The organism is Legionella jamestowniensis, assembly GCF_001467745.1.
Classification (GTDB): domain Bacteria; phylum Pseudomonadota; class Gammaproteobacteria; order Legionellales; family Legionellaceae; genus Tatlockia; species Tatlockia jamestowniensis.
Window position 1 is genome coordinate 1,155,710 of the sequence record NZ_LNYG01000013.1, and the last position, 230,686, is coordinate 1,386,395.

Here is a 230,686-nt window from a genome sequence, read left to right on the forward strand (position 1 = left end):
TTGGATGCCCGCATTCTATCCTGCGTTTTACGCATTTTGCTTGCGGCAACCATTTCCATCGCCCGAGTTATTTTTTGCGTGTTCTTAATACTCGCAATTTTTGAACGGATCTCTTTCGCTCCAGCCATATCTTGCTTCGCCTTAATTAAACAAGCTACTGAATCAGTAACCTATATAAATCGTGTGCCGCCATAATGGCGGCAGCTTTATTACCAACTACCAGTGCGTTTAAACTCTTCTACCGCGCTCTTTAACTGAGCCTCGATATCATTGTCGTAAGCACCCGTTTCGTTAATTTTCTTCAACAAGGCTGCATGAGACGCCCGCATATAGCCATGCAAGGCAGCTTCAAATGCAGTCACTTCTGAAACGGGAATGTCATCCAGGAAGCCTTTTTCCACGACAAAAAGTGAAACAGCCATTTCAGCTACTGATAGCGGAGAATATTGTTTTTGTTTCATTAATTCGGTAATACGTTGGCCACGCTCCAATTGTTTGCGCGTTGCATCATCAAGATCCGAGGCAAACTGAGAGAAGGCTTCGAGTTCACGGTACTGTGCCAACGCAAGACGTGTACCACCACCTAATTTTTTCATAATCTTAGTTTGCGCAGCTCCACCTACACGTGAAACGGATAAACCAGAGTTAATCGCAGGACGAACACCTGAGTTGAACAAATCAACATCAAGGAAAATCTGACCGTCGGTAATGGAGATTACGTTGGTTGGTACGAACGCCGAAACGTCACCGGCCTGTGTTTCAATAATTGGCAAGGCAGTAAGTGAACCAGTTTTGCCAGTGACTTCACCATTTGTTAATTTCTCGACTTCTTGCGCATTAATTCTTGCTGCACGCTCCAATAAGCGAGAATGTAAATAGAAAATGTCTCCAGGGTAAGCTTCACGTCCCGGTGGGCGACGCAGTAACAATGAAATTTGACGATAAGCCCAAGCTTGTTTAGTCAAATCATCATAAACGATAAGGGCATCTTCACCACGTTCCATGAAGTATTCACCCATTGCGCAACCTGAATAGGGGGCAATAAATTGCAACGCAGCCGAATCAGAAGCGCCGGCTACTACAACAATGGTATGCTCCATTGCACCGTGCTCTTCGAGTTTGCGTACAATTGCAGCGACAGAAGACGCTTTCTGGCCAATAGCCACATAGATACATTTAACGCCAGTTCCTTTTTGGTTAATAATAGCGTCAATAGCAATGGCTGATTTACCTGTTTGACGGTCACCAATAATGAGCTCCCGCTGGCCACGTCCAACTGGAGTCATTGCATCAATCGCCTTTAATCCAGTTTGAACTGGCTGGTCTACTGATTGACGTGAAATAACCCCTGGGGCCACTTTTTCGATAGGTGACATTTTTTCAGCATTGATTGGACCCTTTCCATCAATCGGATTCCCTAATGCATCGACAACACGACCCAAAAGACTTCTACCGACAGGAACTTCAAGAATACGTCCGGTACATTTACCCTTATCGCCCTCAGACAATGCAGAGTAATCCCCAAGAATTACCGCACCCACGGAATCGCGTTCCAAGTTAAGTGCCAAACCGTAAACCCCACCAGGGAATTCAATCATCTCTCCTTGCATGGCGTCTGCCAAGCCATGAAGGCGAACGATACCGTCTTTTAAACTAACAATTGTTCCTTCGTTTTTTGCTTCAGAAACAACGTTAAATTGCTCAATTTTACTTTTAATTAATTCACTGATTTCAGATGGGCTTAATGCTACTTGTTCTGACATGAAATCTATCCTCTCTATTATGCGGCTAACCGGGCACCCAGTCGCTTTAACTGTTCTTGCACCGAACCATCAATTACCAAATCACCAGCCTGAATAACCGCACCACCAAGCAATGATTCATCAATACTTACCTCAAGCGTTATCTCACGCTTTAATCGCTGTCGTAATGATTGTTTAAGTTGCTCTTTTTGTGCATCAGATAACTTAGAAAAACTGCGAACATTAACAACAAGTGTTTTTTCCTGCTCGGCACGCAGCGCTTCATACAGCACTTTCATATCTGGAAGAAGCAAGAGCCGCTTATTTTTCGCCAATAAAGAAACCAGGTTTTCAATGGCCTTTAATTCATTAATGCCTGAGTTGGCAAAAGGCGTCATTAATAATTCCTGGTGTTGCTCTTCTGTTGTCTCAGGATTTGTAATGAATTGGGTTACAGCATCGTTCATTACAGACACAGCCAAGACCTGTAAAATTTCAGACCATTGACTAAGCTTGTTAACAGCCAGAGCATATTCAAATATGGCTTTTGCATAGGGTCTGGCAATGGTTGTTGTATCTGCCATATCAAATCTCTTTAATTAGACTATCCAGTAGTTCACTGTTTGCCTTCTCATCGATTTCTCGCATAAGAATTTTTTGTGCACCGGCAACTGCTAGTTGAGCAACTTCTTTACGCAAGCTGTCACGAGCACGATTAAACTCTTGCTGCAATTGCTCATGAGCAATTTTCGCTTGTTTTTGTGCTTCCAGCTTGGCTTCTTCTTTTGCTTCTTCAACCAGTTGAGCGGCACGTCGAGTCGCTTTTTCAATAATATCAGAAGCTTGCGCTTTGGCTTGCTTCAATTCATCTTTAACACGATGCTGAGCCAATTCCAGTTCTTTACGCCCACGCTCTGCAGAGGCCAAACCATCTGCAATTTTATCTTGGCGTTCTTCCATTGCTTTCGCCAACGGTGGCCAAACAAACTTCATGGTAAACCAGACAAATGCTGCAAAAACAAGCATTTGAACAATTAGCGTTAAATTAATATCCAAGGTCATTTCTCCTGTAACATTCGGGGGCGTTGCCCGCCCCATTAGGTGTTATCAAGAACCCAAGTTACTTAGGAAAGGGTTAGCAAAGGTAAAGAATAATGCAATACCCACACCGATCATGGTTACCGCATCAAGAAGACCAGCAACGATAAACATTTTTACTTGAAGCATAGGAACCATTTCTGGTTGACGAGCAGAACCTTCAAGAAACTTTCCACCTAACAAACCGAAACCGATTGCAGTACCTAACGCACCCAAGCCAATCAATAATGCGACTGCGATAACAGTCATACCTTGAACTTGTGCTATTAAATTTGCAGCTTGCATATAAATCCCCTTAATGGACAATGTTTAAATTAAAGTTAAAATTAATGATCTTCATGAGCCAGACTGAGGTATACAATAGTCAGAACCATAAAAATAAATGCTTGCAGCGTGATCACCAGAATATGGAATATAGACCATGCCAGCGCCAATAAAAATTGCGCAGCACCCAAAGTTGCAGTGGCTGCTACGGAGGATACTGTTGCATTTAAGGTTAGCAAGGCTATCAGAATAAAAATTAATTCGCCAGCATAGAGATTTCCAAACAAACGAAGTGCCAGCGATATTGGTTTTGCAATCAAGCCCACCAACTCGAGTAACAAATTAAAAGGAATGAATGCCCAATGGTTAAAAGGTTGTAATGCTAGTTCTTTAGTAAATCCTTTAATGCCTTTAATCTTAATGCTGTAAAAAAGAATTAAAATGAAAACAGACAAAGATAATGCAAATGTCAAATTCAAATCGTTTGTTGGCACCACTTTAAGATAGTGGACCCCTAATGACTGTGCCGCCAGGGGCAAAACATCAACGGGAACAATATCCATGAAATTCATGATAAAAACCCAAACAAAAATAGTTAAGGCGAGCGGCCCTATTAGTTTGTTCTTACCATGGAAACAATCTTTTACCTGATTATCGGCAAATTCCAACATAATCTCAGCAAAATTCTGTAATTTCCCCGGAATTCCAGTTGTGACCCTGCGAGCACCGAAATACAAAAGCGCCAAAACAATAATACCCGTAACTACAGAGAAAAAGAGAGTATCCAGATTTAATGTCCAAAACCCACCTGTGCCCAAACTCATGGTTTTGAGGTCAAAGGTTAAGTAGGTTAGGTGATGTTTGATATAGTCTGTGCTTGATATCATTTCAGTCACTTTTCGGCCTATTTTAGTTTGTTAACAAAAAACAAGGGTGCGAACCAATGGCTCATTAACACCACAATGTAGGTTAAAAAAAATGCAAGAGGGGCTATTTTGAATGACATAAACACGAAAGTAAACAAGCCAATTGTCGTAACAATTTTCAAAGCCTCACCCACATAGAAACCTTTGACAATTTGTCTTGCAGCCCGGGCACCTTGGTAGCGAAAAAGTTTTCTTGCAAAAAGCGCTGTAGGAATGATAGCTACCAATCCCCCAAGAAGCGCTGAAAGTGCTTCTTTCCTTCCCCAGGTCAGCAGCAAAACCAAGGCTATCAATACGCAAATCATTAGTTGTGCTACCAGCAAACGCCTAACACCATCGAGGCCACGCTTATCTTTCACAAAAATTCACCCATCTTTCAACGCGCGGATTATAAAGTAATCAACTTGGATAAGCAACGGCAGTACCTAAAATTGTCCTTTTTTTCTTCTTGCCTGAGGAAGCTGTTTTTTATAGACCTTCGCTTTTTATCCCTATTCCACACTGGAATAGTCCTATTCCAAACTATATTTTGTTCAAATTGCACAAAATTTATATAATGAAGATGTTTCGTTAACCTTGGAGTAGCCATGAGATTATTTACACAACATTTATCAACTTTGGAAAAATCATTATTGCGAAATTTACCCGCTCATGTTTTTTCAATGTTGAAAGATAAAAATTTAACTGCCCAAGAAGCGCATGAATTTATCTCAACTGACGATAGTTTAAAAGAGGACCCTGTTTCTATAAGCGTTATTTTTCAACCCGCCACGGTACATCCAGAGCAGGTAGAAATTCGAATTTATTCGGAAAACTCGGACTCTTCACTAAGCTTCTTTTTTTCTAATAAAATTTGGCTTTGCACGGGCATGGTGAACCAAGGGATAGATTTTATAATGGAGCATTCCCAGCAGCAATCTACCGTAGAGCAGGCAAAAAGCACCGTAGAGAAAGGCAATAAAATTATAGCATTATTTAATCGATTAGAACCTATAGCTAGCCAATCTCTAAGCCATTCTTGAGGGCTTTGATAAGTGTAGTGCCTTTTATAGTCATTGCTTAGATAGTCTTATTGATCTGATTAAGATCTATAACTCTATCCGCCATCTGAATTGTTTCAATTCGGTGAGCAATGACAACTTGTGTAATTGCAAGCGTTGCCAAGGTATGGTTAATATTTCTTTCATTGGCGACATCCAAATGACTGGTTGCTTCATCCATGAATAAAATTTTTGGTTTCTTATACAAAGCTCTGGCGAGTAGAATGCGTTGTTTTTGGCCTCCTGATAGGGTAGACCCCATATCACCGACCAACGTTTCATAACCCATGGGTAATTTTATAATTTCCTCATGGATACAAGCTAATTTTGCAGCGGCATACACTTCATCTAGAAGAACGTCTTCACTGAAAAAAGAAATATTATCGAGAATGGAGCCTGTGAGCAATGAATCATCTTGCATTACTGAAGCCGTTAATTCACGATAATTTTTTAAACCGAAATCATCGAGTGAAATCCCATCGATATATACCTCACCACTGGCTTTATGCAAGAGTCCCATCATAACTTTCAGTAAGGTTGATTTACCGCAACCGGAAGGCCCGATTATTGCTATCTTTTCCCCTGCTTTTATATCGAGATTGATATCATTCAAAATGGTTTTCCCATTGGCATCGTATTTAAAATTAACATTTTTTAAACATAAAGCGCCTTTCATTTGTTCTGTATGACCAGAGCCTGAGGGTACCTCCTCATATTCCTGAAACAAAATATCGCTTAAACGGTTTAATTGGATTGCAATCAATTTATAATCAATTAAATTTTGCATCAGCGACGTGGTTTTATTCACGAATGATTGACGATAGGAAAGAAAGGCTATTAGCATCCCTGCAGAAAACTTATTGCTCAACACTAGTGAACAACCTACACAAATAATTAGAATAGGTTCTAAGTGAAATAATAATTGGTTCACACAGTGGTAAATCACATTAATTTTGGCTATTTTTATGTCTGCATTCAAGGAGTTGACATAGCTATTGCGCCATGTATGAAATCTTACCCGTTCTTTTGCAAATGATTTAATTGGAATAATTGCCTGCAGCGTCTCCAGAAATACAGAAGCTGATTTTGCATGTTGCACAATGGAGGTTTCTGTTTCCTTTCGTAAAGAGTAATAAAATAGATAGCGAATAGTCATGCAGATTGATAATGAGAATAGAATCAATGATGTGAGTACATAGCTATAAAGCAGCATCACGAGCAAATTAATAATCAACATAAACCCATCGAGTACTGCATTAACGAAGTCTGTACTGATTTTCTTTTGAATTTGATCAATAGAATGAAATTTTGACTGAATATCGCCTTTATGCCTTTTTTCAAAAAAATCGAGGGGTAATTTTAAAAGGTGATTAACAACATTGGCAGAAAACTTTTCCGTCAAATTGTTTGTTAAATAAATTATTAAATGCCCGCGAATATATTCAGTAAAAATCTGAATCAAAATTAAAATAATGAACGCCGACGCAATAATATACAAATTATCAATCTCACTGGAACCAATGACATCATCAGTCACATATTGTATAAACAGTGGATTTAATAAATGTAGAATTTCAATCGAAAAAGAAAGTAAAATTAATAAAATCATGGATTTATTAATACCACTCACATTTTGCACCAAATCGTACAAACTTAACTTTGCACAATCTCTTATTTTCTGAAAATGGTCTGTTTTTTCAACTTCAAGCACAATGCCTGTAAACGATTTAAACACTTCATCCATACTGCAGTGTTTAAGTCCAATTGCCGGATCATGGATGGTGATAGAATGTCGACTTACTTTTTTCAAGACAACAAAGTGATTCATATTCCAATGAATGATCGCTGGTGTCTTAATCTGGCGCAGCTCCTCTAAAGATACCCGCAAAGGCCTGGTTATAAAGCCTAAATTTTCAAACATTTCTTTCAGGGTTAGCAAGGTTACACCGCGCTGTGAAGGCCTGCTTATGCGTCTGATAGCACGTAAGTCGAGTTCATGCCCCCAAAAATTACTAATCATTGCCACACAAGCGTGCCCACATTCAGCCACTTCATCCTGAAGGATAACTGGCAATCGACTGCTTTTTTTAAATTGAAGACTTGCTGTATAACTCATGTAAATAATTTCCCGTAATAACTATATAAAGGATCAAAAATCCATTGCCATAACTTTCTTTTTGAACCTACAACCACAGCTGATAGAGTCATTCCATGCTGAATTTTTTTCTCCCTGCCATACACCATGACATGCTGTCTTTCCAGACTAGCAATCACTTTATAATAAGGCTCCCCTATACGAATGGGTTTTTCCTCTTCCTCATCGGTCATGATATTTTGGCTAATTTCTTTAATAGTTGCTGCGTAAGTACCGAAACGCTGATAGGGGTAAGCATCATAACGAATCAAAATTTTGCTATTTTTATCAAGAAAACCTGCTTTTCTGGCCGGAATGAATAATTCCACTATCAGCTCAGCATCAGCCGGAATAATGGTTAATAAAAACTTCGTGCTGTTAACATATTGCCCCTCTTTGTAAAGCACACTGGAAATAATGCCCTCAATGGGAGCGTGCACGATGAAAGAACGGCTCTGCTTGTAATTAATCCTATCCATTTCAAGAAGGCTTTCTTTATTTTCAAGCTCATATAGCTCTTCCTGCTTTTGATTGTACTCAGCCTTCGATAGGTATTTTTTCTGTAACAACAATCGCATGGCAGCAAGGTTTCTGCTTTTATGCGCAATTTCCTTTTCGATGAGTTTGTGTCTTTTCTCTAATTGCGCAGCTATATCTTGTTCATTGCTTCTAAAAGAAGTATCTACGAGGAATAAAGTGCCATCTTTGTTTATTTTTTCGCCCTGATGAATATAACTTTCAGCAATAATTCCATTCATTTTAGGATAAACACGCACCAGTGCTTTGGTTGAATTGACATATCCGGAAACAATAAATTTTTCCGAAAATTCAGCAAAAATTAGAAAGGCACCAATTAAAAAAATGAATAGGGAAAAACCTATTGTCAAAAATTTATATCCTGGTGGCGTATTAATAAAAATTGCCCCGTAAATTCGTTCTTTTTTATGCTGAAGTACTTCAGGTCGAAAAAATAATTCTTCTTTCATCAGAGGAACTCTATACTTACCCGTGGTGGAAGGTAATAGCAACCGTTTAGCCAGGACTCGCTCTTTATTTTTTCCATAGTAATTTCTAAGTTTTGCTGGCAATCAATTCCATTTGATTACCCACTGTAACTATTGTTTTCGTCCTGAGTCGAACAATTAATGGATTAACTAACTGTGGTCTCCAACCAATTTTTCCAAGCCGAAAAATCAGTTTCCCCATAATTTTTACCGCTTATCTTTTTCAAAATTTGATAAGCAATTCTATGATTATTAGGTTGTTTTAATTTTAAAATGGCTAACAGATCTTTTCCTCCTTGTTGTTTAATAAGTCGTTTTGAATCCGCAGAGTCTAAGGTCGTTAGTAATACATGCAATGCTTTATTTCTATCCGTTACACTCGGGGAATCCAATAACTCCAAAAATGGCTTTGGATTAACGTCTGTAATTTTTGCCATAGCTATAGTGGCACCAATAACTCGTATCACATCATTACGAACATCACTGTCTTTATCGTGCACATGCGGTGTTAACAAGGTTACAATCTCTTGCGGGTTTGAAAAATGGCCGATTAAAAAAGCAGCTGCCGCACGACGTTGCGGATCAGGATCATGATTTAACGTATTAATAATTAACTCCCGTTGCTTTATAGCGCCTTCATTAAATTTAGCTAAATAGGGCTTTAATTCGGGATGCTGAAAATCGGTAATGCAATGATAAACAGGACAGGGGGCGCCACTCGGCGGGGTATTTAGAGCGATAACGGTCGACTTTGTGCCAAAAGCAATCATTTCATTGATTAAATCATTTTTAGGTTTAAAAGGTCCCGAAGGTATAGCCGGACTGGCAAAGCGAAGTCTTTCGGGTTGGCCTTTTCGGATAACCTCGATAGTCGTATATTTATTTTCATTCAGCGGGTAATGAATTGTATTTAAATCCACGTACAAATAGTCACCTTCTTTTTTAATATCTTCAATCAGGTTACTCTTTAGTTCAGTCATTCTTTCAATAGACATCTTATCGCTATTTTTAAATACTTTTTCAGTAAGATCAGCAAAATCGTCAATACTTTTAGCGTATTTTTTCACGATTTGTTGAGCTTTATAGGATTCATCTCCATACAAATCAATCACATTGCCGGCATTTAAATAAAACGGTAATGTTAGGCTTGCTGTAACTAGTAACATTTTTATCATGATTTTATCCTTATTCGTTGCACACCTGGGCACAATTTAAATCAACATGGCGATTCCTGCTTTGCGTAATCAAGCCTGCCATCTGGGTTCGATAACGCTCAATAGTATGCTGGGAATTTTTAGAATTCCATATGAATTGTGGCGATCTATTAACAATAAAATTGATAAAAATATCCAGCATCCTAAATTCTGGGTTGTATTCTTCTATCCACAAAAATTGCCCTTGCTCATTCACTTCAAGAAAAATGTAGTCATCCTCTGGCGTAACAATAAAATCACATGCTCCAAAGACAATACCGAGCTTTTGCATGAATAAACGTATTTTTTCCTCAAGCTCCGCAGGCAACTTGTAAGGTTCAACACCAAGAGCACCTTCAGGAATAGCTCGCCAATCTATTTGTCCATCCGGATGAATTTGAGAATTCAGTTTGGCAGCAACGAGATAGTCTCCAAAACAAGTAATTCTTAATTCGTATTTTTTCTTGACTTCTTTTTGAAAGATGCTGGGAACCAGCTGTAACAAGTTACTACTGGGTAGCTCCAAAAATTTAACTTTGGTCGTATAAGAAATTTTGATTTGCTCCTCTTCAAACCAAAAATTGGAGCAAAGTGGTTTATAAATGACACCATCAGTATCATGTTTCAAGAGAAATTGCCGTATATCCTTTGGATTGTTTGAACATAAAGTAACGGGAATATTCATTCCACAGGCTGCTGCAAGCTTTAACTGCAATAACTTGGAATTGGCTCGCGCGGCAGCTTCTTTCGAATTAATCCACCAGGCATTAGGTGCCATATTATAAGTAAGCGACTCAAAGAATAAGACATTTTCCCGCACTGCAAATTTATAATCCTGGGGATGGATTAGCTTTTTAGGCAAATACGGTTTTCTAGCACGTCGCCACCATACCACGTCATAATCATTATCCATAATTAGATGGTAGTTATCGGCATTTTTCCATTGATAATTTTCAGCAGTGATATACACCGAATTTCTCTGTTTCGTAGGTTGATCGGCTGTAAAAAAAAGTCGCACCTGATGTCCCATTTTTTCCAAGGCAATTTTTACTAACATGGCGTGACAGTCATCAGGCTCTGTAGGAATTAATATCTTCATTTTTTCTCATTGAGGTAATAGATTTTTCCCTTAAGGCTCTTCCAATAAAGAGCCTTCCTTAAGTTGTTAATTAATGATCTTGATTAACGTCATATTTAACATCCGTAATAGGACCACTACCGCCTGTTATCAAAAAAGTTCGTTGGACTGTGCCTTGTGATGAGCCACCAGATACTTTATCTAAATCTCCATGCTCTATTGTTTTCGCGAAGGTATAAGCGAAAACTCGCTCGTTTTGAATTTCCATTATTCTCTCCTTGTGCATTTAGGCTGCAAAATGATTTACAGCCCAGGACTTGCTTTTTTAGTCATTTACCAATCAAAAGTGACATCCGCCCTCCCATCAAAATTTCCGGGCCAGGACCCCGTTGGCGCAACTGTGGCTTGAGTTGTTAAGTAACTTGAACCACCTCCCCCAGATACCTTGTCTAAATCCTCCTGTCCGATCACTTTTGCAGAGGTATAGGCGAAAACTCGCTCGTTATTTTCCATGTGTTTCTCCTTTATTAATTTAAGCCGCAGAGCTTAAGTTAAGTTGCGATTTTGGACTTGCTTGTGTCTTGGCGACGGGGGCATTATTGAAGTTTTTTAATTTTTGGACGCCCCCCACACCTAGGGCTTGCAATCATCAATATCGCATGATAATCAACTAGAGCACGCCTTCGTTAATACCCTCGCTTATCCCAACACTACACGTTTTAAAGTTAACTATACTTAAAAGAAGTTTGTTCTCGAGATATAAAAAATGCCAAAGCCCTCAGAATTTAAAATTAAATCTGCAAAAAAACCTTATATCCCCCATAAAATAGGATTATCACACTTGGATGAGAATGGTTTTTTAAATCCCCTGGAGAGAACCACAAAAGTCCGAGAGATAGCAGAGAAAGGAAAAAGCCTCCGCGGTCAGTCAGAATATAAACGTGTAAAAGATCTTTTGGATGAAAAAAAATTCCTGGTTTCAAATTTACAAGATGAGCTTAACTTAAAAGATGTTCGCCTCAATGAAATTGATAGAACTCTTCGTTCAATCGAAAATCTGGAAGAAGACCTCAATAGTCTCTTAGAAGACAATGATGAAGAAAGAAAAAACGAACTGCTAGAAGCTATACCAAGACAAGAGCAATACATTATTAGTCTCGAAAGAAAATTGGCCACAAAAAATTTCAACGAAGATTACGACGAAACAGAGAAATCTGTACAAAAAGAGCTGGAGAAAACGAGGAAAAAATTAAAAGCAAATCAAAATGATTTACGCGAAATTGAGGAAAAGCCACCGGAATTCCTCCAGAAAAAAGAAGAAGAGATTAACCGACTTAATACGGAGTTGCTTAAATCCAAGCACCAGCTAATTTCTATAGTTCACCCCAATACAGAAAATTCAGAAAGAGCTGATTTACTACAACAATATACGGTCGAAGAGTGGGGTGAATTAGCCAGGGAGAAATTAAGCAAACATTTTGCTGCACTGGAGCCACAAATTCAAGCGGAGCGCCAAACCATTAACCAACTCGAAAAATTATTGGCAATAACTAACCCTAAATTACGTAAAGCCTATCTTCAATCCCAAGGGATTGAGACATTCTACGATACATTGATCGCCGAATATAAAAAGGAATTAAAAGTCTTAACGGTGTATCTAGGCGAACAACACGACAAAGACTTAGGTTCAGGCGCTTTCGGCAAAGTTAAAATTGCTCAAGATGAAGAGGGTACTTTTTGGGCGGTAAAATACATGGCAAAAGACCGCACCCCACACCTTCAGAAAAAGGAATACAAAACACTTAAACAACTTGATGAAGCCGGCGGAAAAGCGACGTTTCAATCGCTTAAAAATGTTAAAAAGTACGGTAGCGGGGCCAATGTAATGGTCATGAAGCTGGCGCCGGGCGTACCGTTATCAAAGCCTCCTAAAGAATCCCGCTCAGACTTAGCCACGATTGAAAAATTAGAAGCGATTAGTGATGCCATTCTTTGCCTTCATAATAAGGATATCATTCACTTTGATTTAAAGCCTGAAAATATCCTCTACGATGCTGCCAATAAAAAAGCAACGATTATTGATTACGGGACGGCAACCGCTCTTCCAGAAGGAAAGCAGGGTTTTCGTCCACGCTCAAAGGAAACTAAGGAATCGCCTGACACAATAGGTTTAGGAGGGTCTCCTTTATATGCACCTTTAGAAATGAGAAAAGACTTGTATGCTGCCAAGTACCACTATGAAAGTGATTATGTTAAACCAGCTGATTTTGAATACACCAAAGCGTTTGATGTCTATACTGCAGGTATCCTTATGGCAGACAATTTGGGATTAACGACCGTCCAATATTTACGTAACGATACGAATCAACCCTATCTTGTACTTGTTGATGAAAATAGTCCTGAGTTTATTAATAATAAAGCCATCAAAGATCCTACTCTACGTAAAGAAGTACTGGATATGTTAAAAAAAATGACGGTGGATGAGCCTCCTTCAGCCAGGCCTGATATGGAGGCTGTAAAAAAATTCTTTTCCGACAAGAAAAAAGCCTTTGTTGTCAAAAACAGTCTCACTAAAACTGCTGTAATTAATATTGATGACTATAAAAAAATGTCACCTGCCGACCAAGAAACTCTTAGAAAAAGCCTAGCAAATTATGATGAGGTTCTTCTAATTTCACCACAGGAGAACCTGGAAGTTAGCTTAAAGGATTCTCTCTATATCCGTCGAGAATTTGAGGAGCATAATATTCTGGTTAGAGAAGACATCTTGCATGGTTCCAAATCTGTTGGCACTATCGTTGAAGCTATTCCACAGTGGGACGCGCAAAAATCGGAAGTGCAACTCAATAGCTATAGTTATCTCTCCATTGCCAATCATAAGTTGCAGGAAAAACCTATCAACCGTGATGCTTTAGTGCAGGATCTTATCAAACATTTAAAACAGTATCGCAATCAGATGGGTGTCACTCTGGATCATAAAAAGCTCCTGAATGCTGCCATCACTAAACTCGAAACCGAGAAAATGAGTATTGACAAAGTGGGGGAGACGCTTGATGATTTGCAACGAAAGACGGGGTCTAAGATAGCGACTAATTTTAAAAGCACATTCTTTTTACCAACAAAAACCGACTCTTCGCAAGCAGGACAGGGTTCCCGAGCAAATTTTAAACCTAAACCCTAATCAAAAGACGGCTTGAGCAGGCTGCTATTTGTGTAAAAATTACGCTTTCTTTAAAAATTTAAGACGTTTTATGATATCCTTGTGATTTTTTTAACCTATTAAACATTTCGTCAATGATTTAATAGGAATTAGCAAGGATAAGGATTCATATGACTTCCAGTCTCGTTGATACCGATGACTTTATTTTTCACAAACTACCTATTGATCTAATATTTTATTTAGCCAGTAATTATCTGGACTACTCCAATGCTATCAATTTTTTTGAAGTTCTAATTTTAAAGAGTTTTAAATTGCAGGATAGCATTAAGTTAATTAGCAACTATGCTACAACCTATCATTCTGACCGCCGCTTCACGCTTTACCGACAACAATTGCCGGCACAAATTGTAGCTGGAACGCACACCAGTTTTTACTTTTCCCCTATGAAGGGTTGGTATGTTTGGGGCAGCAATCCTTTTCCTTGTAATGTAGACAATGCATTAATTTCAAAACCACAACCTTTAAGATTCCCCCCACAAAATGCTTTTTCAATGCGACAAATAAGAATGATCGCAAACCGCAATTGTCGTACATTTTTTTTGACAACAGTCGGTATTTATATGACAGACCCTCAAACACCGCTCCAACCCTTAAATTTTACTTCGGCGTTAATGAAGGACGAAAAAATTGTACAGATTGCTTTGGGTGCTAATCATGCGCTGGCACTTAGCAATAAAGGAAAGGTATACAGCTGGGGGGACAACACATTAGGACAATTGGGGTTAGGTGATCTGATTAAAAGTTGTGACGCGTTTACACTTATTCCCACGCTAGAAGACAAGATAATTACCAACGTTTTTACTGGGGACTGTCAATCATTTTGTCTTACTGCAGAGAAGGAAGTTTATGCCTTTGGTGCTAATATGGAGGGGCAATTAGGTTTAAATAGTGATATCACCAAGCATTTCATCCCACGGCGTATTCGTATTGATATTCTGTCAACTATAAAAGTTAAAGGGATAGCTAGCAGCTCAGACCATACGTTATTTTTAACAGAAGAAGGTCAGGTTTACAGTTGTGGTAGCAATTATGGTGCAAAATTAGGGATAAGTACTGGCGCATTCAGGGAGGTGAAATCATACAAGCCAATTCTTATCAAGAAATTGCAAAATTTAGTAATAGATAAAATCGCTGCAGGAAAAAATCACTCGCTTTGTGTGACAGCCACTGGCCAACTCTATGGTTTTGGCTCCAATGTATGCGATCAATTATCTTCTGAAAACATTAAATTCATAAGAGCCCCCTTACCTCTCAATAGTTTTGCGGACAAGATTATTACCGAGATTTCCGTCGGAAGAAACCATGCGCTTTGTCTGGATAAAGAGGGGAACTTATATAGTTTTGGCGACAGTACAGGAGGAGTGTTAGGTCGTGATGCCTGTGCGGAATCTAAAGAAGTGATTTTAAAATCTACTTCTTTAGCAGAAAACCCCAAGGCCAAAATTCTTTGACGAGAAAGTCTGGAAATGAATTTACCTGACATTAAACTTCCATGGATACCGCGTGTAAACGCGGTAAGTAGCGCCTATTAATTAATCTTGAGACTGGGATTGATTACTTTTTCTATTTTTATTTTTCCATTCCACATCAATCGTGCCAACTTCCAATCCTTCCAGTTTCGTATCTACCGCGACACGATTATCAAATACAAAACAAGTGCCTTCCCATAAAGAATCTTCTTCAGGCATTTTTTCCAAATAATTTAAAATCCCGCCATTGAGTTGGAAAACCTGGTCAAAGCCAATTTTTTTCAGGTATGCGGTTGATTTTTCACAACGAATACCGCCCGTACAAAACATGGCAATTTTTTTATCTTTATGCTGGCTTAGGTTTTTTTCCACGTAATCGGGAAAGTCACGAAAATTTTCTGTTTCGGGATTAATAGCTCCCTTGAATGTACCTAACTTGACTTCATAGTCATTTCTAGTGTCAATCACTAAAACATTTGGATCAGAAATCAATTTATTCCATTCCTGCGGGTCTACGTGTGTGCCATGAATGGCCTTGGGGTCTATATTAGGAACCCCTAAGGTTACAATTTCCTTACGCAATTTTACTTTAGACTTATCAAAGGGATTATAATCGCTATAGCTAATTTTAAAGGTTAAATCGCTTAATCCGTTGTATTGTCGTAGAAATTCTGTAAAAAATGACAAATTAGCCGATTCACCGCAAATGGTTCCATTAATACCTTCCGCTGCCAGAATAATAGTTCCTTTGATTTCCTTTTCTTTCATCAAAGCCAAGAGGGGCTCTTTTGTTAATTCATAGTCGGGGAAAGGAGTAAATTTGTAAAAAGCAGCTACGACATATTTCATTTTTTTACCTAACTTAATGATTAAATTCGCTAAAAACAGGAGATAAAAAAATTCCTATCCTTGGAAACCCATTTTTAAAAATTAATACTGTGAATTTTATCATAGTTGTGATAAGGCTGCGAATATACAAGACAATAATCAAAGAAATTATTCGCTTTACCCTGACTTCATTACTATTCTTAACTTTCTTGTTTGATTCCTGGAATATTAATCAGCCATTGTGTATATTTTGATCATAGGGGTTTTTTTTATCCCCTTGTCTTAACCTGGCATTTAAGGACGGTCATTATGTCTGAAAAGCAACAACGCACCGCAACCAGCACGCGGGAAAAAATGCTGAATCGCTACGGCGATGGTCTTCATCACAAACATAATAAAAATCATCAACCCTACCGAAAACACTGCAGATCACACCCAGCCCAACTTAATGGGCATACACCGCAAAATGAAGAAAATGAAAATACGTCCACGGGTCTAGTTCGCGCTTTTAAATTAAGAAAAATGCGTAAACGACTGGATAAAGGTCGCTTCCATTGATAAAGTAATGTAATCCTCCAGGTTAGCCACTTCCTGGATTGGAAGCAGCACGCAGTGGTCTGAGATTTTTTTGCTCAGACCACAACTTAAGTTTTCTCGCATCTGTACGTATCAAGCCAGTACCCGTATTGCTGAATTGTTTTCAATAAAGGATTGTTGATGAAAATAGTAGTTTTGGGCGCCACAGGATTTGTCGGTACCTGGGTAACAAATGCATTAATAGAAGCAGGCTACGAGGTTTATTGCGCTGTTAGAGACAAGGAAGCAACAAAACAAAAATTTCCTCAGGCCAAAATTATCTATTGTGATTTTCTCAAAACAACAACCGTCTCGCATTGGCAAGAGCAATTAAAAGATATTGATATTTTAATTAACTGTGTGGGTATTTTTTACCATCATGATAAAAAATTGATATGGAAAGTTCACTATGAAACTCCAAAAATCGTATTTGCAGCTGCAGAAAACGCACAGGTAAAAAAGATTATTCATCTTTCTGCATTGGGCATTGATCGCTACGACACAGTATATGCTGACAGTAAACTAGCCACCGAGAAATTTCTACACTCATTAACTATTCCTTTCGTTATACTAAAACCCTCTTTTATCTATGGCCCCGGTAGCCGGGGTGGTATTTCGCTTATTCGAAGCCTTGCAGCCCTGCCCGGAGTTATTCCACTCCCCGAAGGGGGCACGCAAGAATTCCAGCCCATACGTATCAGCGATTTGGTGCAGGCCATTAAAAATTTGATTGAAATGGATAAACCCGGTCAGTCAACATTGGCTGCCGTGTCCGCCAAGAGGGTGAGTTTAAAAGAAATTATTTTTTACTTACGCCAATGGTTGGGATTGAAACCAGCAGTCTTTATAAAAATTCCCATGAGGTTAATTAAACTGGTAGCCTTATTAGGCAATTACATGCCCTATTCAACCGTTAATACAGCAGCCATCGCCATGCTGGCACAAGGTAATACAACAACCGAACAAGAAGCCCTTCGATTTCAAGAGGCAACACAGGTTATTCCAAATAATTTTGAAGAAGGACTTCATAAAATGCCCGTTTTCGAACAAGATCGCTGGCATGCAAAATTAATTTATCTGCGACCCTTATTGAGAATAAGTTTAGCCTTCATGTGGCTAATGAGTGCCTTAACCAGCAGCTTTTTTTATTCAAAACAAGCGTCTTACCAATTACTAGCAACAATCGGTATTACTGCAGTCTGGCAACCTTTATTCCTTTATGGGGCGTCTTTAATGAATGCCCTATTAGGGATTGGCTTGTTATTAAATTATAAAGTCAAGTTTAATTGCCTTATCCAGATAGGCTTAATTAGTATCTATACACTGATAATCAGTGTTGCATTACCCTATTTATGGCTAGAGCCTTTTGGGCCTGTGGTTAAAAATATACCCATCCTGAGCAGTATTTTTATATTAAATGCTTTAAGCACTGATAACTAAAACTATTCGTTATTATTAAAAAAATTTAAAACAGAAAGGTTAAGATTAAATTTTGTCATATATAAAACTAAATTAGGATGTACTAGTTGTCTTTAAGGGTGTAAGGCACTGTCCATTTGATTGTCTAAATAAGGTTTTAGCGAGACCTCTTCAAAGGGATCTTGAGCTTTTATCAGATTATAAGGCACTAATTGCGGGTCTTTACTGCCATGTAAGGATACATAGTTTTTTGCTCCACTTCCTGAAATATATTTACCAGTGTGATCAGTATCGTTCCGATAGGAAAAGTAAACACTATTTGGTATTTGTTTATCCGCAGGTGGTAGATTACTTGGACCTATGCCATGTTGTCGAAGTTTATCTTCAATTTGTTGTAACATTGAACTCCACTCTTCACTATTGATGTGTTTGTTTTTAAATTCATAGAGGGTAATTTGTTTATTCGATACCTTTTCCATTGATTTTTTCATTAAACTCTCATGGCTGAGTATTTTTGCAGAAACGTCATTTTCCATTAGAATGGGATATATCAATGTCCAAGCGAGAGAAACTTGAGTGGGGTCAACTGATAGATGTAATTTCCATCCCGTTTCTTGTTTTTTCTGGGCAAATAAAGAGCGTTTATCAAACTTACTTGCTCCCTCATTCTCTTTATTTCTATTTCTAGAATTAAAATAAATGTAAGCACCTATCGCATACAAAAAATAGTTATTTATTGTTTTTCCGAGATTAGATTTTAAACTCTCATATTGGAGTTTCTCTTTTGAAGACTCCATGCTTTCAGAAAAACCAGGAGGGGAGGTGTTATTGGGTTGAAAAAATTGATTCGTACTAGAGGTAGCAATCTCTTTTAAATTTCTAACAGCTTTCCTTTTCTGTAACGAGGGCTTCGTTGAATGAGGTGGTTTTGGATTTGGCATGAACAGCAAACTCAGCTAAACACATGTTATTTAATTATAGCGAGCTTTCCGCTCATTTGTTGAACATAATTTAGTTCTTAAACTTGAGCCTGCCTTCACTGTTTCTTAGGTAAAAAACAAGCGCAAATTCAAAGTTTAGAGACATAACCTTATGAGGAATGGACCAAAAGATCGGGCAAACAGAGAAATTGCTTCTGTTGTAATAGCTAAGCGTTGGAAAAAGATAATTAAGAATTAATGTGCTTCAATGAAGCATTATCAGATAAGTGATAATATTTCAATAATTTTACTACTCGCACTACGCCTCGAGTAGTCCGAGCGATAGTAATTACCCGCTCTGCCTGGTCGGGTGTTACATCACCCATCAGATAAACAATACGATCGGAGGTAACTACTTTAAATACATTAGGATTAATTGAAGAATCTGCAAAAATTCTGCTGCGTATTTTGGCGGTAATCCAACTGTCTATGACTGAATTACTTTCCTGGTTAGCGATATCCATTTGATTAAACAACCGGCGATAACCTGTTACTTTGCTAACACGAGCAATCGCTGCTTCGCGTAACGCCAAAGTAGGTACATGGCCTGCCAATAAAATATCGCCATTAAAAACAGCCACATCAATGGCACATCCTTTTTGCTCCAGTAATCTGTCAGGTCCGAACAATTCGTGGTGCACATTCGCGGACAGTGTATAATCGCTTACCTTTTTATAGACATTATGTCTATCATAAACGAGCATGGCACCAGTCCATACGTTGGAAAGGCACCCTGATAACAGCGTACTTAGCAACAAAACGAAAAAAACCTTCCCTTGCTTTTTCATACTGCCTTGGGCCAGTTAAACAATATATTGAAATACTTTTACTACTTTTCGCACACCATTAATTTGCCTGGCAACACTAACCGCCAAATCGGCCTGCTCATGGGTTACAATACCCATTAAGTAAACAACACCATTTTCAGTTACAATGCGGATGGAGCCTGATTCTAATCCTTTCTTTGTTAACATCAAGCTTCTTGTTTGGCTTGTTATCCATGTATCTTCAGTTCGCTGTGTAAGGGGGATTGGATAATCAACTGTTACTTCATTATAAACCCGCCGTACATTCGGTGTCTTTCGGGCAATTTTCTCAGCCATAATGCGTAAAGAAGCGGTTGGTGCCTGTCCCACCAGTAAAACAACCTGATTAAAACTGCTCACAAGAATACGTGAGTCCTCAAAACGAGAGTCAGTCACGATTTCTTTATGGATTAGATGGAATATACGCGCATCGCTTTCGATCGTTGACAGGCTACGTCTGTCATAAACAACAAGCCCTGCTGCCGCTCCTGCCACAACGACAGCGACGCAACTCGTTAATAATGCACTAATAAGCAAACAACTGATGGCACGAATTTTCATGGTTACCCCAACATTTGACCAAACAAAGACTGATCAATTAAATCGCAAAAACAATGTAAAATGAATAAATGTGTCTCACGTATTCGAGCTGCACTATCAGCTTGGACACGGAGCTCGATATCTTCCGGCCCCAAATGATTGGCAAGTAAGCCACCATCTCTGCCGCTAAGAGCGATAGTATCCATTCCTCGATCATTGGCTGCATTGACAGCCTGGAGAATGTTATCGGAATTGCCGCTGGTTGATAAAACAAGCAATAAATCACCCTCTTGTCCCAGAGCCTGAATCTGACGTGCAAAAACCTGATCATAATGGCTATCACTTGCCACAGAAGTCAAACAGGAAATGTCTGTTGTTAAAGCAATAACAGGCAAGGAAGGGCGCTCAACCTCATAATGGTTAATCATTGCAGCTGAGAAATGAAGGCAATTGGCCGCTGAGCCTCCATTGCCGCATAAGAGAATTTTGCCATCGCTGAGTAAACAGTTAACCAATTTGGAGCCTGCTTTAGCAATTGATGCTGATAATGCATCGGCAACCGAAATTTGTGCTTCAATACTATTTCCAAATAGTTGCCTAATTCGTTCTTCCATCTGTGTCATCATTTATTTAACCTAATTAAAAATCAAGCCCAAAAGCATTTTTAATCCAATTGACTTGGGGTGTTTTACCTTCAAAACTTAAGACATCAAAACGCACAGGTTGCTTGTCTGTCAATTTATTGCTTAGCAAATAATGGGAAGCTGTTTTAATAATTTTTTGTCGCTTCCCGTAAGTGATGCTGGCAGCGGCTCCACCAAATGCTGCAGAAGAACGAGCCCTTACTTCAACAAACACGAGATAACCGCCATCACGCATAATTAAATCAATTTCACCCAGGCGGCATTGATAATTGCTGCTTATCCACTTTAAGCCCCGAGTCTCAAGGTAAACTTGCGCCTGTTGTTCAATTGCCAATCCTATCTTTCTTGTCGACATTTTTTCCTTAATGCGAGGTTTATCGTATTACTTATGAGTTTGCAGTCATAGCGACTGCTACTCCTCCTTTAAACCGCCCCCAAGCTGGGACACGAGCCACTTGCTGAGAACGGTTTAAATAAAGCACACCGCTTTTATCATGAATGCCCATGGCAGGAAAAAGCAGTAGCTGATTAAGCTGACTAGCCAAAGCAAAACTATCCATACCCAAGGCATAAAGCCGGTTATAACTGTTAAGTTGTTCAGGCCAATTCCTAGTACCCATTTGATGCTGAAATACCCAAGGCATGTCGCAGAAAATAATGCCATCCAAATCTTTATCTTTCATCGCATTAGTACTGCCGCTGTACACCGTTGAAGTGGCATAAACAGGGACATTACCAGCAAAATAATATTTAAGCAAAGGCATGATTTGGCGTGCTTTCGAAGGGTAAGCCAGTAAAAAAATCATGTCAAAATCCTGGCGGCGGCTAGGTGTTACCTGAATTCGCTGTCCTAATAATTGCTTAATTTTCTTTTCCCGGCCTTGGCTTTCTGTTACCTGTAAAAGACTTTGGATTGCCGCATTTAAATCACTATTATTTGCATAGCTAAATTTATCAGCGATCGCCCCGCCCAGACTGCGCCACTGCGCTATAAAGGCATCAGCGATCTCATCTCCCCAACTGCCGGCAGGATAAATAATTAATGCCCTCTTATGGCCACTTTTATTTGCTTCAATAGCCACCTGTTTCGCTTCATTGCTTGGCGACAAGCCAAAACGATAGGCATTGGCATCCAAATTTGTTTCCATATCATTTAGCAATAAAGTTGGTACTGGATGTTCCATCGCAGCAACACGTGCAACGTCTGCTTTGCTTAAAGGCCCTACTACATAATCAGCACCCTCATCCAGCGCTTGAAGATAGAGGGAAGAAACGTCTCCTTTTGCGGTGTCATAAAAACGAATATCAGCATTATTACCACTATTGTTGGCAGCAGCCATGAACCCATCGCGAATAGCGCCACCCGGGCCTGCCAAAGGACCACTTAAGGGGAGCAATAACGCCATACGCCGAGGTGTGCGATTTAAGTAAGGTTTAACCGCATCAAGGGAGGAAGGCAGGATGTTATTGGCTGGATGGGACGGATATTGGTCTTGCCATTCTTCAACTTGCGCTAAGATGCTATAACTACTACTTGCACTCTGTCTTGCGATGAGGGCCAATCTCATCCATCCTTGCATGTCTGAGCCCTCTTTCGCCTCGACAGCAAGCGTATTAAGTTCAGCCAAAGGTAATTTAGTTAGTGTCATCCATAAAATGCGACTGTTGTTGGCTCGAGCAGATGCATCAGGTAACAAACGTTCCAATTTAATACGTTCGGTAACTGCTTCGGTTGCATTGCCTACTGATTCATAAGCAGCGGCTAAAATGTCATGATACTGTACTTGATAAAAATCGGCTAAACTGTTAACGTCACCCACCCCAGAAAGCTTGGCAATCGCTGATTTGGGTTGCTGCCGCAACAGGTCTGTTTTCGCCAATAAAATATTTTTTTCTGACAGAAGCGCAGGAGGCAGGTAATCGCTGGTTTGGGCTAAAGTAGTTAGTCCCTCTTGCCACTGGCCATCATAAATTTGGCGACCAGCGGCCATGAGTAGCAACTGTTGTTGCTCCTCTCCCACCTGGTTTTTTGCCAGCGCAAGATAAGCTGACGCAGGTAGGCTATAGGGTGTGGTAGCCTGTTGATTCGCACGTTGCATCTGTGCCTGATTTTCAGCCACTTTGGTGCATTGTGAAAGCAATAAAGCCGCAGCCAGCAATAAGGTTATTTTTAATAGTGACTTTGCTAACATGAAGATAGTCCTAAACACAGGAACGCAATAGAATAAACTATGGTAAAAAGTTCAGCAACCACCCCAGGCACTCTTTATATCGTTGCAACCCCTATCGGTAATCGCGATGATATTAGTTTAAGAGCGCTAGAAACACTAAAGTCTGTTGACAGCATTCTTGCTGAAGACACCAGACATTCCTTGCAATTACTCACTGCTTTAGGTATTCAAAAACCATTGATGTCATTACATGCCCATAATGAAACAGAGAAAAGTCAACAAATTGTTGCTCTGTTAGAACAAGGTAAATCGCTTGCTTTAGTGAGTGATGCAGGAACGCCGTTGATTAGCGACCCTGGGTTTCCTCTGGTCAAATTGGCTCGTGAGAAAAAAATTGCGGTCATTCCTATTCCTGGTCCCTGCGCGTTGATAACAGCTTTAAGTGCTGCAGGAATTCCCTGTGACAGTTTTACTTTCATTGGTTTTTTACCTGCCAAAACCACAGCCAGAAAAAATAAATTGGCAGCACTCTCCACAAGCGAACATACCTTGGTTTTTTATGAGTCCACACATCGTATTTGCGATTGCATCGACGATATCATTGCTGTTTATGGCCCTGATTACGAGTTTGTTCTGGCCAAAGAATTAACGAAGGTCTTTGAACGCTTTGTGCAAGGCACGGCAGTTACCATAAAAAACTGGTTGCAAGAAGATGCAGCACATTGCAAAGGCGAATTTGTTCTCTTACTACCCCCCAAATTACAAGAAACCACCTCGTTGCAAGAAGAAGAAACCCTGAGTATTCTGCTAAAAGAATTGCCATTAAAACAAGCCGTTAAACTGGCAGCCTCATTAACCAAAGGAAATAAAAATGAGCTTTATAAAAAAGCGTTGGTGTTGCAAAACCGAACCTAGCAGTAGGGTTTTGCAAACTTTGCATAATACCTTCAGTTAAAGCGCGCTTTTAACCAGTAATCGCCCGAACGCAACGTACAGAAATGGGCCCGTCTTTAGGATCTTCATCCTGAAAATTTCCTCCCCCCACCGCAAAGAATTGATTCCACGCATTAGTAGGAAAATTAATAGAACTTTGCGTAGAACTCCAGTAAGGGCCAAAGAGGTTACCAATATTACCATTCTCTACCAAGTTGGTTTGCATGTTTTGCAAGGTAGGAGGATTGGGTGGAATGCCACAACCGGTGTTCTGGGCAGCATTATCATAGCCCATTTCACAAATCGCAGGTAAATACCAATCTGAGTATCCACCAATGGTTGCCTTACAAAGTCCTGCTGCATAAAACGATAGATTAACCGCCGGATTTGTTTGTGGTGGTGAATAATAGTTTACAATCACATTGGTATTGCAAGCCCCATTCAATGCACCGTTGCAGGCTTCTGGCGGGTTTATCGAGTTCTGATTGATTCCAGGTATAGGGTCAAATACAGGGTTACCCGCATTGTCTGAACTCCAAATTCTTCCATCTATGCCAAAGCTAGCCTGATTTGAAAGTGCGGCTACTTTTCCACCAATGCTTCCGGTATTTACAGTATTGTCATTAATAGCAAATACATAACCTGATTGGTACACACTACCATAGGTGAGGATATTAATAGTCGGCCGTACAGTATTGGTGTTACGCCCTGTAATAGCCAAGGTAATAGGGGTTGGATTTACATTACCAGGCGTGGCACTTGGTGTTGCGCCTGGAGTAATTCTTATAAAACAACGTCCGCCTGGTTCTAACGTGCCACAAGTCGCTGGAAAAATAGTCGTTCCAGCAGGCAAAGCAGGGGATATACGGTAGACCACATTGAATGCTGTTTCCGTACCCGTATTGGTAATAGTAATGATGCGCGAACGACCATTGGTTCTCAGTGCCAGTGTGGAAACACTACTTGATAGGGTAGTGTCCCCAGGGGCTGCAACAAGTTTAATATTGAGCACATGTTCTGCTTTTGGTTGATAACACTCTAAAGGATTCAATTTATCGCAAACCTTAGGGCCACCAAAGGTATCTCCCGAGAGAGAACGCCCTATAATGCGCAAAGTGAGTATACAGGATTGATGATAGGCTAAAGTAAAATTTGTTGGACAATTTCCTGCTGTCATAACTTGTTGAATGCCTGGAATGGGAACCATGCGCAAAGTATGCGTTCGTGTAGATTGATTGGTAACTTCATATTGCACAGTAATAGTGTCATCTGTTTCAACGGTTACTGAGGTGGGTGTACGGGGGAAAAAGGTCCACACCGGTTTCCCCGCTTGCAAAGTAGAAGCCAAAAATAAACTACCTGCACAAAGCCACAAATTATCAAGATTAAATTTCATAGAGCATCCTTACTTCAATAAATATTATGGAAATAAACAGCTAACTGTTTCCCTGACCAGGCCTTGTCTCGTTTTCTTTTTATGGTTACAAGTTATCTAACACTGAAAACCATCTAAGTTTCACAAAAGACATGTAGACATGCCCTATAATCAAATCGGCTTCTATTGTCTGCAAATATTGATTTCAGCTATTTTAAAGCATTAATCTTAAAAATTAACTATAGTATTTATAGAAGTGAGGACTTTATGTCTTGGCCGAAGAAGTTACGTTTTTTATTGCTTTACTTGGTGGTACCACTGCCGCTTTTAGGTTTTTGGGCAGGGGGCTTCTATAACTTTATAACCGTTGCCACCTTATTTGCACTCATTCCCATCATCGATTATGTCATAAAAGACTCCTACAATCCGGCTGCTACTGAAGAAACTCATTTATTGCAAGATCATTTTTTTATCAACGTCATCTTATTCTATGTCCCTTTACAAATCATTTTGTTGTTGGCGGGTATCTTTCTTATCAGCCATTATTCCTTACATTGGTATGAATGGCTTGGATTTACCTTATCGATTGGTTTAATCACCGGTGGTGGCGGTATTAACCTTGCCCATGAATTAATGCATAAAAATAATAATTTTCAACAAATGATGAGCAAAATATTATTAATAACCGTCTGCTATGGACATTTTTTCATTGAACATGTCAGAGGTCATCATGTAAAAGTTGCCACCCCAGAAGATCCTTCTTCTGCACGTTTTGGAGAAAGTCTTTATCGGTTTTTACCACGTACAATTATCGGTTCATTTAAATCCGCACTTCACTTGGAAAATAAGCGCTTAATGCAAAAAAAGCAGGCTTTTTTTAGCCATCACAATCAATTCTTATGGATTATCGGGGCACCTGCTACCATTGCCATTCTCTGTTTTCTTTATGGCGGGTGGGCGGCATTGCTTTTTTTTCTCGGACAAGCGGTCGTGGCTTTTGTGGTTTTAGAAATTGTTAATTACGTTGAACATTATGGGCTTGAACGCAAGAAATTAGCGAATGGACATTATGAATGTGTCTCCTATCGACATTCTTGGAATGCTAATCATTGGTTAAGTAATGCGTTGCTTTACCACTTACAAAGGCATTCGGATCACCATGCACACGGGGCTCGGCCTTATCAACTTCTTAAACATCATGATGAAAGCCCCCAACTACCTTCTGGCTATCTGGGAATGATTATTTTAGCGCTAATTCCGCCATTATGGTTTGCAATCATGGATAAAAGAGTACTCTCTTATAGAAAAGAAAATTGCCTCAACCGACCTAGACAATAAAACGTTAGTCTTGCAAGTTATTTACGCCAGGCTCTATGTTTTGTAATCCATAAATCCGTAATAAATTTAAAAATAACCACAAGATCATAAAGCAAAAGGAAGTATCGCAAAGGGGAGGTTAGAAGGCTTTTAAAAAACATTTTTATTCGTTCGCCTTTTGTACTCATTGCAACAAGCAAACTGGAAATTAATGACTCAAAAATAAAAGTTAATAAAAAAACCTCCCACCAGCCAAAAATAATAAACAATAAAAAAATGGTAGGAAATAAAATTTTTTCAACGGTGTTGGTGAAAATAAACCAGCCAATAGGGCGACCAAATTTTCTAGTAATATCCACACCAAAGCTTTGTCGATACTGTTCCTTAATTTTCCTTCTGGCTTTAAACTCTTCTTCGTTTTTTCTATTACGAATTTTATATATCAATTTATTAATTACTTTAAAAGGGGTAGAAACCAAGTAATTAAAATAATAGACACTTTGAAGAAAAGCTGACGACCATAAAAACACTTGAAAGGGTAAACGTTGAATATAGGGCTCTAAAGTGCAGGCTGAAACGTCGAGTAACTGGATGTTTCGATAGCCTTCGTTAGTAAATGCAAATCCTATGTAGATATCCTCTGAAGTCGTTAAATCATTGCCTAACGTTTCTCTCGCGCTTAGGAAAATATCCTTGATATATTTTCTTCTATAAGCAACAGCACAACCCACAGGATTAATAATAGTGCCAAAGAAAATCATTTCGGCGTGATAGATGAATTTTTGCAAAAATTTATACATTACATCGCGGTAAAGGTTAGTGATAAATCGTGCAAAACGTTGTAAATTAGTATTTCTTTTGTAATAACCAGCCTGAGGATAACATTTAAAATGGTCTTTTAAGGCATTTCCCACTTTTTCATCAGCAAGTAATTTGCTGCGATCTTTTTCTTTTAGCGGGTAAATTATTCCGCAAGCAGAAGCAATACCAACCCCTTTATAGAGCTCTTCTACCAGCCGTTCAAGATAGTTTTCAGAAACCAGGATGGTATCACTATCCAGAACAAACTCTACATCGGCATCACTTTCATAGGCACCTTTTTCGATACTCGGTGTTTTTCCAATACTCTTTTCTCTTCTTATAATGCTCACATTCGTTAAATTTAATCTTTTGCAGATATCTTCAGCAAATACTTTGGTATTGTCTAAACTGCCATCATCAATCACAAAAATATGGCGAGGCTTTAACGTTTGGCGTGCCAGTGAAGCAATGCACAAATCTATTTCTGCTTCGGCATTATAGGCTGGGATGATAGCATCCACCACTGCATCGCGCCAATTTTCTGCCGGTGTGGGAGTGGTTTTGTCACGCCCATAGATCAAACCAATAATACTTGTGACAATGGTAGGACCTATTAGGAAATAAGATAAAGTTGCCATTATTTATAAATTCCAATAGTGCAAATTGCCTAAATTTTTGTTCTCTTCAATGAACAAATTAGGAATGTCCATTATTAAACCAGTTGGCTTAAGCTTGTTAACAAATTGCTGAAAACCTTTCTTGCGATAAAAATCATGCTGCACGATGATAATCGCAACGGAAATATCTTGCATATCTTCAAATTCAATTAAATCCAGTTGGTATTTTTCCTTGACAATTTTTTTATTAGCCCAAGGATCATGGGCAATATAATTAAAGCCATATCCTTTAAGTTCTTTAATGAGTTTAAAAGCAAGACTGTTGCGAATATCCGGGACATTTTCTTTATAAGTCACACCAAACAAGCCGATTTTTATTGTTTCGAAACTAATATTTTTTTTGATGAGTATTTTATTCATTTCATGGATGATAAATTGCGTCATGCCGTCATTAACTTGGCGGGCAGCTAATATGATTTTAGGTTCAACACCATGCCTTTTTGCTTTAAATGCTAAATATTGCGGATCAATAGCAATACAGTGGCCGCCAACAAACCCTGGCTTAAACGGTATGAAACTCCATTTTGTTTTTGCTCCCTCGAGAATTTCATGGGTATCTAAATCAAGGGCATGCATGATTTGTGCGAATTCATTCATAAAGGCAATATTGATATCTCGTTGTGTGTTTTCCAGCACCTTTACTGCTTCTGCTGTTTTTATAGTTGAAACGGTATAAACTGTGTCACAAATTAAATGGTAAGCTGCTTTGACTTCTTGAAGCGTAGATTCATTTTGAGCGGAAATAACTTTAGGAATATTCCGTAAGTCATGTTCTGTGTCCCCGGGACTTATTCTTTCAGGTGAATAGCCAACATTAAAATCCTGACCACAGCGCAGATGGCTTACTTCCTCCAAAATAGGAATGCAAACCTCCTCTGTTGTGCCGGGATAGACAGTAGACTCAAAAACAACAATGTCTCCCTTTTTGAGGACTTCACCTAAACTTCTTGTTGCATTAATCAAAGGCTCTAAATTAGGAAGCTCATAAAAATAAGCGGGGGTAGAAACAGCTACTATGTAAAAATTAGCTGCTTTTATTAATTCAATGTCATTGGTTAACTTAAGTTTGCTATTTTTTAACCTGTCAGAAGAGATGAGATGATTTCTATCCTGGTTTTGCTGTAATTCTGCGATTCTATGTTTTGAAATATCATATCCATAAGTTTCTTTACTGTCCGCTAAAGAAATTGCCAACTCTAGTCCAACATAGCCTAAGCCTATTACCGCAAACGTTTTCATAACACCCTTCCTTGTGTTCCATACTAACTATGATAGCTTATCCTTTCCATTCAACAATGATCGCTTACTTTTTTATTAAGAGCAGTCAAAGTATGTATCGTTTCTTCTAAAGAAAACTTGTGTTTAAAGTCAATATAATGAAATAACCTGTCTAAGTCCGGTCTTCTTCTTTGAATATCAATATAATTTTTTCCATACGCTTTTAAATAGGAAATATGCTGAATGTCTCCCTTAGGGTTTACAATATTTTTTACTAATTCAGCCAGTTTGTTGATGCTGATTTCTCGGTTATTACCCACATTAATAATTTTACCAAATGCTTTTTTACTGTTCATGAGTAAATCCAGCATGACCACCGTATCACGTACATCACAAAATGAGCGCGTTTGTTCACCTGAACCAAATACGGTAATTGGCTGCTTCAACATCGCCTGATTGACGAAATTAGGGACCACCATACCATAACGGCCTGTTTGTCTTGGACCAATGGTATTAAATAGGCGGGCGATGATGACTGGAACATGAAATTTTTTGTAGTAAGCCAATCCCATTGCCTCATTAGCTAATTTGCTAATGGCATAGTTCCAACGGTTTTCAGCAGCAGTTTCAATAATAATGTTATCCTCTTCTGCAAGGGGCAATTTGTTATTTGGACCATAAACTTCAGCACTTGAAGCCAGTAATACTTGCGCTTTCCAATTGGTCTTTGAGACTGCTTTTAATATGTTTTCACAACCTGCAATATTTACCGATAGAACCTTTTCTGGTTCTTGAATAACCTTATAGACGCCGACTATGGCAGCCATGTGATAGATGCGATCGGCCCACGACACAAATTTTTCAATCTCTGGCCAGGTAATAATATTATCTTTAATAAAATGAAAGTTAGGATTAGAAAAAAATTGTTTAATATTACTTTCCACGCCCGAGCTTAAGTCATCAATACCACATACTGTATCACCTTTGTCTAAATGGTATTCAACAAGATGGGAACCTATGAAACCCGCAGCACCGGTAATTAATATTCGCATAGAAGCTAATATCCTTATAATTTTTTTTAAGTTTTATTATAGTGTAGTTGGATTTTTTAAATATTTGTGCTGAAATTTGCAGCATTATAGGAGGGTATAACCTTCTTGCACCTAAAAACGCCGTGTGAGAATTAAGCCGGTAGACCATGCATGATAATTGCCCGTGGGATTGTTTCTAAGGGTATAGCCACCTTTAAGCCGGAGTTGCCAGTCTTTATAAAGTCCCCAAAATGCTTGGAATGCTACATCCTCTTCATAGTAGTAATGGGGAAAGGTTTCATCCTTTTGCATGCCGAACCCACCCGATAGACTATAACCAACATTCTCGGATTGCACATAGTAAGCTTCAATGGTTCCTTCATAACCATTGAAATCAAGGGGATCATAATAGCCATTCCCCAATCGCTTTTTGTATTGCCAAATATCAGCATTAAGACCCACAGTGACTTTCCAGCGTTCAGAACCAAAAATTCTAGCTTTTGGCCAAATATTATAGTGCCAGTAGCTGTTGGTATCACTTAGCTCAGAATAAGAAACCAATAGGTTTAAATACTTTTGAATGAATGGCTGCCATTCCAGATAAACACCATTACGAGCTTCCATAATTTGTAAAGAGATGGAGCGAGGAGATTGGGGTACAAGGTAGGGTCGGTATAAATTACGCAAGCTTGTAAAAGTAAACTTAGCTGTTTCCCCTACATTAGGATTGAAGTTTAACTCATAAATTCCGTGGTTATTTTCATTTTGCACTTTCACGCCACCCGCGAAGGCAGATAAATTAAATAACGATTGAACCTGGGTAGCAAAACCAACCATGGCGCTTTCATCAAAAATGGAATGGTTTCCATTATAAGTTTCTAAACCGCTTCCAATCGCCGCAGTAGCCCGCTCATAAAGCCCACGAAATAATATACTGGTCGTTGGCGTCAGAAAATATTGAGCCGTTAAAGGGATGCTTAAAATTCTAGTAGTATCCGATGCGGAAATATATTCTGTCCCAAGGTTCGCATTGGTTCTTAACGGTGTCAGAATGATATTGTTTAAACTTTTTACTTGTTTTTCATCTGGATATAGCTTGTTAATTTTTTGTAAATAGTAAAGCGCATGATTGATTTGAAATCCTTTGACTAAGGCAGAAACTTGTGTTGTTAACAAATATAAATCGTCAGGATCTTTTTCAAGCAAAGGCCTGTTAATAGCCAGAGCTGATTTGTATCTTTCGGCTAACGCCAGGAAGCGGGCTTGTTTGGTTAAATAATCGGTGGTAAATCCTTTTAGGTGCCTGTACTGAGCTAGTGCACTGCAGGCACAAAGGTAATTTTCTGTCCATGATAATACCTCGGCATAATGAAGCCACCCTTCTGCAACTTTAGGATAAAGCTTGAGAAGTTTTTGATAAGCGCAGATAGCATCATCCGTTCTGCCTTGCCATCGTAATGCATGAGCCAATAGTAACATGGCTTCTTGATCGTCTGGTTTTAACAGCAGGATTCTTGCATAACTCTCCTCCATTTGAAATTTATCACCAGCCCAGGCTGCTAATTTACCTTTAGCCCTTAAATACTCAAGATTAACAGGATCGATGGCTAAAGCCTGGTTAATGGCCAGCAATGCTAACTGGGGTTTATCGGCCGTAGCATAAATTTCAGAAAGCATTTTATATAAACGAGAGTCATTGGGTTTAATTTTAATGGCTTTCTTTATAGCATCTATTGCCTGATTGTAATTGCCTACACTGGCAAAGTTATTGGCCTCAGCAACTAATTGTTCCGCAGGACTAAGTGCTCGGGATTCCCCCATTGCCATTTCCTGATGATCCAACCATTTAAGTCCGGCAATAGCCTCCTTATTGCCGGGAGACAAAACTAAAATCTTTTGATAAGTTTCTTTAGCTAATTTGCTATTTTTTACCCAGTTTGCATACCTTGCCTTTGTTTGTAACAAGCTAATGTGGTTAGGTTCAATCTCCAGGGCCTTGTTAATCGCATTCAGGGCATTCTGAGGGTTTTTAGCAGCGGCATAAGTTTGCGCCAACTCTTGATATAACGTGACATGTTTCGGATTTAATGAGATCGCTTGCTCGTAAACATTAATGGCTTGCTGATACTGATGTTCTTGATTGTATAGATTGCCAATTTGTCTCAAAAGATTGATTTTTTCATTATCGTCTTGGCTGAGTGCCAGAATTTTTTGCTGGGTTTCAATAGCTAATTTATTATTTTTTACCCATGTTGCGAGCGTCGCTTGGGAGCGCAGATAATCCACATTATCAGGCTCTAATTCCAAGGCTCTATTAATAGCTTGCATTGCTTTATAAGGTTCTTCTGCAGCAGCATAAGTTTGGGATAAATCTTGATAGAGGGCGGCGTTACCGGGATAGAGCTGTATGGCTTGTATATAAATTTTTATCGCCTCGTTATAATTGTGCGCTTGATTTTGAAGATTTCCTAGTTGTTTTAAAATCATAAGGCGATCCACTGTAGTTGCATTGCCATGCAAAGCAGATAATTCCAGTAGTTTTTGATAAGTTTCTACGGCAAGCTGATTTTTTTGCAGTAGGCTTTCCAAGCCAGCTTTTAACTGTAAAAGTTCTACATTATCAGCATCTAATTGCAATGCTTTGTTCGTGGTATTTAAGGCTTTATCAAAGTCCTTTGCAGCAGCATACACCTGGGCAAGCTCTTGATATAATTTGGGATTATCAGGATTTAAAAGAATACCTTGGTTATAGCTTTTTATGGCTTCCTGATAATTTTGCAACTGGGCCTGCAAACGTGCAATTTCGATGAAGGTCTCTTTCTTGTTAATAGTGATGTTCTCGGTTTTACTAAGCTGTAAAATTTTTTGATAGCTTTCTAAAGCTACTGCAGACTCTTTATTCCAATTGGCAATTTTTACCTTAGCAAGCAAATAATCCACATTGTTAGGACTTAATCTCACGGCCTTATCAACTTCAATCAGGGCTTCTTCGGGTTGATTTGCTTCAGCATAAACTTCAGAGAGGGCTTTATGTAATTTAGAATCATCAGGTTTTATTCGTATAGCATGTTTATAGGCATTAATGGCAAGCGGGTAATTTTTGATATGATGTTCTATTTGTGCAACTCTTAGCCACAAATCGAGATTGTTCGGATTATTTAATAATAATTGGGTATAAATGGAAATCGCCTTTTCCCAATCACCTTTCATTTCAGCCTGTAGCCCTTCGTTTGGTATCGCTGAGCCTTGGGAAAAAGCAGGGTAATTTGCAATCAAAATGATAGATAAACTTACATATAGCAAAATCCGTAATAGCATGTAATTATCCTGAAATTATCTAAATGAAATGCTTTGTTTTTGCGCGTTAAAATCTAATCTTACTTGATTAATTGTAATTTTTATACTTATGATTGATTGAGTGGCAGTAATAAAAAAATATTACTCAAATTTCATGAAAAATTAGTCAATTAAAATGAAAAAATCGCAAACGAATACTTGGGTAGGAAAAAAGAGCGGGGCTACAGTAATTGAAATTATATTAACTATTATGCTCCTGGTGCTTCTCGTTGCAATTGTTGTATCAATCTACTTACATATTAACTGGAAAAAATCTCCGGAGACCATTAAGGAAAACAAAGATATTTTACGCCTAGAAAATGCTATGAGATTTTATAAGCTGGATAACGGATTTTACCCCTCAAATACCCAGGGGTTAGAGGCTTTGCTTAAAAAACCAGTTACAGAGCCCATTCCTCAACATTGGACAAGGTATCTAAAAAAGATCCCTAAAGATCCTTGGGGGGTTGCTTACCATTATTCGAACCCGGGCCGATTTCATGCTATTGAGATATATAGCTGCGGCCCTACCGGAAAGCAAAACCCCTGGGTCAAATTGAAACATTGGCTAACTTCAAATCCTAAAATTAATTGTAAAAGTTAACTTTATGCTTTTCCCAAAACCTGGTTAATTAGCGAGAGGTAGTGTTCATTATCATCTTCAGAAGTAAAATAATTTTTTATGAATAATACTAACGCCGCTTTTTTTTCTTCTGGTGGATGACCTGATTGTAATTCAATACTTAAGGCAAGTGCCGCATTTAAACTCGCCATATCCTCAATAATTTCCTTCATTTGCAGGCTTTGTTCATCCGCATTGGATGCTTTCATTGTCTTAATTTTTGTAGCTAAATTATCAATACTATTTTTAAATAGCGTTTTATACCTAAAGTCCTGAGGTATTTCTTCCAGCAGTTGCCGTAAATAAGTAATAAAAATTTCATCAACGTTAAATTTATGGATATCTCTTAAGGTTTGCATCCATAAAGTAAAATGCGTTCCTTCCCAATTTTCGCAAACAATGCAGTCTCGCAGTAACCTCGGTAAAGAAGAAAAGCTTTCAATAGTCCCATTTCCCGCCAATATATCGATACAGTGATGAATATTTTCTACAGAACGCTTTGCAGTAAAATATTTATTTAAATTTGCCAAGGTTCTAAGCAATAGTTGTTGGTCTTTTTCTTGTTCTATAGCTGGTTTTCTATCCAATTCATCTTGCCGATACACCATGTTAAAAATACTTGCCAACATGGCGATGTTTTCCGCCTTAATTTGCGCCAATGTTTCCTTAACCAATGGATAATGAATAATAGCCTGCTGAAACGCCTGGCGATTACAAGCATAATAGTAAGCAATTTGATAGGCACGCCTTGCCATTCCCACTACAGAAAAGGCATTAAAAATCCTTGACAGATGCAAAACATTTTCCATAACCAGGTGAATACCCTCTGTCAACTCTCCCATCGGATAGGCTAAGGCACCATCAAAGTCAATTTCGCCAGTCGCCATGGAGCGCGTACCAATCTTTTGCTTTAACCGACGGATCTTATAGTTATTCAGTTGTCCATCAGGAAGGTGGCTAGGGACTAAAAATAAACCAAGACCCTTTGTACCTGATAGCTCTGCGTTATAGCGGGCTGTTAATAAAATTAAATCCGCATTGGCATTCGAACAAAACCATTTCTCGCCTATTATACGCCACTGCTGATATTCATCTTGATACGCCGTAGTAGCATTGGCACCTACATCCGAACCTCCTTGAATTTCTGTTAAAAACTGTGCACCTGTATAGTTATCGCGAAAGGAGGGCTCGGTTAATTTTTTCAAATAGAAAGCTGCTTCTTTAATGTTGGCATGATGATTTAGTAGACGAATGACCCCTGCCGAACAAGCAATAGGGCAGTTGTGACCAGCCTCCCCTGCATGAGAAGATAATAAAAATAAACTGAGAGTCTTTCGCATTTGTCCCGGCTTAAGCAAATAGCGCATTAAACCCGAGCCATAAATAATATCACCTGCGTGTATATAAGAGGGATGATGGATAACACGGTCATCACGCTGTCCTATGGCATTGTAATGGGCAATTTTAGGCAAGTTGGCATCGATGTTATTTTCCATGGCTGTGGGTTCTAATTCAGCAACAACCTGCTGGGCGAATTCCGCTAAATCCTGTAAAAATTCTGGCTCTGCGGCAAAATATGTTTGATAAGTATGCATTAAACTGGAGTTTGCTAATAAAATATTTTCTCGCAGTTGTTTTTGCCAGTTAGAAAAATAGGCTCTGGTTTGTTGATAGGGAGTTAACTCTTTCATCCTTACTCCTGACGTTCATCCTTTATTTTTATAATACAGAATACTTCTTGTCGATGTTAGTTTCTATTTTAAAGTCCAGTTTATTATAAATTTTTTTTTTACCTCTTTTAAAAGTAATTTTTATTCAGATAGAATAATTTTTAAAACTTCATCACCCAAAGGGGTAAACTATGCACCGCATCGTTTGTTTTTCTTTTTTAAGCTTTATTTTTACAAACAGTCTGGCCACTACTTATGGAAAATTAATAATTGATGATCCCGTACAAGGAAGCAGATCGGTTATTTATGAAGAAAAAAATGGTTTTGCTGTGAGTGAGGGAGACATAATTCTGGCTCGTATTGCTGATTTAAAGCGCAAAGGGGCTGTAATTACACTCAAAATAGGGGGTAGTCGTTGGCAACAAGGCATTGTGCCTTTCGAAATAGCTGAAGACTTACCTTTTAAAAATAAACTTGCGGTATTACAAGCAATCAATCACTGGCAGGAAAAAACAAATATTGAATTCATTGAGTTAACCAGTAGAAACCGTTCCCAATACGTTGATTATATTTCCTTCGTACCTGCAGAAGGAACAACCTGTTCTTCGTTTGTGGGTAAAGAGGGCGGGCTGCAGGAAATTATTTTATCCCCAAGGTGCACTACAATGAATACTGTTCATGAAATTGGCCATGCATTGGGTCTTTGGCATGAGCAATCACGTGCTGACCGAGCAAGCTTTATTCGTATCTTATGGGAAAATATTGAAGAAGAACATAAATATAATTTTGATCAGCATCTGACTGATGGGATGGATTTCGGAGCTTATGATTATCAATCCATCATGCATTATGGCCCTTATGCTTTCTCCAAAAATGGCCAGAAAACAATTACCCCTTTAATTGATGGCGTAGAAATTGGCCAACGCAAACAACTAAGCGAAAAAGATATTGCAGCTATCAATACCATGTATCCTGAAGCTTAGTGCGACGTTGTTGTAAAGTAAATAATTTAATCATTGGAATGACCATGCGTTCAAAGGAAAAGGAGTTAATTGATCTAGGGCCTGATTTTTATACGCCCGAAGAGTATCTAGATTGTCTAAAAAAATTATTTCGTGTTAACAAATTGTTGGGAGTTTTTCGCGACACCAAAAAGTTACTAAAAACCTGCTCCAAACAGGCTACTTTGTTAGATATTGGCTGTGGGAATGGATTATTTTTATTAAATTTAAGTCGTCATTTTCCACAAATGCAGATGCTTGGTGTTGATATAAACAAAGAAGCTATTGCCGCTGCTAAAAAAGCACTACATGGTTGGAACAAGAATAATTTAAAGCAGCAGTTGGCTTTTAAGGCGGTGGATTTTAAAACAGTCATTAACACGGGGCATTTTGATATTCTTTTAGCTACCCTATTTTGTCATCATTTAAATGATGAGGAGTTAATAGAGTTTTTACACCACAGCTATCATCATGCAAAAGAAGCGGTTGTTATCCATGATCTCCATCGACATTGGCTTGCTTATGGCCTTTATAAGTTTATAAGTCCCTGGTTATTTCGTAATCGGCTGATAACCCATGATGGATTAATTTCTATAAAACGTGGTTTTACCCGTAGTGAGTGGAAAGTATTTCTGGCAAACGCTGGTGTTTCCAACTACCAACTCAAATGGTGTTGGCCTTTTCGCTGGCAGCTAACTTTAAGAAAGTAATTGCAACTGCCTTTTTTTCCCGCTTAAAGTAGCTCCAAACGTTAATAACTCCGGGAAGCGAGCCACTAATGGAAGTAAGAGTCTCATACTTCGTGGATGATAGGTTAAGTGAGCAAAAAAGGCTGCTGCACGAATACGCAGGGTAAATTGTTGATGCCATTTTTTGCTATAATCGACTCCTCTATTGATTAAATCAGTCCTGCTATTTGCCGGGCCTTTGCTTAAAGTGATTGCCAACAGCCAGGCTGATTGCATTGCCATACTAATGCCTTCGGCAATAATAGGATGAGCTTCTCCGGCGATATTACCCACGTAAAATAAACCATTCCCATAGCAATATCTGATTCCAGGGCGAAGCGGCCCGATGGACAGCCAGTTTTCCTCTTGCTTTGCAGACGCTAATACTTGCTCAGCACCTCTACACGTCAAAAATAGATGCTCCAATAACACCTCACTTGCAGATTGACCAGGATGATTGGCTCTTATTTTTTGTAACATGTCTCGACGAATGCAACAAGAAAGTGACACACGATCATTGTCACTGTGGACTAACCCCCCGTAGCCACCGGGAAAGGAGATTAATGCCATTAAGTCTTCTTCAAGGGTTGTTTCCCGGAAATGCGTTTTAAATGCCAACAAATCCAAATTTTTATGCGGGGTTTGCTGTTTTTTTATAATTGCTTTTTCCCACGAACCCTGAGCGATGACTACAGTACGCGCAGTTAATTCCTGAAGGTCTTTTTTCGTTTCAATCAAACAGACAAAATAATTCTTTTTATCCATTATCTGCTGTGCAGTGCATGGCTGCCAAATAGTAACACCCGCTTTTTTTGCTTCATTAAGAAGAACCGTATCAAGATATTCCCGCCCCAATGCTCTTCCCCATTGACCGCAAGAATGATTTACAGCCGGCATTGTAGCCGTTAAGCTTTTTTCACCACCAAACCAGCCAACACGTTTGATACTAGGACCCGCCTGCTGTTGATAAAAATCCATCAAGCCAAGATTCATTAACAAAGGGAAATTGGTAGCGGATATAAACTCTCCGCAAACTTTTGGTCGTGGGAATGTATTTTTTTCAATTAGGGCAACAGACCAACCCAATCGCGCCAGCAATAAAGCGGCGGTGGCCCCAGCAGGCCCCCCACCAATTATAATTGCGTCAAAATCACAATCCATTGTGATGATCTTATGAATTATTATTAGACATACTAGATATATAGCAAATCGCTAATAATTTTGTTACAAAATTAACACGGTGTTAAAGCGCCTGAATTATCCTCCATGGCACCCTTTTGTGCCTCTGTATGCTTGCTATAAGCACGAAAGATCTCAAAGCCCGCATAAGCAACTGCCAATACGAGAGCAGCTTGCCAACAAACAGCAAAGGTGGCAATTAATAAGGTAGGCATGATGGTATTTTTAGCCAGGGTAAAAACAAAATCATTGCGGGCTGTTTGATAGGCTTTAAATGCCGCTTTTTCACCTTGATTAACAAGTTGAGCGTGTTCGAGCAAAAGGCTTTTTTCTTTATAGGTTTTATAAGCGCCATCCGATAAATACATAGCCACAGCTAATGTACACAGCATATAACAACCAAGAACGGTGACAGCTGGCGTAAAGAGCATCGAAGCTGAAAATCCTGCCATTAGGAGAAACGCAGCAGTGGCGTTAAACCAATAGGTGGCGTCAATCGCTTTCCACGTTAATTCAAGTTGAGCCAATTGTTCTTTGGTAGCGATATAGTGTTTATCAAATTTTTCACGCTCTTCCAGGGAAAGCCCCGTCGTAAGTTTATTAGTCAACCATTCTAATTCAGTAAGATATTGAGAGCGCTTGGTGAGGTATTCTTTTTCCTCCAACTGCCGACGCCATAAAATAAGGCAAACATCAAAAAACATAAATCCAGCAACAACCCAACCAGCGACAGGTGCTGAAATACCAAAAACCTCATTGTAATTCGTTAAGCAATTCACTGTACCCCAAACGATATCATTTAAAAATGTGGCATGGCGCTTGTAGATTTCATTAGTAAAACGCTTTTTCCAATCCAATTGTTTTTCTTGAGGGGTTGGGGCTAAAACATGCTTTAATACCATGCCTGCATTCATGATAAAGCGCACCGCAAAAAAACCCACGCTAAAAAAGCGTAAAATGCCATTAGGTGTTTCCAAAAGATTTATAACACTATCAACATTAATCTCTTTGCCTAAAAGAGCGCCTAACTTCTCCAGCCACTTAAGCTCTCGGGCAAGAAGCAGAGTATCTTTGATTGTTGTACGACAAAAAAACCAATAGATTCGATTTAAATTGGAAATTGCTACGCGGTCTCTTAATTTGGAAAGTTTTCGCGGGGTCTCAAGTAGATCTCTTAAATCTGCAGCAATTTTTTTCCCTAAAGCCTGAAAAAAACTCTCAACCTTTATAACAGCTGGGGGAAGTTTTCCTTGCAAGCATAGTATATTCAACTGCGCCAGCAATTTCTCATATTCTTTTACTTTGGACTCTTGTTCATAAATCACGTAATACTGCTTAAGCAGTATGCAGCAATAGTAGCAATAAAAACGTAACTCATCGCTGTATAGTCCTCGCTGAGTAAGCGTGGTAAAAAGGTTATCGAATTCCTGCTCAATCAGTAAGCGATTGGTTGCTAAAAAACCGTAATTATGATTCTTTGCTTCTTTCTCAGCCAATTGAAGCGTTTCTTGAGATGTAAGAGGAAGTGGTTGCTCTATCGAAGATGAATTAATCGCTGTTGATGCCTCATTTTTTCGTGAAAATAAAGCAAGCTTGGCGTGCTTATCTTTTAAAAAATCCTCATTTCGCTTTTTGTAAGCAGATTCAACCATGATTAATCCATAAAAAATTTGGGCAGAGAGATAAAATTGTAAACTTACCACTCTCGTACTACGCAAACAAGAGGTTTATAGAATTTCTGTCTATCCGTGGTGAAAAAATTTGTCATGCGCAAAAGGATTTACTGGATCTAATACGGGTAGTTAATTTTTGGTTAATCTAAAACCATTATACTTATAAAAGATATCTTTATTTATTTTGGTTAATCATGCCTGGATATAAAATACTTAATAATAAGTTGACTGAGCAACTACTAGCAGACCACTTACAAAAATCGTCTAATCCGCTTGCTCAGTATTTTCCAAAACCATCGATTGAGACAGTTACTCAAGAGGTGTTTAATACATCTGTGGGAAGCGAGGAGCTGTATATCAATCCCTTTAAATACTATACTGATCCAACAAAAAATTTAATCATCATTACAACCCCCATTGCTGCCAATAACTTTGCCGATTTATTGCCTCATTTAGATAAGCTTTTTCCAGGTAAGCAACTCTTGTTAGGACTGGATGGTCGGGGAGCAACTGAGCAACATATTGTTACTACTTATATTAGCGCAGATAAAAAGACCGTTGACATTTTTGATCCCAAAGCAAGTAATGCGATACGATTTTTTTCTGGCAAAGGCGGAACAGGTACCCTTCTTTTGGGATTGTTACGAGCATTAAATCCTTTTCCTAAAAGCACCCTTACTTTCGGAGAAGTTACCGCAAATTATTATGCCCTGGGCACTCAGTCATTTTTTGATGGAGTGTCCTGTGGCTATCATAATGTAGCAGCTATATTGGCATGCAAAGAATTGTTAGAGGATGGAGCCATTACCCGCGACAATTTACTTGCCAAAATAAAAAATCCAGTTAGCGAAGCTACTCAACTTCTTAAGGAAAAAGCACCAAAAAAAGTAGATAGTAATTTTGCAAGCTTTGTAAAAAAAGCATGGCAAGATACCATGATGCCTGTTGCAAATAAGGAACAGCGTCAGCTACTTAAATTCCAGAACTATTTTCTTGGCTGGCCTTATCAGGGAACTACTAACCAGAAAATCATTTATTTTGTTACCCTGCGCTTTCTTTTTCAACCTATTATTAATTTAATAAGAAGACCTATTGAATTTAGTTTTAATCTTTTGTCAGAAACTGCTAACTTTTTAAAAAATACTCTAATTAATTGGGCACCAACCCATTTATCCACTCAATATTTGCGCAGTGGTTTAATGCTTCTTACCTATGCTGCTCAAGGTTTATTCAAGGGAGCTTACCTCCTTTTGCGAACTTTTACATCGCCCATGGTTAATTTTGAATTATTACAAGCAAGAAAAAATCCACAGGCTGCTAGGGAAGCTCATCCAATAATTACGGAGTCAACCGTTTCAGCGCCTCTTCACTCTTCTGACAACGTATTATCTGATGGTAGCAATGTAGTAGCCTTGTTCAAGGAAAAAGGGGTAAGCACTGCGCCTAACAACAGTTTAAGTACAAACGATTTCGAAGATGTAATTGGAGATGGATTCACTGCGATCGATCATCCAAAACCGGTATTACCAGGCAGGTCTCGAGATAGCCAGTTTGGGGCAACGGATAATCTAACAGAGAAAAAAGGTAGCGCTAATTTGGAAGGCACAGTCTCCAAACCAAAAAACGTCTAAGATTGTTACTAGGTTATCCGTTATTTGCCTATACAAAAACTGGAAAAAATTCTTCCTAACAGATCGTCTGAAGTAAATTCTCCGGTAATTTCACATAAAGCTTGATGGGCAAGTCGCAAATCTTCCGCCAAAAGCTCACCCGCCTTATGACTGGAAAGTTGTTTTTCTCCTGCTAATAATAATTCGTTGGCTTTATCAAGCGCTTGGAGGTGACGGCGTCTTGCCAAAAATTGGCCTTCCGTAGGTTGGTAGCCCACCACCTCTTTAATTTTTTCCTTAAGTAAGTCAATACCATCACCGGTTTTTGCCGATAAATAAACTGCATTAGTTTCATTTTTAGGAAATAGATTTACTGCATCAATTTTATTGAATACCTGAATTACAGGTACCCCTGCAGGTAAGGTTTCGCGTATGGCATCACTTAAATCTAAACTTGCATTTTGCTGTTTAATATCAATAACCATGAGCACACAATCAGCGCGGCTGACTTCTTGCCAAGCACGTTTAATCCCTTCTTTTTCAACCAAATCATCGCTCTCTCGAAGACCTGCAGTATCAACCAAATGAAGAGGTATATCATCGAGCAAAATATTTTCGCGCATGACGTCGCGGGTAGTACCTGCGACATCGGTGACAATAGCCACATCACGACCAGCTAAACAATTAATGAGGGTGGATTTTCCAGCATTAGGACGACCGGCTATGACAATTGCCAACCCTTCCCGTAAAAGCGCACCTTGAGAGGCACTGGCGCGAATTGCAGTCAACTTTTCTATGATGGCAGTTAACATAGCAGACACTCTGCCATCACTGAGAAAATCTATTTCTTCTTCCGGAAAATCAATGGCGGCTTCAACAAATAAACGCAAATGGATAATCTCTTCATTAAGTTCATGAATGGTTTTAGAAAAATCACCCTGTAATGAACGAATAGCCAAGCGGGCAGCAGTTTGGGAACTTGCCTGAATTAAATCGGCTATAGCCTCTGCTTGGGTTAAATCAATTTTGTCATTGAGAAATGCACGTTCAGAAAACTCGCCAGGACGAGCAAGTCTTGCGCCCATCATAACGCACTCACCCAGAACATTATCCAAGACTAATGGAGAACCATGGACCTGAAACTCCACGACATCCTCTCCAGTAAAAGAGTGAGGCGCTTTAAAAAAAATAACTAACCCTGTATCAATAATTTCGTTATTTCTGTTCTTTAAAGAGCAATAATTAACTATTCGAGGTGTTAATGACTGATAATTGCTTAGCTTTAAAGCAATTTCATATGCAAGAGGCCCAGAAAGACGAGCAATCCCTACTCCACCACGACCCGGTGGAGTAGCGATCGCTACAATTGTATCATTTTGCATTATTTTGCAGGTATTACAGTTTGTTTAGGTTTATCATCATACTTACGAGTAATATACCACTGTTGTAAAATTGACAAGGTATTATTCACTATCCAGTATAGCACCAAACCCGCCGGGAAATTCCAGAATAACCCTGTGAACAATATTGGCAAAAACATCATTAACTTCGCCTGCATTGGATCAGGAGGCGCTGGATTTAATTTCTGCTGAATCAACATGGTAGCACCCATAATGATAGGTAATACATGGTAAGGATCGGCAGCGGCTAAATCTTTTATCCAAAAGATAAAAGGGGCTTGTCTTAATTCAACACTTTCCAGTAGTACCCAGTAAAGCGCAATAAAAACAGGGATTTGAATAAGGATTGGTAAACAACCGCCTAACGGGTTTACTTTTTCCTGGCGATATAGCTCCATGGTCGCCTGGCTCATTTTAGCCTTGTCATCCCCATAACGCTCACGTAGAGCTTGAAGCTTAGGTTGCAATTTACGCATACCAGCCATCGATTTATAACTACTGGCGGACAATCGATAAAATGCAAGCTTAATGAGTACCGTAACTAAAACAATTGACCATCCCCAATTACCAACCAGAGAATAGATAGCTTTCATTACTGAAAAAAGAAGCGAAGAAAGGAACCATAGCCACCCGTAATCAACGGTTAAATCCAAACCTGGCGCAATATTTTTTAATACTTCCGTACTTTCTGGTCCTACATAAAGCTTTGAGCTTATTTCCTTTTGCATTCCAGGTGCAATGGTAATAGGCTGACTAACTGCACCAATGGTGTAATCATTGTTTACTGCGCGCGTATAAAACATATTGCTACTGTCAGCATTTGGTATCCAGGCACTTAAGAAATAATGCTGTTGCATGGCTATCCAGCCGCCCTTAGCATTTACATCCAAATTGGATTTAGCCATATTTGGGAAAGTTACTTTTTGATAACGATGCTGGCCAGGATTTGAATAGGATGCACCAGTGTATGAACCAATATGGAATATACTGGACTTATCCTCTTGCGGTGATGTACGCAGCAATTGCGTATTTAGATAACCTTGCCAAGGAGCAGTTCCTTGATTATCAATTAAGTATCTAACCTCAATAAGATAACTACCACGGGTAAAAATAAATTGTTTTTTTACCGTAAGGCCGTCTGGTGTTCTACCATTAAGAGTAACAGTCAGCGTATTTTCCCCTTTTTCCAATTCGTATTTTTGCTTTGCACTGGAAAAATCAAAATTAAGACTTTTAACTTCTTGACCCTGTGTTATAAACAGGCTGCTGTTTGCAACGTATTGTTGATTGGCTTGATTTTGTAAGATAGTAATAGGTTTATCTTTTTCCTCAATACTTACTGGATATTCCAGCAATTGAGCATTTACTACATCACCATGAGTTAAATCAATACGCAGATTTAAAACATCTGTTTTTACCTGAATGGCCTCGGCTGAAGCTTTACCCGCTTGATCTTCTTTAATGGCAGCTTGTGGCGTTGGTGCTGCATCACTTGTCATTGTAGGTAACAAACTGTCGCTCTTAGCAGGTAAAGGCACAACCTCCGCACTTTGTTGAGCCGGCGCAGGAGGTGGATAATCTTTTTGCCAGTTCATCCACAGGGAGTAAACAACCAGCGCTAAGGCTGCATACAAAACTACACGTCGTATATCCATCAGGGTTTCTCTTCGTTAGGTAGTACAGGATCATAACCTCCAGCAGCCCATGGATGACAGCGCAACAATCGACGACAAGTCAACCAAATGCCTCTAACAACACCAAAGTGTTGAATAGCCATAAGAGCATACTGGGAACAACTAGGGTAATAGCGACAACAAGGTTTCATGACAGGGCGCAACAACAATTGATACAACACTATAGGTAAGCAAATCAAGTAGCGGATAAAGCGATTAATTTGTCCCATGTTTTACCTAATTTGGCATTTAATGTTTTATTTTCTGCGTTTGCAACGCCAGGTCTTGCTAATACAACCACATCTATTGCAGGCAACTGTTTTACACGGAACGTTTCTCGCAACAAGCGTTTCAGGCGATTTCGGTCATGCGCTTTTGAAATTATTTTTTTTGATAATGCTAACCCTAGCCTGGCATACCCCAGAGAGTTATTACGGTATAGAAAAATAAACTCTGAGGTCACCACTTTTTTTGCCTGAGCAAACACGTAATCGTAATCACTTTTTTTAAGTAACCGCCGTGTTTTATCAAAACAATTCACTTAAGCAGATAAACGTTTACGTCCTTTAGCACGACGACGCTTTAATATCAAACGACCACCACGGGTTGACATACGTTGACGAAAACCATGATCGCGTTTGCGTTTTAAATTACTGGGCTGGAATGTGCGTTTCATGATGAACCTGTTGTTAATTAAATTTTTAAGGTTGGCAATGATAGAAAACTTTACACCGGCTGTCAAACGCTGGAGTTAAGTTATGTTAATTAACTTTACGCAGGAAATCATTTTTCATCTCGTCGTTGCGCATATCGGAACAGATGTTTATTCAAGAGCATCCTGCACTTGCTTCGCTAGTGCGCCTAAAGACGTAATTTCATTTTTTTCCTGTGCAGGGAAGCTAATTTAAAGGTCGTGCATAATAATTATAAAATAAATTTTTAGAATTTGTTTTTTATTATTAGCTCGCCAACAACTGTTAGTAGTTTAAATTAACATTTATTAATCAAATGGTTACTTATTTTTATTGTTGTGATTAGTCGGTTCGATTTCTTGGTATGCTTTTTGAATTACTTTATAAAACCAGGTTGATTTTTAAATTTATAGGCATTTATTCCCATCTAAATAAAAGGGTTTTCCACAAGTACACTTATTAAATATGGTAGACCTGGGAAATGAATTTGATCAGAACTTTAAGTAGGGCACCAATAAAAATAAAATAAATAGATAATTTTCTTATTCTTATTATAAGCATCCTAATTACTGTGGTTATTTAACATAAATAAAATAAAATCAAGTGGTTATGTCTTATGTAGGCTGTTAATAAACTGCTTTTTTATTCTTAATGGCATGGTTAAAACATTCATTATTTTAAGTACTGACTGAGATTTGCTCATGTTTATCCCAGGATTTTCTTTAACTTATCCCCGGTTTAGCTCTGAGCAAATAAAAACATGTTTATATGGGTATTTAATTCTGCATTAAAGCTATAACTTATAAATTTTTTTAGAGATTCCCCAATAGATTGATTGAGTTTGCGAGGGAACGACATTTGGATTCAGATGAGGCAAGGCTTTGCTCTTCAATAGCGCCTTTTTCGGTGTTGTTCATGGATATTCATAAAAGTTAAGAGTTGAAATGACTTTTTGAAATAAGTTAGTATCAAAAACATTTTGTATACGAAATATTTCAATAAAAAATTTATTCCTGTATTAAATTGTATCTAACTATTTCATCTGCTAATAGGAGGAAGGAATAAAAAAATAACCTTCGAGGCTAGGAACAACAAGCAATTCCTGGTTAATAAAAGGTAGGAGAATAATATGTCCAATACTTCAGTTTCTGAGTCAACAGAAAATAGTGAGACGCTTTTTAAAAGTAACGGCTTGTTAACATTGGGGGTCGAGTTAGAACTTCAATTAATTAATGCGGAAACCTATAATTTATGTTCCCGGGCCGAGGAAATCCTTGAAGCCACCATTCATTTACAGAAAGTTAAACCGGAATTTTATTTAAGTACAATAGAGGTTAATACGGATATATGTAATGATGTGCAGCAAGCCGAAAGGGATCTATTTCTGACGTTGTCCGAGTTGCAGTCTTCAACGAAAGAGTTAGGTATTTTATTTTCAACTACCGGTACACACCCTTTTTCCAAGTATTCTGATTGGGTAATTTCACCTACAGCCCGCTATCAGGATTTAATCGATAGAAACCAATGGCTAACTCGCCGGATGAGTGTATATGGTTTACATGTCCATTTGGGGATGTCAAGTGGGGAGGAGTGTATTCGCTATAACAATTTTTTTATGTACTTCTTACCTCACTTACTTGCATTATCTTCCAGTTCACCTTTTTGGCAAGGAATTGATACAGGGCTTGCTGCTTGTCGTCCTACTACTTATGAATCCTTACCTACAGCTGGTCAACCTTATAATGTCTGCTCCTGGCAGGATTTTGAGCAGTTATATAAAACATTAAAAGCGTGTGGCTCCATTAAATCCCTTAAGGATTTATGGTGGGATTTACGCCCCAGTCCTCAGTTTGGGACTTTGGAAATTCGAGTTTGTGATGGTACTGCAACACTTGCAGAAACCATGGCTTTGGTTGCTCTGATACACACACTTGCTCATTGGTTTAAAGACAATGGTAGTTGGTTGGAGTCAGTTGCTTATCCACCCTTTTGGCTTTCTCGTGAAAATAAATGGCGTGCCATTCGCTATGGCTTGGATGCGGAATTACTAATGAACCCTGAAGGAAAAACAAAATTCATGCGAGAAGACATTGACGAATGGCTTGAAAAATTAACGCCTTATATTGAGGAGCTTAATTATCATGTTTACTTCGCTACGTTAAAAGCAATGATGACGTCAGGGACTAGTTCTGAGCGTCAACGCAAAGTGTTTAATCTCCGCTCCTCTTTTGAAGATGTTGTGAAGCACAATGTGAGTGAATTTTTATTGCAAGTTCCTTTGTATGACTTCAACAAATCAGTTTTTAATGATTTACTTGGCTTTCAATAAAATGTGGGTTATTTCCAATTTTTTATGGATATTCCATTTTAAACTGTGGATAACTCTGTTTTTTTCCACAGGGCTTAGTATAATCTCTTATTTGTCTACAATGCTTTTTAAAGGATATTGACTGCCTGTTTGCTGTAAGATGGTGAATAGGATAGCAAGGAGTAGCAAGGAATTCCCCATGGCAAATGATTTCTCTTGCTGCCTGGGTTGATTCAATGGCAATATTATTGATGCATTGTCTGAGTTTAGCCTTATAGATCACGAGGAGTATCTGTGTCTGCGAATCTTTGGCAGAAATGCTTAAGTTTTTTAAAAGAGGAATACCCTCCCCAACAATTCAATACATGGTTGCGTCCCTTGCAGGCTGAATTTCATGATGCTAATTTAGTTTTGCTAGCGCCAAATCGATTTGTTGTGGATTGGGTAAAAAAGAATTTTTATTCCAGAATAAAGGAATTGGTAAGTCAATTTGGTGGTGGCCTTATTTCATCGGTTAGTATTGAAATTGGTTCTAAAGCAGTTTCCACCGCCCCTATTGAACAGCAACCTGCAAAGATACAAGCAACTAGCAAGGTAGTAGCGAAGAAAGCAGCTGATTATAAAAATAGTTATCTTAACAAGAAGTTTCTTTTTGATAGTTTCGTGGAAGGAAATTCTAACCAGCTTGCCAGGGCTGCTTCATTGCAAGTTGCTGAGCGACCTGGTGAAGCTTATAATCCTCTTTTTATCTATGGTGGTGTTGGTTTGGGTAAAACCCACTTAATGCATGCTATTGGTAATACCATATTAAAAAACAACCCCGAAGCAAAAGTTCTTTATCTTCATTCTGAACGATTTGTTGCTGATATGGTGAAGGCTTTACAAACAAATTCAATTAATGAGTTTAAAAGATTCTATCGTTCTTTAAACGCTTTATTGATTGATGATATCCAGTTTTTTGCTGGAAAGGATCGCTCTCAGGAGGAATTTTTCCATACTTTCAATGCCTTACTCGAAGGCCAGCAGCAGATTATCCTTACAAGTGATCGTTACCCTAAAGAAATTGAGGGCATGGAGGAGCGTCTTAAGTCGCGTTTCGGCTGGGGGCTTACTGTCGCTGTGGAACCTCCTGAACTAGAAACACGCGTTGCAATTTTAATGAGCAAGGCGGAGCAATCTAATATTGAACTTCCTTATGAGGTTGCCTTTTTTATTGCCAAAAGGATTCGTTCCAATGTACGTGAGTTAGAGGGGGCATTGCGACGGGTAATTGCAAACGCTCATTTCACAGGCAAACCTATTACAATTGATTTTGTCCATGAGGCTTTACGTGACCTTCTGGCTTTACAAGATAAATTAGTAACCATAGAGAATATTCAAAAAACAGTTGCTGAATACTATAAGGTTAAGGTTGCTGATTTACTATCAAAGCGACGTAGTCGCTCGATAGCCCGCCCTCGACAAATGGCTATGGCATTAGCTAAAGAGTTGACCAATCACAGTTTACCGGAAATTGGTGATCATTTCGGTGGGCGTGATCATACAACTGTCATTCATGCCTGTCGTAAAGTAAAAGAGCTGGTGCAGGATGAGAATGATTTCGCTGAAGATTATAAAAATTTAATGCGCACTTTAACGTCTTAATTTGGATAAGCTATGTTTGACTTGACACTCGCCAAAGACCAACTCCTCACACCCTTATTAACTGTAGCTGGGGCCGTTGATAAAAAGCAATCATTGGCTATTTTATCAAATATTCTACTTTGTCTTGAGGATAATCAGTTATTGCTTACCGCTACTGACTTAGAGATGGAAATTACTGCCCGTATTACTTGTGATGCCAGTCATTCTGCCGGCAAAATAACGGTGCCTGCTAAAAAATTTATTGATATTATTCGCTCCCTTGATGACGATGCTACACCTACCATCACGTTAAGTGCGAATACAGTGGTTATTGGTGCTGGACGTAGTAAATTTAAATTAGCCACTCTGCCGGCAGAAGATTTTCCTGCGAGTGAAGATGAATTAAGCGAAGTGGAATTTACAATTGCCAGGACAGAACTTATTCATTTGTTGCAATCGACTCATTTTGCCATGTCTCAACATGATGTTCGTGTTTTTTTAAATGGCTTATTATTTGAATTAGATGGACAAGTCTTTACTGCAGTGGCTACCGATGGTCATCGCATGGCAGTGTGTAAATTGAATTCAGGGTTGGTTAATTCCCATCATCGTTTTCTCATTCCTAGAAAGGGCGTGCAGGAAATGTTGAGGTTATTAAGCAATATTGATGACGAGCAAATAGTTGTTTTTGCAGGCAAGGGTCACTTTAAACTTTCGACACAAAAATATACTTTTCAGTCTAAATTAATTGAAGCCCGTTTCCCACCCTACACGAAGGCCATTCCTAAGCAGCAAGATAAATTTGTTCTCATTGATCGTGACTTACTCAAACGCGCCCTAGCACGCATTGTTATTCTCGCTCATGAGAAATCCCGTGCTGTCATTTTACATATGCAACCTGGCTCACTTACTTTAATTGCTAATAACCAGGAGCAAGAAGAGGCAACAGAAGGCCTCGAAGCCCACACGGATGGCAACGAAATAAAAATTGGTATTAATGCCAGTTATTTGTTGGACGTATTAAACTTTCTTAGCGAAGGGTTAATACGTTTATCCATGTCTACTACTGATAGTAGTATTTTGGTTGAATCAGTTCAAGATGAGCATTATCAATATATTATTATGCCAATGAAATTATGAGCCTAGCTCAATTACAAATTCATCATCTCCGTAATATTAAGTCTGCCCGTTTAGATTTCCATCCACACATTAATCTTTTCTCTGGTGTTAATGGTAGCGGTAAGACTTCTGTGTTAGAGGCAATTTATTTACTAGGGAGTGGTCATTCCTTTCGAACGCGGGAAATATTACCCCTGATCAGTCAAGGCGAAGAAACGATGACCGTTTTTTCTCGCACGCTTGATGAGCAGAGTATTAGTATTCAAAAATCTGTCCATTCCCCTACTCTCGTACGCATCAATAAATTGACATGTCAAAGTAGTAGTGAGCTTGCTCATTTTCTACCGTGTCAGGTATTTTATCAGGATATTTTTCAAATAATTGATGCTGGTCCCGCCATTCGCCGAACCGTGTTGGATTGGGGGTTGTTTCACGTGAAACAGGATTACCATTTTTTGTGGAAAGACTATAAAAGAGCGTTGAAACAACGCAATTATCTTTTAAAACAAAAGGCGTCCCCTAAAGATCTTGAACCATGGAATAGTATCCTTGATGAACTTGCTTCTCGGTTACATCAAGCGAGAGAACAGTATTTCTTACAATTACGCCCTGAATTTGAAAAAACTCTCATGCAACTTAGTAATTTTCATTGTTCACTCAATTACTATAAAGGCTGGGACAAGCGGGATAATGGAAAATCACTTGCAACAATTCTCGCAGAAAGTTACCAAAAGGATATACTTCGTCAATTTACCCATTATGGACCCCATCAGGCGGATTTATTCGTGGCGAGTGAAGATTTCACGGCCAAACAATATTTATCACGTGGGCAACAAAAAATTTTGCTGTTCGCTTTAAAACTTGCCCAAGCCAATTTAACACCCAAGTCATGTATTTATTTGTGCGATGATTTGGCTTCAGAACTTGATAAGGGACATGTTGAACGTTTATTACATTTTTTTCTTACAGTAAACGGCCAGTTTTTTATTACTTCTACGCAACCTCTTGATGATTATTTCCAAACTTCAAAAGATATAAAATTATTTTCAGTGCTGGAAGGTAAGGTTACTGAATGATAAATGTTTCACGTGAAACATCCTTTTCTTACACAAGTAAAATTAGTTTCGCAAAGACATCGAGAGTTGCGCTCACTTCACAAAACCACTGGGTGTATTCTTAACCTCCTAAAATCTTTCAAATTGCATTTTGATCGTAATAACCCACATAAATTCTTTCCTTTTTGTTAAGGAAAATCAGGGCTTAAATTTTTACAATCCTGTAAAAAAGTCCGGGCTGTGGTACAATAAGTGATTTAGTACCTATATAGTCAAAGAGGACTCTTATGAGCGTTGACGCCAGTTATGATTCGTCGAATATTAAAGTATTGAAGGGATTGGATGCGGTAAGAAAACGTCCGGGAATGTATATTGGAGATACTGACGATGGGACTGGTTTGCATCATATGGTATTTGAAGTAGTCGACAATTCCATCGACGAAGCATTGGCAGGATATTGCACCGAAATTCAAGTCACCATTCATGGTGATGAGTCAATTACTGTTAAAGACGATGGTAGGGGTATCCCTGTAGATATCCATAAGGAAGAAGGTCGTTCGGCAGCTGAAGTGATTATGACGGTCTTGCATGCTGGTGGTAAATTTGATGACAATTCTTACAAAGTATCGGGTGGCTTACATGGTGTAGGGGTTTCAGTTGTGAATGCCCTTTCTGAAGAACTCCATCTGTTAATTCGTCGCAATGGCAAGGTGTATGAACAGCATTATCGAAATGGGGTTCCAGACGCTCCATTAGCCGTAACAGGGGATGCAACCTCGACAGGAACACAAGTTTGGTTCAAGCCAAGTGCTAATACCTTTACCAACATTGAATTTCATTACGATATTTTAGCAAAACGTCTAAGGGAACTTTCTTTTCTCAATTCAGGTGTATGTATTCATCTTTATGATGAAAGAACACAAAAGCGCGATACTTTTCGCTATGAAGGGGGTATCCAGGCTTTTGTAGAACATTTAAATCGCAATAAAACCCCCATAATGCCTTTAGTATTTACCCTGACTGGTGAGAAGGAAAACATAAGTGTTGAACTAGCCATGCAATGGAATGACTCATTCCAGGAAACCATTTTTTGTTTTACCAACAATATTCCCCAACGCGATGGAGGAACTCATTTAGCCGGATTTAGAGCTGCGCTTACTCGAACCTTGAATACTTACATTGAGAATGAAGGATTTGCCAAAAAGGCCAAAATCGTAACGACAGGCGATGATGCAAGAGAGGGTTTAACTGCCGTTTTATCCGTTAAAGTACCGGATCCAAAATTTTCATCACAGACTAAAGACAAACTGGTTTCTTCTGAAGTCAAGGCAGCTGTTGAATCCCTGGTAGCTGAAAAATTGAATGATTTTCTTTTAGAGAATCCTGCTATTGCCAAATCGATTGTTGGTAAAATCATTGATGCCGCACGTGCACGGGAGGCTGCACGCCGTGCTCGAGAAATGACACGCCGTAAAGGGGCATTAGATATTGCCGGTTTGCCTGGTAAGTTGGCGGATTGTCAAGAAAAAGATCCTGCGCATTCTGAACTTTACATCGTTGAGGGAGATTCAGCAGGTGGCTCTGCGAAACAGGGGCGTGACCGACGCTTCCAAGCTATTCTGCCTCTTAAAGGTAAGATCCTTAATGTTGAAAAGGCGCGCTTTGATAAAATGCTTTCCTCACAAGAAGTCGCTACTTTAATCACGGCTCTTGGATGCGGTATTGGGCCTGATGAATATGATCCTGATAAAATTCGTTATCATCGCATTATTATTATGACAGATGCGGATGTCGATGGTTCGCATATTCGTACCTTATTGTTGACCTTTTTCTATCGACAAGCACCTGAACTCATTGAGCGCGGATATATTTATATTGCACAGCCTCCCTTGTATAAAGTAAAACGAGGTAAACAAGAGCAATATGTAAAAGATGACGAAGCGTTATACGAATACTTAACCCAAGCAGCATTAGATGGCGCTGAATTTTATCCAGGTAACGGATTACCGGCCATAGCCCCCATTGCTTTGGAAGATTTAGTATTAAAATATCGACGGGTTGAAAAAATATTAAAACGGCATGCGAGACGTTATAACACGGATATTTTGCGGCGTATGATATATTTACCTATGCTCCATAATGATGATTTTAATCATTACGACAAAATTAATGCTTGGGCAAACCAACTTCATTTAAGCCTGCAGCAACTTGAGAGTAAAACACAACAATACAAAGTGAATGTCATTCATCATCAAGAGACTGATCATTATTTACCGCAAGTAATTATTACCCAGCATGGAATGGAAGCCCCAATTCTATTGAATGCCGAGTTTTTCTTTTCTAAAGATTATAGGGAGCTAACTAGTCTCGGCTCTAAATTAGCTACTCTGGTAGAGGAGGGCGCTGTTATAAAACGCGGTGAGAGAAATCAGGAGGTAGAGTCTTTTGAACAAGCCCTTACTTGGTTAATGGAAGAAGCGAAGCGTGGTCAGTCAATTCAACGTTATAAAGGCCTTGGAGAGATGAACCCTGAACAGCTTTGGGAAACAACCATGGATCCTGAAGTAAGACGTATGCTTCAGGTTAGTATTGAAGATGCTGTGGCTGCAGATGAAATCTTCACTACTTTAATGGGTGATCAAGTTGAACCAAGACGTGAGTTTATCGAAACGAATGCGCTGGAAGCTGAAAACATTGATATTTAACAACAAATTGTTCTAAGAAGCCACCGAGTTAATCTTTGTAATCAAACCTTTCTTTACTCCTTCAAGCATACTTGCTTGAAGGAGTGTCTTAAAAGCACAATTTACGATATTGAACGTATTCAATTAAAAAGCATGATTAGATATCTATAGATTATCGCTATGTTCAAATTATAAATTCAATAAGGTAATCAACATTGAAAATAACTTCATTGTTTATATCAAGATAAATAAATTTTCAATTCGAATAAATTTAATACTTTCTTAATAAAATATATTTACAATAAGTGATTTTAAGGCTGATTGTACATATAAAATGAAAATATATAAAACATTATCGCAAGCGGCTTCTGCATTTAAACGTAGGCCAAGAGAAGTATTTGCTATCTTAAGTTTAAACGGCAACGCTTATTTTGTTTTTCGCAGCAATCCTAGTGCAGAGATGGCCACAAAAATTCAAGCATTTAATAAAATGAAAGTGCACAATGAATTAGTTGGAGAAGGTGATAAAGGGGGCATTGATCAAGGGAGGATAGAAAGACTTTTTAAATTCATGGTTAGCGCAGGCGTCCCATCTTTATTTCCGGAAAGAGGTCAACATGCAGAAGAGAATCTAATCAGAAATTTTTCCAGAAGTGTTGAAAAATATAAAGCAGCATTTCCAAGGCAAAAGATTCAAACTATCGATGTATTTTTAAGCCATTCACCCTGTCAAGAAAAAGGAGTCCACAATGCTAGCAGCCAATGCACCATCAATGGTTTTTTCCTTCCAATAGGTTGTGATCAAAAACTAACGACATTTTTTAAATCCAAGCACTATCAATCAGTCGATAAAAATAGTTTTAGTGATAAAACTAAAGTGCGAGTACGCTATAATTTTACCTTTGATGCTTCTGTTAATAATGAGAATGATCTTGTCAGTGAAGCCGATCCTGAACTTAAGTTTGCATTAAATAAATACATGGAAAATAAATAATATGCGTGGGAAAGATCAAATTGATGTGGTCATTGCCAACAGAACTCACCCAACAGATTTTGTAGGTAAAATTAAAAGCCGCATCCTTGCGGCAAAGCACATCCATTGTGCTGGTCCCTTAGTTTGACTTCCTGTCAGACAATCCTTGTCATCCTTTATGTATTCAGTATATATCCTTTGTACAAACTGTCATGAAGGAATTCGATGTATACAGTGTAAGAAATATCTCAAAGATGCAGAAGCATTCTCTTAGAATGCTAGCATCTAGTACAAAATGCGCACGCCCATAAGGCGTGCGCAAAGATTAATTATAAATATTGTTAGTAGTTAGTGTTTGGGTTGCCTGTTTTTCTTGAGATGTGGAAGGTGTAAACAAACTATTCCGCCCAGGGGCAGATAAAGATTTTTCTTCGATAATAGCCCCGAATTGAATTTCCTTATTATCCGTTTTAGCTAATGTGACAGAAAATATTTCATGAAGCTGCCTGGCAATTTTTGAGTGCTGTTCTTGTGGCGCAGAAGCGGCTAGCTTTTCAGAAAACGCTTTTCTATCGGGGATTAAATGATCAACTAAATCGGCGAACTCATGAAATAAGGAGACATCAAATTCAGGATTGCTAAAAACCAGATGTGGTGTGTCACCATGCAGCTTAGTAATTAATCGATTCAAAATACAGGCACGTTCCACTGCGCCCGCAAATTTTTCAGGACAAAGTGTGCGATGAACCATTGCATTTAATTTGCTGAAACCATCCGTTGGACATTGCAGGATAATTGTGGTTACTAGAGCGGTTCGTTGTTTAACACTGAGTTGTTGAATAGCTTCTGAACTTTCGTTTAATGACGTCCCGTTATCTTTAGTAATCAGTAACTCATAAGGATTTTCCATTGAAACTAATTCTTGCAGTGAGTATTTCATGTTAATCTCCATATTAATTGCCTGTGGTTGAATAGCCAATTGCCGTTTTCCCCAGCTCTCTCTGGTGGTTTCCACTGTTTAAATGCCTTGCTCCTTTGAATAAACAGCTTGTAAAGAGTGTGGAATAGTATGCTAGCCCTTGACAATAGACCGGGTGGTCAATAATTTTTGATACAGGCCCTTCTATAGTAACGAAATCGAATAGGATGCAACAACCTGATTTTTAATACCTCTGCACGGAGCAGTTTAGCCTATTTAAAAAAATGATGGCGAGAGTGGTCATGATTGCAAGCGCGAAACGGAATAGGTAATTAAATACTTTAAAAGCGGAAAAATATTTTTTAAGAACACTTAAGTTTTTTTTTTTACAGACGACAACATTCGTGAGTGGTTGCCTGAATACAATAATAATAAGGAGTGGGCAATGTCAAAAAATCATCTCTTGCAAGACCCTTTCTTAAACGAATTGAGGAAGGAGAAAATTCCTGTCTCTGTGTTTCTAGTGAATGGAATAAAATTACATGGCATAGTGGATTCTTTCGATCAGTACGTGGTGATGTTAAAGAACTCCGTTACGCAAATGGTTTACAAGCATGCAATTTCCACTGTTGTACCTTCACGCTTGGTTAAAATACCCGCTGGTGATGAAGAAGGAAATGTGGCAGACTAGCTGTTTTAATTTTAAGCGGACATTAAGCCTTGTTTGAACGACCACAAGGAGGAGAACGTGCCATCCTGGTACAATTGGCACTACCCGGCATAGATACTGCAAGAGCGATGGCTGAGTTTAAAGAGTTGGCAGTATCGGCACAAGCGGAAGTTATGGCTTGCGTAGAAGGTGCACGTTCTACTCCTGAAGCAAAATATTATGTTGGATTAGGGAAAGCAGAAGAAATTAAACACCAAGTACTGGCTCATCAAGCAGAGCTGGTGCTAGTCAATCACGAGCTTTCTCCCTCTCAGGAACGAAATCTGGAACGACTATTAGAATGTCGCGTTGTGGATCGCAGTGGTTTGATTCTTGATATTTTTGCCCAACGAGCTCGCACTTTCGAAGGAAAGTTACAAGTAGAGCTTGCGCAGTTGCAGCATTTATCGACCCGCCTGGTTCGCGGATGGACCCACCTTGAAAGGCAAAAAGGGGGAATTGGCTTGCGGGGGCCTGGAGAAACCCAGTTAGAAACAGATAGACGGTTGTTACGTGAGCGGATTAAATCCATTAATAAGCGGCTGGAAAAAGTAAGACGCAGTCGAGATCAGAATCGTCGTGCCCGTCAAAAAGCAGCATTGCCGACAGTATCTTTAGTGGGATACACAAACGCTGGGAAATCAACGCTTTTTAATGCCTTAACCGGAGAAAGTATTTACGCAGCCAATCAATTATTTGCGACACTTGATCCGACGATGCGTAAAGTGGAGCTACCCGGCGCAGCTTCGATAATTTTAACCGATACGGTTGGTTTTATCCGTGACCTCCCTCACCAATTGATAGAAGCTTTCCGAGCGACCCTTGAAGAGACGCAGGAAGCAGATTTATTACTGCATGTTATTGATGTTTCCGATCCGCATTGGCGGGATAGTGTGTTTGCTGTAGAACAAGTATTAGATGAGCTTGGTGTTAAAGATATTCCTATGCTCCAAATTTTTAACAAAATAGATCAACAAGGGAATTGGGAAGCTAAAATTGACCAGCAAGAAGAAGGAATTAAAGTGTGGATTTCTGCAAAAACCGGTGCAGGATTAAATCTGTTGCGGCAAGCCATTGCAGTCCAACTTCAAGGCGCGATTATCGAGGAAGAAGTTTTATTAGCCCCTGCAGAAGCCAAGCTGAGAGCTGCGCTTTATGAAATAGATGCGGTTATCGATGAGAAAGAGGAAAGAGAAGGCGGATGGCGTTTAAAAATTAAACTGACGAAAGAGCAAAAACAACGTCTATGGAAAGACTCTTTATAGGACGGTCTTCTTTTGCGTCTAATTAAGGAGCATCCCTCTAAAAGCTTTTGCGAACAACTAGGGTTATCAGGTTGAGGGATGCGTGTTTGTAATTGATTTTCAAAACTATCCTGTGTCACTTTTTCAATAATCATTCTAATTCTCATTTAGTTAAAACACATAAGGGATAATCTTATAAGGCACTAGTTGACAGTAAGTTTGCCAATAAGCACCGTATTTTTTAGCACACCGTTTATCATCTCTAAAAGCACGATCGATCAGTAAAACGGATAAAAAGCAGACGTAGAAATAAGGTGCGAAATGAGTAAACAAAGCAGGAACTGACCAGAAAAACGCCGCCGCAATTTCTGGTAAATAGTGGAAGTGCCGTGAAACGCCCCACCAACCAGAACTTAGGAGGATATTTTGTTTCTGCTCCCCTGTTTCCGTGTAATAGCTAGCCATCACAATACGTGGAGACCTTCCCCAGACCTTACAATTTCCCGCCGTGGTGCGTACCCGTTGTCGTTGTCTGTCGGCAAGATAATTTATTAAAATGCTTCCTGCTCCTGCAATAAAAATACCGCCAGCGAACCAGTAGGGGAGCGAATGAGGATGCATCACCAGATACATGGTGGGTGAGGTATAAATACAAGGTACCCACACAAGGCAACCCCAGCAAATATAAAAACCTGCTCTATCATGCATAATATCAAGGGAGCCAAGATAACCAGTTTCCCAAATGAAAAATTTGGTGATGTAAATAAATTGCAAAGCAACGGCAACTACCATGGCATTGGTTAAGCCGAAAAGAACATGCTGTTTGGCTGCATAGGAAAGTAAAATTAAACCCCAACTCATCATACCTAAACGGCAATTGATAAACATTTTAAGATTAATTCCAAACAAGGAGGGGTAAAGCTCAGTTCCCCAATAATAATCAAAAATGACATTGCCACTTGTGCCTGAATCTGTTGATGAGGGAGCAAATCGACCTTTTATATAAAGGAAAGCACAAAGAACCAAGCTGAAGCAATTTAATGCTCCAACAATCGCTCCAAAATTGTCATAGATAATCGTTGCTGAAAAAAGCTGTAAATAAAAACTACCAAAGCAAAAACAAAAAACAGTAATTAAAAAAACAGTAAAACCATTGGCCTTGTAAATGGGAATGTTGCCTTTAGGGGTCACTGGTCCATAAAAGGTTTTCCCTTTCACGAGTTTGGTTAATAAAAACTCAAAAATAATAAAGGAAAAAATAAGTATCCAGGCAGTAGAGGAGCCAAAAAAGACAGGACGCCAGATAGTATAAACGGTATGAAAAAAGCCCTCATTCAAGATGATTTGCCAGAGTAAATGCAGAGAGCCTTGTAGCGCTGTGTTGGTATACCACATGAGTATGGCAAAAGGAGGGCAACCTAAAATTAAAAATAATGGCCCCAGTGTGCCGCGAATAAATTTCATCCCTGATCCTTAAAATAATTGCACCACGCTTATCCATGCATGCTAAAAAAAGTAAAAAAATGGTATCTTTTTGAAGCTATGAGATCAATAGCTGTATATTTGCGTTTAAACTCAACGTATTTTAAATTTGCTAAAAGGACTGTGTGACAATATAAAGAAAGAATTACTTTCCTTTGTAAGCAATTACATTTATTGTTTGACCCATTAATAATTGCTTGTCCGAAATATGCTTCGTTCTTATTTATTTTCACTGATGCTACTTCTTTCAATTCTCTTGGGAGGTATTGTTGGTTATTCGTTTGAGCAGGTTAAATTTTTAAAGCCAATAGGTGATATTTTTCTGAATTTAATTTTAACCGCCATTGTACCTCTTGTTTTTTTCAGTATTGCCTCTGCGATTACAAAGGCCGGCTCATTAGGGAGATTCGGAAAAATTATCTCTAGAATGATCGTGGTTTTTCTTGTTACTGGTTTAATAGCAGCATTATATGCTCTGTTGATAGTAAAAATTTTTCCATTAACGAATGGCTTCTCTATAGAGCTTAGCTCTCCTATGAACACGTCGGTACCCGGGTTTTCTGAACAGCTTGTTGGTATTTTTTCCGTTACGAATTTCAGTCAGTTGCTTTCTCATGAACATATTTCCGCTTTAATTGTTTTTTCTATACTGGTCGGATTGGCTCTTGCCTCACTTAACAAAAAAGATACAACCTTTGTCAAATTTTTGCAGGAGGGAGAGTCGCTTTTTATGCGGGTTATCTCCTTGATTATGTATTTCGCACCTATCGGCTTTTTTGCCTATTTTGCGGTATTGGTGAATGAGCTTGGGCCAAAACTGGTGGAAAATTACTTTCGTATTGCCATTATTTACTATGTATCTTCGCTACTCTATTTTGTCGTTGTATTTAGTATTTACGCCTATGGTGCAGCTAGACTGAAAGGGTTTCAGTTATTTTGGAAAAACCTGTTTTTACCGGCGACAACAGCATTAGCGACTTGCAGTAGTGCAGCCAGTATTCCTGCTAATCTACTTGCCACTAAAAACATGGGTGTTTCCTGCGAGATTTCTGAAACAGTAATCCCTTTAGGTTCAATTATTCACAAAGATGGATCAGTAATAGGTGGCGTTTTTAAAATTGCTTTTTTGTTTGCTATTTTCCAGCTGGATTTTAACGGTTTGCCGGTTTTATTGCTTGCAATGATGGTCTCAATGCTGGTGGGAACCGTTATGGGGGCCATACCAAGTGGAGGGATGGTAGGAGAATTATTAATACTGGCAGTCTATGGTTTTCCTTCTACTGTTTTACTTGCGGTCGCCGCAATCAGTGTCATTATTGACCCTATAGCGACTATGCTAAATGTAACAGGCAATACTGTCAGCAGCATGCTTATAGCGAGATTAGTCGATGGCCGAAATTGGTTTATACGGAAGATCCATAGTTAGTACTTTTTAACCCATTTTCTCTAAAAAACTCTTTTAAATAATCAGGTGCCCCATCGCCTAAATTTTTACTAAGTTGTTCCAGTTCATGTGGGTTTTTAGCCAGTTTTGCCAGCACAATGCTTTTAATCGCCTCAGACGCGCCTTCTCCTGCAGCAAGAACTTTGGTTAGGAGTAAATTTTTCTCTAATTCCTGGGGAGACGGAAAGAACTGGGAAAAGCCTCTCCCGATGGTAGGTTTAGGGAATAAAGCATTAAAGGCAAGTTCATTGATGGAGGTATTATTACCTGCTGTAACATTGGAACCCTCGGTAAGTAATAATTCTTCAAATAACAGATTTATTGCTAAGGGATTATTTAAAAGCATTTGGTCAATTTCAGGATGATGCTTTTTAATTAGAAAATACATACAAGGTTCTTTGGGATTAAATATTACCATGTCATCCATTGACTGATAAGCGGGCGTAAGGAAGAGCAATTTTAGCATTTGGCGTAAAACCTGAGGGTGCGTTTCACTCGTTAAAAAATCAAGTAAGAGGTGGTTGGCTTGTGGTGTATCATATCGAACAGCCCCCACACGCATAATAACTTTTAAAAACTCTAATTTCTCTTCTTTGGTAAATTTGTGAAATGCTGTAATGCGGAAGGGGTTTAAAGCGCGATCTAGTCCAATCATTTTTTCATACAAACTCGTTTGCGAAGATGTTTCTTTTTCGGCATCCACTGGCGTTTCTTGGGCTGGCAACTTTACAAGGATAGGAGCATAGTTAACATCATAGATCTCCATCTTTAACTCTAATATATTTTTTAAATAATCAATCATCATTGAGGCGTTGAATGTAACCTCTAACTGAGGATGTTTAGATTTTAAATCCATATAGAGTAAGACTTTTTCAAATCCACTAAGCGTGATGAGAGAGTCGATGTGCGTATTGAAATAGGCAAACATCTTATGTTTTTCCTGCGCATCACCCGCAATCTCAAGATAGTAGTTTACATGCTCAGTTAGAGCGTCTGAGCCTAAGACAAACCGTTGAGCCTTTTTTAGCTTTTCATCAGCATAAAACAACGGATGTTGCTTTAGACTACTAATAAACCCTGTAAATTGCTGATAAGGGCTTTCCTTTAGAAAATGCCGTAAAACACTTAAAAAATTGGTCAGTAAATTGTTATCGGCAGCCGATTCGTTCTGGAATGCCTTTGTTTCAGTTAGCAAGGCCGTTTTATTTTTTTCATAGAAATCGACCAGTGTTTTTACAGGGGTGGATTTTTCATTCACTAGTCCGAACCATTGATGAAGCGTGGTGTACTTTTGAGAGGCTGCAATTAAGGCGTTGTAAAAACTTTTCTTCCATCCCATGGCTTGATAAAAAATTATCTTTGATAAAGACAGCGCTTCTGAAAAACTCTGATCACCCGTTAAGAGATTAACGGGCTCTGAATTTTCCATCAATGCCCTCATTGAATTTTTATGCAAAGGAAAGGGATTGATAATGCGAACTAATTTGTCAGCATTCGATTTTTGTGCCTCGAATTCTTCTTCCGATATTTCACTAACTGCAAAGGTATTTCCTTTTTTTTGATATATTAAATAAATGGTATTGTCAGGTTGAGGGCTATAGGCTATTTGTACTTGATTAAATTGTTCTAATTCTTTGATAAACATTGGCGATTCTAAAATAGCTGCTTTACTCTCTGAGCTCACATCGCTTTGAGGTAAAACATGCAAGGGTAAAATAATATCAAGCTCTCTTTTTTTAGAACCAAGAATTGCAAAGGCAATGAAGCGGGCTGGCGTTGCGCCAGTATGTGAGTTGAATAATTTATTAAAATAACCAAAATAGAGTTCTCTATTTGCTGAAAACAAATCCGCGGGTAGTTTTGCTAAATCGGTGGCCTGCATTTGTGCAGGCTCGTTGAAACGCTCGATATAGATACCTAAACTTCTGCTGCCAATACCGGAGGATAAAAAAAGGGAGCCTGGTACCACGGTTACACTACCCTGGCTAGTGTGCTGATATTCGATATCATAATCATATTCTGTAAAAGCAATTACCGGTTTCTTTGCATTGGCGAGTAATGTTGCCACAGGCTGCGTCAGAAAATGGGGCGCAGGATAGATAATAACTACATCGGAGAGCGAAACCAGTTCAGACAATTTTTTCTGTCCTGGTTCTGCATGTAAATTATGGATAATTTCATGATCTAGCCCAGCGTGAAATAAATTGCGAACAGGTGCCTCATCTTCTTTTTTTACTTGCACAACCACTTTAGTGGTAAATTCTCCCGGGTTGGTATTCTCAAATTGCAATAAAGCTTGCAATTTTGCCGCAGCACTTGGATCACCTAATGTTTGTTGTGGTGCGTAAGTAAGAATAAGAATTCTTGTCATAGTCTGTTATAAGTTAGGATATTGCTTTTAAGTGTAGCAAAATTAAGCATAAAGTAAGTCATGAGTCCAAAGGGCATAAAAAATTCAACTGATGCGGCATATTTGTTTTGAGCAAAGTGTATTTATTTTATCTTTTTAGTTCGTTAAAATACCTTCTTAGATAAAAATTAAATTTTGAGCGCATATGACATTTGATCATAAAAATAATTGTATTGAAGTGTGTTTATTTGAAAGCTATCTTGCCAAGTATTTTATTGAACACCCTGAGATTTTCGAACCACTTATTAGTAAGATTCTTACAGCATTTGAACAAGTCATTGCCAGGAATTCTGAGAATGCGATGTTCAATAGGATGCTGTTTTCTACCTTCTCTTACAGTAATGGAGGACCACCCTGATATAAAGGATATGAATGCGCTCAAGCAATCTAAATCACTGGTTGTGTTTGATACGTTCACTAAATTTTTTACTGAGCGTGTCCTTTCCTATCCCGCAATAAAATTACCAGAAAAAGGGTTAAAGAACTCTAACGAGATACCTTCGTTAAGTGCTTTAGTCCAACAATCCTTATTCAAATCCAAACAATTCGGGAAAACGCAACTTTTAAATAGAATGAGACCTGCTACCCTATTTTCAGATAGAAACCGGGGTATAGTTGCAGTTGAAAATTTGGATGAAATTGAAACTCGAAATTTAGGAATCTTATCCACAGAGGATACTCCTAATGATCTTAAAGATTATTTTGTGTCTCCTCACTTTCCATCGCGCCAGTACTATCAACCCAAAGAAAATAGCTTGATGGCTTTATGGCTTAGGAAGTATTACTTGCCTGTTATTTCTGGTGCATCAGGTGGCGTAGGAAAAACGATAAGCGAGATAAACTCCCTTATCGTGCTGTCAACAAACGACTATAAGTTGTTGGCTATTTTGATTGCATCTTCTACAATTGCTCTCGGGCATCATTCATTTTTTGAAGTGATAAGACCGTTGAGCTTTTTTGTTGGGGAGTTAGAAGAGAAAAGTAATTTAGTAGAATTTTATGAGCAAGTTATTCCAGAAGAAGTAAAACAGTTGCCCTCATATAAATCGCATATAGAGACGTACTCTGGGTTAATAAATGAGTTTGTCTTTAATCACTCTGAGGAAAAATCCTTTACCCATTAATCATTATAGGGTAGGAAAAGACGTTCATATGAAGTAGTTTTAAGTGTCATGGAATTTATGCTATCTAAGAGATGAGAATTGCTTTTTGAGTGTGGCAAAATTAAGCATTATGACTAAAAGTCTGCCTGCAGGCGTATTGCCTTTACGAAATATTAGAATTTAATTACTGCCCTGCCCACAATATCCCCTGAGCGAAGCAGGTCAAGGTTTTCGTTGATTTCCTCAAAATTAATAAGTTTAACCTTATGGCGGATCTTGCCTTGTGATGCTAGGGCAAGCACCTCACTTAAATCATTGTAATTGCCCCAAAATGAACCATGGTAAGTATATTCGCGAGCCACAAAAGGAAATAAAGGTATGTTAATTTTATCGCCCACTAATCCTACAGATGAATAGTGTCCAGCAACTGACAAAAGTTCAAAGCCCATGCGAATCATTTCTTCGGCACCTGCACAGTCAATGACGGCATCAAGCTCAGTTTGTCCAACCAGCTTGCCAAGTTCATTGCGTATGTTGTCAACCGACTTGCCTTTGGTGCTAATAACATAATCTGCACCGTATTCTTTGGCAACGGCAAGCTTGTCTGGATGGCGAGCAAAGGCAACAACCGCAGCTCCTGCACCTAACAGTTTTGCATACTGAACGGCATAGCTTCCCAAGCCACCAATACCAAGCACACCAAGCACTCGATTGGGACCCAGGGCACCGGCGTCACGAAGCTTTTTTATACCGCGATAGGGTGTTAAACCGGCATCAGTTAATGGTGCCAATTCTTCTGCACGCAGACGTTTATCTACCTTAATAAGATATTTTGCAGGAACAGGCACGAATTCAGAGTAGCCCCCATAGGGACCAAAGCCGGGCCAGCGGCCATGGGCGCAGATTTGGGTGTTTCCCTGATGACAATGACGGCAACTTTCATCTCCCCAACCCCCAACAACCACGACTTGATCCCCTTCTGCAAATCCGGTTGTTTGTGGCACGAGACTACCCACTTTACGGATGATTCCTGCAATTTCATGACCAGGTGTTAAGGGCAGCGGTAAATTTGCATATTTTTGAAAATAGCCATCTAGCAGCTGCACATCAGTACGACACATGCCAGCTGCAGTGACTTTAACGAGTACTTCGTCTGGCTGTATCCCGGGGGTTGGCACTTCTTCGAGGATTAAAGGCTTATGATAGGCGTGCATACGAGCGGCGAGCATGACAGTCTCCTTCCTTAGCAATTACTACTAGTATGTTTTACAACGGCAAAAAATGCCAATTGGAGATAAAAACAGCAACTAATTAGGAAACGGTAGCTCGAGTTGCTTTCTTCAAACTACGTACCGTCTGAGGCCCATAAAGAATTTGACTGAGTTTTCCTTCAGGATTAAATACAAACGTTGCCGGTACGCCGGGTATATTGCCCAGCCTCAGTTGTTTGGCAGGATCGAGCAAACTGGGATAACGAATGTTGTATTTTTTTATTAATTCCAACTGTTGTGCAGCAGGTAGCATATCGTAATTAACGGCAAACAAAGCCGCTTTGGTATGTTGACTGTGATAAAATCGGTTTAATTCGCGGATTTCGTCAAGACAGGGTTGACACCAGCTTGCCCAATAGTTAATAAAAATCCATTTTCCTTTTAGGCTGTTAAATGCAATTTGATCACCATTGATGGTTTTTAAAATGGTATTGTTTGCCAATACATAATGACAGGATAACAATAAGCAAACAGCTATAATGGATTTAAATCGTATCATCGGTCACCTGAAATTGATGCAATTAGTGTATTATTCTATTAGCACCGGTTTAGATCAAGATAAATCCATTCTAGAGTGCGCCGAACTACAATAGCGTATCAGTATAAACATATAAAAGCCTTGATCACACATGCCTTATCAAGGCTTAACGATTTCCGGCAGAGTAGGCTAGCATTTGTTGGTAATAAATGCCTGGGTGAGTTCTTCTTTCTCCTCTACTTTAATGCCAGGATTAGCGGCTGAATTCAATAGACCATGCTTGCCAAGTCCCTCATAAATTTGTTGCTCAGAGGTTGGGGTGCGCCAGTTCGGAGTTTTTTCCAAAGGCCTTTGCGTTGGTGTGCATGGGGGTGTGGGAATTGGATCTCTTTCTGGGTTCAGTGCCTTTTCCTCTTCTTCAATGCGCTGTAATTCCAGGGCGGTCAAAGGCTGTACCTTTCCATCGAAAATGTAGGGGAATAAGCGTAGTTTTGCTACTAGGGCGAAGGCATCCCATTTGCCTTTTAATTCACGGTATCCGCATTGAGCCGGAGCGATTTTAAGCTGGGCATAATCAGACGGTGACAGCGTTTTAATTTGGTTTAAATGTTTACGATGGTAAATTTTCGTATCGTTACCCAGCACAAGCAATGGTTGTAGTTGACGATAGTTTGAATCTACGTCAGGTAAATGCTCCAAACCCCCGTATTGTCTTTGTGAAGGCACCTTCTCGCCAGTAATTACATGCTCAATATCCAAGACCGAGCATTGCATGCCAGCGATACACGCTGCTTTATTAAAATGATTAATGCAGCTATTAAAATCACCGTCACCCCTCGCGGATGTGGGCGCCTCTGTTGGGGTTGGAGTAGGATCGTAAGGACGTTTGGTATAAACGCCCACCCGATTCAATTCATTGTGAAGATTATTAGCTAAAATACTTCCCCAAGTGCCAAAGCGCTCTGTTAGCAAAACGCGTAAGTCACCTACCATGGACATATGTCCCGCTGCAAAATGATCGCTATAATAATGAAAAACAAACAATTCAATGCAATAGGCTAATGCCTGATAACGGTAAAACAAATCCTGTAGATACTCGCTCGACAAATTCTCTTTTTGGCTTCGTAGCGTTTGTATAATCGTTTGGGATTCTATAGAAACGCCCTGATAGTCAGCATCGGCCATCAATTGTTTTAATTCTGCAGCAATATGACCATATTTAAGCGCAAGATGGTGCCCCAGGGTGTATACCCTTACCGACCAGGGGGTAAAATGGGTCTGGTTGCGGTTTAACATTTCGCCATAGTCTTTAACGCGAAGCACAAACATTAGTTGCTTAAAGTAATCGTTTAAAGTCGCAGAAAAGGGTATATAATTGCTGCTATCAATTTTATAAATTAAATCGATATTTTGTCGGCTAACATCAGGAGACGCCAAATTATTATAAGCGTTAAGTAAGGCGTTTTCTTCTTTGTCAGTGACCGGTTGTTCAATGAGATAATCCCCTAAACTATTGCTTGAAGCTTCCATGGCAAAGCTTTCTGCGGTTTCGAAACTATGACAGCTGGGAAGATCAAGTTTCATATTCCAGTCGCGGTCGGTAAAAAAATCAGCGGCCATCGCTATAATTTCCCCGGCGGTCATCTCTAGCCTCATTGGCTCGGGAAGCCCGTTTTCTTGACAGCGCTGTAAGGTAACATGCAGTACTCCCTGCTCATCAGTGCGTAAATAGGGGTTGCCTTCGATACCGGTAAAGCGTAATGAATTTCCTAATTCTGTGTGTTCTTTGGTGTCCATGGAAGCTCCTTTTCCACATTATCGTTTTTCAGCATAGAGCAAGAATGGTTATTTGTCAGCTTAAGTCATCTGTTGATTTAATAAGCCTCTCTTTTCGAGTATGCTAGATCTTATTTTTTAAATTTGCTCTCTTATGAAAACAATGCAAGTTGTAAGATTAATCGATGGTACTTTATTGCGAGAAGGAGCTGGCGTAAAACTGCATCGTTACATCGGGCTTGTCCGGCAAAACGATTTTGATCCTATATTACTGTTTGATTTCTTTGATAGTGATAATGAAATGGATTATATGGGTGGTTTTCCCCCGCATCCACATCGCGGCTTTGAAACAGTAACTTATATGCTGAATGGACAAATGGAGCATGAGGATAATCAAGGACATCGCGGCGTTATCGGTCCTGGCGATGTGCAATGGATGACCGCGGCGCGTGGGATTATTCATTCAGAAATGCCCAAACCAGCACAAGGACGATTAACAGGATTGCAACTTTGGTTTAATCTGCCTGCTATCAATAAATGGGATGCACCTCGCTACCAGGAATATAAGGGAAGCCAGTTGCCTGTTGAAAATCATGCTTCCGGCATGCGTATAAAAGTCATAGCTGGTAAGACGGATAAAGGCACTAAATCACCTATTGACGGTATTGCTACTGCGCCCGTTTTTTTAGACATAAGCTTTGCGGCCAAAGATTCAATCAAACAAAGTATCCCTGAGGGGTACCAGGTTATCCTTTTCACCTTAAGTGGCGAAGTAAGCATTGGGGGACGAATTGTTGGAGAAAAAATATTGGCAGACTTGGAGGGAGGAAATACTGTTGCTATTGAAGGCGAAGTAGGAACCCACTGCTTGCTCATCGCTGCAAAAAAAATAAAAGAACCTGTGGCCTGGTTAGGACCCTTTGTTATGAATACCCAACAAGAAGTACGGCAGGCTTTAGAAGATTATCGGAATAACCGTTTTTAAAGGAGAAAAAATGGCAAAGATCCTGGTGCTTTACTATTCAAGTTATGGCCATGTTGAAGCAATGGCTGAGGAAGTCGCAAAAGGGGTTAAGGAGATTGACGGTGTAAGTGTGGTTATTAAACGCGTACCCGAAATCATGCCAGAAGAGGTGGCCAAAAAAGCTGGCGTTAAATTAAATCAAAAGGCAGAAATAGCAAAACCCCAGGAGCTTGAAGAATATGATGCGGTTATCTTTGGGACTCCTACACGTTTTGGCAACATGGCAGCGCAAATGCGAAATTTCCTGGATCAAACGGGCGGAATGTGGGTAAAAGGAACCCTTATTGGTAAGGTTGCTAGCGTTTTTGTATCTACTGGCACCGGCGGGGGTAATGAATCAACGATTTTATCCTTCTGGAACACGTTAATACATCATGGAATGATTATCGTGGGTACCCCCTACTCGGAAAAAGGCTTGCAGGATTTAAGTGCAATGCGAGGAGGGTCCCCTTATGGCGCAGGTACAATCGCCGGGGCCGATGGTAGCCGTACACCCAGTGATATCGAGCGGCAAATTGCACGCTTTCAGGGTAGGCATGTCGCTGGCATTACCAAAAAACTGTTTAGCTAAAACTATCGTTAGAAGCAGGCCCTTGTTCCTTTTTTGTAGTTATAAGAGGCTTTTCTTCCTTGGTTGTTTTAAAAAACAAACTCCATTTCTTTTTCTTAGGCTTAGCAAGGGGAACTTCTTCAATGTCTTGAGATTGTTCCTCTTTTAAATCGGTTTTGAATTCATTCAAAACGTTATTATTTTTAGCATTTTGAAATAAACCGGGTGATGTTGTTCGTTGTATTTCTTTAGGGAATTGAAAGCCCTCTGCCTTTTGAAATTTAAGGAATGCCTTGTTCAGACTCATTCTGCCGGCAGGATCATAGGCAGTCATTCCTTCGATTACTTTCTTTATGGTAAGTGCTGCTTTTTTATTAAGCCCGGCTTCGATGCCATCAAATAAATGATAATGATTATTTCTAGCCACTTGAAGAAGTTGTCTGCCGTTTAAGCTGGTATCATAGCTGGTTAAATCCGTACGCCATAATAAAGCCAGGATACGCCCCAAACCATAAATATCACTCTGTTGAGTCGTCCCCCTGCCTAAAAGCACTTCAGGTGAAACGTATAAAGGGGAGCCAACAGCATCGTCATCAGCCAAGGAGTTATCAATTTTGGCCAAACCGAAATCAATCGTTCCTACCAAGCCTTCACTAAGTTCGACTATTATATTTTCAGGTTTTAAATCGCGATGTACGAGCCCTGCTGCAACAACTTGCGTTTGCAATGCTTCTATTAAGCGTTTACTTAGCATAAAACGCTCTTCAAGAGTAAGTTTATGTTTTCCACTCAAATCATCATTAAGGATATCAAATAACTCCCGTCCTTCCATACGCCTGGAAACACTGTAAATATGTTGGCCGAATTTCACCGGTGATTTAGGGTGAGAATGTGGCGTCATGCTGGTAAGGATATATTCGTTAACGGCATCATCCATGGTTTTAGTACTATAGGGGCGTTGTTTAACGATACGGCGTTTACCGTAAGATTTTTCTTTAAAAATTAACTCACTCTCCGTAAATTTTATAGTTACATTGACAGGATAAACTACACCATATGACCCTTTTCCCAAGGGAGTTGCATCAATGGCTTCATAACGACTGCCTCCTTTTTTGCTCTCTCTTTTTATGATTGCATTTGTCAATGCCACTTTAATTTTTTTCTTTTTATAAATGATTTGATAATAATTCGACTCATGCCATCCTTGCGTATTATCGCTGGTTTGTTCCAAAAGCGCTTTTAAAAGGGGGAGGTGCTTTTTTTTAGGTTTGGCAGGGTTAATAAGTTTCTTTTTCATAAAAAATCGTCCTTGTCCTGGTATCCTTGCAGTATTAAGTATAGTTGTTTTGTGAAAATATAAACAAAAAGTCCTTGTTTTGTGCATTTTGCTGTTTGCCGGACATGGCAAATAATGTATAATCACTGGTCATCTGTTTTTTTCTCAAGTTGAAACAGAAGGGTTTAGTGTTAATTGATGGCGGGAATGTAATGGCAATCACTTTAATTGTTTTTTCAATTGTAGTTTTAACTGTTGTTTGCGTGGTTGCTATGATTTATGGACTTTTTAAACAACCTGCTGTTAAGTTATCGTCATTGGATTATATCAAATTAACCTTTAGTGGAATTATTGCCTTTATTGCTGATACTCTGGGTATTGGCAGTTTTGCGGTTAATGTGGCGTTGGCTAAATTGTTAGGAACATTTCCTGATGATGAATTGCCTGCTGTCAATAATGGGGCGCAGGTTATTCCCGGTACGATAGAATCGTTCTTCTTCATGCGTCTCGTTGATGTGGATCTGACTACTTTACTGACATTGGTTTTCGGTGCTTGTGTCGGCGGATTGATTGGAGGCAGTGTAGTTACCAGGCTAAGCAAACAAGCCATTCGGCTAGCCATGATGTGTTGTTTCGTCGTTATTATTGTCTTATTAATTAGTCATCAATTTCGTTTAATGCCCGTCGGTGGTGATGTCGTTGAGCTTCACTCCTGGAAGTTGGTCATTGGTTTTTTTGCCATGGTGATTTGTGGGGCACTTACTTCTGTCGGGATTGGCTTATTTGTTATGGTGCAGGCCGTCCTCTTTTTATTAAATGTTTCACCTGTTGTTGCTTTTCCCATTATGACAACTGCCGGTGCTATGCAACAACCTTTAACCACACTGGTTTTTGTACAACAAAATAAAATTCCTTTGAAAAAAACGTTTATCCTTAGTTTGGCCGGTTGTGTGGGTGTTTTTATTACCTTACCCGTGTTTATTAAGCTTACCGTAACCTGGTTGCATTCACTGTTGCTCGCGATATTATTATTTAATCTCTATGCAATTAGTCGGACTTATTGGGCCGCAAGACCCCAAAAGAAGTTTTCATCCTCTTCAAAATCTTCCTTGGCAACAGCTGAATAATTCTGTTTTTAAGCGTATTAAAAAGGTAAAATAAAAAGGCCGGGTGCTTATCTTTTTATGCTTAAGTTGTCTTAAGCGCAAATAGTTAAAGAATTCCTATAATACATAGTTATATTCCACAAAAGGTTTGTTGATGGAAGAAGAAAAAAGTAAATCCCAGAAAAAGCGTGATGCAGAAATATTGCAAAAAGTGGGAGTGAAGCTGATTGCTTTAAGTCCGAGCAAATTGGATGAGCTGCCATTGCCGGCTAACTTACGTCAAGCAATTCTGGAAGCCAAGACCATTAAAAGTCATGGGGCCATTAGACGTCAGGCACAGCTTATAGGAAAACTCATGCGTGCTTCTGACAGCGACGCCATTTTAACTGCCTATGAGGCTCTCATTGCTGAAGAGAGTGCCCAGACTGCTGTATTTCATGAAATAGAACAGTGGCGCGAACGCTTAATCGTTGATGGTAAGAATGCCCTAACTGAATTTATTGATCATTATCATCCTAGTGATGTACAGCAATTAAGACAGCTCGTTAAGAAAGCTGTGGATGAGAGAAATACAAACAACCATAGCGGTGCTGCAAAGGCTTTGTTTCGCTTTTTAAGGGCATGTTTGTCATGAAATATTCATTATTTATTAGCTGCCCAAAAGGATTGGAATATCTTCTTGAAGAAGAATTAAAAGCATTAGGATTGCATGTGACTCGTGTTAGTCCTCAGGGTGTGTACGGTGAAGGTGATATTGCTGTTATTTATCAGCTTTGTTTGTGGTCGCGCCTGGCTAATCGGGTGCAACTCTTGTTATTCAGCGGACAAGCCCATAATGAGCAAAGTCTTTATCAACTTTGCAATCAGTTTCCCTGGCAAACGGTATTTACAGCGGATAAAACCCTGGCAATAGAATTTCATGGTTCATCGACGCACATCCGCAATTCTATGTTTGGTGCGCAGGTAGTTAAAGATGGTATTGTGGATCATTTTCGTCAATTTAAAGGGCTTCGACCTTCCATTGATCGTGAAAAACCACAAATTCGCCTGCATGCTCATTTAAAACATGACATTGTTACTGTGAGTTTTGATTTAACAGGCTATAGCATGCATCAACGTGGCTATCGCACTCAAGCAGGTGAAGCACCGCTAAAAGAAAATATCGCTGCTGCCATGCTGCTGCGTGCAAAATGGCCTCAGTTGGCTGCAAAAGGTTACAGTCTTCATGATCCTTTTTGCGGTTCGGGAACTATTGTTATTGAAGCAGCGATGATGGCAAGCCATATTGCTCCTGGCTTACTACGACAAGATCAATCTCTTAATCATTGGGCGCAACATCAACCTTCCTTATGGGAAAAAGTCCGAGCCTTAGCATTGCAGCAGGTTAAACCTTTAAGTGTTAAGTTAAGAGGGACTGATAATAATCCCAAAGTCATTAAAATCGCACATGCTAATGCTGAACGAGCGGGAGTGCTGCCTTTGGTTGAATTTACGGCACTGGCAGTTAAAGACTGTAAACCTCTTTACGCCAAGGGATTGGTAATTTGTAACCCGCCTTATGGCGAACGTCTCAGTGAAGCCACGCAATTGGTTCCTCTTTATCAGCAGTTAGGCACAACCTTGCATAGCAATTATCAGGGGTGGCAGGCTGCTATTTTAACCTCCAACGCCATGTTGGCCAAAGCATTGGGGTTACGGGCCGGTAAACAATACACGCTTTTTAATGGCCCACTGGAATGCAAACTTTATTGTGTTGCGCTTGAAAGTGCCAACCGTCTCAAAATGGGTAAAGGGGAAGCGTTATCCTCCGGTGCGCAGATGCTTGCCAATCGTCTACGAAAGAATTATCAGCATTTGCAAAAATGGGTCAAACGTCACCACATTAGTTGTTACCGCGTTTACGATGCGGATTTGCCAGAATACGCTTATGCGATTGATATTTATAATGATTATGCCGTATTACAGGAGTATGCCCCTCCTACTACAATTCCTGCTCACAAGGCAGAAAAGCGTAGTCTTGAAGTCATCCAAGCGGTTCCTGACGTGTTAGGTATTTCCCCTGATAAATTAGTGGTGAAACAACGCAAACAACAAAAAGGCAGCAATCAATATCAAAAAATGAATCAAACTCGTCATGAGATAACGGTCGTTGAGGGATCTGCCAAATTAAAAGTTAATTTATACGATTATTTGGATACGGGCTTGTTTTTGGATCATAGGGCGCTAAGGATGCGCTTTGGCCAATTAAAGCCAGGCACCCGTTTCCTTAATTGCTTCTGTTACACTGCCAGCGCCAGCGTTCATGCTGCTTTGGCCGGTGCTTTAACGACCAATGTGGATTTATCCAATACTTATTTAAAGTGGGCTCAAGACAACTTTAAATTGAATCGCCTCGAGCTATCTAAGCACCAATTTATTCACTACGATTGTTTGGAATGGTTAAAAAAAACGCGCGACCGTTTTGATGTGATCTTCCTTGATCCCCCAAGCTTTTCTAACTCAAAAAGAATGCAACAAACACTTGATGTACAGCGTGATCAAGCCTTATTAATTGATGCTGCCATGCGTTTGTTAAATTCGGAAGGGGTGTTATATTTTTCCACCAATTTTCGGCATTTTAAGCTTTCTCCGGCCGTTAGTGAAAAGTACAAGATCCAGGATATTAGTGCAGAAACGATCGACTTGGATTTTAAACGCAGTAAGCGTATACATCATTGTTTTATGATTACCAAAGTTTAAGTTGAAAGAATTTAACTTAGTATAGGACGAAATTTTTACATGTCGTCATTGCGAACAAAGTGAAGCAATCCAGAACATATCTTTGTTCAAAGCTCGTACTGATTGCTTCGCTGGCGCTCGCAACGACGCGATTCTAAATTTTTGTTCTGTGCAGAGAGATTTAATTACGAGTATCTTTTCTTAAAAGTTTGCCATCGTGTCCATGGATAAACAACTCGGCATTGTTTCTCTTGCTCATCTTTCTGGCAGCATTGATGGCTTTTTGCTGAGTTTCAAAATGCCTACTGGCTCGCGATGCGTGTTCTCTTTTTACATCCCAGCCACCAATCCGAAAATTTGGAATTACATGATAATCTCTCAACTGTGCCACGACTATCTCCAATTTTTTAGCAACGGCCGTGTTAACTACCGCCACTATTACCTTTTATTATATTTTTTTGTCAGATAAATTTTTTACAAGCGTTTCATTTGCTTCTTTTATGGTTTTCTCAGTGGGTGGAGAAACATTTGCAAAGGTTCGAATTCTGCTCATAATATTATGGGGGTGTCGATAGACGGACAGCGCTTTTCTTTCTTCCGGAGCAAGATTGACTATCTCTTGAATGTTTTCAAAGATTTGGTGTAAATTTTTACGTAACACACTGTGGAATTTGCGAAAATCACTTTCCTCCTTAGTGTCCGGAATTGCCGCCCTTAATGAATGAAGCATATTAAGGACATTGTTAACGTTCATTAATTTTTGTTCAAGTATTTTATGCTTCTCATCCTCTTGCCCGTATTTTTTAATTAAATGCTCATTTCGAGCCTCTAGTTTGCTTCTATGGTTATTTAACGCCCATTCAATTAAATTTAACTCACTAGCATAATTTTCTTTAAGCGCAGATTTAGAGAGACTAGATTTTAACTGATGATTATTTAGAATAACATTTAAGGTATGTACAGTAGGATCATAATCCATTATACAGTTAGTCTTTGTCCCGTCTTTATTATATCTTCGGTAAAAGGTTTTTAATTTTTCCTGATAGTCAGAAGCCGGATAAACTTGCTTCGACCAAGGATCACAAATTACCGCTTCAGGCCCCCAAGAGGTAATATCATTGATATTACTATTAGGATCTCTGCCTACCACCAAAAAGATATGATCACCTTTTTCTCCATCAATCGATAAAACTTCTAAATTGGTCAATGCTACTTGATTAGTCGTTAAAAAATAATCCATCGCTTGAAATGCAAGCTCATAGCAATTGCCTAAAGAATATTTACTACTAAATAAAATAGTTTTTTCGTAATCATAAATGTCATCGGCTAGTAAGTTGTAGGGATCGGTGCGAGTTTGATTTATTAACGCTCTTAGCTGTTTAAGTACAGCATTATTTAAAGCCTCAAAATATTCAACAGGAAGCTCATTGTTTTCGATTTGTGAACAGCCATGCACAATCTGAGAACAAGCATAATCCTTTGCGTGATTGGCGAGCTGTAGATGTAATGCTAAGTTGCTCATGTAGGTAATTATAGGTGGGATTTTAAATTTTTACCTTGGCGATGGGTTGTTTTTGCAAAGGTGTACATTTTTTCGCCGCAAAACATTTACACATTGTTCAATTAGAGCACTAGAATGTAATTGATTGAAGGGGAACAATCTTTAATGGTATAAGCTTAATAAGCTCTGTTATCTTTGGCGTCTTTGGAAGACGCCTGATGAAATGCTGTTTAACTAAAATCTTATCCTGTTTGATGTGGGCTTCTACATGGTGTCATCCGCCGGAGGTTTTTCTACACTAGCGTTTTTAACTACCGTTGGAGTAGCAGGCTCTCCATGAATAGCTGTTTCCAGTTTATTCATGCGCCCGTATTTGAAAAAAATTTCTGCCGTTAAATACAAGGGCGCTATTAAGGCTTGCCAAAAATTATCGATTAAGGCAGGTCGCTTTCCTTCGATATAATGTCCAGCTAACTGTATTGCCCAACCAAAAACAAAGGTGAATACAAATGTCCATAAGGCACCCCTCGTGGGGCCAGCCCAACTAATGAGATGTGCGAGCCAAAGCAAGAAAAACATGATGGGGGTTAAGACCAAGGCTAAACGCCAATTTAAAAGGAAATAATAAATGAGTAAGAGTACCGTGGCGATGCTAGCTAAGGTTGTGTCCATTACGCCGGGAACAATCAAATGAAAAAAACCTAAAAAAATCATCAAGGAGAAAATAATTAATGGTACACCAACAAGATGTGTGTAAAGCGTCACGGGTTTTTGATGATACTCTGCATAAAAATGGGCTTGTTCAATAAATGACTTCATTTTGATCATCCTGAAAAGTTTAATGAAAACATAGCACAGAGTTCTAGAAAGGCCAAGTTAGCCAAGGGAGGCTTAATTGCAAATTAATACATTCTTGATCCTTTTTGAACAAATTGTTATCATGTGAGCCTTCTACTTATACTGCAGTCCTATGAAATACGTTAAGATTTTAATTGCCTTTATTTTGGTACATATAGGGGTTGCCAACGCTGGCGAACCAAGTTTACGGGATAAGATAGGACAAATGCTTATCATTGGTTTTGAAGGTAAAACAATCGATGATGCATCTGCTGTGACGAAAGCCATTAATAAAAATAACATTGGCGGCGTTATTCTGTTTGATTATAACTACCACACCCAAACTTTTGATAAAAATATTGCAAACCCTGAACAAGTAAAAAAATTAAATCAACAACTGCAATTAGCTACTAGCAAGGCGAACGATAAGCATCACCGTCCACAGCTTCCTCTACTTATTTCCGTTGATTATGAGGGTGGTGCGGTAAATCGTCTTAAATCAGAGTATGGTTTCCCACAAACTGTTTCCGCGGCTGAAGTAGGGAAAATGATACCTGAGGATGCCAACCTGATTGCACAGACGATGGCTGCAACGCTTAAAGAGGCTGGTTTTAATTTGGATTTTGCCCCGGATGTTGATGTTAATATTAACCCTGATAACCCTATTATTGGCTTGTTGAGCCGTAGTTTTTCGGATAAACCAGAAGAAGTTGCCTTTTATAGTAGTATTTTTTCACAAGATTTTTTACAACATCGTGTCCAATGTGTTTACAAACATTTTCCAGGGCATGGAAGCTCAGCTACTGACTCGCATTTAGGATTTGTTGATGTGACGGATTCTTGGCAAGAGTATGAGTTAGACCCCTATAAACTGTTGCTGAACAGTGAAACCCCTTGTGGCATGATTATGACTGCGCATATTGTCAATCGCAAGTTGGATGAAAGTGGTTTGCCCGCCACGTTATCTCATAAAATATTAACGGAAATTCTTCGTGAGCAATTACAATTTAAGGGCGTAATTATTACCGATGACATGCAGATGAAGGCTATTAGCGAGCATTTTGGCTTGGCACAAGCGATAACCCTGTCGATCAATGCTGGCGTAGATATGTTGCTATTTGGTAATCAACTCTCAGAAAAGCCACAAAATCCTGAAGAAATAATTGATATCATCGAAACCAAGGTAAAACAGGGCAAAATTAAGGAAGAAAGAATTGATGAGGCTTACCAGCATATTCTGGCTTTTAAACAATTAACCTCATAGGGGCAGTAATTCAGTTATAAGGAATTTTTTTACTTAAGGACAAGTAGCATGAAGCAAACAAAATCTAGTAATCCAACGCTTGGAGGCAAGCCAAATAGTGTAGCAACCCGCAAAGAAGAATGGTTGAAAGCAGGTTTTTCAGTGGAAAAGCTTAAGCAAGACAATCCTAAAACTACTGCCCCAGTGGTTAAAAAACTTACCCACCCTACTTTATCAAGAGCCATGGGGCCTAAGCGAAGACTCCCGACCTCAATGCGCCTTTCTCGCAGAGAAATGACATTTTTTTATCAGGAAAACGAATTATTCCCGCCAGAAACCGTTGTTTCCGAAGCTGAAGAAAAATTAATCAATAGACTTAAGCAAGCCATCAAAAATGCTCAAATTAAATATCAGGAACATTATTTAAAAGGTTCTTTTCCTCGCGCAGAAACGGGCTGGTTTAGCAGTTTCCGGCATCGCCTGTTTGGCCAAAGCAGGGCACTGGATTTTAGTAAGATTGAAGCGAATGCCTTCAAAGCGCTGGTAAAAAAATTAGACGATTTTTTCAATGCAGCTGAAACTCGATACCACCACCATTCGTTTTCATCCTATCTGCTCGATGAATTGATGGTCTTGCTTGAACAGGAAAATAAGGCTGTAAAAAAGCCAAAAACTGGAGAACATTATGACTCAAGCCATTGGACAGAGAGTCGCCTAGCTTTAGAAGAGCTCTTTACGAAAGAAAATATAATAAATTTATGCTATTAAGAATGCTCGTTTCATAAAGAAGACAGCATGATGGAAGCTTCAACACTCAGGTCTATTCACATTGGAGGTAATAGCAGTCGGCATGCTGGTATAAATGCAGTGTATAAAATGATTCATCAGAGAGGATGAGGCTTGTTTTCTAAAGAGCATGTTGACAAAAGCGTTGGCCTCACTAGGCCATTTATAATCCTCATTGGTTTCTTGTTGATTTTCATGATATATAAATTCCTTCTTCTCTTGCAAAAAAGCATCAATAGCCTTTTTGTCAAAAGCAACCAAGGCACCGGATTTAATGGTTAAAAAATTTCCTCTAGGAATGACTTCAAACGTTTGTTTAGTCTGTACATGTACAAATTTTTCAATGGTGGAGTCGTAGGCATAAATTTCTTCAGGGAGAGGGGCTGGAATAATAAATACCGTTAATCCATTTTTTTGTAAGAACCTGCTGACATGAAAGGCATCAAAACCCGCATTACGGATTGTCTCTAACGGCAAATACCCTAACGCTTTTTTCTCACCAACCTCAGCCAAATCCTTCATTTGGGCATGAGCAAAAAATTTCATTCTTTCCTGGATGATTGATGAAGACTTATTGGGGTTAAAAAAAGAGTTTGGATCAATTTCATTGGATGGTAAGTTAACCGGCTCCTTTACAGGAATAATATGGGATGGTTGTTTTTGAGATTTAAAAAATCGTAGTAATCGTTTTACAAAAAACATACAAGAAGGTTATAAAAAACGCCATTGTGTATATTGTAAGTGTAGTTTGTTAAGAGAGTATTAATTGGACAAGAAATGTTGTCCTGCCGCTCTGCACAGGACAAAATTTAGAGTCGCGTTTGTTGCAAGCTGCAAGTGAAGCCATTTTGAAATAATCTTATCCCTACGTACTGCGGCTTGTCCGCAGTATCCATAGGTTTAAGTGCCCGACTTTGAACCTCTGGATTGCGAACGCGTCGCGGTAGGTAGGGGCTGGAGTTAGTTTAGCTCGGCTTAGTATTAGGAAGGATCAATTCATCATAAACGGCTGCCCCACCATTAATAATATTTCTAAACGCATTATAAATCTCCGCACTTTCTCTGTTACCCTGTGCAGCAAAAAAAGTGTGGGCACGGTGCAGAACATTTGAACCAATGCGTCTATTTTTACCTATCTCATGAAAGGCGTATAATGCACAACCATTAATAGCAATGGTTGCAGCCAAACCAAATTTGACATCAACAAGATAAAAGATAGAAGAGGCCAGGCTAGCCACGGCTAAAAGACACAATGTTTTATCCAATTTTTCCTTAAGTTGTTCTTGTGTCATGATTTTTCCTTATAGAATGATTCAAGAAAATATATGTTAGCAAAAAAAAATACATAAAATCCATTATAAAGGCTTTGAATGTGTAAATTGTTTTGTGTGCGGGGATAAAGATTTAGAGTCGTGTCTTTGCGAGAGTTAGCGAAGCATCGAGTGCGATCTTTGAACAAAAGTCTGTTCTGGATTGCTTTACTTTGTTCGCAACGACGATAGAAAAAATTTGTTGTTCCCCGTTTTGAACAGCATTAAATGGTCAAATACTCTCTAACAATAAGAATAAATCCTTTTATGATGCAACTCCATTTCTGTTTATGCGGTCACAGTAAATTAAAAATCAATTTCAAAAAAACGTGGATCATAAGCATAGCAATTCCACCAGAATTTTTGCTCACCTAATTCAATGTGCACACGCAACATGTCAAGATTTACAAGCCGGGGTTGAGGATTGAGATGACAGACTCGATAAACACCACCCACAAATACAAAATGGTAGCCTGAGGCAGTGATATTATAGCTTTCGGGGAAGCTATAATATTCACCGTGAGGTTCCAAAAGAATAGCCTTGTGAGATAAAAGAATTCTCTGGCTTATCGCTGTGATGCTAAAAAAAATTAAAAACAAGGAAAGACCAACCAGTATTTTTCTCATGAGGCCAACTCCTTTGGCAAAGGATAATTCTTTGACTGATTTAATTATAAACTAACTATACTAATAATAGATTGCGCATCGGAGATAGGTTTTGATTGCTTGATGATTGACAAATTTTAAACGGATGTAATAACAGGAACGGTGATTATCATGAAAGAAAAACATTTTGCTTATAAGGTAACAAGCCAAGATTCAGGACTAGTCTGTACACAAGCCGAGTTTGAGGAAAATAAAATGCTTGATTTGCTCAAAGAAATTCAACAAAAACATATTGAGGGTATTTATTGGATTTTTAAACAAAGGGAGGATGAGGAGCAAGAGCCACTATGTATAATAGATTGTTACCATAATAGAATCTATTACCATTATTCGGGTGAGGTTGAGGATATAACTTCTACCATTAAGAAACTGAGCAAATAAGCGGTTAACGTTGTACTTCAGGCCAACGGAAACAGCATTCAAGATGATCATTAACCATCCCTACTGCTTGCATCAATGCATAACAAGTAGTAGGCCCCATAAAGGAAAAACCGTCTTTTTTTAATTGCTTGGCCATGGCGGTGGCTTCTGTTGTTACAGCAGGAACTTCTGCGAGCTTTTTCCAGGCATTTTGAATCACGATCCCCTGTGTAAACTGCCAGAAGTAATCCACAATATTTTCTCGCTGGGCTACCCTTAAAAAGCATTGCGCATTATTGCGTACGGAAATTATCTTCAAGCGATTACGAATGATAGTTTCATTTTGCAACAATTGCTCAATGTCGTTATCACTCAATAAAGCAAGCTTCTCTGCTGAAAAATTTAGAAAAGCGTTACGCATTGCTTCACGTTTTTTTAAAATGGTAAACCAGCTTAAGCCTGCTTGCATGCCTTCCAGAATAAGCATTTCAAATAGTTTTTGCGGGTTTCTAACAGGAACCCCCCATTCTTCATCATGATAAGCAGTATAAAGAGGGTCTTTTGTAGACCAATCACATCGTTGCATAGATTTATCCAGACTAATACGTCAACCAGTTCAAGTAGCTAATGTTCGTTTATTGTGGATTCACCGGAATACATTATGGGTACCACGGAAAAACCGTGGTACGTTGCTGTTTGAATAAAAGTTAATGGCCAGCGTTTAATGCTTTTTACCTAAATAACGTCTAATTTTGTAAGGTGATGGCATAATATCTGACTGCAGGGCAACCGCAAAATGTTGTTCATCCAATTCATACAAACACACCCAGCCTCCTTCATCGGGCTCAGCAACAGGGCTACCTGATAAATAACGCAAAGCCTTGTTGGCTTCTTCCAACGCTTCTTCGTCATCTTCACCTTCAAAGGGTCCACTGGCAAATACCCAAGTATTGTCGGTGCCATAAGTGCTTATTTCATAGGCAAAATAGAGTTTAGGCATTAATTCTTCTGCATTGGATAAGCCTGCTACTTTAATCGCACTTACAGCGGGGCAAACGGGAGGTGCTTTAAAGGCAGCAAACGATGAACCTGCAATAACTAATGCGCCGGCAAAAGCGATTAACTTGGATTTAAACATCATGTTTTTAAACTCCGTGGACATTAATAATTCTTCGCCAGCCTAACAAGGGGATGAATTTCTTGCAAGACAATTTTCGGAATTAAAGAGGAATTGCACTAAAACTACATGAAATTAAATGTCCACTTCCCTAGAATAAACAAGACGTTACCTTCTCTACCTGATCCAGGTACATAGGTTGCTGATAAAGTCACATTCCGATGATTCAATGAAACCCAGGGAAGAATACCTGGAAAAGGAATACCGTGTAAAATATCGGGACGGGCGGTTATTAAAACAGTGTATCCAGCGCCAAGACGGGTATTGTCACTTAAATGGGCGACTTTTAAGAAAGCATAACCTAATGCGGGCTCTATATTTTTGTGGGAATCAAGAAAAGCGATCGTATAAATGCCATGCCAATCCCCTTTCTCATCATACAGGCCTTTTCCTAAACCACCCCCCCAGGCAGCTTCATTATAAGAGTTGATTTTGTACTTGGGGTAGGTATAACGATTATGCCAGGCATAACCTGTCACGTAGAGTTCATTGTGACCTTCATACCAAAGTTGATGCATGCGATAACAAATGGGCTGAAACCAGGAAAACCAGCCACCACATGCTTCATCATATTGATTAGCGTGAGCGCAACTTAGACTGGTTAATAAAAAAAAGCTAATTAGAGTTTTTTTCATTGATTCATTGGCCGGAGCTGCACCTTGGCATGGTTAATGCTAAAGTTGATTATAATTAATGAGTTTCTTTAGTAACTTCATCAACCTATAGAGCATATTATCATGGACTTGTTTCGCAAAAAAGCAGTTAATGAAGTTTGTAATTCAGGTTCGCCTTTGTCGCAATGCCTTTCGGCTCTTGATTTGGTTTTTTTAGGTGTGGGTGCAATCATTGGTGCCGGAATTTTTGTAATAACAGGGATTGTTGCTGCGACTCAAACTGGACCTGCAATCATTCTTTCTTATGTAATTGCAGGTTTAGCATGTGCGTTTGCGGCACTTTCTTATGCTGAGCTGGCGGCATCCGTTGGAGGATGCGGGAGTGCCTATGGTTATGCCTACACGGGATTTGGTGAGTGTATAGCATGGATTGTGGGTTGGGATCTATTACTGGAATATTCAATAGCAGTTTCAGCTGTTTCCGTAGGATGGAGCGGTTATTTTAATGATTTTTTGCGTTCTCTCCATTTGCAATTGCCAACTAGCTTACTGCACGGACCAGCTAGCGGCGGGTGGTTTAATGCATCGGCCTTCGCCATTATTGTCATTCTTGGCTCGCTTTTGGCTTGGGGTGTGAAATCAAGTTCGCGCTTTAACAACTTAATGGTATTGGTAAAGCTAATTGTTATTTTTCTTTTTATTGTCATTGCCACAACGGAGGTAAAAAGCGAAAACTGGTCCCCCTTTATGCCTTTTGGTTGGCAAGGCGTGGTTGAAGGTGCATCACTTATCTTTTTTGCCTATATTGGTTTTGATGCTGTATCGACTGCCGCCGAAGAAGCGGTTAATCCTCAACGTGATTTACCGATTGGTATTATCGGCTCGTTGTTTATATGCACAGTTTTATATATTGTAGTGTCCGGTTTATTGACAGGAATGACTCATTATTCAACACTCAATGTTGCTTCCCCTATCAGTCATGCTCTTTTATTGTTAGGACATCGTGTGGTAGCAGGTCTTGTCGGTGTAGGTGCTATCGCTGGATTAACGACTGTCATGCTGGTGTTGTATTATGGGTTAACCCGTGTATTTTTGGCGATGGCACGCGATGGTTTATTACCAGACTTTTTTGCAGTGACGAATAGTCAGAGAAAAACCCCGGTTAGAATTATTGTGCTATGTGGTTGTATTATGTCTTTAGCGGGAGGGTTGGTGCCTATTGATGATTTGGCTGAACTGGTGAATGTGGGCACTTTGTTTGCCTTCATGGTGGTTTGTTCAGGAGTGATATTTTTGCGCTACAGCCACCCTAATCTGCCCCGGCCTTTTAAGACGCCTTTAATGCCAGTGATTCCTGTTTTGGGTATTCTTAGCTGTGCCTACCTGCTCATTAATTTACCATTGGCCAGCTTGTTGCGATTTGCAGTTTGGATGGCGGTGGGCCTGCTAATTTATTGGTTTTATGGCCGTTTTCATAGCGTTCTTAACAAACAAGTTGAAGCCTAACTAGTTACGAGAAGCAATTGAATAAAAAAAAGAATAAAAAGCGCACCAGCATCTGTGATTTGCTGCAGCAAGTCATTGAAAAGCATCAGAATGATACTTCTTTAACCTATGGAGAATTGGTAAAGGCTTTTGGTGATCAAGCCTTCGGTTTAATAATTATTCTTTTTGCTTTACCCAGCGCATTGCCTATTTCTATTATTCCAGGTTTTTCTTTTATTTTTGGTTTACCTATTGTGTTTATCGCCATTCATATCATTATTGCCCGGCGCACGTTATGGCTACCGCAAAAATTGGCCAATCATCGTGTTGAATTTTCTAAATTTGTAGAGGTGGTGAAAAAAACAACGCCTTACTTGAGACGTATTGAGAAATTACTAAAACCACGTTGGTTATTTTTTACTTATCCTGCTGTGGAGCGCTTGCATGGTGTAGTAATGTTGCTGTTAAGTTTTTGTTTATTACTTCCCATCCCCTTTAGTAATTTTATTTTTGCTTCCTTAATCATTCTATTTGGCTTAGGATTGGCGGAAAAGGATGGGGTCATTCTTTTTTTTGCCTATAGTGGTGCAATTTTATATGGTTTTTTCTTGTTTAATATGACTGAAGGATTAATTAATTACATCAGCCGATGGTTAACATAAGGCCTGCCGATACGACAGCTGCAGCGGGAATAGTGAATAGCCAGGAAAGAAAGATTCGCCGCATGACAGGCCAATAAGTACCCGATAAGCCATTAATAAGTCCTACACCGGCTATAGAGCCTGTTACAGTGTGAGTCGTTGAAACAGGGATCCCATACTCCGTGGCTGTAAAAATCATAATGGCAGCCCCTGTTTCAGCGGCACATCCGCGAAGCGTATTAAGTTTAGTGATTTTAGTCCCCATCGTATGCACAATACGCCAACCCCCTGCCAAGGTCCCTAAACTAATGACAAAATGACAAGAAATTACCACCCAAAATGGCACATAAAAGGTATCGCCTAGCCAATTCGCAGAGAATAAAAGTACGGCAATAATACCCATTGTTTTTTGGGCATCATTTCCTCCATGGGTTAAACTTAAAAGCGCGGAAGAAGCGAGTTGAAACCCTTTGAAAAGTTTATTAAGGGTCGTTTCACTATTATTTCTAAACAAATTGCTGAAAAGAAAAGTGAGCAAAAACCCAATCACCAATCCTACAGCAGGAGAAAGAAAAATACCGGCGATTACTTTGGCAAAGCCTGCAAATTTTAATGAAGATACACCCCCTTTGGCCAAAGCAGCGCCAGCAAGACCGCCAATTAATGCATGAGAAGAACTTGAAGGTAATCCATAGTACCAAGTCACAAGGTTCCAAAAAATAGCGCCAATTAATGCCGAAAGGATGAGACTTGCATCCACAATGCTCGTATCAATTAAGCCACTACCAATGGTTTTTGCTACCATTAAATTAAATATCAGGAAGGCAATAAAATTAAAAAATGCTGCCCATAGTACAGCCTGTCGAGGGGTTAGAACACCTGTCGTGACAATGGTTGCTATGGAGTTTGCTGCATCATGAAAACCATTAATAAAATCAAACAGATAGGCTATCATAATAACGGCCAAAATAAATAAAGTGCCTGTTGCCATGCCAGTCCTTTAGGTTACCGTTAAGCGTTTAGTTTCTATCAATGACATTTTGCTAAGCTATGCTGCTTAACCCCTTTTTGTACAATTTACACATTGCCAGTCACAACGGGCATTACTCTTACCTGGCGAATGCGAGCTCCCTGGACACGCTCTATGGTTGCAAAAAAATCATGAAAAGCAATGGTTTCACCCTGTTTAGGTGCCCTTCCTAATTTGTGAATAATTAAGCCCGCAATGGTTGCCATTTCTTCCTCTTCTTCCGTGTCTAAGGTTAAATCTTGTTGTAAGGCCCTTTCGATAGTGTACAACGGACAATCTCCTTTGACGGTAATGCTGCCATCATCATGGGTTATCCATTCATCCTGGGTTTTATGGAATTCATCTTTAATAACGCCAATCACCAAATGTAATAAATTATCCAACGTTAAAAAACCGACAATTGCCCCGCGCCGCCCATAAACCAGGGCAAAATGCGGCATGCCTGCCTGAAATTGTCGAAGTAAGGCCAAAGCCGGTAATCGGTAAGAAATTTTGGGTACAGGTCTTGTTATCTCATTGAGTGAAAGTTCGACATTGGATTTTGCGTCATGCAATAAAATCTGCAAATCTTTAACATGTAATATACCAATAATTTGCTTTTTGGCTTTGTCATAAACGGGGTAGCGGCTGTACCGATAATGATTTAACGTATCAATCAGCTCACTACTTTTTATTGGCGTTTCCAACATAATCATATCATCGTAGGAGCGCATCACATCAATGGCGCGTAAATCTCCCAATTCGAGAGTGTGTGCAAGAATACTGCTTTCTTGCTGGGTTAGTTCTCCATGTACTTCACTGGAGCGCAGAATTAACTTTATTTCCTCACTGGAATGGAACTGTTCTCCCGCATGTATCACATCCAGGCCTAATTGTTTTAAAAGAAAATTGGAGCAGGTGTTAAGGAGCCATATTACGGGATACATTAGCCAATAAAAGAAGTACAACGGTGGGGCAGTCCATATGGAAATTTGTTCGCTTTGGCGAATTGCCAAGGATTTTGGCATTAATTCACCGACCACAATATGTAAAAAAGACAACAGGGAAAAGGCCACAATGAAACTGATAAATTCATTGAGGGTAGGATTAACCAAGCCTAAGGATTCAAAGGCCGGCGATAGTAAGCGGGTAAAGGCAGGCTCCCCAATCCAACCTAGCCCTAGGGAGGCTAAAGTAATACCTAATTGACAGGCTGATAAGTAAGCATCTAGTTTTTGGTGCACTTTTGCCAGCAGTTTTCCTCGCCAGGGATATTCTTCTTGGATAAGGGCAACTCTTGTTTGCCGCAATTTCACCATACCGAATTCAGCGGCAACAAAAAAGGCATTTAGCAGCACCAGGGCAAATCCGGCAAGAATAAGGACTATAGTTACCATGGCTAAAAATGATAGCTGGAATAAGTCATTAATTTGGAAACAGCGCCCATTATTTTTTTAATAAATTCGGGTAGCTCCGCTGCTCCCGCGGCAATGGCAATATCAGCGTGCTGGGTTTCATCCTCATGCATTTGTTCTAAAATATGCTTGGTCTTGTTATCTTGAGCCGGCAGTTTCCGCAAATGCTTTTGCAGATGCTGGGACACTTGCTTTTCTGTTTCGGCGACAAAGCCAAGACTATAGCGATCGCCTGCTGCACCTGCTACTATCCCCAGCATGAAAGAGCCGAAATACCACAGAGGATTTAACAAACTGGGTTGGCTGTTTAATTCATTTAAGCGCTGCTCACACCAGGCAAGATGATCAATTTCTTCAGCGGCGGCCTTAGCCATTTGCGTTTTTACCTCAACAAGCTGCGCAGTTAAAGCTTGGCCTCGATAAAGCGCCTGGGCACAAACTTCTCCCGAATGGTTAACTCGCATAAGACCTGCCACATGCTTTTTTTCACTCGCATTTAAACAATTTTCAGAGATAGAGGCTGCTGGTGTCATTCGGGTGCTTGAACGCAAAGTCGGTGGCCTCAAGGTGCGTAAAGCCGCATCAATCTCACCGATAAGGCTATCAAGTAAGTTGAGTGTGCGCATGGATTTCTCAATGATTAGGAATTACCCTATGGTATCCTGAATACGTTTTGGATTAAAGCGGTACCGCTCCCTAGCCTTAAGCTGCTATGCTTTAAAGTAAGTTTGGAAAAAAAGGAGTAATGATGACTATTTTATCCAAAGAAGCTCTGGAAAAGATAAAAAAAGAAAAAGTGGAACGCGATGAAGAGCATCCCGACGATATTGATGCGCTGTTTCGCGAGATGGATAAAAATATTGAAGAAAAGAAAGAGCAAAAAGAACAATATAATCCTTTTGCTGAAGGTGAATTTGACACTTTCCCGCCAGACACAGATTAACTATCTAAGGTAGAAAGTATACGGGAACCACAAACAGTAGGGTGTAGGTAGGGCTCCCGTATTACATTTAATACGGACTGCCTGCTATATTGATAAAATGGTTCGTTTATCAGTATTACTCATGTTAGCCCTTTCAATATTGCTAACAACATCGCCCACATTAAGCTTGAATAATGCATGAATGTTGGTTGCCTGTTTAAGGGTATTAGTTTCTTTCTCTGGAATGATTTCAATAGAAAAAGGAGCGTGGTTATCATCACAAGCTCCATTTAAACATCCTTCACATACCAGCCCTTCTGAAGGGCCTGTTGCTTTTCTCCAAACCATTAATTGATAGCTACTTGAGTAGATGGCTCCCCCAGTATGCGTACTCTCAATCCCATGGGAAGATTTTTTGATTATACACAATGACTTGAAATTGGTCAATTCTGATGGAGTATAGATTATCGCCGGACAAGGTTTAATTACTTAAGTCCTTTAGGAGATATCCACCCTTCTTCACTTTGTTTTTCCTGGATAAGCTGATTTAAAAATTTTGTAGTATTTTTTATTTTTTCTTCTTCTCTGCCAAAATATTTTTGTGTAAGCGATGCAATGCCCGCTTTCAAATTACTGCCTGGCTCAAGTCCTAATTTTTCCACTTTAATATGCCTAAATAGAGAATGGGCGCCTACCCCTTTGGCCTGTGTGTAAGCCTCTTTCAAAGCGGTCAGCACAATAATATCTGTTTCAGCTTCTTCTTCCTCTGTTTGAGTGTCTGGGAAAGGAGGGCTGCCGATTTCATTTAAGCGCTGGGTTAGGCGGTCATAAAGTTGATGTGCAACCCCTTTGTTGGGACTGGATGGATTCCCATCGATTGAAGTTACAATAACGTCTAGGTCATCAAGCAGGCCTTTTAACGTATTATTTTTCATTTTCAAATCCTTTTGGAGATTAATATTCATAAATATAGAACAAAATGAAAAATAATGGTGCAATTCGATGAGAAAAGAGGGTTAAAAAATATTGGTATGCAGGGCGGGAGAACAAGCATGGATACAGTCTTAAACAAGTGTAGCCAGGCTGCTTGCAGCTGAATCTTATACACATCTCTGAAAACGCATTCCAAACTCTACTTTCCGACGTCCCGCGGCTATACACAAGCCGCGGGGCATCGGCAAAGATGTGATCAAGAGACAGCTGCAAGCAACCGGCCTACGTTTGCTGCGTTGTCACGTTGGCATCGTCTCTCCAACCTTTTTCGGCTCAAATTCATAACGCAGATGTTCTTCCCATAACGTCCATAGTTGCTTGGCATGGCATCTCCGTCTATTTAAATAATTGTTTATAATAGGTAGCTATGGCCCCGGGCGTGGTTATCCATATTTCTTGAGCTGATTTCATTATGTGAGTTAAGGCGCGACGAAGGTGTCTCAGACGAAAAGGCTGTCCAATGATATAAGGATGCAGTGAAAGACCGAAAACCAATGGCCTTAGTTTTGATTGTTCTAACATTTCCTCAAAATTATCCATGATCATCTCAGCAAATTCTGAGGCACTGGCTCTATTGGGTATTATGGCGGGAATATCATTTACCTCCTGGGAATAGGGGATGGAGAGAATGCGCCCATGGGCCGTTTCAAGCCAAGTCGGTTGATCATCATGACACCAGTCCAGTAAGTATTCATATCCCTCCTCATATAGCAAATCCGGGGTATTAACACTCTCGGAAATCCATGGTCCTAACCAGCCTTTCGGAGCTTGTTTCTCTTTCCTGGTGATAAGCTCGGTAACCTCCCGAATCAGTGCCTTTTCTTCAGGCTGGTTTAAAATCCCTTGTTGCTCCGAATTGGTACGACCATGTGCAACAATTTCATCGCCTCGAGCACGGAATGCTTCGATGACTTGCGGACAATAATCATATGCAGATGAATTAACCAGCAAAGCTATTGGTAAATCCAATTGCTTAAATAACTCCAATAAATACCATACCCCTACTCTATTACCATAATCACGCCAGGCATAATTTAGAACATCAGGCTGAGGTCGTGTTTGCGGGGTAAGTGTTGCGCCTAAGCCTTCGCCAAAAGAAAAATGCTCTATGTTAAGGGCGATATAAAATGCCAGTCGCGTGTAGTTCGGCCACTCAAAAGTCGGGCGTTCAATGATCGGAGAGTAGCTGTAACGATAATGACGTTTTAGCATTTATTTCTCTTTGAATGAATGTATATTCAATAATATAGCAATCATTCAGAAAATAGCTAAATACTAGTGTCGATGAAAAACTCCCCCCGATACATGTTTATTCCATTACAGGGGTCGTATCTTGATTTTTGCCATCAATAATCTTTCCAAGCAAAAGGCAAGATCTGACCCTATGCCTCTATTGGATTAAAGTTTTATGGCAGAAATTACACAACCATTCCATTAACTTGGCTATCCCACATTTCTTTAAATTACCACCATCTTTCGCAACTAACTCTTGAAATGAACCTATGGCATAAACTGAAAACAATCAAATTATGCCATAGATGTATTTTACGATTTAGCTAAGCTTCTTAGCCAATCTTTTGCCACTGGGTTAACGTCCTCATCCTTTAATAACATTTCGATAATGTTTGCTGAGCGTTCTTCTTTTGTAGTCTTATCATCACCATACATATCATCGAGTATTTCGTTCCAAAACTGTAAAGCTGCGGAAGACGATAGGGTTCCTACTTTATCAAGAACATTGTAAATTCTATCTTTATAATAAGCATTCACAGATTTTTCTATCCAAGACAGGAGTTCTGGCGTTAGTCCAATCTTATCAAGACCTTTCCCTTCACCAAAGCCTTGCTCCCATTTTTTGGTTCGAAGATGAGCATATTTTTTACCATAGATACCATTCACCCAATCCATATACTTCTTGCCAAAATCAATGCCTACTTTTGATTCTGGATCGTGATGTATATTATTTTTTAATTCATTCACCAATTGTTGCCAATTTTTTTCAAAAATAGCTTTTTGATGCGTCGCTTTCATTTTCTTTTCAAACTCTACATACTGTTTCAATTCATCAGGCGTGAATATTTCCTTAACCCAAGCATGTTCTAATTGTTGCGTCATTTGATATACCTCAATTAACTGTATGATTTTTTCCCATGGAATGGATTTACGATGACTACAACTCTCCGTTATGCGCTTTAACATCCTACTTGCCTCTTGAAGAGCATCCGCTTTTTCCTGCAAAAATTTAGACTGCATCGCGAAGTTCTCAACCATATTATCCTGTTTAACAAGCAATAATTTGATTTGAGATAGCTCAAATCCAAAAAATTTAAGCGCAATAATTTGTTGTAGTTTCAATAAATCCTTCTCGGAGTACAAACGATAATCATTTGGTAGTCGCATACTCGGTTTAAGCAATCCGATCTTGTCGTAATAATGCAGTGTCCGCACGGATACCTGAGTGAGTTGGCTTAACTCTTTTGCATACCATTGTTTCATCGTTTTTTCCTCCTTGTTTCCAAGGTTAGGCTATGACGCAACGTCATAGTCAAGCATTTTAATCTTTAATAATAGCTGGCGTAATTCAGTTACTTACAACCGGATAAATCGCCAACTTAGATTATTTCCCCTTTCAGCCTGCTCGAACTACAAGTATTGAAGAATTCAATCATACTTCCCCGGCTGCAAGCAGCTGTCTCTTGATCACATCTTTGCCGACGCCCCGCGGGCTTTGTCCGCGGGGTCCAGTGATTTAGCGCAGTGCTTCTGGATCCCGCGGACAAGCCGCGGGACGTCGGAAATTAGGTTGGAATGTGTTTTCAGAGATGTGTATTAGATTCAGCTGCAAGCAGCCGGACTACGCTTGCTTAACCTAATACGAGCATTTTTTACTTTTCATTTACAGCTCCATCTTTTGTTGAACTTTTGTTACGGTTTGTTTCGCTTAATTGCTCTGATTATTTTGCAATTAATGGCAAATAAACAATGAATAACTAACAACACGCAAGTTATTGCGTAAAAAGTTTCAATATATCCTAGCAATGGAATGAACGTATAACGAGGGAAAATTTTTCCCATGGATATGAATACTATGATTAAAAGTGAAAAAACCAAGGCGTATATTTTATGATTTTTTATCTGAAGGGCTATTCCTGAGAAAATTAAAGAAAAAATCAAACCATACAAGGTAATGAAGTAAATAATTAATACCCACCAACCTTTGGCATCACTATTATTATAAGCAAATAGTAATGAAATAAGGCAGCCCAATAAAAAACTAAAGCTTAATATAAATGTATTCCGATTAAAGAGTTCTGCCTTTTTTAAATTACTTTCAGCTTGTTTTATAAGTCTTGCAGATTTTTCACTCCAGAAAATGAAGACAATAATTAGAGGAAGTGTTTGAATAAAACCATCAAAAGAAGTATTGGTTGTCTGGTACGACATTGCGAATACAGCGAAAATAAACGTTACAAGAATGAACCAAGAGTATTTATTTAAATTTTTAAGGTGATTACTTCTTTTTGATGCATCCATGTCTAAATCCGTTAACTTGGTAGCTCTCTTTTTCCATGAAAACTCACCCCAAAGTGTATACGAGAATTTTTATAAGAGATTTAAAATTTGCCAAAACCTAGACTGGAGTTGGCTCCCCGGGACGGGCTCGAACCGCCGACCTAATGATTAACAGTCATCCGCTCTACCGACTGAGCTACCGGGGAATGAGGTGGCATCTTAATGGTATTTTACGTAAGGATCAAGTGGATCATGCATATTTTTTGATGTTAGATTCTTTTTCACCAACGTAATGAATTGTAGTTCACTTTTTGTGCAAATCAAGTGATACTTTAAGACTGCAATGAAAATTGCTTAGCCATTTAAAAAATGACTAAGCAAACTAAAGATTAACTACAAAAACGTTGTAACCTATCCATCGCATCACGCAGAATTTCCATGCTGGTGGCGAAAGAAAGACGGATGCACCCTTCATTCCCAAAAGCTGAGCCAGGAACAAGTGCTAATCCTGTGTCATGGAGTAATTTGTCAGCAAATTCAATGTCATTGGCAAAGCCGCGTTTTTCGATAATTGCCTGGACATTTGGGAAGCTATAAAACGTCCCGTCTGCAGGAATGACTTCAACGCCTGATATGTCATACATACGTTGCACAATATAATCATGTCTGCCTTGAAATGCTGCAACCATTTCCTTGATCGTCTCATCACCACCATTGAGTGCCGCGACAGCCGCTTTTTGAGCGATAGAGCAGGGATTTGATGTGGATTGGGATTGAATGGTGGTCATTGCGGCAATAAGGGGGGCGGGTCCAGCAGCATAACCGATGCGCCAGCCAGTCATTGCATAGGCTTTAGAAACGCCATTTAAAACAATAGTACGAGGATACAATGCTGGGCATGCATTAAGAACATTGGCGAAAGGCTGTGTCCATAAAATATGTTCGTACATATCATCTGTTGCAATAAATACATGAGGATGCTTCATTAAGACATCCGTTAGGGCAGTCAATTCTTCCAATGAATAGGCGACACCGGATGGATTGGATGGGCTATTTAAAATGAGCAGTTTAGTTTTTGGTGTAATGGCTTTTTCAAGTTGTTCGGCTGTTATCTTGAAGCGATCGCCTGGGGTAGTTGGAATAATGACGGGAGTAGCGCCTGCGAGTAAAACAATATCAGGATAAGACACCCAATAAGGTGCAGGAATGATCACCTCATTCCCTTCCTCAATTAAAGCCTGGCATAAATTGTAAACACTTTGTTTGCCACCTACCGAGACTAAAATTTGATTGGTGTTGTAACTTAAGTGGTTATCGCGTTTGAATTTGTTAACAATCGCTTCTTTTAACTCAGGGATACCATCAACAGCAGTATACTTGGTAAAACCCGCTTCAATCGCTGCCACCGCCGCCTTTTTAATATGTTGAGGGGTATCGAAATCGGGCTCGCCAGTGCCTAAACTAATAATATCAAGGCCTTCTGCTCGCATTTTTGCTGCTTTGGCAGCCACCGAAAGGGTGGGTGAGGGTTTTACGGCCTGCACGCGTTTTGCCAGTGCGATATCCATCTTTAAACTCCTGTGGTATATTTTCTGACCAAACGATTCGCGAATGCTCACAAAATCAGATTGATCGGTTATAGTTTATATTATGAAAAATGTATTCAAAATTTATGCAAATTACCAGCCTGCCGGTGATCAACCAACAGCAATTGCTTCCCTAATCGACGGTTTAGAGTCCGGATTAGCAAGACAAATTCTTTTGGGTGTCACGGGTTCAGGGAAAACCTTCACAATTGCCCATGTTATCCAAGCCATGAAAAGGCCAACGCTTATTATGGCACCCAATAAAACGTTAGCAGCGCAACTCTATGGTGAGTTTAAAACCTTTTTTCCTGACAATGCCGTGGAATATTTTGTCTCTTACTATGATTATTATCAGCCCGAAGCTTATGTGCCTGCTTCTGATACGTTTATAGAAAAAGACGCCTCCATTAACGAGCACATTGAACAAATGCGTCTTTCGGCGACGAAAGCCTTAATTGAACGCAAGGATGCCATTATTGTTGCGACAGTTTCAGCCATCTATGGATTAGGTGATCCTGATTCCTACCTGCGTATGTTATTACATCTTTCCCGCGGAGAACAATGCGATCAACGTAAAATCTTAAAACGACTTGCCGAAATGCAGTACATACGTAGTCAGCAATCTTTAGAGAGGGGACAGTTTCGTGTGCATGGTGATGTGATTGACATCTTTCCGGCTGACTCTGAAAAAGAAGCCATTCGTATAGAGCTTTTTGACGATGAGGTAGAAAACATTGCCCGGTTTGATCCTTTAACAGGTGAGGTTTTACAGCGTTTGCCACGCGTGACAATTTTCCCGAAAACGCATTACGTGACACCTCGCGAACGCATTTTGCAAACTATTGATTGGGTGAAAGAAGAATTGCAAGAACGCTTGGCTGAATTTAACGCGCAAAATAAACTATTGGAAGCACAGCGCTTACAACAACGCACCTGTTTTGATATCGAAATGATGCTTGAGTTAGGGTATTGTTCCGGCATTGAAAATTATTCCCGTTATCTATCAGGCCGCCAGTCGGGTGAACCACCGCCAACGTTATTTGATTATTTACCACCAGAGGCGCTGCTTATTATTGATGAGTCCCATGTGACTGTACCCCAAATTGGGGGAATGTATCGAGGAGACAGGGCACGTAAAGAGACCTTGGTTGAGTATGGGTTTCGTCTTCCCTCAGCCCTTGATAATCGTCCCTTACGCTTTGAGGAATTTGAAGGTCGCTCCCCACAAACCATTTATGTTTCGGCAACCCCTGGTCCCTATGAACGAGAACATGCCGATAATATAGCTGAGCAAGTGGTTCGTCCTACGGGACTGGTTGACCCACTTGTGTTTGTAAGGCCGGTAAGAAATCAAATTGATGATTTGCTCTCAGAAATTCATCAGGTCATTGCTCAAGGCGAACGTATTCTAGTAACCACGTTAACAAAACGAATGGCGGAGGATTTAACCGATTATTTGCACGAACATGGCATTAAAGTACGTTACCTCCATGCAGATATCGATACAGTAGAGCGTATGGAAATTATTAGAGATTTGCGTTTAGGCGAGTTTGACGTCCTTGTTGGCATTAACTTGTTACGTGAGGGTTTGGATATGCCCGAAGTCGCTTTGGTGGCTATTTTAGATGCGGACAAGGAGGGTTTCTTACGCTCCGATCGTTCGTTGATTCAAACAATTGGCAGGGCGGCTCGCAATGTAAATGGCCGTGCTATTCTCTACGCCGATTATATAACAGGTTCAATGCAAAGGGCGTTAGACGAGACAGAGCGTCGCCGTAATAAACAAATAGAATTTAATAAAAAACATGGCATTACCCCTAAGGGGATCCGCAAATCAGTGGAAGATATCATGGAAGGGGCATATAGCATAAAACGCAAGTCTCAAGTCCAAGAGCGAAAAGTACCCTACCTTCCCCTACCCCCGGACAAATTAGCGAAGGAAATTAAAGTGCTGGAAAAACAAATGCACCAACATGCCAAGAATATGGAGTTTGAGCAAGCGGCTAAAGTACGGGATCAGCTGTTAGCATTAAAGGAACAACTAATAATCAGTTCCTGAGGATTAAAACTATTTGCACTTTCTGAAATACCTGATAAGTTAGGTAAGTTGCTCTATTCTGGCACTTTTAAAGCAAAAGTTGCTCGATAAGTAGCGGTAATTTTCAGGGAGTAGAAAATGAAAATTGAAACATTACAAATTGCCATTCAGGCATTAAATCGTGTTCTTTCTCATCCAGATAAAGCGTTAGGTCAGAAACTACTGGATTTATTAAATGACGACCAGTTTGAAGCGCAAAAATCGGCATTCTTTTTAAAAAAAGACATCCTTGCTATGTTGAACGAATTCTGGTCATCAGTTCCCGCGCACATTCTTTTGAGCGATGATCTTTCGAGTGCTCAATATTCTCGACTAAAACCATGGTTGGATTTTCAAGAAGCTTTAATTCATGCCGGTTGGGAGGGTGCCGATCACCCGCAACGTTTTCAGCAGTTAGCCGCAAAATTTTCAGTCAAAGATCCACTTTTAAATGTGTCTGCTTTGTTAGGTTTGTTAAAATATGCTACCCGCATGTTGGGCTATTTAGATGAAAAGAAAAGCGAAAATGAGATCGCTCAATATCCATTTGGTAAATTAAGCACAGTAATTGAAGCGAGAAAACATCTTGCTCATGAAAAAACAAAGCAACAACGTATAGTCACAACGTTGGCTCTTGTATTTTATCTTCTTCATCACCATTGTACGGCAGAACAGCTTGAACTGCTGCCTTTATTATGTGAATACCGCTTATCAACGACCAAAGAAGAGCGTCTTTCTGAGAAAGCTGCCCTGCGTTATATGCTAGAGCGAATCCTTTGCTCACAAGCGTTTTTTTTAGACTATAAAGATTTCATTACTCTTTCGCGCGATTGGGTAGAAGATGAGAATATAATTACCTTAGCTCCTCTATTACCTAACAATATCTCGGAGCTTAAAAAAAACTTGGATATATTACCCTGGAATAAAATTTTATTAAGGGGGAGTCAATCAGAGAATAAAAAAGAGGCACTTATAATAGGAGCCAACCGATTATTCAATGATTTTATTGCTTTAAACAAGCACTCTTACCTGGACGCATTAAGTCTTGCCTCGACAATAAAGCGGCAGGATGTGAAGTTACCGCAAAAGAGGGCATTCATAAATACGCTTCTTCACATCTTTTCGTTACAAGTTTATGAAAATGAACGTAAGAAAGACCCACGTCCCAATAGTTTTTTTGCTTTTTCCGGGAAAACCAAATGTAACGCGGCCTTAAAAAAGATCGAGTATTTAACAGGCGAGACTGATCACTTCAGTTTTTTTGAGTCCTTGGCATTAAAACAGGGGCGTCTCGGTCAATTAAATACTAACTTTGAGCATATTGACATTCAGGCGGAACGTATAGAAATAAAATAGCCCGACAGTCTAAGATTTTGAACCCTGAGGTTCAGGTGGGGTGCAGATGAGACGGTTCAGGCTTCCTACTACAGGTAGGCTTGCTCAACGCCGGCAACAGGACGCGCCCCTAGATGCGAGTATTGGTTCATAAATCACTCGCTGTCGGGTTAGTTGAAATTATACCACCCAATAACGAAAAAACACCAGCACGCAGTGAAGTTTACGCCATTTTTTCACTTTTATTAGGTCGTGTTATTGATGCAATCCAATAACACGACGTGAAACTATAGAAAACCAGTTAACTTATTGCTTTTTTTCTTGAGCTTGTTTCATGGTTTTTTTCATAACGTCTTGTGCTTGTCTGGTTGTCTGCTCAGTACGGTCTTTCACTTCTCGTGATACAGACAATAAGCTTTCTTCAAAAATAGAAAAGCTTTTTTGCATGTAGTCGAGGGCTTTATGGGCATTTTCGACGAAAACATTCATTTGTTTTTCCAGCAGTTCTTCAGGTTTTCGTATTTTTGAGAAATCTTCGGGTTTTAAATAGCTAATATTTTGCAAAGTGCGGGTATTTAATTCCATCATGGCTTGTAAAGGCCTTTGCATCCTGCTCATCATATTAGTCCAATTCGATACGTAATCCTGTTGCATAATAACCTCCCTTTCTATTGCAGTGGCTTATAAATCCAAACTTATCCTTGTAATTAAGAGGATTTTAAAGTCTTAAAACTTGTAAATCTAAGTATAGTAAATGAAGAACGTTTTGGCGGTAAAATGAAAATACTGCCTCGCAAAGCAAGTGTAACTTTGCGAAGATTGAGAATTCAATATAAGCCCCTGTCAGGATTAGAGCCCCCCTAAGAGACTAATGGGAATTTTAATCCGTTTGCGGATCCTGGGTGAGATTACCATGGACTACCTGATGAATTTTATTTTCCAGGGAACTAATAAAGCGCGTTACCTGTACACGCTGCTGTTCTTGCTGTCTTTGGCATGAGATTAATTCATGGCTTACATTCAAAGCTGCAAGCAATAACGTGTGGAATTCATCAAGCTGTTTAAATTTCTTTTTATTGTGCAATAAATGTTCGTTTAATTTTTCGGCCGCCTGCTGAAGATTTTCGACTTCCGCGTCAGGACATTTAATCTCATAGGATTTATTCATTAATTTAATAGAGCAAGATTTTGAAATAGTCATTTTTCCTTGGCCTAACAATGTGACAGTGCTGCTTAAATAGTAACAATTTTGGCTTGCCCGGGCAAATCAGTTATGATTAGGGTTTATTGATAGTTTGCCTCGAGTGGCAGAGTGTCAATAGAGCCTAATTATTTGCTAAAATGAGTGTACTATGTTGACCGAAAATAAAGCCTTACATCTCCCGGCCTATCAAATGTTTATCGACACGATTTCTGTTTTGGAGCTCCCTATTTCTGGAAGTGAACTGCATGGGATCATGTGCGGTTATCTTTGTGCAGGAGCCCCCACAGAAGGGGAAGCTTATTTGCGGGCGTTGACGGTAAAAAGTAAAAAAGATGAAGCAACGCGTTCCGCTGCTATGGCAATGTTTGATGTTTTTTTAATTAGCCAACAGCAGCTTGCTAATTTTGATTTTGAATTTCAACTGTTGTTGCCTGATGATGGCGAGCCACTCATGACCCGTGCCCAGGCCTTTAGTGAATGGTGTGAAGGGTTTACCCAAGGCATTAACATGGCCGGTGTGAGTTATGAACAACTTAAGGAGGAAGAGGCGCAAGAAGCATTGCACCATATCCTTGAATTTGCGCAACTGGATTACGAATCATTGCAAGTTGATGAAGAAGATGAAATGGCACTGGTTGAGGTGAGTGAATATACACGCATGGCCATATTAAAAATCTATGGCGATTTGTTGGAAGATAATAGTCAGCATGGTTCCCGCACCTCCCATTAGATACACTATAAATATTGGAAAGGAAGTAAAAATGATTACAAAGCAAGAATATCAGTCAAGAAGGCAACGGTTAGCCGCCCAATTACCCCAAGGCGCCTTGGCAATTATTCCTGCTGCAAATGAAGTGTTACGCAATGGAGATGCCCATTATCGTTTCCGTCAGGATAGTAATTTCTACTATTTAACGGGGTTTAATGAACCTGAAGCCTTGCTGGTGATTGTTGCAGGTGAGAAGGGTGAAAGCTATTTATTTAATCGTCCCCGCAACGTGGCTCTGGAACAATGGACCGGGAGACGATTGGGACAACAACAAGCGCCGGAGGCCCTTGGGGTCAATGAGGCCTACTCCATTGACGAATTGGACGAGCAGTTGCCTGAAATAATAAAAAACAAAACCGTCATTTATTATGCCATTGGCCGACACTCTGTTTACGAAAAAAAAATTCTTCATGCGTTAGAGACGGTAAAAAACCAGGTTCGACGTGGTATAAAGGCCCCTGAAGGGCTGTTTGATTTAGAGCCCCTCCTGGGCGAAATGCGCTTGTTCAAAAGCGAGGCGGAAATTCAATTAATGCGTAAAGCGGCCGCTATTTCTGTTAAAGCGCATAAACGTGCTATGAAATTTTGTCGCCAGGCCAAAAACGAATACGAGCTGGAAGCCGAACTACTTCATCAATTTGTCGTGGAGGGCTGTCGCAGTGTTGCCTATGACCCTATTGTTGGCAGTGGCGCTGGAACTTGTATTTTACATTATACCGATAACAACCAACCGTTGCGCGATGGCGATTTGGTATTGATTGACGCCGGCGGCGAATACCAAAATTATGCCGCAGATATTACCAGAACCTTTCCAGTGAATGGCCGTTTTAGTGAAGAACAACGTGCTATTTATGAGCTCGTACTTCAGGCGCAAAAAGAAGGGGTGGCTGCCGTAAGACCTGGCGTGGCCTGGAATGAAATTCAGCAACGTATGGTTCATATTTTAACGGCAGGTCTTTGTGAACTGGGAATATTATCGGGGGAGGTCAATCATCTTATCGCCACCGAAGCCTACAAACCATTTTACATGCATAATTCGGGTCATTGGTTAGGACTGGATGTCCATGATGCTGGCCGTTACAAACTTAACGAGGAATGGCGTTTGTTAGAACCTGGGATGGTATTAACCGTTGAGCCTGGCTTATACATCATGTCTGGGATGAAAGGGGTTGATAAACGCTGGTGGAATATTGGGGTTCGTATTGAAGACGATGTCCTTGTTACTGAGACTGGGCATGAGAATTTAACCGCTGCTTTACCCGTAGAAATAGCAGAAATTGAGGCGTTAATGCGTGGCTGATAAACAGGTAGACATACTGATTGTTGGGGGAGGCCTCACTGGTGCAACATTAATGCTTGCCCTGGCAGACAAAGGTTATACCGTCTTGCTGGTTGATGCGAGCAAATTCAGTGACAAAGTTCATGCGGAGTTTGACGCACGTAGCCTCGCATTATCACCTGCAAGTGTACGCATTTTAGAAATGCTTCATCTATGGCCGCTGCTTAAAAATGAAGCCACAGCCATTAATAGCATCCATGTTTCTGAGCAGCGTCGCTTTGGAGCCACCCGCCTAACCGGAAAACCTGATAAGCCACTGGGTCATGTGGTTGAAATGCAGCACATTAATCGAGCACTTCAGCAACGGTTGCCCCCTGAAAATATCCTGGCGCCCGCACAGTTACAAGCGTTTGATCAGCAAAAAAGCATGGTTACAGTGAGTACACCAACAGGCGAACTGGCTATACAGGCCAAATTGATTGTGGCGGCAGACGGAACCGATTCGGTGCTGCGCCGGTTATTAAATTTACCAGCCAGGCAAAAGGAGTATGGACAACAAGCGATCGTTGCCAATATTGGTTTAGCGCGTTCGCATCATCACTGTGCCTATGAGCGCTTTACCCCCTCAGGTCCTTTAGCACTATTACCGATGACTGACAATCGCGCTTCTTTAGTGTGGGCACTTAAACCTGAAGACGCTAAACGTCTGTTAGACTTAGACGAAAAAGCGTTTTTAAATGCCTTGCAACAAGCATTTGGCTATCGTCTTGGACGTTTGATGCGTGTAGGAAAACGGACTATTTTTCCGTTACGTCAAATGGTGATGACCCAACAAACGGCTTGGCCTGTTGTTTTTGTGGGGAATGCCGCACACACGTTACACCCGGTTGCAGGGCAAGGATTTAATTTGGGGTTGCGCGACGTCGCTGCGTTGGCGCAATGTATAATGCAAAACGGCCTTAATCAAAACATGCTTAAGCACTATGAGGCCATGCGAAAGCACGATCAGCAAAGCATTATTAACTTAACGGATGGTTTAGTTAATGTTTTCACCAGCCAACTACCAGGTCTTCCTTTAATGCGTAATCTGGGGCTTGTTGCAGTCGATAATCTTCCTTTCCTTAAGAAAAATTTGGCCTATTATGCACGGGGCTTTGCTGGGGTTACACCTGATTTGGTGTGTGGTATAACACTAGACTCCAAGGATGTACTATGAAAAACACATTTGACGTTTTGATTGTTGGTGGGGGCGTCGTTGGTTTGACGGCAGTCTTGGCCATGGCGCAACGTGGATTTAAAACGGCTATGATTGATGCAACGTCACTGACGGCGGTAACCACTGATTTCGACCCTAGAGTCTATGCCATCAATCTTGCCTCGCAAGAGTTATTAACGCAGCTTGCAGTATGGCAGGAGTTGGATAAAAGCCGCCTATCGCCATACAAGCAGATGCATGTCTGGGATGCGGCAAATAAGGCTGTCATTGATTTTGATGCCCGCTTGGTTATTGCTAAAGAGCTTGGCCATATTGTGGAAGAATCCATCCTTAAAGAGGCCTTGTTAAAACAAATTAAGAAACAACCTGCAATAACGCTTTTCCCCTCGAGCAAGATAACAACCATTCAGCACGGTAAAGATACGATTACTATAGGCAATGATGCAGAAAACTGGGAAGGAAAGTTACTGATGGTTGCCGACGGTGCCAACTCCCCTTGCCGTCAATTGCTGAACGTATCACTTGCCAGTTGGTCCTATCACCAAGAAGCGATCGTGGCTTTAGTGAACACTGAAAAACCACATGGGCAAACAGCCTATCAAGTGTTTAACCAGGATGGTCCTTTAGCTTTTTTGCCGCTTATTGATAAGCAATTGTGTTCCATTGTTTGGTCAACGACACCTAATCGTGCAAAGCAGCTCATGGCACTTTCAGAAGAAAACTTCAATCAAGCATTAACAACAGCCTTTGCACAAAAATTAGGGACGGTCACTTTGCGCGGTAAACGGCGTTGTTTTCCTTTAACCATGCGCCATGTCAAACAATATGCCGGTAAAAATTGGCTATTAATGGGGGATGCAGCCCATACGATACATCCTTTAGCAGGTTTAGGCCTTAATGTGGGTTTAGCCGATGTCAGCAGTTGGTTAACTTGTTTGGCACAAACCAATAATCGGCTTAACAAGAGAGCCCTTGATGCGTATCAGCGACAACGAAAATCTGCCGTGTGGCAAATTATTGCTTTGATGGAGGGATTGAAAGCGTTATTTGCTAACCCCTTAACCCCTGTTGTAGCACTGCGCGGCTTAGGTTTGCAACTGTGTAATCGTGTCGTCCCTTTAAAAAAATTTTTTATCCAACAGGCTGCGGGAAAGACAATAGAGCCTTAAATTACAAAAGTGGATAGATAAATTTCGCTAAATAAGGTATAACTTTTTTTTCATGTTGTCGCTATAACCCAATCAGGATGTAACAATGAGCAAATTGAAATTGCAAATAGCAGCCCTGTCCCTTTTTTCATCCTCTGTTTTAGCGGGAAGCATGGGGTGGGATGATGCGGAGGTCTGGCCTCTAGTCGTAACCTTAAGCGCCGGAACTGCATGGATAACCGGCGAAGATGATCAAACGATCACCGTAGAGCCTGATGTAGTAAAAACATACACAGCAGACAGCGATGATAAAGCCTTAGGCATTGTAGAATTATTTATTGGCTGGAATTCGGCATCCAGTTCGAGTGTTCAAGGTCAATTGGGTTTAGCGGTTGCAGGGAGTTCACAGGCAACGTTGAAAGGCAGCATTTGGGAAGATGCCGATCCGAATTTCGATAATTATAGTTACAGCTATAAAGTAAGGCATTACCACGTGGCGGCCAAGGCAAAGCTAGTAGGTAATTTAGGCTATAGTTTCATGCCCTACCTGAGTGGCAGCTTAGGCTATGGCTACAATCGCGCTACCAATTTCACGATTACCCCTAAAATTTTTCAAGAAGTCCCCGCACCAGCATTTACTGATGCCAACACCTCCACATTTACCTATACGGCGGGTGCCGGAATCGAGTGGGCCTTTTCTGCAAATTGGCGCGTGGGTTTAGGTTATGAATTTGCCGACTGGGGAAAAGTTGAATTTGGATTGGCCCCCGGCCAAATTCCAGGTTCTAGCTATGGCATTAACCACCTGTATACGCAGCAATTTCAATTAAGTTTAAGTTATTTTTGTTAGGACATATTTATGAAAAGGATCTTCCGTCATCTAATGGTAAGCATTGTCGCATTGTTTTGGGCATTCGGGGCTCAAGCGGGTGCGCAACCAAAATTTATCGTTGAAGTAAGAGTAAGAGCACCACTGGAATTAATCAATAGTGGCATTGGCTTTGCGCAATACCGTATCACCAACAAGACAACCATCACCAGACGCTTAACAATGGTACCTATTCCTGGTGTGCAGGTCATGTCAACGGGTTGCTCGTCCGTGTTTACCTTAGCCCCTGGCGGTTCATGTTTATTAAATTTGCGGCTCGTTGGCAGTGCGATGGGTGCAGGTGTACACGGCGGACCAATCATTTGTAAAACGAAAGGCAACACCAACGACCCCGATCGCTTTTTATGCTCTCAGCCACTTCCCGCTGAGCTGCTAAACGTCACTATTATACCTACCCACCGCGCTACCATTTCAGTAAGCCCTACGATACTTAAGTTTACCGAAAATAGCTCAGCATCGATAATAGTAACAAATAGTGTGGCATCAGGTCGGTCTGCTGAAAATATTATGGCCCACATCCCCTCCAATAGTCCGCTGCGTGTACTAAGTACGACTTGCCGCCCCACGTTAAGCCCGGGGGCCAGTTGTCGGATTACATTTACTTCTCCAAGCTCGACGATGACTACGGTTCGGGTGCAAGGTACAAACACCAATGCGGTAAACGTGGCAGTCTCGGTCTCAGAAGCTTTAATCAGCCTTTCGCCGACCTCTCTTACTTTTGCGGTGAATGACTCAGGGACAGTGACGGTGACTAATACCTCAAGTGCAGCAGCCCTTAATGTGGCTGCCAGTATTCCTACCGGCAGCTCGATCTCCGTGGTTAATTCAACTTGCCCCGCCAGTCTTGCACCGTCTGCCAATTGCACCATAGAATTTACGGCCACTGCGCAGGAAACAACGCAGGTAACGATTCGGGGAACAAATACCAATATTGAACTATTGCCCATTACCGTGGCTGCGCAACCGGTGTTAACACTTTCGCCCACCAGAGCTGTTCTTCGTGTAGGTGGTGCGCCAACCTCAATTACGGTTACCAATACCTCCACCCAAGTCACCGCCACGCAAGTATCTGCCACTCTACCGGCATCCTGGGGAGGAAACGTGATTCAGGACAGTTCCGATTGCGTGTCACTTGCACCAGGAGCTTCGTGTACTTTATCTTTCAGTTCGGCAAGCCAAGCGTTTGATCCCGAAGTAGGTATTGTTGTAAGTGGTGATAACACTTCTTCCACTACCTTCGGTTTAGTTTTTTTTATCAACGCTCCGGGGCAAGGTGGTTTGGTTTATGACGCGCTTGGAGGGGGTGACTACAGAATTGTGACTGAATTTGATAGTCCTTCCGATATTTGGGGTGATAATGTCGTAACATCTGCGACTAGTCAAAGTGATGGATTTGGTAATACACAGACCATTGATGCCGTAATTGATAATGGAGCGGCGGTGTTTTGCTACAATGACCTAAATGTGAGTTTCGAATGGTATTTACCAGCTATTGAGGAGTTAGAAGCAATCTACACGATCTTGTATTTACAGGGTTTTGGCAATTTTTCAGCCAGCAACTATTGGAGTTCAACAGAAACTGGTCAAAACACTGCATTTATTCTAAATTTTCAGGATGGTATACAAAGCAATTTGACTCCAAAATCGTTGTCTTTGAATGTTCGCTGTGCTCGCCTGATTGGTTCAGCCTAAAATTGTCTAGGTAGTATCCATGTGATGCTACCTAATATTTCCTCATAATTTCTGATAAACTCAGCAAATCTCTTCTGTCTTAACCGAAAATATGGTTTAATTTTAAACATGAATGGTTACAAGGCTAGGCTTTGGTGTCAGCGCGAATGAAATGGCGAGTCAAGCTTCTCCTCATTATTGTTTTTAGTAGTCAATCCGTATTTTCTGCAACGCTTGCTTCGCCGGCAACCTCTCTTTATGCGTTTAGCAATGCACCTAAAGAAGAAGCAGCGCGTGTTGCGGAAGCTGAAGCGCGGCTGCAGCAAGCCATTAGCAACCCAGAATATTTACTGCATCATTGGGTGGAGTTACCTACAGCTCCCGATGCCCGTCATAAAAAACCGCAACGATTGACCTTACGAGAAGCCATTCTCCTTGCTTTACGCTATAACCCCAATATTCAAAATGCAGAATTGGATCGCATTATTCAACGCTATCAATTACGTCTTGCCCACAATGAGTTTGAACTGCAATATGCGCTTGCCGGCTCAGCCGTCGCACAACGAACGCACTTTAGTGGCGTGGGCAGCACCAATAACAGCAGTGCTCTGGCAACCCCTGAATTTAATTTAAAAACGAAAACCGGTGGGCAATTGTCTTTAGATCTGGATAATAATGTGTCGAATTATAACAGTTATACACCAGTGCTAAATTTTTCCTTTACGCAACCACTTTTGCGTGGTTTTGGCAGGGATGTTAATGAAACTAATTTGCGCAATGCCATCGATAATGAATGGTTAAACAAATTAAATGTGCAACAAGCCGCCATTGATCAAATCACCCAGGTTATCATCGCCTATCGCGCCTTAATTTTAAGCGGCAATAATCTCGAAAATCAGCGTTTGCAATTAAAGGAAGCACGCAAGACTTATGAAATTAATGAGAAAAAGATTGAAGCTGGTCAACTCGAACCCACTGGGAATATCCAGCAATCGTATCAAATTGAATCTTTAAAGCTTATGGTGGAACAGGCTGAGAATGATTTTAACACCGCAGCCCAGGATCTTTTGCAAACAATAGGTCTTGATCCGCAAATGCATTTGTCGGTTCCCAGTGATGTGGCCTTGGATAAACTGGTAATTCCTGACCTAAAAGAGTCCATAGAGGTTGCTTTAAATCATAATACCCAGTATCTTGCACAAAAAATGCTCGTTCGTGCTGACGAAAGAGCCTATAAAGTGGCCAAAAATCAGCAGTTGTGGCAACTCGATGTCGGGGCCAATGTCCAAAGTGGACGGGTTAGCGATGTCGATGGCAATGGCGGTTTGCGTAACATTTATAATGGACACAATTTAACCGAATCGGCACAGGTGACGTTGACCATTCCGATTAATGATCTTAGTCGGCGCAATCAATTAATTGCGGCAAAAGTGGCTTTGGAAAAAGACCGGCTTAATTTGATTGCGGCAAAAAGAGCCTTGGAAACCAATGTGACCAACATTGTTAATAACATTAAAAGCCTGGCGAAACGTTATGAGTTGGCGAAAACGCAGGTGAAATTAGCGGCGCAATCCTATGAGCTGGAAAAGAAGAAATTGGCTGCCGGTATTGCAACTGCTCTTGATGTCAACAATACCCAAAACCAATTAATCCAGGCGCAGGCTAATTTAATCAGTGCAAAAATCGCTTACCTTAATCAACTGTCGGCGCTGCAACGCTTGTTAGGTACCACGCTTGATTATTGGCAAATTAACCTTAGGTATGGCAAATGAAAACAAAATTACTGGTTATAATTAACATCGCAGTGGCCATGTTACTGGTTGCTTGTGGGCATCAAGAATCGCCTAAAAAAACCTTGCAAACTTATGTGGTAAAGCCTGAACCCGTCCATAAAACCTTATTTTTTACAGGGACGATTTCGCCTCTCCATGAAAGTGCAATCACAAGCCCTATGGATGCTGTCGTGGAAACAATGCATTACCACTATGGTCAATTGGTAAAAAAGGGTGATGTTGTCATGACCCTAAACTCCAGTGAGTTACAAAGACAATACAATGAAACGTTGACCGATTATTTAAAAGCAAAAGACAATTATACGATTGCTAAAGCCAAATTCACCGGTACCCAAGAATTATGGGACGCGGGTTTATTGTCTAAAAATAATTATATTAGCGAAAAATCCAGTTTGGCGACGGCGCAAATGACTTTGATGCAAGCCACGCGCAAACTCACCGAGATGCTTGAGAAAATGGATGATGGTTCAGCCAAAAACCTGTCCTCGTTAACTATCGCCGAGTTTGATAAGGTAAGACAGGCGTTAACGACAAACCATGATTTAATTCGGCTTAAGGCACCCACTGCAGGCGTATTATTATATCCCCCTAAATCAAGCGATGATAAGTCTGGTAAATTAAATGTCGGGGCAGCGGTCAAAGCAAGCCAGGTCATTGCCCTTGTGGGTGATTTGAGCGGTGTCAGCGTTGAGATCGATATCCCTGAAGTGGATATCGATAAAATTCATACGGGTATGCCTGCTGCCATTACCGGTGTTGCTTTAGGTAAACAGGTACTGCAAGGTGAAATCGTGGCTGTGAATGCCCAGGCGACTAACGGCGGTAATGGCGCTTTGCCCTCGTTTAGTGCCGTGGTTGAAGTTAAAAATTTAACGGAAACGCAGCGTGCCTGGATTAAAGTTGGGATGAGTGCGAACATTGCCATTGATATTGATTCGCAAAATCAATTACTGGTTCCTATTACTGCTATCAAGCAAGAGAAAGGAAATAGCACGGTTAAAGTTAAAATGAGTAACGGTTCAACCAGCACTCGCATCGTGTCCACAGGTCCAGCCATGGCGGATAAAGTCATTATTGCTTCAGGCCTAAAGCCGGGGGATGTGGTCGCTTATGACTAAACCCTCTCTGATCAAATTGCAAAACATCACTAAAAGCTATCAAGTTGGAGGCATACCTTCCCAGGTTTTAAAAAAAGTGTCGCTTGAGGTCAAGGAAGCTGAATTACTGGCGATTGTTGGTGCGTCTGGGTCTGGTAAATCTACCTTAATGAATATTATTGGTTTGCTTGATAAAGCAGATAGTGGCGATTACCTTTTACGAGAACGTAATATTGCTGGCTTGGATGACGATGAACTTGCCCAACTCCGCAATGAAAGTATCGGCTTTGTATTTCAGCAATTTAATTTATTACCGCGCTTTAATGCGGAGCAAAATGTAGGGTTGCCCCTAACGTACCGCAATCTTCAACCTATAGAGATTAAAGAACGGGTAAGGGATGCCTTAGGACGTGTTGGTATGGAAGATTTTGCCAAACATCGTCCTACCCAATTGTCTGGTGGACAGCAACAACGCGTGGCTATTGCCCGTGCTTTAGTGGGGGAACCTCAGGTAATTTTGGCAGATGAGCCCACCGGTGCTTTGGACTCTCGTACCGGCACTGAGGTTATGAAGCTATTTTTAAATTTACACCGTGAAGGCCGCACTATTATTATGATTACCCACGATGAGCAAATTGCAGCGCAATGTGGGCGACAAATTACGCTGGCTGATGGTGAAGTCATTGCGGAGAAATTGCAATGACTTTCTTTCACCATTTGCAACAGGCGTTTATGAATTTAACAGCCGCTAAGCTTCGATCCTTGCTTGCCGTGCTAGGGATTCTTGTCGGGACGGCGGCAGTTGTGGCTTTAATTAGTTGCGGCCAGTTGGCAACGGAAAAAGCACTGGAAGAATTTAAAGCCTTAGGGACGGATTTATTAGCGGTTTCCGTGTTTCAACAAGCCCCTGGGAAAACAAGCAGTGGCGACGATCAATTACCGCTTGATTTTTGGCGAACTATACCCGAGCGCATTCCGGCAGTAAAACAAATAGCACCCTATACTACGACTTACCAACCAATGAGCTTTGAAGGCAAGACATTGCAAGGGGCAGTCATCGGTGCCGATGAGTCGCTGGCAACGATTATTCATGTTGAATTGGAGCGAGGGCATTTTGTTTCCTTCGTCGAGTCATTTGAACATTTTTGTGTAATTGGGGCAGGTCTTGCCCATCAGTTTCAGGAAATAAGTATGGATGATCCCATCGGCAAGCAATTGCGGATTGGCCAGATCTTATACACTATTATTGGCGTGGCGAAACCCTGGAAAGAAAATGCTTTTTTCAATGAAGATATCAATCAAGCGGTAATTATTCCTATCGGAGGGGTTTCTTTGGTGAGTAAGGACAGCAAAATCAATAATGTGGTTTTGCAACTGGAGGAAGACAGTTCGATTGATGATATTATTGAGCAAATTAAACGAATTATTCATGCACAAACCCCTAAACTCAGTCTATTTTCACGCAGCGCCAAACAAATTATCGCCAGTATGGAAAGCCAGGGGCGTATTTTTACATTGTTACTCGCGGTGATTGGTGGCATTTCCTTACTGGTAGGTGGCATTGGTGTAATGAATGTGATGTTAGTATCCGTAAGTGAAAGAAAGAAAGAAATTGGTATTCGTAAAGCAGTCGGAGCAAGGAATGGTGAAATTCAACGGCTTTTCCTTGTTGAATCGATCGTATTATCATTTTTTGGGGGCATACTAGGTGTGCTTCTCGGACTAGTTTTTACTTGGATAGTGGCCTATTTTAGTCATTGGCCTTTCACATTATTGTGGATGCCGCCTCTTGCTGGATTCGCCGTTTCTGTGGCAACTGGGATCTTTTTTGGATTTTATCCAGCAAGGCGGGCAGCAAAATTAGAGCCCATTATTTCTTTACGGGGTGAGTAATCGCTTATACCCCTATGCCAAAGGTGTTGTTATCATCGCTGTCATATTCTAACGTTGATTCAAGTTTAGCCATTTCTTCACGTTGATGTTCGATTTCAGCGATAAATGGAGCAATCTGTTCCTTGGTTTGCGTTTCCCAATAAGCAAGAATGTCTTTAAAAGAACCTGCTGCCAACACATCGAGCGTCTTTGATTGCAACGCTTTGACTTTATACTCAAGAAAATCTAAAAGATCAGTGAGCGCTTCTAGGCTGTCTTCTGTAGAAGGTTTAATCGTGCCGATACTATCCTTCTCAGGAGCAAACATCGATAAGTTCACCAATGAACCAGGTTGGCTTGGACCGCTTTCTTGCTTGGGAAGGTCTGCTAGATGAGCATTGACCATCGCCCTTAAACTAAAGATGGAATCAGGCGCCTTTTCTGCGATAAAAGGTGTAAAGGAAGCACTGGCGGCATTGGTGTGATGACGATGAAATTCTGTTTTACATGCAGCTTTGCTGTAGAAAGGTTCTTTGTCTTCGTAATAATGTTTTTCGTGACAGGGTGGTAAACTCGCTTCTATCGCGTCCAGTATATTGTTCTTTCCATAAAGGACAAGCAATTCGAGATGAACACGATAATTATCGAGCCTTGGCGTTCCGATAATGAGGGGATGTTCGTTCCCTTTTAAGTAAACGTTCAGTAACTGATGATGCGTCCCTTTTACAACTTCAGTCTTAATAATATCTTCCTCTGTTTTTTCTAAAAGCGCTAACGCGTAAGACAACACGTAATCAGGTTGTGAATGAAACGTCGCAATGGCAAATAGTGATTCATTATTATGGACAAAATTCCCTTTCAGCCCTTCTTTAATATTCGTCTCAGGGTTATAGTCATCAGGTTTTTTGGCTGTATGGTGTATGGTAATTGTTTCATCAAAATCAAAAACATGTAATATGCGCATGGGTAATTTCCTAAAAATAATAGTTAACGAAGGCAAGGGGATGGTATTGCCAGTATTTGAGAATTATTGCTCATTTTGATTATGATAAAGACAAAAAATAAAATGTCAATTATTGTTCAAATAGTACAGAGACCGCCTATTGGACGGCAAGGGAAAATTTAGGTTTTAAACATTCCTGCCAGTAATAAGAATGCTATAGTTAATTCAGTCATCAATAAAAAGTGTAAAAAAACGGAGATTTACATGGCCTTACAATACGATGCTATCATTTTGGGTGGCGGTAAAGGGGGGAAAACACTGGCAATGGATCTTGCAAAAAGCGGACAGCGCGTGGCCATGGTTGAAGATAATCAGATTGGAGGTACCTGTATTAATGTGGCTTGCATCCCTACCAAGACGTTAGTCCAATCTGCAAAAATAGCACATTTGTGTAGCACCGCAGAAAAATACGGTTTGAAAGCCCATGTTGAACCGATTGATTTTAAAAACATCCGGGCGCGAAAAGACAGCGTGGTTCAAGGAATGCGTGAAGCCAATTTAAAGCAGTTTTTAGCGTCAGGAATGGATTTGATGCTTGGTCGGGGCCGCTTTATTGGACATAAGACCATTGAAGTTGCATTATCGACTCCTCGGGAGGGGCAAAACAAATTAGAAATCTCTGCTGATAAAATCATTATCAATACGGGGGCATTACCCTTCATACCCACCATTCCTGGCTTGGAAAAGATAAATTATTACACCAATGACAGCTTAATGAATATTGATGCATTGCCTCGTCATTTATTAATTGTTGGGGGTGGCTATATTGGCTTGGAATTTGCGCAAATGTTTCGACGTTTTGGTGCTGAGGTGACTGTCATTGAGGCAAGTAACGACTTTATAAACCGCGAAGATCACGATATTGCCGAGCAGGTAATGCAGGTTTTAACGCAGGAAGGTATTCGTATTGAGCTGGGTGCCAAAATTAATCAGTTTCTCCAGGACAAAAACAGCATTGGCATCGAAATTAGCCGCAACGGACAAACAGAGATTTTAAACGGCAGCCATGTACTAATGGCCGTTGGACGAATGGCTAATACCAAAGATCTTGATCTGGCTAAAACAGGTGTCAGTCTTGATGAGAGAGGGTTTGTTAAGGTGGACGAGTTTTTGGAAACGTCCGTTCCTGGCATTTGGGCTTTAGGGGATGTGAAAGGAGGTGCGCAATTTACCCATCTCTCGCTGGATGATTACCGTTTGTTGAAACATAACCTGGCAAATCCCGAAAATAAACAATCCTCTCAAGGCCGCATGATTCCCTACACAGTATTTCTAGACCCTGAGTTAGCAAGAATTGGTTTGACCGAAACACAAGCGCTTGAGCAAGGGTATTCCCTTAACATTGCAAAAATTCCCGCAGCAGTGATACCTCGTGCGAAAACGCAAGGAGAAACGGCGGGTGTTTTAAAAGCAGTGATTGATGCCAAAACGGACAAAATCCTTGGAGTAGCAATTTTTTGCGCTGAAGCCGGTGAAATTCTTGGAGCAGTGCAATTGGCAATGGAATTGGGCATGCCCTATCAGCAGTTACGGGATGTAATGTTTGCCCATCCAACGCTCGTCGAGGGAATTAATCTGTGGTTCGCGCAGGTCCAGTAATCAACAGTATAAGGACAAAAAAATGGAGTGCTTATTTAAGCCAATCGTATTATTGCTGCTGTATATCGTAAGCAGCGTTGTCTTGGCTTACAATCTTGCTTGCCCTCCACGAGATAGGCAGGGCCAGTTACGTATTGATTCTCAAGCTATCCAGATTCTGGAGCAGTGTATCCAACAAACTCCAGCCACCAAAACACTTTTTTTTGATAGCAAAACACGACAATATGCACCTCAACGACAACAATTGCATGAAAAAATTATCGCAGCTATCCTGGCGAACAAGCCTTGTCAGGTACAGCACCCTATTGCCCTATTAACAGGTGGTTTTCCTGGGGCAGGAAAAAGTACCTATCTCCAAGAAAAGCTGCCTGGGCTCAATGCAAACACCTTTATTTCAATCGATGCCGATGCAATTCGCGCCAAATTGCCGGAATACCAAGGTTGGAATGCCGAAAATACGCAATCGGAAGTCAGGGATATCATGCTTGCAATATTAGGCCGCCTGGGAAAGCCTTGCCACTATAATTTAGTCTATGATTCAACTATGGCCAATACCGCGTATTATCAACAGTTAATACAACAGTTAAAAGCAAAGGGATATCGAGTTTATATAATTTATGTCGAAACACCCTTGGACATAGCGGTAGAACGGGCTAAAAACCGCTATCTAACTACAGGACGTTATGTTTCAACCGTGTACTTGACGCATATTAAGAAAAATGGGATGAAAACGTTTAACGCCATCAAGGGTATCGTTGATGGTTATCGTTTGGTAGATGGCCAAAGTTTCAAAATCCTAAAACAGGCAGGCCAGCCATTGCCAGTAACCCTCAATGATTAAAATAATCTAATAACCGGGAGCACCCGCCTTACCACACCTAAAAATTGCATAAGGTAAATAATGAGCATCACTATTAACAAACAATTAAGGCCGAGATTAATGAGTGGACTCATTATCCATAAATTCAAAAACCACAGTAAAAAACCGCAAATGGCAGCCATGACTAAATGATTTAATCTGTTCATAATGATTAACAGGCCTTTATGTTTCTGAAAGTTTAGCTCACTAATAAATATTCTTAGCACAGGAATCAGAGAGACAGTTAATAAAAAATTAATAATTTTGCGCTAAAATTACGCTACTGGCAATATTATTAATCTTTTAAAATGTCTAAATTAAGCGAAAAAGTCAAGAAAAAAACGGTTAATGCTCCTTTACAACCATGGCAAATGTCTGCCAGTGATGTTGATGCAATTGCCAGGCATTATAAAAAAAAGCGCGGGATAAACATTATAAAAAATGGTGAAACGGCCCTGGGTCGTGAACAAATACAAATAAAGGAAGCAGCTCTAAAAAAAGAATATACAGATAGTCTCGCCAAATTAAAGGACGAGGGCACGAAATATACCCAGTTCATTGACAGCGTTGGATTTATCTATGATACCTATTCTTTGCATCAATTTATAATAGGTGATGGTAATAACCAATTTTTAAGAGAACTTTGTAAAAATTACCTCGATTCAAGTAATTGCTATCTAAAACAAGGAATGACGGAAGAAGAAAGAAAAACGTTAAATGAAATGATTCAAAAAAATCCCCGCGCTAAAGCACTCTTAGACCCGCTAATCGAAAACTATTATACCCACAAAAAGAAAAGTGCTAAGGAGAGGATAGCTGACGTTTGTCTCTCAGAGAAAGAAGCATGGGAAGAAATTAAACGTATCCAAGCGGGATTAAAAGAAAATGAATATGTTGGTTATATGTTTACCAATGGTAGTAAAAAAAATAAAAAACATTTTGAAGTTGTGATTATTGGTTCTGAGGGAGTCATTAAACCTGTTTCCTGGTTTGGTGTGCATAATCCGTTACATACTTCTGACGAGGTTGCCACAGTTGGTTTAAATTCACCTACAATTTTAAAATCTCAAGGATCAATTCCTGAACCTCAAGCAGATATGGTAACTTGCGGCACGTTAAGTTTGATGTATACCAAAGAGCTCCTAAAAGATAATGCAAGACAGCTAAAAGAACGAACTTTACGCATTCCTTTCTATGATGAAAAAGGTGCATTGAAATGGTTTTTTTATCCTTCGCCACAAACCTTACGTTACTCACAATCCAGTACATACAATGAGCTTCTTTGCCTCATGCTGACGGATGAAGAAACACCGCAAAATTATAGCCATAAAGAGAATAATTATGAAATTGCCACTTTAAAAGGATTATTGATACGCTGCATTGAAACAGCCAGGCAGAAGAATGAGGGGTGGCTTGTGGACTACAATTTGAAACTGTTGGCGAATTTGGATAATTTTCGCACACACTGGTTGGCTGATTATAACAAGGCAATGCAAAAGCGCATGGATTTTGCTGATAGTGAAGGGAATCAATATTTAGCTTATTCAAGCAGGCGTATGTACAGTCATACCCTCCCTGTTGAAGCATTAGAAGAGCTTCCTATAGAAGAGTTGCTGCAGGTTTTAGAAAATTACACGCCTAAAGAAATTTTAGATTTACCCTTGCCTAGTCCGGTGCATAAGCAGGTATTCGACAATGAGGACTTCTGGCTGCGCAAATTTCAAAAACATTTTCCTCATATCCCCACTGATAAAAGTCAATCAGCTTTTGAATTTTTTTGGGCAACTTATGCCAAGGAATATGAGCCATTAAGTGAATACATAGCAAACCTATTTTCTGCTGCCAAGGAAAGCAAGCTTCGTATTACAGATTTTGGCGAATGGATTTTATCAGCAAAAGATAAATCAGGCCATAATCTTTTGTACTGGATAATGCAGCAAGGTAACCAAGATCTTATAACAGCAATTTATCAAAAGTTTATTAAAGGAAAAGACCAACAAATTGAATATTTATTCAATGCTGTATTTGATCTAGTTGCTTCTGGCCAAAAATCGCCAATGACTGAATTGGTGTTAAGCATGCTGGAGCATGATACGCCTGCTGCCTATCGCTCAAACATTCAGTCTACTTTTGAAGCGGCGCTTGTAAATAAAAATCACCTATTGATTAATCGCCTTCTTGAAAGAGAATTTAACAAAGAACGTTTTAATCGAGTATTGTCACCTGATGACCTGGCAAAAGCCTGGAGGTTGATGGTTTCATCCACTAATTTTGAAACGGCTAAACAAATAGAGAATGTTTTACCATCAGGCGAGCTTAAGCAATTTTTTGAAGAAGAGTTTTTAGCAGCTGCAACGAATGGTGAGCTGAAAGTGATTCACTATTTAACTTCACCAGTAACCTGTTCTATTCTACCTGCCGATAAAACAATTGAAGAAAGCTTAAAAAAAGTAGCTGCCAATGCTTGGGCAAAGCAGTTAGATATATTTAGATTGATGTCTAAAACAGGGCGTCTGGAAAAGCTTGACCCCAATTTATTGACAGAATGTTTGGCGCTTGCCAATAAGAATAAAGCCCCCCTTGAATTTAGAAATTGGCTGACCAATGCGAAAGCCCCTGCTTCTTATGCGTCTCTTACAAACCCCCAGCAAGAAAAATTGGCCAAGATTCGGGCGCTACTTGATGATTATACGAAAGGTGATTCAGCGACAGCACGTTTCTTTCATTTTCATTGGAATAGGCATCATACTAAAAGACTTGCCGAGATTGTAAAGGCAATTGATGCAGGAAACGTGACACTTCAAGAGGTAGTAGAACAGTTGAAGGAGATCGAGCCTGAAAATAAAACAGGTTCTTTTGCCAGGCGAAGGCAATATATTTTGGACAAACTTAATGTAGAAGAAAGTGATACGCCAGAACAGCATCAGGAGTTGCGGGGTTAAGTAATAGCTAGAACAAGATAAGGATGTCTGGATAATTATCGACAATTTTATCCCTTCGATATTGATGGACTGTCGTTAAAAATTTGAAAGTTGGTATGTTCTATCACCGTTTCATACGCCTGTTCAGCATGGTTTAGTGCATCGGTTATCACATTAAATATAATATCCTTAAGCTCAGTATCTTTATAGCCATTGAGAGCGTCAATGCGCGTGAGAAGTCGATGGTCATCGCGTTCGCCAAACAACATGTTTAAATTAATCGTTTTTCGCATATCCTGGTATTGGGCGATTCTTTCAAGAACACTTTGCCTATTGGGCTCGTAGGCATCTGTCATGATCGCTTCAATCTGATTGATTATATTTTCAACAGGCTGTTTGTGGTTTTTAATTAAGTTGGCGCAAATTTCGGCAAGTTTTTGCATGGAGGAAAGATATTGACTTTGCTGACGAAGCATTAAAAACTTCATGGCATCACGAGCATACGTCCCCAATAAAAGATTGGATTGTTCTAGCGAAGGCAATGGCTTGGAGTGCAAATCATTCATCGCCAAGGTTCCTTTAGAGTTCCATCTGCAAAGTATAGCAGTTAAATTGCAAAGGAAAGATTAATGAGGCGTTAAGCGAAGAAGGCATGCAGAGTATGTTAAAAAAAGCGTTTAGCTTGCTGGTTTTCTCAAAAAATTCAGTTAACCTATATTGTATTCCTGAATCTATTGAATAAAGAGAATGACGCAAAAAATAAAGTGCCTTTCTAAAGAATCTTGTCATGAGGGCTTCCTGAGCGTTGCCAAGTATGATCTGGAAATTCCTAGCTTAAAGGGAGCGCAAGAAAGGTTTAAACTTCAGAAGCGTGAATTGATATCAAACGCAGATTCCATTCTTGTGCTTATATATGTACCTTCTGTCGATAGTTTTCTTTTGTGCCAGGAATTTCGCCTTGGGGTTTATTTAAATCCCAGTAAAGACGAGCCTTTTATTCTGGAATGTGTTTCAGGTGTTATCGATAAAAATAGTTCTCCCGAAGAAACTGCCCAGAAAGAAGTATATGAGGAGGCCGGGCTTACAGTGAACAGCCTGGTTAAGATTGCCGCGGTTTATAAAAGTCCTGGAATTCTGACGGAGAAATGCCATCTTTACTATACAGTGGTTGACGAAGTACCCCAAGTCGGAATCCATGGCCTTGATGGTGAAGAAATTAAAACAACTCTAATTCAGCGCAACAAAGTCTATCAATTCATGGATGAGATGAGAATAATCGATAGTGCAACCTTGATTGCTTTAAACTGGTTTCGCGCAAAACAACTCGATAAGCCAAGTTTATCCGCTGAAAATTAGATTAAAATTATACCACCAAGCTAATTTGAAAGACATTATTTGCAATTTTTGATTGCTCATTTTAATATGAGCTCTTTTTTAATAGAAGTTGATATGTTTGATAAAGTTGCATGGTTACTTTCCCAAGCACGCGCGCTTGTTGAAAAAAATTCTAACCTCTTTCTTGATGCTTCTACTCTCACTGATTATGTTACTGCTATGGAGCTTGCCCAGGAAGTAGAAACGCTTAACAATCTTTTGACGGAAGATAAACAAAATTTCCCCTCTCGTTTTAGGGAGCAAGCCATCAAGCGAGCAACATGCAATAGGGATTCAAGCCTAAGCTTAGTTGCCGATCCTACAGGATTTTGTAACCAACTTTATTGGAATATAGCCAAATTATTGGTTAAAGAAGAAAAGCAAACATTTGGGAATATGCTTTCTGTTCTTCAACCAGAAATAACCACGTTTATTGAGCTTGAATTTTATTTTGAAAACAATTTAAAGAAACCGAAAATTCAAGATGCAAAAATACGCTTGTATGAACGACCCATTACTGAGTTAACGACAATTGGTGAAGCAAATGATTTAACAAATTTTGTCGTTTATAAGTCTTGTCTTTTTGATGTTAGAAAGATAGCTAATTTAAATTTTCCCTTGCAGCAAACGTTTTTTCGCACCCTAAAAGAAAGTTATCCTGAATTTGTCAGCGGTGTTTATCGTCACAACCGCGCGTTAATTGCCTTGCATGAACAACTCCAATGGCTCGATGGAGCAGGAAAAAAGCCGAGAGAAGCTATCTCTGCCTTGAGGGAAAAATTTGTTGCCGGTGGCGAAAGCATAACTGGGGCTACTTATGCAACGGCAGCAGCAAATCAAGCTTTCCATAAGGACTTTCTAGGTTACTTAGAGGCGCTTCCTGTCACTTTCAGAGAGAATTTACTCGCCGCAACAACCAAAAACGGGATATCGTTACGCTCTATAGTAAATGCTTTGCATGACGGAGAGTGTGTAGAGGTGACCTCAACGGATTTGAAAGCTATTTTAAAAAATCCTGCCAATAAAGAAGTATTGGATAGTAATCCTTATTGGTCACACGAAGCTCAAAAAGCTTTGGAGTCGCAATATGCCAAGACTAGTTTGCTCACTATGCGAGAACGTGAAGCAGGGATTTTGCCAGCTTATTATTTAAGCCAAATTTTTAACTATTTAGAAATTTATAAGGTAGACGTTTGCGTAAACCTGTTATTAGTTTGTCCTCCCTCTTTTTATGCAACGTTGCTGCGGGAGGTGCAGTTTTACAAATTTTATGCATTGGAATTAGCGATAACGCTGCAGAGTGCGTTAACCGAGGCTCAACATCTGGCTTTAAGTGATGCTCTTTTTGTTAGTAGGGACAATTTGGGGGTTGAGAATGTATTTATTTTTGCAATCTGTTCAAATTATCAAAATCTTCTCAGGCAACTGTTAAGAAGCATTGACTCTGATCAACGTCTGAATGCACTTCATCACTTCGACACCAGCAGAGAAAAAATTTTAGAACTACTCTTTTTGAGCCCTGAAGCGTTAGAGATTGTTATACAGGAGCTGCCTGTTAATGATCGCATGAAGTTTTATATAGAAAAAAATCATAAGGGAATCCCCTTTTTGCACGAGGCTCTGTTTACAGAATCAATGCCCCTTCTGCTAGACAATTTACCGAAAGAACACGCCTTTGAAATTATTATGCAAAAAGATAACAATGGGAACACCGCCCTTCATTACTCAGCGTTCAGCGAACAACGTTTATCCAGACTTTTACAAGCGATCCCTGAGGCGAAACGTCTAGAGGCGATTAGAGAAAAAAATCAACAGGGAAAGACACTTCTATCTTTTGTGAAAGGGAGTTCTGGGCAAATAAGAGTCATTTTGCAAGCATTACCGAATAAAGGGATTACTGAGGAAAAACTGGAATTATATTTTATTATTGGAACGCTTATTAGCAATATTGAAACGGGTGTCAATCGAAGAACCTCCGGTGTAGGGGCTCAGAAAGTAAGGTTGCTTTGCCAAATACAAGATCAATTACTTGACGGCGGCGATAAAGAAGTGACTGAGTTTATGAGGGATGTTCTGAGCATTTGTCATATAAAACGCCATGCCATCCATTTTTGGGCCCAACCGGATAGTGTGAACGAATTTTTAGAAATGGCGAGGGAAAAGAATTTACCACGTCCTGAGACAGAAGAACCAGCAACTAGGTTTTGTTTTTGGAATTAATTTTCTTGTCATTGTGCGCAATTTTTGCGCCAAAAAGTACTCCTAATGCAAACCCCACCAATAATAGACCAATGAGGGGAAAGATGACCTCGGTACTTTTGAAAAGTTCAAGTCTATGGATTTGGGTCATCTTGGAAATATCGTTAATACCATACACACAAAGCTCTCCTGTCGGCGATGAGCAAAAACGGTCGTGCGGGCAATGACGTAAGATGATTTGTTTATCACCGATGCCACATTGGATATTTGCTCCTTTCAATACCTTAATCATAGCTTGAGGATACTTGGTAATGATCTCTGGCATGTTTATTTCCTTATATTCTTACTTAATGAGTAAATCTAAAAGATAGCAGTTCCATCGCCTGACTTATTGTAACAAAATTGTTAAAATTTGTAATTTTTATGGGGTCTGTGTTATATTTGTCCGAAGTTTACAACAATTAACTACCATGTTTTTTTTTAAAGCTAAAGATTCCAGTCAAGACTATGCAGCTCTTTTGCAAAAAGAAACAAGCTTACAAGCATGGTGGCAGAAAGTTCGCGATAAAAACACCTTAAGCTTTTTATACTCTTATCAAACAAAACAATTGGATGCGAGCATCGCCAAACTATCCCAATTGATTGAAAATTATGAGACTGAGCGTGCTGAAGTTCGGCGCAAGGCCTTGCATAAACTCTACCTGCAGGTATGCAATTGGCAACATATGCATGTTGTAAAGCGCCAAGCGAGTCAGCGGGTAGTACAAATGGAAGTGCTTGCCAATTGGCTTAAAGACCAGATTAGCAATGATTTAGCAGTTATTGTACTGCCTAAGGACAATCTTTATAAAGGGGTTGAAATCGCTGATCAGAATTTATATCGTTGGTGGAAAGCCATGAGCAATTTGGGATGGTTTTCCAGACGATCTGCAGCGACCAAAGAATTAGATAAAGCAATTGAATGGTTTTCTAATAGTATTATTCTGGACAGACTCAGGGGGCTTGAGGAATTAATGGCGGCCATTGAGGTCTGGAAGGATGAACGTCAGGAAGTTAGTCGTCGTTTGCCAATGGTAGAAGCATTGCAACAACAGATTGCCCAGCAGATAGAAGGGTTACAGGCAGAAGGACAACTTTATGAAAAGGGGCCCCGTTTCTCATTCCCTTTACGAGAGATGGCGTTCATGGCTTTTTGCTATCTCCAGGAGCTATTTGAGGGATTTGATAGTATATTTGAAATTTCTTCCTTACTCTTATGCTAAGAGAATTATCACATGTATTTAAGTTTACCGATCTTGGGCTCTCGCTCATATTGTTGTTATCGCTTTATCAAATACGCTCGTTCAATACCCATTTACTCTTTTTGAATTTAAAACAACCTGGGGGGCGTTTAGTTATCCCTTAATCTTTATTTTAACCGATTTAACCACTCGATTGCTGGGACAAAAGATAGCCAGAAAAATAGTTTATTTGGCAATGTTGCCCGGACTTCTTTGTTCCTATTTGATTTCCAATGCTTATGCGCAAAATGCATTATTAACTTATAATCCAATGGTTCTACGAATTGCATTTGCCAGTTTTTTGGCCTATGTGCTGGGGCAATTATTGGATATAGCTGTATTTCAACGATTAAGGGCTCAATCCAAATGGTGGGTAGCACCAAGTGTCTCTAACGTGTTTGGTAATCTGTTTGATACTTATTGCTTCTTTTTTGTTGCTTTTTACCATAGTACGAATGGTTTTCTTAGTATACATTGGGTGGAAATTGCAACGGTTGATTTGGTTTTCAAGTTATTGATAAGTATGGTTTCATTTTTACCCCTCTATGGTTTTATTTTAAAGTTACTCTTACAAAATAGACCAATGAAGGCCTCTGTTGCTTCCAATTAATCGGTATCTATTGGTTTCACATGGCAGTAGTATAGGTTGCCATTTAAATCTGCAAATTCAGGAAGGAGAATGCGCATGAAAATAAGCTTTTTCAGATCGGAAGAATCATCCCCAACCAAGACCCCTGAACTCCCCGAACGAATTTGTATGCATATTTTAAGTTTTATTGAGCCAGATAAACTAAATCAATTGCAGTTTGTTAATCGAACCTGGAAAGAACTGGTAAATAAAACAAAAAGTCGAATGGCATTAATGCCTACTATTAAACGTATTCCGCTTTTGGAGCCTTATGATCTCGGACAGCTGGGAATTTATCCTTTATCTGGTGGCATGACTAATTGTACCTTTAGAATAAAATTTCGTAAAAAAAATTGCTGGGTTTTACGTGTCCCGGGCGAAGGCTCCACTACATTTGTTGATAGGAAAAATGAGGCTAATAATGCTAGGCAAGCTGCTGATTTACAAATTAATGTGGCGATAGATTTTTTTGATCCCGATGACGGGTTGCAGTTAACCCGTTATCTTGAAAATAATCGAACACTTGCAAAGGAATTAAGGGAAAATCCGTTGATACTAAAAACAACGGCCGCTGTCTTAAAAAGTCTCCATAGTTCCGCATTATTTCCCAATGAAATAAATCTGTTTACTCGCAATAGTGAACTAATGGCGGTATTAAAAGAGCGCCACCCTGCTATTTTACCGACGGGTTTTGAAATGATTGAAGTGTGGATGGATAAAATTCAAACCCTCATAAATAGTTATACTATTCCCCTGTCCCCTTGCCATAATGATGTTACAGCATCTAATTTTTTAGTGTCTGAAAACCCAAATACCAAGGAAAAACTGGTTAAATTGCTTGATTTTGAGCTTTCAGCGAATAATGATCGTGTATGTGACCTTGCCTATCTTCTTTGGGATGCAGAGTTATCCCAGCAACATAGTGAACTTTTTGTTGAAAGCTATTTTGGACATTGCGATGAAGCGGTTTTGTCATGGCTTTATCTATATAAACCCGTAATCGGTTGGTGGTATGCTATCTGGTCATGGACACAAATAGCCAATAATGCCAATGCCTGTGCCCCAGAAGCTTACCAGGAATTGGCAGTGAAAAGTTACGAGAAAACAAAAGAATACCTCCAATCTGAAGAATTCAAAACAGCATTCAATCGTATCGAGGACGAAACGCAAAATGCTTCATTCACCGGCGTTCGAAGCTTTAGTCTCTAGAGAGACTGAAGCTTTATTCCATTGTTTCTTTTTTGCGGCACCCACAGCAGGCGAATAAATTATAAAGCCAGGCGATAATTAAGCCGAAAATGAAGAAGTCAATAAATGCAATCAGGCCTCCTAGCAAGCTGCCCAAAATAGTTGGTTCATAGCCAATGTATAATCCGCCCATTGCCGCGACAAAAGGTTTTCCATAGGAATAATACGTTGCAATTAACCCAAGGACTAATACAGAAAAGCCCCAAAGAATGCCTAAACTCAGTCCTAAAGCAACCGGACTCAATTTACATTTATTCATGGCAATCATCCAATGAATTACTGGTAATTTTATTATAGTGCAGATAGAAACAGCTTTTTGGCCAACGGGTTGTATTAATGTATGATTTGCGATTTTGTTTAATTATTGTTCTTATATATACTTTAATAATCAATTTGCATGTCAGGAATATGTTGTGAAGCCTGAGCAATTACCCTCGCTAGTTACTTTGTCAGCTACTCAAAATGACAATGTAGAGTGCATTGACTGTAATGGGAATGTTTTATCTATAGGCACCACAAGCGCTATATTATATGTACCTACATTATTGGTGGAGCAAGCGCTTGTTACTCCTGAATACTCCTTATATTTGCTGGATGACGATGAAAATTTAGATATTAACTTGCGTGAGATTGAAAACAATGAATCGAATGCAATCGTACTTGTCGGAACTCAGCGAGACAGGAATGCTTATTTTATTGAAGAAGGACGGTTGGTATCTCCTCACCCCGTGGAGTTGCCCTGTGCTTATTCACTGGAAAAAATTAAAGAACTGAAACCAGATGAAAAGGGTAAGGTAAATCCCGCTGACAATAATAAGAATACATTAGCGACAGTAATTCGTCGTCTCCGTTTAGACGGTGGTCGAGCCAATGAGGTGGAAATAACAGGTACCCGCACCGGGATACATGTTTTTTCAACGAGTTTTGGTCCGTGTAATCCCATCGTTGGTGTGCGAAAAGCTGATAATCAATTTGTGCTTAATCATGCTGATGCGTCAGGCGTCGACAGGCTAGGTGGAATCGGCAAATTTTTAAATAGTATTGAAAAAGGTGGAGGTGCAGATTTGATCCTCGTCATGCAGAACCCTAAAATTGCAAGAAGCATGGCCAAAGCTCCTATACTTGCAGGTGGCTTGGCGGTGGAATTAAAAAAACGAGATGTTTTGCGTGTTGATATTCCAGAAGGCTATAACGCAATTGCTTGCATCAATGGTAGTACCATTATTTTAACTAGGAATATGCAATTTTTTAAAACGGTGGAAGAAAAGCAGGAATTACTCAATAAGTTTTCGAGTGCAAATTTAACAGAAAAAAGTCGCGAAATTACTATGAGTGATGACAAGCAGGTTGTGCCTTTGTCACGCTCGGTAGAAGAAATCGATAGGGTGAATCAGCAGTTAAAAAAATCCATGGACAAGAAACAAGGACCCTATGATGAGATTATTCAGGGATTAAAATTACTGGGTATTGAGAAATCCAAAAAAGAAGGACTATTTAAAATTTCTTTGCGATTTTAATAATTTAGCATGCGCTTTGTGCTTCGCACAACAAAACCTGCGCCATCTGCACAAATTTCACAAGTATTGTTCAATTGCAGTTGTTTCATCAAGTTCATTTCCCTATAATCCGGGTTCCTCTTACTTAAGGAAAGTTAACCCATGAAAAAAGTAGTATTGTTTTTATTAGCAAGCTTATTCTTTATGAGTGCGCACGCAAGGGAAACGCTCTGTGGTTATCGAGATTTTTTTCATCTTGACGACAAGGTGCATCCTGGTATTTTTATTGTTAGTGCCAACAATACACCAGATATTTACCTGCAAGTGATCGGTCCTCGAAGTTTTGAAATTAGAGATACTCACCAATGCCGAGAAGGTTATGCGCATGTAACGGTTGCTTATGATGCGTTTAACTGGTGTGTATTGGATATTAAAGATGGTCCTTACATGATGCATCCCTCCGTGAGCGCGTCTTGCAGTGGCATGAGCTACAAAGGGATCACTTACGACGGCTTTAACTCCTATTCCTATACCATTAGTCTCGATTAATGTCGAAGTAGCCAGAGATTCTCTCTAGCTACTTTTATAAATGTCACTCTCTCAAGGGCCACAACTTGAATAGCATCATTGCGAGCGCTTCAAGGGTGGTTCCTAGTGCTCCATTCAGAAGATTCTTCAAGCCGATGTCGCTTTCAGAATGACGGGCTGACACCACTGTTGCTTTCAGAATAACGCGCAGGAAGTTTTCTATCCATTTCGTCATCCTGGCGTAAGCCACATGAAGGCTCCCCTGTAAATAAACCTCGATTCCCACTGAGGCGTTTTTTCACTTGATTCGCAATTACCATGTAAGAAAATTCAGCCCTGTGCAAAGATTAAATCAATCGAATTTAGATGACTTAAGGAAGTAGTAAGTTTCTTATTCTATAGTTAGTTAATATAAGCCGATCCTCATTGTGATTGTTATGAGTACGCCTCAAGAACGTTTAAATATAGAGTATGATTCTGCGGTAACCGCAATTCGTGGTAATCCAAGGACATTAGAACAGTTTATCAATCAAGACTCTTTTACCGAACTACAGAAACAGCAACTATGTCTTTTGGCGGTAAAAAAGCAGTGGTCAATCATTTATAAAGTACCGGAAGATTTTATAAATGATGACATTATCATTGCATGTATAGAACAATCGTTTGACTATGTTCAAGAGATTACGCCTCAACATGTCACGCCAAAACTTATAGAAGTTGTCGCACGAAAAGTGGATGACCTGGAGTTTGTCCCGCCTTGTTTACGGACGCCAGAAGTTTGTTTAAACGCGGTGAAAAGACATTGGCAAAGTATGGATATGGTTCCTGACGACGATAGTTTTCATCCTGTTTATCTGGCCGGTATTGAAAAAAATTGGAGAGCTTATTTTTATATTCCGGAGCAGCGCAGAGAAGATCCACAAATTTTAGACATGTTAAAAAAGGTGTGGCTATCCAACGAATTGTCATTCCCCGAACCGTTTGATAGGCAGAAGCTGTGTGTCACTGCTGTTGAACAAGATTCTGCTTTACTCTTAAGGATACCTCCAAAAATACTTAACACCGAGATTTGTGTTGCTGCTCTGAAAAAAGATGCACGCCTGGTTCAATATGTTCCGGGAGAATTGCGGATTAATGTTTGTACTGAACTAGTGCGCTTGTACAGCCTGGCGCTTGCCAGTTTTCCTGCTCGGCTCCAAAAGGCGGTCATCGAACAAATTGGGCCAGAAAAAATGTTAGCGAATGATTTTATGGCGCTTTCTTTACTTACTGCGCACAGAATCTACGAAAAAGACATTCAGCACACGATAGAGAATTGCGAACACGTTGTTATCACTAAACCAGAAGCATTCCAACTTGATGCGGAAATACATGATTCATTCTTGGTATATGCCAATGCAAATAAACGCTCTAATAAAACTATCCATGTGGATGCCCCCTATGTGCGCACCTGTCTCGATAGCTTGCGTAACAATAAAGCGATTAATCTGGTGTTATTAGGCCATGATCCTATGTTTGAAACAGAAAGAAGGATAGGTGGCCTTCATTACAGAGAAATTATTGAACTTCTAAAAGAATACCCCAACATCAATCGAATCACGCTCCTTACCTGTAACTCCGTAAAGGCTGAGTTATTAGAGGAAGAAAAAAAGATAAACCAACAATTGACCCAAAGAGAGCAGGCGTTATTTTCTCCTTGTGCTTTGCTCCTCATGTCTTCAGTGCCAGATGAGGAAAAATCGGCTTCCATTTTAGAAGCTTCAGGAAATACACATGCATTTATTTTAATAAAACAAGAAGAAGGTTATTCATTGTTTTATCTTCGCCAAGAGGAAGCTGCAATAAAGCGCTTACAGATTCCACTCAGTGAAGTTGAAATGTCCAAGCTGCATAAAGTAATTTACCCTAATGGGAAAAAATTACCTTTTCCGACTAATCCTGCCGAATTCCGTTATATTCGCGGTGGTCATGGAAGTGAACCCTTGGAAAAAAAACAATTTCTAGCTTTTTATCGCACAATGTTTAAAGAAAATCCCTACAGCAAGACGAATCCTGATTATAAAACGAATAAACAATATTATAGTTTCTTTAACAATATCCGCCTCGATGAAAGAGAATATCCCAAGCTTAAGAGTAGTTTACTGAAAGCGATTGTGGATATGATAAGGGAAGAAAAGTTTGATAGAACCATTTTTGTTAAGGGATATAATTATGCACTCCTCGTCGACACGGTAGAATGTCGGTTTATTGGGGGTATTCGTATGTCGGCTTATCAAGACTCCTACAAGAAAAAAAATCAAGCCCTATTTTTTGAAAATTCAAGTAGCTTGGATAAGGATGTTGTTGAAAAAGAACGGGACAAAACGGTTAACCGAGTGTTAAGGCAAGCAACCACTCAAAGTGAAGAGAGTGAAGAAAGTGAAGCATTATCTCAAGTAAAATCAATAACCTATGAAGTTAAAAAAACGGGATTTTGAATACTTCTTAAGTTTTAAAATGTCTTACCTTAGGTAATTATTTCTGTAAAACATAAGTCCCCGGCGCTGAAGGTAAAGAGGAATCCAGTTTTGGCGGCCGGACACGTTTTTCTGAAGAATGTTTAATAAGCCACTCATGCCAGGCTACCCACCATGAACCTTTTCTTTTTTCCGCCATCTTTACCCAATGATCGGCGTCAATAAAATTAGAATCTTTTTTGCGCTCTCGTATATGGTAGGAGCGTCCTTTGTGCCCAGGCTCGCTGACAATTCCTGCGTTATGGCCGCCTGAGGTTAGAACAAAAGTAATATCATTGTTCATCATCAGATGGATTTTATAAACAGAACGCCAGGGCGCCACGTGATCTTTTTCAGTACTCACTGCAAAAGTGGGCAAATGAATATTTTCGGCAACAATATGTTTCCCTTCAATGGCAAAACGTCCAGCTGCAAAATCATTGTTGAGAAAAAGCTTTTCTAAGTATTCACTGTGCATTTTATAAGGCATGCGAGTCGCATCAGCATTCCATGCCAGTAAATCGATAAGACCTCGTTGCCTACCACTCATGTAGTCATGTACCATTTTTGACCATATGAGATCATAGGATCGTAACATTTGAAAAGAGCCTGCCATCTGTTTAGTGTCTAGATAACCTTTTTCCCACATCATGTTTTTAAGAAAGGTGATTTCACTTTCTGTAATAAACAGCATCAGTTCTCCAGCTTCGCTGAAATCTCCTTGTGCTGCTAAAAGCGAGAGCGTGTTTAAGCGTTCATCACCTTCTCTTGCCATAAATGCTGCTGAAATCAAGGCAAGTGTGCCCCCAAGACAATAACCCATTAAATTAATTTTTGTATTAGGTATGCGTTTGGATACTGCATTAATAGCAGCCATTGCACCTAATCGATGGTAATCGTCCAACCCTAAATGGCGATCCTTGCCACGAGGATTGCGCCAGGAAACAATAAATACAGTATGTCCTTGGGACACGAGCCATTTGACGAGTGAATTGTGAGGGGATAAATCAAGAATGTAATATTTCATTATCCAGGCAGGCAAAATTAAGACAGGCTCCTTATAGACTGTTTTTGTTGTTGCCTCATATTGTATCAGCTCAATTAAATGATTGCGGAATACAACTTTGCCAGGAGTGATGGCGACATGTTCGCCGGGCACAAAATTTTCCACGCCTTCAGGAGGGATATCGAATATTCGTTCCAGCCTGTCCTGGATGGCCAGCTTGGTACCATGGAATAAATTAAGTCCCAAGGTACTAATGGTTTCTTGAAACAAATCAGGATTAGTAAGCACAAAATTTGAGGGTGATAGCGCATCGATAATTTGTCGGGCGCAAAAAGAGACAGTACGCTCAACATGAGAGGGTACTCCTGGAATACCGGTGGTGGCACGACGCCACCAGTCTTCAAATTGAAGGAAATTTTCGGCGTAAATTTCCCATGGCCATGATTGCCAACTGTCCGTATGAAAACGCACATCCCTGCCGTCCCCGGGTCTTAAATGACAAAGGATTTTGGTAGTGCAGTCTTGCGCATGAAAGGCAGGATAAAGGGCAAGTTCAAGTATTCTCCCGGGGCATAAAGCCAATTGGGAAAGCCATGAAAAATAGGCCGTCGCAAGGGCGGCAGGCGAGATACCGGCCGTAAATTTAGCAATAACCGCTTGGTAGGATTTATCCAATAAATCAAAAAATTGGTCTAGTTCTTCTGAAGTAATGGGCGTATCACAGACGTCGCAATGCAAGTTATTTCTAAAAACAGGACCTATTTGCGACAGCATAGCTGCTTCTCCAAGGGGCATCTTCTTTTTAATTTTTGGCATGGCGCGCTGTCCCTAATTAACCATGGTAATAATTATAAAAATAGTACAAAACCCTGCAAGAAGCCTTAAGTTTTTAATTTAAATATTAAATGACCATCGGTGAGATGGGCTCTATCTCCATATTTTCTGTATGCCTCATCGCGTGGATAGTTTCTCTTTTTATACTGTCTCGGTATTGCTGGGCACAATCTATTCTTCGAGCTTTACAGTTTTGTTGATATTGTGCCAAGACCATGGATTTTATGCCTCTATTAGAGTCATTAGAATCACTAGGATGCATTCTAAAAAAACGGTGAGTTTTGGCAATAGCAAGTTGTTGGGTGCCCGTATAACTCGTTGACCAATGGTAGCCTTTTTGATCCGGGGTAAAAATTACTCCATCATAATATTTAATTTCGCCGCTATCCAATAGTAAGAGGGCCTTCTCAAATGTTTTGGCAAGTACAGCGTTTTTCTGTTCTTGCCCACAGCAATAAAGATGAATAGATTCAAGCCTTGTAGCAATAAATAAAAAATCATAATTAAAACGTTCTGCCAAGGTTTCTGTACTAATAATTGTTGCGGTTGCAGGATCAGTGAGATTTGCTACCATAGTGGGATCTGCCTTGGCGCCGTGTGCTAAAACAAAGACCGTAATATTTTTTTCCAGCAGATCGTCGTTAAGATTATCGCCATGATGGATAACTTGAATTTCTTCAGTGGAGTACAAGGAATGGTTATTAATCCAAACCTTGGCTTCATCTGCAAGATTCCCTGCCTGAGTTCTATTAAAAGGAATATAAAGGATGATCATAAAATAAGCTCTACAACTAATGTGATCTTATTTTAAACAATTAATGTTAATAAAATATTAACTGAATCAAAATTGCTCCATATGATTTAAAAACAGCATAAAAGGTGTCGGCAATTAGTCTTTGAAAGATTTTCACGTTATTATGGCAGGCATGCTTTCTGCTTGTAGAAACTATTACAAGTCATTAACCAGGTTTTGTAGGCTGTCGATACAAAAATGTTTTTGTATCTTTTGAAATAAACAAAAGGGGTAGTCATGAAAAAACAGGCTTTAAAGCTAATTATTAGCGCCATACTGCTATTGCCATTTCAATGGGCTATGGCAGCAAACCAACAAAGCTGGAATAGCTGGCTTGCAGAAGTAAGGCAAGAAGCATTGGAGCAAGGTATCTCTGCGAGCGTTTTTGATGAGGCATTTGCAGGCATTCGTGAGCCAAGCCGGCAAGTTAAAGGATTGGCACGTTCGCAACCGGAGCATCGGCTCACTTTTAATAAATACCTTCATTCACGGGCAGACAATTATAGAATTGTCATGGGACGAAAACACTATGCCAAAAATAAAGAAATACTCGAGGAAATTGGCCGGCAATTTGGTGTAGATCCCTGCTTTATCGTGTCTTTCTGGGGAATGGAAAGTAGTTATGGCTCTTATATGGGAAATTTTCCAGTTATTAAATCACTGGCCACGCTTGCCTATGATTCCAATCGACGTGATTTTTTCCGCAAGCAATTATTTTTAGCCTTGCACATTTTAAATGGTGGACATGTCAGTTTGGATCATTTCAAAGGGGAGTGGGCAGGTGCTTCAGGACAACCGCAGTTTCTACCTTCCAGTTGGATGGAGTTTGCGGTGGATTATGACGGTGATGGGCGTAAAGATATTTGGAGTTCCAAGCCAGATGTATTTGCCTCAATTGCCAATTATATGAAAAAAAATGGTTGGCGAACGGGACAGCCATGGGCTATTCATGTGAAGTTGCCGCCCAAATTTGATATGAAACTGGAAGGTAAATCAATTACTAAACCTGTAAGTGAATGGACTGCTTTGGGTGTTCGCACTGAAAAAGGGGAGCCTTTGCCTTATCCGGAATTAGAGGCAAGTATTGTTCAACCCTATGGAGGGCCTGTGTTTTTGGCTTATCCAAACTATAAGATGATTTTGCGCTACAATAATTCTATATACTATGCGGGTGCAATTGGTTATATGGCCGATAAAATTTGTAATCGTGTCAAATAATTCCAAGTAAGAACCTGGTGTCTTAACGATCAAAATGTCAATTTATGCACAGATTCTAGGTCCCGCGGCTTGTCCGTGGGATCCAGAGGCTCCACATAGCTGGATTCTGCGGCTATGCCGCCAGAGCCTAGGCGTCATTCGACGTCTACATCTTCAATTGCACATAGAGTAAAGCTTACCAGGAGAGCGTTATGGAAAGTTATCTCGATAAAACAGCGAGCTTAACGCCAGCTGCAAGGCGAATTATCTGTGACAAAGCCACTGAATATCCCTTTACTGGTGAGTGTAATACGGCTGCCAAAACGGGAAGTTATCTTTGTCGCCGCTGTGGTTTAGCGCTTTTTCGGGCAAGGAATCAATTTCATTCAGGCTGCGGTTGGCCAAGTTTTGACAATGATATTGTGCAAGCGGTCTTACAAATACCGGATAAAGATGGACAACGAACCGAAATTCTCTGTGGCCGTTGCCACGCGCATTTAGGCCATGTCTTTGCCGGTGAAAATTTTACTCATGCTAATCTTCGTCATTGTGTTAACTCGGCCTCGATTGATTATGTCCCTGATAGTGAGGTTATGGATACGGAAGAGGCGATAGTTGCCGGAGGCTGTTTTTGGGGTATTGATTATTTTTTGCGGCAACTTCCAGGGGTTCTTAAAGTGGAAGTGGGCTATTCAGGGGGGATGAGTCAAGAACCAACTTATGAGCAGGTTTGCAATGGCGATACCGGGCATTATGAGGTGGCAAGAGTGGTCTATGATGTGGCAAAAACGGATTATCATTCCGTTATTAAACGATTTTTTGAAATTCATGATCCTACCCAACGTTCAGGACAAGGCCCTGACATCGGTGATCAGTATAAAAGCGCAATTTTTTACTACAACGAAGAACAACGACAAGAGGCGCAAGATTTAATACAACGTTTAAAAAACCGTGGTTATGAGGTGGCAACCCGTTTATTAGAAGCACAAACATTTTGGCCTGCCGAAGGCTATCATCAAAATTATTATGGGAAACATAGCAAGGCGCCTTATTGTCATCGGCCTGAACCAAGATTTGGTTAAAAGTCCGATTTGGCTTAGCTCAGCAAGATAGAAGTCCCGGCTGCAAGCAGCCGGGCTACATTAGACCCACAAGTAGCCCGGTTGCTTGCAACCGGGATTGCTAACTAAATTATATTTATCCTATGTAAGAATAATCACTAAAACTTTATTGTTGTTAATCAATCCTTAAGCTTATGTGTTTTACACTGATAAAAAGTAAGGGGAGATTACCATGTCAAATAAAAAATTATCTGAACGTTTGAACAATGAATTAGATGCGCTTGGTGTTCCTGGCTTGATGATGGAACGGGTCGAAGTCTGTTCTAAACTCTTTAAACTGCCAAGGTTTAAAACCGAAGCTGTGTTAAACGGGATGGTTCTTGATTCTTTAGCAATTCAAAAAATTGCCAATGAATTGGAAGTAAGCACGGATTGGCTATTAGGCTTAAAAAGCGAGAAAGATAAACGGCACTAAGTAAAAGACTTTTTAAGGTGTGTTATAAATGAGTTTTGAATGAATGTAAGGGCTGTCACATCATTGCTGTAAAACAGCCCTTACAATCTACTTCTAGCGAAACATTCAAAATGTAAATGCAGATTCCGATTGTGATTTTGGCAGTTCTTTTTCAGGTTTTTTAATGCTGTGTTTCTTTTTAACACCAAAAAAACCATTCTCACTGGCAGAGGATTGAAGAGGGAGATTGTCCTTCTTCTTTTCTTCTTTTTTCTCAGCAATTTTTGATAAGTAGCTAATTATTTTTCCAAGATTTGCACAATATTCTGCTTTGCTTGGGGTTTTACTCCAATAGCTCTGCGTTTTTTGTGCGTGCATCAAAATACTATTACCTAATGCATCAGGTAATAATTTTGCCCCTTTACTTACCAGAAGCTTTACCATAGAGAAATTACCGGTGCTTATTGCAGCATGCAAAGGAGACAGCAGAGTACCATCCTTGGATTTAGTTAGCACGATCCGGGCATTGACATTCGCGCCTTCTTCTAATAATTGTTGAACCTTGTCTCTATTGCCTTGATGTATAGCCTCTATTAATGATTCTGTTTTCTCTCTATTTGCAGTTAAGGCTTCGTTAATTTGCATCAAAGGTTTTTGATTTTTTAACTTGTTCTTTGAAATGTCAAAGCTAGTTAGGCTGCCACAGTGTCGAATATTACTTACCAATTTCTCAAGGTTAGAGGCTGATAAATGGGTAAATTTATTATTTGTTAACTCAACAGCGACTAAATGGTTAAATTCTGGTAGTACGTCAATTAAATGTTTGAGTTCAGTATTCGTTAAGAAGTTATCGGGAAATAATAAATAGGAAAGGGAAGGGCATTTTGGTAATTCGGCAACTAAGGTAGTAAATAACTTGCCTCTTAAATTACCTTTACAGGTGATTATTTCCAAAGAAGAAAGTTTTGGTAATAGCGAAATTAAGGTTTTAACATGCGTGTCTTTTAATTTTTCTTCAGTAATTTCTAGGATAGTTAATTTAGCAAGTTGTTCATCGCTTAAGTTTAGTAAAGTACTAATTTTCATCGATCTACTCCTATAACGAGGATTTAATCAGACTCTGATTATGGATGGGCGTGCCATATTACTTCTGGTAATTGTTCAATGTTGTATCACTGCGCCCAAAAGTTACAATCGCAGTGGCCCAATTTTAATGCACAGTGGTTAGTTTATAAATGGGCAAATTTACCCAATTAAAATGGTAAAGCCCAACGCATTTAATAGTGGTTGAAATGATTTAGGGATATTGCTTAGCCAGACTAGCGGGTTATTTTTGCTTAATCCAGGTTATTTTCATTCGCCTGTTTAATCTCTGTTTTGGTGCCTTCTATACCATCTTCCGTGTTTTTTTTATCTACTTTATAGAGTGCATCGACTTTTTCTGCCTTGCGTGTGTTTTCAATCAACTGCTGCTCATTTAACTGTGCTTGCCATAAAGCTTTTGCCTGTTGTTTGAATTGGTTTAAATGACGAAATAGCTTGGCTAAATGTTCAGCCAACATCGGTAATTTATTGGGTCCAAATACCACAACGGCAACCAGCAAAATTAATAAAAGTTCGCTGCTACTCATTTTTTTTATCGTCTTCCTCGTTCATGGCACGACGAAAATTTTTAATGGCAGCACCTAGGTCAGAGCCAATATTTTTTAGTTTATTGGTGCCAAATAGTGCAATGACAATAAGTAATATTAGCAATAATGATAAAGGACTAACGCCGCTTAAGCCCATGATCAACTCCTTGTTGTTCGGTTAAGCACAGTTAATACACCACCCACAATGGCAGCCGATAATGCCATGGCCGCCAATTTATCCTGGTTTAAGATGTCCAGTATACCCACCGTTACCAACGCTGCAAAAATACCGATACCAAAACCCTTATACCAAGGGGATGCAGATGAAGTCTCTAACCGCTCATTTTCGCGAATTAAAGTACGTACTTTTTCTTCCTTTGTTAATTGTAAGACATCGTGTAAGAGTCGTGGCATGTGAGGTAATTGCTCTGAAAGAAAAGGGAGATTTTCACGCAATTGCCTTATGAAAGCGCGAGGGCCCATTTGTTCTTTAAGCCATTTTTCAAGGAAAGGTTTGGCCGTAGCCCACAAATCTAACTCTGGATAAAGTTGGCGCCCCAGCCCTTCTATTGCCAACAGGGTTTTTTGTAATAACACCAATTGGGGTTGTACTTCCATTTGAAAGCGACGTGCGACCTGGAATAATCGCAAGACGACCTGGGCAAAGGAAATTTCTTTTAAAGGCTTCTCAAAGATGGGTTCACAAACGGTACGTATTGCGCTTTCGAATTCTTCGACACGGGTGTCACGTGCGACCCACCCGGACTCCACATGTAAAGCGGCAACTTTCCGATAATCACGATTAAAAAAGGCATATAAATTTTCTGCCAGGTAACGTTTGTCACTATCGCTTAATGTCCCAATGATACCAAAATCAATACAAATGTATTGAGGATCATGCGGGCGTAATGGTGAAACAAAAATATTGCCTGGATGCATGTCCGCGTGAAAAAAACAGTCCCTAAATACCTGGGTGAAGAAAATCTCAACGCCACGCTCCGCTAACTTCTTAATATCTACCCCATGTTCTTTTAATGAAGCGATATCAGAGACAGGAATACCATGAATCCGCTCCATGACCAGGATATTTTCACGCGTATAATCCCAGAAAATTTCAGGAATATAGAGTAAGGGGGATTTGCAAAAATTCCTGCGTAATTGCGCTGCATTGGCGGCTTCGCGTTGCAAATCAAGTTCATCCAGCAAATTGTGCTCGAATTCCTGGACGATTTCTTTGGGTTTTAAGCGCTTGCTTTCTGGCCAATACCTATCGGCCAGGGTTGCAATAGTATGCATAATGCTTAGGTCTTTCTCGATAATTTTGCGCATATTGGGGCGCAAGATTTTTACGACAACCTCCTCGCCTGTCTTCAATTTTGCGGCATGAACCTGGGCCATCGAAGCTGACGCAAGAGGGACTGGGTCAAACTCTGCAAATACATCAAATGCAGAGCGGCCAAATGCCAATTCAAAAATGGCTAACGCTTTTTCACTCGCGAAAGGAGGCACATCATCCTGTAACTTACATAACTCCAGGGCGATATCAGGCGGTAAAATATCCGGTCGTGTAGAAAGGGCTTGACCAAATTTAATAAAAATAGGTCCAAGTTCTTCTAGTGTTTTCCGCAACGCTTCACCGCGGGTTAACTTTTCCCGGCGAAACCAATTCCAGGGATTTAAATAAACAATAAAACGGAAAGGTGAAAAAAGGCGAATTGAAACAATCACTTGGTCGAGCCCATTTCTCGCCAGAATGGTATTAATATGGAGAAGTCGGATTAATTGGTTAATCGATTTCATGTTTACCCTTGAGTTGGTTAACATGAGCTTGTAAGCGTTCAACATCTAATGCCAATTGATCAATGTCATTAAAAAAATCATTGATTTCTTCACGGGAAGGAAAGGCACGTAATTCTTCGTGCAGATAATCCGACATATTGAGATGCAAGGACTCCTGCAATTGTTTTTTGAAAGCAAGACCTTGGCGAAAGAGCGAACCAACCTGGTGGGCAACCACATCACCCGTAAAGTGAGCTAAATGGCCTTCCCAATCAATATCCAGTTCATCAAACAAATTTTTAACTGCTTGGCCCAGTTCTACATCCCCTGACAGCCTGATTTTGTCATTAAACAAAGAGCGTGCTTTAGAGGCGGGTAGAAAGCTTAGGCGAATTAGACCAAGAGGACTGCTATGAATAATGGTATCGGGTTTCCCCTCATAATCGGCAAGCAATTTTAGCTGTTGCTGCTCAAATAAAATAAAAAAATTCACACCAAGTGGTGCAACAATAATTTCAAGCACTTTGCCATCCAAAGCACTAATTTTAGTCGGCATTGTCTCATCAAGGGCAAGCGCATGATTGATCGCTTTTTGCAGCGCTTTTAATGAATATTTTTTGATCATAATACCTCAATATTTGTAAGCAATATGCAAGGCAACAATTCCGCCACTTAAATTATGATAGTGGCAATCTTCAAAGCCTGCTTTCTCAATGATTGCTTTTAAACCTTCCTGCGAAGGATGCATGCGAATTGATTCGGCAAGGTATTTGTAGCTGTCTCCATCTTGGGCAAATAATTCACCCAGTTTAGGCAACACATTAAAGGAATACCAATCATAAACCGGTTTTAGCCCAGGCAAAGTAGGATTTGAAAATTCCAATACCATAACCTTCCCGCCAGGTTTACAAACGCGATACATTGAGCGTAAGGCTTCGTCTTTATCAGTCACATTGCGCAACCCAAAGCCAATAGTGATACAGTGAAAACTATTGTCTTTAAAGGGTAGTGCCTGTGCATTCGCCTGCACAAATGCGATGTTACGGTATAAACCTTCATCCAGAAGACGATTACGTCCTACTGCCAACATGGCAGCATTAATGTCTGCCAGAATCACTTTCCCCGTTGCACCAACTTTTTTGCTGAGCAACCGTGTTAAATCACCACTTCCTCCTGCAAGATCAAGTACGTTCTGTCCAGGGCGGACGTTACTTAATTCCACGGCAAATCGTTTCCACAAATGATGGATCCCCATGGACATGATGTTGTTCATGAGATCATAGTTTTCAGCAACCGATCTAAAGACGGCACCTACCTTTTTCTCTTTTTCATCCCAGGCCACGGACTCGAAGCCAAAATGTGTCTGTTTTTCGTTATCGGTCATTGATACGCATATAAATTCGCAGGTGACCTATCTTAACCTATCTGAGGCCGTATACCCAATGAAAAAGACAACACAAAATGAGGAAAATTGTAACTATCCTTTGTAACCGTACTATTATTTTTCACCATAAACTTGTAATCTTTTATTCATCCATTCGTACTTACTAAAGCAGACCGGTCATGATCACTGTCCTATTTGAAACCTTCGTGCCCTTGTTGAGCCTGTTTATCTTTTTATTGGGCGCCGGTTTTTTTTCGACCTTACTCGCATTGAACATGACTTTAAACCATGCCTCTCCTGTGGAGATAGGTGCACTTACCGGAATTTATTATGCAGGCCTGGTAGCAGGGTCATTGCGAGCAGAACGCTTTATTACCCGCGTAGGGCATGGGAATGCTTATGCCGTATTTGCTTCTACCTTGGCCATCATTTGCCTGATACATGGTATTTTTTACAATGTTCATTTATGGCTTGCTTTACGCTTTATCGGTGGATTTATTATAGCAGGTCTATTTATTGTCATTGAAAGTTGGCTTCTTTGCAAAAGCACTAAAATGAATCGTGGGCAAGTGTTATCCCTGTATATGATCTCCTTTTACGGTGCGCAAAGCTTGGGCCATTTCTTTTTGAACGTGGGCGAAACGCAATCGTTAATACCCTATGTCATTGCCTCCATGATGTGTTCGTTATCGATTATTCCAATAGCCATGTCCTATGTCAGCTCCCCTAAATTTGATAAGCCTTCGACATTGAGTTTTGCCACAATACTACGGGTATCACCCTCTGGATTAGCAGGTTGTTTACTCTCAGGATTAATTATGGGCGGATTGTTTGGTTTTATGCCCACGTATTTGAATCATATTTTTCATGATAAAGCGGAGGTTGCAAAATTTATGTTTGTCATCATCTTTGGTGGCATGTTATTACAATATCCTGTGGGCAAACTATCGGATGTCATGGAGCGAAGTATGGTTTTAATTTTGCTTACCCTGGCAACGGTTATTGTTTCCATTTTACTCATGAAGGGATATCACCATACTTCGCTCATTGTAATTTTAATGGCATTGTTTGGTGGGTTTACATTTACAATATACCCCATCAGCATTAGTTGTGCGTGTGATGAGCTTCATGAATGCGACATCGTAGCTGGCACACAAAGTTTATTGCTTGCCTATAGTGTCGGGGCCATGATAGGTCCTTTCATTGCCTCTTTTTATATGCATATTTCTTATGCACGAGGTCTGTTTATGTATTTCAGCAGTATTTGCGCAGTCGCCCTCCCCATGTTTATTATGTGGCGGGCTCAAAAAATTAATCGTACCAGTCCTGAATTAATTTAATAACTGCTTTAAAGCCTGTAAATAATCGGCTTCATTAGGTAAGGTATTCTCTCGCTGGGCCCGCCATAAACATTCGGCAAGGTAGTCCATCATTGAATGCTCTACTGCCAGGGGGGCAGCATATTTTTTTAGCAACTGTTGGTAAATTTTAGTGATACCTTCCGGCCTGTTGGTACTGACTTGCTCACGAATGGCGAGGTGTAGGCCCATATGCAAAAAAGGGTTTGTTTGTCCCATCTCAGGAAAATAGGCTTGTTCTTTATTATTCGATTCTAGCAAGGCATGATATTCAGGATGTGCAATGATTACATCGACAATTTGCTGCTCCAAAGGGAGTAGAGGTTGTTTGTTGCGATATTTTTGCCAGCTGGTAAAGAAAAGTTGCCGAGTATCTTGAACGCTATCACCGTAGAACATAAGCTTATCTATCATCATCTCTCATGCGTGGAGTCTAGCGTAGGTGTTGCAGAACAACAATCGTTTTAATCAATCGCTTAAAATATTGACAATCTTCCTACATCTATGAGATATTTCGACTGCGAGGTTGGACTTGCTATGTGTCATTCCACTGGGTCAATTGGCGACACACTGATTGGCCCTTTCTATTTCTCTTGTCATAAATCGTTATATCTTGCATTTTTTTCTACCATACGTTAAAAAGATTATTCAAAAATCAATGGAGTGAAAACATGTTAAAAGCGTTTGGTGGCATGGTTAATTATACAACCAGTTTTTTTAAAGCCGACCCGATCCCCCCTTCCGTTAAATTAGATACTTCAATCGCATTTGATTACCGCAATTCATCACATGTTGACATCATTAAGAATCGCGTCCTGCGGTTCAAGCAGGCACAAGCAGCGTTATTTCATTACGATAATCAAATTATTGGTGCCTTAGCGGTTAGTGCTGCCAGTTGGACAGGAGGTGTGTTGCCTCTACCGTTACCCTTATGGACAATTTCCTTAGCAAGCTGTAGCTACGGATGTTATCGTTTGGGCAATCGGACAAACTCAGGTTTGACTGCACAATATCGCGAAGCATTGAATGATTTATTGGATGTCTATAAGTGGTCGATGAGTAATAAAACTCATACTTGGTACAAACTCGGGATTCTTCAGATTCAGGAAATGATAACCACGTTAGGCCCTTGGGCTAAAAAGGATACTCTTGTGGTTTGGGAGGATAGTGATCTTGTTGCCGGTAAATTTACCTCGCGTGGCGTAGAGCCATCAGAAGAGTTTAAAACAAAGCTAAAAGAATTTACGGAGGGGCTACCCTCTAAAAGCGTCTGGTTTTCAGTCTATGGGGAAGAGGGCACTGACGACTTAATTCCTGCAGTGAATGCTTACCTTAAAGAGCTAGCCGTCGGAACGGCAAAAAAATGTGCACCTGAGGCAGTCACAACCTTTTTAAAGTTGCAATAATCACATTTAACTTAATGCTAGTTTTAAACTTAAAACTAGCATGAGAATGCCGCTGGCAAACTCAATGCGTCGCCAAACGTGAGGTCGTGAAAGCAGTTCTGAAAAATAATGAGTGGTAAACGTAAGGGATGAAAACCAAAATAAACTTGAGGTAATTACCCCCATTAAAAAGGCTTGTTGGTGTCCTGGGAATTGGGTGCTACCACCACCAATAATGACTAGACTATCAATAATGGCATGAGGATTTAGTAAGCTGAAACCTAACGCAAAAATGATAATTTGCCAACGGCTAGTCACACGGGGTGAAACAACCGTCTTATTTTGTTGACTGGCTAGGGCACGTTTTAGTGATTTAGTTCCATAATAGAGAAGAAAGGTAACACCAAACCAGGTTATCCAACCTTGTAGGGCAGGATGGAGCTCCAGGACATGATGAAGACCTACCACACTGGCGCAAACCAAAATAATATCGCATAAAAAACAAACAGTAGCTGAGAGGACTGCGTGTTGACGCAAGGCACCCTGGCGGATTAAAAATACATTTTGTGGGCCCAATGCTGTAATCAGGGACAATCCCAGCATCAAACCATTAAAATATACCATCATGATACTGTTTACTCTTTGCTTAGGAGTGGCAATTATTGATCATTTTCGCTTATAATTAAAATTAATAATTTTAATGATTAATAAATTTTTCTTATGAGACTAGACCAGCGTGGTTTACAGGCCCTGGATGCCGTCATTCAAACTCAGAGCTTTGCAGCGGCGGCCAAGCAATTGTTTATTACCCAACCTGCAGTGACACAACGAATCAAGCAATTAGAAAATCAATTTGGTCAACCGCTTTTAATTCGCAGCCTTCCTTATCAAGCAACGCCTTTAGGGGAAAAGTTATTAAGTTTATTACGTCGTACTCGTTTGTTGGAAGAACATTTATTACAAGAAATTCATCATGAATCACCTGCCCGCCTTTCTCTAGCCTTAAATCGTGACAGTCTTGAAACCTGGTTTACCCGTTCTTTATCTACCTTAGGTCTACTTGAAAAATTTAATATTGATATTATTACCGATGATCAAGAAGTAACAATTGATTATTTTCGTAAGGGTTTGGTCTCAGCCTGCGTAACCAGCTACGATAGGGCTTTGCCGGGATGTGAGTGCAGTTTGCTGGGACAGATGACTTATTTACTGGTTGCTGCACCTGAATTTGTTAACCGTCACTTTACTAATAAAAGAACGTTGGAAGATAATTTAACACATGCACCTGCGATTATTTTTGATAATAGAGACAGGTTACCTGAGCATTTTTTTAATTATTTTTTTAAAAGACGACTACCGCTGAGTCGCTATCATATGGTGCCTTCTGTACAGGCTTACAAAGAATTTGCGTTGCAAGGTTATGGTTATGGCTGGATACCTGCCTTGGATGTTACTGAGGAATTAGAGCAAGGGCTGCTTCAGGAAATTTCATCCGCTATGCGCTGGCCCATTCCTTTATACTGGCATTATTGGCAGCTCCCGGCAAAACAATATCAACAGTTCATTAAAAAAGTAGAGCAAGGCGCCAGACAATTTCTGATATAAGCCCAACGATCCTAAATAATCTCTACTTCTACTACACCTTCTGTAACTCGGGTTGGATAAATTTTCAAGCGTTTAGGCTTCACCACTTTCCCAAGCAAATTTCCAACTGCTTTAGGCCATGGAGTCCAACAGTTCACAGCGCCGGTTTTCAAATCAAATTCACTTCGATGAAAGGGACAGACAATAGCACACTCATCGTTGATTTTACCTTTGCTAAGCGGTAACTTAAAATGAGGGCATTGTGCTTGTAGCGCATGAACTTGTTCTTTGTGCCATATAAAAAGGATTTTATGATTGTCGATGACAAGCGCTTCACGCTCTATATCTTGAAGACGTGCCAAATCGATTGCTGTTTTCCAAACCATAAAAAATCCTTACTGTATCGAAAGGCGCATGATATCAGTGCCGATTTAGCTTGTCAGCAAGCTTCATGAATATTTTAATGAAATCTCTCTGCGATCAACATTGCAGTTGCGTGGGGAGGGGTATAAAATGCCGAAATTATTTTTCCTGCCAGTGTAATTACCGTTAGGGTAATAAGTTTAAAGGAGGGAGCGTGGGCTCTTTGTTGAAAAAAAACGCAATGGTTGCCTCATTTCTGGTAACCTACAGCATATTGTCTGGTTCTGCCATCGCTGCAAACAAAACAGAGCCTGCTCAAAACGCGCAGACGTCTTCGCCAACACAGGCCGCACCATCAAAGACTAGCCCAAACGCAAACCCTGCTTCAAATCCCCAGGCTACCCCTAATACCCAAGGGACTAGTGTAAATGGCACAGAGAAAACAGCCAAAGATACGAATGCTGCAGGTACCCCTGTAAATGCCAATTCGGGTGCTCCTGCTTCAACCAATTCTACAGCTCCAGCAGCGACAAGCGCAGCACCTGCAACGGAGTTTAAGGCCGTGGATCATAGAAATCGCCCTGTTGAACCTTTAATTGATGGCTATTACCCTGTCTATCCACCTACTACACCAGCCCCTGGAGTACCCGCTGAATTAGTAGCACGTGGGGAATACTTGGCAAAAATGGGTGACTGCATTGCTTGTCATACCGACGTGAAAGGTGGGACCGCTGCTTTTGCGGGTGGTTTACCCATTAATACGCCATTCGGTACTTTTTATAGTCCTAACATTACTCCTGATAAAGAAACAGGGATTGGCAACTGGACAGAAGAAGACTTTATTCGAGCCCTGAAAGAAGGACGTGATCCGCAAGGGCGTAACTATTTTCCAGTATTTCCTTACGTTTACTTCGCTAAAATGACAGACGATGATGCGCGGGCACTTTATGCCTATTTTATGAGTATCCCGCCAGTAAAACAAAAAAACAAATCGTTGCCTTTCCCATTTAATGTACCAGGAGCGCGCTTGTCCTTGTGGGGATGGAACCTGCTCTTTTTCTTTCCCGATGACAACAGCGTGGTGTATGAGGCCGATAAATCGCCGCTTTGGAATCGTGGTAAATACATTGTCGACAGTTTAGGCCACTGCAGTATGTGTCATACACCGCTGAACCTATTTGGTGCGGCTAAAAATCGATTTTATCTGACGGGTTCCTTTATTGATGGCTATTGGGCACCCAACATTACAACCTATGGTTTGCGGTCAGCAAGTCGTTATGAAGTAGCGGATGTATTTGCTGAAGGTCAATTGATTAATAAAGCAGGTCCTGTAGCAGGGCCTATGGCTGAAGTGAACCACAATAGTCTGAGTTATCTGACAGAGGAAGATCGCCTGGCAATCGCAACTTACTTAAAAACAGTCACCAGTGAGGAACCATTAGGGGTCCCGCCTTCAGAGAAACAGCCTACTTTAAAACGTGGAAAACAAGTCTACATCAACGCTTGTATAATTTGCCATCAACGCGGAGAGATGGGTGCGCCATTAATCGGCAACGGTGCTGGGTGGTATGAACGCCTAAAATCCAGTGGTTTAACAGGGCTTTATCGTCATGCCATACATGGTTATAACAGCATGCCAGTTAAAGGTGCTTGTGTAACGTGCTCAGATAACGACATTATCTCTGCAGTTGATTATATCCTAAACGCATCACTGTCTCGCTCTCAGTGGCGTGACGTAGAAACTGGTGGTGCTGCTAAATACCCTGCCAACGGCAAGGATATTTATAATGAAAACTGCAGCATGTGTCATAACGATGGCAAACAAGGTGCACCAAAACTGGGTGATAAAGCAGTATGGGAGCCACTTATCGAGAAAAATATTGATATTCTCGTCGAAAACACAATAAAAGGTCCGTACCATCCTAAAAATGGTGGTTGTAAAAAATGCACCACGGGTGAAATACTCGAGGCAATTAAATACATGGTAAGCCAGTCAAAAACTGATGGAAATTATTCATTGTGGTAATAACTGCAAAAACTCTGATTCAAAACAACTGATGATTAGTCATGGTTGTCATGAGAATGATTTTGTTGCAACCAAGGTCATTCTGAATAAACCTGACCATTTAAAGAGGTGATATGGGGATGCTAAATGGGTTTAAGCTAAGCAGGGTATCTGCTACTGCGATTGGACTAGGATTAAGCCAGATTGCAATGGCTGCGGCAGATAATTGGCAAATGAATATGTACAAAGGGGTCACGCCTCTTAGTAAAGACATGTATGATTTGCACATGATTGCAATGGTTATCTGCGCTATTATTGGTATCGCAGTCTTTGGGGTAATGATTTATTCGTTAATACACCATCGCAAATCAAGAGGTTATCAACCGGCAAGTTTCCATGACAACATGCGCGTAGAGATTGTTTGGTCCATCATTCCTTTTCTAATCCTGGTTGGCCTTGCCATTCCTGCTACCAGAGTATTAATGCGGCTTGAAGATACCAGTGATTCAGATGTTACGATTAAAGTGGTTGGTTACCAATGGAAGTGGCAATATCAATACCTGGATCAAGGGATTAGCTTTTTTAGTAATCTTTCAACACCTTATGAGCAGATTCAAAATCAGGCACCCAAGGGCCAGTGGTACTTACTGGAAGTAGATAAACCGGTAGTTGTCCCTGTGCATAAAAAGATTCGTTTCTTAGTGACTTCAAATGATGTTATACATTCATGGTGGGTTCCTGAGATTGGTATTAAGCGTGATGCAATGCCTGGTTTTATGCATGAAGCTTGGGCAAGAATAGAAAAACCTGGTGTATATCGCGGACAATGTGCTGAACTTTGCGGATTAAACCATGCTTTCATGCCTATTGTCGTTAAGGCAGTAAGTGAAGAGGAATTTGATCAGTGGGTTTCCCAACAAGAAAAAGCAAGGGATCAGTATGCTGAGACAGAGGCGAAACCTGAAGCACAAGTCAAAATGACACGCGAAGAACTCATGAAGTTAGGTAAGCAAAAATATGATCAAATTTGTAGTGCTTGCCATCGCCCTGATGGCACAGGTATCCCGCCAATGTATCCACCATTGAAAGGTAGTTCTGTTGCTGTAGGCAGACCTATCGAACGTCATATTGGCATTATTTTAAATGGTGTACCAGGTACAGCAATGCAAGCCTTTAAAGATCAGCTCACCGATGCTGAAATTGCGGCAATTACTACTTATGAGCGTAATGCCTGGGAAAATAATACAAACGATGAAATACAGCCTGCAGACGTTGCAAAAGTACGTCAAGGTGACAACCAAGCACCCACTAAGGTGAATAAAGCTCAAGCTGGAGGTTTGCGATGAGTCAAGTGATAACACATGATGTTGATCATGAAGAAGAACATGAGCATGGTCCTGAACAAGGTAAAGGCGTAATTGGCTTTATAAAAAGATGGTTATTTACCACTAACCATAAGGACATTGGAACTCTCTATTTGTGGCTTGCCCTATTCAGCTTTTTCGTAGCCGGTACAATGGCACTGATAATAAGAGCAGAACTTTTCCAGCCTGGCCATCGCTTTGTTGATCCTAACTTCTTCAATCAGATGACTACATTACATGGATTGATTATGTTGTTTGGGGTAGTCATGCCCGCCTTTACAGGCATGGCAAACTGGCAAATTCCAATGATGATAGGGGCACCTGATATGGCGTTGCCTCGCTTAAACAACTGGAGTTTTTGGATTCTACCCTTTGCCTTTGGACTGTTAGGTTCAACCATGTTTCACAGTGGTGGTGGTCCTAATTTCGGTTGGACAATGTATGCCCCCTTGTCAACGACCTATGCACCACCTAGTACTGATTTCATGATTTTTGCTATCCACATGATGGGAATTTCTTCCATTATGGGTTCGATTAATATCATCGCAACCATTTTAAATATGCGCGCGCCAGGCATGACGTTGATGAAGATGCCCATGTTTGTGTGGACGTGGTTAATTACTGCCTTTTTGCTGATTGCCATTATGCCCGTATTGGCAGGTGCTGTGACTATGATGTTAGCTGATAGACACTTCGGTACCAGCTTTTTCAATGCAGCGGGTGGGGGTGATCCGGTATTGTTTCAGCATGTATTTTGGTTTTTTGGACATCCTGAGGTCTATGTATTAGTATTGCCCGCATTCGGTGTCATTTCAGAAATTATCCCCACATTTAGTCGCAAGCCTTTGTTTGGTTATCACTTTATGGTGTATGCGACCGCAAGTATCGCCTTTTTGTCTTTTATTGTGTGGGCACATCATATGTTCACGACGGGGATACCGTTAGGCGGCGAGTTGTTCTTTATGTACACCACGATGCTGATTGCAGTACCTACTGGCGTAAAAGTATTTAACTGGGTTAGTACCATGTTTAAAGGTGCCATGACTTTTGAGACCCCTATGCTTTTTGCGATAGCGTTTGTATTCTTATTCACTATTGGGGGATTTACTGGCTTAATGCTCGCCTTGGTGCCTGCTGATTATCAATACCAAGACACCTATTTTGTGGTGGGCCATTTCCATTATGTCCTGGTTCCCGGCGTTATTTTCGCTCTCCTGGGTGCAACTTATTACTGGCTACCAAAGTGGACTGGACACATGTATAACGAACGTCTGGGTAAGCTGCATTTCTGGTTATCTGTTATTTCTGTGAATGTGACCTTCTTCCCAATGCATTTTCTAGGGCTTGCGGGAATGCCTCGCCGAATTCCTGATTACGCCTTGCAATTTATTAACTTTAACGTGATTGTAACGATTGGGGCATTTGTCTTTGGATTTTCACAGTTGATATTTCTTTACAACGTCATCGCCACAGTTCGCGGTGGTAAAAAAGTGAATGCACAAGTTTGGGAAGGGGCTCGTGGGTTAGAGTGGACATTATCATCACCACCACCTTATCACAGCTTTACAATACCACCTGAAATTCACTAAAAAAGTGATAAGCATTAAGCTTCAAGCCTTAATGCTTATATTAGTTATCAGGCGTGAGATGACAGTTTTTTGAGAGAGAGACGTAGAATGGCTCAGAAAAGTCATACAAAATTAATTGGGATTTTGGCAGCGTTAGTGATTGGAATGTTTGCTTTTGGTTTCGCTTTGGTACCTATTTACAATAGCCTTTGCAAAGCCTTAGGTATCAATGGCAAAGTAAGTATGCAAGTTGATAATTATGACATCAAGACTGCAAAAATTGCTACTGACAGGGAAGTGCTTGTTGAGTTTGTGGCAACGAATAATGGCAATTTACCATGGGCATTTTATCCAAAAACTACTAAAGTCAGAGTGCATCCAGGGGAAATTGCCAAATTGTCATTTTATGCGGAAAATAGAACCGATCACCGCATGACAGTGCAAGCAATTCCCAGTGTCACACCTGGTATTGCAGCGAAATATTTGAAAAAAACTGAATGTTTTTGTTTTGCTCAACAAACCTTAAATGGGCACGAAGCAATGGATATGCCGCTTTTATTTCATCTTGATACAGATTTACCAGCCAATATTAAAACAATTACTTTGGCATACACACTGTTTGATGTAACGAATAGAGTAATTAATTAAACTCCACCTAAAATACGATTGTGGGGTATAGAGAGGAGAATTTTAAAGAATGGGACACGGCACTTATTACATACCCAAACCCAGCCACTGGCCTCTTGTCGGCTCGATTGGTTTAACAACCACATTGGTAGGTGCAGCTTCCTGGTTGCATCATGACTGGTATGGCCCTTACATCTTTACTGCTGGCTTGGGTATTTTGGTATTTATGATGTTTGGCTGGTTTGGTCAAGTCATTTATGAGAATCAGAAAGGGCTTTATGATCTTCAAGTTGATCGCTCATTTCGCTGGGGGATGTGCTGGTTTATTTTCTCAGAAGTCTGCTTCTTCGCTGCATTTTTTGGCGCGCTTTTCTTCGCCCGCTGGTGGTCAATACCTGTTTTAGGTGGTGAAATTCATCCCATTACCCACATTACCTTGTGGAATGACTTCAAGGCGAATTGGCCGCTGCTCATTAATCCCAATAATCAAATTTTCGTGGGCGCCGATGAAGGAATGAAAGCCTGGGGTCTTGCAGCAATTAACACCCTCATCTTATTAACTTCTGGGGCGACTATTACCTGGGCGCATTGGGCTTTAAAATTAAATAAACGGACCCAATTAATTGTCGGTATGATTTTTACCATTGCTTTGGGTATTCTTTTCTTAAGCTTACAATCTTATGAATATCATGAAGCCTATACCGAAATGAACCTTACATTGGATGCAGGTATTTACGGTACCACCTTCTTCATGCTAACCGGCTTCCATGGCTTGCACGTAACAATTGGTACCATCATGCTAATTGTTATCCTAATCCGCTGTATCCGCGGCCACTTCACCCCCGAACGTCATTTCGCCTTCGAAGCTGTAGCCTGGTACTGGCACTTCGTGGATGTTGTTTGGCTCTTCCTGTTTATCTTTGTTTATTGGTTGTAAATAATTTCTAACATACACTTCAGGTTAGAAGGGCTAATGTGAAGTGTGTGTATGAATTAAGGTGATAATTCTTTCTTCAGCCTTCTGAAGCGCTGCAGCGAATAAACTAGTATTCAAATCTTATTTTTCTGAAGAGAACTTAGTAAGAAGATTACTTTTGTTGTTTGTTCTTAAAAAAAACAATATTAAAAAGTTAATTATTGGTTGTTTAATATATCAATGTTTAAGATGGATAGTGCGCAAGCCTATTCTTTCTACGGCTTCTGTTAATCAAAGTTGAATTTTAGAATTAAGAAATAGTCCACCATACTAAAAGAAAGATATGGTGGTAAAAAGTAGTGGTATTCCCTAGATTAGAGGACCACTATATTCTGTGCTTGAAGACCTTTTGTCCCTTGCGTCACGATAAATTGTACACGTTGACCTTCTGTAAGAGTTCTAAAGCCGGAACTTACAATTTCTTTAAAGTGAGCAAACACATCCGGGCCGGACTCTTGTTCAATAAAACCAAAACCTTTAGCTTCATTAAACCATTTAACACTTCCATTTACTGTTTTAGACATAAATACATCCTTAAGTTTCATTTTTTAAAATGCCTTTTTATAGGCGAGATTAGCGGGAAGAGGTCAAGAATTAAAAACTACAATACGAGGAATTAAATGAATAACACGACGATGTGGATAGTATAAAAATAGAACTATTCTAGCTGTTTTTTATAATACTATTATTTAGGGTGATAGTCAAGCTTGCGGACATTTATACAAGTGCTTGAACTTATCGCAGTCTACTGCCTGTGGAGTGAGTTTATTTCTATAGTTGAATGATATAACATGAACTTAACAAAAAATGTGAAGATTTGTGGCCGCTCGAAGGTAACTATTTTTCTTCATGTAATAATGTTGCAGCTTCTAGGCGCTTCTCTAATAATCTATACCTTTATATTTGTTTTCCATGAGAAAGAATAGGGTTTTACAATGAGCTTACAGTATTCAGACATGATTGCAAACGATTGCTAATCATTGCTTTGACAGTATTTTACGCTTGCTATATTGATAGGCAATTTTAATATTTTGGGTAAGGACATCAAGTGATTATAGAAGGGAGTCATAATGAGTAATAATGGATTTCTTAAACGCTCTATTAATAGGCTAGAGCGAGCTGCTTCCTATATAAACATTGATCCGGATGTAATTGAAAAATTAAGACATCCTAAAGCTTGTCTGCAAGTCAGTATACCCATTCGTCTGGACAATGGTGAATTAAAAATATTCCAAGGATTTCGTGTTCATTATGAAACTGCGCGCGGCCCTGGAAAGGGTGGTATTCGTTATCATCCCTTAGTGAACATGGAGGAAGTGCAAGCACTAGCCTTATTGATGAGCTTAAAATGTGCCGTTGCAGGGCTTCCTTTTGGTGGTAGCAAAGGCGGAATCAATGTATCCGCTAAGGATTTAAACCCAAGGGAGTTAGAGCGATTAACCCGTAAGTACATTGAACTCATTGCTGATTTCATTGGAGCTGATCGAGATATTCCCGGCCCGGATCTTTACACCACTCCACGTATCATGAGTTGGATGATGGATGAGTTTTCAAGAATTGTCCGCCAACATAGTCCAGCAACTATTACAGGTAAACCTATACCATTAAATGGAAGCCTAGGTCGTGACACTGCAACTGGCCGCGGAGCTTATTACTGCATCAAAGAGATAGAAAAGAAACGTGGCTGGTCTGCCAAGGACATGACGGTTGCTATACAAGGTTTCGGCAATGCAGCTCAGCCCGTAGCGGAATTACTCTATCAAGATGGTTATAAAATCATTGCCGTAAGTGAAGCAGACGGCGGAATTTATATGGAGGATGGCATTAATATTCCTGAGTTGATACATAAGAAAAAACAAATGAAATCAGTACATGACGTGTATTGTAAAAAATCCGTATGTGAGCTCCAGGGGGGTAAAAGTATCTCTAATGAGGACTTGTTGACTCTGGATGTGGACATTTTGATTCCAGCAGCCATAGAAGATCAAATTACGAAAGAGAATGCAGATAAGATTAAAGCGAATATGATCGTTGAAATTGCGAATGGCCCAATCACCTTAGAAGCAGATAAAATTTTGAATAAAAAAAATAGTTTAATTATACCGGATATTCTTGCTAATGTGGGTGGAGTTATTGTCAGTTATTTTGAATGGATTCAGAATAAATCTGGTGATTATTGGGATCTTGATACCATTCATGAGCGGCTAAAAGATAGGATTACCAAAGAGTTCAATACTATTTACCAATTAACAAAACAACATAATACAGATATGAGAAATGCTGCTCATATTCATGCCTTAACACGCTACTATAATGCCTTAGCCTGCGAAGATTCTTATTTAGATTTTTCACAAAAAGATTAATCAGCGCTGTAAGCTACCAGGTTTGGATCTAAAAAGACAGCATCTATATATGGGGTATTAATAGCTATAAATTCTTCTTTAATTTTATCCTATACTCTCTGCCGCAATAAACGATTATTCCAAATTTTCCTTTATGAAGAGAAGTTAATAAATGAAGCGCGTTTAAGCCCATAACTTTTCAAATGCAGTGCGAACTGACGAAGTCCCTCAAGGCCTGATTCTTCTGCTTGTTTGCACCATTGGTGTAAAGTATCAATCAACTGATCTTGTGAAGCGGAAGTCTTTAACCATATATTCTGTAATGATTGCCGATAACTATGAACCAGTTGAATGGTATGATATCGACTCAACAAAGAATGTAGATTTGAGGTTGCTTGAGAGGATAACAACTTTTCTTCACGTTGTAATAATTTTGAAGCCTCTTTGAGCGCACGCTTCTCTGACTTTTGTATACCCTTGTTTCTTTTTTCATGACGAAGGATAGGTTTTATAACAAGCTTATAATATTCAGACATAATTTGAAAACGATGGCTAATCACTGCTTTTACAGTATCTAGATCCACACAGTTTTTTTCTTTGTTAAAAATAAGTTGTGGGGGTAGTTTTTTTACTTGGGCAAGCCCTAATAAGGATAAGCATTTGATATAAAACCATCCCAAATCAAACTCCCACCACTTCATTGAGAATTTTGCCGAAGAAGCGAATGCGTGATGGTTGTTGTGCAACTCTTCCCCACCAATAAATAACCCCCAGGGAAAGACATTCGTCGATGCATCTGAGCATTCAAAATTTCGATAGCCTTTATAATGTCCAATCCCGTTAACGACTCCTGCGGAAAGCGGGATCCACATCATCTGGATTGCCCAAATGGTAATTCCAATGCTGCCAAAGAGTAAAAGATCAAGCAAAAACATAAGAAGAATACCTTTCTTATTATGCGGGGAATACAATTTTCGCTCAATTAAATCATCCGGAGTGCCGTGAGAATATTTTTTAATCAATTCTTTGTCTTTAGACATTTCACGATATAACTCAGGAACCTGCCAAAAAACTTTTTTTATACCAAATAGCGTAGGACTATGTGGGTCGCCTTCAATATCTGTGGTTGCATGGTGTTTGCGATGAATGGCCACCCATTCCGCAGTGACCATACCAGTAGTTAACCACAACCAAAAGCGGAAAAAATGACTAGCAATCGGATGTAATTTTAAGGCGCGGTGTGTTTGACAGCGGTGCAAATAAATAGTTACTGAGGCAATGGTGATTTGCGTAAAAATTAGACACGCCAAGACATAAGACCACCATGAAAAATCTAAAAGACCAAACATAAAAATGCTCCAATGAGGGACTCAATTGAACGGCTATGTGTCCCGAAATATTGCCGTTATGGAAGAAAGGTGAAGGAGTGTGCCTTAAGGATAGCACCAATCTCAAATATCTAAAGTACCTAACCCCAATATTTCTTATATTTGTTGATATAAGGAAAAAATTCAATGGTTATTGATTTTTTGCTAAAGACTTGCAGAGAACCTCACGTGAAGTTTCTTTCAAGCTATAATTTCACAATGAGTAAAAAAATAACGTCCACTATTCGAATTGCCTCACAGGAAGATGCAGAAAGTATCGCCATTAATCACATCTGCTCTTGGCAGGAAACGTATAAAGATTTTATTCCTGAATCAATTTTGAAAAATTTATCTGTAGAAGAGAGAACTAGCCAATGGAAGCATCTTTTAGATCAAAAAGTTAAAATTCTCGTTATTGAAATCAATAAGAAAGTAATTGGATTTGCCAGCATCTGTTCATTTCGTGATGCGGAGGAAAAGAAAAAAGAAGTAGAGGGAGAAATCAGTGCTATTTATCTGCATCCTTCCTATTGGCGACAAGGATTAGGAAAAAAATTATGCCAAGCTGCTTTATCTGAATTAGTAAACCTAGGCTTTAAAGAGGTTTTCCTTTGGGTATTGTCTGACAATTCTCAAGCAAGAAGCTTTTATGAGTCCCTGGGTTTCAAAATGGCTAATGATAGAAAACTAGAAGCGTTTTACGAGGGTGGTCCTCTATTAGAAGAGGTACTTTATAAAAAAAGCTGATGTAACACTTCACTAAGCTACAACTCTAATATCCAATACATGCTCACTTATTATATATTGACATATCGGAAAATTCCGATATAGTTAAGTATATGAACATTTTACTCGTTATAAAAGCGCTCTCTAACGAGAACCGCCTTAAAATCCTTGAATGGCTAAAAGAGCCAGCCAAATACTTCACTTCGTCACATTGTGATGTCAGTACAGAAGGCGTTTGTGTGGGTTTAATTGAGCAAAAAATAGGCTTATCTCAATCCACCGTTTCGCAATATCTTTTGCAGCTTCATCAGGCGGGATTAATCCTTATGGAGCGTCGCGGACAATGGACGTATTGTAAATTGAACAAGCCATTTATTAGTGAATTTTTAATTCAATTGCAAAAGATATTGTAAAAATTTTTGAATGTATTAATCGGAAATTTGCGATATATAGATTTCCGGCACCCAGGAGAATTACTATGACACAGCTTGACTTACTTTTAACCCCATTTCAATTAAGCGAAACCCTGCGCTTAAAAAATCGAATTGTTATGGCGCCTATGACTCGTAATATGGCTCATGATGACCTGAGTCCAACTGCACTTATGGCGGAATATTATGCAAAAAGGGCAGATGCAGGTTTAATTATTACTGAAGGAACAATCATCAGTGAAGACGCTAAAGGATACAGTAATGTGCCAGGTATTTTTACCCGAGAACAAATTGATGGCTGGAAAAGGATAACTGATGCTGTCCATGCGAATAAAGGACATATTTTTTCACAAATCTGGCATTTAGGTAGGGTGTCTCATCCTCACTTTTTAAAGGGTGCGTTACCTGTCTCGGCTTCAGAAACGGTAATGACTGGCCGAATAACACGATCAGAAGGTTTAACTTATGGCCGATCACGCGCGGCTGGTTTAGATGAAATTCAAGGAATAATTGAAAGTTACGCCATAGCAGCAAGAAACGCGATTACAGCAGGATTTGATGGCGTGGAGATTCATGGGGCTAATGGATATCTCATCGATCAGTTTTTACATTACAGTACGAACCACAGAACAGATTCTTATGGCGAAACCCCTGCAAACATGGCGCGTTTTGCTCTAGAGGTAGTTAAGGCTTGTGGCGATACAATTGGATATCAAAAAGTAGGTATTCGCTTATCACCCGGCGCTTATCTTAATGAAATCGTTGGTGATAAACGAGACGCGCAAGTCTTTCAGTATCTTCTAGAGAAATTAAATCAACTACCAATCGCCTATGTTCATACAGGTAACTTTAACGATAAAGTGATTTTCGAAGCGTTAAATCAACAAACAATGACTCAATTTATGCGCACCTATTTTGAAGGAGTACTCATTGCTACAGGTAGTTATGATTTTCAAGAAGGGGAAGAAAAAATTAAGAATGAAGAATTTGATTTGTTAGGAATTGGCAGGCCATTTATCGCAAATCCTAATTTAATTCAGAAATTAAAGAATAATGAAACAATAGTTCCCTATGATGCCTCCATGCTAACTACTTTGTTCTAGAGAATACATTTAAAGAAGTTGGACGGCCTATGTGTCCAACTTAAATGTGAACCTAATTTGGCCTGCTACAAAATTGTAGACATCCTTAAAATTGGTGTATTTCTGATGCAACCTATTACAACTGGAAGCAAAATACGGTGCATGTAAGCATCAGAGGTAAAGCCTCTGAAAGACCTCGAAGAAGCCGTCGTATAGATCAGATATATACTGACCTAATTTTGATCAATGCCTGCCTCAAATAAGACTAAGATTTGAGATGATAACGTACCTTATCCATCACAAAGAGGGTATAATGGGGAAAAAATAAAAATGAGTCCCTATGAATTTCCTGGCCGAGCAAAATTCGAAAAATCGAAAGTTTGTGATAGATAAGATTTTTCATCCCTTGGATGTACATTTTGATACCAATTCACTTTCTGTCTGGTTGTCTTATTATTACACAGTGCATGTGAAGGGAGCTCCTAAAAAAACGGAGCAAGCCAAAATGAAGGACTTGAGTAAATTTATAAATTTCTTTCAAATGGAAGTAGGGCATGACTTGGTCGATAGTTGGACCCCCGCTGTTAGTAAACATTTTCAGAAGCATTTATGTAAAACTGTTTCTGAGAAAACTGGTAAACCTTATAAAGCCACTTCAATTAATCGAACGATGGCAACAATTCGGCATGTTGGCCGATGGCTTCATCAACAGCGCCCATTATTAGCAGGTGACCCACTTGCTAAAGTTAAAGATTTGCAAACCGATGCTCCAGATTGGAATGGATTAACCTCACGCCAGTTGATGAGATTAAAGTCTGCATGCGAACAACGCATTAAAAGCTGTACTCGTAAAAATCAAAATCCATTAATGGAAACAGCACTCTTTTATATATTATTGGGTACAGGACTGCGTGAATCTGAGGTAGTTTCATTAAATGTTGGTCAGTACCGTCAAAAAGGGCTATGTGATGTTCTGCGACACAAGTCAAAACGTATCAGCCAAAAAATTCCCTTACCGCAAGAGAGTAGGGCATATTTGGAGCAATATCTAGAGAAAAGACACGCTCAGGAAGATGAACCATTATTTGTTACACGGTATGGGACACGCTTGCAAACTTTGGATGTTTACCGAATTTGCCAACGGGTATTAAAACAGGCGTTAGCGTTTTTACCAGATCATGAGAGGTTTGATTTTACTCCCCATAAATTGCGCCATACTTTTTTGAAGAAGGTCACAGATAAGCATGGGGTTCATTTCGCACAAGAATTGAGTGGCAATGTTTCAATTAAGGAAATTTTTCGTTATGCCAAGCCTAGTCAGTCGGAGATGGAGGCGACGATAGAAAGTCTTTTTGAGGGTTAAGCAGTTGGTTATATAACAGAGAAGGTAAAATGAAATTTGTGTGTAATATAGATAAAACAGATCGAATAAACCGGACAATAATTGGGGCGGCACTTTGTATTGCAGCACTTTTTGGAATGGGAAAGAATTTTTATATTTTTTTAGGGCTGGCATTGATTATAGAGGGTATTATTGGTTGGTGCTCAATCCCATATGCACTGAGTAAGATTAAGCGATTGTTCTAAAGCGAAATTAAGACTATAAATTTGAATAAGTTTATCGTCCACTAACAGTAGACAGTTATAGTCGAACCAACATACATATGTAATGGGGCTCAGGGAGTAAGTTTTAAGTAAGGGAATGTTAGTAGAGATGCGAAATGGAAAATCTGGTAGGAAACGCCAAAGCTCTTGGGTAAGTGCTGGTTCTTTTAAATTTTGATGGCTTTTAAAGGCATAACATTTTCCTACCAACATTGAATTTTACCATAATATTTGTTCATCTTTATTTATATGAAGATTAAAATATAAAGTAAACAAAACCCCCGTTTTATATACAGCTACAACTACGCCATTGACTTACTTTTATTTAAGTTATATACTTTAACCATCAAAGAAAAATAAGAATAGCAATGATTTTTATTGAAACTCCAATTTTTACAGAAGACGTGAAGGACTTATTATCTGATGAAGAGTATGCTGAGTTTCAAGAGTATATTGCGGATAATCCTTTAGCTGGAGATGTGATTCAGCAAACAGGCGGGCTACGAAAAGTTCGATGGTCATCTCAAGGCAAAGGAAAGCGAGGCGGTGTTAGAATTATTTACTATTATGTAACTCCTGCTTCACAGATAAGACTTTTACTTATTTATAAAAAAGGTATTCAAGATGATCTGACTTCAGATCAAAAGAAAATGTTACGGCAATTAAATGAACGGTGGTAATCATGGATAAAAAATTATTTGAACGATTATACGAAAGTATGACTCAGATGAACGAAATTATTGATGGTGAGCGTGTTCCTTCACGTGAGTTCGTAGTGGATGCTGTTCATGTTAAAGAAATTAGAAAAAAAACAGGCCTAACCCAAGAAAAATTTTGTCATTTAATCGATGTAAATATTGGAACATTAAGAAATTGGGAGCAGGGAAGAAGAGAGCCAACAGGTCCCGCAAAAGCTCTTCTTCGCGCAATAAATAAAGATCCTGAACATGTATTAGCAGCATTAGCTAGTTGATAATTGATGTTTTAACCATTTCTATATGGGAAGAAGAAGCGCAGGTATAATGTTAAATTAAGTCTGATTAATCGTAAAACTAGGTTAATATTTGGGTGAGATGATTTAGTTATATGGGCATTTTAAGAATCCCCAAATATAAGTATAACCTCCCGAATGAATTGTATTATAATCTTTTAATGTTCATCACTTTAGTCGATAAAGAACCTATGAAATCCGATAGAAAATATTCTTTTTTTTACAAAAAAATGTCGAACCTTTCTACTCCGCATGATGAGACTTATTCTAAAGTAAAGGGTGTTTCTACATTAAATTTGGTTTGCGATAAAAGTGGTCGTCTTATCGGTGTGGTTTCTAGGTCACCACGGGAATTTAAACCTTATGCTCAACAAGCGAATCACGCAGACTCAACTCTCTTCGTCATGACAGACTTGGATCAGGAAGATGAATCTTCAAGTCTGGCTCAGAATACTATATAAGATCATTGCGTAATTTATTTACAGTATGGCGAACTTATCAATTTCGGGAGGGTGGGACACTTTGCGTAATAAACTCAATAAGTCTGATTACCGTGATAATCAGACCTAATATAATTGTAGTATTCGTGGATTTAGGGTTTCTAATGGTATTTTGAGGAATCGACTAAAGCATAGGGAATGCTCGACAGCTTATCATTACCCCTTCTCACCTCTGCGGAACTCACTAGTTCCGCAACGAGGCCCTTTACTTTTCAACATTTCAGATTGTAACCAAACCGCGGGGAGATTTTAGTTCTACTGCTTTGGTAACAGATACTTCTTCAAGCGCTACTTCTTTGCTAGTCGAAGGTTGCAGGATATTGCTTTCTGGGAATTGCTCTTTAATTTGAGCAATCGCTTTTGTAATGAGCATAGAACGAGATCTTACTTCCAGCGCATATTCGTTGATTTGGTCTAATGCTTCTCCTACTCTCCGGGGCGATGTTAGAACAAGATGTGGCCTTGCAGGGCTTGTGAGTATTTGTTTTTGTGTTTCCTGTTTGTTGGGGGGTATAACTTGCATGGCGTAGCCTTTATAACGGGAAGAGGGGTCGCCATTGTGGTTGTTAATCCAGGCTGCTAGGGAGTAATCAGTGCCAGGCTGATAGGGTTGGCCAAAATCATCGCCAAAAAAAGTGAGATGTGTTACGGTGCTAAAATTGGGGAAGGCCAATAATTTTTCTACAGCCTCGGCTTTGGTGGTGTTATAACGGAGTTCGCAAATATCGATTCCTCTCCAAACTGAAAACCTGGCCAACTCTTTTTTAAACTCCCCCTCTTCCGTTTTTAAAAAATAATCCGTTAATAGCTCTGCGAACTGATGTTCTATTCTCGGCAAAACAGATTTATCATGAACTAACTCACGTAAAGGGGCGGTTAATAAACAAATAGAAAATTTTTTAATCTCAATCAATTTGTCAATGTGACTTTCCGGCATCGATTCAAAATGAAGCTCCAGGATCTTGCGTATTTTTTTCTTTAATTGAGTAATATTTTCTCTCGTACTTAATTTATCAATAAAACTCTGCTCAACTTCATTTAAAGACAGTAAACAAGCCCGAGAGTTATCTCTATGGGTTACCTCGATTCCATGAGAGCTGATTACCGTTAACGGTAATTTTTTCAATTTCTTACCCCCAGGTCCTCCCCAAAAGCAACGTTCAAAAGATTCGATGTCCCGTCCAGTAATAAAAACAAGACGCTCAGGTGAGATTTTTAATAAATTGAGGATGGCACGTTGCGCACATGAGTCAGGCCAGGCCTCCTCAGGATTAGCCGTTAAAGGTGCTACTGTGCCATCGTAATCAATCAGTATCAGGCCATCTGCTTTTGCAAACCGTAGGCCTGATTGCACCAAGGTATCCCTTAAAACTTCCTCCGCTAATACCTGATCAATAATATCACGACGCCATTCTTTACCATTTTCATGCTCTACGATGCGTTTAAGCTCCAAAGCGCGAGCGACTCGGCTAATATCCTCTAGTTCCTCCATTTGTTGAAATTTCTCTCTGATACTCATTGCATCAAGGGGATCGATAATGAATGCTTCTTTTAGCTGTTCGGCAGCGCCGGCATTTTGGCTAAGCATCGGCAGTAAAGGGACCGGTTTGTTATACTGCGCAAAGAACTTTTCAGCGAATGCATAAAAATTTCGACTTAATCGGGTAAGTATTTGAGCAAGTTCAGGATGATGGCTAAAATGTTCTTTAAAAGCATGGGCATAGACAGCAAACAAGGTATTTTCTTCTCTATTGAGCTCTTGCGCAGAGATGGAGTCGGATTGATGGAGTAAAAAATCAAAAAAATCAGTCAAGCATTGTTGTACGATGCCGATCTGTGCTGCAACCCATTCTTTGATAACCAAGTTCATTCCATCAGCTCGCGAACTGACAATCATGTTGCCCAGCCGATAAAATTCTGTCATGGCATTCGGGGTGATAAGTTTAGGCTTCGAAAGGAGAATATTAGGTTTTTTTATGGCCTCGCGCAGTGCGTCTTCTTCTGCCATAAAAATATAGCTATCTGCATCATAGCCATGTTCTTTTAGGTATTCTTTAATCTCCTCTAATTTCTCTAAAATAATTTTTAATTCTTCTTGATAGGCAGGTACTTCTAACCTCGAGGGAACAATCAATAACAACAATGAATTTTTAACTGGTTTTTTGTGAAAAATACAGTCTTGTAAGTAGGCCAGATAGGCATCTAGCACCAGAGGCACGTTTTTTTCTGGATCCAGGCGGCCTATCGAGGTAAATAGTTGATTCTCCGGCTTGTGACTTTTAAATTGATGTAGTTGTTGCAGGCTAGAAAAGTCACTGAGCAAATCTCGATGGGCTTGCTCAAGGGTTAGCTCAGTCTGTTGAATAACATCGAAAAGGTTATCAATTAAGGTGTTATTCTCAGTGTCAGTATCTTTTAATAAATTGCATAGGGTCTCTTTTGTTTTGCTTCTATTCTCTTCTCGTAAGTTTTCAAGGGTTAATAACTCTGTGATAACTGTAATATCAATTGGTTTTGCTTTTACCACCTGTAAAAAAAGTTTTACGAGTGAAGTATAATATGAACGCTTTGTTTCTTGAATCAGCTCAGCCAGGCGTAAATCAAAGGTTGGCTTATCTGACGCTTCAAGGCATTCCATTTTCACGCCGAGCAACTTACTTAAATAGCGGACAATCCCTTCATCGCTTAAATCATCCTTTGCGAATAAATGATGGTCAGTCCCAATGGGATTTACGGTGGCGTCAATTTCTTTATTGGATAAATAGATTTTTACGTGCTTCTCATCAATTTTCTCAATTTTTGCATCTGGATGATAATAATGAACGCAATCCAGAAAATTTTTTGCATCTTTTGCTGTCTGAAATGCTACATGACCGGAAGAAAGAAGACCGTTAATAATTTCTTTTCCAGTATTAATGGAGGTGAAAGATTCTTCATGGTTTTCTGTTGTTAATGGTTTCGCAATGATAGGGAGTTCTGCCTTAAAAATATCAACGTCAGGCCAGGGAATATGGTGAAAATAACTGGTTTTAATGGCGCGCATTGCAATGGGCAGTGCTTTTTGTAAACGGGATTGTTCTTGTTTTGAGTAGCGCAAATCCACATAATTACTGTCTGTATAAGCCAATTCTTTGACAAATTTTTGCAAATAGCCTTCCAAATAATGGAAGACCAGTATTAACTGAAAATCATGCAGCCAATTTACATCGAATCGAATGCTTCGATAGGCAAGCACATCAGCAATGATGTCCCGAGCTAATGCTTTGGCATATTTTCTGTTGACTGTTTGATATAAAATCCATTCTTCTGCGGTAATTTCAAGCCTGGAATCAGGCTTAACCTCTGGTAAAGATTTATCCTCTAACTTATGAAATTTAGCCCATAGTTTTTCATTAACAAAGCGATACCACAAGTCAAAACGTTTGGAAGATACAGCGATTGGCGAGGTATTACGATGTTCTTGCAATGCACTCAATAATTGCTGCAATTCAGGATCGCTTAAACCTAATTTTTCCATGGAGTTGCTACTTAAAGCTGATCTAACTAGAGTATGTGGAAATTTGCTGCCAGGAAAACAATTCATAATCCATTCTGTCCCTGCAGGCAAACCTTCTTGACAACGTAATACCGTATCTTGCCAATTTCCCCCTTTCTCTTTAATGACAATGCGCAGCTTGCGCTCTGCAGACAGAAAACTGGTACCCATTTTACCCTTAAAAAAATGAATAGGGGTTTGAGTTTTTATTTGGGCAGGCATGGTTTACTTTTCTCCTATAGTCGAGAATAAAAACGGTAATTACAATATTGAAAAAAATGCATTATAGGCAACTTGCAGGTATTTTATCTATGGCATTTTTGAAGCCTGGAAGTAAAAAAGTTTAGTACAGGACGAAATTTTTATATGTTGTCGTTGCGAACAAAGTGAAACAATCCAGAACAGACTATTGTTCGCAGTTCGTACTGAATTGCCCCGCTGGCGCTCGCAACGACACGATTCTAAATGTTGTCATAACTGTTTATTCACCAACAGTCCAGGCTGGTATTTAATATGATTAATGCTCAACGTATAGGTGAAGCGATAATTCAAAAAATTAATACGGGTAATCACGGCTTCGCCGTGAAAAAATTGGGCACTAAAAATCACAGGGCTGTCTTTATCGAGGTAATCGGTGCTTGTCACTAGCATCTCTGTGTCAGTCAATTCAACTAACAAACAAGCGGCATGCGTGTGGCCGCATTTGAGTTTGACGGTAACAGGCTGCACGGGTTGGATTTGCATGATTCACTCCGCGCTCATATTAACTTATATCGGCGGCGCTGATCAAAACTTGAGCTTAAGTGCCAATTAATTCTTCAATGACAGATTGCAGGTTTTGCAAATTATCGTAATGAATAACCAGAGTTCCTTTTCCTGCTTTTCCCGGTTTAATTTTAATGGCCGCATTTAGGCGCTGCGACAATGTATCCACTTGCTTCTGCAAAAAAGGGTTTATCTCAGCCTTAATCTTTGTTTCTGTTTTTCCTGCCTTGACTCTGGCCACCAGTTTTTCTGTTTCGCGGACAGAGAGATTCTTGGCAACTATCAGTTGTGCTACTTGGGCTTGCTGGTTATCATCAAGCATTAACAACGCGCGTGCATGACCCATATCGATGTCACCGTTTTCCAGAAGTCGTTTAACTTCTGGGGTTAATTGGAGCAAGCGCAGAAAATTACTAACAGCCGTACGGGATTTAGAAAGCAAGTCGGCTATTTGTTGGTGAGTTAAACCAAATTCCATCGTTAAACGATGCATGGCACGGGCTTGATCCATCGCGTTTAAATCTTCGCGTTGCAAATTCTCCACAAGGGCAATCGCCATGGCGGTTTCATCGTCGACCTGACGAAGAATGACGGGCACCTCTGTTAAACCTGCCAATTGTGAAGCACGCCAACGACGTTCTCCGGCGATAATTTCGTATTGCCCATTGGCAATTTCACGTACTACCAAAGGTTGGAGTATGCCTTGCTGTTTAATGGATGCTGCCAGTTCGGTGAGCGCTGTTTCCTCAATGTCACCGCGAGGCTGGTATTTTCCGGGTTTAAGACTATGAATGGCCAGCTTTAGGCTTTCAGCAGTCGGTGGTCTTTCTGCAGTTAACGTAGCGCCGGCAGTACCTAACAGCGCGGATAAGTTTCGTCCAAGACCTCGGGTTTTAACTGTCATATTTACCTCAAATTAAACGGTTACCACCTGTTTGCTGATAACTTCCGCCGCTAAAACCATATAAGCTGCAGCGCCAGGAGAGGATTTATCATATTGCAGCGCCGGCATACCATGACTCGGTGCTTCGGCTAAGCGGATGTTGCGTGGTATTACTGTGCGATAAACTTTGTTGCTGAAATGTTCAAGCAGCTGCTTTGAGACTTCTGAACATAGACGATTCCGTGCATCATACATGGTGCGCAGCAGTCCTTCAATGTGTAAGCGGGGGTTTACGCTTGCTTTGACTTGTTCGATGGTTGATATTAGTGCAGCCAAACCTTCCAAGGCATAATATTCACATTGCATAGGAATTAAAACGGAGTCTGCTGCCACCAGGGCATTAATAGTGAGTGTGTTTAAAGCAGGGGGGCAATCAATGAGTATAAAGTCATAAACGCTCTGTACTGATTGTAAGGCTTTAAACAGAAAAGTTTCTCGATGGTTTCTTTCCATTAAACTTACTTCAGCAACGGTCAAATCACCATTGGCAGGCATTAAATCAAAACCGCAGGTCGTCGTAAGGCAGGCTTGCTCAGCAAGGCAATCTCGTAACAAGACATCATTAGTGGTGTGCACCAGCTCATTTTTGTCCACACCTGAACCCATTGTTGCGTTACCTTGCGGATCGAGGTCAATCAATAACACTTGCTGGCGGTTTGCCGCAATGGATGCTGCCAAATTAATTGCTGTCGTTGTTTTTCCCACGCCTCCTTTTTGGTTGGCAATGGCGATGACTTTTGCCATGTTTTATTCCTTAGTTGCATGTTTGATAATGACGCAGCAACGCTCACCTTCAAGACCTGGTACGGCGTAAGATTCGACCTGATAAGGTTGGTTGATGCTCGCCAATTCAGTTTCAGGATAGCGCCCTTTCATAGCAAGCCAAATGCCGTTGGTGCCAATGAGATGAGATGTCCATTTTATCATTTGCGCCAAATCACTGAAGGCTCGACTTGTTACTGTATCAAAACCTTGTTGCGGGTGGTAGCTCTCAACACGCGATTGCACAATTTCCACGTTATCAAGTCCCAATGTACGTTTCACTTCTTGCAGGAAGCGAATTTTTTTACCATTACTATCTAACAATACTACCTGTAATTGCCGATTGTGAATGGCTAATGGAATACCTGGTAAACCGGCCCCTGTCCCGACATCAAGGATGCGTGTGCCATGAAGCCAAGGTATAATCGCCAAACTGTCGAGCAGGTGGCGGGTTATTATTGCCTCCAAATCACGTATCGCCGTTAAATTATAACTTCGATTCCATTTATCCAATAAATAGACGTATTGAAGAAGCGGAGTAATCTCTATCTGGATACCAAGCTTGGCAAGTCCCTCGCCAAGCTGATGAACAAGCGTAGCAGACTGTGTCATGCCGATTCTCGATGTTTTTTTAAGTGCACCAAAAGCAGTGACAAGGCAGCAGGCGTTACTCCCGAAATGCGACCGGCTTGCCCTAAGGTGGCAGGTTTTATTCGGGTTAATTTTTGCATGACTTCAGTCGATAATCCGGACACTTTACTGTAATCGAGGGTGGCGGGCAATTGGGTATTTTCGTGTTTGCGCAAGCGCTCAATATCCAGCATTTGACGCTCAATATAGCCTGCATATTTACTTTGAATTTCTACCTGTTCTGCAACGTCTTCACTTAATGTTGGTAACTCCAAAGCAGAAATGGCTTGTAAATCATTGTATCTGACTTCAGGCCGTTTCAATAATTCTGCCGCTTTACAATCTTGTTGTAACGGATTATCAAGAACGGTGCTCAATGCTTCATTATGCGTCACACGGACAACGGTGTCTTTAAGCCGTGCTTGTGCAGAGGCAATGGCTTCCCGCTTTTCACAAAACGCTTTCCAGCGCGCTTCACCAACTAAACCTAGCTCACGCCCTTTTTCAGTCAAGCGTAAATCGGCATTGTCCTCACGTAACATTAAACGGTATTCGGCGCGTGAGGTAAACATGCGGTAAGGTTCTTGCGTGCCACAGGTAATGAGATCATCAATGAGTACCCCCACGTATGCTTCATCGCGACGTGGGCACCAGAGCTCTTTGTCTTGTGTTTGTAAAGCAGCATTCATTCCGGCGATTAATCCTTGTGCCGCAGCCTCTTCATAACCAGTGGTGCCATTAATCTGGCCAGCGAAGAAAAGATTTGTCAGCGGTTTTGTTTGTAGAAAAGGCGTTAAACCGCGGGGATCAAAATAATCGTATTCAATAGCATAGCCAGGACGCGTTATATGGGCATTTTCAAATCCCCGAATTGTGCGGACAAACTGCACCTGTACTTCAAAAGGTAAGCTGGTTGAAATACCGTTAGGGTAAATTTCATCCGTGGTTAAACCTTCCGGTTCCACAAAAATTTGGTGGGAGGATTTGTCAGCAAAGCGTACAATTTTATCTTCAATCGATGGGCAATAACGAGGGCCAATGCCTTCAATAACACCGGCATACATGGGTGATTGATGTAAATTGGCCTGAATAATTTCATGAGTCAGGCTTGTCGTGTGTGTAATATGGCAAGGTACTTGTTGTGGATGCAAGGCTTGCGTGCCCAAATACGAGAACACAGGAACCGGTTCATCGCCAGGTTGTACTGTCATCTGGCTGTAGTCCAGTGAACGGCCATCAATGCGCGGTGGCGTACCTGTCTTTAATCGGCCAACCGGTAAATCAAGCTCACGTAAACGGTTGGCAAGAGCGATAGCGGGGGGGTCACCGGCACGTCCACCGGCGTGCTGTTTCATACCGACATGGATTTTTCCACCGAGAAAGGTTCCAACGGTGAGAACAATGGCACGTGCTTTTAGCGTTAGTCCCATTTGCGTAATGACACCGGTTACTTGTGAGCCTTCCACCAACAAATCATCAACGGCTTGTTGGAATAACGTTAAATTTGGCTGACTTTGTAACTGTTGGCGAATGGCTTGACGATAAAGTACCCTGTCTGCTTGTGCGCGTGTTGCCCTTACAGCAGGTCCTTTGGAAGCATTTAGGATTCGAAATTGGATACCTGCTTTATCAGCCGCTAATGCCATAGCACCATCAAGGGCATCGATTTCTTTAACCAGGTGTCCTTTACCAATTCCGCCAATAGCCGGATTGCAAGACATTTGGCCGAGCAGATCCATATTATGGGTGAGCAATAAAGTTTGTGCCCCGATACGTGCTGCAGCAAGTGCTGCTTCAGTGCCTGCATGGCCGCCGCCGACGACAATAACATCGTAATGCTTTTCAAGATTCATAAAGAAAAAATAATTGCGCAACAAATCTTGCAATTATACACTTTTTTGACAGAATACCCAACACAAGGCTGGGCATCCCGTGAGTACTTACTAAGCTGTGGCTGTATTGTTGGGGAAGTCTTTAACTTTATCCTCAGCCCTAGTCTTGTTGTCCCCAGATAATCGTTGATAACCCCCATTATTAAAGAAAGGAAAGCAAGAGGATTTCTCAGACTGTGTAACACCAGGTTCGGCGTCAGTTTTAAGTGCTTTGAAGAAAGAAAGCAGTTGCTTGTCAGAAATTTCCTTAGGCGTTTCTGGAAATTCTTGCATGAATACATCTTCAAATTCTGCGAAGTCAGTTTCAAATCTGGAAAGGTTGGCATCTTGTAAGTCTTTTACCGCTTCTTTTTGCGGTGCAAAGCGACTGATAATAAGATGAGAAATCAACGCCACGGCAAAACCTGCTGCCATAACGCCCAACCCAATTCCCAAAGGCATGAATACCAAAGAGGCAAATACCAGGGCAGGGATAAAAGCATCCACAAAGATTGAGCGCACTAACTGAATTGCCTGGAAGCGAACCATTTTTTCCTGATGTTCCGATTCGGCCATTAAAGCTTGCATTTCCAGATAGAGTTGTTTTTTGATATTTGGATCAGTTTCTTGGGCAAACTGCACCATTAACGCTTTGCATTCTGCACGAACCTCTTTGATGGATTCTTTAGCTTTAGCAATTTCAAGACCACCACTCACTGCTGCATAGAGAACCGTTAAGGTAAAGCATAGGGCAGCACCTGCTACTCCCATGGCCAATACTAAAACTGGCGCCAAGGCGGCTGGAGGGAAGAAGAAGCAGCAGAACAGGCAGAAGGCAAATAACAGACCTGCGGCATAAGCGGTGTCGTTAATCAAACCATATTTCTTATATCTCCAAGCGGTTTCCGCTTGTTTTCTGGTTTTTTGCAGTTGCTTTAACTCTGCTTCTAATGTTGCTTGTTGCAATAAGTAACGCTGTCGTTCATTCTTGAGTGTTTTAACATTCTCGTCCTCATCAAAATTGGCAATTTTAGATTTAAGCTGTTTTAGGCTTTCTTGGATTCCAGAAGCAGAACCAGATAATTGGTTAATTTCCTCTGCCAATTCTTTTTCTCGCTCAATAAATGCAGCGATTTCTTGATTATGCTTGGTGCTTTCTTCAACAAATCTCCAAATGGTCAAACTCAAATCCATTAACAATAAACAAGCGGTCAAGACATTACCGGCATAACCAAGCATGCCTGAACCACGCAGCCAGAAAAAACAAACCAGGTTGGCTGTAGCCCAAATGGAATCATTCAGTAATGCAAATTTACGTTGATCCCATTGGGTTTTAAAACGTTCCCAAGCGGGTATGTTTGCTTCTTCGGCACTCATCCAGGGGCCTGCAATGGTATGTTTGAGCAACAGGCCAAGATTAACCCCAAAGCGTGTATAGTAGAGTACCCAACTCATATATCCCATCGCAGGAGAAGGGACACTCAAATGCTGTTGGGCATTGCCAATTTGGTCAGCGGGTAAAGTTCCTTGAAAGGCCATGAGATCGAGTGCAGAGGCCAGCATGCCACCACCCCAAACCCAGTAGAGGCGACGGAAATTGACCTGGTTCATCCACTCCACCATTACTGTGGTTTTTTTCCCTGGGCCAATGCCGGAAGCCTGTTCTTTTTTAAGACGCATTTCATAACTGTCTATAGACCTTTCTTCGGATTCTTTTGCAACGGTCTCCTCATTGAAAGCGAATTCGGTCATTCTTGATACAAGCCAGGGCGCTAGAATAGTCAAGCCCAAATATTTTAAATACATCTCTGAGTTTTCTAGGGCTTCTTTTAAGGATTTCTCCTTTTCATCAGTCGAGTTTTGTCTTCGGAATCCATTTAATTCCCCTAGACGCTTTAGGCATAAATTAATACCATTGATAGACCCTTGTAAATTTTTGGTTCTGTCTTCAGCGTCATCAAGATGGACCTGGGCCGCCAACAGATAGAGTGTAAAGATTAACTGCTTTTCGAGTTGCTCTTTTTGTGCAGGGTTTAAAAATTGAAACATTATGGGGTTTAAGTTAGCGAGCTGGGTACTGTAGTAACCTGATAAGCTGCCAATGGCTGTGCGCTGCTCAGCCAGTTGCTTAATATCGCCAATAATTTTAGTCGTTTTATCAAGCTTGCGGTCGCGGTAGAGGTGATCTGATAACCTAAATAACTCTAATGTAGGATTCACTGAATCGTTGCTCGCGGCCATGATATCACCTCAAAATGTATAGAAGCCTGGTGACTGATTAAAAAATATTACAGAAATGCTCAATCTGTTCTTTTTTATAACATAGCACGGAATTGCGGAACAAGCCTAAAGCCTTTAAATTTACACATTTGAAACTTATTTTACTGAAAATAAGCGTTTGAATTTATGCCAAACTATCGTTTGTAGGATAAATGATAAAATTTTATTGCTTTAACACTAAATCGGAATATAGTTTTGTTTTTATTGCAAGGTGGGTTACAACATGAAAAAAGCCGTTGTATTGTTATCTGGCGGATTAGATTCTGCTACTTGTTTGGCCATTGCCAGACAAGAGGGTTATGCTTGTTATGCCTTAAGTTTTCAATACGGCCAACGACATACTGCAGAGTTAGCAGCAGCCACTCGCGTTGCGCAACAGTTGCATGTCGCAGAACACCGTATTGTTAATCTAGACATTGGACAATTGGGAGGTTCTGCATTAACTGACCAATCCATTGCTGTCCCCAAGTATTCAGGGACACAAGATATCCCAGTAACCTATGTACCTGCCCGAAATACAATTTTTCTAGCTATGGCTTTAGCTTATGCGGAAACAATAGCGGCGAGCGATATTTTTATTGGGGTTAACTCCATTGATTATTCCCACTATCCTGATTGTCGTCCGGAATTTATCACTGCATTTGAAAACGTCGCCAATTTGGCCACAAAAGCTGCTGTTAGTGGCCATGCTGTTAAAATTCATGCCCCTCTGCAATTTTTAAACAAGGCAGACATTATTTTAAAAGGAACTCACTTAGGAATAGATTATGCGTTGACGGTATCCTGTTATCAAGCTACAGACAGCGGTGAAGCTTGTGGTATTTGCGATAGTTGCACTTTTCGTAAGCAGGGGTTTAGGGCGGCTCATTTACCCGATCCAACGCGCTATTAATAGCTTGACCTTGCTGTTTTTTGTACTCATTGAATGCAAATCTTTAGAGGTAGTTTGAATCCATTAAAATTCTGTGCTGGTATCAGGAATGAAAGAATGAAAAAATCCAGGGATATCTTTACAAAAATGTTACAACATATTGCGCATTTTCGGTTCACTTCTGAGCAATACATTGCTATTATTCGCACGATTTTTTAACCAACGGAGTAAAAAAACTATGCGCTTTATTAAATTTTTGCGTCAACATTGGGCAGCTACTGCCGCAGTAGTCTTAGGACTTTTAACCGCTGCAGCTGCTGTAACTGCTGCTATTATGTTCCCACCATCAATTCTTGCCATTGCTGGTTTTAGCGCTTTTGGTTTCACACCTTTTGCATTCTTAGCTTCTATGGCAACTCCAGCTGCTGTTGCAACAATTGGTGCCATGACTTTCGCTGCAAGTTTAGCGGCTAGCACCTTATTCAATGCAGTTGTTGGCGTTTACAATTTCATGAATGCTAAAATTACTCCTGCTGCAGAAATTAAGCCTACTATTGAACCTGTAGAAGAAGACGAAGACGATGACTTGGAAGATAAAAACTGCTGCAGTCCTTTCAAAGCCCTTTTGAGCAAATGTGCTCCTAAGAGTTCTTCTAAAAACCCTGAAGAAGAAGTACTTCTGGAAGACAATAAACACCACGGAAATCCTCTACACTCTTCTTCACGACCAAGTCGTGTATCTGAAGAAAGTAAAGAAAATTCTTCTGGCTTAAACCTAGGTAGTAGCACTACTAATTAATGTAGTTTCTAGTTAAAAAACGCGGCTTAAGCCGCGTTTTTTGTTTGAACCAATGTCCACTAACATTTATCACTATTCTATATATTTCTAATAACAGAAGGCAGCATTCTGCTTGCGAATGCGTTATAATTCACCATTTTATCCGTTAGGCTTGTGATATGACAACTGTTCGTAAAATGCTGGTAACCAGTGCATTACCCTATGCTAATGGTCATTTGCACTTAGGTCATTTGGTGGAGCATGTGCAAACCGATATTTGGGTGCGTACCCACAAAATGTTTGGACATGAATGCATCAGCGTTTGTGGTGATGATGCTCATGGCACTCCCATTATGTTGAAAGCGGAACAATTGGGAATAACACCGGAAGAATTAACCACGCAAATCAAGGACAGTCACGAGCGGGATTTCAAGGCATTTGCGATTGATTATGACTGTTACCACACTACCCATTCAGAAGAAAATAGAGTACTGGCAAGCCAAATCTATCAACAGCTGCAGGCCTCTGGGGATATTATTAAGAAAACCATTCGTCAAGCCTATGATCCAGTTAAACAAATGTTCCTTCCCGATCGTTATGTGAAGGGAACCTGTCCTAAATGTGGTACTCCTGATCAATACGGTGATAACTGTGAATCGTGTGGCGCAACCTATTCACCCACTGATCTGGTTGATGCCATTTCTGCTATTTCAGGGGCGAAGCCGATTGAAAAAGATTCTGAGCATTATTTTTTCGATTTACCTCGCTATGAAGAATTATTAAAAAACTGGACGCGTAAGGGACATTTACAGACTGAAGTTGCGAATAAATTGGATGAATGGTTTGCAGCAGGTCTTAAGCAGTGGGATATTTCCCGTGATGCGCCTTATTTTGGCTTTAAAATTCCAGGCACTGAGGATAAATACTTTTACGTATGGTTGGATGCTCCTATAGGTTATATGGCCAGCTTTAAAAAATATTGCGATGAAAACGGAGCTTCATTTGAAGAATTTTGGAATAAGGATTCAACCACAGAGCTTTATCATTTTGTAGGCAAAGACATTGTTTATTTCCATGCGTTATTTTGGCCTGCAATTTTGGCAGGTAGTGGTCATCGGCTACCAACAGCCGTTTTTACCCATGGCTTTTTGACCGTCGATGGGCAAAAAATGTCGAAGTCTCGTGGTACTTTTATTGAGGCGCGCACTTACCTCGACCATTTAAACCCAGAGTATCTTCGTTATTATTTTGCAGCCAAGTTAAATGGTCGAGTCGATGACCTCGACTTAAATTTTGATGATTTTATTAATCGGGTGAATGCTGATTTAGTAGGAAAAATTGTCAATATTGCCAGTCGTTGCGCAGGGTTCATTAACAAGCGATTTGATAATCAGCTAGGGACTGCATTAAGTGAACCAGCGTTATATGACTCTCTTTTAGCAGCACGTCAGGAAATTATTGATGGTTTTATTCAACGTGATTATGCGCGTGCTATTCGTCAAATTATGGAATGTGCTGATCGTGTTAATCAATACATTGATACCAATAAACCTTGGGTGCTGGCAAAAGACCCTGAGAGAATGTCCGACGTACAGGCGATTTGTACCATGGGTCTTAATTTATTCCGTCTACTCATTGGCTTTTTAAAACCAGTATTGCCGATGATGGCACAAGCTGCTGAGACTTTTTTAAATTGTGAACCCTTAACTTGGGAAACCCTTAAAAAACCACTGCTGAATCATCGTATTAACCTTTTCACGCCTTTAATGGTGCGTGTGGAACGTGAAAAAATAGAGGCTATGCTTACACAAACGAGGGGAAATACTGTGTCTGAAGAAAAAAAGCAACCACAAAATACGGATAATATTATTAGTATCGAGGAATTTAGCAAAATCGATTTACGTGTTGCCCGTATTGTTGCCGCAGAAGAAGTAGAAGGTGCTGATAAACTATTGCGCTTGCAATTGGATTTAGGCGACTCTCAAAAGCAAGTATTTGCCGGTATTAAATCGGCTTATGCCCCATCCGATTTGATAGGCAGGCTCACTGTCATGGTGGCCAATTTAGCGCCACGTACCATGCGTTTTGGCGTCTCAGAAGGTATGGTCTTAGCGGCCGGAGATGGCAAAGGACTCTTTTTGTTACAACCCGACTCAGGGGCAGTTCCAGGAATGAAAATTAAATAATGAAGAGTAAACCAATGGTTGCAGTTAAAACCATCGATGAGCTATTACCCCAAACCCAATGTAAAGAGTGTGGTTATGGGGGGTGCTTGCCTTATGCGGAAGCGCTAGCCCAGGGGGGCGTGCCAATCAATCGTTGTCCACCTGGGGGAGAAACAACCGTTAAAGCGCTGGGAGAGCTATTAGGAGTTGATGCGACTTCCTATCTTGCTGAAGCCAGATTAAATACGCGTGCGCCGATGGTGGCGTCAATACGTGAAGAAGAATGCATAGGATGTACAAAATGTATTCAGGCTTGTCCTGTTGATGCTATCGTTGGTAGTGGTAAGCTGATGCACAGTATCATTTCGCATGAGTGCACAGGTTGTGGTCTTTGTGTCGAGCCCTGCCCTGTTGATTGCATTGAAATGTTACCTCTTGCTGCACCAACCTATGACAAAAATTTTGCCCGTCAGCGTTTTAATGCCAGAAAAGCACGTCTATTACGTGAAGAGCAGGAAAAGCAACAGGCTTATCGACAAAAACGTCACTTAGTAAAGAAAGCGGAAGATACTACTTTGCAGGATGTGAAAGCAAAACAAGCGTATATTTTGCAAGCGCTCGCTCGGGTACAAGCGAAAAAGAATAATGAATAAACTAGCAAGACGTGCCATTTTTGAACGCTTTCGCGAGCAAAACCCACATCCTACTACCGAATTAAATTACAACACTGACTTTGAATTACTCATTGCGGTGATGCTATCCGCACATACAACGGATGTTAGTGTAAATAAAGCGACAACAAAGCTGTTTCCTGTCGCAAATACGCCCCAGGCTATTCTTGAATTGGGTGAAGAAAGGCTTAAAGAGTTTATTAAATCAATAGGCCTTTATAACAACAAAGCAAAAAACGTCATGTTAACTTGCCAAATGTTAATAGAAAAACACGAAGGCAAGGTTCCTAATACACGCGAAGCTTTGGAAGAGTTGCCAGGAGTAGGGCGCAAAACAGCCAACGTAATATTAAACACAGCATTTGGGCAGCCTACCATGGCCGTGGATACACATATTTTTCGTGTGGCAAATCGCACAGGTCTTGCACGAGGAAAAACACCGTTAGCGGTTGAACATGAGCTTCTTAAACAGGTAGAGAAAGAATTTTTGCATGATGCGCATCACTGGCTGATTTTACATGGTCGTTATATCTGTATTGCGCGCAAGCCTAAGTGTTATCGCTGCCTCCTCTGTGATTTGTGTGAATTTCCTGATAAAAATTTAACGCCACCTTAACCTACGTCCCGCGCCTTGTGCGCGAAAGCGCGGACTTTAATATGCATGGATGTCGTGCATAAGCACGGCACGTAGGGTCAACAATACGACTCCTGTGAGTTTATTAAATTTCGGCTACTCTGGTAATTTTTTAGCGTTCCCCCTAGAATGAAATTTCCGACTAGTTTGCAGGAGCATGGTATGGGTTGGTGGGATAAATGGAATACAGTCAAGGATACTGTCTCAGGGTGGGGGAAAAGTGCATGGAATAACGCGTCTTTAAATGGTGCTGTCAATGGCCTGGCCAATTTTTCTTACAATACCGTAAGTAGAGTATTAGAGGGGGTTCCTGCTGCGTTAAGGCTGACGCGGGCCGCATTTTCTGATATTCCAGACGAAACAAAAGAAAAGATAAGCAAATTAGCCAAAGGCGGTGCGCGCATCATTGTTGAGGATGCCATACCCTTGGCAGTTATTTCCTATTTTTACCAGGTTTTGGCACAGCAAGGGGAAAACTATTTGGAAGATAACCCTGATGAGGCTTGGCTGTCTGCAAATACTGCACTGTCGATGGGGTTATTTCTAATGTGGGGGGGGCATTGGATTTATAGTACTAGAAAGCAGACACAGATAACAGTTCGTACCATGGTGTTGGCGCTTGAAGCAGGAGGTGTTTTTAACAGCATACGACAGACACCCTCAATGGATTTATGCATCGAGAAGCAGTGTACTACTTTGCGTTTTTTAAAGGGTTCTTTTCGAGATATCATTGAATACTGGGCCACCAAAGCGGCGATTGCTTTCATAGGTTATGTGCCTGTTGTCGGTGGAAAACTCGCAGCTGTATTTGATGTTTATCACAATGGACGTTATGTCACTACCCTAGTGTTGCCCGAGTTGTGCGGCCCAGATCAAGAGCGATATTTACGTGAATACCCTGAGTTGGCGCTGGCAAACGGTATAATGCATTATGTGTTATCGAAGTTTGTATGCTCGATGATTGAACATTATTCAGGAATTCCCTCCGTATTTTACGAATCTACGGTACGGCAGTTTCTGTTAATTACACAAATCGGTATCGCTTCACAAATGTCACTTCCTCCTGCAGTAAAAGAACCCAAACGAAATATACCTGATCCCATTGCAGCATACGAAAGTGCTATAGGTTTTGTGGTGGATACCACTGCATTAGGACTAAAAAAGAAAATCCCGGAAATGCTTAAAAAACAAACGGTCCCTGTTATCCCTTGGGAAAAAATTCCAGGCTATGCACAATTTATATGGTCAAATCCGGTATCAGAAAATGTTATTAAACGGCTGTTAGTGCCCAGGATGCTTCGCAGTGAAAAAGCATTTATTAATGATCCTGTCATACCTTGGCCCTTACTACGTAAGCGAATCATTGCAGCCATAAAAAATATTGAGGATGTGAAGGCACATCCTTTAACAAAGATTGCTCTTCTTTCCCCTAGTACAACTGCCGAAATTGCTCGACCTATCTTTGGAACACCAAAAGCTGTGGTTGAATTACTTTTAAATTTAATGAAAAATGAAGAAGTTATGCGCCGCCTTGGTGTGGTTCGCAACCATGTTGGTGGGCTGCATCCAGGAGAGGCTCCTCCATTGCCTAGCCCAGAAAATACCTTTTTATTAGGTGGTCAAAAAAATGAGCCAGCTGTTTTTTCAACGGCTGTCACCGCAGTTGAGAATCAAGAGATATTGCTTTCACCTAATCTGGTTATCGTCCCTTCAATAAAACCTTCCCCGAGAATTGTTGAAGCTACGGAGGAGGGTGAAAAGAAGAAAGACGATAATAAAAGAGTGACTGATTCAATAGCAGTAAGTCTTGACCCCAGCGCAATTATTAAACGAAGGGCAGGAAGTGGACACTCTACAAAGCAGTTATTTTTTCAAAGTGCAGAAGACAAACTTTTGCCAGAAAATGTAATTCGCCATAGAACAAATTCACAAAATATACAATATTAAGTCTTTGACCTTGGATAAAAATAGAGGTTGTCCCCGCGGGGAAGCCCCCGTTTCGTAGGGGACAAACATTGGAAAGGAGCGTCCATAGGAAACGCTTAGTGCCACATTCAGGGGATCCTTCAAGCGACGATGTCGCTTTCAGGATGACGTGCTGTAGCGCGCTTTTCAAGACGATGTACTGAAGTCTTTTTTCGAGCGATGTGCTGAAGGGTTTTTCGGGCGATGTGCTGAGGGTTTTCAGGATGACGAGCCCCACATGTCGTCATCCTTCATGCGGCAGTAAGCCGCATGAAGGATCTCCTCCCAGCAAAGCGCCATCAGCGCTATCTATATTGATAAAATTTGCAAAAAGAAAAGCAATAGTGGTATATTACTGCACACTTTAAGGAGCTCCTAACATGGTAAGCCCTTCGTTGTAATATGAGTATCATTCTCTATGACTACTGTTTCAGCATCCCGGTCGCGCAGCTATTTACCGCTTACCATAAGCATGATAGTTTCCCTTGTCCTTTTAATTAATGTTTCCTTTAAAATAATTGAAATTCAGGGCATGATGTTTACCGCAAGTAGCCTTGTTTGCCCACTCGTGGCCATTATCTACCTCCTTGTATTAAAGCAATGTAATTTTATCCAGCAACGCCATGTTCTACATCAGTCGTTATTAGCACTGTACTTATTTTCTATAGGGATTTATTTATTGGTTAATTTACCTGCTGCTGAATATATGCATGACAATCCAGCTTATCAAATTGTCTTCGAAGACATTCCTAAAAAGTTTTTTGCCTCAACTTTGGCTTTCGGATTAAGTTTTTATCTACCGCATTTGCTCTGTTGTGCCAAGCGAAAAGAAGTGCTGCGCTCACCAAAAAAAAGGTTACTGTTAGCGTTAAGTGGTGGATTTTTCTTTTTTTCATTGGACTTTTATTTCCTCTTTTCCGAACCGCATGTTCATAGTTTCAATCGCATTTATGTTGATTCTTTAATGGTTGCTGCAGGGATTTTATTTTCTACCGGCATTATTTACCTTGGCTGCCTATTATTTATCCGGCACCTTAGGTGGCCTTTTAAAAAAGCTGTACCCAGCTATTTATTACATCCTTTATATCATTATCTTGTCGGTTTTGCTGTTACTATCATGTTAATCTGCCTTGCGTGTGAATACCGTCTAGTCTCTTTTTCTAATGAATGGACCATGGCAGCAAGCGGTCTTTTATTTCCACTCACCTTTTTGGTGAGTAATTTGATAGGAGAACTCTATGGTTATAAAGCGAACCTTTATTTCACGGTAGTTTTGATGCTAACAGAGTTGGCCTTTGATTTACTGCTAATGGGTGCTGTGGCACTTCCTTCACCGGAGTTTTTTAACCTCAATCCATTTTATTCTTTTATTATTCCTCGGCGTATACCAGCTGCCACGCTAGCTTTGTTTGTTACTTTTATAAGCAATGCTTTATGCCTTGAACATTTAAAGAAAACTGAACTTGGACAAAGTCGTGGTTGGCGTATTCTAATTGCTAATGTAGTGGCTACTTCTTTGTTGTGCCTGGTGAACTATAGTCTATTGTTCGGTGGCATTTATCCCTATGAACAAATTTTAAATTTAACAGTAAATGCCTGGATCTATAAACTGGCTGCTACAGTATTTGGGTTGCCTGTTGTCTTGTGGTTATATAATTTGCTCTGTAAACAGGCGCAGCGTGGCCCCTCTTTATTAAGCAGGTAAAGCGACCACTAAGTATGGGTCTGGCATGATTCATTAAAAAATCTTTAAATTGACCAGAACAACACAAGTGGTGCAAGTCTGATTTATGTCAACCGTTACTATCTTTTTTTACAGGTCTTTTCCAACCCATAATCGTCCTTTGCCTGGTTTCTGTTAAGGTTAACTCACCCGGGGGGGCATCCTTACGAATAGTACTGCCTGCACCTATTGTTGCGTAAGCTCCCACAGTCACTGGAGCGACCAGCTGTGTATCAGAACCGATAAAAGCCCCCTCCTCAATCACGGTTTTATGTTTGTTGGCGCCATCGTAATTACAAGTAATGGTGCCAGCACCAATATTTACCGCTTTACCAATTTCAACATCGCCTAAATAAGTTAAGTGGCTTGCTTTGCTGCCTTGTGCAAAGCTGGCATTTTTAGTTTCAACAAAATTGCCAATTTTGCAATCGTTGGCCATGGTGGTTCCTGGTCTTAAACGAGCAAAGGGACCAATGTGGCAATGGCTGCCAATAACACAATTATCCAGAACAGAATTGGCTAAAATTTCACAATTATCACCGAGGTGTACATTGTTTAAAACGCAATTAGGACCTATCCGGCAACCATTACCTACGGTGACATTGCCAGTAAAGAGCGTATTGATGTCAATAAAAACATCTTCGCCGCAGTGCAATTCACCGCGAACATCAATGCGATTGGCATCCGCGATAGTCACACCTGATAACAGTAGCTGCTTCGCTACGTTTTGTTGCCATACTCGTTCAAGCTGGTGCAATTGTAAGCGGTCATTTACACCTTGAATTTCGACAGTATCGAGAGCCTGCATAGAGGTAATGGGCAGATTTTCTTTAACAGCAAGGGCAATAATTTCTGTTAAATAATATTCACCTTGTGCATTATTATTGCCTAAAGTGGGTAGCCAGCGTACTAAATCGTTCGCCTGGGCACAACAAATACCACTGTAAATCTCTTTGATTTGTTTCTGCTCAATCGTCGCATCACGTTCTTCCACAATGGCACGAATTTGGCCTTTTTCATCGCGAACAATGCGGCCAAGACCTGTGGGATTTTCCACAGTTGCCAGTAATAAACTTAAAGGAAGGGGTTCGCCTACCTGGGATTGATTGCAGTCAATGAGGGCTTTTAACGTTTTTGCGCGAATAAGAGGAACGTCCGCGGATAAAACTAATACCTGAGCGCTGGGAGGAATATGTGGTAAAGCTTGCATTACTGCATGCCCTGTTCCTAATTGTTCTTCTTGAAAAACCCAATTGACGGCTAAATCAGGCAGTGCATTTTTAATTTTCTGGCCACCATTACCATAAATGACGTGGATAGCATCAGGGTTTAATTGCTGTGCAGTCTCAACCACGCGGGTAAGCATGGGTTTTCCAGCCAGGGGATGGAGAACCTTGGGCGTTTTAGACAGCATTCGCTTTCCTTGGCCTGCTGCCAAAATAACAATTTGTAATGACATAGGTTTTTCTTATTCCTCTTTATATACAGACACTTATAAAAAAAGCAATCTAATTATACAGTCTGCATTTATGTTGCGAAGATTTCAATTAGTGATATGATAAAAAAATTATGAGCAAAGGAGTAGTGCCATGACCATTTTTCTTGATATTGCAAAGCATTTTTTAACGAAGGCAATAGATTCTGAAAGAAGACGTCTTTTAACTAGCTATACTTCAAACCTTCCAGATTATAAAAGTAAAGAAGCGGAAAAACTTTCAAAGGCAATTTTAGAGCTGGTAGATCAAGAAGATGATGATAATAATGTAAAGGAATTAAATCAACTTATCACTGAATGTCACAATACAGTAGAGAAGGAATGTAGAGCTCAGGCACTGCCCATTGGAACATTTGCAGACTCCCTAGTAGCTTTAAGTACAATGTTGCTAGAACTGCATAGAGTGCTTGGTAAAAATAAGTTACTAAACATTTTACCTAATGAGGAGTTGACCCTAAACCCTAAAAAAAGCAAACCCTCGTTACAGTACGACAACCCGTTGAATATATTCCAATATTATGCTGCTTTATATGTAGGAGAAAAAGCGCTGGCACCTAAAAATACAATTGTTAGTACGGTAACTTCTGTTTTTTGGTCGCCTGTTCAAGTAAGCGATAACAAAGAGAATGTTCTTATGGCCGCTTTAATGAAATGTGAAATCGCTTTGGACGAGTTAGATAAGAGAAAAGCTATTTTTCCACTAGCTAGAGCAAAACGGGTATTGGATTTTATCGAAAAAGTCATACGGGATAACGCAGATACTTGTTCAAGCCATGCAGCTTTACAAAATGGGGTATCCGTTGTCGAAACTTTTGGTGCAACTTTAAAGTTTAAACCCACAGTTAAACCCTCAAGAGGGGATTTATTGGTTTGTATGAATAAAGCACGTGAAGAAGTTTCCTTAATGATAGATACGTTAAAGATTATTTTATCAAAAGAAAAAAGCAAAGACCCTGAAGATGAAGAAGATGTTACAAACCAGTTGTCAGTTTAATATTAGATGCTTAATTCTCCACACAAATTAGTCTCCAATGACGCTTTCACTTGTTGGGGACTTAACTTCTTACTGAATAAATAAAGTAACTTACAATGAGCTGCTTCGGGCGTCATGTCATGGCCGCTAATTAAACCAGCCTGCTTTAAGGTATAACCGGTGGCATATTGATTCATTTTGACATGACCCTGTTGGCATTGGCTACAATTGACAATCACTACACCACGCTCACAAGCCTCTTTTAAACTTTGTAAAAAATGTGGGTCATTATTTTGGGCATTGCCAGCGCCATAAGTTTCCAACACCAGGCCTTTTATTGGTTGTTGTAAAATGTAATCTAATACCTTCGTGGCAAAGCCTGGGAATAAGCGAAAATTGGCAATAAATTGGGGGCTTAGAGTCTGTAGGCGGAAAGGTTTTGCAGGTTTAGGTAACATCAATTCACGGTGTAACTCAATGCTAATGCCAATGTTCGCCAGAGGGGGATAATTAGGGGATTCAAAGGCATTAAAACGTTGTGCGCTGACTTTCTGTGAGCGGTTACCCCGCAATAGCTGCTGATTGAAATACACACAGACCTCATAAATAGGCTGGCGCGCGCACAACCATAAGGAAGTGATGATGTTATCCAGTGCATCATTGCGTACTTCGGATAATGGGATTTGTGAGCCCGTTACAATCACCGGTTTTCCCAGGTTTTCGAGCATGAAAGAGAGAGCCGACGCCGTATAAGCCATAGTATCTGTGCCGTGAAAGATAACGAAACCATCAAAATGTTGATATTCATTGGCGATGTCGGTTGCGATGCGATTCCAATCAGTCAGTGTCATATTGGACGAATCAAGCAATGGCTCATATTCCTTGATAAGATAATCAGGCATTTGTGGATCTTTTAAGGCTGGGATTTGTGCCAAGGCAGTTTGGACATAGCCAAGGGCAGGTTCATACCCGCGAGTCGTTTTAATACTACTGATGGTACCGCCAGTGTTGATAATTAAAATACGTTTTTTCATTGAAGTGACAGCAGATTTAGTCGTTAGGCAATTATAACGCTCAAAGGCATTCTGCGGAATGTCGGCAAGAAGAACATCGCAAAAAATAATAAACGCCTTGACAGAGTTAATATCGCACTGTAGAAATTAAATCCAGGAAGATCGAACAGGAGTTAGGATGGGTAAGGAATTAAAAGAAGTTGAGAAAGAAGTCAACATTGTTGTTGAAAAAATTAAAAAGCAAGCTCAATATCATGCCGAAACCACCATAAAAGTCAGAAAAGTTTTATTAGACTATTTTTTCGATGCCAATATTATTAATACGCTTACAGAATCCCCTGATTCCAATCACGAGCTATTCAACGTTAACGCTATGTTGGAGCCTCTGAAGGCTTGTCTCGTTGAGGAATCGAAACTTGTCGAGAAAGCAGAAGCTATCAAGCACGGCGCTCGCAGCAGCCTTGTTGAGGCGTTGGATGCCAATATTCAAGAAACGCACCTACCCTTTATCCGTAGTAAAGAGGGTTATGCTTTTTATCGAGAAATACCATATACCCCGAAGGCACAATCGTTCATGGAGCAATTTGCCCATGCGTTAAGCGTGTATCGAATTTGCTTGGGAATATGTGAGGCTTTCCATTACATGTCCGGGCATGCTTGTCTGGATTTGCAGGAATATTATGCAGCAATTAGTAAAGCAGAGCATCTAAAGGCGGCATTAAAGGAACCCGGCAATGCAACACCGGTAATTGATTCGTGGCGCCTTGCAAAAGATATAAAGCGGCAACTCCGCGATTTAGTCAAAGTTATAGACGCATTCACACCTGACTTTGAGTGTACTATTGAGCAGGAACAGGCGCGATTAAAATTTCTTATGGAAGGTGCTGCGGAAATTTTGCAAGATAGCTATAGAAAATTTCCAAATACAGCAACCCTTCCGTTCCTGTTTTCTGATCAATGGCAAACGACTGCGAAGATGCTAGATAATCTTTTGTATCCTGAAAAAACCAAATGTAGTCAATTGAGTAGCGAAATTAGCGAATTTAAAGAGATAGTTAATGCCAAATTACCTATACTTAAAACAGAGTTATTAGTAAAGGCATTTAAACTCGTTGATTCTTGCCTCAGTCGTTTAAGAATTGAAGCGCATCGTAAGCATATTTCTCTGGCTGAGGCCCCTGAAAATGGTGTTTTTCCGTTATACTGGAGCCTTGCAAAGTTAAGCCTGAACAATTCGCGTGGAAATAATGAAACAACAGAGACTTCATACCGAAATTTTTAACGGATAAAGTAGAGATTTATTTGCCAAACTCTTGCACTTTATGGAAAAATCAGGGTATTAAAAGTTTAGCTAAAGCAGTGTTTACTATGGTTATTGATCGCGCCGGATACCGGTTAAATGTCGGCATTATTCTGGTGAACGGCTCGGGTCGAGTTTTTTGGGGTAGACGACAGGGACATGATGCCTGGCAATTTCCCCAGGGTGGGCTCGCTGCCGGTGAAACAGCATTGGAAGCAATGTTTCGTGAATTACGCGAAGAGGTTGGTTTGGAACGGGACGATATAGAGGTTATTGGTTCAACCAAACGCTGGTTAAAATACAGGTTGCCCAAACAATATTTACGCCATGGTAGTGAGCCCTTGGTTATAGGGCAAAAGCAAAAATGGTATTTGTTAAAGTTAGTTGCCTCTGAGCAAAAAATCCGCTTGGACTTAAGTGACTCGCCTGAGTTTGATAGTTGGCGTTGGATTGATTACCACGAGCCACAAGAGTTGGTTATTTTTTTTAAAAGACAAGTGTACTCTCAAGCCATGAAAGAATTGGAGCACTTGCTAAAAAGACGGCGTACCCCTTTTGGTGCGCGACGTAAGCGAGGTAATCATAGTCGATAAATGTTAAAAATATTAAAGCGAATTGTACAAGATGTAACGACGGCAAATCATTTAAGTGAAGCACTGACAGTTTTGGTACAACGGGTACGTAAGGCTGTTGCTGCGGAATCAGTTTCCGTTTACCTGATTGATAACAAGCACGCTCAATATGTTTTAATTGCGACTGATGGTTTAAATAAACAAGCAGAATATAGAGTTCGCGTTGGTCTTGATCAAGGCTTAATTGGTTTAATCGGTCGCCGCGAAGAACCTGTTAATATTGAGGATGCTCCTTCCCATCCCGAATTTTATGAAAATCCTTTATTAGGTGAAGAACACCTAAGAGGTTTTTTAGGTGTACCTATTATTCAACACCGTAAGCTTTATGGCGTTTTAATTGCCCAACGTGCAGAAGCCTGTTGTTTTGATGATGCTGAGGAAGCTTTTTTAATCACGCTGGCTGCACAACTTGGTGGCATTATTGCTCATGCTGAAGCCACAGGGGAGCTTACTTCATTAACGCAACCTAAACTATTAGGTGCTAACAAATTCGAAGTTACTTCTACTGCGCTTACAGGTGTAGGTAGTGTCCCTGGGGTCGGTATTGGTTCGGCAGTTGTTGTTTATCCACCTGCTGATATTGATGCAGTCCCCCGTCATACGGTTGATGATGTCGATGCAGAAATTGTAATTTTTATGGAAGCGTTGCAAGCCGCACGGGAGGACATGCAGCGTTTAAGCCGTCGAATGAAATCAACTGTGGCCGAAGATGAACATGCTTTATTTGATGTTTATTTACGTATATTGGATAAAGACAGTTTAGGATCTGAAGTTGAAAACGTTATTCGTGAAGAAAAATTAAGTGCCCAGGCAGCACTTTCCTCGGTCATAAAAAAGCACGTGCAGCAGTTTGAAAGCATGGAGGATGATTACTTGCGTGAACGTGCAAGTGATTTTCGTGATCTCGGACGTCGTGTGTTAGCGGAATTGCAGTTATCACAACGGGAGGAAATCGTTTACCCCCGCCGTACCATTTTAATTGGCGAAGAAATCACTGCTTCTGCATTGGCAGAGGTCCCTGAAGGGCATTTAGCCGGTGTTGTTTCTGCAAAAGGGGCGAATAACTCTCATGTGGCAATTTTGGCGCGTGCTTTAGGTGTACCTACTGTAATGGGGGTGCGGGGTCTTAAAGTAGAGCATCTTTCACGGCGGGCAATCATTGTTGATGGTTACTATGGCCATGTGTATATTTCCCCTTCAAGAGCCGTTCTTGCAGAGTTTAAAAAATTAGCGCAAGAAGAGGAAGAACTTAATCAAAGTCTAGTAAGCTTGCGCGATAAACCCGCCGAAACGCTTGATAATTATCGGGTGTCTTTACAAGTCAATACCGGTCTTGCCATGGATGCAGGTTTGTCATTAAGTGTTGGTGCCGAAGGTGTGGGCTTGTATCGGTCAGAAGTACCTTTTATGAGTCGTGATCGCTTCCCTTCAGAAGATGAGCAATACATTATTTATCGCCAAATTCTAAAGGCATTTGCCCCCCGCCTTGTTACTATGCGCACCTTAGACATTGGGGGCGATAAAATTTTACCCTATTTCCCTGTTGCAGAAGATAATCCTTACCTCGGTTGGCGTGGAATTCGGGTTACGCTTGACCATCCCGATGTTTTTTTGATGCAAGTACGTGCGATGCTACGTGCCAGTGAGGAATTAAATAATCTACGCATCATGTTACCTATGGTGACGACGTTAAGTGAGGTAGAAGAAGCATCCTTTTTGATTGATCAGGCATTTAAGGAGTTATTGGAAGAAGGTTGTCTGATTGAAAAGCCCAAAATAGGTGTCATGATAGAAGTTCCGGCAGCAGTTTATCTTGCGCGGGAGTTAGCGAAACGAGTTGATTTCATTTCAGTAGGTAGTAATGATTTAACACAATATTTGTTAGCGGTTGATCGCAATAATGCACGGGTTGCTGGCCTTTATGATTCATTCCATCCAGCAATGTTACGCACATTAATGAAAGTCGTTGAAGGAGGACATGCTGCGGGTGTTGAAGTAAGTATCTGTGGTGAGATGGCAAGTGACCCACTGGCGGTTATTCTTCTTTTAGCCATGGGGTTTGATACCTTAAGTATGAACTCCACCAGTTTACCGCGTGTTAAATGGGTAATTCGCAATATCTCTCTAGCCCACGCCCGCAAAGTGCTTGCCGATGTATTAGAGTTTGAACATCCTGCTGAGATCAGGCTTTATTTGCAAAAAGCGTTAGAAGACGAGGGTTTGGGTGGATTGATTCGGGCAGGAAAATCGTGATCTTGTCTACAGCTGTATATGGATTTGTGTTTTATTTTTATTGGTATCTGCGGGGTAATTTGCTTTTTTAATTATCCAGTTATTCTCTTAGAGCATTGAGGTTACTGAATGTTGGTATTTCCTAATATAGACCCTGTTGCTTTTTCCATAGGCCCCCTAAAAGTACATTGGTATGGGCTAATGTACTTATTTGGTTTTGTAAGCGCCTGGTTGTTGGCACATTGGCGTGCAAAACACTATCAACTGCCGTGGACTTCAGAACAAATCAGTGACTTGATTTTTTATGCGGCCTTAGGGGTTATTATTGGAGGCAGGGTCGGGTATATGCTCTTTTATAATACCGAGCAATTTTTCATGAAACCCTGGATTTTGTTTAAGCTATGGGAAGGCGGCATGTCATTCCATGGAGGATTGATAGGGGTTGCTATTGCATTATGGCTCTTTTCTCATAAATCTAAAAAGCCTTTCCTGGAAGTGGGTGATTTTATTGCGCCTTTAGTACCATTGGGGCTTGCAGCAGGCAGGGCAGGTAATTTTATTAATGGTGAGCTTTGGGGACGAGTAAGCGATGTCCCCTGGGCGATGGTGTTTCCCCATTCGGATGGGGAACCTCGTCATCCTTCCCAATTATATGAATTAGGATTGGAAGGAATAATACTATTTATAGTGGTGTGGTGGTATGCTGCTAAACCACGGCCAGCCGGTTGTGTTTCGGCGGTATTTTTAATAGGGTATGCCCTATGCCGCTTAATTGCGGAATGCTTTCGCCAGCCTGATGTACAGCTGGGCTTTTTAGCCTTCAATTGGCTAACAATGGGACAATTATTATCACTGCCAATGCTTGTTATTGGCTTATGGTTATGGTGGGCTAAACGATGAAAACCTATTTAAACCTGTTAGAGCATATTCTTGAAAATGGTGTTGAAAAAACTGACCGTACTGGAACAGGAACCCTTTCCGTGTTTGGTTATCAAATGCGGTTTAAGTTGGATGAAGGCTTCCCCTTAGTTACCACAAAAAAATTACACACGCGCAGCATTATTCATGAGTTACTATGGTTTTTGCAGGGTGATACCAATATTGCTTATCTGAATGAAAATGGGGTCACAATTTGGGACGAATGGGCTGACAGCCAAGGTGACTTAGGCCCCGTTTATGGGCGGCAATGGCGTTCCTGGCCTACACCCGATGGTCGCTCTATTGATCAGCTAACCGAAGTGATTCAGCAAATTAAAACCAACCCTGACTCTCGTCGTTTAATCGTCAGTGCCTGGAATGTGGGTGAGCTTGATAAAATGGCATTAATGCCTTGTCATGCGTTATTCCAGTTTTATGTTGCGAATAACAAACTATCTTGCCAATTGTATCAACGTTCTGCCGATGTTTTTTTAGGCGTGCCTTTTAATATAGCCTCTTATGCCTTATTGACACATATGGTGGCACAGCAATGTAACTTGGAGGTTGGTGAATTTGTCTGGACGGGGGGCGATTGCCATTTATACCTCAACCATCTGGAGCAAGCGCGCACACAACTAGGCCGTCAGCCATTGCCACTGCCTACATTAACCATTAAACGCAAGCCTGCTTCCTTATTTGACTATGAATTTGCTGACTTTGAATTCCTAAATTACCAGTCACACCCATCAATAAAAGCGCCCATCGCTGTTTAGGATGGTCAGTGAGGTAATGTTTATTTTATCAAAAAATTTTTTACTGGGCTCAAATGAATATCTAAAAATAGGTATAGCCGAGGAAGTTTTATTTTAGAAAAGATAGGGAAAATAAAAGTTTTTCCCTATCTATATTTTATTTTTTGCCTAGGTGAAATGCGGTTTTTTCACCCGTTAAGTACTTTGTTCCATAGGACGTTTCTAATAAAGCTTTTTTTATTTCGTCGCCAGTTAGATATCTTCCCATATTCTTTTCTTTTGTGTTGCCTGATAGAAATTTTTCGATGAATTCGCGAGAAACTCTGACTGCGGCTTCAAGTTGTTCCGGATCATTACTATCTATTTTCCCGACTACATCGCCCAAAGTAAAATGCGATATTCCTGGAAGTCCATATTCATCCAAGCCTTTTATAGTCATCACTAATTCTTTTATATTTGGGGAGTATCTAAAGATATAAGGCGTTTTTCCTTCCATAGAGTTTAAAAGTTTTACTGCCTCATCCCTACTGAGTTCGCCGACATATTTTTTGTCGTATTCTTCTGTAGTGCTTTTAAACATAGTCAGGGGCTCCTTGTATGTTTCCCTATTAAGATAAAATAGGAATTCATTTAATTATATAGCAAATTTGATAAAAAAATAGCAATATGGTGTTTTTATGTAGATAAGAAACATCGATTTAAATAGCTACTTTTCTCTTGGTTATTCCAAGTACTAAAAGAAATTGTGCTAAATAATAAGTCAGCATAATTAACAAATTAGTAATATTGGTTTCTACAAGCACAAATTGCGTGAGTGCAAGAATAAAATCAGACAGTAAAAATAAACAGGAGCCACCACTAATTAATATTGGATATTGTTTAACTTGAAAGGCAGTAAAAACCATAAAGGTTAAAAAGCAGAGATAAATGGTGGCAGGGAGGGTCATCTGGCCTAAGGATGGCCACATAGACCAGTAACTTATTAGAACAAACAACAGCACCGGCAGGAAATAAAGGGTACGAGTTAGCTTAAGTTGAGCGTCTTTGATATACAATCGGATATAAGCGCAATGGGCGAGCACAAAAAAAAGAATACCTAATTTAAAAGCCCATTCAGCGGCAACGGTGAGAATGATGTCACCTAATAACGAAAACACCAAGGCTGTTATTAACCACAATTTGGTTGTTTTATCGGAAGTGGTTAGCCAGCTAATAATAATTAATAAAAAAATCGGAACAGGTTTTATAAAGCTGTTAACAGGATAAGCAATAAAAGGTAAAACAGCTAAATAAAAGGCTGCGCCTAAAAAGAACAATAGTATACCCACTTGGGGTAGTTTTTCTGTCATTACCCATCCTTTATTAGCGACTAAGCCTTTTATTCCTAACTTCATAAAGTTTAACAACTTTTTACTCCATCGCACGTATGATAACAATCACATTGCAACCCAACAATAGCAAATTCTTCCTCTATGCCGACGTGCCGTGCTTTATGCACGGCATCTATATATTACCGGATAATGGTAGTAATAAATGTTATTTGAAGAGAAGTCCAAAATTGGTAATTCATTAAAATATGATTTAAAATTGCCCTTCCTGTGTTTTTTGGAATCGATAATGAAAAAAGTTATTTTTCTTCTAATTGCGGCGATGTTCCTTTCAGTAGGTTATGCCAGCAAACTAAGCAAATTTTTGAATAAAATGGAAGCAGAAGATCGCGCCCGCCAGGAACGCGAGTGGCAACAGGATATGGATTTTAAAGATTTCGCATTTCGTTTGGATAAGCGCTATACCGATGATCGTGGACAGCAATGCCGTGACTATATATTCCGGGCACGCAGTAATCCTTATCGCCATGGTTATTACACGGTTTGTGATGAGCGATGATTGAAATAAGCGAGGTAAAACTCGCTTATTTCTTATAGGCAACTACTGTGGGAAACAGTTTCGCCTTATCGTAAAAAAATTCCATGTTGATAAAGCCTGCAGCATTTAATAGCTTTCTTGTTTGTTCCGTGGAGCGATAACACTGAAATTTTACCTTTAAAATATCAACAAACAGGGTTCGCTGTAACTGTAAATCATATGAGTTAATCACAGACATGTCCCATTCGCATTGTTCAGTGAGTACCGGGGGAGGGGTCAAAAAACTGGTTACCAGCTTTCCTCCGGGTTTTAAAGCCTGATAAAACCCTTCAAACAAGGCTAAAACTCGCTCTTCATCTGGTTCATAGATAGTCAGGCCATTACTAGAAATAAGATCAAACTCCTCTTGAATCCCTAGATGCCAGGCATCGGCATGATGCAACTCAAGTGGATGTACTACTTTCAGTTTTCCAGCCAGCCTATAAGCATCGGCAAACGTTTCGCGATCATAATCGAAGCCTAACAGACGAATATTTTTACATTGCTGTAATTGTAAATAAAGTAACTCGCTCATTGTGCCACAAGGAATACACGCTAGTGTTGCCCCTTCTCCCACTGCTTTCTGGTTTTCACGAAGAAAAATCTCAAAGCGTTCTTGGGTAGCTACTATGATGGGTGCCTTATCAAGCAAAAATGTTTCTAGTGGAGAAAAAGGCTCTTCACGATTATTTTTACCGGTTTTTCGCCCGTGAAAAGGATGGGTGGTTATGTAATGAGTCCAATAACCATTAATACCTTGGTTTTGGATGAGGAAACGCCCGAAGTCAAACTGTTGTAATTGATGGAGTAAATCGAGGTGCTGTCCTAATGCCTCAGGTGATTCGATGTCCTTTTTTAAGCGTGCCGCTATATTGTTTACACATAATTCCAAGGATTTTTTGTCTTGGGCATGAGAAATTAAGTGTGGGTTATCCTGTGTCGGCATGACATTTCCAATGGCGGTTATGGTTGAACAAATAAGCTGCGAATGGAATCGGGGATAGTAACCGATTTATTTTCTATATAGTTAACCCAAACAATTTTACTGGTTCCCTGCGTCATTAACACCTCATTTTGATAAATTTCATGATCCATCATGATACTGGAATTTCCAAGACTATGGACACTGCTTACCAAAGTTAATGTGGCTGGGTAAACAATAGGCTTTAGAAAAGTACAAGCGACATGAATGACCACAGGACCAATTTGTTGTTTCATATCTAAATGAAGGCTTTCTAACCATTCAATGCGTGATTGTTGGAAATAATCAAAATAGCGCCCATTATTAACATGGCCCAAGGCGTCCATATCGCCCCACTCAATAGGAAAAGTTCGTTGATGCACAGCTATTTTATGATTGGTCATGATAAATCCATAGGGTCGACGTCCACATTCCAACGGACATGATTATTCAGTTTTGTTATTGTCAGCCACTCCCTGAGTTGCGTCAATCTAGTTTGCAGAATTTTACGGGAAGAAGATTTTAGCAGTAACTGCATACGGTGTTGATTTGCTTTACGGGCAAGGGGGGCCGGAGCAGGGCCTAAGGTAATGATTCCCTGCATTAGCAGTTGTTCCTTTAAAGTATGCAGGAAGGCAAGCACTTTACTGGCGGATTTATCTTGTGCACGGATGAGTGCTAAAAAATGATAGGGGGGTAATTCAGCGTGCTGTCTTGCATCCAGAAGTGCTTGCGCAAACGCATCATAACCTTGTTGAATCAGCTTGCTTAGCAAAGGATGGTGGGGGAAATGAGTTTGAATAACCACCTGCCCTGGATGTTCGGCTCGCCCTGCACGCCCGGCTACCTGGGTTAATAATTGTCCCAAACGCTCCAGCGCACGGAAATCCTGGTTATAAAAACCCGCATCGGTATCGAGTATGACTACCAAGGTTAAATTTGGAAAATGATGTCCTTTAGCCAACATTTGAGTGCCAACAATTAATTGGGCATCGCCACGATGAATACTGTCCAAGTAATTTTCCAGCGCGTTCTTTTTCTGTACTTCATCGCGATCAATACGTAATAGCTTGGTATCTGGGAATTGTTGGTTTAAATAATCATAGATACGTTGCGTCCCCGCGCCTATAGGAATTAATTCTTTATTATGGCAAGCCTTACACTGTGAAGGGATGGCTTCCGTGCGACCACAATGATGACAGACCAAACGGCCAAGTTGGCGGTGTAAGGTCAAGTGGCTATCACAGGTTTTGCAATCCGCAATAAAGCCGCAATGGTGGCACAATAATACGGGAGCAAAGCCACGGCGGTTGATAAAGACCATCACTTGATTATCCTGTTGCAGATGCTGTGTAATGAGTTGTAACGTTTGTGGGGCTAAACCTTGCTGCAAAGGGGCATTACGCAGATCAACGATCTGATAATGCAAGGGTGTGCTACTTAAGGCTTTTTGCTGTAAACGTAGCAAAGTGTACTTGTTTTGGATGCAGTTATACAAACTTTCAAGACTGGGGGTGGCTGAGCCCAGGATGATCGGTATATTGGCCATATAAGCTCGCATCAAAGCAGTATCGCGCGCGGAATAGCGTACTCCTTCCATCTGCTTCAACGAGCTATCATGCTCTTCATCGATAACAATCAAACCTAAAGCGGGCATTGGGGTAAATATTGCCGTGCGCGTTCCAATTACCAGTTTTGCCAAATTGTCATGAGCCAACTGCCAGGCAAATTGGCGTTCTGTTTCGTTTAAATTGGAGTGGATAACCACCATTGGCTCGTTAAAGCGTGCTGTAAAACGAGAAAGCAGTTGAGGTGTTAAACCGATTTCAGGGACAAGCACAAGAACCTGCTTCCCTTGTGATAAAACTTCAGTAATGGTTTGTAAATAGACTTCCGTTTTACCGCTACCCGTAACCCCCTGTAATAAAAAACAGTGGTACCCGTTTAATCTGGCAATCATTGTTTGCACCGCTAATTGCTGTTCTTCATTCAAGATTAGCGGTTTATCTTTAGCTTTTTCTTCATGCAAAGGAAGAACGACTTCCTGCTTTTTTACGAGCAGATGTAAAGCGTACAAATTATTTATTTGCGCTTGGGTGAAACCTTCCCGTAAGATTTTTTTCCTACTGACAGGCTTATCCTGTTGGTGAAGAAAATCAAGAAGCGCGCGCTTCTTATAGGCTTTTGCACCAATGACTTCATAAGCGTCCGGTATAGGTTTGGCCAAATAAAAATAATCCTCAGTAGGCAGTTGGCAAGGATTACCCAAACGATAGTTTTTGGGCAAAGCCAGCGGTATAACTTCAGATAAAGGCGATTGGTAATAGGTACAAACCCACTGGCATAAATCAAGGATGGAGGGTGTTAATAAAGGGGTTTCATCAACAATTGCGGCAATGGATTTAAGTTTACCGTGAGGTTCTACAGGGTGTTCGCCAATGACAAACCCCAGACGTGTTTGCTGGCGAAAAGGGACCCAAACACGAGTACCAGGGAAAAGTGGCGAAGCACTGAGATAGTCAAAAAAATCGCGCGAAGTATGAGGAATGCAAACTTTATAAACCTTGTCCATGCCTGTTTTCATTGTAAATCAAGCTATTGCTGATTCACGTGGGCGCTGCCACTCATGGCTTGCAGATTGTCCAGGTGCAGAGAAGACTTTTACCACGACCTTTTCAATGCGGTGTTTGTCAAGTTCTACGGGGTCGCTAATCAACTCTTGCACAAACCAGCGTGAGAGCTCTTCAACAGTAATATTAGTTACTGGCATGAGGGTAACGTCTTCTTTTAAGAACGGAATTTTTTTGTGGTTAAATGTGAAGTAGTAGTATTCCTCATCTTCGGCAAACTGCAGGAAAGGAGAAAATTGCGGCATTAAAAATGTTTGATTCAAATAACGGCAAAGTTTATGAATGCGCTCTTTGTAATAGCGATAATCGAAGGTCAAACCATTTTCTTCAACCCAGGTAGTCAGTGCCAAATAGACGCCATACATATGTCCATGAAGAGGTTCTCTTTCTGTTGCAGAAAAAATAGTAGTGTGGCCTGCGGAAAACTTCATGGATTCTTTTTGCAGTTCTACTGTGGTCAAATATTTTTTCATCATAAACTCGCTCGTTTGTCCTGCAGTTGAAAGCCATGTAAAGGCATGTCAATATTTTTGCTTAAGCCAATGACTTTGAATAGCTCGCCCATCTCGCTAGGCTGAATGAGTTGTTTTACAGCCTGACTGGCTTGAACGCGATGAAATTCATCGTTAAGTTCACCTAGCAAGCTTAACAAACCATTTGCTAGCAAAAAAGAGGCTTGGTTAGTATAGCCGGCAATATGAAACCCAGCGCGGGAGCCTGCTTCGGCAATATGAGTAAAATCAACATGGGCGGTAATGTCTTGTTCTCCCACATGAATAAAAGGATTACGGTGTGCCAGATGGCGATGATGGCACATTAAAGTCCCGGTGTTACGATCGGGATGGTAATATTCATGCCGCGGAAAGCCATAGTCAATGAGAAACATAACACCTTGTTCAAGCATTAATGCACATTGTTTAATCCAGTCATCAACAAAGAGATTTGCTTCAGATTGATAAGGGTGTAGCTCGTGAGGAAAGACTTCCTCAATATATTTAAGCAAGCGCTGATTTTGGCAAGGTTTAAAAATCTCTGTTAATTGCATTTGCTCATCTAATATCACATAACTTTCTAATAAACCTTCTTCGGTGTGTAAAAAACGATGTACAGGCATGGCATCGAGTACTTCATTGGCAATCACGATACCTTTAAACGGTTTTTCAGGCCAGCGATCAAGCCAGGTAATGCGTGGAAACAAATGAGGTATTTTTTCCCGGATAAATGACTGTTGACGTTGTTTTAAGTCACTGCTTACTTCAAGGATTAAATATTGATGGGGGAGGCAGTTTAAGCGTTCGAGTTGTTGCAAAAGAGCAACACAGAGCTTGCCAGAGCCGGCACCAAACTCAAATAAAATCGGCTCATTAATTTGTGAAAGAATTTGTTGGCATTGGTTGGCAACCGTATATCCAAACAGGGGTGTTAATTCAGGGGCCGTGATAAAATCGCCCTGGCTGCCGAATTTTTGCAAGCCGGCACTATAATACCCGTAAAAAGGGTTATATAACGCTTGTTGCATAAAATCAACGAAAGGTAGTGCGCCTTTTTGTTGAATTTGTTCACGTATTAGAGAAAATAAGCTCATAATTAATTACTAAAAAATGGGGAATACCTTGACTCAAGCCAATAAACAAGCAGTAAAAGTGGCCTTAGTGACCGGTGCTGCAAGGAGGATTGGAGCCGCTATCGTTTCCAAATTACATGAAGCGAATTTTAAAGTAGTTATTCATTGTCATCAATCTTTAGATGATGCACAAAAACTTGCTGCTTTACTTAATAAACATCGTCAAGACAGCGCTCTTGTCATTTCGCAGAATTTAAATCAATCAGAAGCGTCCAATAAACTGATTACTGCAACCCTTAATTGGGGAATGCGTCTGGATTTACTGGTAAATAATGCTTCTGTTTTCAGCCGAACCAATCTGGCAAAACAGGATGAGAAAAGCTTTAACGAATTGTTTGACACCAATGTCAAAGTACCGTTTTTTTTAAGTCTTGAAGCATTTCCCCATTTGGCGACTTACCAAGGGGCGATTATAAATTTAACGGATATCCATGCGGAAAGGCCGCTTAAAGACTATGCGGTGTACAGCCAAAGTAAAGCCGCGTTAGCGATGCAAACCAAAGCGTTGGCCAAGGAGTTTGCGCCTAATGTGCGTGTGAACGCGATAGCTCCTGGGGCAATTGCATGGCCAGAGCATGACAATAGCCTGTCGTTGGAAATTCAACAAAAAATTATTGAGCAAACCTTATTGAAACGTCATGGTCATCCTGAGTTTATTGCCCAAGCAGTTTTAGCATTGGCAGAAAACCCTTTCATCACGGGGCAAATTTTAAATGTTGATGGCGGTCGCAGTATTTCCTAAGTAAGTCCCCATTAAGCCATAGTAGCCCTTGCACAATCGCTTCTACCATTACCTGGCACTATCGTAGCCCAGCTGCTTACAGCCGGGAGACTTCTATTTTGCTGCGCTAGCTAACTTAGTTTTAGAATTTGCAAAAGCATATCATGATAGGTTGACGGGTTCATAATTTAGGGTGGCGATTATCCCGGTTGCAAGCAACCGGGCTACTGCTATTCCTTCATATTTCTCAATGGATACCAGCGTGCCCGGGAGATTATTCCTCCCTCCGTATCTCAATGGATACAAGTGTAGCCCGGCTGCTTGCAGCCGGGAGCCTTAAGTTGACGTCCAATTTTAATAGGATAGTTCGACAGCCTATGCACAGTTTTATCCACAGAATTTGTGGATAAAAAAAATTAAACCAAATAGGGTAAAAATAGCTTTTTAGGCCAAGTGCAGCTTAATATGAGCAAGTTTAGAAGACAGGAGGGATGAGGAAAAAGAAAGAATGAAAAATAAAGTTATCCACAGCAAGGAAGGTGAGAATAATTTCAATTGGGTCTGTCATCATACCCAAATAAATTTTAAAAAAATAGTCTTGACACATAAAAAATTGTAAAAACAATTTTGGGAGGACTTTTATTCAATAAATTCCATAATTTTCAAGGAAGACTCAATATCTGATAATGTACTTAGTTTGTAAAACGCTTGAAGCTGTTCTTGGCTAACTTTGTGTTTAAAATAATAGCGGAATAAGGATTTACTCTGAAGCACTGCTTTGTAGTCATTTTCCAGGCGGGCAAGTCCTAGCAAATGTTGCATAAACAATGCCCTATGTGCTTCATCCTCGACCTTGGCGTTTGAATCATGCAATAAATTTTCATAGAGCCAAGGGTGACCGGTACCTGCCCGACTTACCATATACGCATCACAACCGCTGGCAGTAATGGCATTTAAAAGTGATTGTCGATTAGTAATATCACCGTTAGCAATAACAGGAATAGACACAGCGTGTTTAATTCGTTTTATTTGAGCAAAATTGCAGGGCTTAGCATAATCTTCTGTCCAATGTCGCCCATGCACAATAACTGCATCGGCACCCGCTTGTTCTATTTTTTTGGCTAAAATCAAATCCTCTTCTTTTTCTGAAAGGCGAATTTTTACAGTTAATGGAATACGTAGCCTTGGTCGCATAGTAGCTATAATATTAATGAGCAGTGAGGGGTTATCGAGTAACGCGCTTCCCGCCCCTTTTTTTCGAATCTTATTTTTAGGGCAGCCACAATTAATATCAATTAAATCAGCTCCATGTTGTTGCAACTGTACGGCAGCATCGGCCATGGTGGAGGGTTCATTACCGGCAATTTGATAGCAAAGCAAGCCTTCTTGGGGCGAACGAAAAAGATAACGTGAATTAGGTTTATGTTTGTATAATACATCGTGGGCAGAAATCATTTCACTGACACAAAAGGCAGGAGGTTTAAAGTTCATAAACAATTCACGAAATGGCGCGCAGCTGAAACCTGCCAATGGCCCTTGAATTAAACGAGTTGGCAATTGTAGTGAACCAATAGTTAGAGGACTATTTAAAAAGCGTTGCATAACAAATAAAAACGTCAAAGAGGACTATATTATACCTCAAATGTAGGGATGTAGTTTTTAATATTTAGTGTTGAAGAGAGTTATACATGGATAAAAAAAATCTTTCTCCTCTGGAGTTACTTAAAATAGCAACAGAGCATGCTTATTGTGCGCAACATTTATTGCATAACAATGGCGAAGTGGCTGGAATGGGCCATGAAAGCAGCGATGCATTAACAGCCGTTGCTTCATTAATGTATACAGCATTTGAATTAACATTAAAGGCCTATCTTTTACATGAACATAAAAAAATAAATCAGCCTCAACGGCTCATGGAGTTGGTGGAGTTAAATAGTGATCTGGAATTGCCGGGCCAAGACCGTCAAATTATTAAAAATTTGGCGAGATCGCAAGCTTTTCGAAGAGGCTATGATTACGAGCTTTGGGAAGACAGACAACAGTTCCATGTTTTTTGCACACAATTACTTGCTGTTTATGAACGTTTACAACAGGTAATGCCTCTAGAGTTACATCCGAGCTATCAGCCTGGGTAAGACAGGATATATATTATTGGTGATTTTGAAATCGTCTAAGGCGTCCCAACGAATTAATTTAAAGCTATTGATAATAGGTGGGCTCAATGCCGACCTATTTGTCATTCATGCATTTAATTCAAGGTTTTTATTAAATTATCTCATTTAGTGCAAAAAATCTTCAACTCTTAAGAAAACATTAAGGTTCTCATGGCATTATTCAGTATTGATAAAGATTCTAATCACTTCGGACAAAAATATATCATGACTAAATCTGTAGAAAATAAATCTAAGAAAGGTGTAATTACTGTAGCAAATAAAAGCATAACAAAATCCTATGATAAAATTCATACCTTGGGTAAAGGGGCTTGGGGAAAAGTGGTTAAGGCAAGGAATTCACAAACAGGGACTATCAAAGCAATTAAAGTACAAAAAATAGATACTGATAAAAAAGATAGTGCTGAACTAGAAGTCGATATTCAAAGAGAGGCGTCAGTCGGTATACATTTAGGGTATACGGAGAGCCTTTTTTTTCAACCGAGCAAAAAAAGAGAAAGCTTAACCAAGGCTATTATGGTCAATGAGTTTTGTCCGGGTATGAACATGGATGAACTAATTAAAGAAAGGAAGTATAGTGGCCAAGAATTTCTGGTAATCATGCGCGGTATGTTTCAAGAAATCTATCGACTACATCAAGCGGGTGTGATTCATGGCGATGTGAAACCAGCCAATTTTATTGCAAACAAAGATTTAACAGTAAAAGCAGTTGATTATGGTTTCGCTGCGAGGGATGGAGTAGATAGCTTGGAAACCCGGGGTACGCCTCGTTACTCCGCACAAGAACTTTTAAATGGGCGTCCAATTAGTCAAAGTGCAGATATTTATTCTACAGGAATTATTGCGCTGGCTGGATTAGGTCTTGTTAGAGAGGAGCCGGTTGTTCTATCGGGGAAATCTATAGTAAGACTCCTGCCTAATCAGGAAAATATGGAGAAGAATTTAGCTAAAGTGTGTCCGCATTTAAATGCTAAACAAATTGATGTATTAACTAACCTTCTTAAAAAAATGACCAAACAAAGTCTTAGTCTAAGACTTAAGCCTGATGAATTTAGTGAAATGCTGGAAACTTACGATAAAGAAATATTAAAAATTCCGCCGGTACCAGCAGTAGTAAAAAATGTTGCCGTGATGATTAATGATCTCATCGTCATGCTAGAAGATAGAATTAAAGTTGCAAAACCTTTGGAAAAAGAAGCCATTGAAAAAGCGTTAGGCATGCATGAAGAGTATACTGCAGTACATTTAAAACAACCGAAAACTCTATGTGCTTTAAAAGCCAAAATCGCACAGGCAAATGAAAATACTTGCCAGGATTTTAACTTTGCCCGGCAAATTATGGGTGACTTGCGTGATATTATCAGCGAAAAAATTCCTGCTAATAAATTTACTGCTCCTACGATCACTCGAATACTGGATACGCTCATCCGACTAATTAATCGCTTTCTGCCGGTTAAACCTTGGGCTCATTTAAGTGTAGAAGGTTCAGTGAGTGTGGCTCAAGAAGAGGTGGAAAAGAAGATTCAGAACAATTTCCAATCATAAATAAAGGCTACTGGCTAATGGGTGAGAACAACTAATTTATCATCCTTAGCCCACTCCAATTTCAGCTCGCAATTAGCAAGTTCTTTATTATCAATCGGATAAAGAATTCGATTCGGCATGAAAAAAAAGCTTAAAGGCATTGTGACTTGATAAGCTGGTTCGGGCGGGTTGATGACACAAATGGACCAGTTATTATTGTTTATCTGCTTCACCTGCGCCTCAATTAAAGCCTGAAGCTCATAGAGTTGGTGCGGTTGGTAAAATTTTCTGACTCTCTCTATCTTCCCGCCCACCAAAAGGGCAACAGCAACAACGACCACCATTAGCGAAGCAGGCTTTGATAAACTATCCCATACTGCTAATTTTGCTGCATCAACAACTGCAAAAATAAGCAAGCAAAGCCAGGGTAGAAAAAGCATATTAAAATAACGATGAAACCCTAAAATTTCTTTGTTTTCATGGCCAACGGCAAAAACAATGGCTTGCAGGCAATACAACATCAGTAAATATAAAACAGCAAACAGGGTAAAAACAATCATTGTCCTATTGAGTCTGACTTTATCAATGCCCTCGCTTTTTAAAGACCGATGCCAAAGTCCCGCTATGAATAAATAAAGGAATAGATAAGGTATTTTAATCAGATAATCAAAACTGGCGAACAATATTTCCTTGACATATAGTTGTTGTACTTGGTGATAGTCAGAATTGAAAGGGTTAAGTGCCGCAGCGGCAGTTTTTAACGAAATCCCTTGGGAAAAACTGTGAAAATCATAACTGTTTACATGAAATTTCCACAGAAATTTTGTCAATAAAACGGCAATCAATATACCCAGACAATGGAGCAAAATTTTGCGATTGTGTGATTCGACCAAAGCTAATAAGACTAAAGAAAGTAGGGAAAAGGCAAGGCCTATTTCTTTAATAATGGAAAGAAAGAGGATGGGTAAAACTATCGACACGGGATGCTCTTTCTTATAAATCAACCAGGTAATTGCCAATAAATAAGCAGCGACATAAGCATCAACTTCCATGCGGGCAAAAATAGTACCATAGGCTAGCGTAAACAGAATTAGCCAAAGGCTTAAACGAACTATCGAGCGGGCAAGCGTTTTGGGCTCAAAAAATACCATCATGGCTGAAATAAGGATTAGCCCTTGCGCAAAATAGCCTAACAGCTGGGAGTATTGGTGAGCCAAGGTATAAAGCAAATAATGGAAACTGGCCATTCCTGGAATATAGGTGAGAAAGCTCGGATTAATGTAATTGGCATTGTCTGGTAATGCATGAAAGACGAACAAATACTTACTAATAGTGCCCCAATAGGAATAATCGTCGATACTTCTGAATTTAAGGCCATAGGCGATGGAAAAGCATAAACCGCATAAAATCAGGTAGGCCAACGTGGTAAGGATAAATTGTTTGTGCTGTGAATTTTTTAGGAGATAACGTAGATAAAGTGTAAAAAGGAGAGCGCCACACCCAAGTAATATCATACTTGCCAGCTGCGGAACCACTCCTAAAAAGCTGTAAAACATTACTAAGCCTGAAAAACTGCTTGCGTTTAACAAACCTACTGATAAATTACAGTTTAATAAGCGTGTAAAGAAATAACCCCAGCCAATTAAGATAAAACAGAATAATGTACAAAACAGCAGTACCATAGATTATCCTCTGCCAGGTTAAGTTTGCGTTATGAAAGATTGAACTCTTGCATAAAATTTGCTAGCTTAGCCCTGCTAATTTTGCTAACTATTGATGCGAAAAAGTGACTTATGATCCACTGAGTTCAATAAAAAGTAAATAGAATGAGGGTCTATTGCCGCGCTGCGCGTTAAATACTCTTGTTTTTTTCGTTCCGCGGTTTATCAGCGGAATCCAGTTATACTGCAAGATTTTGGATCCCGCGAACAGGTCGCAGGACGTAGAAAAACAAGACAAATTAATCGTTAAGATTTTATTTCAAGCGTAGATCCGAAGTATTAAACGAAGTCATTTTCCCATAGACCTTCATGAACCAGGAAGTCCTGTTTATGTCATCCATAAAATATCCAGTTTTAATTATTCCAGCCTATAATCCCGATGACAGGCTTATTTCATTATTAAAAGAACATCGTGAGCTTTTTCCAGAGCAACAATGCATTATTGTGAATGATGGTTCTGAGGTGGGCTTCTTAAACGTGTTTAAACAGTTGGAAACAAGCGGTTATATTGTTTTGCATCATCAGCAAAATCAAGGTAAGGGGGCAGCGCTGAGGACGGCGATGAATTATTACTTGGCTGTTTTTTCTGATAAGGCACCTGGGGTCGTTACTGCAGACGCGGATGGACAACATAGTGTTCAGGATATCATCCATCTTAGCCAACGTTTTTCTGCGGATTCTTCCAGGCTATATTTAGGTATACGTCAAATCGCGAAAGCGAATATCCCATTGCGAAGCCGATTTGGTAATATACTCACCAAATTTCTGTTTAATTTAATTACGCGCAGCCGCATTAAAGATACTCAGACAGGGCTTCGGGGAGTTCCCAATCAGTTAATCCGAAGCCTGGTAATGACTTCAACCAAACGCTATGAGTTTGAATTTGAAATGTTTTTTATTGCAAAAAAATTTCGTGTATCGATAGAGCAATTACCCATCGAAACAATTTACATTGATAATAACAAAGGCTCTCATTTTAATCCTTTACTGGACTCACTTAGAATTTATTTTATTTTTTTGCGCTTTTGCTCCGTGGCTATTTTTTCCTTTTTACTCGATTTCAGCATGTTTTCGCTTATTTATTTCGTAAGCCAACATGCTGCTTTAGCCGTATTTGGTGCACGCCTTATTTCTGCCCCGGTGAATTTTATTTTAAATAAAAATCTTTCATTTAAATCCCATAAAAGCCTGTTAGTTTCAGCTTTCCAGTATTTTATTCTAGTAGCAATAATGAGTGCGTCTTCGTTTTATGTAATGAATTTCATTCATTACACCGGTTTAAGTATTTATATCAGCAAAATCATCGCTGAATTTCTAATATTTATGGCGAATTTTCTTATTCAATATCTGGTAATTTTTACCAAGCGTTCCAATTTAATTAGCCTTAGTGCCTAATCGAGAGCTAGGTCATGTATGTAATTTTTTGAATATAAAGCCTGCTATGCTCGAGCAGGCAGAGCCACCATTCATCAAAACTAATCATTGTGCATAACAATCGAGAGACTTTGGATTAAAAACGGTGAAGTAGCTTTTTTAACCACGCTTGCAGGGACAATTTGGAGAGTAAAGTCAATGGTGAGAGAAAGTTCTGGAATGTTAAAAGACTGCTTGACTTGCCAGCATGGAGACACACTACAATTATTACTTTCTATCACCGCGGGAGTGGTTCGGATTTGAGGATGTAGCGTCAGTTTTTCTTCATTAATCTGCACCCTTTTGTCAAGAAAGAATAAATGCATTGGCCCCCATGCTTCAGGAAGAAAATTTTTTTGGACTTCTTCAATATCTGCAGGCGTGTCCCTATAACTAGCTGAGAGGGTATCCATTAATACCTGTTGTGCCCAATTTCCCACCTTGGTAGTAGTATCATCAGCATAAGTGCTGGATAGGAAGAAGAAGAGTAAAAGAGCAGTTATTTTGCTACGCATGGTTAAATCCCTTTTTTAATTGGAATGCTATCTAGATATATAAGTTAGAATATAACTAAATTCCAAGTAAAAATAGCTAATGAAATGAAACCGAACTCAATTTAGGGTGGCGAATTATCCCGGTTGCAAGCAACCGGGCTACATGTTTTATCGCCTTTATATTGCTTAATATGCATAACAAGCGTAGCCCGGCTGCTTGCAGCCGGGAGGCTTCGATGTTGCTGAGCATGACAGGCTGGCCGAACTCATAATTTAGGATGGCAAATTATCCCGGTTACAAGCAACCGGCTACTATCGGCTTTGCAAGCCTTCACTTAGGCTACATTCAATTAATGTGCCTCGTCCCAATCATGGCCAATACCAATTGACACTTGCAATGGTACGGATAATTTTGCGGCATGTTCCATTAATTCACGAATAGTATGGGTTGTTGCATCAATATGATCTTGATGGACTTCAAAAATTAACTCATCATGGACTTGCATAATCATTCTGGAATAAGGGTGCTGTTGTTGTTCTTGCCATTTGGCAATAGCAATCATTGCTTTTTTGATAATGTCTGCAGCAGTTCCTTGCATAGGCGCATTGATGGCCATTCGCTCGGCTGCTTTTTGGCGAACCATATTGCGTGTATTAATTTCTGGTAAATGCAGACGGCGGCCAAACAAGGTTTCAACATAGCCTTGTTGATGCGCTTGCTTTCGTGTACGTTCCATATACTCAAGCACACTTGGATAGCGCTTAAAATAAGAGTCCATATAATTTTGGGCATCTTGCCGCTCAATTCCAAGTTGCTTTGACAAGCCAAAGGCTGACATGCCATATATTAACCCGAAGTTGATGGCTTTGGAGCGGCGGCGTTGTTCATGGGTGACTTCCTCTAAAGGCACTTGAAAAATTTCACTGGCCGTGGCTGCATGAATATCCCAGCCCATAGTAAATGCCTTTAGTAAATTCTCATCTTGCGACAGATGCGCCATGATTCGTAGTTCAATTTGTGAATAATCGGCTGCCACCAACACATGTCCAGGAGGGGCAATAAAGGCTTTACGAATTAAACGACCCTCTTCATTACGAATGGGTATATTTTGCAAATTAGGCTCACTTGATGATAAACGGCCTGTGGCAGCCACGGCTTGGTTATAACAGGTATGAACGCGGTGGGTAATGGGATTAATGCATTTAGGCAGGGCATCAATATACGTGCTTACTAATTTACTTAAGCTGCGGTATTCAAGAATTACCGCGGGTAGACGGTAATCAAAGGCCAGTTCTTGCAAAACGGATTCGGCCGTTGATGGCTGCCCCGTTGGTGTTTTACTAAAGGCAGGTAGCTTCAGTTTCTCGAAAAGAATTTCTTGTAACTGCTTGGGGGAGTTTAAATTAAAAGGGGCACCTGCAAGTTCGAGGGCTTCCCGCTCAAGTTCTACCATGCGTAATTTTAAACGTTCGCCATGTTTCGCCAGGGTTTCCTCATCAATCAATACCCCTGTCAATTCCATTTCGGCAAGCACAGTTAGCAAGGGAATCTCTATTTCTTGCAATACCCTTTTAAGGGACTCATCAAGCATGGGATAAAGTTTATGATGCAATTTAAAGCTACCGTCTGCCGCACCTGCAGCATAGGGGGCTGCCTGAGCAACAGGAATTTGATCAAACGCCTGTTGTTTGGCTCCTTTGCCAGCTACATCGTCATAGGTGATGGTTTTATGTCCTAGATATTTTAAGGCAAGTGAGTCTCTATCGTGCTTGCTTGCATTGCTGTTGAGGACGTAGGACTCAAGCATAATGTCAAAGGCTATCCCTTTTAAATGAATGCCATGTTTTTTTAAAACATTGTAATCATATTTTAAGTTGTGACCTATCTTGTCGATGTGTGAATTTTCAAGAATGGGTTTTAATGCGGTTAATACTTGCTCGCGTGCCAGTTGTGTGCTGCCATCTTGATGCGCAAAGGGAAGATAAAGAGGTTTATCTTCATCCAAGATAAGCCCAATTCCTACGATGGCTGCATCCAGGGAGTTTTTGTTATCCGTTTCGATATTAAGGCAAAATTGTTGGCAAGCCTTAAGCTTTGCTAGCAACTCATTTAAGTGTTCTTCTGTGTTAATAACTGAAAAATGAACAGGGAGGAGCGGTGCCAGGCCCGCACTGGCATTTTCTGCTTCTTCTTCGCCTAAAAGCTCTTTTAACCAGGTTTTAAATTCCATGTCGCGTGTTAGTGCGATAAGCTGTTCGCGATTCGCTTTTTTAATGGTTAAATCGCTTAGGGTGACAGATAAGGATACATCAGTTTTAATAGTAACCAAACGTTTCGATAGCGGTAAATGTGCCAAACTCTCGCGTAAGTATTCGCCAATTTTGCCACTAATATTGTTGGCATTGGCTAACAAATTATCCAGGGTTTGGTACTCAAGCAACCATTTAGCTGCTGTTTTTGGACCGCATTTCGTAACGCCAGGGATGTTATCAACGCTGTCACCAATTAAAGTGAGATAATCAATTATTTGACAGGGCTCAACACCAAATTTGTTTTTGACACCTTCTACATTGAGTACTTGACTGGTCATTGTATTCACAAGCGTGACATGCTCATTGACTAACTGCGCCATGTCTTTATCGCTAGTTGAAATCAAAACCGATTGACCTTGGGCGGTTGCCCAATGGGCAATAGTGCCAATAACGTCATCAGCCTCAACACCCTCGATGGTTAAAATAGGTAAACCCATGGCTTCCAATAAAGTTATCAATGGTTGAAACTGGCAATGTAAATCATCAGGCATTGGTGCGCGGTGGGCTTTGTACTCGGGGTACCAATCATCTCTGAATGTTTTGCCCTTGGCATCGAAAATCACAGCGATTTGTTGAGGGTTATAGTCTTTAATCAAGCGTTTGACCATGTTGGCCACCCCATACACGGCACCGGTAGGCTGTCCCTTGGACGTAGTCAGGGGGGGAAGCGCATGGAATGCACGGAAAAAATAGGATGAACCATCAATTAAAATCAGGGGTGCGGCCATTAGTCTGTCTCTTGTTGTGCTAGACGCTGACTGAGCTTTTCAACTCTGTCGCTTAAATTCTTTAAATTTTTACGCATCAGTGGAATACGTGTTACGGCTAATTCCTGCTCAATTGCTTTATCCCTTGGCCTGGCAGGACTACCTAAGTAAACATTTCCTTGTTTAAGATGCTTTTTAGGTGGTACACCGGCACGTGCGCCTAAGATAACACCATCGTCAATGCGCACATGATCGCTAACGCCAACGTTTGCTGCAAAAACCACATGATTTCCACTCGTGGTGCTCCCTGCAATCCCAGTAAAGGCACACAGGATGTTATGTTTACCAAGTTTTACAGAATGAGCCACTTGCACCAGATTATCTATTTTCGTACCGGCACCCACAACGGTGGAGCCTAACGTTGCTCTATCAACTACCGTATTGGCACCAATTTCCACATCATCTTCGATAATGACATTTCCTATATGAGGAACCTTTAAATGTTGATTATCAATAAAAGTATAGCCAAAACCATCCGAACCGATGACTGATGAAGCGTGAATGGCAACTCGTGCTCCAATCTGACAATCATTATAAATAGTAACATGAGGGTGGATGGTGGTATCTGGGCCAATTGTTACATTGTCACCAATATAGGTGTGACTTTTTATTACACAGTTATCACCAATCTGGACTCCGGCTTCAATGGTTACATAAGGGCCTATAGTGATGTTTTGTCCTAGGAGAGCATCCTCAGCAATAATAGCGGTAGGATGAATGCCCGCAGGTGTTTTTTTGGTTGGATGGAAATGGTTCAATAGCTGGATAAAGGCTTTAAAAGGGTGTGCTACCTGAATCACTGGTTTTATGGTACTTGTGATTGAATGACTTACCAGAATAGCGGCGGCGGCAGAATTTTCAGCAAGACTGACATTGTCACTGCCTTCTGCAAAAACCAGGGAGCCCTCAATAATATTATCAATAGGTGCCAATGAAGAGATTTGAATTTTTTTATCACCAAGTATGACGCCGTCAACTAAACTGGCAATCTCATAGAGAGAAGCATTCATGAATGTACCTTATAATCGTGCAAAATAGGACGATTATAGCGCGATGCTGCTTCAGTTGTGAATCTTTATCCCATCCTATAGGATAAAGACCTCTAATTGTGGAACTTAACATGTTTTATTCTTATCCACGTACCGTGCTTTATGCATGGCATGCATACGCTCTTATAGTTCAATCCAGTGTTGGATTTCCGTGAATGTACGCATTTTTGTTAATAGTATTTACTCAGCGCGTCGTAACAGTAATGCCGCATTTGCACCACCAAAGGCAAAATGATTAGATAACGCGATATCAATTTGCTGTTTGCGGCCTTTATTCGCTACATAATCCAAATCACAGGCAGGGTCAGGCTCTTCAAGATTAATGGTGGGCAGTAAAAAATCATGTTGCAAACTTAAAACAGTGGCAATAATTTCCATTGCTCCAGCTGCCCCGATGGCATGTCCAGTCATCGCTTTTTGTGCGGTTATGGGTATCTCATAAGCACGCTTACCGAATACGGTTTTTATAGTTTCTGTTTCTGTAATGTCATTTAATTGAGTCCCTGTACCGTGAGCATTGATATATTGGACATCACTTACGGCCAGTTTAGCCTCATCTAAGGCAGCGTGAATGGCACGCACTTGACCTTGTGTGTTAGGGGCTGTGACATGGTGGGCATCACAACTGGCACCAAAGCCAATAATTTCTGCGTATATTTTTGCCCCCCGCGCTTTTGCATGTTGCAAATCTTCAAGGATTAGAACACCAGCACCATCTGCCATTACCAGGCCATCACGATTTTTATCAAAGGGGCGACAGGCTAATTTCGGATTCTCATTTTGTGTCGACATAACACGTAATTTACACCATGCCGCCATGATAGTTTCCCATAATAAGGATTCAGTACCTCCACAGACTGCTAAGGGCAACTGGCCATTGGCAATTTGTTGATAGGCATAGCCGATAGCTTCAGCAGAGGAGACACAGGCATTGGAGATAGTGGAATTGGGTCCTCCAAGACCAAAAGCGATGGCGATATGATTGGCAACGGAGTTAGGCATGCCGCGAATCACACTGAGTGGCGGTATTTTTTTCCAGCTTTGTGTAAAAAATGTGTTGAAAGCGGGTTCAAGCTCCGGTGTACCGCCGAGGCTTGTGCCAATATACGTCCCTGCTTTCCTAAGCTCTTCTGAGGAAAGTCCTGCTCGCTCAATGGCATGATGAGCACAATACAGGGCATATTGTGCAACGCGTGGGAAGCGGTTTGACTTATCAAAACTTGGTAAGTGCGCCAAAGACAGCGTAACTTCCCCACCAATTTGTGTGGGGTAGGGCGAAGGGTCATAGGCTTTAATACGACTTATGCCACACTCTCCATTTGATGCTGCTTGCCAGAAGGCCTCAAGCCCATTGCCGATGGAAGAAACAATTTCCATCCCAGTGATGACAACCCTTTTTTTCATTCCTTCCCCTCTGGCGCGTTCCAGTCGCAATAAAAAGCAAAATACTAAAGCCTTTAGAAATTCTGTCAAGTTGTATTCAAAGTTTTATACATCCATCTTGTCTTTGCCACAAATCAGCATTTCATCATTCTCAAGCAGGTAATTATAAATCTTTACTATTAATTCACGAGAGTGATCATTATCGTTATTGGTGGCACTGTTAAATAAGGTGGTAATAATGACCCGATTACAGGGAACATACATATAAACTGCCCTGTAACCTAAGGTTTTTCCTTCATAAAACCAATAACGACCGATTCTTGCATCATAACCCTGGGAAATTCCAAGGCCAAAACCATAGGGGTTTTGCGCAGTAGTAGCAGAAATGGGTAATCCTGAGGCGGTGGAAATGAGGCGTTGCATTTTTTCTTGTTGTGCTTTGGTCAATAGTTTATTGTCAATGAATAAATGTTCAATCCAATGAATAACATCTTCGCTATTAGCGACTATAGCACCTGCAGCACCGGCCCAACTTAAATTATTTTCCGTCACATCCTGACCTAGTAATTCTGGATTATCGTACACATTGTAGGAATAACCTCGAACCAAGCGTGATAACACATTGGCTGGATAATCAGGTATTGGATAAAAGGTATTTTTTAAATGGAGTGGCTTGATAATCTTGTCAACGATCAGTGTTTGGAATGGCGTGTTATAAGCCTTGCTCACTATCTTATCCATCAAAACATAGCCTGTGTTGCTGTAAAAAAAACCAGGCTTTCGAGGTGGATTAAATTCTTTTGAATAAACCAGATTAAGTAATTCATCCTGGCTCCAATATTGACCTAGATTTTTACTGAAAAAATAATTAAGTTTGGGGGTGTCGGAATAATTGGGAAGTCCGCTACTCATATCCAGTAAACTGGTCAAATAGACGTCTCCCCAGTGTGGATATTCCGGTAAATAATTGCTGAGCGTCGCTGCCAGCTTAAGCTTACTGTCGCTTTCGGCAAGAAGGACAAGGGCTGCCGTAAAGGATTTGGTAATACTACCTACATTAAAAAGAGAGTGGGCATCGATAGCAGGGCTGTCTGGTTTTTTATCGCGATGCCCCACGGTGTAGGTTGATAATTGATCCTTGGCTTTAATGGAGGCTTGAATGGCAGTAAAAGCTTCCATAGCACCATATTTTTGCAAATGTTCTTGCAAAAATTGTTGAACTGCCTGATCCCTGGACTCTGTTGATTCATGTGGCGTTGAGGCTGAGGCGAGCGTGGTAAAAATCAGACAAGTAAAAAACAGTGCTTTCATAAATTCCTTTTACTGATAAATATGCCTAACAAATAAACAATAGGCATTTACATCCTATAACTAAACTAACATGAAGAGAAGTACAATCGCAATCATTAGGTTAGGGTTAAGTATTTCCTTCCTGCTTTACGCAGCAGGAGGGGATACGAGACGGATTTGATCGTTTCCTTCATTGTCTTCAACAGGTTGTTTCAGCCATTGATTAGTAAACTCAGTCTCACGGGCAGTTTTAGCCTGGCTAAAGAAAAAGGAGCTTCCGGCGAGCAGTCGTCCAGCACCAATGAAAAGTCCTATAATACTTACTACCATGATGACATCAGCAATAAGACGTTTCGTATCATGACGATGGGCAAACTGCTGGTGGGCCACTTGAAGAATAGCGCTCGCTTGTTCTTTAACGGGTGCATCGGATAAGCGAATCTTTACCGCCTCTTTATAAAAATTATCCAATGAATCTGTATAGGCTTGACCAAATTGGTTATTTTTATTTAAGGCCAGCTTGTCATCATGAAATTGTTTGAGGGCTAACAAGTCGGCAGCAACACTGGCAGAAAGCGTCTCTTTCCTGTCAGAAGAAACCGCTTCCCAAAGTGTTCTATCGGTTAAAATTAACTTAAACTTTTCTTTCACAGGCTCTTGGAGAAATGAAGCTAATAGTTGTTGTTTCTTGAAATAAACTGGCAATTGTTGATAAGCGGTTATTAATTGTGAAAAGGAGGATGCCTTATCGCTTATTTTTTCAGCTGCCTCGAATTTATCAAGGTTACTGGAAAAAATTGCTATTAGAGTGTTGATTCTATCAACTTCTAGTTTAGCTGCCTTATAGGTCTGCTGATGGTGTTCCTTCAAATTAGAAGGCAAAACCTCATAAGCTTCTGATAATCCAAGATAGGCGTCAAGTTTATTTTCCGTCCTTTCAAATAAAGCGAGTTTTTGTACATACTCATTGTTTGCTACCATTTGTTGCACTGTAGTCTCTGCTCGCTTATATTTTTCTTGCTCTGATTCTTGCAAATAAGGAGGTAACTTTTTATAGATTTCTTTTAGCGTCAGAAATGCTGCGGTTTGATCAGCGCCTATCTCAAACATGCTATAGGCAACATCAAACTCTTCTAAAAGCTCGCGGTGTTCTTGTAATTCTTTTTCGGCTACTTTCAGGTTTTCAGCGAGGGCTATTTGAAAAGATGGAGGCAATTCCTCTGTTGCTTGCTGTAATATTTTTAAAATTAATTCTTTTTGCTCTAGCGCAGTTGCTTCTTTAAAGGCTTCTTCCTGTTCATAGAAAAAAACCAAACTTTCCCGCAATATATTCAATCTTGCAAGTTTAGTAGAAATATCGTCTTCCCTGGCCTTAAATTTACTTTCATTCTCAGCAATGGCATGACTCATTCTCTGCCATAAAGCATTGTTGTTGATTATACGAAACAATAAAGGACTTTCTGAAGCATTTAACTCCTCTAGACAAATAGTAGCGAGTTGCACTCCACTTAATTCGTTTAATTCTTTATCATCAATAGGATAGAAAAAATTGCTGCCAAACGTGAAAGATTCTCCTGAGGTTAAAGAGGCAAACAAAGGCATAAGGGCTTCTCTTCTTTTATTAAAGGCACAGACAGCATCGGATAAGCCTTGTAAAACATCTTGCATGCCTTCTTTGTATTTATGTTTAATGTCTTTCGGGCTAAGTTTAGTTTTACTTGATTGAATCTCTTCTGTTACGAGGCGGTGACAATGTTGTGCTGCCTTCAAAAACCCTATAATCTGATTTCCTGCAGAGGCTACATCTTCCAGTTTTTTCCATACAGGGTTTTCTTTACTGTATTGACGTGCAGGTTCTTCATAGGGTTTAAAACGATAAGTACCTAGCGTTTGCGGGTCTATTATTGACAGGCGGCGCAAAATCGTGCTTTCCCGATAGTAGGGAACAAAAGCGTGTCCATTTTGTAATTCAGCTTCATCACTATTATTATAAGGAACCAAACCGTTTTTATTGTTAGACGAGTGGTGTTGCCATAAATTAAAAACTTCTGCTTGTTGGGCAGACAATTCAATGTAGTGATTGTATTGCTTAACAAGCTGTTGCAAATCGATGCTACTAAAATCAATCCAGAGGGCTTGTTCCAAGTTTAGTGTATCATTATCATTGACATAATTCGTTAAATTTTCAACAAACTCAGAAAAGACAGTTTTATCATTGATATCGTTAGAAAGGTCAATTGCAGAGGTGAAATGTACGCTTTGATAGAGATCAACTTCTTTTGCATGATGTAGGGAAACTTGCTCTTTCAATTTCATAATCCGTCCCAGCCGGTGCTTTAAAACTCTGGCGAATTCATCAGCTGCTTCAGAGTAATTACCCTCTTTTCCGAAGGTTGTATGTTCAAAAGCAGGAATCGCAAGGTATTGTGCCAGTGCTCTGTGCGTTTGTGAATCCAGTAAATCTCCTGGGATCTTTCGAAAGGCACTGGTTACCACATCCAATAAAAAAGTTGCCACGCTACCGGATTTAGAGGCTTTTTCAGCTTTTTCATGAGCAGCTTTTGCTAAAAGCTGCTTTTCTTTGCTAAGCGCTTCCATGGCAAGTTGTGCTTCTTTACTTGCTTCATTAAATTCTTTAGAGCGTTCGTTAGCCTTTGCTATTTCCTCATCTAACTGTACTTTTTCTTTCTCGATTTCCTGTATTAAATGGCTTCCTTCTGTTTCTATTTTCTTTGCTAAAAGACTTCCCTTTTCGGCTATTGCAGTGAATAAGCCTGCAATATTGCGGTAATTTTGAATATAACCTTTTGTGTATTTTTTTAAATTAAAAAGACCTTCGTATTCTGCTGGGAAAAGGATGTCTTCTTCTTCATTATTGGCATTAAGAGCAAAAAAGCGAAAAGCATCACCCCAGTCAATACGACCAAATTGGGAAATAATCTGCTCAAGGGGATGGGAACTTTCAGGCTTTAAGCAAACCATATTGCCACTGTGAACACTATGGGCGCAAAATAACAGCGAAAACATGATGGACAATGATAATCCGAAGTATTCGCCATTTTGCGTAAGCGCTGGATAAGCCGAAGGACCGTTGACCATTTCCCAGAGGGGATCGCGATCAGAACCGTCTTTATAACCTGTTCCAATGATTTTAAATAATTCGATAAAGGCGACTTTAGGCTGGATGAGGGCGTAGGAGCCGTTGTCAAGTTGAATCAAGTCGGCAAAAATCAGTGACTTTTCAGAACCTTTAGGCAGTTTGCCCTCGGAGATTAAAACTTTAATGATGCGTTGGGTGAATTCTTGTAAAAAAAGACCCGCTAATAATTCGGTAAATAATTCTTTTTTATCTTCAGGTTGTTTAATGAAAAACTCTTCACCCGTCTCTTTAGCCCTATAAAAACCATCAACATCACTTTTATTTTTACCACCCGTTTTATCTCTATATTTTTCTAAAAAAAGACCTTTATACGTAGGCATGCCTAACTCGTTAAAATTGTAGTAATAGTGATATAATAATGTGCAAAAGTTAAGATAACATTAAGACCTTGGCTATTTTTTAATTTTGTTCGTTACCAAAATATTCTTGATATAAACTAACAAAAGCTCCATCTTGTTCAATATCCACAATTTGTTGATTAAGTTGCTGAATAATAGAGATGTTTTTAGGGGTGCTCATAATGCCTACCCCTAAGCCAACAGACATTGGCTTTCCTAGCATTTTAAATTGCCCCCCTCCATTCTGTTCCCAGTAATAAGCAGCTGATTCATGGACAAAGGCGGCGGCTATTGTTTGATTACGAAGTGCCGATACCAAATCTTCTATATCGTTGAAATCTTGAAATTTGAATACACCCGGATAATTTACATTGAGGAAATTTGAATACACATTTGACGCTTGTGCTCCTTTCATAACACCAATGGTTTGCTGAGCTAATTCATCGATGCTTGAAGCCTTATTGTCTTTTAAAACCAGAAATTCGCCTTTGCTTAGCATGTAAGGCAGGCTAAAAACATACTGTTGTTCTCTTGCTTTTGAAATGACAATACCACCGATTGCTATATCGATGACATCGTTATCCAGTGCGCTAAAGAGTTTATTAAAATCCATTGGAATTAATGTACAGTCAGTTTTCATTCTTTGACAAAGAAGATTAACGAACTCTATATCAAAACCTTCATTAACAGACATAACAAAAGGAGGATATAAAAATACAGTGCCGACTCTTATCGCAGAATGAGCAGAAAAAATAGTGCATGAAAAAAGGAGAAAGAAAAAAACTGCTTTAATTGTATACATTTTATCGTCCATTGATAAAAAATTGTTAACAGTTACTTCTCTTGCTATAAGTGTAGACGAGAATGGCTAAATTTTAACAATCAGATTGAAAAAACATGGTACATCTTTCAAAGCAAGTTCCAGGTGTTTATCAATGTTCGCAAAGGGATCATCCAATAATCACTGACATTGGCTGTTTTAAAGCCAAGTCGAATGTATAAATTGAGTGCATTTTGATTGGTGGTTTCTACATCGAGCATTAGCTTGCTCTTGCCTAAAGCCAGGGCCTGATTAATGCAATAAGACAGTAACTCCCCGCCCCAGCCTTGTCCTTGATGTTGTGGTAAAATAGCAATGTCAGAAAATATGGCTCCCTTGGGTTGCCAATGAATATGGGCTTTACCAACACCATCGTTGTTATGCAACGCTAACAGTAAGGTATAATTGCTGTCATTTAATAACAGGCTAAAACGGCTCATCATGTTTTCCTGTTGCCCTGAAAAACACGCCTCATCGATGGAACATAAGACGGGTATATCGTCTAAAATGGCTTTCCGTATTTGAAGCTTGGGATTGGCTATGAAAATTGGTTCATAACTTTTTCTCAGCATGTGATATTCACTATTCCGATAAATAAATGCTTGTTCTGTTAGCCAGTGAGAATTAATCGTTGTTGGGCTGGAAAAAATAAGCGTGTTCGTTTCTTTGGCTATTAACAGGGGTATGATAGTGGTCAGCAGTTGTTTAGCTATCCCTTGGCGGCGATGCGCAGGGGCTACAAGGAGACTTACTTCGCAAGCATCTTCATAAAAAAAATAAACACTCAAAAAACCCAGTAATTGATCGTCCTGGTAATAAAATACATTGTTCTCTGTGGGGCGCTTTTGTAGGAGAAGATGATTATAAAAACTGGGGATTCCTCCATCCTGCTCGCGACATAAAGCCGCTAGATCCTGAATCGCTTGTAATTGACTGTCGCTGACTTGATTGTTACAAATGATCATGATTTTTTCTTCTTAAATAAATTAAGTATTGCATAAAAAAGGATATTTATTTTATAAATATTTTGTAAATTTTTTTAGCACCCACGGGAAGCCCTAGCTTATTGCAAAAAAAATGACGAAGAGCAAACTTAAAATAAATAACAAGGGATTAATGGATTGCCGAGTGACCACTTTCAAAACCGTATAAAGGATAATGCCGCTTCCTATGCCATCGGCAATCGATGAAGTAAATGGGATTAACATAATAGTGAGCATTGAAGGTGCAATTTCTGTAAAATCCGTTAACTTTAAGTCCGTTACATGTTTCATCATACTACATGCGACATAAAGCAAGGCTGGACCCACGGCATAGCTTGGGATCATTTGAGCCAGGGGGAAGAAAAACAGCATAAGGATAAACCCTGCAGCAATGACTAAAGCGGTTAGCCCACTGCGCCCTCCAGCTTCAATCCCGGCAGCTGATTCAATATAAGGTGAGGTGCTGGCAGAGCCTAAAAGACCAGCAAGCGCTGAAGCAGCAGCATCCGCTGTTAAGCTTTTGCTTAATCGCTGTTGATAGTCGTCTTCATTTTTAAAAACAGATTGATTGAGTAAACCAATTAAGGTCCCTGTTGCATCAAAGACTGCGATTAAAAAAAAGGTAAAGGTAGCTTTAAGGGCTGCAACATTGTTAAAACCTGAAAAATCAAGCTTTAACCAGCTCGTTTCCATGGAGGGAGGCAAAGCCACTATCCCGCGCCAGGGTGTTAAACCCAACAATAGACTTAAACTGCTAATGATTAAAATACCAATAATAATCGCAGCGGGAATCCGATAATAATCTAAAATTAAAATTATTAAAAAACCAATAATAAATAAGCCGCTTTGCATGCTGGCAAGATTTCCAAGTGCCATTAAGGTATGGGGGTTAGCAATAATTAATTGATTGCTATGCAAGGCAATTAACGCTATGAGTAAGCTGATACCGATAAGAATAGCCACTTGTAGGTTGTGAGGTATGGATTCTATTAATAAACGTCTTAAACGGGTAAGAGTCAGTAACAAAAACATCATGCCAGAAATAAAAACCATGGCCAAAGCATGCTGCCAATCCACTCCCATTCCCTGAACAACACCATAGGTAAAATAAATATTAAGTGCCATGCCGGGCGCCACACCAATAGGGGTATTGGCATATAACCCGGTAAATGCACACGCAAAAGCAGTTACTAGGCAGGTGGCAGTAAAAACGCCTCCCGGTTCCATTCCGGCTTCTTGTAATATGGTTGGATTCACGAAGGCGATATAGGCCATGGTTAAAAAAGTAGTGATCCCAGCCAGGATTTCTGTTTTTAAAGAAGATTGATTGAGAAAACGAGAATGGAAGCGCATCATAGGTTTGCCCAAGGCAAAAGACGATACTACAAAAGTTGAGAATGGCTTGCAATATAAAGCAATTATCTTGCATGCAAAATCTTTAACTCAAAATCGAGAATGCGACATATCTTTTGTAAAATTTAAAAATGAATATTAAGGACAGCAAAGACAATCTCAATTGCAATTAAGACAATAATAATAATTTCCAGGCTGTGTGAATGACGGGTTTCCAAATAACTGTTAAACATATCAAAAATTTCATTTAAGGTATCTAACCGATGATTGATTGCGTTTACCCGACGTTGGATATGTAGATAACGTTCCATCAACGTATAATATTCTTCAAGTGTAGGGTGCTGCCAAAAGTATTTTGGATGGTAGAGGAAGTTACTGATCAGGTTCATTTCGCTTTTAGCGCCCAATATTTCGCCAATGACTTGACGAATTTGATTTCGGGTTACAGGCATTTCCCCTTTACTCGAGAGGCTTTGAATCATTGGATTATATTTTTCAATGAGTGCTTCGATGATAGTTTCAAAATATTGTAATTTTGCTGATTGTGAAAAACCGTAGGATAAACTTAATTTTAACTCATCACTGTCTGTCTCAATGGTTAAGCAATCCACATCGAAAAAATCATGGGGTTCTATGGCTGTTTTATCGCCAATCTGATAGCTGAATTCATCACGCACAAGGAAGGTGACCAGTTTATCTCCGAAGGGCCGAATGATCTCGAGATACGTGTTAATTGCATAACGCTTTACTCCCCATGTGACAATGGTTCCATTTTTAAAGACAAAAACTAAAGCATCGGGCTCATCACAGTGGTTCAACCTTAATACATCACGAGCACGAACAGAGCTATAGCCAATTAAAGTATTTTTAAAATGATTATCCAGGCGAGTCAAATCGATTGAATTGGCAATGCAATAACTTAAGCATTCCATGATTAAATAACCTTTGATGACTCGTGATATTTTGAAATATCACGAGTTTATTGTATTACTAAATTATAACCTAATGAGAACAAGACTACACGCTTTCTGTCGTTTCACGTCCAGAATAGGCTTTTTTCCTGTCCGTTGCGCCACTTAGCCATTGTGGACATACTTCCAGAACTTCAGCAATTTTATCCATTTGTTCTGGAGAGGGTAGCAAATGACCAAAAATCATTGCATTGGCTAAATGACGAGTCACGCCAAATACCTTGGCAACCGCCTTGGTTTTTTCAGCCAATTCCTCGGGGAATCCCAATAAGGATAACTCACGATTAAAGCGTTGTGAAAATACTTTACTATTCACTTTTCACTCCATGAAAAAAAATTTCCTATCAGCTTTTGGAGCTGACCCCTCATACCCGTCAATCCTTGATACAGGTAAATCTGTTATAACTTATTTTTTTGCTAACGCAAAGTATTTTTGATATTTTTTAAAAACAAGTAGTTATCTGTGATGATGGTATTTACTAGTACATTAATATTCCTTATATGTAGCATTTATTGTTAGTTAATTATCATCGATAGATTTAAACCGTGTATCGAAAATTAATGAAAGCTTGATTTGCCTTTAAACGTCCTGACCAGGGAGTTGAGGTTTGAAAACCAGCACTGTTGGTATAAATGGTTGATGGCCCTTCGAATTTACCGCCATCGTAGTAGCGATAACCAGCTTCAACACTTAAATGGCTTCCTATTGGTGTAAAATTAACGCCAGCAGAAGCCTGCCAAGCAAAGCTATCCCTGTCAACCGGATCACCAATCGTCGTAGTAGAGCCCACTGGAACTCCGGCGACCACTGTTCTTCCTACCGTGTAAAAATTTCGTACCTCATTATGGGCGTAGCCAATTCCACCACCTATAAAAGGGGTAACTTCAATGGCTGCCAAAGTAGTGAAGGCTTGAGCGGGATGTATAAAACCATTCACTAAAATTGCTTTATTGTCGAGTTCGAAATAGCGAGTTCTTGCATTGCCTGAGAAACCGGGTGTACCAGAGGTACCAGGTGGTGACGTTTGAAATTTTTGATAGTCAAATTCCTCATGATTCATATAACTCACACTAACATTCATGTATTCGTGTATTTGTTTACCAACTTCAAAAGTATAAAACCCCCTATCGCCAAGATCTGCATCATAGCCTTGCAGGGAGGAATCCCAGAAAGCAGGGTTAGGATTCACAATGCCTGGCTTTTCTGTCCAGGAATACCCTGTACCGATGGAGGCAAACCAAGGGTAGTGGGGTGCACTACCAGCTGCTCCCATGGTTCCAGCCTGTAGCGAAAGTGAGAATAGGCATAAAGAAATTAAACTTACCTGTTTACGCATGAAAACTTCCTGTTAAATGGATGTAGGGAAAGGGGGAAATTATTTCAGATAGCACAAGGAAATTCAATTGTTAAAAATAGGGGAATAAGGGCTCATTTGCCTTATTCCCTACTAATAAAAATTATTCGTGATGACTAAAATAATTTAAATCCAATTCTCTCGCCGCTTTAACATCATCCAAGCGTTTTACAGGTAAGTTGTGAGGGGCTTCTTTCAATAAGGAAGGATTTGTTTCTGCTTCATGATGGATTGCTTGCATGGCACAAATAAAGCCATCCAGTTCTTCCTTGGATTCAGTTTCTGTAGGCTCTATCAGTAAACACTCAGGTACTAGCAAAGGGAAGTAGGTTGTCGGGGCATGGAAACCATAGTCTAATAAACGTTTAGCCAAATCCATTGCAGTAATACCATAGTTTTTTTTCTCTTGGCTTAGCGTTAAGATAAACTCATGGGTAGCGCGCCTTTCAGGATAGGCTGGACTAAATCCGGCTCTTTTTAATTCCGCAAGTAAATAGTTGGCGTTAAGGGTGGCAAATTCGGAAACGCGTAATAACCCCTCCTTACCTAAAACGCGGATATAAAAATAGGCACGTAATAAAATGCCGGCATTACCCATAAAACAGGACAAACGACCAATACTTTGTGGGTAGTCGCTTCGAGTTGCCCAGCGATAATCGTTTTCCTCTTTAATAACAACTGGAAGTGGCAAATAAGGAAGTAAACGTTTACCCACCGCAACGGGACCTGAGCCTGGGCCACCCCCACCGTGAGGGGTTGCGAATGTTTTATGCAAATTTAAATGCATAACATCGAAGCCCATATCACCGGGACGAACCTTACCTAAAATGGCATTTAGATTCGCGCCATCATAATACAGAAGGCCGCCGGCTTGATGGACAATTTCAGCCACTTCCTTGATTTGGCGCATAAACAACCCTAGGGTTGAAGGGTTGGTTAGCATGATGCCAGCAGTTTTTGGACCCACCTTGTTGCGTAATTCTTCTAAATCAATATCGCCATCTTTTGCTGTGGTAAGTTCTACCACTTTAAAGCCGCACATGGCGGCGGAAGCTGGGTTGGTGCCATGGGCGGCCTCAGGAATAAGAATTTCATCCCGTGCGGTATCACCCCTGGATTGATGGTAGGCTTTTATCATGGCCACACCAGCAAACTCACCTTGTGAACCGGCCATTGGCGTTAAGGATACACCAGGCATCCCAGTAATTTCAGCAAGATAAGTTTGTAACTCATAAAGGATTTTTAAAAATCCATGGCTTGCTTTTTCCGGTGCAAGTGGGTGCCGATTGATAAATCCAGCCTGTGATGCCGCTTTGTGTACACCACGTGGATTATATTTCATGGTGCAGGAACCTAGGGGATAAAAATTAGTATCAATGGAGTAATTAAGCTGTGATAACCCTGTAAAATGACGTATGACTTGTAATTCTGAACAGGCGGGCAAGCGTGGAGGGGTTTTACGTAAAAAATTGACGGGAATAGCTCCCTGCCTCTCTGTTTTTTCAGGCATTTGTGCCGTTGCTTTTCGCGTTGTCTTTGACCGATTAAAAATCAACATAATTTGCCTTCCGTTTTCTGAATGAGATCCTTGAGTTCTTCGCAATGTTTCACTGGCGTAAACTCAACAATCTGGAAATCTGCAATTTCAGCCAGATAATAAGGATCGCGTTTAAGTACAGACTCCAGGTAGTCTTTGTCACTGGTTGCAGCAATAATAATACCGCCTGTTCTAGGCTTCATAGGGCCAGAGGCTATTAGTAATCCCTGCTTGTAGTAATAATCGAGAAACTCTCGATGTGCTTGTAAATATTTATCCACCTCACTAATCGGCGTTTTATAAGTTAACTGTACGATAAACATCAAAGGCCTCGCTTAGCCATAATTGACTGTAAAGAATTGGCATAATGTCTAATTTCCTCATCCGTGCGCATTTCTGTTGCACAAACAAGAATGGCATTGGCCAATTGTGGATAGTGAGACTCTACCGAATAGCCACCTGTGATACCTGCTTCGCGCAGCTTGGTTAATACGTCATCGACCGGTTGATTCAACCTTAACAGCACTTCATGAAAATAAGGGGCATTAAAAACGGTTTCAACACCTTCAATTTTGGTCAATTCACTTACCAATTTTTGCGTGTTGCTATGGCATTGAGAGGCCACTCGGTATAGGCCTTCTGGGCCTAATAAACTCATATGAATGGTGGCCGCAGTGACTAGCAAGCCCTGATTTGTACAAATATTGGAAGTTGCTTTACCTCTCCTGATATGTTGTTCTCGCGCTTGAAGTGTCAATGTAAAACCTGTTTTTCCGTCTTTATCGACAGTGCGTCCAATTAGCCGGCCAGGCATTTGCCGAACATGTTCCATCCGTGTGCTAAAAAAGCCAAAATAAGGACCGCCCGAAGCTAAAGGGGAACCTAAAGGTTGGCCTTCACCACAAGCAATGTCTACCCCTTTGCTGCCCCACTGCCCAGGTGGCTTTAAAAGTCCTAAAGATATTGGGTTTACACAGGCAATACTGATGGTTCTGTGCGTATGAGCCCAATCAGTCAAATCATCGACAAATTCAAGGCAACCAAAAAAGTTTGGCTGTGAAATTACCAATGCAGTAATGTCCTCTCCTTGGTATTTGTCTAGCGCGGAAACTGCTGTGACACCCTGTTGTTCGTCAAAAGGCAGCGTAATGAGTTCTATATGTTGTGTTCGTGCGATAGTTTCTAACGTTTCGCGGTAGAGCGGATGCACAGTACCTGCAACCAATACACGATTGCTCTTGCTGCGTTTGTTAAGCCGCACAGCCATAAGGACTGCTTCAGCCAAAGCAGAAGCCCCATCATACATGGAGGCGTTAGCTACTTCCATGCCCGTTAATTCTGCAATCATCGTTTGAAATTCATAAAGTAATTGCAAAGTACCCTGGCTGGCTTCTGCCTGGTAAGGTGTATAGGCAGTTAAAAACTCACCACGAGAAGTAATATCCCACACCGCTGCAGGTATATGGTGTTCGTAACTACCAGCACCAATAAAACATATGCCGTTCTGATTTTGGCTCGCCAAATGTTGCGCTTCTTGTAGCATGGTCATTTCTGAAAGGCCTTCAGGAATATTTTTTAAGTCGCCATATAGCAAAGACGAAGGTATTTCATCGAACAAATCCTGTACTTTCTTGATACCGATGCTAGTCAGCATCGCTTCGATATCTTCTTTCGTATGTGGGATATAAGGCATAGTTAATGATCCTCTTTAATTTCGTTTTGATATTCTTCATTGGTTAAAAGTGTATCCATTTCAGAAGGATTACTAGCTCTCATTTTTACTAACCATCCAGCGCCATAGGGGTCTTTGTTTACTAACGCAGGATTTTGACTGACTTCATCATTAATCGCTACAATGACTCCACTCACTGGTGCATAAAAATCGGAAGCTGCCTTTACCGATTCAACCACGCCAATTTCATCACCAGCAGTCACTTCATCCCCTTCCTCTGGCAGCTCGACGAATACCATGTCACCTAATAATTCCTGGGCATGCTCTGTAATACCTACTGTATAATCATTACCTTCAGCTCTTATCCACTCATGTGTTTTTGTAAATTTTAAATCGGCCATTTTTCTCTCTCTTTTTATTTTTGTTCTCAACTTATCAATTTTTATAACGCTTTTCCTCGTTTAACAAATCTTGGCTTTCCAACCTTTGCCGGAATTAACTTGCCACGGATATCCACCAGTACTTCTTCTCCTGCTGCCATGGGAACGCGAGCTAAAGCAATGGATTGATTTCTAGTGGGGGAGTAACTACCACTGGTTATAATGCCCTCTGCATGACCTTCGACGACTATCCGTTGGCCTGAACGCATAATGCCCTTACCTTGCAAAATTAAACCAACTAACTTACGTTTAATGCCTTGTTGCTTTTGAGATAAGAGAGCACCCATGCCAATAAAGCCCCTATCTTCAGGCTGCCATTTCACCGTCCATTCCAAACCTGATTCAAGTGGTGTCGTAGACTCATCCATATCTTGACCATACAGTAGCATCCCTGCTTCCAAACGCAATGTATCCCGTGCTGCCAGCCCGCAAGGTTTTATCCCTGCCTGCAGCAAGGAGGACCAAAATGAAACAATTTCATCTTTAGGAACAATAATCTCCAAACCGTCTTCACCAGTGTACCCTGTGCGTGCAAAAAACCAGTGGCCAACATCAACGCATTCAAAATAAGTGAGTGTGGATACTGCGTCGATTTGCGCGGGAGTAAGCTTGGTCATGGTATTTGAAATGGCTTGAGGACCTTGAACGGCGAGCATGGCCAAATCATGGCGTTCTTGTAGCCCTACTGCAAAGCCCTCACTTTTGTCTCGTATCCAGGCCAAATCTCGTTGGCGTGTTGCAGAGTTCAAGACAAGGCGATAGTTATCGGAAGCCCGTTGATAGACAATCAAATCGTCGATTATACCGCCATGCTCATTGCACATGCAGCTATAGAGTGCGCGGCCTGTATGCTCAAGTTGATCAACATCATTGGTTAACAACTTACGTAAAAACTGCCGGCCTCCAGCCCCCAATATATCGACAATCGTCATATGAGACACATCAAACATCCCTGCGTCCTTTCGTACCTGGTGATGTTCATCAAGTTGTGAGCCATAATGTAATGGCATGTCCCAGCCATGAAAATCGACCATTTTGGCGCCTAGTGCTACATGCGTAGCATGCAATGGTGTTTTTGCAATCATTTTAATCCCTCTTTCGCGCGTTGGTTGCGAATGATTATACCGGTATGAGTCGCCGCGACAAGAGTCAAACACTCTTATCTTTTCTATGAAGCGATTTTCTCTGTAGAATAAATATACTACTTTTAAGCTGTACAACAGCTGGTTCTACTTTTAATTATAGAAGCACTCCGTACGTTATAAAAAAACTCTTTATAACTTATTTGTTTTCTATATTGGGTGTGCTGAAGCTTATCATTTATAGGCATGTTTTTTGCCTGATAACAATGAAAAAACAGCCTTCCAAATGCCGGAGCAGGGAGTATGCCTGAAGAAATTGTCACAAAGTCTTGGGGAAGTCGAATAAAGGATGCGTTTTTAGGCGTGGTGGGGGGCATTCTATTAATCGTCGCTGCTATCATTCTTGCATTTTGGAATGAGAGCCATGGTTTACACACCGCCCAGTCTTTAAGGGAAGCACAGCGGATTTTAATTTCAGTCCCTAACGCTCCTGTTAATCCGCAAAATAATTTACGGGTTGTTTATACAAGTGGTTTAGCAACTACTAAGGATATATTAAGTGATCCTCTATTGGGTATTTCTCAAAATGCCATTGGCTTGCATCGGCGGGTGGAAATGTATCAATGGAAGCAAAACCAGGAAACGAAAACGGAGAGTCAATTAGGTGGTTCCGAAAAACAAACCACAACGTATACTTACCAGAAAGTATGGTCAACACGCTTAATCGATAGCACCAAGTTTAAATATCAAGAAAACCATAACAATCCGGCTGCTATGCCCATTGAGTCGATGCAATGGTATGCCAAAACGGTTACAGTAGGTGAGTTCCAGTTGCCATTTGATCTAGTAACAAAAATTAGCGAGACGCAAGCGCTAGATTTGGAAAAGGTAAATACAACTGCGCTACAAAATAAACTGGATATCCCTGTCCGCTATATTAATAATCAGCTTTATGGTGGCAAAGATTATAAAAATCCTCAAATTGGTGATGTCCGGATTTCTTTAATAGCAACCTTACCGCAAACCGTCAGTATTATTGGTCAGCAAACTGGAAATACACTGCAAGCGTATATGGCAAAAGCCGGACAGCCCGTATTATTGCTGGTTTCAGGTCAGCAATCCCCTGAACAGATGATTCAAGAAGCATTGACGGAGAACCGCTTGTTTACTTGGATATTGCGTGGAGTCTCATTATTAATGATGATTGCTGGTTTTTCTTTAATGCTAAAACCCATTGTAGTCTTGGCAGATGTAGTTCCTGTTTTAGGTTCTATCGCCGGTTTTGGCACCGGATTCATAGCATTTATTTGTGGACTTGTTCTTTGGACAATAGTCACTGCAATTGCCTGGTTTGCTATTCGACCGTGGTGGTCAGCGGGATTGCTTTTCGTAAGCTTTGCATTCATTTATTTTCTTTATAGAAGAAGAAAAAGCCAGCAATTGGCTGCAACACCTCAGGCTAGTGGCGATATCGACAGATCCAAAAACATCGAATAATTTGACTTATTTCCCATTATTCCTGATGGATCCGCATAAATTTTTATACATTCTACATACCGCGCTTTATGTGCGGTATGTAGGCAGAGGTAATCGGACAAGGATACCGCAACATATGGATAGTAAACTTGTTGCTTATTTCAAATCACCATATGCTCTAGATTACTGTGTTTTTTGTAATGTTTTTGGAGAAGGATTTTTTATGATGACCTTCTTCGGAACTATGGGTGCTTTACTATTGGCTGGGGCAAGTCCTTTAATGATCACTTCATCATCACTACTGGGTCGGGCCATACCGTTTGCCTGACGACATCGTTGTGTGTCACATTTCATTTTACAGGCGCCATTCACACAGCCGTAACAACCCCAATTGTCCCAGCAACAGGCCCAGTTACTACTCTCAGAGCCAACCCATCGGCCTCCAGCTAATTCACAAACCCCTTTAAGATCTTCGCCACCGCCACCTGATTGTCGTGCCAGTGCATTCGGGACGAAAGCCCAACTCATTAAAAAGATTAGGAAAATTAAAAATTTGGACATGATACTTCCTCCAATGAAGTGTATTTAAAGTGGTTAAAGATAATCCATTCCCACTCCTCAGAAGCATAGATGCCGATAATCAATACAGCAAAAATCTCGCGGAAAATACTTCTATCCTATGCTAGATTAATAAAAATAGAGAAAGGGACGATGAAAATGAATTTAGAGACGCAAATTAATCAATTTTTATCCTCAAGCGCTTACGGTGTGGTTGGGGCTTCAAGCAGGCGGCACAAATTTGGTAATAAAGTATTACGTTGCTATCTTCAGCACGGTAAGACGGCTTATCCTGTAAATCCTCGCGAAGCAGTTATTGAAGGCATCGCCTCTGTTGGCAGTGTAAATGATTTACCTGCCGAGGTTGAAAGTATTTCTATCATTACTCCAGCTGCTGTTACAGAAAAAACAGTTGAAGACGCGATAGCAAAAGGAATTAAAAATATTTGGATGCAACCAGGTGCGGAGAGTGAGAAAGCCATTGAGATGTGTAAAAAGCACCGTGTTAATGTGATTGCAGGTGGACCATGCCTTCTGGTTGAATTAGGTTTTAGAGATGAATAACCAATGAAAACCATCAGAACCTTTTTTTTGATACTTGTTCTTTCTTCTTCCACTGTTTTTGCGAATGATTCTACTGCAGAATTGGCAGCGGGAGGATTAACGTTTATAAAAAATCCTGCGATTGAAATGCGCTCGGAGACTCTTTTTCTTTCACTAAAGAAGGTTCGCGTTCGTTATACTTTTTTCAATCAATCAGACAAAATGATTAAGGTTACCATAGCGTTTCCTTTACCTGATATTGAAAGTTATCGATATGGGTTGGGGTTTTCTGAACTACCCGTTGACGATCCGTCAAATCCAATTGGTTTTGTGACACGGGTCAATGGGCAACCTGTAAGAATGTCCATTCATCAACAGGCCATTGCCAAAAATAAAGACCAGACTAATTTCTTGAAAAAAAATAACATCCCGCTGTCCCCAAACTATAGCCAAACAAAAGAGGCGTTAAAGAAAATCCCGAAAACGCAGTGGCCAAAACTAGAAGCGTTAGGCTTGATCTGGATTGACGAATACGACGCAGGCCAAGGCATGACAAAAGAACCACAGCCTGGATGGACTTTGAAAACTGTCTATACTTGGGAACAAATTTTTCCGGCAAAAAAGACGATGATTATTGAACATGAATACCAACCCATCATTGGTGCAACAGCCGGTACTAATATTGGTGCCCCCTATGCTATTGGTGAACAATGGTATAAAGATTTTATTAAGAAATATTGTGTTAACGATAGCTTGCAAAAAAGGTTTGCAAGGAATATGAAAGGGGGGATGGCTCCTTATACTGAGCGCAGGCTTGCTTATATTCTTACAACAGGTGCTAATTGGGCAGGTCCTATTCATCAATTTACATTAACGATTGATAAAGGCAATAAAAAAAATTTGATTAGCTTTTGTGGGAAGGACAAAGCAAAGGAAATTTCGGATACCGAATTGCAAATCAAGGAAAAAAATTTCATTCCAAAACGCAATTTATATCTCCTTTTTCTTATTCCTTTTTCGCCAACGAATTAGAAGTCAGATGGCAAGATGCTGTCAGCAATTACCTATGCTAAAGTTAAACAAAAGAAAGAAAAGGAAATCCCCATGAATAAATATTTTTTTTCCCTGTTTTTATTGTTCGCTTTTTTGCCCGCACATGCCACTAATTGCTTCGGTATAAATATGCAAGAACAGATAAATGCACAGGATGATTGCGTGCAAAAAATCCTTAAGCCATGCATCGAGAAATGCGAAAGTAATGACGACACCGATTGCACACAACTTTGTCAGGAGAATGCTAAAAATGAATGTCGTCAGGCAGGTGAGTAGTAAAGATTTCGCTGCATGGATGAAAAAGAACTTAAATGGCAGAATCAAAAGCACCAAGGATTTGTTTATAAATTTCTAACGTTTTCTCGTCAGGGGACCGATAAACCCGTTTACTGTGTGTAATTTTGGCATCTGCTAGAAATTTCGCGAAGTAAATACCAGTTGGGAGTGGCTCAATGATGGTCACAGCTATACCTCGCTCATGGAGACCTTTATTAATTTTGTCGCGATAAGCAATCAGTCGACCTGAGCCAAAAATCAGTGTGTCTGCCTGCTTGTTTATAACAGCATCGGCGCATTGTTCAACAAGATTTTCAATGGTTTTTTCCGACGTATAATCGGCATGGGGGTCTAACTGAATGCCTTGCACACAGGCTAAATGCTCCCGCAGGCCATAATTTTTGGCAAGATTTTCCTGAATGGCTGTTAACTCGTCGGTTGTATTGATGATGGCAAATTTACGTCCCATCATGGTGGCAACATGCATCGTGGTTTCAGGTAAACTGACAACCGGTATTGAAACGGCTTCACGTAACGGTGCCAGGGCAATTTCAGCCATCAAGTCGATGACAATTGCAGAGACATTTTCCTTTTCAGCGAGCATGGCCTGCTTGATTAAACCAGGGGCAAGCAGGGCCATGTCAAGCTCATGGCGAACTGCATCGACTGCCAGGTTAACGTAGGCAATACTTATTTCAAGTTCAGGGGTAACATAAGGTTTTAACATGTCCATGTTTAAAACCTTTGTGTTATAACCCGGTAAAATTACTCGTATATGAGTCATGCTATTCTCCTGTCAACAAACTCATCATTCTTCGCGTATTTTTGTAAATTTTTTCAATGTTACGTGCTTCCAGTTTTTCAAAAACAAGTTGTGGCAAAACCCGTTGAATCAGATAATCATAAGCACTGTAAAGAAAGCCTAGATGCCATTCCTTTTTATCAATGTTATGTTGACTGTGCAAAGCCAATTGCTCTCGGTGACGCTCTATATAGCTGTATAGTAATTCCTTGCTAAATGCGTGCGGCAGCACATAAGCTAAAAACTCCACTAAGTCTCTTTGCGGGACATGGACAGTGGTAATTTCCCAATCATAAATGTAAATTTCTTTGGGTTCATGATTTAAATTAATCCCTACATTTTTGGGTACACAGTCGTTTTGCACCAGGGTTTTTTTCATGGCATCAAGGTGTGGACGCCACTGGGGAATGGTATTTATCAGTTGGCGGTGCAATGCATAATCTGTACCCGTCAAAAATGGTAAGGTGGCATTTTCAACTGCGTCTGAAAGAGCATGCCAGTAGGGTGTAAATCGTTGCATTTTGTCTGCGTCTAATACATTCTTAAAGCAGGGGAATTCGCGAAGGCCACCCGTTTTTCCATACCAGACGGCATGTAATTGGCTAATGGCGTTAATGAAAGGTTCAATCGCATCCTGTGTCCATTTTTCCACATTGAAGGGATCTAATGACAGGTAATCATCAGCAAGATATTGCAGTATAAGAACACAGGCTCCATCGCTCCCGTCCAGAAAATAGCCATAGCAAGCAGGCATAAATTTTTGAAAAGCGTCAAATTCCTTTTGCATGTCATAAATCGTAATTTCTTTTTGATTTACATCCATAAATTCAAGCTGTGACATATAATCCAATAAAGGAGTGGCAGTAGAAATTCCGCATTTTTCAAACGCTTGAGTAATTGCCTGTAAATATTGTCGCTCACTGATTTTTGATTTTACAATTAAAGAAACTGTTTCTTTTTGATTTTGCCTGACCAATGACAGATTGTACCGTTGTACACCTATAGGGTGATCGCCTTTCTTAGGATGCTTTAATTCGAGTGCCATTTTCTCGCCGGCAGAAGGTACATAATGGACTTCTTCAACGGTCAATCCAGGATCATTAAACTGTTTCCTTAGACAAAACTCGAAAAAATCATGAGTAAAAAAGAGGCCTGAATCGTTTGCTTGCACATAATTTTCTTTCATGATACCCCTTATTTTCAAATAGATTGTTAATTTTTACTCTCAGTTTAGACTTGATTTGTTGATAAGTGTAATTGAAATTTGGAAGACGTGAGCTCAGGATTAATATTCAAGTTTGGCAGTTTGTGACAGCCGGGTTAGAAAACCCGGTTGTCATTGGAGCGAATTAAAATCTAGAGGGAATTAACGGGTTCATTTAACATTTGTTCCCATTGTTCGAATAAATTTTTAAGAGGGATACAGTTAGTATCCTTATGCTCATTTAATAGCGAAGGTTCCTCTCCTTCTATAGCAGCCGCATGTTGTGTAATCGCATCAAGCATGTAATGCGCAGGTTTTGCTGTGGCTGGGTCAATGGCTTCACGCGTAAAAGGATCATTAAACTGTCCCTCTTTAATCATTCCCTCAAGTGTTTCGCG

Annotated in this window: 215 protein-coding genes, 1 tRNA gene and 1 other RNA gene (2 of these 217 cut by a window edge); 98 read left to right on the forward strand and 119 right to left on the reverse strand. The window is 40.2% G+C overall.

The features are described 5' to 3' along the window. The 7 genes from atpG to Ljam_RS09400 all read right to left on the reverse strand — a co-directional run. Nucleotides 1-128, reverse strand: the 5' end (the start) of a protein-coding gene (atpG, locus tag Ljam_RS09370) for a F0F1 ATP synthase subunit gamma (protein WP_058449776.1). The gene continues 739 nt to the left of window position 1, outside the view; 128 of the gene's 867 nt are visible here — the first part of the coding sequence; it begins with the start codon at nt 126-128; its stop codon lies off the left edge, out of view. 81 nt (nt 129-209) lie between these two features. Next, entirely contained in the window at nt 210-1,763 is a 1,554-nt protein-coding gene (atpA, locus tag Ljam_RS09375) for a F0F1 ATP synthase subunit alpha (RefSeq protein ID WP_058449777.1), read from the reverse strand. A 17-nt stretch (nt 1,764-1,780) separates the two neighbouring features. Further along, nucleotides 1,781-2,326, reverse strand: coding sequence for a F0F1 ATP synthase subunit delta (locus tag Ljam_RS09380; RefSeq protein WP_058449778.1), 546 nt, complete (start codon nt 2,324-2,326; stop codon nt 1,781-1,783). A gap of 1 nt (nt 2,327) precedes the next feature. Then, complete coding sequence (locus Ljam_RS09385) at nt 2,328-2,798, reverse strand: F0F1 ATP synthase subunit B (protein WP_058450780.1); 471 nt, start codon at nt 2,796-2,798, stop codon at nt 2,328-2,330. A gap of 51 nt (nt 2,799-2,849) precedes the next feature. Next, nucleotides 2,850-3,125 carry a F0F1 ATP synthase subunit C gene (gene atpE, locus Ljam_RS09390; protein WP_028385819.1) on the reverse strand — a complete coding sequence of 92 codons (276 nt, stop codon included), beginning with the start codon at nt 3,123-3,125 and terminating at the stop codon, nt 2,850-2,852. Nucleotides 3,126-3,166: 41 nt separating this feature from the next. Then, on the reverse strand, nt 3,167-3,991 hold the full coding sequence (gene atpB, locus Ljam_RS09395) for a F0F1 ATP synthase subunit A (RefSeq protein WP_074881643.1): 825 nt from the start codon (nt 3,989-3,991) through the stop codon (nt 3,167-3,169). Nucleotides 3,992-4,008: 17 nt separating this feature from the next. Further along, the gene (locus Ljam_RS09400; protein WP_238583713.1) at nt 4,009-4,389 is read right to left on the reverse strand and encodes a F0F1 ATP synthase subunit I; all 381 of its coding nucleotides are present in this window, start codon (nt 4,387-4,389) and stop codon (nt 4,009-4,011) included. Between the two features lie 228 nt (nt 4,390-4,617). Here Ljam_RS09400 and Ljam_RS09405 point away from each other — a divergent pair, with 228 nt between their 5' ends. Then, nucleotides 4,618-5,052 carry a hypothetical protein gene (locus Ljam_RS09405; protein WP_058449779.1) on the forward strand — a complete coding sequence of 145 codons (435 nt, stop codon included), beginning with the start codon at nt 4,618-4,620 and terminating at the stop codon, nt 5,050-5,052. Between the two features lie 37 nt (nt 5,053-5,089). On the opposite strand, the gene Ljam_RS09410 is transcribed toward Ljam_RS09405, so the two are convergent. From Ljam_RS09410 to Ljam_RS09430, 6 genes are all read right to left on the reverse strand, one after another. Beyond that, nucleotides 5,090-7,186, reverse strand: coding sequence for a peptidase domain-containing ABC transporter (locus tag Ljam_RS09410; protein WP_058449780.1), 2,097 nt, complete (start codon nt 7,184-7,186; stop codon nt 5,090-5,092). Next, complete coding sequence (locus Ljam_RS09415; protein WP_131762229.1) at nt 7,183-8,292, reverse strand: HlyD family secretion protein; 1,110 nt, start codon at nt 8,290-8,292, stop codon at nt 7,183-7,185. Before Ljam_RS09415 ends, Ljam_RS09410 begins: the two co-directional genes overlap by 4 nt. 62 nt (nt 8,293-8,354) lie before the next feature. Then, nucleotides 8,355-9,383 (reverse strand): HEAT repeat domain-containing protein, encoded by a 1,029-nt coding sequence (locus tag Ljam_RS09420; protein WP_058449782.1) that lies wholly within the window; start codon nt 9,381-9,383, stop codon nt 8,355-8,357. A 10-nt stretch (nt 9,384-9,393) separates the two neighbouring features. After that, nucleotides 9,394-10,500: an MvdC/MvdD family ATP grasp protein gene (locus tag Ljam_RS09425; protein ID WP_058449783.1), complete on the reverse strand. Its 1,107-nt coding sequence runs from the start codon at nt 10,498-10,500 to the stop codon at nt 9,394-9,396. Nucleotides 10,501-10,570: 70 nt separating this feature from the next. Further along, complete coding sequence (locus tag Ljam_RS15215) at nt 10,571-10,747, reverse strand: hypothetical protein (RefSeq protein WP_156411923.1); 177 nt, start codon at nt 10,745-10,747, stop codon at nt 10,571-10,573. Between the two features lie 65 nt (nt 10,748-10,812). Then, entirely contained in the window at nt 10,813-10,992 is a 180-nt protein-coding gene (locus Ljam_RS09430; RefSeq protein WP_058449784.1) for a hypothetical protein, read from the reverse strand. A gap of 253 nt (nt 10,993-11,245) precedes the next feature. Here Ljam_RS09430 and Ljam_RS09435 point away from each other — a divergent pair, with 253 nt between their 5' ends. Next, entirely contained in the window at nt 11,246-13,660 is a 2,415-nt protein-coding gene (locus Ljam_RS09435) for a protein kinase domain-containing protein (RefSeq protein ID WP_058449785.1), read from the forward strand. 149 nt (nt 13,661-13,809) lie between these two features. Then, complete coding sequence (locus Ljam_RS09440) at nt 13,810-15,150, forward strand: RCC1 domain-containing protein (RefSeq protein ID WP_058449786.1); 1,341 nt, start codon at nt 13,810-13,812, stop codon at nt 15,148-15,150. 81 nt (nt 15,151-15,231) lie between these two features. On the opposite strand, the gene trhO is transcribed toward Ljam_RS09440, so the two are convergent. Beyond that, nucleotides 15,232-16,017, reverse strand: a complete 786-nt coding sequence (gene trhO / locus Ljam_RS09445) for an oxygen-dependent tRNA uridine(34) hydroxylase TrhO (protein ID WP_058449787.1) — start codon at nt 16,015-16,017, stop codon at nt 15,232-15,234. A 288-nt stretch (nt 16,018-16,305) separates the two neighbouring features. On the opposite strand from trhO, the gene Ljam_RS09450 reads away from it, so the two are divergent. Both Ljam_RS09450 and Ljam_RS09455 read left to right on the forward strand, forming a co-directional pair. Then, nucleotides 16,306-16,554, forward strand: coding sequence for a hypothetical protein (locus Ljam_RS09450; protein ID WP_058449788.1), 249 nt, complete (start codon nt 16,306-16,308; stop codon nt 16,552-16,554). 159 nt (nt 16,555-16,713) lie between these two features. After that, nucleotides 16,714-18,012: an SDR family oxidoreductase gene (locus tag Ljam_RS09455; RefSeq protein WP_058449789.1), complete on the forward strand. Its 1,299-nt coding sequence runs from the start codon at nt 16,714-16,716 to the stop codon at nt 18,010-18,012. A gap of 92 nt (nt 18,013-18,104) precedes the next feature. Here the strand turns inward: Ljam_RS09455 and Ljam_RS09460 are convergent, their stop codons facing one another. The 6 genes from Ljam_RS09460 to Ljam_RS09485 all read right to left on the reverse strand — a co-directional run bounded on the left by Ljam_RS09460 (nt 18,105) and on the right by Ljam_RS09485 (nt 23,153). Then, a complete protein-coding gene (locus tag Ljam_RS09460; RefSeq protein ID WP_058449790.1) occupies nt 18,105-18,932 on the reverse strand; it encodes a hypothetical protein in 828 nt (275 codons plus the stop codon). A 227-nt stretch (nt 18,933-19,159) separates the two neighbouring features. After that, nucleotides 19,160-19,759 carry a BON domain-containing protein gene (locus Ljam_RS09465; RefSeq protein WP_058449791.1) on the reverse strand — a complete coding sequence of 200 codons (600 nt, stop codon included), beginning with the start codon at nt 19,757-19,759 and terminating at the stop codon, nt 19,160-19,162. 15 nt (nt 19,760-19,774) lie between these two features. Further along, nucleotides 19,775-20,338, reverse strand: a complete 564-nt coding sequence (locus tag Ljam_RS09470) for a BON domain-containing protein (RefSeq protein ID WP_058449792.1) — start codon at nt 20,336-20,338, stop codon at nt 19,775-19,777. A 2-nt stretch (nt 20,339-20,340) separates the two neighbouring features. Next, nucleotides 20,341-20,940: a D-sedoheptulose-7-phosphate isomerase gene (locus tag Ljam_RS09475; RefSeq protein WP_058450782.1), complete on the reverse strand. Its 600-nt coding sequence runs from the start codon at nt 20,938-20,940 to the stop codon at nt 20,341-20,343. Nucleotides 20,941-20,956: 16 nt separating this feature from the next. Further along, a complete protein-coding gene (locus Ljam_RS09480) occupies nt 20,957-21,316 on the reverse strand; it encodes a YraN family protein (RefSeq protein ID WP_058449793.1) in 360 nt (119 codons plus the stop codon). A 31-nt stretch (nt 21,317-21,347) separates the two neighbouring features. Next, the gene (locus tag Ljam_RS09485; protein ID WP_058449794.1) at nt 21,348-23,153 is read right to left on the reverse strand and encodes a penicillin-binding protein activator; all 1,806 of its coding nucleotides are present in this window, start codon (nt 23,151-23,153) and stop codon (nt 21,348-21,350) included. A gap of 39 nt (nt 23,154-23,192) precedes the next feature. Here Ljam_RS09485 and rsmI point away from each other — a divergent pair, with 39 nt between their 5' ends. Next, nucleotides 23,193-24,047 (forward strand): 16S rRNA (cytidine(1402)-2'-O)-methyltransferase, encoded by an 855-nt coding sequence (gene rsmI / locus Ljam_RS09490; RefSeq protein WP_058449795.1) that lies wholly within the window; start codon nt 23,193-23,195, stop codon nt 24,045-24,047. 49 nt (nt 24,048-24,096) lie between these two features. Here the strand turns inward: rsmI and Ljam_RS09495 are convergent, their stop codons facing one another. Next, on the reverse strand, nt 24,097-25,461 hold the full coding sequence (locus Ljam_RS09495) for an Lcl C-terminal domain-containing protein (protein WP_058449796.1): 1,365 nt from the start codon (nt 25,459-25,461) through the stop codon (nt 24,097-24,099). 246 nt (nt 25,462-25,707) lie between these two features. Here Ljam_RS09495 and Ljam_RS09500 point away from each other — a divergent pair, with 246 nt between their 5' ends. Beyond that, the gene (locus tag Ljam_RS09500) at nt 25,708-26,778 is read left to right on the forward strand and encodes an alkane 1-monooxygenase (RefSeq protein WP_058449797.1); all 1,071 of its coding nucleotides are present in this window, start codon (nt 25,708-25,710) and stop codon (nt 26,776-26,778) included. Between the two features lie 17 nt (nt 26,779-26,795). On the opposite strand, the gene Ljam_RS09505 is transcribed toward Ljam_RS09500, so the two are convergent. The 4 genes from Ljam_RS09505 to Ljam_RS09520 form a co-directional block, all read right to left on the reverse strand. Beyond that, nucleotides 26,796-28,196: a glycosyltransferase family 2 protein gene (locus Ljam_RS09505; RefSeq protein ID WP_058449798.1), complete on the reverse strand. Its 1,401-nt coding sequence runs from the start codon at nt 28,194-28,196 to the stop codon at nt 26,796-26,798. Nucleotides 28,197-28,199: 3 nt separating this feature from the next. Next, a complete protein-coding gene (locus Ljam_RS09510) occupies nt 28,200-29,474 on the reverse strand; it encodes a nucleotide sugar dehydrogenase (protein WP_058449799.1) in 1,275 nt (424 codons plus the stop codon). A 50-nt stretch (nt 29,475-29,524) separates the two neighbouring features. After that, nucleotides 29,525-30,505, reverse strand: a complete 981-nt coding sequence (locus tag Ljam_RS09515) for a GDP-mannose 4,6-dehydratase (RefSeq protein WP_058449800.1) — start codon at nt 30,503-30,505, stop codon at nt 29,525-29,527. A 111-nt stretch (nt 30,506-30,616) separates the two neighbouring features. Next, nucleotides 30,617-33,802, reverse strand: coding sequence for a tetratricopeptide repeat protein (locus Ljam_RS09520; RefSeq protein WP_058449801.1), 3,186 nt, complete (start codon nt 33,800-33,802; stop codon nt 30,617-30,619). A gap of 154 nt (nt 33,803-33,956) precedes the next feature. Here Ljam_RS09520 and gspG point away from each other — a divergent pair, with 154 nt between their 5' ends. Continuing rightward, nucleotides 33,957-34,424 (forward strand): type II secretion system major pseudopilin GspG, encoded by a 468-nt coding sequence (gene gspG, locus Ljam_RS09525; RefSeq protein ID WP_058449802.1) that lies wholly within the window; start codon nt 33,957-33,959, stop codon nt 34,422-34,424. Between the two features lie 2 nt (nt 34,425-34,426). Here the strand turns inward: gspG and Ljam_RS09530 are convergent, their stop codons facing one another. After that, nucleotides 34,427-36,133, reverse strand: coding sequence for an acyl-CoA dehydrogenase family protein (locus Ljam_RS09530; protein ID WP_058449803.1), 1,707 nt, complete (start codon nt 36,131-36,133; stop codon nt 34,427-34,429). 170 nt (nt 36,134-36,303) lie between these two features. Here Ljam_RS09530 and legP point away from each other — a divergent pair, with 170 nt between their 5' ends. Then, entirely contained in the window at nt 36,304-37,095 is a 792-nt protein-coding gene (gene legP / locus Ljam_RS09535; RefSeq protein WP_058449804.1) for a Dot/Icm T4SS effector Zinc-dependent metalloprotease LegP, read from the forward strand. A gap of 44 nt (nt 37,096-37,139) precedes the next feature. Beyond that, the gene (locus tag Ljam_RS09540) at nt 37,140-37,823 is read left to right on the forward strand and encodes a methyltransferase (protein ID WP_058449805.1); all 684 of its coding nucleotides are present in this window, start codon (nt 37,140-37,142) and stop codon (nt 37,821-37,823) included. Here the strand turns inward: Ljam_RS09540 and Ljam_RS09545 are convergent. Continuing rightward, nucleotides 37,812-39,002 (reverse strand): NAD(P)/FAD-dependent oxidoreductase, encoded by a 1,191-nt coding sequence (locus Ljam_RS09545; RefSeq protein WP_058449806.1) that lies wholly within the window; start codon nt 39,000-39,002, stop codon nt 37,812-37,814. The genes Ljam_RS09540 and Ljam_RS09545 overlap by 12 nt on opposite strands. A 71-nt stretch (nt 39,003-39,073) precedes the next feature. Next, nucleotides 39,074-40,672: a hypothetical protein gene (locus Ljam_RS09550; protein WP_058449807.1), complete on the reverse strand. Its 1,599-nt coding sequence runs from the start codon at nt 40,670-40,672 to the stop codon at nt 39,074-39,076. A 215-nt stretch (nt 40,673-40,887) separates the two neighbouring features. On the opposite strand from Ljam_RS09550, the gene Ljam_RS09555 reads away from it, so the two are divergent. Next, entirely contained in the window at nt 40,888-42,324 is a 1,437-nt protein-coding gene (locus Ljam_RS09555; protein ID WP_058449808.1) for a hypothetical protein, read from the forward strand. Nucleotides 42,325-42,344: 20 nt separating this feature from the next. On the opposite strand, the gene mnmE is transcribed toward Ljam_RS09555, so the two are convergent. Genes mnmE through rpmH form a run of 5 tightly spaced genes read right to left on the reverse strand, consistent with a single transcriptional unit; the run spans nt 42,345 to nt 46,052 of the window. Continuing rightward, nucleotides 42,345-43,685, reverse strand: coding sequence for a tRNA uridine-5-carboxymethylaminomethyl(34) synthesis GTPase MnmE (gene mnmE, locus Ljam_RS09560; protein WP_058449809.1), 1,341 nt, complete (start codon nt 43,683-43,685; stop codon nt 42,345-42,347). Further along, nucleotides 43,685-45,358, reverse strand: coding sequence for a membrane protein insertase YidC (gene yidC / locus Ljam_RS09565; RefSeq protein WP_058449810.1), 1,674 nt, complete (start codon nt 45,356-45,358; stop codon nt 43,685-43,687). Before yidC ends, mnmE begins: the two co-directional genes overlap by 1 nt. Next, the gene (yidD, locus tag Ljam_RS14960; protein ID WP_074881645.1) at nt 45,358-45,606 is read right to left on the reverse strand and encodes a membrane protein insertion efficiency factor YidD; all 249 of its coding nucleotides are present in this window, start codon (nt 45,604-45,606) and stop codon (nt 45,358-45,360) included. Before yidD ends, yidC begins: the two co-directional genes overlap by 1 nt. Then, nucleotides 45,573-45,917, reverse strand: a complete 345-nt coding sequence (gene rnpA, locus Ljam_RS09570) for a ribonuclease P protein component (RefSeq protein WP_058449811.1) — start codon at nt 45,915-45,917, stop codon at nt 45,573-45,575. Before rnpA ends, yidD begins: the two co-directional genes overlap by 34 nt. Further along, nucleotides 45,918-46,052 (reverse strand): 50S ribosomal protein L34, encoded by a 135-nt coding sequence (gene rpmH / locus Ljam_RS09575; protein ID WP_058449812.1) that lies wholly within the window; start codon nt 46,050-46,052, stop codon nt 45,918-45,920. A 1,145-nt stretch (nt 46,053-47,197) separates the two neighbouring features. Between rpmH and Ljam_RS09580 the strand changes: the two genes are divergently transcribed. The 7 genes from Ljam_RS09580 (at nt 47,198) to Ljam_RS15600 (ending at nt 55,978) form a co-directional block, all read left to right on the forward strand. Beyond that, entirely contained in the window at nt 47,198-48,397 is a 1,200-nt protein-coding gene (locus Ljam_RS09580; protein WP_058449813.1) for a carboxylate-amine ligase, read from the forward strand. A gap of 273 nt (nt 48,398-48,670) precedes the next feature. After that, nucleotides 48,671-50,020 (forward strand): chromosomal replication initiator protein DnaA, encoded by a 1,350-nt coding sequence (gene dnaA / locus Ljam_RS09585; protein ID WP_058449814.1) that lies wholly within the window; start codon nt 48,671-48,673, stop codon nt 50,018-50,020. 12 nt (nt 50,021-50,032) lie between these two features. Continuing rightward, a complete protein-coding gene (gene dnaN, locus Ljam_RS09590) occupies nt 50,033-51,139 on the forward strand; it encodes a DNA polymerase III subunit beta (RefSeq protein ID WP_058449815.1) in 1,107 nt (368 codons plus the stop codon). Further along, complete coding sequence (gene recF, locus Ljam_RS09595; protein WP_058449816.1) at nt 51,136-52,194, forward strand: DNA replication/repair protein RecF; 1,059 nt, start codon at nt 51,136-51,138, stop codon at nt 52,192-52,194. The genes dnaN and recF overlap by 4 nt, the downstream gene beginning before the upstream one ends. A gap of 266 nt (nt 52,195-52,460) precedes the next feature. Next, nucleotides 52,461-54,878: a DNA topoisomerase (ATP-hydrolyzing) subunit B gene (gyrB, locus tag Ljam_RS09600; protein WP_058449817.1), complete on the forward strand. Its 2,418-nt coding sequence runs from the start codon at nt 52,461-52,463 to the stop codon at nt 54,876-54,878. Nucleotides 54,879-55,191: 313 nt separating this feature from the next. Continuing rightward, complete coding sequence (locus tag Ljam_RS09605) at nt 55,192-55,851, forward strand: hypothetical protein (protein ID WP_058449818.1); 660 nt, start codon at nt 55,192-55,194, stop codon at nt 55,849-55,851. 1 nt (nt 55,852) lies between these two features. Then, a complete protein-coding gene (locus Ljam_RS15600) occupies nt 55,853-55,978 on the forward strand; it encodes a hypothetical protein (protein ID WP_255305090.1) in 126 nt (41 codons plus the stop codon). 177 nt (nt 55,979-56,155) lie between these two features. Here Ljam_RS15600 and Ljam_RS09610 read toward each other — a convergent pair whose 3' ends face one another. Further along, nucleotides 56,156-56,770: a hypothetical protein gene (locus Ljam_RS09610; RefSeq protein WP_131762233.1), complete on the reverse strand. Its 615-nt coding sequence runs from the start codon at nt 56,768-56,770 to the stop codon at nt 56,156-56,158. A gap of 424 nt (nt 56,771-57,194) precedes the next feature. On the opposite strand from Ljam_RS09610, the gene hfq reads away from it, so the two are divergent. Further along, a complete protein-coding gene (gene hfq, locus Ljam_RS09615) occupies nt 57,195-57,440 on the forward strand; it encodes an RNA chaperone Hfq (RefSeq protein ID WP_058449820.1) in 246 nt (81 codons plus the stop codon). Nucleotides 57,441-57,469: 29 nt separating this feature from the next. Next, nucleotides 57,470-58,723 (forward strand): ribosome rescue GTPase HflX, encoded by a 1,254-nt coding sequence (gene hflX, locus Ljam_RS09620; protein ID WP_058449821.1) that lies wholly within the window; start codon nt 57,470-57,472, stop codon nt 58,721-58,723. Nucleotides 58,724-58,873: 150 nt separating this feature from the next. Here hflX and Ljam_RS09625 read toward each other — a convergent pair whose 3' ends face one another. After that, nucleotides 58,874-60,166 (reverse strand): phosphatidylethanolamine N-methyltransferase family domain-containing protein, encoded by a 1,293-nt coding sequence (locus Ljam_RS09625; RefSeq protein WP_058449822.1) that lies wholly within the window; start codon nt 60,164-60,166, stop codon nt 58,874-58,876. A 226-nt stretch (nt 60,167-60,392) separates the two neighbouring features. On the opposite strand from Ljam_RS09625, the gene Ljam_RS09630 reads away from it, so the two are divergent. After that, a complete protein-coding gene (locus Ljam_RS09630) occupies nt 60,393-61,610 on the forward strand; it encodes a dicarboxylate/amino acid:cation symporter (RefSeq protein WP_058449823.1) in 1,218 nt (405 codons plus the stop codon). Here Ljam_RS09630 and Ljam_RS09635 read toward each other — a convergent pair. Next, a complete protein-coding gene (locus tag Ljam_RS09635) occupies nt 61,588-63,999 on the reverse strand; it encodes a hypothetical protein (protein WP_058449824.1) in 2,412 nt (803 codons plus the stop codon). The two genes, Ljam_RS09630 and Ljam_RS09635, sit on opposite strands and share 23 nt — an antisense overlap. 335 nt (nt 64,000-64,334) lie before the next feature. On the opposite strand from Ljam_RS09635, the gene Ljam_RS09645 reads away from it, so the two are divergent. Beyond that, on the forward strand, nt 64,335-65,162 hold the full coding sequence (locus Ljam_RS09645; protein WP_143093504.1) for a hypothetical protein: 828 nt from the start codon (nt 64,335-64,337) through the stop codon (nt 65,160-65,162). 152 nt (nt 65,163-65,314) lie between these two features. On the opposite strand, the gene Ljam_RS09650 is transcribed toward Ljam_RS09645, so the two are convergent. The 3 genes from Ljam_RS09650 to Ljam_RS09660 form a co-directional block, all read right to left on the reverse strand. After that, on the reverse strand, nt 65,315-66,370 hold the full coding sequence (locus Ljam_RS09650; protein WP_058449827.1) for an NAD(P)-dependent alcohol dehydrogenase: 1,056 nt from the start codon (nt 66,368-66,370) through the stop codon (nt 65,315-65,317). A gap of 82 nt (nt 66,371-66,452) precedes the next feature. Next, nucleotides 66,453-66,911, reverse strand: a complete 459-nt coding sequence (locus tag Ljam_RS09655; protein ID WP_058449828.1) for a TlpA family protein disulfide reductase — start codon at nt 66,909-66,911, stop codon at nt 66,453-66,455. Nucleotides 66,912-67,079: 168 nt separating this feature from the next. Further along, the gene (locus tag Ljam_RS09660) at nt 67,080-68,687 is read right to left on the reverse strand and encodes a hypothetical protein (RefSeq protein ID WP_058449829.1); all 1,608 of its coding nucleotides are present in this window, start codon (nt 68,685-68,687) and stop codon (nt 67,080-67,082) included. Nucleotides 68,688-68,820: 133 nt separating this feature from the next. On the opposite strand from Ljam_RS09660, the gene Ljam_RS09665 reads away from it, so the two are divergent. After that, nucleotides 68,821-69,651 carry a pirin family protein gene (locus Ljam_RS09665; RefSeq protein ID WP_058449830.1) on the forward strand — a complete coding sequence of 277 codons (831 nt, stop codon included), beginning with the start codon at nt 68,821-68,823 and terminating at the stop codon, nt 69,649-69,651. 10 nt (nt 69,652-69,661) lie between these two features. Beyond that, nucleotides 69,662-70,261 (forward strand): NAD(P)H:quinone oxidoreductase, encoded by a 600-nt coding sequence (gene wrbA / locus Ljam_RS09670; protein WP_058449831.1) that lies wholly within the window; start codon nt 69,662-69,664, stop codon nt 70,259-70,261. Here wrbA and Ljam_RS09675 read toward each other — a convergent pair. Next, nucleotides 70,254-71,537, reverse strand: a complete 1,284-nt coding sequence (locus Ljam_RS09675) for a protein kinase domain-containing protein (RefSeq protein ID WP_058449832.1) — start codon at nt 71,535-71,537, stop codon at nt 70,254-70,256. The two genes, wrbA and Ljam_RS09675, sit on opposite strands and share 8 nt — an antisense overlap. A gap of 191 nt (nt 71,538-71,728) precedes the next feature. Here Ljam_RS09675 and Ljam_RS09680 point away from each other — a divergent pair, with 191 nt between their 5' ends. From Ljam_RS09680 to rlmKL, 3 genes are all read left to right on the forward strand, one after another. Continuing rightward, complete coding sequence (locus Ljam_RS09680; protein WP_058449833.1) at nt 71,729-72,643, forward strand: sulfite exporter TauE/SafE family protein; 915 nt, start codon at nt 71,729-71,731, stop codon at nt 72,641-72,643. Nucleotides 72,644-72,776: 133 nt separating this feature from the next. Continuing rightward, nucleotides 72,777-73,256 (forward strand): ribosome biogenesis factor YjgA, encoded by a 480-nt coding sequence (gene yjgA, locus Ljam_RS09685; protein ID WP_058449834.1) that lies wholly within the window; start codon nt 72,777-72,779, stop codon nt 73,254-73,256. Beyond that, nucleotides 73,253-75,361 carry a bifunctional 23S rRNA (guanine(2069)-N(7))-methyltransferase RlmK/23S rRNA (guanine(2445)-N(2))-methyltransferase RlmL gene (gene rlmKL / locus Ljam_RS09690; protein WP_058449835.1) on the forward strand — a complete coding sequence of 703 codons (2,109 nt, stop codon included), beginning with the start codon at nt 73,253-73,255 and terminating at the stop codon, nt 75,359-75,361. The genes yjgA and rlmKL overlap by 4 nt, the downstream gene beginning before the upstream one ends. Nucleotides 75,362-75,521: 160 nt before the next feature. Here the strand turns inward: rlmKL and Ljam_RS09695 are convergent, their stop codons facing one another. From Ljam_RS09695 to Ljam_RS09705, 3 genes are all read right to left on the reverse strand, one after another. After that, nucleotides 75,522-75,731: a DUF2188 domain-containing protein gene (locus tag Ljam_RS09695; RefSeq protein WP_065235571.1), complete on the reverse strand. Its 210-nt coding sequence runs from the start codon at nt 75,729-75,731 to the stop codon at nt 75,522-75,524. A 57-nt stretch (nt 75,732-75,788) separates the two neighbouring features. Then, the gene (locus Ljam_RS09700) at nt 75,789-76,862 is read right to left on the reverse strand and encodes a hypothetical protein (protein WP_058449836.1); all 1,074 of its coding nucleotides are present in this window, start codon (nt 76,860-76,862) and stop codon (nt 75,789-75,791) included. Between the two features lie 243 nt (nt 76,863-77,105). Further along, nucleotides 77,106-77,660, reverse strand: a complete 555-nt coding sequence (locus Ljam_RS09705; protein WP_058449837.1) for an Mpo1 family 2-hydroxy fatty acid dioxygenase — start codon at nt 77,658-77,660, stop codon at nt 77,106-77,108. 151 nt (nt 77,661-77,811) lie between these two features. Here Ljam_RS09705 and Ljam_RS09710 point away from each other — a divergent pair, with 151 nt between their 5' ends. After that, nucleotides 77,812-78,942 carry a glycoside hydrolase family 3 protein gene (locus Ljam_RS09710; protein ID WP_058449838.1) on the forward strand — a complete coding sequence of 377 codons (1,131 nt, stop codon included), beginning with the start codon at nt 77,812-77,814 and terminating at the stop codon, nt 78,940-78,942. Between the two features lie 48 nt (nt 78,943-78,990). After that, nucleotides 78,991-79,689 (forward strand): hypothetical protein, encoded by a 699-nt coding sequence (locus Ljam_RS09715; protein WP_058449839.1) that lies wholly within the window; start codon nt 78,991-78,993, stop codon nt 79,687-79,689. Between the two features lie 39 nt (nt 79,690-79,728). Here the strand turns inward: Ljam_RS09715 and Ljam_RS09720 are convergent, their stop codons facing one another. The 3 genes from Ljam_RS09720 to Ljam_RS09730 form a co-directional block, all read right to left on the reverse strand. Continuing rightward, the gene (locus tag Ljam_RS09720; protein ID WP_156411924.1) at nt 79,729-80,253 is read right to left on the reverse strand and encodes a hypothetical protein; all 525 of its coding nucleotides are present in this window, start codon (nt 80,251-80,253) and stop codon (nt 79,729-79,731) included. A 419-nt stretch (nt 80,254-80,672) separates the two neighbouring features. Further along, nucleotides 80,673-80,999 (reverse strand): hypothetical protein, encoded by a 327-nt coding sequence (locus tag Ljam_RS09725; protein ID WP_058449841.1) that lies wholly within the window; start codon nt 80,997-80,999, stop codon nt 80,673-80,675. 324 nt (nt 81,000-81,323) lie between these two features. Continuing rightward, nucleotides 81,324-81,644: a hypothetical protein gene (locus Ljam_RS09730; protein WP_058449842.1), complete on the reverse strand. Its 321-nt coding sequence runs from the start codon at nt 81,642-81,644 to the stop codon at nt 81,324-81,326. Between the two features lie 150 nt (nt 81,645-81,794). Between Ljam_RS09730 and Ljam_RS09735 the strand changes: the two genes are divergently transcribed. Continuing rightward, nucleotides 81,795-82,064 (forward strand): hypothetical protein, encoded by a 270-nt coding sequence (locus Ljam_RS09735; RefSeq protein ID WP_058449843.1) that lies wholly within the window; start codon nt 81,795-81,797, stop codon nt 82,062-82,064. Between the two features lie 4 nt (nt 82,065-82,068). On the opposite strand, the gene Ljam_RS09740 is transcribed toward Ljam_RS09735, so the two are convergent. From Ljam_RS09740 to pagP, 3 genes are all read right to left on the reverse strand, one after another. After that, nucleotides 82,069-82,629: a DNA-3-methyladenine glycosylase I gene (locus Ljam_RS09740; protein ID WP_058449844.1), complete on the reverse strand. Its 561-nt coding sequence runs from the start codon at nt 82,627-82,629 to the stop codon at nt 82,069-82,071. 135 nt (nt 82,630-82,764) lie between these two features. Then, nucleotides 82,765-83,184 carry a DUF4949 domain-containing protein gene (locus Ljam_RS09745; protein WP_058449845.1) on the reverse strand — a complete coding sequence of 140 codons (420 nt, stop codon included), beginning with the start codon at nt 83,182-83,184 and terminating at the stop codon, nt 82,765-82,767. Between the two features lie 101 nt (nt 83,185-83,285). Further along, entirely contained in the window at nt 83,286-83,855 is a 570-nt protein-coding gene (gene pagP / locus Ljam_RS09750) for a lipid IV(A) palmitoyltransferase PagP (protein WP_058449846.1), read from the reverse strand. 102 nt (nt 83,856-83,957) lie between these two features. Between pagP and Ljam_RS09755 the strand changes: the two genes are divergently transcribed. Together Ljam_RS09755 and Ljam_RS09760 are read left to right on the forward strand one after the other, a co-directional pair. Further along, nucleotides 83,958-85,340: an amino acid permease gene (locus tag Ljam_RS09755; RefSeq protein WP_058449847.1), complete on the forward strand. Its 1,383-nt coding sequence runs from the start codon at nt 83,958-83,960 to the stop codon at nt 85,338-85,340. A gap of 17 nt (nt 85,341-85,357) precedes the next feature. Further along, entirely contained in the window at nt 85,358-85,981 is a 624-nt protein-coding gene (locus tag Ljam_RS09760) for an exopolysaccharide biosynthesis protein (RefSeq protein ID WP_058449848.1), read from the forward strand. On the opposite strand, the gene Ljam_RS09765 is transcribed toward Ljam_RS09760, so the two are convergent. From Ljam_RS09765 to coq7, 3 genes are all read right to left on the reverse strand, one after another. Further along, nucleotides 85,962-86,951, reverse strand: a complete 990-nt coding sequence (locus tag Ljam_RS09765; protein ID WP_058449849.1) for an inorganic phosphate transporter — start codon at nt 86,949-86,951, stop codon at nt 85,962-85,964. The genes Ljam_RS09760 and Ljam_RS09765 overlap by 20 nt on opposite strands. An 86-nt stretch (nt 86,952-87,037) precedes the next feature. After that, nucleotides 87,038-88,366 (reverse strand): hemolysin family protein, encoded by a 1,329-nt coding sequence (locus Ljam_RS09770; protein WP_058449850.1) that lies wholly within the window; start codon nt 88,364-88,366, stop codon nt 87,038-87,040. 2 nt (nt 88,367-88,368) lie between these two features. Continuing rightward, nucleotides 88,369-89,010 carry a 2-polyprenyl-3-methyl-6-methoxy-1,4-benzoquinone monooxygenase gene (gene coq7 / locus Ljam_RS09775; protein ID WP_058449851.1) on the reverse strand — a complete coding sequence of 214 codons (642 nt, stop codon included), beginning with the start codon at nt 89,008-89,010 and terminating at the stop codon, nt 88,369-88,371. Between the two features lie 119 nt (nt 89,011-89,129). Between coq7 and Ljam_RS09780 the strand changes: the two genes are divergently transcribed. After that, complete coding sequence (locus Ljam_RS09780; protein WP_131762237.1) at nt 89,130-89,327, forward strand: hypothetical protein; 198 nt, start codon at nt 89,130-89,132, stop codon at nt 89,325-89,327. 84 nt (nt 89,328-89,411) lie between these two features. Here the strand turns inward: Ljam_RS09780 and Ljam_RS09785 are convergent, their stop codons facing one another. From Ljam_RS09785 to Ljam_RS09815, 7 genes are all read right to left on the reverse strand, one after another. Next, a complete protein-coding gene (locus Ljam_RS09785; protein WP_058449853.1) occupies nt 89,412-89,654 on the reverse strand; it encodes a hypothetical protein in 243 nt (80 codons plus the stop codon). A gap of 137 nt (nt 89,655-89,791) precedes the next feature. Beyond that, nucleotides 89,792-90,241, reverse strand: coding sequence for a hypothetical protein (locus Ljam_RS09790; protein WP_058449854.1), 450 nt, complete (start codon nt 90,239-90,241; stop codon nt 89,792-89,794). A 394-nt stretch (nt 90,242-90,635) separates the two neighbouring features. Beyond that, entirely contained in the window at nt 90,636-91,511 is an 876-nt protein-coding gene (locus tag Ljam_RS09795) for a polysaccharide deacetylase family protein (protein ID WP_058449855.1), read from the reverse strand. A gap of 333 nt (nt 91,512-91,844) precedes the next feature. Next, complete coding sequence (locus Ljam_RS09800; protein ID WP_058449856.1) at nt 91,845-92,795, reverse strand: MerR family transcriptional regulator; 951 nt, start codon at nt 92,793-92,795, stop codon at nt 91,845-91,847. 429 nt (nt 92,796-93,224) lie between these two features. After that, a complete protein-coding gene (locus Ljam_RS09805) occupies nt 93,225-93,833 on the reverse strand; it encodes a hypothetical protein (RefSeq protein ID WP_058449857.1) in 609 nt (202 codons plus the stop codon). A gap of 109 nt (nt 93,834-93,942) precedes the next feature. Continuing rightward, nucleotides 93,943-94,018: transfer RNA gene (locus Ljam_RS09810), tRNA-Asn, on the reverse strand. A 183-nt stretch (nt 94,019-94,201) separates the two neighbouring features. Next, nucleotides 94,202-95,380, reverse strand: coding sequence for a pyridoxal phosphate-dependent aminotransferase (locus Ljam_RS09815; protein ID WP_058449858.1), 1,179 nt, complete (start codon nt 95,378-95,380; stop codon nt 94,202-94,204). Between the two features lie 82 nt (nt 95,381-95,462). On the opposite strand from Ljam_RS09815, the gene uvrB reads away from it, so the two are divergent. Both uvrB and Ljam_RS09825 read left to right on the forward strand, forming a co-directional pair. After that, nucleotides 95,463-97,457 (forward strand): excinuclease ABC subunit UvrB, encoded by a 1,995-nt coding sequence (gene uvrB / locus Ljam_RS09820; protein ID WP_058449859.1) that lies wholly within the window; start codon nt 95,463-95,465, stop codon nt 97,455-97,457. Nucleotides 97,458-97,574: 117 nt separating this feature from the next. After that, nucleotides 97,575-98,831, forward strand: a complete 1,257-nt coding sequence (locus Ljam_RS09825) for a hypothetical protein (RefSeq protein WP_058449860.1) — start codon at nt 97,575-97,577, stop codon at nt 98,829-98,831. On the opposite strand, the gene ssrS is transcribed toward Ljam_RS09825, so the two are convergent. The 3 genes from ssrS to Ljam_RS09835 form a co-directional block, all read right to left on the reverse strand. Further along, nucleotides 98,826-98,985: non-coding RNA, 6S RNA (gene ssrS, locus Ljam_RS14790), on the reverse strand. The two genes, Ljam_RS09825 and ssrS, sit on opposite strands and share 6 nt — an antisense overlap. A 131-nt stretch (nt 98,986-99,116) precedes the next feature. After that, nucleotides 99,117-99,464, reverse strand: a complete 348-nt coding sequence (locus tag Ljam_RS09830) for a hypothetical protein (RefSeq protein WP_058449861.1) — start codon at nt 99,462-99,464, stop codon at nt 99,117-99,119. Nucleotides 99,465-99,690: 226 nt separating this feature from the next. Then, nucleotides 99,691-100,011 (reverse strand): cell division protein ZapA, encoded by a 321-nt coding sequence (locus Ljam_RS09835; RefSeq protein ID WP_058449862.1) that lies wholly within the window; start codon nt 100,009-100,011, stop codon nt 99,691-99,693. 151 nt (nt 100,012-100,162) lie between these two features. Between Ljam_RS09835 and Ljam_RS09840 the strand changes: the two genes are divergently transcribed. The 10 genes from Ljam_RS09840 (at nt 100,163) to Ljam_RS09885 (ending at nt 111,769) form a co-directional block, all read left to right on the forward strand. Then, nucleotides 100,163-100,744 (forward strand): UPF0149 family protein, encoded by a 582-nt coding sequence (locus Ljam_RS09840; protein ID WP_058449863.1) that lies wholly within the window; start codon nt 100,163-100,165, stop codon nt 100,742-100,744. A 31-nt stretch (nt 100,745-100,775) separates the two neighbouring features. Continuing rightward, nucleotides 100,776-102,083: a Xaa-Pro aminopeptidase gene (gene pepP, locus Ljam_RS09845; protein WP_058449864.1), complete on the forward strand. Its 1,308-nt coding sequence runs from the start codon at nt 100,776-100,778 to the stop codon at nt 102,081-102,083. Further along, the gene (gene ubiH / locus Ljam_RS09850) at nt 102,076-103,278 is read left to right on the forward strand and encodes a 2-octaprenyl-6-methoxyphenyl hydroxylase (RefSeq protein ID WP_058449865.1); all 1,203 of its coding nucleotides are present in this window, start codon (nt 102,076-102,078) and stop codon (nt 103,276-103,278) included. Before pepP ends, ubiH begins: the two co-directional genes overlap by 8 nt. Then, nucleotides 103,275-104,447, forward strand: coding sequence for an FAD-dependent monooxygenase (locus Ljam_RS09855; RefSeq protein WP_058449866.1), 1,173 nt, complete (start codon nt 103,275-103,277; stop codon nt 104,445-104,447). Before ubiH ends, Ljam_RS09855 begins: the two co-directional genes overlap by 4 nt. 85 nt (nt 104,448-104,532) lie before the next feature. Then, nucleotides 104,533-105,276, forward strand: coding sequence for an outer membrane protein (locus Ljam_RS09860; RefSeq protein WP_058449867.1), 744 nt, complete (start codon nt 104,533-104,535; stop codon nt 105,274-105,276). A 9-nt stretch (nt 105,277-105,285) separates the two neighbouring features. Then, nucleotides 105,286-107,007 carry an Lcl C-terminal domain-containing protein gene (locus Ljam_RS09865; protein WP_131762239.1) on the forward strand — a complete coding sequence of 574 codons (1,722 nt, stop codon included), beginning with the start codon at nt 105,286-105,288 and terminating at the stop codon, nt 107,005-107,007. Nucleotides 107,008-107,153: 146 nt separating this feature from the next. Then, complete coding sequence (locus tag Ljam_RS09870) at nt 107,154-108,758, forward strand: TolC family protein (RefSeq protein ID WP_058449869.1); 1,605 nt, start codon at nt 107,154-107,156, stop codon at nt 108,756-108,758. Further along, complete coding sequence (locus tag Ljam_RS09875) at nt 108,755-109,897, forward strand: efflux RND transporter periplasmic adaptor subunit (protein WP_058449870.1); 1,143 nt, start codon at nt 108,755-108,757, stop codon at nt 109,895-109,897. Before Ljam_RS09870 ends, Ljam_RS09875 begins: the two co-directional genes overlap by 4 nt. After that, entirely contained in the window at nt 109,890-110,579 is a 690-nt protein-coding gene (locus Ljam_RS09880) for an ABC transporter ATP-binding protein (protein WP_131762241.1), read from the forward strand. The genes Ljam_RS09875 and Ljam_RS09880 overlap by 8 nt, the downstream gene beginning before the upstream one ends. Continuing rightward, nucleotides 110,576-111,769: an ABC transporter permease gene (locus tag Ljam_RS09885; RefSeq protein ID WP_058449871.1), complete on the forward strand. Its 1,194-nt coding sequence runs from the start codon at nt 110,576-110,578 to the stop codon at nt 111,767-111,769. Before Ljam_RS09880 ends, Ljam_RS09885 begins: the two co-directional genes overlap by 4 nt. 4 nt (nt 111,770-111,773) lie before the next feature. On the opposite strand, the gene Ljam_RS09890 is transcribed toward Ljam_RS09885, so the two are convergent. Then, on the reverse strand, nt 111,774-112,712 hold the full coding sequence (locus Ljam_RS09890) for a hypothetical protein (RefSeq protein WP_058449872.1): 939 nt from the start codon (nt 112,710-112,712) through the stop codon (nt 111,774-111,776). A 243-nt stretch (nt 112,713-112,955) separates the two neighbouring features. Between Ljam_RS09890 and Ljam_RS09895 the strand changes: the two genes are divergently transcribed. From Ljam_RS09895 to Ljam_RS09905, 3 genes are all read left to right on the forward strand, one after another. Beyond that, entirely contained in the window at nt 112,956-114,350 is a 1,395-nt protein-coding gene (locus Ljam_RS09895; protein ID WP_058449873.1) for a mercuric reductase, read from the forward strand. 22 nt (nt 114,351-114,372) lie between these two features. Continuing rightward, the gene (locus Ljam_RS09900; protein WP_058449874.1) at nt 114,373-115,191 is read left to right on the forward strand and encodes a zeta toxin family protein; all 819 of its coding nucleotides are present in this window, start codon (nt 114,373-114,375) and stop codon (nt 115,189-115,191) included. A 326-nt stretch (nt 115,192-115,517) separates the two neighbouring features. Then, on the forward strand, nt 115,518-118,151 hold the full coding sequence (locus tag Ljam_RS09905; RefSeq protein WP_058449875.1) for a DUF5617 domain-containing protein: 2,634 nt from the start codon (nt 115,518-115,520) through the stop codon (nt 118,149-118,151). A gap of 47 nt (nt 118,152-118,198) precedes the next feature. Here Ljam_RS09905 and Ljam_RS09910 read toward each other — a convergent pair whose 3' ends face one another. Beyond that, nucleotides 118,199-118,696, reverse strand: a complete 498-nt coding sequence (locus Ljam_RS09910; RefSeq protein ID WP_058449876.1) for a hypothetical protein — start codon at nt 118,694-118,696, stop codon at nt 118,199-118,201. Between the two features lie 181 nt (nt 118,697-118,877). Here Ljam_RS09910 and Ljam_RS09915 point away from each other — a divergent pair, with 181 nt between their 5' ends. Both Ljam_RS09915 and Ljam_RS09920 read left to right on the forward strand, forming a co-directional pair. Continuing rightward, a complete protein-coding gene (locus Ljam_RS09915; RefSeq protein ID WP_058449877.1) occupies nt 118,878-119,486 on the forward strand; it encodes an NUDIX domain-containing protein in 609 nt (202 codons plus the stop codon). A 93-nt stretch (nt 119,487-119,579) separates the two neighbouring features. Next, a complete protein-coding gene (locus tag Ljam_RS09920; RefSeq protein ID WP_131762245.1) occupies nt 119,580-121,724 on the forward strand; it encodes a hypothetical protein in 2,145 nt (714 codons plus the stop codon). On the opposite strand, the gene Ljam_RS09925 is transcribed toward Ljam_RS09920, so the two are convergent. After that, nucleotides 121,702-122,028, reverse strand: coding sequence for a hypothetical protein (locus Ljam_RS09925; RefSeq protein WP_058449879.1), 327 nt, complete (start codon nt 122,026-122,028; stop codon nt 121,702-121,704). The two genes, Ljam_RS09920 and Ljam_RS09925, sit on opposite strands and share 23 nt — an antisense overlap. A 145-nt stretch (nt 122,029-122,173) precedes the next feature. Between Ljam_RS09925 and Ljam_RS09930 the strand changes: the two genes are divergently transcribed. From Ljam_RS09930 to Ljam_RS09940, 3 genes are all read left to right on the forward strand, one after another. Further along, nucleotides 122,174-122,965 carry a hypothetical protein gene (locus Ljam_RS09930; RefSeq protein WP_058449880.1) on the forward strand — a complete coding sequence of 264 codons (792 nt, stop codon included), beginning with the start codon at nt 122,174-122,176 and terminating at the stop codon, nt 122,963-122,965. Between the two features lie 49 nt (nt 122,966-123,014). Continuing rightward, complete coding sequence (locus Ljam_RS09935) at nt 123,015-123,593, forward strand: 7-cyano-7-deazaguanine/7-aminomethyl-7-deazaguanine transporter (RefSeq protein WP_058449881.1); 579 nt, start codon at nt 123,015-123,017, stop codon at nt 123,591-123,593. A gap of 75 nt (nt 123,594-123,668) precedes the next feature. Then, nucleotides 123,669-124,820 (forward strand): phosphotransferase, encoded by a 1,152-nt coding sequence (locus Ljam_RS09940; RefSeq protein WP_058449882.1) that lies wholly within the window; start codon nt 123,669-123,671, stop codon nt 124,818-124,820. Between the two features lie 13 nt (nt 124,821-124,833). Here the strand turns inward: Ljam_RS09940 and Ljam_RS09945 are convergent, their stop codons facing one another. Beyond that, a complete protein-coding gene (locus Ljam_RS09945) occupies nt 124,834-125,118 on the reverse strand; it encodes a bacteriophage holin (RefSeq protein WP_058449883.1) in 285 nt (94 codons plus the stop codon). Between the two features lie 154 nt (nt 125,119-125,272). Between Ljam_RS09945 and Ljam_RS09950 the strand changes: the two genes are divergently transcribed. The 3 genes from Ljam_RS09950 (at nt 125,273) to Ljam_RS09960 (ending at nt 129,360) form a co-directional block, all read left to right on the forward strand. Then, the gene (locus tag Ljam_RS09950; protein ID WP_058449884.1) at nt 125,273-126,376 is read left to right on the forward strand and encodes a hypothetical protein; all 1,104 of its coding nucleotides are present in this window, start codon (nt 125,273-125,275) and stop codon (nt 126,374-126,376) included. Between the two features lie 141 nt (nt 126,377-126,517). Then, nucleotides 126,518-126,904, forward strand: coding sequence for a hypothetical protein (locus tag Ljam_RS09955; RefSeq protein WP_058449885.1), 387 nt, complete (start codon nt 126,518-126,520; stop codon nt 126,902-126,904). A 416-nt stretch (nt 126,905-127,320) separates the two neighbouring features. Beyond that, nucleotides 127,321-129,360 (forward strand): hypothetical protein, encoded by a 2,040-nt coding sequence (locus Ljam_RS09960; protein WP_058449886.1) that lies wholly within the window; start codon nt 127,321-127,323, stop codon nt 129,358-129,360. A gap of 37 nt (nt 129,361-129,397) precedes the next feature. Here Ljam_RS09960 and Ljam_RS09965 read toward each other — a convergent pair whose 3' ends face one another. Both Ljam_RS09965 and Ljam_RS09970 read right to left on the reverse strand, forming a co-directional pair. After that, entirely contained in the window at nt 129,398-131,158 is a 1,761-nt protein-coding gene (locus tag Ljam_RS09965) for a PHA/PHB synthase family protein (RefSeq protein ID WP_420795619.1), read from the reverse strand. Nucleotides 131,159-131,285: 127 nt separating this feature from the next. Then, a complete protein-coding gene (locus Ljam_RS09970; protein ID WP_058449888.1) occupies nt 131,286-131,993 on the reverse strand; it encodes a hypothetical protein in 708 nt (235 codons plus the stop codon). Between the two features lie 255 nt (nt 131,994-132,248). Between Ljam_RS09970 and Ljam_RS09975 the strand changes: the two genes are divergently transcribed. The 3 genes from Ljam_RS09975 (at nt 132,249) to Ljam_RS09985 (ending at nt 134,744) form a co-directional block, all read left to right on the forward strand. Further along, nucleotides 132,249-133,229 (forward strand): lytic murein transglycosylase, encoded by a 981-nt coding sequence (locus Ljam_RS09975; protein ID WP_058449889.1) that lies wholly within the window; start codon nt 132,249-132,251, stop codon nt 133,227-133,229. A 191-nt stretch (nt 133,230-133,420) separates the two neighbouring features. Then, nucleotides 133,421-134,290, forward strand: coding sequence for a bifunctional methionine sulfoxide reductase B/A protein (locus tag Ljam_RS09980; RefSeq protein ID WP_058449890.1), 870 nt, complete (start codon nt 133,421-133,423; stop codon nt 134,288-134,290). Between the two features lie 211 nt (nt 134,291-134,501). Continuing rightward, nucleotides 134,502-134,744, forward strand: a complete 243-nt coding sequence (locus tag Ljam_RS09985) for a hypothetical protein (RefSeq protein WP_058449891.1) — start codon at nt 134,502-134,504, stop codon at nt 134,742-134,744. Between the two features lie 105 nt (nt 134,745-134,849). Here Ljam_RS09985 and Ljam_RS09990 read toward each other — a convergent pair whose 3' ends face one another. From Ljam_RS09990 to ubiE, 6 genes are all read right to left on the reverse strand, one after another. Next, nucleotides 134,850-135,809 (reverse strand): ankyrin repeat domain-containing protein, encoded by a 960-nt coding sequence (locus Ljam_RS09990; RefSeq protein ID WP_058449892.1) that lies wholly within the window; start codon nt 135,807-135,809, stop codon nt 134,850-134,852. A 251-nt stretch (nt 135,810-136,060) separates the two neighbouring features. Beyond that, nucleotides 136,061-136,354: a twin-arginine translocase TatA/TatE family subunit gene (locus Ljam_RS09995; RefSeq protein ID WP_058449893.1), complete on the reverse strand. Its 294-nt coding sequence runs from the start codon at nt 136,352-136,354 to the stop codon at nt 136,061-136,063. Further along, nucleotides 136,347-136,511 carry a twin-arginine translocase TatA/TatE family subunit gene (gene tatA, locus Ljam_RS10000; protein ID WP_058449894.1) on the reverse strand — a complete coding sequence of 55 codons (165 nt, stop codon included), beginning with the start codon at nt 136,509-136,511 and terminating at the stop codon, nt 136,347-136,349. The genes Ljam_RS09995 and tatA overlap by 8 nt, the downstream gene beginning before the upstream one ends. A gap of 2 nt (nt 136,512-136,513) precedes the next feature. Beyond that, the gene (gene ubiB, locus Ljam_RS10005) at nt 136,514-138,154 is read right to left on the reverse strand and encodes a ubiquinone biosynthesis regulatory protein kinase UbiB (RefSeq protein ID WP_058449895.1); all 1,641 of its coding nucleotides are present in this window, start codon (nt 138,152-138,154) and stop codon (nt 136,514-136,516) included. Further along, nucleotides 138,141-138,758, reverse strand: coding sequence for a ubiquinone biosynthesis accessory factor UbiJ (locus tag Ljam_RS10010; protein ID WP_058449896.1), 618 nt, complete (start codon nt 138,756-138,758; stop codon nt 138,141-138,143). Before Ljam_RS10010 ends, ubiB begins: the two co-directional genes overlap by 14 nt. Before the next feature lie 6 nt (nt 138,759-138,764). Continuing rightward, nucleotides 138,765-139,517: a bifunctional demethylmenaquinone methyltransferase/2-methoxy-6-polyprenyl-1,4-benzoquinol methylase UbiE gene (gene ubiE / locus Ljam_RS10015; protein WP_058449897.1), complete on the reverse strand. Its 753-nt coding sequence runs from the start codon at nt 139,515-139,517 to the stop codon at nt 138,765-138,767. Between the two features lie 179 nt (nt 139,518-139,696). Here ubiE and Ljam_RS10020 point away from each other — a divergent pair, with 179 nt between their 5' ends. Further along, nucleotides 139,697-140,857 (forward strand): MFS transporter, encoded by a 1,161-nt coding sequence (locus Ljam_RS10020; RefSeq protein WP_058449898.1) that lies wholly within the window; start codon nt 139,697-139,699, stop codon nt 140,855-140,857. Here the strand turns inward: Ljam_RS10020 and Ljam_RS10025 are convergent. Next, a complete protein-coding gene (locus tag Ljam_RS10025) occupies nt 140,849-141,274 on the reverse strand; it encodes a DUF1841 family protein (protein WP_058450785.1) in 426 nt (141 codons plus the stop codon). The two genes, Ljam_RS10020 and Ljam_RS10025, sit on opposite strands and share 9 nt — an antisense overlap. Nucleotides 141,275-141,546: 272 nt before the next feature. Here Ljam_RS10025 and Ljam_RS10030 point away from each other — a divergent pair, with 272 nt between their 5' ends. Next, nucleotides 141,547-142,281 (forward strand): hypothetical protein, encoded by a 735-nt coding sequence (locus Ljam_RS10030; protein ID WP_058449899.1) that lies wholly within the window; start codon nt 141,547-141,549, stop codon nt 142,279-142,281. A 6-nt stretch (nt 142,282-142,287) separates the two neighbouring features. Here the strand turns inward: Ljam_RS10030 and Ljam_RS10035 are convergent, their stop codons facing one another. Beyond that, the gene (locus Ljam_RS10035; protein WP_058449900.1) at nt 142,288-142,887 is read right to left on the reverse strand and encodes a LysE/ArgO family amino acid transporter; all 600 of its coding nucleotides are present in this window, start codon (nt 142,885-142,887) and stop codon (nt 142,288-142,290) included. Between the two features lie 93 nt (nt 142,888-142,980). Here Ljam_RS10035 and Ljam_RS10040 point away from each other — a divergent pair, with 93 nt between their 5' ends. Next, on the forward strand, nt 142,981-143,865 hold the full coding sequence (locus Ljam_RS10040) for an ArgP/LysG family DNA-binding transcriptional regulator (RefSeq protein WP_058449901.1): 885 nt from the start codon (nt 142,981-142,983) through the stop codon (nt 143,863-143,865). A gap of 11 nt (nt 143,866-143,876) precedes the next feature. Here the strand turns inward: Ljam_RS10040 and Ljam_RS10045 are convergent, their stop codons facing one another. Then, nucleotides 143,877-144,230 carry a Rieske (2Fe-2S) protein gene (locus Ljam_RS10045; protein ID WP_058449902.1) on the reverse strand — a complete coding sequence of 118 codons (354 nt, stop codon included), beginning with the start codon at nt 144,228-144,230 and terminating at the stop codon, nt 143,877-143,879. 191 nt (nt 144,231-144,421) lie between these two features. Here Ljam_RS10045 and Ljam_RS10050 point away from each other — a divergent pair, with 191 nt between their 5' ends. The 5 genes from Ljam_RS10050 to Ljam_RS10070 all read left to right on the forward strand — a co-directional run bounded on the left by Ljam_RS10050 (nt 144,422) and on the right by Ljam_RS10070 (nt 150,708). After that, complete coding sequence (locus Ljam_RS10050; RefSeq protein WP_238583714.1) at nt 144,422-146,233, forward strand: c-type cytochrome; 1,812 nt, start codon at nt 144,422-144,424, stop codon at nt 146,231-146,233. 119 nt (nt 146,234-146,352) lie between these two features. Continuing rightward, nucleotides 146,353-147,558, forward strand: coding sequence for a cytochrome c oxidase subunit II (coxB, locus tag Ljam_RS10055; RefSeq protein WP_058450787.1), 1,206 nt, complete (start codon nt 146,353-146,355; stop codon nt 147,556-147,558). Continuing rightward, on the forward strand, nt 147,555-149,165 hold the full coding sequence (gene ctaD / locus Ljam_RS10060; protein WP_131762247.1) for a cytochrome c oxidase subunit I: 1,611 nt from the start codon (nt 147,555-147,557) through the stop codon (nt 149,163-149,165). The genes coxB and ctaD overlap by 4 nt, the downstream gene beginning before the upstream one ends. 87 nt (nt 149,166-149,252) lie before the next feature. Then, nucleotides 149,253-149,792: a cytochrome c oxidase assembly protein gene (locus tag Ljam_RS10065; RefSeq protein WP_058449903.1), complete on the forward strand. Its 540-nt coding sequence runs from the start codon at nt 149,253-149,255 to the stop codon at nt 149,790-149,792. Nucleotides 149,793-149,841: 49 nt separating this feature from the next. After that, on the forward strand, nt 149,842-150,708 hold the full coding sequence (locus Ljam_RS10070) for a cytochrome c oxidase subunit 3 (protein ID WP_058449904.1): 867 nt from the start codon (nt 149,842-149,844) through the stop codon (nt 150,706-150,708). A gap of 353 nt (nt 150,709-151,061) precedes the next feature. On the opposite strand, the gene Ljam_RS10075 is transcribed toward Ljam_RS10070, so the two are convergent. Further along, nucleotides 151,062-151,271 (reverse strand): cold-shock protein, encoded by a 210-nt coding sequence (locus Ljam_RS10075; RefSeq protein ID WP_058450789.1) that lies wholly within the window; start codon nt 151,269-151,271, stop codon nt 151,062-151,064. 546 nt (nt 151,272-151,817) lie between these two features. On the opposite strand from Ljam_RS10075, the gene Ljam_RS10080 reads away from it, so the two are divergent. Next, nucleotides 151,818-153,110 (forward strand): Glu/Leu/Phe/Val family dehydrogenase, encoded by a 1,293-nt coding sequence (locus tag Ljam_RS10080; RefSeq protein WP_058449905.1) that lies wholly within the window; start codon nt 151,818-151,820, stop codon nt 153,108-153,110. Nucleotides 153,111-153,241: 131 nt separating this feature from the next. Here the strand turns inward: Ljam_RS10080 and Ljam_RS10085 are convergent, their stop codons facing one another. Then, nucleotides 153,242-154,438, reverse strand: coding sequence for a DesA family fatty acid desaturase (locus Ljam_RS10085; RefSeq protein WP_058449906.1), 1,197 nt, complete (start codon nt 154,436-154,438; stop codon nt 153,242-153,244). A 237-nt stretch (nt 154,439-154,675) separates the two neighbouring features. Here Ljam_RS10085 and Ljam_RS10090 point away from each other — a divergent pair, with 237 nt between their 5' ends. From Ljam_RS10090 to Ljam_RS10125, 8 genes are all read left to right on the forward strand, one after another. Beyond that, complete coding sequence (locus Ljam_RS10090; RefSeq protein WP_058450790.1) at nt 154,676-155,203, forward strand: GNAT family N-acetyltransferase; 528 nt, start codon at nt 154,676-154,678, stop codon at nt 155,201-155,203. 92 nt (nt 155,204-155,295) lie between these two features. Further along, nucleotides 155,296-155,595, forward strand: coding sequence for an ArsR/SmtB family transcription factor (locus tag Ljam_RS10095; protein WP_058449907.1), 300 nt, complete (start codon nt 155,296-155,298; stop codon nt 155,593-155,595). 65 nt (nt 155,596-155,660) lie between these two features. Then, nucleotides 155,661-156,716 carry an alkene reductase gene (locus tag Ljam_RS10100; protein ID WP_058449908.1) on the forward strand — a complete coding sequence of 352 codons (1,056 nt, stop codon included), beginning with the start codon at nt 155,661-155,663 and terminating at the stop codon, nt 156,714-156,716. 319 nt (nt 156,717-157,035) lie between these two features. Further along, a complete protein-coding gene (locus Ljam_RS10105; RefSeq protein WP_058449909.1) occupies nt 157,036-158,058 on the forward strand; it encodes a tyrosine-type recombinase/integrase in 1,023 nt (340 codons plus the stop codon). 29 nt (nt 158,059-158,087) lie between these two features. Then, nucleotides 158,088-158,282 (forward strand): YgaP family membrane protein, encoded by a 195-nt coding sequence (locus Ljam_RS14965; protein WP_074881647.1) that lies wholly within the window; start codon nt 158,088-158,090, stop codon nt 158,280-158,282. Nucleotides 158,283-158,668: 386 nt separating this feature from the next. Further along, the gene (locus Ljam_RS10115) at nt 158,669-158,980 is read left to right on the forward strand and encodes a hypothetical protein (RefSeq protein WP_058449911.1); all 312 of its coding nucleotides are present in this window, start codon (nt 158,669-158,671) and stop codon (nt 158,978-158,980) included. A 2-nt stretch (nt 158,981-158,982) separates the two neighbouring features. Next, nucleotides 158,983-159,273, forward strand: coding sequence for a helix-turn-helix domain-containing protein (locus tag Ljam_RS10120; RefSeq protein ID WP_058441751.1), 291 nt, complete (start codon nt 158,983-158,985; stop codon nt 159,271-159,273). Between the two features lie 113 nt (nt 159,274-159,386). Beyond that, on the forward strand, nt 159,387-159,752 hold the full coding sequence (locus tag Ljam_RS10125; protein WP_058449912.1) for a hypothetical protein: 366 nt from the start codon (nt 159,387-159,389) through the stop codon (nt 159,750-159,752). Nucleotides 159,753-160,011: 259 nt separating this feature from the next. Here the strand turns inward: Ljam_RS10125 and Ljam_RS10130 are convergent, their stop codons facing one another. From Ljam_RS10130 to Ljam_RS10160, 7 genes are all read right to left on the reverse strand, one after another. Continuing rightward, a complete protein-coding gene (locus tag Ljam_RS10130; protein ID WP_058449913.1) occupies nt 160,012-163,548 on the reverse strand; it encodes a trehalose-6-phosphate synthase in 3,537 nt (1,178 codons plus the stop codon). Between the two features lie 249 nt (nt 163,549-163,797). Beyond that, complete coding sequence (locus tag Ljam_RS10135) at nt 163,798-164,070, reverse strand: hypothetical protein (protein ID WP_058449914.1); 273 nt, start codon at nt 164,068-164,070, stop codon at nt 163,798-163,800. Between the two features lie 55 nt (nt 164,071-164,125). Beyond that, nucleotides 164,126-164,995: a ParB/RepB/Spo0J family partition protein gene (locus tag Ljam_RS10140; protein ID WP_058449915.1), complete on the reverse strand. Its 870-nt coding sequence runs from the start codon at nt 164,993-164,995 to the stop codon at nt 164,126-164,128. A 12-nt stretch (nt 164,996-165,007) separates the two neighbouring features. Beyond that, the gene (locus tag Ljam_RS10145; protein WP_058449916.1) at nt 165,008-165,778 is read right to left on the reverse strand and encodes a ParA family protein; all 771 of its coding nucleotides are present in this window, start codon (nt 165,776-165,778) and stop codon (nt 165,008-165,010) included. Between the two features lie 3 nt (nt 165,779-165,781). Then, nucleotides 165,782-166,408 (reverse strand): 16S rRNA (guanine(527)-N(7))-methyltransferase RsmG, encoded by a 627-nt coding sequence (rsmG, locus tag Ljam_RS10150; RefSeq protein ID WP_058449917.1) that lies wholly within the window; start codon nt 166,406-166,408, stop codon nt 165,782-165,784. Further along, on the reverse strand, nt 166,405-168,279 hold the full coding sequence (gene mnmG, locus Ljam_RS10155) for a tRNA uridine-5-carboxymethylaminomethyl(34) synthesis enzyme MnmG (protein ID WP_058450791.1): 1,875 nt from the start codon (nt 168,277-168,279) through the stop codon (nt 166,405-166,407). Before mnmG ends, rsmG begins: the two co-directional genes overlap by 4 nt. A 90-nt stretch (nt 168,280-168,369) precedes the next feature. Continuing rightward, complete coding sequence (locus tag Ljam_RS10160; RefSeq protein ID WP_058449918.1) at nt 168,370-170,538, reverse strand: coiled-coil domain-containing protein; 2,169 nt, start codon at nt 170,536-170,538, stop codon at nt 168,370-168,372. 262 nt (nt 170,539-170,800) lie between these two features. Here Ljam_RS10160 and queC point away from each other — a divergent pair, with 262 nt between their 5' ends. From queC to Ljam_RS10190, 6 genes are all read left to right on the forward strand, one after another. Next, entirely contained in the window at nt 170,801-171,469 is a 669-nt protein-coding gene (gene queC, locus Ljam_RS10165; RefSeq protein WP_058449919.1) for a 7-cyano-7-deazaguanine synthase QueC, read from the forward strand. 217 nt (nt 171,470-171,686) lie between these two features. Beyond that, on the forward strand, nt 171,687-172,247 hold the full coding sequence (locus tag Ljam_RS10170) for a hypothetical protein (RefSeq protein ID WP_058449920.1): 561 nt from the start codon (nt 171,687-171,689) through the stop codon (nt 172,245-172,247). A 158-nt stretch (nt 172,248-172,405) separates the two neighbouring features. Further along, nucleotides 172,406-174,412 (forward strand): methionine--tRNA ligase, encoded by a 2,007-nt coding sequence (gene metG / locus Ljam_RS10175; protein WP_058449921.1) that lies wholly within the window; start codon nt 172,406-172,408, stop codon nt 174,410-174,412. 14 nt (nt 174,413-174,426) lie between these two features. After that, on the forward strand, nt 174,427-175,044 hold the full coding sequence (locus tag Ljam_RS10180; protein ID WP_058450792.1) for an RnfABCDGE type electron transport complex subunit B: 618 nt from the start codon (nt 174,427-174,429) through the stop codon (nt 175,042-175,044). Beyond that, nucleotides 175,037-175,678 carry an endonuclease III gene (nth, locus tag Ljam_RS10185; protein WP_058449922.1) on the forward strand — a complete coding sequence of 214 codons (642 nt, stop codon included), beginning with the start codon at nt 175,037-175,039 and terminating at the stop codon, nt 175,676-175,678. Before Ljam_RS10180 ends, nth begins: the two co-directional genes overlap by 8 nt. A gap of 180 nt (nt 175,679-175,858) precedes the next feature. Then, nucleotides 175,859-177,643 (forward strand): hypothetical protein, encoded by a 1,785-nt coding sequence (locus Ljam_RS10190; RefSeq protein ID WP_058449923.1) that lies wholly within the window; start codon nt 175,859-175,861, stop codon nt 177,641-177,643. Nucleotides 177,644-177,762: 119 nt separating this feature from the next. On the opposite strand, the gene Ljam_RS15225 is transcribed toward Ljam_RS10190, so the two are convergent. Further along, entirely contained in the window at nt 177,763-177,909 is a 147-nt protein-coding gene (locus Ljam_RS15225; protein WP_156411926.1) for a hypothetical protein, read from the reverse strand. Between the two features lie 170 nt (nt 177,910-178,079). Here Ljam_RS15225 and Ljam_RS10195 point away from each other — a divergent pair, with 170 nt between their 5' ends. Beyond that, nucleotides 178,080-179,366, forward strand: a complete 1,287-nt coding sequence (locus tag Ljam_RS10195) for a VUT family protein (RefSeq protein ID WP_058449924.1) — start codon at nt 178,080-178,082, stop codon at nt 179,364-179,366. 88 nt (nt 179,367-179,454) lie between these two features. Here Ljam_RS10195 and glmU read toward each other — a convergent pair whose 3' ends face one another. Next, complete coding sequence (glmU, locus tag Ljam_RS10200; RefSeq protein WP_058449925.1) at nt 179,455-180,843, reverse strand: bifunctional UDP-N-acetylglucosamine diphosphorylase/glucosamine-1-phosphate N-acetyltransferase GlmU; 1,389 nt, start codon at nt 180,841-180,843, stop codon at nt 179,455-179,457. Nucleotides 180,844-180,973: 130 nt separating this feature from the next. Between glmU and Ljam_RS10205 the strand changes: the two genes are divergently transcribed. Beyond that, nucleotides 180,974-181,873 carry a hypothetical protein gene (locus tag Ljam_RS10205; RefSeq protein ID WP_058449926.1) on the forward strand — a complete coding sequence of 300 codons (900 nt, stop codon included), beginning with the start codon at nt 180,974-180,976 and terminating at the stop codon, nt 181,871-181,873. Nucleotides 181,874-181,875: 2 nt separating this feature from the next. On the opposite strand, the gene ansA is transcribed toward Ljam_RS10205, so the two are convergent. Continuing rightward, nucleotides 181,876-182,886, reverse strand: a complete 1,011-nt coding sequence (gene ansA, locus Ljam_RS10210; RefSeq protein WP_058449927.1) for an asparaginase — start codon at nt 182,884-182,886, stop codon at nt 181,876-181,878. A 157-nt stretch (nt 182,887-183,043) separates the two neighbouring features. Here ansA and Ljam_RS10215 point away from each other — a divergent pair, with 157 nt between their 5' ends. From Ljam_RS10215 to thyA, 5 genes are all read left to right on the forward strand, one after another. Beyond that, nucleotides 183,044-184,147 (forward strand): hypothetical protein, encoded by a 1,104-nt coding sequence (locus tag Ljam_RS10215; protein WP_058449928.1) that lies wholly within the window; start codon nt 183,044-183,046, stop codon nt 184,145-184,147. An 86-nt stretch (nt 184,148-184,233) separates the two neighbouring features. Continuing rightward, the gene (locus tag Ljam_RS10220) at nt 184,234-184,758 is read left to right on the forward strand and encodes an RNA pyrophosphohydrolase (RefSeq protein ID WP_058450793.1); all 525 of its coding nucleotides are present in this window, start codon (nt 184,234-184,236) and stop codon (nt 184,756-184,758) included. Beyond that, nucleotides 184,759-187,050: a phosphoenolpyruvate--protein phosphotransferase gene (ptsP, locus tag Ljam_RS10225; protein ID WP_058449929.1), complete on the forward strand. Its 2,292-nt coding sequence runs from the start codon at nt 184,759-184,761 to the stop codon at nt 187,048-187,050. It begins immediately after the preceding gene. A gap of 108 nt (nt 187,051-187,158) precedes the next feature. After that, the gene (lgt, locus tag Ljam_RS10230) at nt 187,159-187,929 is read left to right on the forward strand and encodes a prolipoprotein diacylglyceryl transferase (protein WP_058449930.1); all 771 of its coding nucleotides are present in this window, start codon (nt 187,159-187,161) and stop codon (nt 187,927-187,929) included. Next, complete coding sequence (gene thyA, locus Ljam_RS10235) at nt 187,926-188,720, forward strand: thymidylate synthase (RefSeq protein WP_058449931.1); 795 nt, start codon at nt 187,926-187,928, stop codon at nt 188,718-188,720. Before lgt ends, thyA begins: the two co-directional genes overlap by 4 nt. 136 nt (nt 188,721-188,856) lie before the next feature. On the opposite strand, the gene Ljam_RS10240 is transcribed toward thyA, so the two are convergent. Both Ljam_RS10240 and Ljam_RS10245 read right to left on the reverse strand, forming a co-directional pair. Beyond that, nucleotides 188,857-189,279 carry a hypothetical protein gene (locus Ljam_RS10240; protein WP_058449932.1) on the reverse strand — a complete coding sequence of 141 codons (423 nt, stop codon included), beginning with the start codon at nt 189,277-189,279 and terminating at the stop codon, nt 188,857-188,859. A gap of 118 nt (nt 189,280-189,397) precedes the next feature. Further along, a complete protein-coding gene (locus tag Ljam_RS10245; RefSeq protein WP_065235573.1) occupies nt 189,398-190,048 on the reverse strand; it encodes a lysoplasmalogenase in 651 nt (216 codons plus the stop codon). Between the two features lie 268 nt (nt 190,049-190,316). On the opposite strand from Ljam_RS10245, the gene Ljam_RS10250 reads away from it, so the two are divergent. Continuing rightward, entirely contained in the window at nt 190,317-190,586 is a 270-nt protein-coding gene (locus tag Ljam_RS10250) for a hypothetical protein (RefSeq protein ID WP_058450794.1), read from the forward strand. Between the two features lie 25 nt (nt 190,587-190,611). On the opposite strand, the gene Ljam_RS10255 is transcribed toward Ljam_RS10250, so the two are convergent. From Ljam_RS10255 to Ljam_RS10275, 5 genes are read right to left on the reverse strand one after another with little or no spacing between them, the layout of a single operon-like run. Continuing rightward, a complete protein-coding gene (locus Ljam_RS10255) occupies nt 190,612-191,550 on the reverse strand; it encodes an SAM-dependent methyltransferase (protein ID WP_058449934.1) in 939 nt (312 codons plus the stop codon). A 17-nt stretch (nt 191,551-191,567) separates the two neighbouring features. Next, nucleotides 191,568-191,969, reverse strand: coding sequence for an acyl-CoA thioesterase (locus Ljam_RS10260; RefSeq protein WP_058449935.1), 402 nt, complete (start codon nt 191,967-191,969; stop codon nt 191,568-191,570). After that, the gene (locus tag Ljam_RS10265) at nt 191,966-194,137 is read right to left on the reverse strand and encodes a primosomal protein N' (RefSeq protein WP_058450795.1); all 2,172 of its coding nucleotides are present in this window, start codon (nt 194,135-194,137) and stop codon (nt 191,966-191,968) included. The genes Ljam_RS10260 and Ljam_RS10265 overlap by 4 nt, the downstream gene beginning before the upstream one ends. Before the next feature lie 18 nt (nt 194,138-194,155). After that, the gene (locus Ljam_RS10270; protein ID WP_058450796.1) at nt 194,156-194,668 is read right to left on the reverse strand and encodes a 6-pyruvoyl trahydropterin synthase family protein; all 513 of its coding nucleotides are present in this window, start codon (nt 194,666-194,668) and stop codon (nt 194,156-194,158) included. Beyond that, nucleotides 194,668-195,780 carry a class I SAM-dependent methyltransferase gene (locus tag Ljam_RS10275; RefSeq protein WP_058449936.1) on the reverse strand — a complete coding sequence of 371 codons (1,113 nt, stop codon included), beginning with the start codon at nt 195,778-195,780 and terminating at the stop codon, nt 194,668-194,670. Before Ljam_RS10275 ends, Ljam_RS10270 begins: the two co-directional genes overlap by 1 nt. Before the next feature lie 28 nt (nt 195,781-195,808). Between Ljam_RS10275 and Ljam_RS10280 the strand changes: the two genes are divergently transcribed. Continuing rightward, complete coding sequence (locus Ljam_RS10280; RefSeq protein WP_420795612.1) at nt 195,809-196,561, forward strand: pteridine reductase; 753 nt, start codon at nt 195,809-195,811, stop codon at nt 196,559-196,561. Nucleotides 196,562-197,179: 618 nt separating this feature from the next. On the opposite strand, the gene Ljam_RS10285 is transcribed toward Ljam_RS10280, so the two are convergent. Next, nucleotides 197,180-198,142, reverse strand: coding sequence for a tRNA dihydrouridine synthase (locus Ljam_RS10285; protein ID WP_058449938.1), 963 nt, complete (start codon nt 198,140-198,142; stop codon nt 197,180-197,182). Nucleotides 198,143-198,228: 86 nt separating this feature from the next. Between Ljam_RS10285 and Ljam_RS10290 the strand changes: the two genes are divergently transcribed. Continuing rightward, entirely contained in the window at nt 198,229-198,675 is a 447-nt protein-coding gene (locus Ljam_RS10290) for a hypothetical protein (RefSeq protein WP_058449939.1), read from the forward strand. 189 nt (nt 198,676-198,864) lie between these two features. Next, nucleotides 198,865-200,256, forward strand: coding sequence for a protein kinase domain-containing protein (locus Ljam_RS10295; protein ID WP_058449940.1), 1,392 nt, complete (start codon nt 198,865-198,867; stop codon nt 200,254-200,256). Between the two features lie 14 nt (nt 200,257-200,270). On the opposite strand, the gene Ljam_RS10300 is transcribed toward Ljam_RS10295, so the two are convergent. Further along, complete coding sequence (locus Ljam_RS10300; RefSeq protein WP_058449941.1) at nt 200,271-201,917, reverse strand: hypothetical protein; 1,647 nt, start codon at nt 201,915-201,917, stop codon at nt 200,271-200,273. 369 nt (nt 201,918-202,286) lie between these two features. Here Ljam_RS10300 and Ljam_RS10305 point away from each other — a divergent pair, with 369 nt between their 5' ends. Further along, the gene (locus Ljam_RS10305; protein WP_058449942.1) at nt 202,287-203,351 is read left to right on the forward strand and encodes a bifunctional glycosyltransferase family 2/GtrA family protein; all 1,065 of its coding nucleotides are present in this window, start codon (nt 202,287-202,289) and stop codon (nt 203,349-203,351) included. Between the two features lie 80 nt (nt 203,352-203,431). Here the strand turns inward: Ljam_RS10305 and Ljam_RS10310 are convergent, their stop codons facing one another. From Ljam_RS10310 to gcvT, 17 genes are all read right to left on the reverse strand, one after another. Further along, nucleotides 203,432-203,884 carry a hypothetical protein gene (locus Ljam_RS10310; RefSeq protein ID WP_058449943.1) on the reverse strand — a complete coding sequence of 151 codons (453 nt, stop codon included), beginning with the start codon at nt 203,882-203,884 and terminating at the stop codon, nt 203,432-203,434. 329 nt (nt 203,885-204,213) lie between these two features. Continuing rightward, nucleotides 204,214-206,904: a DNA polymerase I gene (gene polA / locus Ljam_RS10315; RefSeq protein WP_058449944.1), complete on the reverse strand. Its 2,691-nt coding sequence runs from the start codon at nt 206,902-206,904 to the stop codon at nt 204,214-204,216. Then, nucleotides 206,904-207,953, reverse strand: coding sequence for a UDP-3-O-(3-hydroxymyristoyl)glucosamine N-acyltransferase (gene lpxD, locus Ljam_RS10320; RefSeq protein ID WP_058449945.1), 1,050 nt, complete (start codon nt 207,951-207,953; stop codon nt 206,904-206,906). Before lpxD ends, polA begins: the two co-directional genes overlap by 1 nt. A gap of 219 nt (nt 207,954-208,172) precedes the next feature. Next, complete coding sequence (locus Ljam_RS10325) at nt 208,173-209,396, reverse strand: beta-ketoacyl-[acyl-carrier-protein] synthase family protein (RefSeq protein ID WP_058449946.1); 1,224 nt, start codon at nt 209,394-209,396, stop codon at nt 208,173-208,175. An 84-nt stretch (nt 209,397-209,480) separates the two neighbouring features. Then, nucleotides 209,481-210,686, reverse strand: coding sequence for a serine hydrolase domain-containing protein (locus Ljam_RS10330; protein WP_058449947.1), 1,206 nt, complete (start codon nt 210,684-210,686; stop codon nt 209,481-209,483). Nucleotides 210,687-210,812: 126 nt separating this feature from the next. After that, on the reverse strand, nt 210,813-214,145 hold the full coding sequence (locus tag Ljam_RS10335) for a LepB GTPase-activating domain-containing protein (protein ID WP_058449948.1): 3,333 nt from the start codon (nt 214,143-214,145) through the stop codon (nt 210,813-210,815). A gap of 79 nt (nt 214,146-214,224) precedes the next feature. Then, nucleotides 214,225-214,965: a transporter substrate-binding domain-containing protein gene (locus Ljam_RS10340; protein WP_058449949.1), complete on the reverse strand. Its 741-nt coding sequence runs from the start codon at nt 214,963-214,965 to the stop codon at nt 214,225-214,227. A 107-nt stretch (nt 214,966-215,072) separates the two neighbouring features. Next, complete coding sequence (locus Ljam_RS10345; protein WP_058449950.1) at nt 215,073-215,948, reverse strand: GNAT family N-acetyltransferase; 876 nt, start codon at nt 215,946-215,948, stop codon at nt 215,073-215,075. 93 nt (nt 215,949-216,041) lie between these two features. Further along, nucleotides 216,042-217,322, reverse strand: a complete 1,281-nt coding sequence (locus Ljam_RS10350; RefSeq protein ID WP_058449951.1) for an NCS2 family permease — start codon at nt 217,320-217,322, stop codon at nt 216,042-216,044. 122 nt (nt 217,323-217,444) lie between these two features. Beyond that, nucleotides 217,445-218,251 (reverse strand): RMD1 family protein, encoded by an 807-nt coding sequence (locus Ljam_RS10355; RefSeq protein ID WP_058449952.1) that lies wholly within the window; start codon nt 218,249-218,251, stop codon nt 217,445-217,447. Nucleotides 218,252-218,336: 85 nt separating this feature from the next. Continuing rightward, nucleotides 218,337-218,606 carry a hypothetical protein gene (locus Ljam_RS10360; protein WP_058449953.1) on the reverse strand — a complete coding sequence of 90 codons (270 nt, stop codon included), beginning with the start codon at nt 218,604-218,606 and terminating at the stop codon, nt 218,337-218,339. Between the two features lie 223 nt (nt 218,607-218,829). Further along, a complete protein-coding gene (locus tag Ljam_RS10365) occupies nt 218,830-219,627 on the reverse strand; it encodes an outer membrane protein (RefSeq protein WP_058449954.1) in 798 nt (265 codons plus the stop codon). Between the two features lie 121 nt (nt 219,628-219,748). Continuing rightward, nucleotides 219,749-221,203, reverse strand: a complete 1,455-nt coding sequence (gene gcvPB / locus Ljam_RS10370; protein ID WP_058449955.1) for an aminomethyl-transferring glycine dehydrogenase subunit GcvPB — start codon at nt 221,201-221,203, stop codon at nt 219,749-219,751. Then, the gene (locus Ljam_RS10375; protein ID WP_058449956.1) at nt 221,197-221,505 is read right to left on the reverse strand and encodes a YciI family protein; all 309 of its coding nucleotides are present in this window, start codon (nt 221,503-221,505) and stop codon (nt 221,197-221,199) included. The genes gcvPB and Ljam_RS10375 overlap by 7 nt, the downstream gene beginning before the upstream one ends. Next, the gene (gcvPA, locus tag Ljam_RS10380) at nt 221,505-222,875 is read right to left on the reverse strand and encodes an aminomethyl-transferring glycine dehydrogenase subunit GcvPA (RefSeq protein WP_058449957.1); all 1,371 of its coding nucleotides are present in this window, start codon (nt 222,873-222,875) and stop codon (nt 221,505-221,507) included. The genes Ljam_RS10375 and gcvPA overlap by 1 nt, the downstream gene beginning before the upstream one ends. 2 nt (nt 222,876-222,877) lie before the next feature. Beyond that, nucleotides 222,878-223,255, reverse strand: a complete 378-nt coding sequence (gene gcvH / locus Ljam_RS10385; protein WP_058449958.1) for a glycine cleavage system protein GcvH — start codon at nt 223,253-223,255, stop codon at nt 222,878-222,880. Between the two features lie 41 nt (nt 223,256-223,296). After that, nucleotides 223,297-224,379, reverse strand: a complete 1,083-nt coding sequence (gene gcvT / locus Ljam_RS10390; protein ID WP_058449959.1) for a glycine cleavage system aminomethyltransferase GcvT — start codon at nt 224,377-224,379, stop codon at nt 223,297-223,299. Between the two features lie 300 nt (nt 224,380-224,679). On the opposite strand from gcvT, the gene Ljam_RS10395 reads away from it, so the two are divergent. Beyond that, on the forward strand, nt 224,680-225,873 hold the full coding sequence (locus Ljam_RS10395) for a TMEM43 family protein (RefSeq protein WP_058449960.1): 1,194 nt from the start codon (nt 224,680-224,682) through the stop codon (nt 225,871-225,873). 162 nt (nt 225,874-226,035) lie between these two features. Here the strand turns inward: Ljam_RS10395 and Ljam_RS10400 are convergent, their stop codons facing one another. Continuing rightward, nucleotides 226,036-226,413, reverse strand: a complete 378-nt coding sequence (locus Ljam_RS10400; protein WP_058449961.1) for a hypothetical protein — start codon at nt 226,411-226,413, stop codon at nt 226,036-226,038. Nucleotides 226,414-226,569: 156 nt separating this feature from the next. Here Ljam_RS10400 and Ljam_RS10405 point away from each other — a divergent pair, with 156 nt between their 5' ends. From Ljam_RS10405 to Ljam_RS10415, 3 genes are all read left to right on the forward strand, one after another. Continuing rightward, a complete protein-coding gene (locus Ljam_RS10405) occupies nt 226,570-226,974 on the forward strand; it encodes a CoA-binding protein (RefSeq protein WP_058449962.1) in 405 nt (134 codons plus the stop codon). A 3-nt stretch (nt 226,975-226,977) separates the two neighbouring features. Next, nucleotides 226,978-227,985, forward strand: coding sequence for a DUF4424 family protein (locus Ljam_RS10410; RefSeq protein ID WP_058449963.1), 1,008 nt, complete (start codon nt 226,978-226,980; stop codon nt 227,983-227,985). 72 nt (nt 227,986-228,057) lie between these two features. Then, a complete protein-coding gene (locus Ljam_RS10415) occupies nt 228,058-228,282 on the forward strand; it encodes a hypothetical protein (RefSeq protein ID WP_065235575.1) in 225 nt (74 codons plus the stop codon). Nucleotides 228,283-228,313: 31 nt separating this feature from the next. Here the strand turns inward: Ljam_RS10415 and Ljam_RS10420 are convergent, their stop codons facing one another. The 3 genes from Ljam_RS10420 to Ljam_RS10430 all read right to left on the reverse strand — a co-directional run. Then, a complete protein-coding gene (locus Ljam_RS10420; RefSeq protein ID WP_058449965.1) occupies nt 228,314-229,066 on the reverse strand; it encodes an aspartate/glutamate racemase family protein in 753 nt (250 codons plus the stop codon). A gap of 1 nt (nt 229,067) precedes the next feature. Further along, complete coding sequence (locus Ljam_RS10425; protein ID WP_238583716.1) at nt 229,068-230,270, reverse strand: 3-hydroxy-3-methylglutaryl-CoA reductase; 1,203 nt, start codon at nt 230,268-230,270, stop codon at nt 229,068-229,070. A gap of 170 nt (nt 230,271-230,440) precedes the next feature. Then, a protein-coding gene (locus tag Ljam_RS10430; RefSeq protein ID WP_058449966.1) for a U-box domain-containing protein crosses the window boundary here: on the reverse strand, nt 230,441-230,686 show its 3' portion. The gene runs 897 nt beyond the window's last position; only the last 246 of its 1,143 coding nucleotides appear in the window; the start codon falls outside the window, past its right edge; it ends in the stop codon at nt 230,441-230,443.

Excerpts from the sequence above, each read along its gene's own strand:
- atpA (WP_058449777.1), bottom strand. The coding sequence starts at position 1,763 with ATGTCAGAACAAGTAGCATTAAGCCCATCTGAAATCAGTGAATTAATT.
- Ljam_RS09380 (WP_058449778.1), bottom strand. The coding sequence starts at position 2,326 with ATGGCAGATACAACAACCATTGCCAGACCCTATGCAAAAGCCATATTT.
- atpE (WP_028385819.1), bottom strand. The coding sequence starts at position 3,125 with ATGCAAGCTGCAAATTTAATAGCACAAGTTCAAGGTATGACTGTTATC.
- atpB (WP_074881643.1), bottom strand. The coding sequence starts at position 3,991 with ATGATATCAAGCACAGACTATATCAAACATCACCTAACCTACTTAACC.
- Ljam_RS09405 (WP_058449779.1), top strand. The coding sequence starts at position 4,618 with ATGAGATTATTTACACAACATTTATCAACTTTGGAAAAATCATTATTG.
- Ljam_RS09410 (WP_058449780.1), bottom strand. The coding sequence starts at position 7,186 with ATGAGTTATACAGCAAGTCTTCAATTTAAAAAAAGCAGTCGATTGCCA.
- Ljam_RS09420 (WP_058449782.1), bottom strand. The coding sequence starts at position 9,383 with ATGATAAAAATGTTACTAGTTACAGCAAGCCTAACATTACCGTTTTAT.
- Ljam_RS09425 (WP_058449783.1), bottom strand. The coding sequence starts at position 10,500 with ATGAAGATATTAATTCCTACAGAGCCTGATGACTGTCACGCCATGTTA.
- Ljam_RS15215 (WP_156411923.1), bottom strand. The coding sequence starts at position 10,747 with ATGGAAATTCAAAACGAGCGAGTTTTCGCTTATACCTTCGCGAAAACA.
- Ljam_RS09430 (WP_058449784.1), bottom strand. The coding sequence starts at position 10,992 with ATGGAAAATAACGAGCGAGTTTTCGCCTATACCTCTGCAAAAGTGATC.
- Ljam_RS09435 (WP_058449785.1), top strand. The coding sequence starts at position 11,246 with ATGCCAAAGCCCTCAGAATTTAAAATTAAATCTGCAAAAAAACCTTAT.
- Ljam_RS09440 (WP_058449786.1), top strand. The coding sequence starts at position 13,810 with ATGACTTCCAGTCTCGTTGATACCGATGACTTTATTTTTCACAAACTA.
- trhO (WP_058449787.1), bottom strand. The coding sequence starts at position 16,017 with ATGAAATATGTCGTAGCTGCTTTTTACAAATTTACTCCTTTCCCCGAC.
- Ljam_RS09450 (WP_058449788.1), top strand. The coding sequence starts at position 16,306 with ATGTCTGAAAAGCAACAACGCACCGCAACCAGCACGCGGGAAAAAATG.
- Ljam_RS09455 (WP_058449789.1), top strand. The coding sequence starts at position 16,714 with ATGAAAATAGTAGTTTTGGGCGCCACAGGATTTGTCGGTACCTGGGTA.
- Ljam_RS09460 (WP_058449790.1), bottom strand. The coding sequence starts at position 18,932 with ATGCCAAATCCAAAACCACCTCATTCAACGAAGCCCTCGTTACAGAAA.
- Ljam_RS09465 (WP_058449791.1), bottom strand. The coding sequence starts at position 19,759 with ATGAAAAAGCAAGGGAAGGTTTTTTTCGTTTTGTTGCTAAGTACGCTG.
- Ljam_RS09470 (WP_058449792.1), bottom strand. The coding sequence starts at position 20,338 with ATGAAAATTCGTGCCATCAGTTGTTTGCTTATTAGTGCATTATTAACG.
- Ljam_RS09475 (WP_058450782.1), bottom strand. The coding sequence starts at position 20,940 with ATGACACAGATGGAAGAACGAATTAGGCAACTATTTGGAAATAGTATT.
- Ljam_RS09480 (WP_058449793.1), bottom strand. The coding sequence starts at position 21,316 with ATGTCGACAAGAAAGATAGGATTGGCAATTGAACAACAGGCGCAAGTT.
- Ljam_RS09485 (WP_058449794.1), bottom strand. The coding sequence starts at position 23,153 with ATGTTAGCAAAGTCACTATTAAAAATAACCTTATTGCTGGCTGCGGCT.
- rsmI (WP_058449795.1), top strand. The coding sequence starts at position 23,193 with ATGGTAAAAAGTTCAGCAACCACCCCAGGCACTCTTTATATCGTTGCA.
- Ljam_RS09495 (WP_058449796.1), bottom strand. The coding sequence starts at position 25,461 with ATGAAATTTAATCTTGATAATTTGTGGCTTTGTGCAGGTAGTTTATTT.
- Ljam_RS09500 (WP_058449797.1), top strand. The coding sequence starts at position 25,708 with ATGTCTTGGCCGAAGAAGTTACGTTTTTTATTGCTTTACTTGGTGGTA.
- Ljam_RS09505 (WP_058449798.1), bottom strand. The coding sequence starts at position 28,196 with ATGGCAACTTTATCTTATTTCCTAATAGGTCCTACCATTGTCACAAGT.
- Ljam_RS09510 (WP_058449799.1), bottom strand. The coding sequence starts at position 29,474 with ATGAAAACGTTTGCGGTAATAGGCTTAGGCTATGTTGGACTAGAGTTG.
- Ljam_RS09515 (WP_058449800.1), bottom strand. The coding sequence starts at position 30,505 with ATGCGAATATTAATTACCGGTGCTGCGGGTTTCATAGGTTCCCATCTT.
- Ljam_RS09520 (WP_058449801.1), bottom strand. The coding sequence starts at position 33,802 with ATGCTATTACGGATTTTGCTATATGTAAGTTTATCTATCATTTTGATT.
- gspG (WP_058449802.1), top strand. The coding sequence starts at position 33,957 with ATGAAAAAATCGCAAACGAATACTTGGGTAGGAAAAAAGAGCGGGGCT.
- Ljam_RS09530 (WP_058449803.1), bottom strand. The coding sequence starts at position 36,133 with ATGAAAGAGTTAACTCCCTATCAACAAACCAGAGCCTATTTTTCTAAC.
- legP (WP_058449804.1), top strand. The coding sequence starts at position 36,304 with ATGCACCGCATCGTTTGTTTTTCTTTTTTAAGCTTTATTTTTACAAAC.
- Ljam_RS09540 (WP_058449805.1), top strand. The coding sequence starts at position 37,140 with ATGCGTTCAAAGGAAAAGGAGTTAATTGATCTAGGGCCTGATTTTTAT.
- Ljam_RS09545 (WP_058449806.1), bottom strand. The coding sequence starts at position 39,002 with ATGGATTGTGATTTTGACGCAATTATAATTGGTGGGGGGCCTGCTGGG.
- Ljam_RS09550 (WP_058449807.1), bottom strand. The coding sequence starts at position 40,672 with ATGGTTGAATCTGCTTACAAAAAGCGAAATGAGGATTTTTTAAAAGAT.
- Ljam_RS09555 (WP_058449808.1), top strand. The coding sequence starts at position 40,888 with ATGCCTGGATATAAAATACTTAATAATAAGTTGACTGAGCAACTACTA.
- mnmE (WP_058449809.1), bottom strand. The coding sequence starts at position 43,685 with ATGCAAAATGATACAATTGTAGCGATCGCTACTCCACCGGGTCGTGGT.
- yidC (WP_058449810.1), bottom strand. The coding sequence starts at position 45,358 with ATGGATATACGACGTGTAGTTTTGTATGCAGCCTTAGCGCTGGTTGTT.
- yidD (WP_074881645.1), bottom strand. The coding sequence starts at position 45,606 with ATGGGACAAATTAATCGCTTTATCCGCTACTTGATTTGCTTACCTATA.
- rpmH (WP_058449812.1), bottom strand. The coding sequence starts at position 46,052 with ATGAAACGCACATTCCAGCCCAGTAATTTAAAACGCAAACGCGATCAT.
- Ljam_RS09580 (WP_058449813.1), top strand. The coding sequence starts at position 47,198 with ATGTCCAATACTTCAGTTTCTGAGTCAACAGAAAATAGTGAGACGCTT.
- dnaN (WP_058449815.1), top strand. The coding sequence starts at position 50,033 with ATGTTTGACTTGACACTCGCCAAAGACCAACTCCTCACACCCTTATTA.
- recF (WP_058449816.1), top strand. The coding sequence starts at position 51,136 with ATGAGCCTAGCTCAATTACAAATTCATCATCTCCGTAATATTAAGTCT.
- gyrB (WP_058449817.1), top strand. The coding sequence starts at position 52,461 with ATGAGCGTTGACGCCAGTTATGATTCGTCGAATATTAAAGTATTGAAG.
- Ljam_RS09605 (WP_058449818.1), top strand. The coding sequence starts at position 55,192 with ATGAAAATATATAAAACATTATCGCAAGCGGCTTCTGCATTTAAACGT.
- Ljam_RS15600 (WP_255305090.1), top strand. The coding sequence starts at position 55,853 with ATGCGTGGGAAAGATCAAATTGATGTGGTCATTGCCAACAGAACTCAC.
- Ljam_RS09610 (WP_131762233.1), bottom strand. The coding sequence starts at position 56,770 with ATGAAATACTCACTGCAAGAATTAGTTTCAATGGAAAATCCTTATGAG.
- hfq (WP_058449820.1), top strand. The coding sequence starts at position 57,195 with ATGTCAAAAAATCATCTCTTGCAAGACCCTTTCTTAAACGAATTGAGG.
- Ljam_RS09625 (WP_058449822.1), bottom strand. The coding sequence starts at position 60,166 with ATGAAATTTATTCGCGGCACACTGGGGCCATTATTTTTAATTTTAGGT.
- Ljam_RS09630 (WP_058449823.1), top strand. The coding sequence starts at position 60,393 with ATGCTTCGTTCTTATTTATTTTCACTGATGCTACTTCTTTCAATTCTC.
- Ljam_RS09635 (WP_058449824.1), bottom strand. The coding sequence starts at position 63,999 with ATGACAAGAATTCTTATTCTTACTTACGCACCACAACAAACATTAGGT.
- Ljam_RS09645 (WP_143093504.1), top strand. The coding sequence starts at position 64,335 with ATGCGATGTTCAATAGGATGCTGTTTTCTACCTTCTCTTACAGTAATG.
- Ljam_RS09650 (WP_058449827.1), bottom strand. The coding sequence starts at position 66,370 with ATGCTCGCCGCTCGTATGCACGCCTATCATAAGCCTTTAATCCTCGAA.
- Ljam_RS09655 (WP_058449828.1), bottom strand. The coding sequence starts at position 66,911 with ATGATACGATTTAAATCCATTATAGCTGTTTGCTTATTGTTATCCTGT.
- Ljam_RS09660 (WP_058449829.1), bottom strand. The coding sequence starts at position 68,687 with ATGGACACCAAAGAACACACAGAATTAGGAAATTCATTACGCTTTACC.
- Ljam_RS09665 (WP_058449830.1), top strand. The coding sequence starts at position 68,821 with ATGAAAACAATGCAAGTTGTAAGATTAATCGATGGTACTTTATTGCGA.
- wrbA (WP_058449831.1), top strand. The coding sequence starts at position 69,662 with ATGGCAAAGATCCTGGTGCTTTACTATTCAAGTTATGGCCATGTTGAA.
- Ljam_RS09675 (WP_058449832.1), bottom strand. The coding sequence starts at position 71,537 with ATGAAAAAGAAACTTATTAACCCTGCCAAACCTAAAAAAAAGCACCTC.
- Ljam_RS09680 (WP_058449833.1), top strand. The coding sequence starts at position 71,729 with ATGGCAATCACTTTAATTGTTTTTTCAATTGTAGTTTTAACTGTTGTT.
- yjgA (WP_058449834.1), top strand. The coding sequence starts at position 72,777 with ATGGAAGAAGAAAAAAGTAAATCCCAGAAAAAGCGTGATGCAGAAATA.
- rlmKL (WP_058449835.1), top strand. The coding sequence starts at position 73,253 with ATGAAATATTCATTATTTATTAGCTGCCCAAAAGGATTGGAATATCTT.
- Ljam_RS09700 (WP_058449836.1), bottom strand. The coding sequence starts at position 76,862 with ATGAGCAACTTAGCATTACATCTACAGCTCGCCAATCACGCAAAGGAT.
- Ljam_RS09705 (WP_058449837.1), bottom strand. The coding sequence starts at position 77,660 with ATGAAGTCATTTATTGAACAAGCCCATTTTTATGCAGAGTATCATCAA.
- Ljam_RS09710 (WP_058449838.1), top strand. The coding sequence starts at position 77,812 with ATGAAATACGTTAAGATTTTAATTGCCTTTATTTTGGTACATATAGGG.
- Ljam_RS09715 (WP_058449839.1), top strand. The coding sequence starts at position 78,991 with ATGAAGCAAACAAAATCTAGTAATCCAACGCTTGGAGGCAAGCCAAAT.
- Ljam_RS09720 (WP_156411924.1), bottom strand. The coding sequence starts at position 80,253 with ATGAAATTTTTTGCTCATGCCCAAATGAAGGATTTGGCTGAGGTTGGT.
- Ljam_RS09725 (WP_058449841.1), bottom strand. The coding sequence starts at position 80,999 with ATGACACAAGAACAACTTAAGGAAAAATTGGATAAAACATTGTGTCTT.
- Ljam_RS09730 (WP_058449842.1), bottom strand. The coding sequence starts at position 81,644 with ATGAGAAAAATACTGGTTGGTCTTTCCTTGTTTTTAATTTTTTTTAGC.
- Ljam_RS09735 (WP_058449843.1), top strand. The coding sequence starts at position 81,795 with ATGAAAGAAAAACATTTTGCTTATAAGGTAACAAGCCAAGATTCAGGA.
- Ljam_RS09740 (WP_058449844.1), bottom strand. The coding sequence starts at position 82,629 with ATGCAACGATGTGATTGGTCTACAAAAGACCCTCTTTATACTGCTTAT.
- Ljam_RS09745 (WP_058449845.1), bottom strand. The coding sequence starts at position 83,184 with ATGATGTTTAAATCCAAGTTAATCGCTTTTGCCGGCGCATTAGTTATT.
- pagP (WP_058449846.1), bottom strand. The coding sequence starts at position 83,855 with ATGAAAAAAACTCTAATTAGCTTTTTTTTATTAACCAGTCTAAGTTGC.
- Ljam_RS09755 (WP_058449847.1), top strand. The coding sequence starts at position 83,958 with ATGGACTTGTTTCGCAAAAAAGCAGTTAATGAAGTTTGTAATTCAGGT.
- Ljam_RS09765 (WP_058449849.1), bottom strand. The coding sequence starts at position 86,951 with ATGGCAACAGGCACTTTATTTATTTTGGCCGTTATTATGATAGCCTAT.
- Ljam_RS09770 (WP_058449850.1), bottom strand. The coding sequence starts at position 88,366 with ATGGTAACTATAGTCCTTATTCTTGCCGGATTTGCCCTGGTGCTGCTA.
- coq7 (WP_058449851.1), bottom strand. The coding sequence starts at position 89,010 with ATGCGCACACTCAACTTACTTGATAGCCTTATCGGTGAGATTGATGCG.
- Ljam_RS09780 (WP_131762237.1), top strand. The coding sequence starts at position 89,130 with ATGATGACTATTTTATCCAAAGAAGCTCTGGAAAAGATAAAAAAAGAA.
- Ljam_RS09785 (WP_058449853.1), bottom strand. The coding sequence starts at position 89,654 with ATGGTTTGGAGAAAAGCAACAGGCCCTTCAGAAGGGCTGGTATGTGAA.
- Ljam_RS09790 (WP_058449854.1), bottom strand. The coding sequence starts at position 90,241 with ATGAAAAATAATACGTTAAAAGGCCTGCTTGATGACCTAGACGTTATT.
- Ljam_RS09795 (WP_058449855.1), bottom strand. The coding sequence starts at position 91,511 with ATGCTAAAACGTCATTATCGTTACAGCTACTCTCCGATCATTGAACGC.
- Ljam_RS09800 (WP_058449856.1), bottom strand. The coding sequence starts at position 92,795 with ATGAAACAATGGTATGCAAAAGAGTTAAGCCAACTCACTCAGGTATCC.
- Ljam_RS09805 (WP_058449857.1), bottom strand. The coding sequence starts at position 93,833 with ATGGATGCATCAAAAAGAAGTAATCACCTTAAAAATTTAAATAAATAC.
- Ljam_RS09815 (WP_058449858.1), bottom strand. The coding sequence starts at position 95,380 with ATGGATATCGCACTGGCAAAACGCGTGCAGGCCGTAAAACCCTCACCC.
- uvrB (WP_058449859.1), top strand. The coding sequence starts at position 95,463 with ATGAAAAATGTATTCAAAATTTATGCAAATTACCAGCCTGCCGGTGAT.
- Ljam_RS09825 (WP_058449860.1), top strand. The coding sequence starts at position 97,575 with ATGAAAATTGAAACATTACAAATTGCCATTCAGGCATTAAATCGTGTT.
- Ljam_RS09830 (WP_058449861.1), bottom strand. The coding sequence starts at position 99,464 with ATGCAACAGGATTACGTATCGAATTGGACTAATATGATGAGCAGGATG.
- Ljam_RS09835 (WP_058449862.1), bottom strand. The coding sequence starts at position 100,011 with ATGACTATTTCAAAATCTTGCTCTATTAAATTAATGAATAAATCCTAT.
- Ljam_RS09840 (WP_058449863.1), top strand. The coding sequence starts at position 100,163 with ATGTTGACCGAAAATAAAGCCTTACATCTCCCGGCCTATCAAATGTTT.
- pepP (WP_058449864.1), top strand. The coding sequence starts at position 100,776 with ATGATTACAAAGCAAGAATATCAGTCAAGAAGGCAACGGTTAGCCGCC.
- Ljam_RS09855 (WP_058449866.1), top strand. The coding sequence starts at position 103,275 with ATGAAAAACACATTTGACGTTTTGATTGTTGGTGGGGGCGTCGTTGGT.
- Ljam_RS09860 (WP_058449867.1), top strand. The coding sequence starts at position 104,533 with ATGAGCAAATTGAAATTGCAAATAGCAGCCCTGTCCCTTTTTTCATCC.
- Ljam_RS09865 (WP_131762239.1), top strand. The coding sequence starts at position 105,286 with ATGAAAAGGATCTTCCGTCATCTAATGGTAAGCATTGTCGCATTGTTT.
- Ljam_RS09870 (WP_058449869.1), top strand. The coding sequence starts at position 107,154 with ATGAAATGGCGAGTCAAGCTTCTCCTCATTATTGTTTTTAGTAGTCAA.
- Ljam_RS09875 (WP_058449870.1), top strand. The coding sequence starts at position 108,755 with ATGAAAACAAAATTACTGGTTATAATTAACATCGCAGTGGCCATGTTA.
- Ljam_RS09880 (WP_131762241.1), top strand. The coding sequence starts at position 109,890 with ATGACTAAACCCTCTCTGATCAAATTGCAAAACATCACTAAAAGCTAT.
- Ljam_RS09885 (WP_058449871.1), top strand. The coding sequence starts at position 110,576 with ATGACTTTCTTTCACCATTTGCAACAGGCGTTTATGAATTTAACAGCC.
- Ljam_RS09890 (WP_058449872.1), bottom strand. The coding sequence starts at position 112,712 with ATGCGCATATTACATGTTTTTGATTTTGATGAAACAATTACCATACAC.
- Ljam_RS09895 (WP_058449873.1), top strand. The coding sequence starts at position 112,956 with ATGGCCTTACAATACGATGCTATCATTTTGGGTGGCGGTAAAGGGGGG.
- Ljam_RS09900 (WP_058449874.1), top strand. The coding sequence starts at position 114,373 with ATGGAGTGCTTATTTAAGCCAATCGTATTATTGCTGCTGTATATCGTA.
- Ljam_RS09905 (WP_058449875.1), top strand. The coding sequence starts at position 115,518 with ATGTCTAAATTAAGCGAAAAAGTCAAGAAAAAAACGGTTAATGCTCCT.
- Ljam_RS09910 (WP_058449876.1), bottom strand. The coding sequence starts at position 118,696 with ATGAATGATTTGCACTCCAAGCCATTGCCTTCGCTAGAACAATCCAAT.
- Ljam_RS09915 (WP_058449877.1), top strand. The coding sequence starts at position 118,878 with ATGACGCAAAAAATAAAGTGCCTTTCTAAAGAATCTTGTCATGAGGGC.
- Ljam_RS09920 (WP_131762245.1), top strand. The coding sequence starts at position 119,580 with ATGTTTGATAAAGTTGCATGGTTACTTTCCCAAGCACGCGCGCTTGTT.
- Ljam_RS09925 (WP_058449879.1), bottom strand. The coding sequence starts at position 122,028 with ATGCCAGAGATCATTACCAAGTATCCTCAAGCTATGATTAAGGTATTG.
- Ljam_RS09930 (WP_058449880.1), top strand. The coding sequence starts at position 122,174 with ATGTTTTTTTTTAAAGCTAAAGATTCCAGTCAAGACTATGCAGCTCTT.
- Ljam_RS09940 (WP_058449882.1), top strand. The coding sequence starts at position 123,669 with ATGAAAATAAGCTTTTTCAGATCGGAAGAATCATCCCCAACCAAGACC.
- Ljam_RS09945 (WP_058449883.1), bottom strand. The coding sequence starts at position 125,118 with ATGAATAAATGTAAATTGAGTCCGGTTGCTTTAGGACTGAGTTTAGGC.
- Ljam_RS09955 (WP_058449885.1), top strand. The coding sequence starts at position 126,518 with ATGAAAAAAGTAGTATTGTTTTTATTAGCAAGCTTATTCTTTATGAGT.
- Ljam_RS09960 (WP_058449886.1), top strand. The coding sequence starts at position 127,321 with ATGAGTACGCCTCAAGAACGTTTAAATATAGAGTATGATTCTGCGGTA.
- Ljam_RS09965 (WP_420795619.1), bottom strand. The coding sequence starts at position 131,158 with ATGCTGTCGCAAATAGGTCCTGTTTTTAGAAATAACTTGCATTGCGAC.
- Ljam_RS09970 (WP_058449888.1), bottom strand. The coding sequence starts at position 131,993 with ATGATCATCCTTTATATTCCTTTTAATAGAACTCAGGCAGGGAATCTT.
- Ljam_RS09975 (WP_058449889.1), top strand. The coding sequence starts at position 132,249 with ATGAAAAAACAGGCTTTAAAGCTAATTATTAGCGCCATACTGCTATTG.
- Ljam_RS09980 (WP_058449890.1), top strand. The coding sequence starts at position 133,421 with ATGGAAAGTTATCTCGATAAAACAGCGAGCTTAACGCCAGCTGCAAGG.
- Ljam_RS09985 (WP_058449891.1), top strand. The coding sequence starts at position 134,502 with ATGTCAAATAAAAAATTATCTGAACGTTTGAACAATGAATTAGATGCG.
- Ljam_RS09990 (WP_058449892.1), bottom strand. The coding sequence starts at position 135,809 with ATGAAAATTAGTACTTTACTAAACTTAAGCGATGAACAACTTGCTAAA.
- Ljam_RS09995 (WP_058449893.1), bottom strand. The coding sequence starts at position 136,354 with ATGAGTAGCAGCGAACTTTTATTAATTTTGCTGGTTGCCGTTGTGGTA.
- tatA (WP_058449894.1), bottom strand. The coding sequence starts at position 136,511 with ATGGGCTTAAGCGGCGTTAGTCCTTTATCATTATTGCTAATATTACTT.
- ubiB (WP_058449895.1), bottom strand. The coding sequence starts at position 138,154 with ATGAAATCGATTAACCAATTAATCCGACTTCTCCATATTAATACCATT.
- Ljam_RS10010 (WP_058449896.1), bottom strand. The coding sequence starts at position 138,758 with ATGATCAAAAAATATTCATTAAAAGCGCTGCAAAAAGCGATCAATCAT.
- ubiE (WP_058449897.1), bottom strand. The coding sequence starts at position 139,517 with ATGACCGATAACGAAAAACAGACACATTTTGGCTTCGAGTCCGTGGCC.
- Ljam_RS10020 (WP_058449898.1), top strand. The coding sequence starts at position 139,697 with ATGATCACTGTCCTATTTGAAACCTTCGTGCCCTTGTTGAGCCTGTTT.
- Ljam_RS10025 (WP_058450785.1), bottom strand. The coding sequence starts at position 141,274 with ATGTTCTACGGTGATAGCGTTCAAGATACTCGGCAACTTTTCTTTACC.
- Ljam_RS10030 (WP_058449899.1), top strand. The coding sequence starts at position 141,547 with ATGTTAAAAGCGTTTGGTGGCATGGTTAATTATACAACCAGTTTTTTT.
- Ljam_RS10035 (WP_058449900.1), bottom strand. The coding sequence starts at position 142,887 with ATGATGGTATATTTTAATGGTTTGATGCTGGGATTGTCCCTGATTACA.
- Ljam_RS10040 (WP_058449901.1), top strand. The coding sequence starts at position 142,981 with ATGAGACTAGACCAGCGTGGTTTACAGGCCCTGGATGCCGTCATTCAA.
- Ljam_RS10045 (WP_058449902.1), bottom strand. The coding sequence starts at position 144,230 with ATGGTTTGGAAAACAGCAATCGATTTGGCACGTCTTCAAGATATAGAG.
- coxB (WP_058450787.1), top strand. The coding sequence starts at position 146,353 with ATGCTAAATGGGTTTAAGCTAAGCAGGGTATCTGCTACTGCGATTGGA.
- ctaD (WP_131762247.1), top strand. The coding sequence starts at position 147,555 with ATGAGTCAAGTGATAACACATGATGTTGATCATGAAGAAGAACATGAG.
- Ljam_RS10065 (WP_058449903.1), top strand. The coding sequence starts at position 149,253 with ATGGCTCAGAAAAGTCATACAAAATTAATTGGGATTTTGGCAGCGTTA.
- Ljam_RS10070 (WP_058449904.1), top strand. The coding sequence starts at position 149,842 with ATGGGACACGGCACTTATTACATACCCAAACCCAGCCACTGGCCTCTT.
- Ljam_RS10075 (WP_058450789.1), bottom strand. The coding sequence starts at position 151,271 with ATGTCTAAAACAGTAAATGGAAGTGTTAAATGGTTTAATGAAGCTAAA.
- Ljam_RS10080 (WP_058449905.1), top strand. The coding sequence starts at position 151,818 with ATGAGTAATAATGGATTTCTTAAACGCTCTATTAATAGGCTAGAGCGA.
- Ljam_RS10085 (WP_058449906.1), bottom strand. The coding sequence starts at position 154,438 with ATGTTTGGTCTTTTAGATTTTTCATGGTGGTCTTATGTCTTGGCGTGT.
- Ljam_RS10090 (WP_058450790.1), top strand. The coding sequence starts at position 154,676 with ATGAGTAAAAAAATAACGTCCACTATTCGAATTGCCTCACAGGAAGAT.
- Ljam_RS10095 (WP_058449907.1), top strand. The coding sequence starts at position 155,296 with ATGAACATTTTACTCGTTATAAAAGCGCTCTCTAACGAGAACCGCCTT.
- Ljam_RS10100 (WP_058449908.1), top strand. The coding sequence starts at position 155,661 with ATGACACAGCTTGACTTACTTTTAACCCCATTTCAATTAAGCGAAACC.
- Ljam_RS10105 (WP_058449909.1), top strand. The coding sequence starts at position 157,036 with ATGAATTTCCTGGCCGAGCAAAATTCGAAAAATCGAAAGTTTGTGATA.
- Ljam_RS14965 (WP_074881647.1), top strand. The coding sequence starts at position 158,088 with ATGAAATTTGTGTGTAATATAGATAAAACAGATCGAATAAACCGGACA.
- Ljam_RS10115 (WP_058449911.1), top strand. The coding sequence starts at position 158,669 with ATGATTTTTATTGAAACTCCAATTTTTACAGAAGACGTGAAGGACTTA.
- Ljam_RS10120 (WP_058441751.1), top strand. The coding sequence starts at position 158,983 with ATGGATAAAAAATTATTTGAACGATTATACGAAAGTATGACTCAGATG.
- Ljam_RS10125 (WP_058449912.1), top strand. The coding sequence starts at position 159,387 with ATGGGCATTTTAAGAATCCCCAAATATAAGTATAACCTCCCGAATGAA.
- Ljam_RS10130 (WP_058449913.1), bottom strand. The coding sequence starts at position 163,548 with ATGCCTGCCCAAATAAAAACTCAAACCCCTATTCATTTTTTTAAGGGT.
- Ljam_RS10135 (WP_058449914.1), bottom strand. The coding sequence starts at position 164,070 with ATGCAAATCCAACCCGTGCAGCCTGTTACCGTCAAACTCAAATGCGGC.
- Ljam_RS10140 (WP_058449915.1), bottom strand. The coding sequence starts at position 164,995 with ATGACAGTTAAAACCCGAGGTCTTGGACGAAACTTATCCGCGCTGTTA.
- Ljam_RS10145 (WP_058449916.1), bottom strand. The coding sequence starts at position 165,778 with ATGGCAAAAGTCATCGCCATTGCCAACCAAAAAGGAGGCGTGGGAAAA.
- rsmG (WP_058449917.1), bottom strand. The coding sequence starts at position 166,408 with ATGACACAGTCTGCTACGCTTGTTCATCAGCTTGGCGAGGGACTTGCC.
- mnmG (WP_058450791.1), bottom strand. The coding sequence starts at position 168,279 with ATGAATCTTGAAAAGCATTACGATGTTATTGTCGTCGGCGGCGGCCAT.
- Ljam_RS10160 (WP_058449918.1), bottom strand. The coding sequence starts at position 170,538 with ATGGCCGCGAGCAACGATTCAGTGAATCCTACATTAGAGTTATTTAGG.
- queC (WP_058449919.1), top strand. The coding sequence starts at position 170,801 with ATGAAAAAAGCCGTTGTATTGTTATCTGGCGGATTAGATTCTGCTACT.
- Ljam_RS10170 (WP_058449920.1), top strand. The coding sequence starts at position 171,687 with ATGCGCTTTATTAAATTTTTGCGTCAACATTGGGCAGCTACTGCCGCA.
- metG (WP_058449921.1), top strand. The coding sequence starts at position 172,406 with ATGACAACTGTTCGTAAAATGCTGGTAACCAGTGCATTACCCTATGCT.
- Ljam_RS10180 (WP_058450792.1), top strand. The coding sequence starts at position 174,427 with ATGGTTGCAGTTAAAACCATCGATGAGCTATTACCCCAAACCCAATGT.
- nth (WP_058449922.1), top strand. The coding sequence starts at position 175,037 with ATGAATAAACTAGCAAGACGTGCCATTTTTGAACGCTTTCGCGAGCAA.
- Ljam_RS10190 (WP_058449923.1), top strand. The coding sequence starts at position 175,859 with ATGGGTTGGTGGGATAAATGGAATACAGTCAAGGATACTGTCTCAGGG.
- Ljam_RS15225 (WP_156411926.1), bottom strand. The coding sequence starts at position 177,909 with ATGACGACATGTGGGGCTCGTCATCCTGAAAACCCTCAGCACATCGCC.
- Ljam_RS10195 (WP_058449924.1), top strand. The coding sequence starts at position 178,080 with ATGACTACTGTTTCAGCATCCCGGTCGCGCAGCTATTTACCGCTTACC.
- glmU (WP_058449925.1), bottom strand. The coding sequence starts at position 180,843 with ATGTCATTACAAATTGTTATTTTGGCAGCAGGCCAAGGAAAGCGAATG.
- Ljam_RS10205 (WP_058449926.1), top strand. The coding sequence starts at position 180,974 with ATGACCATTTTTCTTGATATTGCAAAGCATTTTTTAACGAAGGCAATA.
- ansA (WP_058449927.1), bottom strand. The coding sequence starts at position 182,886 with ATGAAAAAACGTATTTTAATTATCAACACTGGCGGTACCATCAGTAGT.
- Ljam_RS10215 (WP_058449928.1), top strand. The coding sequence starts at position 183,044 with ATGGGTAAGGAATTAAAAGAAGTTGAGAAAGAAGTCAACATTGTTGTT.
- Ljam_RS10220 (WP_058450793.1), top strand. The coding sequence starts at position 184,234 with ATGGTTATTGATCGCGCCGGATACCGGTTAAATGTCGGCATTATTCTG.
- ptsP (WP_058449929.1), top strand. The coding sequence starts at position 184,759 with ATGTTAAAAATATTAAAGCGAATTGTACAAGATGTAACGACGGCAAAT.
- lgt (WP_058449930.1), top strand. The coding sequence starts at position 187,159 with ATGTTGGTATTTCCTAATATAGACCCTGTTGCTTTTTCCATAGGCCCC.
- thyA (WP_058449931.1), top strand. The coding sequence starts at position 187,926 with ATGAAAACCTATTTAAACCTGTTAGAGCATATTCTTGAAAATGGTGTT.
- Ljam_RS10240 (WP_058449932.1), bottom strand. The coding sequence starts at position 189,279 with ATGTTTAAAAGCACTACAGAAGAATACGACAAAAAATATGTCGGCGAA.
- Ljam_RS10245 (WP_065235573.1), bottom strand. The coding sequence starts at position 190,048 with ATGACAGAAAAACTACCCCAAGTGGGTATACTATTGTTCTTTTTAGGC.
- Ljam_RS10250 (WP_058450794.1), top strand. The coding sequence starts at position 190,317 with ATGAAAAAAGTTATTTTTCTTCTAATTGCGGCGATGTTCCTTTCAGTA.
- Ljam_RS10255 (WP_058449934.1), bottom strand. The coding sequence starts at position 191,550 with ATGCCGACACAGGATAACCCACACTTAATTTCTCATGCCCAAGACAAA.
- Ljam_RS10260 (WP_058449935.1), bottom strand. The coding sequence starts at position 191,969 with ATGACCAATCATAAAATAGCTGTGCATCAACGAACTTTTCCTATTGAG.
- Ljam_RS10265 (WP_058450795.1), bottom strand. The coding sequence starts at position 194,137 with ATGGACAAGGTTTATAAAGTTTGCATTCCTCATACTTCGCGCGATTTT.
- Ljam_RS10270 (WP_058450796.1), bottom strand. The coding sequence starts at position 194,668 with ATGAAAAAATATTTGACCACAGTAGAACTGCAAAAAGAATCCATGAAG.
- Ljam_RS10275 (WP_058449936.1), bottom strand. The coding sequence starts at position 195,780 with ATGAGCTTATTTTCTCTAATACGTGAACAAATTCAACAAAAAGGCGCA.
- Ljam_RS10285 (WP_058449938.1), bottom strand. The coding sequence starts at position 198,142 with ATGCAACGCTTTTTAAATAGTCCTCTAACTATTGGTTCACTACAATTG.
- Ljam_RS10290 (WP_058449939.1), top strand. The coding sequence starts at position 198,229 with ATGGATAAAAAAAATCTTTCTCCTCTGGAGTTACTTAAAATAGCAACA.
- Ljam_RS10295 (WP_058449940.1), top strand. The coding sequence starts at position 198,865 with ATGGCATTATTCAGTATTGATAAAGATTCTAATCACTTCGGACAAAAA.
- Ljam_RS10300 (WP_058449941.1), bottom strand. The coding sequence starts at position 201,917 with ATGGTACTGCTGTTTTGTACATTATTCTGTTTTATCTTAATTGGCTGG.
- Ljam_RS10305 (WP_058449942.1), top strand. The coding sequence starts at position 202,287 with ATGTCATCCATAAAATATCCAGTTTTAATTATTCCAGCCTATAATCCC.
- Ljam_RS10310 (WP_058449943.1), bottom strand. The coding sequence starts at position 203,884 with ATGCGTAGCAAAATAACTGCTCTTTTACTCTTCTTCTTCCTATCCAGC.
- polA (WP_058449944.1), bottom strand. The coding sequence starts at position 206,904 with ATGGCCGCACCCCTGATTTTAATTGATGGTTCATCCTATTTTTTCCGT.
- lpxD (WP_058449945.1), bottom strand. The coding sequence starts at position 207,953 with ATGAATGCTTCTCTCTATGAGATTGCCAGTTTAGTTGACGGCGTCATA.
- Ljam_RS10325 (WP_058449946.1), bottom strand. The coding sequence starts at position 209,396 with ATGAAAAAAAGGGTTGTCATCACTGGGATGGAAATTGTTTCTTCCATC.
- Ljam_RS10330 (WP_058449947.1), bottom strand. The coding sequence starts at position 210,686 with ATGAAAGCACTGTTTTTTACTTGTCTGATTTTTACCACGCTCGCCTCA.
- Ljam_RS10335 (WP_058449948.1), bottom strand. The coding sequence starts at position 214,145 with ATGCCTACGTATAAAGGTCTTTTTTTAGAAAAATATAGAGATAAAACG.
- Ljam_RS10340 (WP_058449949.1), bottom strand. The coding sequence starts at position 214,965 with ATGTATACAATTAAAGCAGTTTTTTTCTTTCTCCTTTTTTCATGCACT.
- Ljam_RS10345 (WP_058449950.1), bottom strand. The coding sequence starts at position 215,948 with ATGATCATTTGTAACAATCAAGTCAGCGACAGTCAATTACAAGCGATT.
- Ljam_RS10350 (WP_058449951.1), bottom strand. The coding sequence starts at position 217,322 with ATGATGCGCTTCCATTCTCGTTTTCTCAATCAATCTTCTTTAAAAACA.
- Ljam_RS10355 (WP_058449952.1), bottom strand. The coding sequence starts at position 218,251 with ATGGAATGCTTAAGTTATTGCATTGCCAATTCAATCGATTTGACTCGC.
- Ljam_RS10365 (WP_058449954.1), bottom strand. The coding sequence starts at position 219,627 with ATGCGTAAACAGGTAAGTTTAATTTCTTTATGCCTATTCTCACTTTCG.
- gcvPB (WP_058449955.1), bottom strand. The coding sequence starts at position 221,203 with ATGTTGATTTTTAATCGGTCAAAGACAACGCGAAAAGCAACGGCACAA.
- Ljam_RS10375 (WP_058449956.1), bottom strand. The coding sequence starts at position 221,505 with ATGTTTATCGTACAGTTAACTTATAAAACGCCGATTAGTGAGGTGGAT.
- gcvPA (WP_058449957.1), bottom strand. The coding sequence starts at position 222,875 with ATGCCTTATATCCCACATACGAAAGAAGATATCGAAGCGATGCTGACT.
- gcvH (WP_058449958.1), bottom strand. The coding sequence starts at position 223,255 with ATGGCCGATTTAAAATTTACAAAAACACATGAGTGGATAAGAGCTGAA.
- gcvT (WP_058449959.1), bottom strand. The coding sequence starts at position 224,379 with ATGATTGCAAAAACACCATTGCATGCTACGCATGTAGCACTAGGCGCC.
- Ljam_RS10395 (WP_058449960.1), top strand. The coding sequence starts at position 224,680 with ATGCCTGAAGAAATTGTCACAAAGTCTTGGGGAAGTCGAATAAAGGAT.
- Ljam_RS10400 (WP_058449961.1), bottom strand. The coding sequence starts at position 226,413 with ATGTCCAAATTTTTAATTTTCCTAATCTTTTTAATGAGTTGGGCTTTC.
- Ljam_RS10405 (WP_058449962.1), top strand. The coding sequence starts at position 226,570 with ATGAATTTAGAGACGCAAATTAATCAATTTTTATCCTCAAGCGCTTAC.
- Ljam_RS10410 (WP_058449963.1), top strand. The coding sequence starts at position 226,978 with ATGAAAACCATCAGAACCTTTTTTTTGATACTTGTTCTTTCTTCTTCC.
- Ljam_RS10415 (WP_065235575.1), top strand. The coding sequence starts at position 228,058 with ATGAATAAATATTTTTTTTCCCTGTTTTTATTGTTCGCTTTTTTGCCC.
- Ljam_RS10420 (WP_058449965.1), bottom strand. The coding sequence starts at position 229,066 with ATGACTCATATACGAGTAATTTTACCGGGTTATAACACAAAGGTTTTA.
- Ljam_RS10425 (WP_238583716.1), bottom strand. The coding sequence starts at position 230,270 with ATGAAAGAAAATTATGTGCAAGCAAACGATTCAGGCCTCTTTTTTACT.